The sequence below is a fragment of the Gordonia pseudamarae genome, from assembly GCF_025273675.1.
GTDB lineage: Bacteria > Actinomycetota > Actinomycetes > Mycobacteriales > Mycobacteriaceae > Gordonia > Gordonia pseudamarae.
In genome coordinates this window covers 749730-980415 of sequence record NZ_CP045809.1, presented here as the reverse complement: position 1 = coordinate 980415, position 230686 = coordinate 749730, and the positions used below count along the sequence as shown (strand labels likewise).

Genomic DNA, 230686 nt, shown 5'->3' with positions numbered 1-230686 from the left:
CTCCGTCACAAGATAACTCAACCTATCGCCGCTGCTGTTCTTCTGCGGCGCCCTCGGAGAACACACCTATCGCCGGTTGAGGCGCGAAGAGCCGCCAGGCGATGAGCCTCGAAACCCGGTGAGACAGCAATGTCGTCTCACCGGGTTTCGAGGCTCTTCGCCAGCGCTCCTCACACCAACCAGCAGATGCTCAGCGAGCCTTCCACACCGGGGAGCGGCGTTCGGCGAACGCCGCCGGACCCTCAGCGGCATCCTCGGACGCGAAAACCTCGTCGGTATAGGGCTTCTGCAATTCGAACGCGTCGTCGTCGGACCACACCCGGGACAGTCCGGCGACCGCCTTGCTGTTACGGACCGACAACGGCGCGTTGCAGGCGATCGCCGAGGCCAGTTCCTTGGCCGCCGCCAAGGCGGTGCCGTCGGGCACGACCCGGTTGATCAGGCCGTACCGTTCGGCGCGGGCCGCGGTGATCGGGTCGCCGGTCATCAACAGTTCCAGCGCGATCGGCCGGGGCAGCAATTGCGGCACCCGGAAGATGCCGCCGGCACGGGCGATGAGACCCCGCTTCACCTCGGGCAGACCGAACTTGGCGCCCTCTGCGGCCACCACCAGATCGGCCGCCAGAACCAGTTCGAAACCGCCGCCCAGCGCCCACCCCTCAACGGCCGCGATCAGCGGTTTCGCCGGCGGCGTCTGCACCAGGCCACCGAACCCGCGGCCCTCCACAACCGGACGTTCCCCGGTCGCGGCGAACCGCTTCAAATCCATTCCCGCACAGAACGTCGGTCCCACACCGGTGAGGATGCCGACGGAGATCTCCGGGTCGGCGTCGAGCCGGTCCAGGGCCGCAGCCAGTTCCACCGCGGCTTCCTTGGTCATCGCGTTGCGCTGCTCGGGGCGATTGATCGCCATGACCAGCACCCCGTCGGCGGTGACCTCGGTGAAGATCTCCGATACTCCGGTAGTCATCGCGGAGCCATCCGAATCGAACCGTCCAGCCGCACCGTCTCACCGTTGACGTACGGGTTGCGCAGCAACGACAGCGCCATATCCGCGTAGTCGGCTGGTCGGCCGAGACGTTTCGGGAACGGCACCGATGCCGCCAGGCCGTCCCGGATGTCATCACGCAACCGCGCCAACATCGGGGTGTCGAACGTTCCGGGGGCGATCGTGTTGACCCGGATCCCGACACTCGCCAGGTCGCGGGCCGCGACCAGCGTGATGCCGTGGATCGCGGCCTTGGACGCGGTGTAGGAGGTCTGACCGATCTGACCGTCGAATGCCGCCACCGATGCGGTCAGAACGATCGCGCCGCGTTCGGTGTCCACCGGTTCGGAGGCGGCGATGCGGGCGGCGGCCAGCCGCAGCACATTGTAGGTGCCGATCAGGTTGATCTCCAACACATCCCGGAAGCTCTGCAACGGGGCGGGATTGCCCTGCTTGTCGAGGATGCGCAACCGGTCGCCGCCGCGCCCCGCGCAGTGCACCGCACCGCGCAGCGGTCCGTGATCAACGGTGGCATCGAGCGCGTCGGCCAGGCTTTGCTCGTCGGTGATGTCGACGGGTGCGAAAACCGCTGCCGCACCTAGTTGTTCGGCCACCACTTTGCCATCGGACGACGGCAAGTCGGCGATGACCACCTTGCCGCCGGCGGCGACGATCGCGCTCGCTGTGGCCTCACCGAGGCCCGACGCGCCACCGGTGACCAGAAAAGTATTGTTCTCCAACTGCATTGAGTGTTCCCATCCTCAGTTCTGTGGGTCTTATGCCTGGGCGCGCCTGCGGGCGGCCCGCAGTTCACCGTGTCGCTTGAGCATTTTCGCGGCGATGGTTTCCAGCTCGCGCGGCGGTGTCCGCAGTCCTGCAAGACCGGATTCCCGGCTCGGCAACGAGACGGTGGCCGTCGCCGGGCAGGTGACCTCCCCGCGCTGGCTGGTGCCGCGGAACTCGACGTCCACCAGGTACCGGTCGCCGTCCACCCGTTTGCCCACGACCTCGCCGGTGAAGGTGTGCGTGTCGCCCAGGTAGTTGAACTTGCGCATCTGGCTGGACATCGACTCGACCCAGCCGTCGTCCCCGATCCAGTTGGTGAGGAAGTGGGTCAGCCAGCAATCGCGCATCATTCCGTAGTCGTAGGACGCCGGCAGACCGATCGACCGGGCGTATTCGGCATCCCAGTGAATGCGTTGCGCCACATCGGGAATCCCCTGCTCGTTGGGGATGTAGAAGGCACCGATACGCTGGCGGTTCTCGTGCCACAGTTTGCCGGTACACGGGGTGTACGGCGCGAATCCGTAACCGCCGGAATGGAACACCACCATGTCGGTGACGGTCAGCGGACCCTTGACCATGGTCGGGATCTGATCTCCGACGCTGACGTCCTCCCAGTACCGGGTTTCGGCGCCGCGGCGGCGCTCGGCCGCATAGATCTCATCGATCGCCGCGATTTCCTCGGGCGTGTACGAGGCGGCCTCGATGGTGTCGTACTTCTTGCGCTTCTTCGATTCGTGCCGCTCGGTGTGGATGGTGATCACCCGCTGGATCTGCACGATCTCGGCGCGCTGATTGAACTGCACGAAGATCCTGGTGACCACCAGCGACCGGCCGGCGAACTCCGATTCCTTGAGTTCGACGTTGTCGAAACCCTCGAACGAGTAGATGATGTCGCCGTCGTAGACCGGCCGGTACCACTCGGTGGTGGAGCCGGACACGAACACGTGGATCCCCCGGAACGGCGGACGGCGCTGCTCCTTCGGAATCGAGTCGGCCAGCAGGTCCTTGGTGAGCGCGATGTTGATCATCGGAGGTGCGATCTGCCCGGCCCACCTGGTGTCCAGACCGTAGTCCTCGTCGGTGAACAGCGGATTGTCGTCGCCGTAGCTGCGTGCGAAGGCCCGCATGATGTCAGGACTCGCCTTCGAGAACTGTTCACGCTTGCGGACCGCGTGGTAAATGCCCACGAGATCCTTCGCCCGCTGGATGTCCTCGTCGAGGAAGGTGTAGATCTTCTCGTCCTGTGCCTGCGCGGTGTCAGTGCTCACCGTTGTCGCCCTTTCCATCTGGTCTGTGGTCATGCTGTCGTGTCTGCTCGTAGTCGTCCCGGATCGCCTCCATCGCGGTCACGCGACGCACCATGTCGGCGCGGCTCATCACGATGTCCTCACCTCCGGCGCCGCTGTCGTGCCGTGCGATCCGGTCATGTTCGGCGGCGATCTCATCGTCGAGCAGGCTTCCGGCCAGCTCCCGGGTCAGCAGGTCCTGGTCGACCCAGTCCGCCTGTGGCAGTTGTTCGATCGGTTCTTCCATCGCGGGTGTGCTCCTGACCTCAGGCGCCCGTGCGAGGGAAGTTCAGCAGCCGACGGGCGTTGAGTTCCACCATCTTGTGCACATCCTCGTCGGGCACATTCAGCATGGTGTCGTGGACGATCTTGCGGCTGTTGGGCCAGTTCGAATCCGAATGCGGGTAGTCACCCTCCCAGGTGATGTTGTCGATACCGACCAGGTGCCGGTTGGCGACGCCGAACTCGTCGTCGATGAAGCAGCCGAAGATGTGCTTGGCGAACAGTTCCGATGGCTTCGCGGTGGGGTTGATGTTCTGGTAGTAGCGGTGCTTGGCCCATACCCCGTCCATCCGTTCGAGCATGTACGGCACCCAGCCGATACCGCCCTCGGACAGCATGAACTTGAGTTCGGGATGCTTGTGGAAGGTCGGGGAGAACAGCAGGTCTGCGGTGGCATACATCGAGTTGCAGCCGAACAGTGCGGTCATCACCGCCATCGGCGCCTCGGGTGCGGTGATCGGCGGCTTGCCGGACGTGCCGAAATGCACGCACAGGGGCATCTGGGTCTCGACGACCGCGCGGAACACCGGATCCCAGTGGTCGGTGTGGAACGAGGGCAGCCCCAAGGGATGCGGGTTCTCCACGAAGGAGACTGTGCGCGCCCCCTTGGCGGCGGTGCGGTACACCTCGGCGACCGATGCCTCGACGTCCCACAGCGGCAGGATGATCAGCGGGATCAGCCGTTCGGGGTCGGTCGGGCACCATTCGTCGAGGACATAGTCGTTCCATGCCTGCACGCACAGCAGCGCCAGTTCTTTGTCCTGGCCCTCGAGGAAGACCGTGCCGGCGAACCGCGGGAACGACGGGAACGACAGGGTGGCGTGCACGCCGTCGATGTCCATGTCACGCAGGCGCGCGTTCGGCTCGTAGCAGCCGGGAATCATCTCCTCGTAGCGGGTCGGCTCGGCGCCGTATTCCTCGGGCTTCTTGCCCGCGACGGCGTTGAGGCCGATGTAGGGGTAGATCCGCTCCTCGTACTGCCACACCTCGGCGATCTTGGTACCACCGCCGCCGCGGCCGCCGTCACCGGCGTGGATCGCGCGCGGCATCTCCTTCTCGATGATCCGGGGGCCGAGATCCCGGTACCTGGCGGGCAGCCGGTCCTGCCAGAGCATCGGATGCTCGATCAGGTGGTCGTCGGTCGAGATCAGCTGCATGTAGTCCTGCAGTGGCATGGGTGACTCCTTACTGGTCGGTAACACCGCCACATCGCCGGCACCACCGCGCAATGATGAGGGCAGTCGCGGCCGAGCGCCTGGAAGAACGTTATCGAACCAGTCCACTAGTTGCACTATGTCGGACCGTGCGCCGAAACCGTCAGCCTCGCACATGAGTTTCTGAAGATGTTCCCGCAGTGCCTATTTCGTTGAATTTCGGCCGTCGACGCGGTCGCCGACCGCATCGAGTTCGGGTCTCAATCACCGGGACACCCCACTCCACACGTCACCGTCGACTGCGACTCTTCCCATATCGGTCAGGTCATATCCCGACGCACAAACAACCTTCAGGAGTGGTGGACGATGGGAAAGCTGGACGGCAAAGTTGCGGTGATCACCGGCGCGGCACGCGGGCAGGGCCGCAGTCATGCGGTCACCCTGGCCGCGGAGGGCGCCGACATCATCGCGCTCGATCTGTGTGCCGACATCGCCACCAACGAGTACCCGCTGGCCACCGAGGCAGACCTGGAGGAAACCCGGCTGCTGGTCGAGAAGGAGGGCCGCCGGTGCGTGGCCGAGGTCGCCGACGTCCGTAGCGCCGACGCGCTGCGGGCCGCCATCGACCGGGGTGTCCAGCAGCTCGGCGGACTGCACATCGTGGTCGCCAACGCCGGTATCTGCCCGCTCGGCGAGGTGGGTGCACAGGGATTCATCGACGCCGTCGATGTCGACCTCGCGGGTGTCCTCAATACCGTCAGCGCCTCCTACCGGCATCTGACCGAGGGCGCGTCCATCATCGCAACCGGATCGGTGGCCGGGCTGATGAAGGGCAGCGGCACCGACATCCTCGGGCCCGGCGGATTCGGTTACAGCCATTCCAAGCGCGCACTGGCCAACTACATCCACGACCTCGCCATCGTGGCCGGTCGAGAATCCATCCGCGCCAACTGTATTCACCCCACCAACTGCAACACGGACATGCTGCACAGCGCCCCGATGTACCGGGTGTTCCGGCCCGACCTCGAAACGCCGGGCCGCGAGGACACCTACGAGGCGTTCAAGACCGGCCAGGAGATGCCGGTGCCGTGGGTGGAGCCGTCCGACATCAGCGCGATGGTGCTCTTCCTCGCCTCCGAGGATTCCCGTTACGTCACCGGCATGCAGATGAAGGTCGACGCGGGCGCCGCCCTCAAGAACACCAACGCCTACTCGCTCCGATAGGACACTCCCGATGACCGCGACAGCAACTCCGTCGACGTCCCCCGCCGCGTCGCCCGCCCCGGCAACCCGGTCGATCGAGTACCGGCAGATCTTCGTCGACGGCCGGTGGGTGGACACCGCGACCGGCGCGAGCGCTCCCGTGATCAACCCGGCCACCGAAGAAGCCATCGGCATCGCCCCGATCGCCACGGCCGCCGACGCCCGCAAGGCCATCGAAGCAGCCCGGCGGGCATTCGACGACGGGCCCTGGCCGTCGATGACACCGGCCGAGCGATCGGCGGTACTGGTGCGGATGGCCGACATCATGGACCGGCGTAAGTCCGAGCTGGTCGCGCTCAACATGGCCGAGACCGGCAGCACCCGGGTGGGCGCCGAATCGTTCCACACCACGATTCCTATCGCACACTTCCGCGACATGGCACAGCGGGTCCTGCCGTCGTACCGGTGGGAGGAACCGCTGGCGCCGCACGTGGGCATGGGCATCGGGCAGGGCGTGATCCGCCGCGAACCGTTCGGTGTGGCCGCGGTGGTGTCGGCGTACAACTTTCCGCTCTACCTCAACCTGATGAAGCTGGCCCCGGCGCTGGCCGCCGGGTGCACCGTGGTACTCAAACCGGCACCCACCACGCCGCTGGAGGCGCTGATCCTCGGCGAGATCGCCGAGGAGGCCGGTCTGCCCGACGGAGTGCTCAACATCGTCACCGGCGACATCGACGTGGGCACCGAACTGTCCACCAGCCCGCTGGTCGACATCGTCAGCTTCACCGGCTCGGACGCGGTGGGCCGCAAGGTGGCCGAGCAGGCCTCCCCGACACTCAAGAAGGTGGTGCTCGAACTCGGCGGCAAGTCCGCCAACATCATCTGCGAGGACGCCGACCTCACCAAGGTGCTGCCCGGCATCGTCCGCGACACCGTTTTGCACGCCGGTCAGGGCTGCGGGTACCTGACCCGCACACTCGTGCACCGATCCCGCTACGACGAGCTCGTCGACATGGTCAAGGGCGCGCTGGCCCAGATCGTCGTCGGTGACCCGGCCGACCCGGCGACCGTGCTGGGGCCGCTGCAGACCGCCGAGCAACGCGCCCGCGTCGAAGCCCTCATCGCCTCCGGCGTCGCCGAAGGCGCGACGCTGGCCCTCGGCGGTGGCCGACCCGCCCATCTGGACAAGGGGTTCTTCATCGAACCGACCCTGTTCGTCGACGTGGACAATTCGATGACCATCGCCCGCAAGGAGTTCTTCGGCCCGGTGATGATCATCATGGCGTTCGACACCGACGACGAGGCGGTGGCCGTCGCCAACGACAACGAGTACGGCCTCGCCGGAGGGGTGTGGGCCAAAGATCCGGTCCGCGCCTACCAGATCGCCCAGCGCATCCGCACCGGCTACATCACCGTCAACGGCGGCGGTGGTGGCCTGAGCCCACACGGACCGTTCGGCGGCTACAAGCAGAGCGGCCTGGGCCGCGAACGCGGTGCCATCGGCATGGAGGAATACCTGGAAACCAAATCCATCATCTGGGGTGTGGCCGCCGGCTGACCGGCGCGACAGCCCGGCAGCGCCCCAGACCAGCAGTGCCCCAGCCCAGCAGTGCCCCAGACCACAAAGGAAGGCGACACAAGAAGTGGTTATCAGCCAGCGCATCGGATTTGTCGGTGCGGGCAAGATCGGCGAGCCGATGATCGAACGGCTGCTCGCCGCCGGACACCCGGTGTCGGTCTACGCGCGCAGACCGGAGGTCCGCGAGAGACTCGGTCTGCTCGGTGCCACCACCCCGCCGCAGATCGCCGACATCGCAGCGGCTCCCCTGGTGCTCGTCTGCCTCTTCGACGACACCCAGTTGCTCGACGTGGCACCCACAATCATCGAGAACATGTCTCCGGGGGCGGTTTTCGCCTCACACACCACCGGCAGCCCACACACCATCGCCCAACTCGAACAACTCGGCACCGCGCGCGGTGTCAGCATCGTCGAAGCCCCGTTCAGCGGCACTCCGGCCGCGATCCGGGCCGGCAGGCTCACGGTCCTCCTCGGCGGCGACGAGACACCCACCGACGTGGTGGCGCGCACCGTCACCGCGTACGCGTCCACCATCCATCGCACCGGCGGACTCGGGACGGCGCTGTCGGCCAAACTGCTCAACAACGCGTTGTTCGCGGCGTGCACCCAGATCACCCTGTCCGCGCTCGATTCCGCACGCCGGCTCGGCATCGACGATCGGGTGCTGCTCGACGTACTCGCCGATTCGAGCGGCGGCAGCGCGGCGGCCGGCTACATCGCCGCCTCCGGCGAGGAACCGTCCGTGTACAGCAACCGCATCGCGCGGTATCTGACCAAGGATCTCGACGCCGCCCGCAGCGCCGCACAGGATCTCGGCGTCGACGTGAGCGCGCTGCTCGCCGCCGCCCGGCTCGGGCCGATGAACCTCGACATCGACGCTCAGCTGGTATCCGACCGGGCACCGACCGGCTGACCCACCGCCTCACACCCAGCCCAGACCAGACCACCCACCATCCCAGGAGGTAGGCAGATGAGCACCACCGAGCCGATCACCGATTCCGAGGCCGCACCGGCAGGCACGTGCCCCGTCCACGAATTCAACCACTATCTGGAAAAGCCGTACGGCGAGAAGATGGCGTTCTACGACGCCATCCGTGACGAGGCCCCGATCGTCAAGAACTCGTTCGCCGACCACTTCATCGTCACCCGCTACGAGGAAATCCTGGCGTCGTACCAGAACGCCAAGGTGTTCTCCAATTCCGCGGTCACGGTGTTCAACCCGAACCCCACGTTCCGGTGGATCCCGCAGATGCTCGACGGCGACGAGCACAAGCAGTGGCGCAAGAACCTCAACCCGCTGTTCTCCCCCAAGAACGTCGAACGACTCGAGGAGAAGGTGCGCCACCGCGCCGTCGAACTGGTCCAGTCGATCGCCGCCAAGGGCAAATGCGACTTCCTGCAGGACTTCGCACTGCAGTTTCCCTCGTTCATCTTCCTCGAGCTGATGGGGATGCCCTTCGAGGACCTCGACAAGTTCCTGTACTGGGAGGACGAGATCCTCCACATCTCGGCCAGCCCCGAGGAAGCGGCCCGGCGCCGGGCCGCGGCCACCGCCGAACTCACCGAGTACTTCCGGGGACTCATCGAGGAACGCCGCGCCGATCCGCGGGATGATCTGATCAGCAAGGCCATTTCGTTCGAGATCAACGGCGAACCGACCACCCAGGGCGACCTCGAATCGTTCTGCATCCTGATGTTCATGGCCGGACTAGACACCGTCACCGCAACCCTGGCCAACACATTCCTGTATCTGGCGACCAACCAGGACGACCGGCAGGCCATCGTCGACGATCCCGACCTGATCCCCTCGGCCATCGAGGAGATCCTGCGGGTGTTCGCGATCGTGATCCCCTCCCGAAAGACTCTGGAAGACACGGAGATCGCCGGCTGCCCCATCCCCAAGGGGTCAATGGTGTGTCTGCCCCTCAACGCGGCCACCCGCGACGAACGGCAGTACGACCACGCCAAGGAGGTCCATCTGGACCGCAGCCCCAACAACCACATCGCGTTCGGTGCCGGACCGCACCGTTGCCTCGGCTCGCACCTGGCCCGCCGTGAACTGCGGATCGCTCTGGAGGAATGGCACAAGTACATCCCCAACTACCGGCTCTCCCCCGAATCCCACCCCACCGAAAAGGGTGGACAGCTCGGGCCGGTCGGTTCGATCTACCTCGAATGGGACGTCTGATCCCCGTCACCCGGCGACAATCCTCGTGAGATGACGATGTCCGCAACGACTTCCCGGTCCGGGAGTGGTTGCGGACATTGTTGTCGTACGGGTTTTCGGGGCTCGTCGCTCACGCTCCTCGAACCTCAACCGGCAACAAATGCTGCTTGACGTGCGAGGCCGACCACAACCCACACCTAACCGGAGCTGACGCTCAGCGCGAGAGATCGCACCCTCCAGCCCGGATCCGGGTACCGCCGTCATCGCGGGTCACGATAGCTGACGCTCAACGCGAGAGATCGCACCCTCCAGCCGGTTGAGGTGTGACGAGCCGCAAGGCGAGGAGCCCCGAAACCCCGTGAGACGAACGCTCAGCGCGACAACTCGAAGATGCGGGCGGCGGCGGTGTCGCGCAGGTGTTCGGTTCGGGCGCAGGCGGCTTCGTCGGCGATGGCACGACGCAGCAGCAGATGCGCGGGGTGTTCCCAGGTGAAACCGATACCACCGTGCACCTGGATGCAGGCCTCGGCGTTGCGTACGGCGGCCGAGACCGCTTGTGCGGCTGCCAGATCCACCGCAAGATCGGGAGACTCGTCGTCGTCGCAGGCGTCGGCGGCCGACAAGACCTGATTGCGGGCGCTTTCGGCGTCCACCAGCATGTCGGCGCAGCGGTGCGAGACCGCTTGGAACGAACCGATCGCGCGACCGAACTGTTCGCGCTGCCCGGCCCAGTCGACGGCCATGGCCAGTGCCCTGCTCGCCACACCGACGGCGTCGGCCGCGATCAGAAGTCGCCACAGTCGTTGTGCCGACGCGATGTCCGCGTCCGACACGGGAGTACCTGTCGCGGGGACACCGTCGAAGGTGACGGCGCCCACCGTGGCGGTCAGGTCGACGGCATCCTGCGCGGCGATTCCCGCGCGGTCCGCGTCGACGACGACTACGGTGTTGTCCTGGGCTATCACCACGAGGAGTTCGGCATCGCCCGTACCTCGCACTCGTTCGACGGTCCCGCTGAGCACGCCACCGGACAACATCGGTGTCCGCTCGTCGACGATCCACCCGGAGTCGTCGAGGCCGACAACCACCGCCACCTTCGCGCCGTCGACGACGCGTCGCGCCTGCTCGGTCGCGCCTGCCGCGGTGAGCAGCGCCAGTGCGGTGACCGCGTCGATCGCCGTGCCCGGGGCAAGCCCGAACGCGGCCTGTTCGATCGCGGCGCACAGGAGCCGCAGCCGCGCGCCCGCCCCGCCGACCGATTCGCCGGCACACAGCCCGGGAAGCCCGAAGTCCACCAGCGCCTCCCACAGTCCCGGTGGTACCGCTTCGCCCGCCAGCACCCGGTTGTGATCAACATGCGCGGTGACGATGTCCGCGATCGCCGCACGTACCACCGCCTCGTCGGGCGAGGGAGCGGTCAGCGGGGTGCCCGGCGGTACCAGGGGCCCGCGACGGCCTTCACCACGATGCGAGGGCAATCCCAATACCGATTCGGCGATGGTGTTGCGTTGAATCTCCGCGGTGCCCGCCCCGATGGTGGCCGCCCGCGACATCAGGTACCCGTAGGTCCAGCGACCGCCGTCGACGGCACCGTCCGATCGGCTGCCCAACATCGCGCCGGAGCCGCCGAGCCGCAGCGCCAGGCGCTGCAGGCGCTGCTCGAACTCCGACTTGACCAGTCGGTTGATCGAGGAGACCCCCATCGGGTCTTCTTGTCGCAGTGCCGCGTCCAGCGCCCGTGCGCTGTTGGACACGATGGTGCGCACGTCTGCTTCCAGCCGTGCCAGTTCCTGCCGGACGTGCGGGTCCTCGCGGTAGCCCAGGTCGTCGGCCAGGCGAAACACCTGGTCGACGGTCTTGCGGTACTTGAACTCGTCGGCAAGCGCTGCGGTGGCCCGCTCGTGGCCGAGCGAGGTGCGCATGATGGCCCAGCCCTCGCCTTCGGCGCCGACCCGGTTGGCCACCGGCACCTCGACGTCATCGAAGAAGACCTCGGCGAAGTGATGGCCGCCGGCGATGTCGCGCAGCGGCCGCACCTCGATGCCCGGGGTGCGCATGTCGATCAGCAGGTAGGTGATGCCCGACGTGGACCGGCCTGCCGGTCCGGTGCGCACGAGCGCGAAGATCCAGTCCGCACGGTGCGCCAGCGTGGTCCAGATCTTCTGGCCGGTGACCCGGTACACGTCGCCGTCCCGGACGGCGCGAGTGTTCAGCGAGGCGATGTCGCTGCCCGCCCCCGGCTCCGAGAAGCCCTGGCACCAGCCCTCTTTGCCACGAAGCAACGGCTCGAGGAAGCGTTGCCGCTGGGCGTCGGTGCCGTGCACGATCAGGGTGGGCGCCACGATGAACGACATCGTGAAAGGGTGCCGCGGCGCACCTGCCGCGGTCATCATCCGGTAGTAGTCGAGTTGCTCGGCCAGCGGTAGTTCCATTCCGCCGACCGACCGCGGCCACGCCGGTGCCGCCAGAGCGGCGTCGACGAGCTCGGATTGCCAATCCAGGGCCGCCTGCCGGCGCTCTTTCGAGGTGCCTGGCCGCGGCCGGGCCCGGTAGTCGGCCAGCAGGGCGGTGAGCCGCTCACGCCAGTCACTGCCGCCCTGGGTGGGCAATGCGGTGGCGGCGGGACTTTCGATGGTCACAGCAGTTTCTCCCCTGTTTGTGCGGCGCTAGAACGTTTGTGCGGCACTAGAACGTTTGTGCGGCGCTAGGACATTCGTGCGGCGCTAGGACCCGGCGGGCGCGGCGCGCCGTTTGCCGTAGCGTGCGCCGACGTCTGCGTCGCTGGTGCGGAACGTCACGCGCGCTTCCTCCTCGAGGGCGAGCGCGTGGGTGACCGAGGTGCCGGCACCGTCCTTGAGCAGGCGCAGCATCCGCTGCACCGCGCCCGGGTGTCCGCCGGCGATCGTATGCGCGACGGCCATCGTCCGCTCCATATGCCCCTCGTGCGGCACCACCTCGTTGGCCAGTCCGATGCGTTCGGCGGTCGCCGCGTCGATCGGTTCACCGCTGAGGATGATCTGGATGGCGGCCGCCGAACCGACCGTCCGGGGCAGCAGCGCGCTGCCGCCCCATCCGTTGAGCAACCCGATCTGGGCGTGGGTATCGGCGAACACCGCCTGGTCGGAGGCGATGATGAACGAGCAGTTGACCGCCAGCTCGAACCCGCCGGTGTAGCAGGGTCCGTTCACGGCCGCGATCACCGGTTTGGAGATCGCACGCAGCACCTGTGTCGGCGTCGGCCCCTCGGTGCGCGGTGACGGTCCGGACAGCGCCTCGGGCAGGTCCACCCCGGACGAGAACGACGAGCCGGCCCCGGTGATGACGACGGCGTGGATGCCGTCGTCGGAGTCCGCGCGCCACAGTTGCCGTTTGAGCTCCTTGCGCATCGCCCGGTTGATCGCGTTGCGCCGGTCGGGCCGGTTGAGGGTGAGCACCAGAACGTGATCGTAGAGCTCGGCGAGCAGCACGGGCGCGTCGTCCGTGGCGGTGGGCGCGGTCATCACCGGGCCGCCCCGTTCGTCGCGGCGACCGATGCCATGGCCGGTTCGGAGATTATCCGGCGACCGAGTCCGGCGATCACGGCCTCGGCGTCGGCGACGACCCGGCGCACCACCTCACCGGCCGACGGGACGTCGTGGATGAGGCCCTGCGAAAGTCCGACGGTCCACACCCCGAGCTCCGGATCGCCCTCGGCGAACACCCGCCGCCCGCGCACCCCGGCGACGAGATCTTTGATGTCCTTGAATCGTCCACCGGCCGCGAGGATCTCGATGACCTCGTCGCTGACGGTGTTCTTGGCCACGCGCATGCTGTTGCGCAACTGGCGCATGATGAGCCGGGTGTCCTTCTCCGACGCGCCGACGATGATCTGTTTGATGTCGTCGTGGATCGGGCTCTCCTGCGTGCACATGAAGCGGGTGCCCATGTTGATGCCGTCCGCACCCAGCGACAGCGCCGCCGCCAGCCCACGGCCGTCGGCGAAACCACCGGAGGCCACGAACGGGATGGTCAGCTGGTCGGCGGTGGCCGGGATGAGGATCAGGCCCGGGATGTCGTCCTCACCGGGATGTCCGGCGCACTCGAACCCGTCGATGCTCACCGCGTCGGCGCCGATCCGTTCGGCTTTGAGGGCGTGCGCGACGCTGGTGCACTTGTGGATCACCGTGATGCCGTGTTCCTTGAAGTGCTCGATGTGCGCCGTCGGATCCGAGCCTGCCGTCTCGACGATCGGCACCCCGGAGTCGATGATGACCTGCCGGTACTCGGCGAACGGGGGCGGATTGATCGAGAGCGTCAGGGTCAGGTTGACACCGAAGGGCCGGTCGGTGAGAGCCTGGCAACGTGCGATCTCGGCGGCCAGATCGTCGGGGGTGGGCTGGGTGAGGGCCGTGATGATGCCCAGGCCTCCCGCGTTCGACACTGCGGCAGCGACCTCCGCCCGGCCGACGAACATCATCCCGCCCTGCACGACGGGATGCTCCACTCCGAACAGCTCTGTGAACCGTGTGGTGAGCATCGACATCTCCTTGTTCGGCGAACACAAACACCCGGTTCTACGCCCGCGGCTAACTATCTAACATAGTGCGCGTTCTCGGACGACCGCCCCGTTGTCCGAATCAGTGGGACAGACCACAATTGTGGCGTCGGTCACCGGGTACAACTTGCACAATTCGCCTAGGGGCGGGCGTATCCCATGCCAAGGTGCCGCATCACGAAACTCCGTGATCATCACGCACCTAGTATGCGATCTCACCGCTCACAGCGATCCCACTCCGCACACCGATCCCACGCCGAAACACAAGGAGCCACTATGAAGACCCTCCGGCGTCCCCGCCGTACCACCCTCCGGGCCGCGACCCTGCTGGCGGCGTCGGCACTGCTCGCCGTTCCCGCGCTCGCCGCGTGCGGCGACGACGACAACGGCAGCGATGACGCCGGCACGTCGGTCTCCGCACCCGACGGCGCCTTCCCCGGCAACGCCGCCGCGGGCAGCACCATCAAGATCGGGCTGATCAACAACGAGGGCGGCCAGGCCATCTCGGCGCCGGAGAACCGCCAGGCCGCGGAGGCCGCGGCGCAGTACGCCAACGAGCACCTGAACGGCATGGGCGGACACAAGATCGAGCTGGTGATCTGCAAGCAGGCCGAGGAGCCGACCTCGGCCCGCGACTGCGCCAACCGCATGGTGGAGCAGAAGGTCTCGGCCGTGGTCATCACCACCACCGGCCTGGGCGATGTGATGGTGCCGATCATCGCCGGCGCCAAGATCCCCTACGTGGCGACCGCAGGACAGAGCACGCAGGAACTGACCAACCCCTACTCGTTCATGTGGAGCGGCGGCTTCCCGTCGGCTCTCGAGTCGATGGCCGCCTACGCCAAGACCAACGGCTTCAAGAACGTCACCGCCTTCACCATCGACGTCCCGGCCGCGGTCAACGGCCTGAAGATGATGGGCACCCCCTACTTCCAGGCCGCGGGCGTCACACTGAACATCGTGGCCATCCCGCCGGGCACCCCGGACGCCACCCCGCAGGTGAGCGCCGGGATCTCCGGCGATCCCGAGGCGGTCGTGATCGTCGGCGAAACCACCTCGTGCACATCCACACTCAAGGCGCTGGGCACCGTTGGATACCAGGGCCAGAAGCTCGGCATCCAGGCCTGCGCCACCCCGAACGTCGTCTCGGCGGTGGGTGACAGCATCAACGGCACCAAGATCTTCACCGCCGCACAGACCACCGGCGACGACGACGAGGCGCGGCTGTACCACGCCGTCGTCGACAAGTACCGTCCCGGCACCGACACCAGCGGCTACGCCTACGTCGGTTACCAGGGTGTGCTCGGGCTTGTCCGCGCCACCACCGACCTGGGCGAGGACACCTCTCCGGAAGCCGTGGCCACGGCCATCAGGTCCGCCAAGGACGTCGTCCTGCCGGCCGGTGGCGGACTCACCTTCACCTGCGACGGCACCGCCAACCCGATGCTGAAGTCGGTGTGCAGCAGTGGTTCCATCCTCGCGGTCATCGAGGACGGCAAGCTCACCGGTGGCCAGGTGGCACCCAAGTAGTCGACCGGGGTGTCACCGCCACGACCCGTGGCCGCGGCAGTGGCCCCCACGTAACAGCGACGGGCGGCGGCCCGGCTCCCGGGCCGCCGCCTCCCGCATCCTGACCAGGATCAACGAACGAGATCAAAGGCTTTCACGATGACACAAGACGTTCAGTTCTTGTTGCTGGGCTTGGGCAACGGCGCCGTGTATGCGGCACTGGCCCTTGCGCTGGTCATGACCTACCGCAGTTCCGGGGTGGTGAATTTCGCGACCGGAGCGATTGCCCTGTACATCGCCTACACGTTCGCGTTCCTGCGCCAGGGTGAACTACTCATTCCGATTCCCGGACTTCCCAAGACAATCGACCTCGGCGGCGAGATCGCGCTGGTTCCGGCCATGCTGCTTGCGCTGGTGATCGCCGCCGCACTCGGCGCGTTCCTCTACTTCGCGCTGTTCCGGCTCCTGCGCAATGCCCCGGCCACGGCCAAAGCCGTGGCGTCGATCGCGCTGATGCTGGCCGTCCAATCGCTGCTCGCCGCCCGCGTCGGCACCAACCCCGTGTCGGTGGAAGCGATTCTGCCGACCGGCGTGGTGGAGTTCGGCGACCTCAGGATTCCGCAGGACCGCCTGTGGTTCGCCGGCATCATCATCGTTCTCACGCTCGCGCTGATCGCCGCCTTCCGACTCACCCGGTTCGGTCTGGCCACCCGGGCCGCCGCCGAAACCGAGACCGGTGCACTGGTCACCGGTCTGTCACCCGAACGCATCGCCTATGCCAACTGGGCGTTGTCGACGATGATCGCCGGCCTGTCGGGCATTCTGATCGCCCCGATCGTTCCACTCATCCCCGTGTCGTACACCCTGTTCATCGTGCCCGCGCTGGCCGCCGCGCTGGTGGGCAACTTCAGCGCGATCGGTCCGGCAGTGTCCGCGGGCCTGGCGATCGGCATGCTGCAGTCGGAGATGACCCACCTGCAGTCGACGATCGACTGGCTGCCGCAATCGGGAATGGCCGAACTGATTCCGCTGCTGATGATCCTGGGCTTCCTCGTGCTGCGCGGCAAGCCGCTGCCCACCCGCGGAACGCTCGTCCAAAGCACTCTCGGCGCGGCACCGCGGCCCAAGAATCTGCTGATCACCGGCACCGTGTGGACGCTGATCGCCCTGATCGCGATGCTCGTGACCGAGGGCAGCTACCGCGGCGCCATCATCATGACCTTCACCCTTGCGATCATCGCTCTGTCCCAGGTGGTGGTCACCGGTTTCGCCGGTCAGATCTCGCTGGCGCAGTTGACGCTCGGCGGTGTCGGCGCGTTCATGCTGAGCCGGTTCACCGTCGACATTGGCATCCCGTTCCCGATCGCGCCCATCCTCGCGGCCCTGGTGGCCACCGTGGTCGGCGTGGTGGTCGGCCTGCCCGCCCTGCGGATCCGCGGATTGCCTGTCGCCGTGGTCACTCTCGGCCTGGCGGTGTTCCTGGAGGCCTTCTGGTTCCGCAACAACGAGTACAACGGCGGTATCGACGGCGCCCACATCAAGGACCCGTCACTGTTCGGGATCGACCTGGGTATCGGTGCGGGCGAGAACTATCCGCGCATCGCCTTCGGAATCGCCTGCCTGGCAATCCTGGTCATCGTGGCCGTCGGTGTGGCCAAGCTGCGCACCAGCCGACTCGGCGCGTCGATGCTCGCCGTCCGTGCCAATGAGCGTTCGGCGGCCGCCTCCGGTATCAATGTGTCCCGGATCAAGTTGACCGCGTTCGCGATCGGTGCGTTCATCGCGGGTCTGGGCGGTTCGATGATGGCCTACCAGCAGACGATGGCGGTACCCGAGGCATTCACCGCCGTCGGCGGTATCGGGGTGTTCGCGATCTGCTACCTGGCCGGTGTCACCTGCGTATCCGGCGCGATGCTGGCCGGTGTGATGGGTGCGGGCGGCATCATGTTCGTCGTCCTCGACCGTGTCGCCAACGTCGGCGAGTACTACTCGGTGGCCCTGGGCATCCTGCTGGTGGTCACCATCGTCGCCCAGCCCGAGGGCATCATGGCCGACATCCTGCACCGGATCGATCAGCTGCGAGAACGTCTGGGCTCCAGGAACGCCGACGAGACCGTCGACGACGGCCTGCATGCATCGCTGACACCCGACGACATCACGGGCGCCCCGGAACTGCTCGCCGACACCACGATCGACCGGTCCGCCGGAAAGGTCGTGCTCGCGGCCGAGGGCATCGGCGTCCGCTACGGCGGTGTCACCGCACTGGAGGATGTGAGCTTCGAGGTGGCCGAGGGCGAGATCATCGGCCTCATCGGCCCGAACGGCGCCGGCAAAACCACCTTCATCGACGCCATCAGCGGTTTCGCCAACGCGGAGGGCAGCGTCGCCCTCGCCGGCGAATCGCTCGACGGCAAGCATCCACATCAGCGCAGTCGCGCCGGCCTCGGCCGCACCTTCCAGGGCATCGACCTGTACGAGGATCTGTCGGTGCGCGAGAACGTCATGGTCGGTACCACCGCGTCACTCGGCCGCGGCGCCGACAACCCTCCGCTCGACGACGAGCAGATGGCGCGATTGTTCGAGGTGCTGCACCTGGACACGGTGACCGACCGGCCGGTGCGGGAACTGTCGCAGGGACAACGGCAGCTCGTGTCGGTGGCCCGGGCACTGGCCGGACGCCCCCGGGTGGTCCTGCTCGACGAGCCCGCCGCCGGCCTCGACAGTACCGAGAGCGCGTGGCTCGGTCTGCGGCTCAAGGCGATTCGGGACGCGGGCACCACGATCATCATGGTCGACCACGACATGGACCTGGTCCTCGATGTCTGTGACCGGATCGTCGTGCTCGACCTCGGCAAACGCATCGCGATCGGAACTCCCGCCGAGGTCCGTAACAATCCCGATGTCACCCGCGCCTACCTGGGTTCGGCGCACAGTGGACAGGAAGTGCCCGCATGAGCAACGTATTGTCCTGCCGCGAACTCGCGGCAGGCTACTCCAATGGCCGCCCGGTGGTTCGCGATCTGAGCTTCGATCTGGCGCAGGGCGAGATCCTCGCCCTGCTCGGACCGAACGGCGCGGGAAAGACCACCGCCCTGCTCACCCTCGCCGGGTTGCTGCCGAGGCTCGGCGGTTCGGTGGAGGTTGCCGGGACCGCCGTCAAGTCGGGCCAAGCCCGCACCACCGCGAAAGCGGGGCTGGCACTGGTACCCGACAACCGGGAACTGTTCACCACGCTGACCGTGGAGGAAAATCTGCGCCTGGCCGTTCCGTCACGGCGGGATTGGCCCGCCGAACGCGACCGGGTCCTCGACTACTTCCCACGCCTCGGTGAGCGGCTACGCGTCAACGCCGGCGATCTGTCCGGCGGCGAGCAGCAGATGCTCGCCATCGGCCGGGCACTGGCCCAGCACCCGAAAGTGCTGGTCGTGGATGAGCTGAGTATGGGTTTGGCACCGGTGATCGTTGAACGCCTGCTGCCGGTGATGCGTCAGGTCGCCGACGACTCCGAGGCCGCGGTGATCATCGTCGAGCAGCATGTGGCATTGGTGCTCGAGATCGCCGACACCGCGCTGGTACTGCGGCACGGCGACAACGTCCTGCACGACGCGGCCGAAAAGCTTCGCGGCGCACCCGAACTCATCGAGCAGGCCTACCTCGGCGGCTCGTACGATCACGACCCCGTCCAGATCGCCGAAGCACTCTGATCGTGGTCCGGCCCTGATGGGCGGGCCGTGCCGGCTCGGCGATCCCGCGTCCGGTCGGCTGTCCATCACCTTCCTATCAATCCACCTTCCTAGCAGTAACTTCTCGTCATTTCCGTATCAATGCTGTCCCCCTGGGAAATTGACAGATCCCGCATCATCCGAAAGGACCATCCCCATGAATGCAGTCCGCCGCCGACGTATGTCGCGGATTGTTGCCGCCACCGCGGCCGCGCTCCTGGTCACCACGGTCGCCGCCTGTGGTGACGACAACGACGACGATGCCGCGAGCAGCAGCGTGTCCGTCGACTCCAGCTCGTTCCCGGGCAAGGCCGCCTCCGGTGCGGCCGTCAAGATCGGTCTGATCAGCGCCGAGGACGGGCAGGCGGTGTCACTGCCCGAAACCCGCGAGGCCGCCGAGGCCGCCACCACGTACGCGAACGAGAACCTCGGCGGCATTGCCGGACGGCCGATCGAACTCGTCTCCTGCAAGCAGCAGGAGGAGCCCGCGTCGGCACGTAACTGCGCCAACCAGATGGTGGAGCAGAAGGTCAACGCCGTCGTCGTCACCAATACCGGTATGACCAGTGTGATCGCACCGATCGTCACCCGCGCCGGGATCCCGTATGTCACCTCGGTGGCCGGCGGCATGGAGGACGCGACCGGCGACAAGGCGTTCGTGTGGACCTCCGGTGCCAGCGCCACCCTGGCAATGGCCAACTACGCCACCCAGCAGAAGATGACATCGGTGGTCGCCTACTCGATGGAGAACCCGGCCGCGCTCGGCGCACTGGAGATGATCGCCAAGCCCGCGTTCAAGGCGGCCGGGATCGACTTCAACGTCGTGTCCATCCCGTTCGGCTCACCCGACGCCACCCCGCAGGTCAGCGCCGGTCTCAAGCACAAGCCGCAGGGTGCGATCATCCTAGGCGAGTCCACCGTGTGCACCTCGGTCCTCAAAGCGCTGGGCACGCTCGGCTCCGACGCCCAGATCATGACACCGCAGCCGTGTGTGGCCCCCGACGTCGCCAAGGCCGTCGGCGACTCCGGCATCGAGGGCGTGAAGGTGTTCAGCAATGCCGACACCGAATCCGACGATGCGGAAAGCAAGCTGTACCGCGACATCATGGCCAAGTACTCCCCCGAGACCGACACCAGCGGCTATGCGGTCACCGGATACCAGGGCATGCTGGCGCTCATCCGCGCCACCGCGGGCCTGACCGGTGATGTCACCCCCGACACCATCATCACCGCCGTCCGCGGCGCCACCGATGTTGTGCTGCCGGCCGGTCTGGGTATCACCTTCACCTGCGACGGCACCGCCGTCACCGGCATGAAGGGCGTCTGCAGCAACCAGCTCATCCTGTCCACCGTGAAGGACGGCAAGCTCACCGGCGCCGAGAAGATCGGTCTCCTCGGTTCCTGACCCACTCCCGCGACATTGAATTCGTCCCGCGAACCGGTTGTTACGACATCCAGTTCGCGGGACGAATTTCTGAACGCGGAATGTGGCGGTTCTTGTTGGCCGCGTCTCCACACGTCGGGACGCTCGTATCAGACACACTGATCGAACTCGACTCGCGAAAGCGTGCCGGCCTTGCCACCGTTGCCCGCCATCAGCGATACCTGGCAACGGTGAACGATGATGGAGTGATCACGTTGGCTCCGGCCGTCGTGCGCTCGGAAATCGAAGACCGTATCCGAGTAACACCTGGACTCGCGCACAAGCTCGACGAGATCGCCTCCCGACCCGCATCAGACTTCCAGCCCTATACTCGCCGTCCTCGGAGCTGAACAGGCGTCAGGATGTGGGGTAGCGTGCGGCGAGCTCGCGGCCGATGATCTCCTTCATGATCTCGGTGGTGCCGCCGACGATGGTCTGAACTCGGGCGTCGGCGTAGGCGCGGGAGATGGGGTATTCGTCCATGTAGCCGTAGCCGCCGTGCATCTGCAGGCAGGCGTCGACGACACGGTTCTGCAGTTCGGTGGTCCACCATTTGGCCTTGGCACCGAGAGTCGCATCAAAGCGGCCCTCGTTGAGGGCGTGGATGCTCTGCTCCAGGAAGGTGCGGGTGATATCCACCTCGGTGGTCAGCTCGGCGAGCCGGAAGCGGGTGTTCTGGAAGTCGATGACGCGGGTGCCGAAGGCTTTTCGCTCACTCGTGTACCGGATGGTCCACTCCAGCGCCGCCTCCGCGGCGCACAGGGCCCGCCAGGCGATCGACAGTCGTTCCAGCGGAAGCTGTGCGGTCAGATGATGAAAACCACGCCCGATGTCGCCCACGAGGTTGTCGGCGGGTACCCGCACATCGCTGAACGCGATCTCCGCGGTGTCCTGTGCGTGCAGGCCGAGCTTGCGGAGCTTGCGGCCCCGGGTGAAGCCGGGGGTGGTGGTGGGTACCAGGATCAGCGACAGCCGCGGCCGACCGTCCTGCTCGCCGGTGCGGGCCGCGGTGAGCACGACATCCGACGAGAATCCGCTGGTGATGAAGGTTTTGGCGCCGTTGATGACCCACTCGTCACCGTCGCGGACGGCGGTGGTCTTCATCCCGCGCAGGTCGCTGCCGGCCGCGGGTTCGGACATCGCTATCGACGTCACGATGTCGCCGGACGCCATACCGGGCAGCCACGCCCGCTTCTGGGCATCAGTGCCCAGCTCCATCAGATACGAGCCGACGATGTCCTCGTTGATGGAGAAACCCGACGCCAGCGACGCCGCCCCCACGCACGCCAGTTCCTCCTGGACCACACAGCGGAATCGGTAGTCGGTCGCACCGCCGCCGTCGTACTCGGAAGGGAAGCGCAGCCCGAGTATCCCCAGGGCACCGGCCGACTTCCAGACTGCTCGGCCGGTCTCCCGGTTTTCCTCCCACACATCCAGATTGGGGGTCACATCACGGGCGATGAAGTCCCGCACCACCTCCCGGAACGCCTCGTGGTCGGCTTCGTAAAACCCCTGTGACACAGTGATTCCCCTTCTGATCAGTGACCGCCGGGATCGGCGGTCATTCGATGAGTTCGTAGAGGGTGGCGTTGGCGGTACCGCCGCCCTCACAGATGGCCTGGAGTCCGTAGCGGATTCCCTTGTCGCGCATATGGTTGATCAACTTGATGGCCAGGAAGCCACCGGTGGCACCCAGTGGGTGCCCGAGCGCGATCGCCCCGCCCAGCGGGTTGAGCCGGTCGGGCTTGGCACCGAGCTCGATCTGCCACGCCAGCGGCACCGGCGCGAACGCCTCGTTCACCTCGACGGCACCGATATCATCGATGGACAGTCCGGTGCGGGCCAACAACTTCTGGGTGGCGGGGATGGGTCCGGTGAGCATCATGACCGGGTCGTCGCCGACCACCGAACCCGCCACGATCCGGGCGATCGGGGTCAGGCCCAGCTCTGCGGCCTTCTCCGAGGTCGTGATCAGCACCGCGGAAGCACCGTCGGAGATCTGGGACGCGTTGCCCGCGTGGATCACCCCGTCCTCACGGAACGACGGCTTGAGCTTGGCCAGCTTGTCCGGTGTGGTGCCCCGGCGCACACCCTCGTCGACGGCGAACAGGCCGTCCTCGGTCTCCACCGGCACGATCTGCGACTCGAACGCACCCCATCGATGGCGGCCGCAGCCAACTCGTGCGACCGGGAGGCGTACTCGTCGAGCGCATGGCGGGACAGACCCCACTTCTCGGCGATCAGCTCGGCCCCGATGCCCTGGTCGAGCTTCTCGACACCGTACCGGTCCAGAACCGTCTGCCCGTACGGGAAGCCGGAGGCGCGGGTGGCCCCGAGAGGTACCCGCGACATTGTCTCCACACCACCGGCGACGGCGATGTCGTAGGCGCCGGCGATCACCGCGTGCGCGGCCGACTCGATGGCCTGCTGCCCCGAACCGCAGGCGCGGTTGATGGTCACACCGGGCACCGACTGCGGCCAGCCCGCGGCCAGCACACCGAACCGGGCAATGTTGCTGGACTGGTCGCCGAGCTGGGTGACACACCCCCACACCACATCGTCGACGAGCACCGGATCAATACCGGTACGCCGTACCAGTTCGGTCAGCACCAGCGCGGACAAGTCCACCGGGTGCACCCCGGCGAGTGAACCGTTCCGTTTCCCGATAGGGGTACGGACGGCTTCGACGATCACCGCATCACGAGGCGACATGTTTCACTTCCTTGACAGGGGTTGGGGGCCGGTACGCGCTCAGGCGCTCTTCGATTCTTGTGCCGTGGCTTCGCAGATCTGGATCGCCCGTTCGGGGCACGCCGCCACAGCGTCTATCGCCAGTTGTTCGGCACCCTCGGGCACCTCTACGTGCGCGCTCGCCGCGTAACCGTCGTCGTCGATGTCGAAATACTCCGGCGACACGGCGTAGCAGCGGGCGTGCCCGGCGCACTTGTCCAGATCAATGGTGACATGCATGGTGGAGCTCCGTTCAGGTGATCGCGCCGGCGATCTTCAGTTCGATCAACCGCTCGTCGTCGTATCCGAGGTCGCGCAGCACGTCGTCGGTGTGTTCGGCGAACCCCGGCGCGCGGGTGAGCGACACCGGCGTGTTGTCGAAGTTGACGGGATTGGCCACCAACTTCTGTGCGGCACCCTCGGCATCGATGACGTCGGCGATACGCCCGTTGGCGATGAGGTCGGCGTCGTTGCCGATCTCCCACGAGTCCTGCACCGCGGCCCACTGGCCCCGAATGTCCTTGAACGACGCACGCCAATGGTCCAGCGGCTCGGCCCCGATAATGCCGGCGATGATGTCCATCGCCGCGGCATGATTGGCGGTGAGGGTGGCGTCGGTGGAGAACCGCTCGTCATCGATCAGTTCCGGGTGACCGACCGCAGAACAGAACTCGGGCCAATAGCGGCCCGCCTGCAGCATCGATAACTGGATCCAGCGGCCGTCGGCGGTACGGTAGGCACCGGAGAGCGGGTTGGCCGCGCTCGCCGAACGTTTGTCGGCGGCGGGCGGCGGCATCGCCTCGCCGCGGGTCAGCGCCATGTTGACGGTGAACTGGGTGGCCCACGCCCCCACCGACAGCAGCGAGACGTCGATCTCCGACGGTTCGCCGGTGACCTGCCGCCCGTACAGCGCGGCCGCGATACCCCCGGCGATCGTGAGACCGCCGATGTTGTCGCCGTAGGCACCGGCCGGCATGAAACTGACCTTGTCCGAGCCCGCCGGCATCGTGCCGTAGGCACTGCCGCCGCGCGCCCAGAACGCGGTCGAATCGTATCCACCCTTCTCCGCGTCCGGTCCCTGCGCACCGAACCCGCTGCCCACCACGTAGATGATGTCCGGATTGATGGCCCGCACATCCTCAAGGGTGACACCGAGGCTCCGGCGGGCGGCCGGCAGAAAGTTGGTGAGGAACACGTCGCTGCGTGCGACGAGTTCGGTGAACACCTCCCGCGATTCGGGCTTCTCCAGGGCCAGCCCGACGCTGCGTTTGCCGCGGTTGGGCCCCTCCATGATCGGGGAGAACGTCGAGCCCGCCGTGTCGTAGCCGAGCACCCGCACCAGACCTCGCTGCGCGTCGCCTTTCTCGGCGTGTTCGATCTTGATCACGTCGGCACCCCAGTCGGCGAGTACCGCACCCGCGGACGGAACGAAAGTGAACTGCGCAACCTCAAGGACGCGAACACCTTTCATCGGCTGATGCATGAATCTCGGCTCCTCACAGTCATCTGTTCATCACTGACGATTACTCGTCCGCGTGCTCGGTGTGTCGAAACTTCCCGCCGAGCGGGATGCCTCGGTTCAGGTGTCGAGCAGTTCGATGATGGTGGCGTTGGCCTGGCCGCCGCCCTCACACATCGTCTGCAGGCCGTAGCGGATCTTGTTGCGCCGCATGTGCGTGATCATGTCGGTCATGATGCGGGCGCCCGATCCGCCGAGCGGATGGCCGAACGCGATGGCGCCGCCGTTCGGGTTGAGCAAAGCGTCGTCGGCGCCGATCTCGCGTTGCCACGCCAACGGCACCGTGGCAAAGGCCTCGTTGACCTCGAAGACACCGATGTCCGACAGCGACAGGCCCGAGCGTTGCAGAGCCTTCTCGGTGGCGGGGATGGGTCCGGTCAGCATGATCACCGGGTCGTCCCCGGTGACGACCGCGGTGTGCACCCGGGCGATCGGGGTGAGACCGTGCCTGCCCGCCGCCTCCTCGCTCATGATCAGGAGTGCCGCCGAGCCGTCGGAGATCTGGGAGGCGTTGCCGGCGTGGATCACCCCGTCCTCGCGGAACACCGGCTTGAGTTCGGCGAGGGTGTCGACGGTGGTGCCGCGCCGGATGCCCTGGTCGGTGTCGACGGTCATATCCCCCGTCGCCACGCTCGCCCCGACGCCGCCGGGGGTGGTGACCGGCACGATCTGCTCGGCCAGCAGACCCGCGTCCTGTGCGGCCGCGGCACGCTCGTGCGATCGCGCGGCGTAGGCGTCGACGTCGGTGCGGGTCAGACCCCATTTGGCGGCGATCATCTCGGCGCCGACCCCCTGGTTGGGGACCACGTTGTCGTAGCGATCGCGGTAGGTCTGCGAGAACGGGCTCTGCCCGACAGTCGTCGACGAACCCATCGGCACCCGCGACATCGACTCGACACCACCGGCGACCACCACGTCGTAGTGGCCGGCGATCACGCCCGCGACGGCGAAATTGACCGCCTGCTGCGATGAGCCGCACTGCCTGTCCACGGTGACACCGGGAATGGTCTCCGGCCAGCCCGCGGTGAGCACCGCGGTGCGGGCGATGTCGATGGCCTGCTCCGACACCTGCTGCACACATCCCCAGATCACGTCGTCGACGGCTCCGGGGTCGATCCCGGTGCGTTCGACAAGACCGCGCAGCACGGTCGCGGACAGGTCGGCCGGGTGTACTCCCGAGAGCACGCCCTTTTTGCGGCCGACCGGGGTGCGGACGGCCTCGACGATAACGGCATTCATGTCGCTACTCCTGATTTCCTTGTGCTGCTTCGATATCGGCGACCATCTCAAGAAGCCTGCGCCGGTCCACCTTCAGCGAGGCACTGCGCGGCAGCGCGTCGACACCGTGAATGGTCACCGGAATCTCGTACGCGGTGAGGTGGCCGCGCAGAAACTCCTTCAGCTCGGCCTCCGCGACGGAGGTCGCCCCCGGTACCCATTCGACGACGGCCACCGGCACCTGGCCGAGTCGCTCGTCGGCACGACCGTAGACGGTGGCGTCCAGGATCGCCTCGTGGGCGCGCAGCGCGTCGGCCACCACCTCGGGCTGCACCTTGAATCCGCCGCGCACGATGGCATCGTCGGCGCGGCCGTCGATGAACAGGAAGCCGTCGTCGTCGAGATGGGCGAGGTCGCTGGTGCGGACCCAGCCGTCGGCACCGGAAACCGTCTGGCCCGAACGGACTTCGAGTCGCCCGGCCTCACCGGCGGGCAGCACTGCGCCGGAGTCGTCGACGGTCCGCATCGACACACCGGGGAAAGGCCGGCCCACGCTGCCGCGTTTACGCGCCCACCACTCGTTGTGCATCGGCTTGGTCCAGCCGGCCACCGCACCGGAGAACTCGGTGGCGCCGTACACGATGAGCACGGGAATGCCGTAGCGGCCGATGAACTCGTCGGCCAGATCGGGGCTGACGAAGGTGGTGCCCGCGGTGACCGCGCGCAGGCTGCTCAGCCGGGTCGCCGGAACCCGCGCGCTCAGCACCGAGCGCATGGCCGCCGGAGGCAGACTCGCGATGCGCGGCTGATGTTCCTCGATCGCCGCCGTCCAGCCCTCGACGGTGAAGCGTTCGAGCAGCACGAAGGGCCGCGCCTCCGACAGCGCCTGCAGCACACCCCACATGCCGCCGATATGCACCATCGACAGGGTCACCAGCGCGACCCGGCCGGTCAGCGGCGCCGGGCGCTGTTCGGGCTGCGCCACACGGGCGTGGACGGCCGCGAGGGTGGAATCGAGTTGCCGCCAGCTCAGCGGGATACGTTTGGGCGCACCGGTGGTCCCGGAGGTGAACATCTCGATCGCGACTGTGCCGCGGGCGGCGGTGGCGGCTTCGGGTTTCGCGGCCCCCTGCTTCACGGGAGCCTCGGTCTCGGAGATCAACGCGGCGTCGGCGAAAGAATAGCCGGAGATCGCGAGGCGGGTCACCGCATCCCGGAACTCGGCGGCCGACCAGGATTCGCGGGGGGCCAGGACCACGTCGGGTGCACTGTTGGCCAGGTCGCGGGCCACGCGGGCGGCGGGCTGCATCGGGTTGAGGGTGACGATGGTGCGGCCGGTGCTCAGGATTGCGGCCAGCGCGGCAACCGAGGGCATACTGTTGCTCAGCACCACGCCGACCCGGGCACCCTGCCCGGCCCCGATCCGGTCGAGTTCACCGGTGATGGCTTCGGCCAGGGCGCGCACCTCGCCCCAGGTGTGCCAGCTGCCGGACTGCTGGATCATGCGGGCATCGTCGGGTGCGGACCAGAGTTCACGCAGCGCCGACCTGATTCCGGCCGGCGCGTCCTGCTCTGTCACGTCGGGTGTTACTGTCACGGGCTCTCCGTTCTCGGTGAATCCTCGGCTAGCGGGGCAGGCCGAGTCCACGTTCGGCAATGATGTTGCGCATGATCTCTGAGCTGCCGCCGGCGATGGTGTAGGCACGGGCGTACAGGAATTCGTCCTGCCAGCGACCGTTGTCGACGGCACACGTACCGCCGGTGACCACCCCCGCCTCACCGCACAGCTCCAGCCCGAAAGCGGCGATCTCGACGCCGAGCTCACTGAACATCAGTTTGGTCATCGGTGCGTCGTGGGGTCGTTGATCGCCCCGCGATGCCCTGGTCAGCGACGCATAAACCAACGCCGAGAGCGCATCCACCGATGCGGCGAGCTCCCCGAGCCGATCGCGCACCGCGGCGTCGTCGATGGCACATCCGTCGCCGCGCCGCACGGAACCGGCGAGTTCGTGGAGTGCGTCGATGTTGCGTTGCAGGCGAACGGCATTGGACGCCACACCGGCCCGCTCGTGGCCGAGGCTGGAGTTGGCGATGCGCCATCCGTCGCCCGTGGTGCCGATCAACGCATCGGCCGGCACCACGACGTCGTCGAGAAACACCTCGTTGAAATCGGCGGTGCCGGTCATCTCCCGCAGCGGCCGCACATCCACCCCGGGCGTCTTCATGTCGATGATGAACGCGCTGATGCCCTTGTGCTTCGGCGCATCCGGATCGGTACGGGCCAGCAGGTAGCCGTAGTCGGACCAATGCCCGTTGGTGGTCCACACCTTCTGCCCGGAGATCCGGAAACCGCCGCCGTCCTGCGCGATCGCCTTGGTGCGCAACGACGCCAGGTCGCTGCCCGCGCCGGGCTCGCTGAACAGCTGGCAGAAGATGAGATCGCCGGAACGGATCCCCGGCAGGTATGCCGCCTTCTGCGCGTCGGTGCCGAAGTCGATGAGGGCGTGCGCCACCAGATTGGCCGCACCCTGCACCGGAGCGGGTGCCCGTCGGCGAGCGATCTCCTCGCCGAGGATCACGTCGCGTTCGAACTGGTGTCCGGGCCCGTTCCCGCCGTACTCGGTCGGCCACGAACCGCCGTAGTAGCCCGCGGCGAACAGGTCCCGCGTCCAAGCCTTCAGGAGGCCGAGTTCTTCGGCGTTCTCGGCGCTGCGGACCCCCGCCTTCGGAGCGATGGGCGGCGCCTGACGCTCCACGAAGTCGCGGACCTGCGCCCGGAATTCCTCGAGCTCACCGGTCATTCCATACTTCACACCGAATCACATTGCCGGGACGGGCCCGGCCGCGCACCGCGGTGTCCCGGTCACTGGGCCCGGAAGATCAGCGGACCTCGAAGTCGCGGGTGGGCACCTGCGAACGCACCACCTGCGCCTTCCCGATCGGGTTGCCGAGCGAGGTGTACGACATTCCCGTGGCCAGTGCCTGCGTGCGGCCGGTGTCCTTGGATTCCCAGATGGCCCGGACACTGCCCTGGATGGCGGCGGCGGGTTTGGCGGCGATGCGGCGGGCGAGCACGTCGGCCCGTTTCCACAGCTCTTCGCGGGCGACGATCTCGCTGACGAACCCGATCTCGTAGGCGCGCTGCGCCGACATCCGCTCATCCAGACCCAGCAGGACCATGCGCAGGACCTCACCGATCGGGATCCGGTGGGCCAGCCCGATCGGTTCGAGGGCGGCGACCAGGCCGTAGGAAACATGCGGGTCGAAGAACTGTGCGTCGTCGCCGGCGACGATGATGTCGGCCTCGTTGAGCCAGTACAGCGCGCCGCCGGCGGCCATCCCGTGTACGGCGCAGATCAGCGGCTTCCAGCAACCGTTGTGCTTGGGTTGCAGGTCGATTCCGGGATCCCTGCGGCTGAAGACATTCTCGGAGATGAAGGTGCCCTCACGGGTGTCCATGCCGGTGGAGAACGCCCGGTCGCCGGCGCCGCGCAGGACGATCACGTGCACGTCGTCGGTCTCACGCGCGTACTCCCAGATCTGCCGGAACTCGGCCCGCATCGTGTTGGTGAAGGAGTTCATCCGCTCGGGGCGGTTGAGGGTGATGGTGAGCACGTGCTCGTCGAGTTCGGCCAACACCGTGGTCAGGGCGGTGAGATCCGGTGAGGTGAGATCCATTGGGGCTCCTTACGATTGCGTGACACACGTCAATCGACCACGAGTACACCGCAATCGGATACCGGGAAAGCCCCGGTCCCACTCAGTCGAGCAGGTCCTGCACGAGCAGGTCTTCGCGTCCGCGCATCACGAACTGGCGCGCCACCCCCATGTGCTTGTGCCAGTGGTGGAACGCCCCGGCGCCGTCACGGGCGCGCAGCAGCTTGATGAACCGGCGCTGCGATCGGACGAACAGCCGATAGTTCTTGTCGGCGCCCGCGCTGCCGTATTCCTGTTCGAGCGCGGCGTAGTTGCGCTCCAGGATCTCGTTGACCATCCCGGCGATCAAGGCGAGCGTGGCACTGCCGGACAACTGCACCATCCGCAGGTGGAACTGCGCCGCCGCGGACCCGAGCCTACCCGACGCATACGCCTCGGGCAGGATCTCGTCGAGGAACTGTTCGAGCTGGTCGAAGGCGGCGTCCGTGCCTTCTTCTGCGAGCAGCCGCGCGGCCGGCGGTTCGATGGCCTCCAGCGCCCGGTACACGTCGGCGACCGTCGCCTCGGACAACTGCAGCACGAGCGCCGCCGGACGGGCGACCACCTCGGGGCCGGGCACACACACCTTGGCACCCGACCGTGAGCCGCGCCGGACCTCGACGAGCCGTTCGGCTTCGAGCACCCGGATCGCCTCACGCAGCGTCTGCCTGCTCACGGAGAACAACTCCATCAGCTCGGCCTCGTTGGGGAGGCGGTCGCCGTCCTTGAGCTCGCCGGAGACGATCATCGAACGCAGCTTGAGCGCCACCAGCTCGGCGGTCTTGGGCGTGCGGATCCTACGTTCGGGATCGCTCCGGATCGCGAACGCCGGGGCCACTGCCTGTTCCATCGCGGGCGCCTCTTTCTGCAATAGGGTCACTTATTACCCTACCTGTGCGCCCGGGTCGAGACGGTGTCTCAATCCAGGAGATTGACCACCGTGTCGGGATCCTGGGCACGGAAGACGATCTCCGTCGAGCGCCGCAGATGCTCGCGCCACAGCGACTCGGCGGCGCCACCGTCGCCGGACCGCACGTTCTCGGCCAGGCGGGCGTAGTCGGCCACGATCTCCGCGATGGTTTCGGGAGACCCCGGCCGGTAGTCCACCGACCGCAGACTGACCCGGCGATGCGCCCCCAGCATCTCGCTCAACGACCGCGCCTGCGCGGCGAGGGTGTTGTTGCCGCAGCCTTCGGCGATCAGTTCGTGGAGCGCACGCGTCGAATGCACCCAGGCGGCATACTCGGCCCCGGTGGCGAAACCCTTCTCCGCGTCGGCGATCAGAGACGCGACGAGTTCGTCCAACTCGCGGAGGGTGTCATCCGATCGACGTTCGGCCAACAGCCGCGCGCAGATCGGCTCGAACTCGGCCCGGGCCTCAAGCAGGTCGCGCAACGTGGTCTGCTGCGCCTGCAGGTAGTAGCCGATCTGCCGGGACACCACACCCAGATCGGGCAATTGCACCCGGGCACCGCCGCGCGCCCCGGTGAGCACGACGATCAGCCCCTCGTTCTCCAGGATGCGGAATGCTTCGCGCAAGGTCGGTCGGGAAACACCGAACTCGTCGAGCAACGCTTTCTCGGAGCTGAGCATCGTGCCGGGTGCGGTCTCGCCCCGGACGATCAGACCGCGTAGGTGCCGGGCGATCTGTTCGGCGGCCTTGGGGGTGCGCACGGACACCCCCGCCGACAGGCTCTTACGTACGCGGTCCGCATCAGATGACACACGGGCGATGATAGCGGCCGCGCTACCCGGTGGCCGCCCGCACGACGCGCCGGCGATGCTCACCGACCGAACCGTCGAGCAGTTCATCGACCTTGATACGCCGGATCAGCAGGTGCACGTCGTGTTCCCAGGTGAATCCGATCCCACCGTGCACCTGCAGTGCGAGCTGCCCCACGTCGGCCGCGCTGCGGCAGGCGAACGCCACCGCCGAGGACACCGCCCGCGTCCGCGCCGGCCCGGCCGGCTCATCCAGGGCCAGCGCCGCGGCCCACAGTGTCGCCCGCGAGGCCTCCACCGCCACGGCCATATTCGCCAGGTGATGTTTTACCGCCTGGAAAGAACCGATGGCAGAACCGAATTGGGTGCGCTGCCCAGCGTATTCGACGGTCATACGCAACAATCGGTCGGCGCAGCCGAGTGCGTCGACCGCCCGGAAGGTCGCGATCTGGTCGTTCACCGCACGGGTGGTGCCGGCCGGGACGAACGACCACTGCCATATCCCGAGCGTCAGGTCGACATCGACCTTGGCCCAGGACCGCAGCAGATCGAGTGTGTCGGCCACCGAGACCGACACGTCCCCGGCACCGATGACGGCCGCGACCTCGCGGCCGTCATCGGTCTCGGCCAGCAGCAGGACATGGTCGGCGTCGACCAGACCTGTTGCCGGCGTTGTTGTTCCGGAGATCTGCAAGGTATCTCCGGCCACCCGCACGTCGAGGGAGCCCGCGGACGCGACGGGGATGACGATCACTTCGCCGGCGCCCGCCTCGGCGGCCGCCGGATGCCCGATCCGTTCCAGAACCGCTGCGGCGATGGCTATCTCCGCGAGCGGAACCGCGCTGCCCGCCCGCCCGTGCTCTTCGGCGAGCACGAGCAGGTCGACATTGGTTCCGCCGGCGGCCTCGGTGAGCAGACCCGCCAGTCCCGACTCCACGACATGTTTACGGGCGTCGGCGGGAATCCGGGCCGGGCCGTCGTCGATACTCGCCCGCCGGTGCAGGATCGGATCGTGTTTGGCCAGCCACGCCCGCTCGGCGTCGGCGAGATCGAGTTGCTCTGTGCTGAGTGCGAAGTCCATCGCTACATCTGCGCCCAGATGGTCTTCTGCTTGAGGTAGATCTCGATGCCTTCCTGGCCGGCCTCATGGCCCCAACCGGACTGCTTGTAACCGCCGAACGGCATCGAATGATCGAACTGCAGCTGGCAGTTGATGCCGACGGTGCCGGCCTGCAGCCGCTTGGCCATCCGGTGCGCACGGCCGACATCCTTGGTCCAGATGGTGCCGGCGAGACCGTAGTCGCTGTCGTTGGCCAGCGCCGCGGCCTCGTCCTCGTCGTCGAACGGGAGGATGGTGACCACCGGGCCGAAGATCTCCTCGCGGTAGAGGCGGTTGGTGGAGTCCAGGTTGGTGGCGACGGTGGGATGCACGAAGTACCCGGTGCGGTCCACCCGATGTCCGCCGGTGACGTATTCAACGCCGTCGGCACGGCCCTGATCGATGTAACCCATCACCCGGTCGAGCTGGCGCTGGCTGATGATCGGCGCGATCATCGCGCCCTCCTCGTCGGGTCCGCCGAGCTTGACGGTGTTGGCGATGTTGGCGACGCCCTCCACGACCTGCTCGTACACGCCACGCTGGGCGAAGATGCGGGAACCGAGCATGCACACCTGACCCGAATGCAGGAAGCAGCTGATTCCGGCCATCATGATGGCCTTCTCCAGATCGGCGTCATCGAAGATGAGCACCGGCGACTTGCCGCCGAGTTCGAGGGTGACCTTGTTGAGATTGCTCGCCGCGGAGGCTTTGACGATCTCCCGGCCCACCTCGGTGGAACCGGTGAACGCGACCTTCTCCACATCGGGGTGTGCGGTGATCTGGGCACCTACGGTATGGCCGTAGCCGTTGACCATGTTGACCACGCCGTCGGGGATACCGGCCTCGCGCAGGATGCGGTCGAACACGAGCGCGGACAGCGGCGTCTCCTCGGCCGGCTTGACCACGGTGCTGGAGCCGGCGGCCAGCGCGGGCGCGAGCTTGGCGCAGTAGTTGAAGACCGGTCCGTTCCACGGGAAGATCAGGCCCACAACACCGTACGGCTCCTTCATCGTGTAGGCGTGCATGTGGGACTCGATGCCCATCAGACCGCCGGTGTTCACGTCGCGGGCGATACCCGACACCTTGGTGCACCAGCCGGCGTAGTAGCGGAACCACTCGGCGCCGACCTTGGTGATGGTCTCGGCCTGGAACGACGGGATACCGGTGTTGAGCGACTCCAACTCGGCCAGCAGCGGTGCGTTCTCCTCGATCAGGTCGGCGACCTTCCAGAGCACCCGGGCCCGCTCGTAATCTGCCTTGCCCGCCCACACCCGCGAATCCGCGGTCTCCTTGGCTCTGGCCACCGCGGCGTTCACCGCATCCGGTCCGGCATCGGTGAACTCGGTGATGAGTTCCTCGGTCACCGGGCTCACCACGGGAATGGTCGCCCCCGTCCCCGGTACGTCGCGAAGCTCGTCGAGCACATCCTGCACGGTCATGAATCTTCCTTTCGCCCTTCACACCTGGTTGCGCCGCACGCTATGTAGCGGCCGAACGGAACGTCGAGGCGATGTCTCGCTGGCCGGGAACCCGCCATCTCGTCTTTTCCGATCACGTAGCGCGCTTACCTGTTTCTTCCCGGTGGTCCGGACGATTCTCAAACGCATGTCCGAACCACCTGTCCCCGGTCCACCGATCGTGCTGATCGCACTCACCCGGCCACTGTTGGCGCAGGTCCTCGGCCCGGACCGGCCTCGGGACCGCGTCGCCCTGCTGGGCCGCCGCCTGGATGCGGCGGCGCACGCGGTGATCCTGGGCTCCGACCTGCTCGAGCAGTCGTCGGCCGGCTCCCGGGTCGAGGCCGGCCTCGACCCGAGCGTCGCCGCCATCACCCTCGCGGCCCACACCCACCGGGTCGGACTGGTGATCGCGGCCGCCGCCGGGCGCGATCATCCGTACAACCTGGCCCGACGGGTGGCCGGGGTCGATCACGCCACCGGGGGACGCGCCGGGCTCGCGATCGCCGCCGCCGACCATGCGGCCACCGCCGGCAACCCGTGGACGCGGGCCGATCAGGGCGTCGCGGCCGCCGACGCGGTGACCGCGATCCGCGATCTGTGGCGCAGCTACCCCGCCGACGCCATCATCGCCGACCCGAACACCGGGGTGTTCGCCGAATCCGACCGGATCGTGGCGATCGATCACCGTGGCGCGTACGACATCGCGGGCCCGTTCCAGGTGCCGTCCAGCCCGCAGGTGTGGCCGCCGGTGTTCGTCTCCGCCGCTGCGGCAACCGAATCGACTACACGAGAACTGGCCGCAATCGCCGACGTCGTGGTACCGGTGAACACCGGCGGCGACGGCATCGTGGTGCATCCGCCCGGTCGGCCGAGCGAACTCGACGAACTGCTCGCCGGCCTGCCCGCGATCGCCGAACACACAACCGAACCGGTATCCCTGCGGGCGGCCCTGGGTCTGGCACTCCCCGATCCGCGCCCGGTCGGCCGGTCCGTCTTCCCCACCGCAACCAGCCCGGAGGTGTCCCGTGCCTGACCGTTCCCCGTCCACCGGTTCCGACAGCAGCCGCTCCGCGGACCGCCGTCCCGGACATGTGATCCTCAACGTCAACGTCCTCGACGTGGGCATCACCCACGACGCCTGGCGCTCGGCGGACCTGCACCCGCTGGCATTCGTCGACACCGAGTACTTCGCCGAGGTCGGACGGATCGCCGAACGCGGCACGCTCGACGCGTTCTTCCTCGCCGACGGCCCCGGCCTGCGTGAGGATCCGCGCCACAAACCCGGGCGGGCGCTGGAACCGACCACCATCCTGGGTGCGGTGGCCGCCGCCACCGACAACATCGGACTGATCGGCACCCTGTCGACCACGTTCAACGACCCGTGGGAACTCGCGTACCGCATCGCCTCACTCGACTACGTGTCGGGCGGGCGGGCGGCCTGGAATGTGGTGACCACCTACGCCGAGGACATCGCCGGAAACTTCGGTCTCACCGAACTCCCCGACCGCAACACCCGCTACCGCCGGGCCGCCGAGTTCGTCGACGCGGTGAACGACCTGTGGGCCTCGGCCCGCACCGGGACCGCCACCCGGTTCGACGGCGAGTTCTTCACCATCGCAGGGCAACTCCCCGTTCCGCCGTCGGCGCAGGGACAGCCGCTGCTGGTCCAGGCGGGTGGATCGCCGGCGGGCCGCGAGCTCGCCGGGCGGCAGGCACACACGGTGTTCTCCGCCGAACTGAGCTTGCAGGCCGGCATCGCGCACTACCAGCACGTGAAGTCGGTGGCGACCAGATCCGGGCGCAACCCCGAACACGTCCGGATCCTGCCGGGACTGATCACGGTCATCGGCAGCACCGAGGCACAGGCCCGCGCACGCGATGAGGAGTCCGCCTCACAGACGCCGTCCGGCCATGCGGCGGCACGCTTCTCCGCCACCCTCGGCATCGACCTGAACTCCATCGACCTCGATGCGCCACTGCCGAAGTCCGTGATCGACGGCCCCGTCGACCCGAGCCTGTTCACCGGCTCCCTCGGGTTCCGCGAATCGGTCATCCGGCTCGCCGCCGACGAGCAGCTGACGGTCCGGCGATTGCTGGGCCGGCTCGGCGGCGGGTTCGGGCACCGCAAGATCGTCGGCTCGCCCGAGCAGGTCGCCGACACCATCGGACACTGGTGGAACTCGGGCGCCGCGGATGGATTCAACCTCATGCCCGACCGCTTTCCCGACGGCCTGGAGATCTTCGTCGACGAGGTGGTGCCCATCTTGCGGCGTCGTGGCCTGTTCCGCCACGAATACGAGGCCCCCACGCTCCGTGGACGTTTCGGCATACCGCTGCCCGAGGCGGACACGGCGGCGTCCCTGGCCGGGTGACCGGAACTCCCACAATCGATGTGACCGCACGGGATTCAACCGAACAACAAGAGATAAGGACACAGCCCATGACCGCAGTACACGAAGCACCCGCCCGCACCGGAACACTGGAGATCGCACCGTCGGCGGGGTACATCGGCGCCGAGATCGGCGGCGTCGACCTGCGCGACGACCTGGACCAGAACACGGTCAAGGAGATCCGCGACGCCCTGCACCGCTACAAGGTGATCTTCTTCCGCGATCAGCAGATCGGACACGCCGAACAGGTCACGTTCGCACGCCGGTTCGGCAAGGTCACACCCGCCCACCCGCATGAGGAGAACCCGCCGGAGGGCTTCCCGGAGATCCTGCCGATCGACAGCCGCCGCTACACCCAGAACCTGGGCCGCACGCGGACCTCCTACGACCACAGCTGGCACACCGATGTGACCGCGCTGGTCAACCCGCCCGCCGCGTCGATCCTGCGGTCCGACATCCTGCCGCCCTACGGCGGTGACACCGCGTGGACCAACCTCGTCGCCGCATACGAGGGTCTGCCCAAGGAACTGCGCGAGCTCGCCGACCGGATCGACATCCGGCACCAGTTCGCGGCCCGCGCGGCCGAGGGCAGCCAACGGGCCCGCAAGATCGCCGAAGCCAACCTCGTCGCCTACCACCCGGCGGTCCGGGTGCACCCGGAAACCGGCGAGCGGGCCCTGTTCGTCAGTCCCGGATTCACCCGCGGCCCGCGCGAGATCCGCGGCTTCTCCCCGGAGCAGAGTGAGGAGATCCTGAAGCTGTTGTGGCGCGAGGCCACCCGTACCGAGTACACCGTCCGGTTCCGTTGGGCCCCCGGCAGTGTCGCGTTCTGGGATAACCGCGCCACCGCCCACCTGGCCATCGCCGACGCCGGCCACCTCGGACACGACCGGGTGCTCTACCGTGTCACGCTCGAAGGCGACGTGCCGCGCGGCGTCGACGGCCGCGAATCCGAACTCGTCTCCGGCGAACAGTTTCTGGGCGCCTGACACCGACCCCACTCCAGAGGAGCCGGATGACGATCACACAACGCCGCAGACTCGGCACCGACGGACCGGAGGTCTCGGCCATCGGCCTGTCGGAGCCGGGACCGGAACCCCGCGCCGGGCGCATGCGGTGCATCCGATCGCCGCTGGAGCGCCGGCGGACGGCCCTGCGGAACCCTGCAAGGCCGTCCGCCGGCGGCTTCTGCCACCTCGACCGACGATCACCACAATGATTCCAGGAGCGTGATCATGACCATCGCCGCCCGGTACGCCGACGCCGCATTGACTCTCACCACGAGCAGCGACATCATCGCCGCTCAGCTTGCGCACCGCTCGGTGCGCAAGTTCCTCGACGCCCCCGTCGACGACGCCCGACTGCGGGCGATCGTCGCGGCCGCACAGTCCGCGTCGACATCGTCGAATCTGCAGCCGTGGAGCGTCATCGCTGTGCGCGACCCGCAGCGGAAGGCCCGGCTGGCGGCGCTGGCCAACAACCAGCAGTTCATCAACGAGGCCGGACTGTTCCTGGTGTGGGTGGCCGACCTCGGCCGGGCCCGGCGCATCGCCGAACGCGAGAACGCCCCCCTCGACGGTGCGGACTACCTGGAAACCACCATCATAGGTTTCGTCGACACCGCCCTGGCCGCCCAGAACGCCGTGGTCGCCGCCGAATCCCTGGGCCTGGGTGTGGTTTTCGTGGGAGCACTCCGCAACAAGCCGCTGGAAGTGGCCGACGAACTGGGCCTGCCACCCCATACCATCGCCACCTTCGGCCTGGCCGTCGGAGTTCCGGATCCGACGGAGAACGCCGGTATCAAGCCGCGGCTGCCGCAGGAGGCGGTGCTGCACCACGAACGGTACGACGCCGACGCCGCCGACGCCCGCATCGCCGGTTACGACGAGTTGCTGGCCGACTACAACAGGCGATACGGCCTCGACGGCACCTGGAGCGGCCGCGTACTGACCCGTCTGGGCACGGTCGAATCACTACACGGCCGGGACAAGCTGCGCGATCAGCTCACCGAACGCGGTCTGCCATCACGGTGAACCCGACGCGGTGAACACGTCGCGGTGAACACCGGGCCGTGCGCACTCCGGACCCGAGCGCGCACGGCTACGCTGGCACAGGTGAACGCGCCGATCACCACTGCTCCGACAGCCGTGGTCCGGGACGGCCACACTACCCGGATCAAGTGGCACCGCGCTCGTCGCCGGGCCGCCGACCCGGTCTTCACCAGCACCCGGATCCGGGAGGGTATGGCGGTCGGGGCAAGTGTGGAGATCGACCTCGTCGTACACGCCGACCGTGGTTTCGCGGTGTTGCACGACCTGGACGTGACCCGTGCCACCACCGGGTCCGGGCACGTCCGGTCGCTGGGCGCCGACCAGTTGCGCGCCATGTCGCTGGTGGACAACCGGCGTCGGCGCATCGACGAACCCGTGCTGCTGCTGGAGGATCTCGCCGACACCCTGCGCGGGGGCACCGTTCACGCCGACGCGCTGCTGCAACTGGACTTCAAGGAATCCGCCGACGCCCTCGACGACAGAGCGCTACGGACCTTCGCCGATGCTGTCGCCCCCATCGCCGGGCACCTGATCCTCTCGTGCGGGGACGCAGTGGCGGTGCGCGAACTCACCGCCGCCGCACCGGGAATCCGCATCGGCTACGACCCCTGCCACGGCGGTGCCGTCTCGCGGGTACTCGACTCAGGCGACTTCGGCCGATTCGTCGACGACGCCGCCGCCGCGTCCCCCAATGCGGAGATGATCTATCTCGACAAGAAACTGGTGCTGCGCGCCGATGACCGGGGCTACGACATCATCGGCGCCTTCCACGGCGCCGGTCGCACCGTCGACGCCTACACCGTGCGCCGGGTCAACCTGTTCTCCCGGCGCACCATCAACCGGCTGCTCGCGCTCCGGGCCGATCAGATCACCACTGACGACCCCGAACGCCTCGTCGCCCGATTCTCCCGCCCGGACTGACCGCCGCGCATCGGTATCCGCAACGCCGGAGGTGCTCGGGAGCCCAGGGGTGCTCAAGCACCACAGACCCGATCAGTTCAGGTTCCTGCGCAGGTATTCGCGCGCGGACTCCCGTTCGTCGGCGATCGTCCGGTTGACCGCGGCCCAGTCGATGTGCCCGACGATGAGGCCATCGGTCACATCGTCGATGGTCGCGACCAGCCGGTCACCGAGTCCGACTGTGCGCAGCAGCGACCCGAACCTGGCCACGCCGCGCTCCCGGTTGCCCACGGCGATGAACGGCCTGTTGAAGATGATGGCGAAGACAGTGCCGTGGAAGGAGTCGGTCACCACGAACCGGGCGTCGATGAAACCCTTGATCCACCGCGTCACCGAGGGCATCGGACGGCCGTTGTTCCCGTCCGCGTCGATGACGGTGAACGGTGTGAGACCGGTGCGCGCCGCGACGGCCTCGATGATCCGGCGTGTGTCCGGGTTGGCATCGAGAATATAGGAGAACAGTTCGCCGGCAGAGCCTTCGGGGACCGAGTCGTCGGCGGCCACCAGTGCCGCGTAGTGCCGCGCGTCGAGAAGCATCGTCGGGTCGACATGATGTTCGGCGGGCAGACCCCAGTACGAGCGCACCACCTGCACCCCGCTGTCCTCGCGAACCGAGATCGCGGAGAAGCGGCGGGCCAGCGTCCTCGATCTCACGACGAGACCGCTCCGGTACTCGTCGAGGCCTTCTCGCCCGAACGACGCCGCATACGAGATCCGTGGCACCTCGGGCGGAACGAAACTCAGCAGATAGTGCGGCACATGAGCATAGGCGCTGCGCCACACCTGATCACTGCCGACCACGCACGCGTCGTAATGGCCTGCGCGGACCCGCCTCTTGGCCTCGGCGAACGTCACCGTGGTCATCTTCTCCGAAACAAATTTCCCGGTATATGTTGCGGCGGCCCGATTGTTGATTCGGACATTGCCGGTCATCTTGGCGTACAACCATTTCGAAGCCGGTATCGCCTTGATCAACCGGCGATGTAATACGCCTGCGCTACAGCTGGTCTCGGGCTCATGGCCCAGATCGACGAGCACCTTCTGCAATGCGTATGCCTGGAGAATCCCTCCGTAGTTGGTTCCTTGTTCCAGCGTCATGACCAGAATCTTTTTCATACTCACCTGATTCACGATGAGCGCGCAGTTGCCCCGTCGCCGCGTCGCCGATACTGCGATGATGCTATCGCCGCAATTGCCCACATCGAGCCCACGGCAACGCATTCACAGAAGACCGGCAGCATTCTGACAGAAAGAGCCGACCGGCAACACCGATCGGTCACCCAAAAACGCACGAGCCCGGTGAGACGACGGTGTCGTCTCACCGGGCTCGTGAAAGCTCCTGGGGTCAGCCGAAGAGTCTGGGCAGGGTGCCCTCGTGAACCTCACGGAGTTCGGCGAGGGTGACCGAGAACTGGTCCTGAACCTCGACCGAGTCGCTGCCCTGATCGACGACGCCGATGCGCGTCCACGGCATCTGCCGGGCGTCGAGCATGCCGCAGAAGCGCGACTCCTCGGTACGCGGAACGGCGACCAGGACACGGCCGGCGGATTCGGAGAACAACCAGACGAACGGATCGGCACCCTCCGGCAGCAGGATCCGGGCCCCGGTCTCTCCGGCGAGCGCCGACTCCACCACAGCCTGGATGAGACCGCCCTCGGACAGGTCGTGAGCGGCCGAGATCAGACCGTCTCGCGAACCGGCGACCAGGATCTGCGACAGCAGCCGCTCCCGTTCGAAGTCGACCTGCGGCGGCACGCCACCGAGATGATCGTGGTCGACCTGCGCCCAGATCGAGCCGTCGAACTCGTCGCGGGTGTCACCGAGCAGGATCAGCGTCTCGCCCGGTTCGGTGCCGAATCCGGTGGGGACGCGCCGACGCACGTCGTCGATCACGCCGAGCACGCCCACCACCGGCGTCGGCAGGATCGCGGTGGACCCGGTCTGGTTGTAGAAGCTGACATTGCCGCCGGTCACCGGGATACCGAGTTGGGCACAGCCGTCGGCCAGACCGCGCACGGCCTGCTGGAACTGCCACATCACGGCCGGGTCCTCGGGTGAGCCGAAGTTGAGGCAGTTGGTGACGGCCTTCGGCGTGGCGCCGGTGACCGATACGTTCCGGTAGGCCTCGGCGAGCGCGAGCTGCGCACCCCTATACGGGTCGAGGTAGGTGTAACGGCCCGACGCGTCGGTGGCCAGCGCGATACCGAGCCCGGTCTCCTCGTCGATGCGGATCACACCCGAATCGGCGTGCTCGGCCAACACGGTGTTGCCGCGCACGTACCGGTCGTACTGCTCGGTGATGAACTTGCGGCTGCACAGCGCGGGCGAGGCCAGCATCGTCAGCAGCGTTCGGCGCAGGTCGTCGGCGGTCGACGGCCGGGCCAGCCCGGCCGATGTCGCCGCGATCACCTCATCCTGCCAATCGGGCCTGGCGACGGGACGCTCGTAGACGGGGCCGTCGTGGGCGACGGTGCGCGGCGGGACGTCGACGACGGTCTCGCCGTGCCAGGTGATCACCAGATGGTCGCCGTCGGTGACCTCACCGATCACGGTGGCCAGCACATCCCACTTCTTGCACACGGCCAGGAAAGCGTCGACGTTGTCGGGGGTGACAACCGCACACATGCGCTCCTGCGACTCGCTGGAGAGCACCTCGGCCGGGGTCATCCCGATGGCGCGCATCGGCACCTTCTCCAGGTCGATATGCATGCCGCCGTCACCGGCGGCCGCCAGCTCCGATGTGGCGCAAGACAATCCGGCTCCACCGAGATCCTGGATGCCCACCACGAGGCCGTCGTGGTAGAGCTCGAGGCAACATTCGATGAGCACTTTCTCGGTGAACGGGTCACCCACCTGGACGCTCGGCAGCTTCTTGCGGTTGGGGCCGCCCTCCTCGGTGTCGTCGAAGGTCTCCGAGGCCAGCACCGACACACCGCCGATGCCGTCGAGGCCGGTACGCGCACCGAACAGGATGATCTTGTTGCCCGCACCCGAGGCGAACGCCAGGTGCAGATCCTCGGTCCGCAGCACCCCCGCACACAATGCGTTGACCAGTGGATTACCGGCGTAGGAGGCGTCGAACACCGTCTCACCGCCCACGTTGGGCAGACCCAGGGAGTTGCCGTAACCACCCACGCCGCGCACCACACCGTCGACGACGCGCCGGGTGTCGGGGGCATCGGCGGCACCGAAGCGCAACTGATCCATCACCGCGATCGGCCGAGCGCCCATCGCCATGATGTCGCGGACGATGCCACCCACACCGGTGGCCGCACCCTGGTAGGGCTCGACGTAGCTCGGGTGATTGTGCGACTCGACCTTGAAGGTGACAGCCCAGCCGTCACCGACATCGACGACGCCGGCGTTCTCGCCGATTCCGGCGAGCATCGACGCCCGCATCTCGTCGGTGGTGGTCTCCCCGAAGTAGCGCAGGTGCACCTTCGACGATTTGTAGCTGCAATGTTCGGACCACATCACCGAGTACATCGCGAGTTCGGCGTCGGTGGGGCGGCGACCGAGGATCTCTTTGATCCGGTCGTACTCGTCGTCCTTGAGTCCGAGCTCGCGGAACGGCTGCGGATGATCGGGGGACTGGGCAGCGGCTGAGACGGTATCCACCTGTGCACTCACCCGCGCCAGTCTAGTGGTTGCGGGCCCGGAACCCGATTCGACGGTGCGCTCACCCCCTGTGGACAGACCTCTGGTGAGGACCGGCGGTTCGCCCGTAGGGTGTGACGGGGCCGCGAAGGGGTGCGCGGCGCATCCGGGGAGCAGACTGGGGGACATATGACGCAGGCCGCGCACAGGGCTCGGCAACTCTTCGACCTGGGCATTCTCTCGCTCGGTATTCCCGTCGACGGCCAGGAGCCGGCACAGGACCGCGCACAGGCGGCCCGCGCGTTCACCCGCGCCAGCCAATGGGATCCCACGATGGCCGACGCGTGGCTCGGCCGAATGGCCTGCGGCGAGAACACCGACGAAGTGATCGCCGCCCTCTACCGGCACCGGGACGCCCTCGGCCGCGAGCAGCGCAGGCTGCGGCTGCCGCAGCGGATCCTGACCGGACGCTGGGACACCACCGTCGGCATCGACTATCCGCTCGCCGATGCCGTCGAGGCGGGCGCCGCGTACGCGGCGACGCTCATCCGGGGCGCCGACCCCGCGGGCGCCGCCGACGTGCTGGCCCGGATCGCCGACGATTCTCCGGTCGTCGACCTGATCCGGGGGGTGCTGCAGTTCGCCACCGGCCGGTGGAATCACGTACTGACCGCGCTGACTCCGGTCACCGGCGGACCCGACCCGGTGCTGGGCTGCGCGGCCCGGTTCATGACGGGCACGGCCTGCGTCCAGCTCGGCATGTTCGACGAGGGGATGCGGCAGCTGGCCGATGTGATCGGCGGCCCGGTCCCTGCGCTGGCCACCCAGGCACTGTTCGCCACCGGCATGGCGCTACGGGAGCAGGGCAATGAAGCCGAAGCACTGAGCCACCTTCAGCAGGCCTATGCCCGCGACCCCGGTTTCGGCCCGGCCGCCGACGCCATGACCTCGGCCGCCTACCGGCTGGTGATCACCACCGCCGCCGCCATCGACGCCCGGGCGGACCCGTGGACGCCCGATCCGCCCGCCGACGCCACCGGCACCCCCGAGGCCGGCACCGACGACGGTCTGGTCGAGCACGCCCAGCGGCAACTTGATGCGCAGATCGGCCTGGACGAAGTGAAACTGCAGGTGGCCAAGCTACGTTCGGCGGCCACGATGGCACGGCTACGGTCCGACAAGGGCCTGTCCACAGCCGCGCGCAGCCTGCATCTGGCGTTCACCGGCCCACCCGGAACCGGCAAGACCACCGTTGCCCGCATCGTCGCCGCCATGTACCGCGGGCTCGGATTCATCAAGTCCGACAAGGTCGTCGAAGTATCGCGTGGCGATCTCGTCGGCCAGCATCTGGGCAGTACCGCGATCAAGACCTCGGAGGTCATCGACTCCGCCCTCGACGGTGTCCTGTTCATCGACGAGGCGTACACGCTGATCCAGGAAGGACTCTCCGGGGGTGACGCCTTCGGCAAGGAGGCCGTGGACACATTGCTGGCACGGATGGAGAACGACCGCGACCGGCTGGTGGTGATCATCGCCGGTTACGACGACGAGATCGACCGCTTCCTCGCCGCCAACGACGGTCTCGCATCCCGGTTCTCCCGGCGCATCCGATTCTCCTCGTACTCCCCGACCGAACTGACCGATATCGGCTCGCATATCGCCGCCGGGCGCGATTCCACCCTCACCCCCGACGCCCTGGTCGAACTCGAACGAAGCTGCGCCGCACTGTGTTCTGCTTTCCGGCCGACCTCATCGGGGATGCGCCGGGGCATCGATATCGCCGGCAACGGCCGGTTCATCCGCAACGTGATCGAATCCGCCGAGGAGGAGCGCGAATTCCGGCTGTCCGGTCGGGACGACCTGGGTACCCTCACCCACGACGACCTCATGCGCATCGACGCCGCCGACATCCGCGCCGCGCTGACGCAGCTCACCGGAAGGGCCTGACCGTCCGGCGTGGTGGGTCAGGCCATCGTCCGGATCGGGCCGGGGCTTGTGTTCGACCAGCGGCCGTGACCGCCCTGTTCGGTGGCCTGCCGTCACCGCCGCCCCGGATCAGGCGTGCGCGCGGGTGACCCCGACTATCGTGTCGACGAGTTCGGGGCGGCAGATGATCAGGTCCGGCAGATAGGTGTCGTCGTTGTTGTAGACCAGCGGCGAACCGTCGATGCGGCCGCACCACAACCCGTGCGCCCGCGCGACCGCCACCGGCGCCGCCGAATCCCACTCGTACTGGCCACCGGCGTGCACATAGGCGGCGGCCTCACCGCGCACCACCGCCATCGCCTTGGCCCCGGCCGAACCGAGCGGGGTGAGCACACCGCCGACGGCCTCGGCCACGGCGTCGGAGAACACCGGCGGACGGGAGCCGCTGACCACCACACGAGGACGGTCGTCGTCCGGTGATGGCAGCAGACCTGCTGTCACCGGTATCGGGATGCCGTCGTCGACGTAGGTGACCTCCAGCGCCGGCAACGCCACCGCGCCGGCGATCAGTTCACCCGCCGACCACAACGCCACATGCACCGCCCAGTCCGAGTGCCCGGGCGCGCGATACTCGCGGGTTCCGTCGAGCGGGTCGACGATCCACACCCGCGACGCCGCCAACCTGCGCTTGTCGTCCGCGGATTCCTCCGACAGGACGAGATCGCCGGGGCGGTCGGCGGCCAGTCGGGCGAGCAGGAAGTCGTTGGACCGCAGGTCGCCCGCGTCACCGAGTTCCTTTCCCGCCAGCCCGCTGCCCGAACGCACCTCCAGCAGCAACCGGCCCGCGGCGGCGGCGAGTTCGCCCGCCAGCGCCCTGTCGTCGACAACCTCCGGTGACACAGATTCTCCTCTACTACCGCTCCGGTCCGGGTCGGGGATGTGGTCCCAGCCCCAATCGGCGCAGTATCGCCTCGGCGACCTCCGTGGGTGTTCCGTCCGCGGGGGTGACGACGATGTCGGCGTGCTGCGGCCGTTCGTACGGCGAGTCTATGCCGGTGAAATGCGGAATCTCGCCTCGCCGCGCCCGCGCGTACAGGCCCTTGGGATCGCGGCGCTCGCATTCGGTCAGCGGGGTGTCGAGAAAGATCTCATGAAAGGACAGGCCCCGTTCGGCGTGAATCTCACGCGCACGCTGCCGTTCGGATGAGAACGGGCTGATCAGACCCACGATGGCGATGGCTCCCGAGTCGGCGAACAACGCCGCGACCTCACTGGTGCGGCGAATGTTCTCCCGGCGGTCGTCGTCGGAGAATCCCAGATCCGAGTTCAGCCCATGCCGGAGGTTATCTCCGTCCATCAGGTACGCCGGATGCCCGCCGGCGACCAGAGAGCGTTCCAGTTCGATCGCCAGCGACGATTTCCCCGAACCCGACAGTCCGGTCAGCCACAACGTCGCGCCCTGATGCGGGCGCTGCGAACGCAGGACCTTACTCGACTGCCAGACGATGTTGCCGACCCCACCCGTCATCCAAGCGTCCTTCCGGTCTGCCGTCGGTCCATCCCACATGACTGTGACACAGCGGCTGCGCGGGAGCGACAGCACCGCCCGCCACCTCTGGCCACAACGTCGGGCCGAGCACCGGCAACGCCGATAAAGTCGGACATAACACCCGGCGCACGGGAGCGGCACGTCGACACGAACACCACCGAACGACACGGACGGAGCGACCCGATGACCTCACCACCCATGATCCCGGAACCCACGCCGCCACACACCCGCGACGGCCGGGATGTGCTCGGCGGCTTCAGGGTCGACGCCGGTACCGGACTGTCCGGCGACGACGTCGCCCGGTTGCGCCGGGAGTACGGGGAGAACAGACTCGACGAGGCGGGTTCCGAACCGGGCTGGCGCAAGGTTCTGCGGCTGCTCACCGACAAGATGACGATCGTGCTGATCCTGGCGGCGGTCGTCAGTGCCGTGGTGTCCCGCGAGTGGGAGACGCCGGTGGTGATCCTGCTGGTGATCAGCCTCAACACCGCCCTCAACTACGTACAGGAAGCGCGCGCCGAGGAAAGCCTGCGAGCGTTGCAGACTATGTCGGTGGCCCGGTCCAGGGTGCTACGTGACGGCAAGCAACAAGACATTTCGCGTACGGAGCTGGTGCCCGGTGACATCGTCCTACTCGAGGCCGGTGACGCGGTGCCCGCCGATGCTCGCATCATCGAGGCGGTCAGGCTACAGATCGCCGAGTCGGCGCTGACCGGCGAATCGCAGCCGGTGGACAAGTCCGCGACCACCCTCGATGACCCGGACCTGCCGGTCGGTGACCGCTCGAACATGGCGTTCATGAACACCGAGGTCACCCGCGGCCGGGCGAGCGCCGTCGTCACCGGCACCGGTATGAACACCCAGATCGGCACCATCGCCACGTTGCTGCACGGCGCCGGCACGGCGAAGACCCCGTTGCAGCGGCGCATCGATCAACTCGCCACCATGCTCACGGCGATCGCGTTCGTGGTAGTGGTGATCGTGTTCGTGCTCGGGCTGATCCGCGGCGACTCATGGTCGGACCTGTTGCTGACGTCGGTATCGCTGGCGGTGGCCACCATTCCCGAGGGACTCACCGCCGTCGTCGCGTTCACGCTCGCGCTCGGCGCGTCCCGGCTCGCGCAGCAGGGGGCGATCATCAAGCAACTCGCCGCGGTCGAAACCCTGGGCAGTACCACGCAGATCGCCACAGACAAGACCGGCACGCTCACTCTCAACGAGATGACCGTACGCCGCATCATCGTGGGCGATCGGACCATCCGGGTGACCGGGGAAGGCTATTCGACTACCGGAAAACTGTTGTCCGACAACGAGGAAGACCTGCCGGATCTGCGCCGGGCATTTCTGGCGATGGTGTTGTGCAACGATTCGACCGTCGATGAGTCATCGATCGTGGTGGGCGATCCCACCGAGGGCGCACTCGTGGTGGTCGCCGAGAAGGGCGGCATCGACGCGACCGGTGCCCGCGGCAAGTATCCGCGGCTGGCGGAGGTGCCGTTCGACTCGGACTACAAGTTCATGGCCACCTTTCACGCCAGTTCGACCTCCGAGCCGGGCAGTGAGTTCCGCTGCTACGCGAAGGGCGCGCCGGGTGTGCTGCTCGACCGCGCAGGATCGATCAGGGACGTCGGCGGCGACCGGCCGCTGACCGGCGCGGACAAGGACGCACTGCGCGCCTCGATCGACGACCTCGCCCGCCAGGGTTTGCGCACACTGCTGATCGCGGGCACAACCCTCGGCGCGATACCGGGCGACCCGGCCGCGTTGCACGCCGCCGTCAAAGAGCTGACCGTGTACGCGGTCGTCGGGATTCTCGACCCACCCCGGCCCGAGGCCCGGGAAGCGATCAAGGTCGCCCATCAGGCGGGCATCGAGGTGCACATGATCACCGGCGATCACCTGGCCACCGCGTCGGCGATCGCGGACGACCTCGGCATCGTCGGCGAGGCTGTGTCCGGTTCCGATCTCGACGGCATCCCCGAGGAACAGCTGCCGTCCCGCGCGGCACACTTCGGCGTCCTGGCCCGGGTGGCCCCCGAACACAAGATCAGGTATGTGAAGGCATTGCAGGCCGACGGCCAGGTGGTCGCGATGACCGGCGACGGGGTCAACGACGCTCCCGCGCTCAAGCAGGCCGACATCGGCATCGCGATGGGCATCACCGGCACCGACGTGTCCAAGGGCGCGGCCAAGATGATCCTCACCGACGATAATTTCGCCACCATCGTCGCCGCGATTCGTGAGGGTCGCGGCATCTACGACAACATCATCAAGTTTGTGAAGTTCCAGCTCACCACGGCGTGGGGCTTTGTGATCATCTTCCTCGCCGCGGGCGTGTTCTCGATCGCCGGCGGTGCCCCATTCACCGCCCTGCAGATCCTGCTGGTCAACATCATCATGGACGGGCCGCCCGCGCTGGCACTGGGTGTCGATCCCACCGAACCCGACGCGATGCGCCGAGCCCCCCGTGCGCCGGGTGAACGCCTACTGTCCCGTAACCGGATTCTGCGAATCCTGCTGTTCAGCGCGGTCATGGCTGTCGGTACGCTGCTGATCCTCGAGTTCGCCGACGACATCTGGCCCGACGACGGCGGTGATCCGCTGTTCGCCACCACCCTCGCGTTCACCACGTTCGTTCTGTATCAGGTGTTCAATCTGCTGAACGTGCGATCCGATCGCGGGTCGGTGTTCGCGGTGCGGTCGCTGCGCAACACCGCGATCTGGGTCTCGATCGTGGGTGTGCTGCTTCTGCAGATCGCCGTCGTCAACGTCGCATTTCTGCAGGACATCTTCGATACCACCGCACTGTCGGGCAACCAGTGGCTGTTCGCCGCCGCGGTCGCCTCGTCGGTGCTATGGATCGAGGAAGTCCGCAAGGCCATCGTGCGCAGGTGGTTCCCGGTGTCCCCGACACCCGAGGCGGTGCATGCCGTCTGACGTATGCACCGGCCCAGCCTACCAACCAAGCACTTGCTAGGTTACGCTCGGGGGCATGAGTGCAAGCGTCATTCCCCCAGCGCTGGGTCCGGCCGATCTCGGCCCCGACACCACACCTGTCGCCTATGAAACGGGCGGCCCCGACGATGCGGTCGCCTACGTGACGCTCAACCGCCCCGAATACCGCAACGCCCAGAACTCGGTGATGACCTACTCACTGGACTCGGCATTGCGCAAGGCCGTCGACGACGCGGCGGTGAAGGTGATCGTGCTGCGCGCAAACGGCAAGCACTTCTCGGCCGGCCACGACATCGGCACACCGGAACGCGATTTCGACACCTTCTACCCCAACACGGCGACCCTGCACTGGGACCACACCGACAAGACGGGCGCCGATCAGCGGCTCGCGCGCGAGATCGAGGTGTACATGGGGATGTGCCGACGCTGGCGCGACATCCCCAAACCGATGATCGCGCAGGTCCACGGTGCGTGCATCGCCGGCGGCCTGATGCTGGCGTGGATCTGCGACTTCATCGTCGCCTCCGACGACGCGTTCTTCTCCGATCCCGTGGCCCGCATGGGTATCCCCGGCGTCGAATACTTCGCGCACGCCTTCGTGCTCGGCCCGCGCCGTGCCAAGGAGATCCTGATGACCGGCGACCGGTTCACCGCCACCCAGGCCGCCGACTGGGGCATGGTCAATCACGTAGTGCCCCGCGACGATCTGGCAGACAAGGTGGACGAGATCGCGGCGAAGATGACGGCGATGCCGATGCAGGGGCTGTTCCTGTCCAAGAAGGCCGTCAACATCTGCGAGGACAACATGGGCCTGCGCAACTCGATGGACTCGGTGTTCGGCTGGCATCACTACGCACACGCCGCCAATTCGGAGGCCTCCGGCGGGGACTCGCTCGGCGGTATGGATGCCAAGTCGATGAAGACGGCTGCCGGTTCGGGTTCCGGGGCCGGCGCCGTCGATACGACTTCGGGGAGCTGAGATGGATCTGTTGTTCGATGCCGCCGCGGATGAGTTCCGCGCCGAGGTCCGCGCCTGGCTGACCCGACATGTGCCACGCACCCCACTGCCGTCGATGGACACCGCCGAAGGCTTTGAGGCGCACCGCGAGTGGGAGGCGACGATGGCCGCCGACCGGATGTCGGTGGTGAGCTGGCCCGAGGAGTACTGCGGCCGAGACGCCCCGCTGCTGCACTGGGTGATCTTCGAGGAGGAGTACTACCGGTCGGGCGCTCCGGGCCGGGTCAGTCAGAACGGTATCTTCCTGCTCGCCCCCACACTGTTCGAGCACGCCTCGAAAGCCCAGCTGGACCGGATCATGCCGCGGATGGCGCGCGCCGATGACATCTGGGGCCAGGCGTGGAGCGAACCCGAAGCAGGCAGCGACCTGGCGTCGCTGCGTTCGACGGCCACCCGCACCGAGGGCGGCTGGCTGCTCAACGGGCAGAAGACGTGGAGTTCGCGGTCGAGTTACGCCGACTGGGCGTTCGGGTTGTTCCGTTCCGACAAGGATGCGCAACGCCACCGGGGCATCACCTACTTCATGTTCGATCTGCGCAGCCCCGGCGTCACGGTGCGCCCGATAGCCCAGCTCGACGGCGAACCCGGTTTCGCGGAATTGTTCCTGGAAGACGTGTTCGTCCCCGACGATCCGGCGAATCCTGCCGAATCGGGGGTCATCGGCCAGGTCGACAACGGCTGGCGGGTCGCGATGAGCACCGCCGCCAACGAGCGCGGGCTGTCGCTGCGCGCCCCCGGCCGATTCCTCGCCACCACCGATCGGCTGGTGGATCTGTGGAAACGCAACCGCACCGAGGTGCCGGCGGCCGCCGATATCGACCGCCGCGTCGCCGACGCGTGGATCGGTTCCCGCGCCTACGAGCTGTCGACGTATCAGACGGTCAGCAGGCTCGCCGCCGGCGGACAGCTCGGCATGGAGTCCTCGATCAACAAGGTGTTCTGGTCGCAGTGGGACATCGCCGCCCACGAGACGGCATTGGACCTGCAGGGCCCCGACGCCGAACTCACCGATGCGTGGACCGGCGGCTACCTGTTCTCACTGTCGGGTCCGATCTATGCCGGTACCAACGAGATCCAGCGCAATGTGATCGCCGAACGACTGCTCGGCCTGCCTCGCGGCGACCGGTAAAGGAACCCTCATGGACTTCTTGCTCTCCGACATTCATTCGGATCTGGCCTCCACCGTCGACGCCATCCTCTCCAAAGCCGATATGCCCACGATCATCCGCGCCTACGCAACCGATCCGACCACGCTCTCGCCAGTACTGCGGCAGCTCGCCGAGGCCGGGATCTGCGGTCTGATCATCGACGACGAGCACGGTGGATCAGGTGCGGGCGTCACCGAACTGGTGGTGGCCGCCGAACAACTCGGCCGCCACGGCATGCCCGGCCCCGTCGTCGAAAGTCTGGCGGTGGCACCGAAACTCCTTGCCGACGCAGGACTGCATCAGCGCCTGGCACCGATCGCCGAGGGAACACCGGCTTCGTGTGCGATCGAGTACTGGCAGCCGAACGCCGCCGACGCCCGGTCGGCAGCGCAGGTGTATCTACTTGCCTCCGGCACTCTTTCGGTGGCCCGGATCGCCTCGACCACGTCGTCGGTTGATCCGGCGCGTACAGTCTCGACCGTGGCCGTGGACACCGTTCTCGTCGAAGACGTCGATTCGTCACCGGCTGCGGTATCGGCCGCCGACCTCGGGGCGCTCACCACCGCCGCCTACCTTCTCGGGCTCGGACAGACGATGCTGACGCTGGCCGCCGAGTACGCGAAGTCACGCAACCAGTTCGGCCGCGCCATCGGGTCGTTCCAGGCGGTCAAACATCATCTGGCCGACGTGGCGATCGCACTGGAGATGGCACGTCCACTTGTCCACGCCGCCGCACTCGGTGCCGATGGCCTGGTGCCCGCGAACACCAATGTTCTCGCTGACATCTCAGCGGCGAAGGTTACCGCGTCCGACGCGGCGTACCTCGCGGCGCGGCAGGCGCTGCAGGTGCTCGGAGCCATCGGTTACACCGCCGAACACGATCTATCGCTGTATCTCACCAAGACACGGGCCCTGGTTGGAGCATGGGGAACCCCGGCCCAGCATCGTCAGCGCATCCTCGACTCACTCTGACAGTCCGCACTCCCCACAGACGCTTCAGACAGGGAAACGCCATGAACACCACGACCGACGACCGGCCGACCTCGGCTAGCGGTGCAGCCGTGTCCGCGCAGGAACGCGAAGCGCTCCGCGATTCCGTCGCCGACCTGCTTCGACGACGCGGCTCGATGGCTGAGGTCCGTGCCGCTGCCACCCGTCCCGGACGTACCGATGAGCCGTTGTGGACGACGCTGTGCACGGAGATCGGTGTCGCCGCGCTCCCCATCCCGGAACAATACGACGGTGCCGGGGCAAGTTTCGCCGAAAGCGCCGTCGTCCTGGAAGAACTGGGTCGGTCGCTATCCCCGGTACCCGCCTTTTCGACGGCCCTGGCGACCGCCGCCATCCTGCTTTCCGGCGACGAGACGGTGGCCGCGGACGTCTTGCCGAAGATCGCTGCCGGCGAAAAGACCGCGACGGTGTGCTGGGCAGGTAGCTCCGGATGGGACACGCCGGGTGTCACGGCAGACGGTGGTCTGCTGTCGGGCACCGCTCACTATGTGATCGACGGAGAATCCGTCGACCTGTTGGTAGTGCTTGCCGGCGGCTCCGGACACCAAGCGACGCTGCATGTGCTGCCCGCCGATGCCGACGGCGTGCGCGTCGAGGCGCTGCCGACGGTCGATCCGACCCGTCCACTGGCGCGGATCGATTTCGTCGACGCACCGGCCCGGGCACTCGCATCGGCCGATCACCTGCCCACACAACTACGTACGTACGCGTGGGCACTGTTGGCCTGCGAGCAGGTCGGCGGCGCTGCGGCCGCGCTGGATCTGAGCGTCGACTACGCGAAGGTGCGCAAGCAGTTCGGCCGGGCGATCGGGTCGTTCCAGGCCCTCAAACATCGGATGGCCGATATGTACGTCCTGGTGGAATCGGCCCGCTCGCTCGCCCAGGCCGCGATCCAGGCCGTCGCCACCGGCGCCGCGGACGCCGACACACTCGCCGCTTCCGCCCACGTCTACTGTTCGGAGGCATTCAGCTCGGTCACCGGCGACGCGATCCAGATCCACGGCGGCATCGGCATCACCTGGGAACACGACATCCACCTGTATTTCAAGCGTGCGCAGGGCAGCTCGCAACTATTCGGGCAGCCGCACGAAGCGCTGCGCTCTCTCACGCCATAGTCAGAGCCCGCGACCGGGCGCCCTGTCCTGAACGCATCCGGACAGGGCACTCGGCCCATTGACCGCGGGTGAGGCCGGTGTCCGAGGATGTGCGCCGGTGAGGATGTGCGTCGGCTGGAGTCAGTTTTTTGTAGGACACATGCATTGAGGCCCCAACACGAGTGTGTTGGGGCCTCAATGGGGTGTGATTGCGGCGGTGTCCTACTCTCCCACACTGGTTAGGGTGCAGTACCATCGGCGCTGGTGGGCTTAGCTTCCGGGTTCGGAATGGGTCCGGGCGTTTCCCCACCGCTATAGCCGCCGCAAAATTTGTGAAATTGTCACACACACACTTGTGTGTGTTGTGTGTTGTTTCAGAGGTGCATAGTGGATGCGTTACATGGTCATTATGGCCCACACTGTGTGTGGGTGTTGTTGTAAGTCCTCGGCCGATTAGTACCAGTCACCTGAACACATTACTGTGCTTACAGTTCTGGCCTATCAACCCCATGGTCTGTGGGGGGCCTTAACCCCTCTAAGGGGGTGAGAAACCTCATCTTGGAACAGGCTTCCCGCTTAGATGCTTTCAGCGGTTATCCCTTCCGAACGTAGCTAACCAGCAGTGCTCCTGGCGGAACAACTGGCACACCAGAGGTTCGTCCGTCCCGGTCCTCTCGTACTAGGGACAGGTTTCCTCAAGTTTCTAACGCGCGCGGCGGATAGAGACCGAACTGTCTCACGACGTTCTAAACCCAGCTCGCGTGCCGCTTTAATGGGCGAACAGCCCAACCCTTGGGACCTACTCCAGCCCCAGGATGCGACGAGCCGACATCGAGGTGCCAAACCATCCCGTCGATATGGACTCTTGGGGAAGATCAGCCTGTTATCCCCGGGGTACCTTTTATCCGTTGAGCGACACCACTTCCACTCGTAGGTGCCGGATCACTAGTCCCGACTTTCGTCCCTGCTCGACATGTACGTCTCACAGTCAAGCTCCCTTGTGCACTTACACTCAACACCTGATTGCCAACCAGGCTGAGGGAACCTTTGGGCGCCTCCGTTACATTTTGGGAGGCAACCGCCCCAGTTAAACTACCCACCAGGCACTGTCCCTGAACCCGATCAGGGTCCGAGGTTAGAAGTCCAATACGATCAGAGTGGTATTTCAACAACGACTCCACGACCACTGGCGTGACCGCTTCACAGTCTCCCACCTATCCTACACAAACCGAACCGAACACCAATACCAAGCTATAGTGAAGGTCCCGGGGTCTTTTCGTCCTGCCGCGCGTAACGAGCATCTTTACTCGTACTGCAATTTCGCCGAGTCTGTGGTTGAGACAGCAGAGAAGTCGTTACGCCATTCGTGCAGGTCGGAACTTACCCGACAAGGAATTTCGCTACCTTAGGATGGTTATAGTTACCACCGCCGTTTACTGGGGCTTAAATTCTCAGCTTCGCACCCACAAGGGGCACTAACCGGTCCTCTTAACCTTCCAGCACCGGGCAGGCGTCAGTCCGTATACATCGTCTTACGACTTCGCACGGACCTGTGTTTTTAATAAACAGTCGCTTCTCTCTGGTCTCTGCGACCACCACCAGCTCCCACCGAACAGTGTTCACCAGCAGTGGTCCCCCTTCTCCCGAAGTTACGGGGGTATTTTGCCGAGTTCCTTAACCACAGTTCACTCGATCGCCTTAGTATTCTCTACCTGACCACCTGTGTTGGTTTGGGGTACGGGCCATGTACCAACTCACTAGAGGCTTTTCTCGGCAGCATAGGATCATGGAATTCGCCTCACCGGCTACGCATCACCTCTCAGGCACACAAGACACGGATTTGCCTATGTCTCGCCCTACAGGCTTACACCAGTACAACCACTCACTGGCCCCACTACCTTCCTGCGTCACCCCATCGCTTAACTACTACAACCAAGGTCGTGCGCAGCACCCGCCAGCCACCCGAAGGCGGTCTCTTGGGATTTGGGCACTTAGTACAATTGCCTCGCTATTGGGCGCGGATACACGGGTACGGGAATATCAACCCGTTGTCCATCGACTACGCCTGTCGGCCTCGCCTTAGGTCCCGACTCACCCTGGGCGGATTAACCTGCCCCAGGAACCCTTGGTCATCCGGCGGACAAGTTTCTCACTTGTCTTTCGCTACTCATGCCTGCATTCTCACTCCCACACCCTCCACACCTGGATCACTCCGGCGCTTCCACGGATGCAGGACGCTCCCCTACCCACCCACACCACTACACACACCCCCGCAAGGATGTGCCGATGACTTGTGTGAGTGCCGCGGCTTCGGCGGTGTACTTGAGCCCCGCTACATTGTCGGCGCAGGATCACTTGACCAGTGAGCTATTACGCACTCTTTCAAGGGTGGCTGCTTCTAAGCCAACCTCCTGGTTGTCTTCGCGACCCCACATCCTTTTCCACTTAGTACACGCTTAGGGGCCTTAGCCGGCGATCTGGGCTGTTTCCCTCTCGACTACGAACCTTATCGCCCGCAGTCTCACTGCCACACTCTCACTTACCGGCATTCGGAGTTTGGCTGACGTCAGTAACCTGATAGGGCCCATCGGCCATCCAGTAGCTCTACCTCCAGCAAGAAACATGTGACGCTGCACCTAAATGCATTTCGGGGAGAACCAGCTATCACGGAGTTTGATTGGCCTTTCACCCCTACCCACAGCTCATCCCCTCCATTTTCAACTGAAGTGGGTTCGGGCCTCCACAACATCTTACTGCTGCTTCACCCTGGCCATGGGTAGATCACTCCGCTTCGGGTCTAGACCCGGCGACTACAGTCACAAGACATAATGTCTCCGACATTGCGCCCTATTCAGACTCGCTTTCGCTACGGCTACCCCACACGGGTTAACCTTGCCACCGAGCACTAACTCGCAGGCTCATTCTTCAAAAGGCACGCCATCACCCACAGTCCACTCAAGAACTCACAGGCTTTGACGGATTGTAAGCGTCCGGTTTCAGGTACTATTTCACTCCCCTCCCGGGGTACTTTTCACCTTTCCCTCACGGTACTAGTCCGCTATCGGTCACCAGGAAGTATTCAGGCTTACCGGGTGGTCCCGGCAGATTCACAGCAGATTCCACGAGCCCGCTGCTACTTGGGCATCCATCACGCAAGACCACAGGCTTTCGACTACCGGACTCTCACCGTCTACGGCGGACCATTCCAGGCCACTTCACCTAACCCATGATTTTATCACTCACGCCCGGACAGGTAGATCCGGGAAGATGAACCCCACAACCCCACACACACAACCCCTACCCGGTTACACATGCGCATGGTTTAGCCTCATCCGCTTTCGCTCGCCACTACTCACGGAATCACACTTGTTTTCTCTTCCTATGGGTACTGAGATGTTTCACTTCCCCACGTTCCCTCCACACCCGCTATACATTCACGGGCGGGTAACACCACATAACTGGTGCTGAGTTTCCTCATTCGGACACCCTCGGATCACAGCTCGTTTGACAACTCCCCGAGGACTATCGCGGCCTACCACGTCCTTCATCGGCCCCTGGTGCCAAGGCATCCACCGAACGCCCTAAAACACTTACAACAACACCTACAAACACACCCCCACCACACAACCCGAAGACTGCCGGCAAAGACACGAATGTAGACGCCAAAAAAGCACTATCTCAAAAAATGAAATTGCAATATTCATACCATCAACAACAACCAACAACCCCTCACAGGGCACATCGATCATCACTGATGAGATGCTCGCATCCACTATGCACTTCTCAAACAACACACACCCACCACCAGCCACCAACTCCGGCCCCCATCACAGGAACCCTCACCACCAGCAACCCAACAGCAGGCCAAGACAACCCGCATCACTGCGTGTTCCCTCAGAACCCCGATAGTGTGCAACAACCAGCATCCCAGTCACCCAGAACACTCACCCCACCCACCACACACGTCTAGTGCACAGCCGGCATAACAGGATGTGTTTGATGTTTCACCCATGAACATGACCGCGGCACACCACATTCGGGCATGATCCACGACAGTGCCAATGCTCCTTAGAAAGGAGGTGATCCAGCCGCACCTTCCGGTACGGCTACCTTGTTACGACTTCGTCCCAATCGCCGATCCCACCTTCGACAGCTCCCTCCCACACAGGGGTTAGGCCACCGGCTTCGGGTGTTACCGACTTTCATGACGTGACGGGCGGTGTGTACAAGGCCCGGGAACGTATTCACCGCAGCGTTGCTGATCTGCGATTACTAGCGACTCCGACTTCATGGGGTCGAGTTGCAGACCCCAATCCGAACTGAGACGCGCTTTAAGGGATTCGCTCCACCTCACGGTCTCGCAGCCCTCTGTACGCGCCATTGTAGCATGTGTGAAGCCCTGGACATAAGGGGCATGATGACTTGACGTCATCCCCACCTTCCTCCGAGTTGACCCCGGCAGTCTCCTGCAAGTCCCCGGCATAACCCGCTGGCAATACAGGACAAGGGTTGCGCTCGTTGCGGGACTTAACCCAACATCTCACGACACGAGCTGACGACAGCCATGCACCACCTGTACACCAACCACAAGGGAACCGACATCTCTGCCAGCGTCTGGTGTATGTCAAACCCAGGTAAGGTTCTTCGCGTTGCATCGAATTAATCCACATGCTCCGCCGCTTGTGCGGGCCCCCGTCAATTCCTTTGAGTTTTAGCCTTGCGGCCGTACTCCCCAGGCGGGGTACTTAATGCGTTAGCTACGGCACGGATCCCGTGAAAAGGAACCCACACCTAGTACCCACCGTTTACGGCGTGGACTACCAGGGTATCTAATCCTGTTCGCTACCCACGCTTTCGCTCCTCAGCGTCAGTTACTACCCAGAGACCCGCCTTCGCCACCGGTGTTCCTCCTGATATCTGCGCATTTCACCGCTACACCAGGAATTCCAGTCTCCCCTGTAGTACTCAAGTCTGCCCGTATCGCCTGCACGCCTACAATTGAGTTGCAGAATTTCACAGACGACGCGACAAACCGCCTACGAGCTCTTTACGCCCAGTAATTCCGGACAACGCTCGCACCCTACGTATTACCGCGGCTGCTGGCACGTAGTTGGCCGGTGCTTCTTCTCCAGGTACCGTCACTCGCGCTTCGTCCCTGGTGAAAGAGGTTTACAACCCGAAGGCCGTCATCCCTCACGCGGCGTCGCTGCATCAGGCTTGCGCCCATTGTGCAATATTCCCCACTGCTGCCTCCCGTAGGAGTCTGGGCCGTGTCTCAGTCCCAGTGTGGCCGATCACCCTCTCAGGTCGGCTACCCGTCGTCGCCTTGGTAGGCCATTACCCCACCAACAAGCTGATAGGCCGCGGGCCCATCCCTGACCGCAAAAGCTTTCCACCAACCCCCATGCAAGGGCAGGTCATATCCGGTATTAGACCCAGTTTCCCAGGCTTATCCCAAAGTCAGGGGCAGATCACCCACGTGTTACTCACCCGTTCGCCACTCGAGTACCCCCGAAGGAGCCTTTCCGTTCGACTTGCATGTGTTAAGCACGCCGCCAGCGTTCGTCCTGAGCCAGGATCAAACTCTCCATGAAAAAACACTGAAACCAAACAGTTTCAACACAATTCTTCAGACCAGAGAGAAAAACCTGACCAAAAAATCCTCAAAAAAACAAACTGGCATTCAAAAATATTTTGACTACCAAAAAAATTTGGCATCAAACAAAGTTTGTCACACACTATCGAGTTCTCAAAGAACACACACCCACCAACACCACCCCACAAAGAGGCAACCATCAGCAAGCACTGCTCACAAACACTTGGAAACCGCCACCCACTCCGGGGCAACCACTCCAGCCTAACAGACCCGAACCCCGACCGCAAAACCCGGCAACCCCGAACCCTTGCAGCCGACCGAACCTACCCGGCCCACCCCGAACCCCGGCGCACAACACAGCACACCAGAAAACAAACCAAGGTGATCATCACAAACCCGAAACCAACACCCACAAGCCCCTGACCAGGACTTTCATCCTCGCCCGACTCCCCGGCGCCAGCCCGTCTCGCTCTGACTCGAAGAAAGTTACGCGACCACCTCGCACAACTCCAAATCTCCTGGTCAGACGTGATTCACCCACCATTCGCCCAGGTCGTTGTGTACGTACGTGCCACTCTTGTGATGCAGCACACATCGATCGGTTTGCCGGCCGAGTCAGTGCCGACCGGCCAACACACCGGCCTCGATCCGACGGGTCAGTTCACGCCGGTCCGGTTTCCCGGACGTCAGCAGCGGCAGGTCGTCCGCGTCCGCGACCACCCATCGCCGCGGAACCTTGTAGGTCGACAGATCCCGGCGAATGTCGGCGGCCACCAGATCTGCGTCGAATGTCGCCGGGTCCGACGGCACCACCACGGCCACCACTTCCTGGCCGCGCTCGTCGTCCCCGACGCCCACAACCAGGCTCGATTGCACCGCCGGGTGCTGGTCGAGAACCGACTCGACCTCCTTGGGCGAGACATTGGCGCCGGAGGTCTTGATCAGCTCGGTGGAACGGCCCACGTAGAAGACCCCGGGTTCGCCGTCGAGGACGAATACCCGGTCACCGGTATGGAACCAACCGTCGGCGTCGAAAACCTCCCACGCCTCGCGCTTGTTGTAGCCCAGCATGATGCCGGGTCCGCGGATCCAGAGCTCACCCTCGTCACCTGCGGGAACGGGGGTGCCGTCGGCGTCGACCACCAGTACCTCGGTTGTCAGGAAGCCGCCGCCGCTCTCGGTGAGACTGCGGTGGCGCGGTACGGTGCCGGGCACCGCGACCAGCGACAGATCTGCCGGTTGGTCGACGATGCTGGGGCAGGTCGTCAGATCCCGGGTGGTGAAATCGGGGTGGGCGCGCATCCGCTGGGTGAGCGTCGGCCAGCCGGCGATACCGGTCCCACGTTCGCGTTCGATGAGTTCGAGTGCGGCACCGGGTTCGGTGCGGGCGAGGGTGAGAATGGTGAGCGGGCTGTGCAGCGAGCCCGTGACGTGCAGGATCCCGCCGATCCAGAAGAACGGCATCGCCGACAGATACCGGGTGGGCAGGCCCGCCGGGGTGAATCCATTCATGGTGTCCTGCAAGAACACCGATTGCCGCATGAGTACCCCGTGGGAGTGGACGACTCCCTTGGGATCGGCGGTGGAGCCCGAGGTATGGATCATCACGGCCGGATCGGCCGGGCACACCTGCGCCTCGACCGCTGCCAGAATCTCCTGCTGCACAACATCGTTTGCCGGTTCGTCGATGTCGACCGGGCGGGCCCACGAGCGGTCGGTGCCACCGGTGATCCAGATCCGCCGCAAGTAGGGAGCCGCCGGTACGGCGACCTCGGTACCGGTGTGCGCCGCGAGACCGGGTAGCGCTTCCTCCAGGAATGCCGCGACGTCGACCGTGACCGCGCGCTCGGGCGCGATCAACAGGTGGATGTCGCCCAGTCGCAGACCTTTGGCCAGCTCCCCGGGGGCGTACAGAGTGCTGAACGGGACGACCAGCGCACCGATCCGGCTCGCCGCCAGCCACCAGAGCACCCACTCGACGCCGTTGGGGTAGAACAATCCGACGCGAGTTCCCTTGCCCACGCCGTGGGCGAGCAGTTGTCGGGCGAGCAGCGCCGAACGGTGTTCTGCCTGCGCATACGTGATCCGGTCGCGATCGGTCACGACATAGTCGACGTCGCCGAACCCGGTGGCCGCACGGGCCAGCGCCGCGCCGATGGTCGGACGGAACCCCAACTCAGGCAGCTGCATACGATCAGTCTTACCGTATGCGGCGACAGAACGGCCACGATGGTGGAGGTCAGGCACCGAATACGCGGCTGACCTCGGCCTCGTCCAGGCCGTAGTCGGCGAGCGAGTAGGTGTGGCGCGGTGCGCGGGCACCTGTCGCGCTCTCCGTGTCGAGGGCGATCACCCCGGCCCGCGCCGCGTCGGACATCGGGGTGCCGAGCGCGGCGTAGACGCGTTCGACGGTGCCCATCGGGTCGCGCCGCAGGTCGGCGAAGTCGATGTCGAGGAACCGGGCCGGGTCGTGCCGGGCACGGGATTCGGTGAATTCCCGCAGGCCACGCGACCACAGCTCGAGTTGTGCGCGCCCCAGGGTCGCGCCGGTGAAGGTGTCCGACCAGCCACGGGTGGCGTGTTCGGCGAGGCTGCACGCGGAGGCGATGATGGTTTCCGGGGCGCGGTGCGTCTGGATCACCAACGCGTCGGGGTACACCTCGAGCATGGCGTCGAGAGCGAACAGGTGGCTCGGGTTCTTGAGCACCCATCTGCGGTCCGGGTCGTTGGAGCCGATGAGCTGCAGATTCTTGCGATGGCGGATATAGGCGGGCGTCCAGTCCGCGCCGGCCAGCCACCGCGAGTACGACGGCAGGTACGACAGGCATTCATACGAGACCGACATGACACTCTGCCGCAGCAGCTGCCAGCATTCCTCCACCTCGTCGGCGGCCATGTAGTGCAACCCCATGAACTCGGGATCGTCGATGTGGTGCTTGGCGAACGATGCCTGGAGCTGGGCGAACACCGGATTTGCCGCCCAGCTCTCGCGCGGCGGTCGCGGTTGTGGCCATTGCGTCAGCCACATCTCCAGGCCCTGATGAGCGGGGTCGGCGGTGAGCAACCGGTGCAGGGCGGTGGTGCCCGTGCGCGGCAGGCCGGTCACGAATACCGGGCGTTCGATACGCACATCGGCGTACCCCGGGTCGGTCTGCCACGCGGCCTCGCTCAGCAGCCGGGCGATGAGTGCGCCCTTGAGAAACACGCGCGCCGTCTTGCTGCCCGTCGGCGTCAGGTGTGCCTCTCGCGCATACGAATCGAGCAGAATCCGGAGCGGCTCGAGATAGCTGTCCTCGCCGAAGTCGGTCAGCCCGGTGGCCCTGGTTGCCGCGGCGTGCAGATCGTCGAGCGTGCCGACTGTCGTCGTATGCGCCGACGGATGATCAGCCATGGTATTCACCGCAGTTCACATCGAGGGTGTGACCGGTTACCGCACGGGCCATCGGGGAGGCCAGGAATACGACGGCGTCGGCGATCTCGTCAGGTTCGGGAAGCCGTTTGAGATCGGAGCGGGCCGCGGTCTGCTCATACACCTGCTCGGGGGTGATCCCGTACTTGTCGGCGACCTGGCCGAAGTACCACTTGAGCTGGTCGTCCCAGATGTAGCCGGGGGCGACCGAGTTGATCCGGATACCGCGGTCCCCGAGTTCGGTGGCCAGCGTCTGCGACATCGCCAGCAGCGCAGACTTGGCGAGTTTATAACTGCCATAACGAGGTTCAGAATGCCGGATGACCATCGAGTTGATGTTGACGATCGCGCCGGAGGCCTCGGCGAGCGGCTCGGTGAATGCCTTGATGACGCGAAGGGTGCCGAGCACCGTCAGGTTCAGGCTCTCGGTGATCTGGTCGAAGTCGGTGCGGGCCAGCGGTTTCATCGACGGGAGGGCGAAAGCGTTGTTGATCAGAACGTCGGCCCTGCCGAACCGTTCGATGACACGCTCACGGAGGTTGTCGACGGCGGCGGCGTCGGTGATGTCGGTGGGCACCACCAGGGCGTCAGCCCCGATGTCGGCGGCGATCTCGGTCAGGCGCGATTCGGTGCGGGCGGCCAGCACGACCGCGGCCCCCGCCCGGGCCATCCGCGTGCAGATCGCCCGGCCCAGGCCGGGGCCGACACCCGAGACCACCACCACCTTGCCCGCCAGCAACCCGGTCATCCCAGCATCCTGTCCGCGAAGGCCTGCTGTCTGGCTGCGATACGCCTGTGCCACCCGGCCTCGTCGATACGGTTGGCGGCGTACTCGGGCAGGTGCGCCGCGATGTCTTCGAAGGCGACGACCTGCGCCGACGGCCCCAGTTCAGGCCCGATCGGCTCGTCGACACGCTGCCAGCGGAATTGCAGGATGCCCCGGGATCTGCCGGTGGTCTCGACCCAATTGCAGACACCCGGATCACGCGCGGAAACCACCAGCCTGATCATTCCGTCGGAATCCACCTGCGCCTGTTGCGTAGTGAGGCTCGTCTGATGATTCACATAGTCCAAGGACACGTACCACATGCTGCCGAGCTGAAATCCCTGGTAGGGAGCGTCCGAACGTGGCACCGTGATGATCATCGCCTCGTCGTCGGCAAGCCGGTAGTGACCGACCGAGGAGAACTGTGTGCGCAGGCCGCCGGGGGTCAACCGCGGCGAGGTGAACGTGTTGACCGGTTCGTCGAGATAGAACCAGCGCGGGAAGTTGAACCAGGTGGTGATGCGGGACAGCAACATCTTGCCCGCCACTGAATACCTACGGGACACCCGGGCCAGGTCGGTGTCCGGCGGAGCGGTACCTCGGGTGTCGACGCGCTGGATCGAGATCGAACCCTTGCGTTCGGTCCAGTCGCCATACACCTCGCGCACCGCCAACATCGATGCGCCCTCGCCGAGCACGAAGTAGTTGTCCGGGCGCGCACCCGTGGGTTCGGGGCCGAAGGTGAGGCGGAACGAGCCGTCCGCGGCGATGGTGATGCGTCGGTCGTCGAAGGCATCGTCGCCGCCGGGCACGTTGGTGGCGGTGTAGTCGCCACGCAGAATCTGGAAACTGAGATCGACGGTGCTGCCACGTGTTCCGCGGACCTCGTAGGTTCCGTCCGGTTCGACATCCGCGTGGTAGTAGAGGGTGTCGGGATTGTCGAGCCCCATCTTGGTGCTCGGCCCCGTCGAGGTGACGAAATTGGGATGCGAACGCTGCCGTGCCCGGGCCAGCTGGATGACCGCGGCGATGCTACCGGCGAGGTAGTCCAGGCCATCGGCCAGGTCGAGTTCGGTGTCGATGAATTCGGCTGAGGTGATGAGCTTTTCGGCCTCGCCGATCGCCGCTGTGAGTGGAGCGGTCACCGTCGCATCGCTGGTCATGGTTTCTGTCTACGCCTTTACAGCCAGGTGTCGGTGCCGTTCCAGGTGAGAAAATCCTCGAGTTCGGCCTCGACCGGATGGACGCGGGGGTGTTCGGTGGACAGGTAGCCGCCGCGGTAGAACAGAAGCGGCTTGTCCTGCAACAGGTCGCCGAGCACGATGGCACGGCCGATGACGATGTGATGGTCGCCGCCGTCCTCCACCCGCTCCACGTCACATTCCACCCAGGTCAGGCTGTGCCGGATCACCGGCAGCCCGGCCGGTGACCGGTCCCAGGTGATCGAGGCGAACTTGTCGCCGCCCGGGGCACCGAACGTGGCACTGACCTCCTGTTGCCGGTTGGCCAGGACATTGACCACGAATCTGCCGGTCTGCTCGATCACCTTCCAACTGCGGGAGGTCTTCATCGGACAGAACAGCACCAGCGGCGGGTCCAGAGACAACGCGGCGAACGACTGGCAGGCGAAACCGACCGGGTTGCTATCGCCGTCGGTCGTGGAGATGACGGTCACGCCCGTGCAGAACTGTCCCATCGCGGTGCGGAACTGCCGGGACGTGAACTCCGTGGTGCCGTAGGGTGATTGACTCACGGTGGTCAGCCCTTGTATCCGATGGTGAAGTCATGACCCCACAGGCTGGCCGCCGTCGACTCCCGCGCCACCCAGTCGCCGTCCTCCACGGTCATTCCCTCGCAACCGAATTCGACATCGAATCCACCAGGGGTCTTCATGTAGAACGAGAGCATCTTGTCGTTGACGTGCCGGCCGAGCGAGGCCGACATCGGCACCTTCTTGCGTAGCGCGCGGTCGAGCGCCAGACCGACGTCATCGGAGTTCTCGACCTCCACCATCAGGTGCACGATGCCGGTGGGGTTCGGCAGCGGAAGGAACGCCAGCGAATGATGTCGCGGATTGCAGCCGAGGAACCGCAGCCACACTGAACTGCCGGGTTCGCGGCCGGCGAGTTCACCCGGCAGCCGCATCGAGTCACGAAGCCGGAAGCCAAGGACGTCGCGGAAGAACTCGAGCGTCGCCTTGTCGTCGGGGCAGGTGAGCACCACATGGCCGAGGCCCTGTTCGCCGGTCACGAACCGGTGCCCGTACGGACTGACGATCCGCCGGTGTTGCAGCGCCACACCGTGGAACACCTCCTGGGTGTTACCCGCGGGATCGTCGAAGACGATCATCTCGACGACACAGCGTTCGGCGAGTTCCTCGTCCTTGCCCTCCCGGAAGATGACCCCGGCCGCCGACAACCTGTCCCGGACGTCCTGCAGCGCGGCGGCGTTGGCGCATTCCCAGCCGGCACTGCCCAGGTGGTCGCGGTCGGACGGGACGATCACCAGCCGGGCCGGAAAGTCGTCCATCCGCAGATAGAGGTTGTCGGGGTTGGTGCCTTTGCCCTCGACCATGCCGAGGATCTTGAGGCCGTAGTCGCGCCAGGCGGCGATATCGGTCGCCTCGATACGCATGTACCCCAGTGAGCGGATCGGGCCATCTACGGTCATTGCTATTCTCCTGCTTGCGGTTTCGATATCTCTAGACGTTCGCCACCCCTACACCATCGAGTCGCCGATGGGGATGCCGAACTCACCGTTGCCGAATGCGGTGTAGGCGCGTTCGGGATCGTTGGCGGCGTGCACGCGACCGCCGTGAGCGTCGCGCCAGAACCGCTGGATGGGCGAATCCAGGTTGAGGGCGCCGCCACCGGAGTTCTCGAACAGCAGATCGATGGACGCGACGGCCCGGGCGGTGGCACGCACCTGGTCGCGACGGGCCGCGAGCCGCAACTCCATCGGGATCTCCTCCCCGGCGAGGATCAGGTCGTATTCGGACTGCAGGTTGCCGGACAACTGACGCCAGGCGGCATCGATGTCGCTGGCGGCCGCCGCGATCCGGACTTTGGCGAACGGATCGTCCTTGCTCTTCTCACCGGCGTACGCGGCGCGCACCCGCTTGCCCTGATGCTCGACGTGCGCGTTGTAGGCGCCGTAGGCCATGCCGACGACGGGCGTCGAGATGGTGCTGGGATGGATGGTGCCCCAAGGCATCTTGTAGACCGGCGCGGTATTGCGCTCAAGACCGGGGCTCTGATAATTGGCCATCGTGCGCATACTCAGCACGCGGTGGCGGGGTACGAACACATCCTTGACCTCGAGCGTGTTGGAGCCGGTGCCCTTGAGACCCACCACATGCCAGACATCCTTGATGGTGTAGTCCGACCGCGGGATCAGGTAGCTCACGAAGTCGACCGGACGACCGTCCTTGATCACCGGGCCGCCGACGAACGCCCAGTCGGCGATGTCGCAGCCGGAGGAGAACGCCCAGTTGCCGTTGACCTTGTACCCGCCCTCGACGACCTCACCCATGCCCATCGGGGCGTACGAGGAGGAGATGCGCACCGACGGGTCGGCCCCCCACACGTCCTCCTGCGCCCGCTGGTCGAACAGACCCAGATGCCAGTTGTGGATGCCGATGATGCCGGCGACCCAGCCGGTGGAACCGCAGGCGCTCGCCAGCCGCCGCACGGCCTCGTAGAAGCTGACCGGATCGACCTGGTAGCCGCCCCATTGCTCGGGCTGCATCAGCTTGAAGAAGCCCGCCTCATCGAGGTCGCGCACCGTCTCCTCGGGCATCCGGCGCAGTTCCTCGGTACGCGCGGCGCGCTGTTCGATCTCCGGGAGCAACGCGCTGATGTTGTCGAGAACGCGCTGCGCATCGGCGCCACGGACCCCCGCGTCCCCGTATCCGCTGCCTACCTGTGAACGGCCTGCTGGCATGTGCCTGCTCCTTCGTTGCGTTCGACCGTCCGGGACACTTCGTCTCCGACGACCCGGTCGTGAACCGATGGTTGATCGATACCCAGATTAGAACACGTTCTATTTCTTGTCGAGTACACCCCTACACTGGCTCCTGCCAGGACCAATTGCCCCAACAGTGAACACTGACCACCACAGTTCTGTAACGTGTTCTAATATGGGCCACGTAACGTAGACCCGTCACCGAACCAGGATGGAGCCTCCGACGATGACCGTAACGCCAGCCCCCGCCGCCACCGGCCCCCAGCGCGAGTATCGGGAAATCGACACCGGAACACCACCGACCCGCTTTGCCCGCGGCTGGCATTGCCTCGGACTTGTCGACGAATTCACCGACGGTAAACCGCACTCGATAGAGATCTTCGGCACCAAACTTGTGGTGTGGGCCGACGACGAAGGACAGGTCAATGTCCTGGACGCGTATTGCAGACATATGGGCGGCGACCTGTCGCAGGGCGAGATCCGCGACGGCAACGTGGCCTGCCCGTTCCACGGCTGGAAGTGGAAAGGCAATGGCCGCTGCGCCGGCGTGCCGTACGCCAAGCGCAGCCCCAAGCTCGCCAAGACCCGCACCTGGCAGACGATGATCCGCAACGGTCAGGTATTCGTCTACAACGATCCCGAGGGCAACCCCGCTCCGGACGATGTCAGCATCCCCGAACTTACCGAGGTCGGGTCGGACACGTGGACCGGATGGACGTGGAACCGCATGGTGATCGAGGGCTCCAACTGCCGCGAGATCATCGACAACGTGGTCGACATGGCGCACTTCTTCTACGTGCACTTCGCCCTGCCGGACTACTTCAAGAACGTCTTCGAGGGCGAGACCGCCGCGCAGTACATGCGCTCGCATGGCCGGCCCGACGTCGACCTGGGCGGCAGCAACTACGTTGACAGCAAACTCGAATCGATCGCCGCGTATTACGGACCGTCGTACATGCTCAACCCGATGGTGCAGTACTACGGCGGCTTCGCGATCGAGACCATCCTCACCAACTGCCATTACCCCCGCGACGCCAATTCCTTCGTGCTGATGTTCGGCGTCATGGCCAAGATCCCCGACGGCCTGACCACCGCCCAGGCCGAGAAGATGGTCGGAAAAATCACCAAGGGCATCGAGGTGGGCTTCCTGCAGGACGTGGAGATCTGGAAGAACAAGACCCGCATCGAAAACCCGCTCCTGGTGGAGGAGGACGGCCCCGTCTACCAGCTGCGCCGCTGGTACGAGCAGTTCTATGTGGACAAGGCCGACGTCACCGACGACATGACACAACGCTTCGAATACGAGATCGACACCTCCAAGGCCGTCGAGAACTGGAACATCGAGGTACAGGAGAACCTGCGGCGCAAGCAGGAGGAAGAGGCACGGAGCGAGGCCGAAGAGGTCGGCGCCGGAACCACATCCGGGTAGACCGACATCCCTCCGGATACGACGAAAGGCACAACGATGACCCGCACCGTGGGCCCCGCCGACCGGACTGATGCACCCCCACCCGGTACATCCCCACCCGGTACATCGCCACCCCCCGCACCCCTACCCGCCGGCCACCTGCCCACGGCCGCCGTTCGGCGCGGTTCGTGGGCCAAGGCACCCGATTTCGCCGACGATCCCGCCCACGCCGCGGCGGTCGCACGCGCCACCGAGTGCGACCGCGAGCACTATCTGCGCGGCGGCATGACCGAGATCGAATGCCGGACGTGCCATGCGTGCGTCCTGGTGAAAAAGACCAGCTCGTACCACACGAGCGTGCAGTGGAACGCACAAGCACGCGCCAAATGCAACGAGCTCGAACACATTCGCCGAACCGGGGGCAATCCCGCGTTGATGCCGACCTGCTCCCGGATGTCGGCGAGCATCGACCACGGGGTGGCCGAAGGTATCGTCCCGGCCGAGTCCCCCGCCGTCGATCCCGACGGCTACTGGTGAGCACCAACGCCTTTCGTGACCCTTGTGCCAGAAAGTAGAACATGTTCTACTCGATGGGTGAGCATCAGCACCCCGGCGGGAGCCGTGACGGACGACCCGGTGACCCCCGACCCGGTCGCACCGGTCCCGGACCCCAAGACCGAGATCCTTTCCGCACCACTGCGTAACTCGTTCGACTACACCCGATCACTCGGTCCGGTGCTGAGCCGGTTCGCGCTGGCGCTGCGCGACGGCCACATCCTCGGCAGCCGGTCCGCCGACGGCCGGGTGTTCGTTCCGCCCACCGAGTTCGATCCGGCCACCGGCGCGGCGAGCACCGATCTGGTGGAGGTGGCCCCCACCGGCACCGTCACCACTTGGACCTGGCAGGCAGAGCCCACAGCGGGACAACCGCTTTCCGAACCGTTCGCGTGGGCACTGATCACCCTCGACGGCGCCGATACTGCCCTGCTCCACGCCGTGGCCTGCGAGCCGGGACAGATCAGTACCGGCGCAAGGGTTCACGCGGTGTTCCGGGCCGCCCGAACCGGACGAATCGACGACATCAGCCACTTCCAGCTCGGCAGTCCTGCTGGTCGGGCCCCGGCCGGCCCCCTCGGGCCGGCCGAACCCGACCATCCGCAGGTGATCATCACCACCCGGATCGAATCGAATATCGACCACTGCGCCACAGCATGGGAATCGGACTACCTGCGCGCGCTCAAGGCGGGCAAGCTCATCGGCTCGCGGATCGGGTCGGGAATCGACGCCGGGCGTGTCTACTTCCCGCCACGCGGAGAAAGTCCCGCCGACGGCGCACCCGCCGTCGAGAGAGTGGAGCTGCCCGACACCGGCATCGTCACCACCTTCTGCATCGTCAACGTGCCGTTCACCGGCCAACGCATCAAGCCGCCCTACGTGGCCGCGTACGTACTCATCGACGGCACCGACATTCCCGTGCTGCACCTGATCCTCGACTGCCCCGCCGACGAGGTCCGCATGGGCATGCGTGTGCGTGCGGTCTGGGTGCCCGAAGACCGGCGCGAGCTGTCGATGGGCAGCATCAGCCACTTCACACCCACCGGCGAACCCGACGCCGACTACCAGTCCTACCGCGACCACGTCTAGCCAACAGGAGAACCAGTGACCTTCCCCCGCATCGCGGTCGTCGGGTTCGCCCACAGCCCGAACGTCGCCGCCACCCACGGCACCACCAACGGTGTCGAGATGCTGCGCCCCTGCTTCGACAAGCTGTACGCGCAACTCGGCATCACCCGCACCGACATCGAATTCTGGTGCAGCGGATCATCGGATTACCTGGCCGGCCGGGCATTCTCGTTCATCTCCGCAGTCGACTCGATCGGTGCGATGCCGCCGATCAACGAATCACACGTCGAGATGGACGCCGCCTGGGCGCTGTACGAGGCATGGATCAAGATCGCCACCGGCGAGGTGGAACTGGCCCTGGCGTACGGGTTCGGAAAATCCTCGGCCGGCGACGCCGACCGCATCCTCACCCTGCAAACCGACCCGTACACGGTGGCACCGCTATGGCCCGACGCCCGCGCGCTGGGAGCACTACAGGCCCGCGCCGGCATCGACTCCGGCGCCTGGACCGAGGCCGACATGGCTGCCGTCGCCGCCCGCACCTTCGGCGGCGACACCGACGACCTGCTCGCCGCCGACTACGTGGCCGATCCGCTTCGCGCACACGACATCGCCCCCTACGCCGACGCGGCCGGCGCGGTGATCCTCGCCTCCGAGCGCCGGGCCCGCGAACTGGTGGCCAACCCGGCGTTCATCACCGGCTGGGATCATCGCATCGACTCCCCCAACTTCGGTGCGCGCGACCTGACCATCTCGCCGTCGACCTCGCTGGCCGGCGACACCGCGTTCGGCGACACATCACGCGCCGTCGACGTGGCCGAGATCCACGCATCGTTCACCCATCAGGAACTGATCGTCAACAACGCTCTGCGTCTGCCCGACTCGGTGCGGATCAACCCGTCCGGCGGATCATTGGCCGGGAACGCGCTGTTCTCGGCCGGCCTGCAACGAATCGGATACGCCGCACACGAAATCCTGACCGGCAACGCCGGCACCGCAGTCGCGCACGCATCGAGCGGGCCACTGCTGCAACAGAACATGGTGGTCACACTGGCCGGGGAGAGCAACCGATGAGCAAGAACAGGGCCGCGATCCTCGGCACCGGACAAACCACATACGTCGCCAAACGGCACGACGTCACCATGTCGGGCATGGTCCGCGAAGCCATCGACGCCGCCCTCACCGACGCGCGCACATCCATCGACGACATCGACGCCATCGTCATCGGCAAGGCACCCGACCTCTTCGAAGGCGTGATGATGCCGGAACTGTTCATGGCCGAATCGATCGGCGCCGTGGGCAAACGGCTGATCCGTGTACACACCGCCGGCTCGGTCGGCGGATCCACCGCGAACGTCGCCGCGTCCCTGATCTCCTCGGGCATACACCGCCGAGTGGTCGCGGTGTCGTGGGAAAAGCAATCCGAATCGAACGCGATGTGGGCGCTGTCGCTGCCGGTGCCGTTCACCAAGCCGGTCGGCGCAGGCGCCGGCGGATTCTTCGCACCGCATGTCCGCGCGTACATCCGGCGTTCCGGTGCGCCGATGGACACCGGCGCTATCGTCGCCACCAAGGACCGTCGCAACGGGGCGCTCAATCCGCTCGCCCACCTGCATCAGCCCGACATCACCGTCGACAAGGTGATGAGTTCGCAGATGCTGTGGGACCCGATCCGCTACGACGAGACCTGCCCGTCGTCCGACGGCGCGTGCGCGGTCGTGATCGGCGACGAACAGGCCGCCGATGATGCTGTGGCGGAAGGTAATCCGGTGGCCTGGGTCCATGCCACGGCGATGCGCACCGAACCGCTGTTCTTCGCACACCGCAACGTGGTGAATCCACAGGCCAGCCGGGACGCGGCGGCCGCACTGTGGAAGGCGGGCGGGATCAGCAACCCGATCGAGGAGATCGACGCCGCCGAGATCTACGTACCGTTCTCGTGGTTCGAGCCGATGTGGCTCGAAAGCCTCGGCTTCGCCGCCGAGGGCGAGGGATGGAAACTCACCCAGGCCGGCGACACGGCGATCGGCGGCACACTGCCCGTCAACGCCTCCGGTGGGGTGTTGTCGTCGAATCCGATCGGCGCGTCGGGAATGATCAGGTTCGCCGAGGCCGCGATCCAGGTGACGGGCAAAGGCGGTGCCCACCAGGTCGACGGTGCCCGCAAAGCGCTGGGCCACGCGTACGGCGGCGGTTCACAATACTTCTCGATGTGGCTCGTGGGGGCGGACAAGCCTTCGCACTGATACCTCGGCTTGTCCGCAGTTCGTCCGCCCCCACGATGTCGACTGTGGGGGCGGACATCGTTTTCTCACCGGGTTTCGAGGCTCATCGCCTGGCGGCTCTTCGCACCTCAACCGGCGAAGAAGCGGCTTTCACACCTCACAGCGGCGCGGCGGAGCCGACCAACCGTCGCGGCTCGACCGGTGACGTCACCAGGCGCTGGTTGAGCTGCGAGCCGGCGAGCCTCGAAACCCGGTGAGGTCACGGTGTCGGCGAGAACCGGTCCCGGAGAGCGGACTTGTTGACCTTACCCATGGGCAGGCGGGGCAGGCTGTCGGCGAACTCCAGTTGTTCGGGGCATTTGAAGCGGGCCAGGCCACCGGTGTGGCAGTAGGCGCTCAGCTCGGCGAGGGTGAGTGTGGCATCAACGGCCAGAACGACCACAGCACAAGCACGTTCACCGGTACGCGGGTCGGGAAGGCCGATGACGGTAGCGTCGGCGACGGCCGGATGGGTGAGGATGACCTCCTCCACCTCACCTGCGGAGATATTCTCGGCGTTGCGGATGATGATGTCCTTGCGGCGGCCGTCGATGTGGATGTGGCCGAGTTCGTCGATGAAGCCGAGATCCCCCGTACACAACCAGCCGTCGTCATCGAACACCCTGGCGTCGAGTGATCGGTCGATGTAACCGGAGAACAGTTGCGGACCTTTGAGTCTGAGTTCACCGTCGACGATCCGGACCCGCACACCGGGCATCGGCGGACCCACCGACCGGCCGATGTCGGGGTCGTCGAAGCTCTGACTGGTGGCGACGGGGAACTCGGTCATTCCCCATGCGTCGAGGACGGCGCCGTGACATCCCCCGTCGCTTCGCTCGCCGTCACATCCCCCGTCGCTTCGCTCGCCGCGCCCGAACACCTCGCGCAGCTCGCGCTGCACCTCCTGCGGGGTGGGTGCGCCGCCCGCGATGAAACCACGCAGGTCGGGAAACAGCGGCGAATCCCCATGGGCGCGTTGGGCGGAGATGTAGGCGTGAAAGAACGGCATCGCCGAGCCGAGGTTGGTGCTGCCGTGGTCGGCCATCCGGTACGGCGTGCGCTCCGGATCCCAGGTGTCGAAAAGCACCAGCCGGCAACCTGTTCGCAGGGCGGCACCGAGCATGGCGATACCACCGATGTGGGCCAGCGGCCATGGGATGGGCAGCACCGAGGTGGTGTCGGTACGCTGACCGTCGGTTATGCCGTTCGACGAGGCGATGACGGAGCGGTCGGTATGCCGTACCCCCTTCGGGGCGGCTGTGGTACCGGACGTGTAGTAGATCCAGCGGACCGGCCCGGCATCCGAAACCTGCGGCGGCGGAGGAAGTTCGCTACGATCCCCGACCGGAAGTCGCAGCCCGGTGCCGACCGTGTCGAGGTCGATCACGAGTGCCCGTCGCTCGGGGTGTCGCGCGAGGAATGCCTCGGCGATGTCGGCGTGCCGATAGCCCTTCCACCGCTCCGGCACGATGAGCACCGCCGCGTCGACCTGCTCGACCATGAACTCCACCTCACGCTCGCGCAGGAGCGCGATGATCGGGTTCTGGACCACGCCGAGCCGGGCACACGCGGCCATGAGGACGGCGGCCTCGAGGATCGTCGGTAGCTGCCAGCTGACCACGTCGCCGAAGGCCACCCCGCGTTCGGCCAGACCCGCCGCCGCATCCTCGGCGGCATCGCGCAGCTGGGCGGCGGTGAGGGCGCGGCCGTGGTCGTCGGCGAGGATCACCGCGTCGGGACGCAGACGGGCCGATTGTTCGACGAGGTCCCAGAGGCCGGTGATCTCGTCGATGCCGATGACGCCGGGACGGGGCCGTGCGGCGGGGCCGGTCACGATCTGGTCGGCTGCGGAGTGTGGGGCCATGGCGTCCAGTGTCGCAGAGAGAGGCGGCTTACCGGAAGGGCGACGGTAAAGGCGGGAGATCCGGTGGAAGGTCCCCCTCCACCGACGGAAGGTCCCCCTCCACCGGTGGAGGGGGACTCGACCGGTGGAGGGGGACTCGACCGGACACGGGGTGGGTCAGTCGACCTTGCGGAAGGAGTTCATGGTCTTCTCGACCTCCCAGAAGGCGCGGATGGCGGCAAGTTTGCCGTCGGGGTCGGCGCGGTAGGTGAAGACACCACGCGATTCGGTGATGTGGCCGGCGATGCGGGTGACGATGGTGCCGATGTAGGCCACCTCGTTGCCGCAGATGATCTCCTCGTCGAACCGGAAATCGATGCTTTCGGTGGTGGCGATCGATGTGTCCCAGAATCCCGCGATGGCCTCGTGCCCACGGAAACCGACACCGTCGGGATCGAACATCGACGGTCCGACAGGGTCCTCCACCGAACCGTCGGCGGCGAAGTTCTCTACCCAGGCATCCTTGTCACGGGCAGCGACCAGTTCGCGCGAACGCCGCCCGGCGACGACCGCGGGATGGTTCTCGCGGTCGATGCCGAGGTAGGCCGGGGTGTCGTGGACCGGGGTGTCGTGGGCCGGGGTCACGACTGCGTGCCGTAGTCGACGCGCATCTCCTTGACACCGTTGATCCAGCCGTGGCGCAGGCGTTTCGGGTCTTCGAGACGGGTGATGTCGGGCACGATGTCGGCAATCGCGTTGAACATCAGGTTGATCTCCATGCGGGCCAGGTTGGAGCCGACGCAGAAGTGCGAGCCGTTGCCGCCGAAACCGACGTGTGGGTTGGGGTCGCGCAGGATGTTGAACGAGAACGGATCCTCGAACACCTCCTCGTCGAAGTTGGCCGAGCCGTAGAACATGCCGACGCGCTCACCCTCCTTGATGTCAACGCCGCCGACCTGGGTGTCGCGCTTGGCGGTGCGCTGGAAACTGTTCACCGGGGTGCCCCAGCGGACGATCTCGTCGGCGGTGGTGTCGGGGCGCTCCCGCTTGTACAGCTCCCACTGATCGGGGTTGTTGAAGAAGGCGTTCATGCCGTGCGAGATCGCGTTGCGGGTGGTCTCGTTGCCGGCGACGGTCAGCAGGATGAAGAAGAACCCGAACTCGGCCTCGTCGAGGTGCTGGCCCTCGATGTCCGCGTTGACCAGGATGCTGACGATGTCGTCAGTGGGGGTATTGCGGCGGGTCTCGGCCATGTTGTAGCCGTAGCCGAGGATCTCGGCCGACGCCATCTGCGGGTCGACGTCGGCGAATTCCGGATCGTCGGTGTTGAGCATGCCGTTGGACCAGTGGAACAGCTTCATCCGGTCTTCTTCGGGCACGCCGAGCAAGTCGGCGATCGCCAGCAGCGGCAGATCGACGGCGATATCGGTGACGAAGTCGCCGGTGCCCTTCGCCGCGGCGTCGGACACGATACGTCGGGCCGCGGCATCGAGCTTGGCCTCGAGTGCCTTCACCGCGCGCGGGGTGAAGGCCTTGGAGACCAGGCGGCGCAGCCGGGTGTGCTCCGGCGGATCGTGATTGATCAGCAGCGCCTTGGTGACCTCCACCTGTTCGGGTTCGATCGCGTCATCGAAACGCATGATGACGCCATTGGTGTTGACGGCCCAGTCGTCGTTGTTCTTGGAGATCTCGCGGATGTGCTGATGCTTGGAGATGACCCAGTAGCCGCCGTCGTGGAATCCGCCGCCCTTGCCGGGCTGCTGGGCATTCCACCAGACGGGCGCGGTTGCGCGCAGTTGGGCGAACTCGGCGACGGGCATGCCCTGCTCCAACAGTTCAGGGCTGGTGAAATCCCAGTCCTCCTGCTGCATGAAATCCGGCTTCGTCGCCGCGTCGTCGGCATCGTCCGCGGGGGCGGGAATACTCTCCGCTTGGATCACCTGGCACCACCTCTCCATAAAAACAAGAACGTGTTCATAGTTCGTTCAGGCACGCCTCACCGCGTATGATGGGCTGAAATGAGAACGTGTTCTACTTTGAGTAGCGTACCGCAAAATGTGAGGGAGGCAATACCATGGGCGTACCGGTGATCATAGAGGCCGCACGAACCCCCATCGGCAAACGCGCAGGATGGCTCTCGGGGCTGCATGCCGAGGAACTGCTGGGCATCACCCAGCGTGGGCTGATCGAGAAGGCCGGTATCGACGCCGAGCTTGTCGAACAGGCCATCGGCGGTTGCGTCACCCAGGCCGGTGCCCAGTCGGGCAACATCACCCGCAAGGCGTGGCTGTCGGCCGGACTGCCCGAGGCCACCGGCGCGACCACCATCGACTGCCAATGTGGATCCGCCCAGCAGGCCAATCATCTGATCGCCGGACTCATCGCCACCGACACCATCGACGTCGGCCTGGCCTGCGGCGTCGAGACGATGACACAGGTACCCCTCGGCGCCAATATCGGCGTCGACGCCGGCCCGTACCACGCCGACTCGTGGAACGTGGACCTGCCCAACCAGTTCGAGGCCGCCGAGCGCATCGCGAAACGGCGCGGAATCACCCGCGCCGACATCGAGGAACTCGGCGTGCGCAGCCAGGTCAACGCGCGACGCGCCTGGGACGAGGGACGGTACGACCGCGAGGTACTGGCGGTCAAGGCACCCGAACGACTCAAGGACGGCACTGTCACCGGAACCGTCCTGGACGTGACCCGCGACCAGGGTCTGCGCGAGACCACCCCCGAATCACTGGCCGCGCTCACACCGGTCATCGAGGGCGGAATCCACACCGCCGGCACATCCTCGCAGATCTCCGACGGCGCCGCCGCGGTCCTACTCATGGACGAGGCCAGGGCGCGGGCGCTCGGATTCACCCCGCGCGCTCGCATCGTCGCCCAGGCACTCGTCGGCGCCGAAACGCACTACCACCTCGACGGACCCGTACAGGCCACCCGGCGGGTACTCGAGCGCACCGGGATGTCGCTGGCCGACATCGACCTCGTGGAGATCAACGAGGCCTTCGCATCGGTGGTGCTCAGCTGGGCACGGGTACACAATGCCGACATGGACAAGGTCAACGTGAACGGCGGCGCCATCGCCCTGGGACACCCGGTGGGCAGCACCGGGTCCCGACTCATCACCACCGCGCTGCACGAACTCGAACGCACCGACAAGCAGACCGCGCTGATCACCATGTGCGCCGGTGGCGCGATGGCCACGGCCACCGTCATCGAGCGGATCTGAGGTGCCCAAGGAGCGACCGGCTCAGCTCGATTCGCCGATCGTACGGACCGTGGTCAAACTCGCCTCGCGGATCAACACCCGCGTGTATCGGCTCACCGGCGGACGGCTGGGCAATAGGTGGCGGGTCGGCTCGGCCCTGCGCAGACCCGCCGCGGTGTGTCTGCTCACCACCACCGGACGGCGCAGCGGCCAAGCCCGCACCGTCCCATTGCTGTATCTGCGCGACGGCGAACAATTCGTGTTCGTCGCCTCGCAGGGCGGGATGGCGAAGAATCCCGCGTGGTACCTGAATCTGAGCGCCGACCCGCACGTGGTGGCCGAAGTGGGCCGCGAACGCTTCGACCTGGTGGCGCGCACCGCGTCCGACCAGGAGCGGGCGCGGCTGTGGCCCCGGCTGGTCGAGATGTACGCCGACTTCGACACCTACGCCTCGTGGACCGACCGGACCATTCCGGTGGTGATCTGCGAACCGACGTAGTCGTGGTCTGCCCCACCGGTTGAGGAGCACAAGCGACGAGAGCCTCGAAACCACTGTGCCCCGCCACATTGCCGGGTCACCGGGTTTCGAGGCTCTCGTCGCCTGCGGCCCTCACACCTCAACCATCAGAGAGGGGGCGGGCCGCCGGAATGGCGCGGATACCGCTGCCGAGCCAGCGATCGAGGAAGCGGCGCAGGTCGGCGGCCGAACGCGAGTCGCCAACATCGTCGAGGATGAGTGATTGCAGCGTGCGCAGCGCCATTTCGGCGACATCGTCGAAATCGGATTCGGTGTAACCGTACGCCGCCCAGTCGACATCCAGGCGGCCCAGCATCGAACGGATGAAGGTGCGGCCGAGTTCGCCGGTGATACCACCGAGCACACCCAGGCTCAGGTGATCACTGCGCAACATCAGACCCACATAGCGGTCGCGGGACAACTCGTCGATGACCACGGCCACGCCCTCGACGAGAACGGCGTCGGGAACGGCGATGCCCTCGATCCTGGCCGCCACCCGGTCCAGGAGTTCGTCGACCGCGCTCACCGCGGTGGCCTGCAACAATTCCTCGGTACCGGAGAAGTATCGGTAGACGGTCTGCCTGGTGACGCCGAGGACGCGGGCCACGTCGGACAGTTTGACCGATCCTTCGTTGTCATCGATCTGTTTGCGGGTCGCGTCGAGAATGCGGGCGATCGCCTCGTCGTCGTCGCGGGGCGGATTTCCGCCCCAGCCGTGGGTTCGCACCTCGCTCCTCGCCCTCACCCGCGTCGTCGGTCCGCGGAACCGCTGTCGGGTGCCGAGCCTACTTCAGCCGCCGTGGCCTACACACACAAGACACCGGCCGGGGCGAATGCTCCCCGATCTGCCCGGTTCCCATGTTCATCACGCCCATCCGCACATCGTCCGACCCCGCAGATCACCAACACACAGTGACCATACGTTCCACAGTGACCATACGTTCCACAGTGACCATACGTTTAGAATTTTCATGTATGGTGTGGTGACAGAAGACACATATCCGGTGATCCGTCACCGGGTCCGTCCTATCGCCACACAACCTCTGCAGCGGCGGCCACCGCACAACCCGGCCCCGGGGGACAGGAGAAACGAATGAGTGTGACCACATCCGCGGGCACATGTCCGTACAGCGGGATCGACTTCACGGATCCGGATCTGATCGAACAGGGCATGCCGGTGAAGGAATTCGCCGAACTGCGCCGAACCGCACCGGTTCATTGGAACGCCCAGCCCACATACAAGGCGATATTCGGCGACGAGGGCTTCTGGGCCATCACCCGGCACCGCGACATCCGCGAGATCTCGAAGGACGCCGGCCTGTGGTCCACCAACGACAAGGGCGCGATCATCCGGCTGCCCGAGTACATGACACCCGATCAGCTCGAGTTCACCAAAGCGCTGCTGATCAATCACGATCCGCCTGAGCACACGCGGCTGCGCAAGATCGTCTCACGGCTGTTCACACCGAAATCGGTTGCCGCCCTTCATGGCACGCTCACCGAATCGGCACGGTCGATCGTCGAGAACGCCGCTGCCAAGGAATCGGGCAACTTCGTCGACGATGTCTCGATCCACCTGCCGCTGCGGGCGATCATGGACCTGATCGGCGTCCCCGAACCCGACCGCGCCCGCATCCACGAACTGGTGGACGCGATCATCAACAGCGACGACCCCGACCAGACCATCGATCCGACCACCGCCAACGCCGAACTGCTCGGCTACGCCTACAACATGGCCGAGGACAGGCGGAAGAATCCGCGCGAGGACATCCTCACCACCCTGGTGCGCGCCGGCGAGGACACCGACGCGATGAGTGAGATCGAGTTCGGGTTCTTCGTGATCCTGCTGATCACCGCGGGCAACGAGACCACCCGCAATGCCACCAGCCACGGCATGAACGCCTACTTCGACAACCCTGACCAGTGGGAACTGTTCAAACGCGATCGCCCGACCACCGCGGTCGACGAGATCCTGCGCTGGGCCACCCCGGTACATGCCTTCCAGCGCACCGCGACCCGCGATACCCAGGTCAGCGGCGTCGACATCGCCCAGGGCGATCGCGTCGGACTATTCTACAGCTCCGCCAACTTCGACGAGGACGTATTCGTCGACCCGTTCGACTTCAACATCCTGCGCGACCCGAACCCGCATCTGGCGTTCGGTGGCAACGGCGCCCACTTCTGCATCGGCGCCAACCTCGCCCGACTGGAACTGAACATCGTGTTCAACGCGATCGCCGACGTGCTGCCCGACATCAGCCGTGTCAGCGAGATGCAGCGCGTCCGATCGGGCTGGCTGAACGGGGTCAAGGGACTCGGGGTGCGCTACTCCGGCTGCCCGGTGAGCTGACCAGGAACAACAACCGCCACCACGACGTCAGCGGACCACAGGCACATATCGCTCGCGGCCCGCTGACGTCGTGTGTACTGTCATGGCACTGAACCCTGTTCCGACGTCGGGCGAATGGTCGACACGTCTGGCGCGCACCGGCTTACGGGGGTAAGAATGTTCCGATGTTCGGACTGCTCTCGCCCTGCCGGCACACCCTCGGTGACGACCTGATCGACCAATGGCGCTCGCATATGTGCGGGCTGTGCGTGTCGCTGCGCGATGGGCACGGGCAGGCCGGCAGGCTGACCACCAACACCGACGCGATCATGGTGTCCGTTTTGACCGCGGCGCAGACCACCGCCCCGTCCGCCACCCGGCGGGCGGGGCGCTGTCCGTTACGCGGCATGAGGTCGGCCACCGTCATCGCCGCCGGCGACCCTGGAATCCGGTTGGCCACCACCGCATCCCTGACACTCGCAGCCGCCAGGGCCGCCGACATGGTGGGTGAGCAGCAGCTGGCGCTGGCACCGCGATCACGGACCCGGGCAATGGCCGCGTCCGTCGCCGGCCGGCGCCTGCGCGGGTACGCCGGAGCCGACCGCGCCATCGCCGGTGAACTCGGCGTCGACGACATTCTGCACGAATTGTCCGGACAGGCACCCCTGGAAGCCCGGCCCGGCACCGACCTTCGGTCACTCACCCATGCATCCGGGGTCGCGGCATCACGGGTATTCGCCGCCACCGCCGCCGTCGCCGGAGCCGACGACAACCGGGAAGCGTTGGCCGACATCGGCTACGACTTCGGTCGGCTCGCCCATCTGCTCGACGCCGTAGACGACTACGACTCCGATCTGCGGGACGGATCGTTCAACCCGTTGCGGGCCACCGGTACCGACATCACCACCGCCCTCGACGACTGCCGGCGGCTCGCCCGTGCCATCCGGCGACGCTACCGCGACCTTGTGCTCGCCGATGACCGGCTGCTGCGTGCGGTGCTCATCGACGGCCTGCGGCACACGGTGTCCGCACGTACGCACCGGTTCGGCGGATGTACGAATGGATCGTGTGCGACAGCCCCCACTGCGGACGATTGGCCCGACCATCTGCCCACCGAGAATCCGCCCACCGAGACCCCTGTGCCCCCGTTCCCGCCGAATCGCGCCTTCCACCAACGCATCCTGCCGTTCATCGGTGTCTCCTGCACCGGCTACGCGTGCTGCTCCGGCCACTGGAATCACTGCACCGACAAGTGGAAGGAACCGTGTTGCGAACCCGACGACTGTTGTGATTGTTGCGATTGTTGCGATTGCTGCGGATGCGACTGCTGATTGCGACCTGCGAAGGTACCCCATTCGTCGGGTGAGGTGTGAGCTCGCGAGCCTCGAAACCCGGTGGGACGACATCGTTCTCTCACCGGGTTTAGAGGCTCGTCGCTCGCGCTCCTCGCACCTCAACCGACGGGACGGGTCAGCCGACGCTGCGGTCGCCGGTCCAGAACCGGGCACGCAGGGCCTTCTTGTCGGGTTTGCCGAGGGCGGTGAGCGGGAGCGATTCGACGAAGAGCACCTGTTTGGGCGACTGCACCGACCCCTTGCGATCCTTGACCGCCTGCTGGATCTCGGCGGTGATCCGGTCCGTGTCGCGGGCCGGCGCGTCGGCACGCAATACCACCACCGCGGTGACCGCTTCACCCCACTTGTCGTCGGGAGTGCCGACGACACCCACCTGGGCAACCGAAGGATGCTCGGCGACAACGTCTTCGACCTCACGGGGAAAAACGTTGAAGCCTCCGGTGACGATCATGTCCTTGGTCCGGTCCACGATGTACCAGAATCCGTCGCCGTCCTCGCGGGCGACATCGCCGGTGCGCAGCCAGCCGTCCCGGAAAGTGTCGGCAGTCTGCTCCGGCAGACCCCAGTAGCCGTCGGCGACAAGCGGTCCCGCGACGCAGATCTCGCCGGGTTCGCCCTGCGGGACAGGTTTGTCATCAGGCCCGAGCAGCGCGGTGCGCAGGAAAGCCGACGGGCGGCCACAACTGGAGAGCCTGCGGTTGTCCCCGTCCGGGACCACGTGCTCGTCCTTGGCGAGATAACTGATCACCATCGGCGCCTCGGACTGACCGTAGTACTGGGCGAAGATCGGCCCGAAACGTTCGACGGCCTCGGCGAGCCGCACCGGATTGATCGGCGAGGCCCCGTAGTACACGGTTTCCAGCGATGACAGATCGCGGGTATGGGAGTCGGGGTGATCCATCAGCGCGTACAGCATCGACGGCACCAGCATCGTCGCCGAGATCTTCTCCTCCTCGATGGTGCGCAGCACCTGTGCCGGGTCAAAACCCGGCAGCACGATCAGCTCACCGCCTTTGAGGAGTGTGGGCACGAAAAACGCCGCACCGGCGTGCGAGAGCGGCGTGCACATCAGAAAGCGCGGATGCCGCGGCCATTCCCACTCGGCGAGCTGGATCTGCGTCATGGCGGCCATCGCGCGGGCGGTTCCGATGACGCCCTTGGGTTTTCCGGTGGTGCCGCCGGTGTAGGTGATGGACACGACGTGATCGGGCGCGAGCGGCGCGACGGTCAGTGGCCGTGACGGAAAGCCCGCGGCCGCCGAGATGATGTCCCGCCCGACCCCGGCCAGTTCCTCGGGAACCGGTCCCAGCGTGAGGATCCGGGTGAGGCCGTCGACGCGATCGAGCAGTGCCACGGCCCGTTCGACGAACTTGGGTATCGGATCGATCACCAGCGTCGTCACCTGCGCGTCGGCCAGGACGTACGCGTGATCGTCCACCGAACCCAGCGGGTGCAGGGCGGTGCGCCGCCAGCCCTGCGTCTGGCCGGCCCCGATCACCAGCAGCACCTCGGGCCGATTGAGGGCCAACAGTCCGACCGCCGAACCCGATGCGGCCCCGAAGGATTCGAACGCCTGCACGTAGCGGCTGATCTCCTCGGCCATCTGCCGGCCAGTCAGTTGCGTCGACCCGAGCCTCAGGACCGTGCGGCCCGAGTGCCGGGTGAGCGCCGATGCCATCAGATGACCGAGGTGTACGCCGTCGTGCAGCGGCGCCGTCTCGGGAACCACTGGCTTGGGAGCGATGGGAGATGCCGTGTGCGCGACCGGGAAGTTCATCCCACCAGACTAGAACGTGTTCCAGTTCTTGCCCAGGTCCGGACGAATCCGATCCGGTTCGCGTGGCGGGGCCCACTCCGCATACCGGTCACTCATCAGGACAACTCCCCTACTGCGCGGTAAGACCCTAGGATGGCCCCATGACTGATCTGGACCAGGCGACGACCCGTCGCGACATCACCGACGCACTGCTCACCGCTCTCGAACGGCGCCACGAAGTGCTCGACGCCATCGTCGACGCCGACGACCGCGACGCCGCGGTGTCCACGATCGCCGAATTGCTCGGCACGTCCGGCCTGGGCGCCGAGGCCGTACTCGGAATGCGTCTGGACCAGCTCACCAAAGCTGAGCGCCGCAAGAACCAGGCCGAACTCGACGACCTCAACTCCGCGCTCACCTTCACTCTCGCCGAGCGTCCCGCCAGCAGCGGCGACACACTCGAACTGCGGGCCTTCTCCACCGACGACGCGGACATCTTCGCCGTGCGCACCGAGGAGCTCAAGGTCGCCGGCGACGGATCGGGCGAACCTGCGGGCCCGCTGGACGACGAGATTGCCAAGGGCGCACAGCGAGTCGACGACGAGGATGCGGTCTGGCTGGTCGCCGAGGAAGAAGGCACCAAGGTGGGCCTGATCTTCGGCGAACTCGCCGGCGGCGAGGTGGACGTGCGCATCTGGATCCATCCGGACAAGCGCAAGCAGGGCTACGGCGTTGCCGCGCTGCGCAAGTCGCGGTCAGAGATGGCATCGCTGTTCCCGGGCGTGCCGATGGTGGTGCGCGCCCCCAGCTCCTGAGAGATCAGGTAATCCGCCGGGGACGGCCGAATCTCGCGATGATCGTGCGGATTCGGCCGTCGTCGTCTATCAGGAACGACTCGCGTACCTCGGCCGCGAGCCCGAGCGCCCTGGGCCGCACGTGCACAAAGTAGCGCGTGGTCACCGTGTGGCCGTCGACGGTGGCGGTGAATCCGCTGACCGCGTGGATCAGCCGGAACTGCGGACCCCGGGCCAGGCTGCGGGCGATATGCGGGCCGCTGTGCCCGGTCCGCACCCCGAATTCGACGCGGGTACAGTCCGGGTGCAGCGACACCTCCGACGGATCGTGCCCGACCAGCGCGTCGACATAGGCCCGGGCGATCGCCGTCCGGCGGGATTCGATGGATTCGCCACCGCCGCTCGCCTGCTTGTCGCCCGGGTGCTCACCGCCCGAGTGCTCGTCAGGGGTCATGACTTCCGTTCTACCGTGTTTGCTACCGGGCACCGTAGACGGGCATCGGCACGGGAGCCTTGGCCAGCAGGTCCCCCACCACCGGGCCGAGTTCGGCGATGTCCCAGCGCGCACCCTTGTCCGCCGCCACGCTGCGCTGCCAGCCGTCGGACACCGAGATCTTGCCGCCCTCGACCTCGAAGACCCGGCCCGTGACCGAGCCGGACTGCGCCGAGCCCAACCACACCACCAGCGGCGACACATTCGCCGGATCCATCGCGTCGAACGAACCATCGACGGGCGCGGCCATCTGCTCGGCCATCGCACCGCCGGCACCGACTGTCATCTGAGTGCGTGCCGACGGGGCGATCGCGTTGGCGGTGATGCCGTACCCGCCCAGTTCGGCGGCGGCCTGGATGGTCAGTTCCGCGATACCCGCCTTGGCGGCGGAGTAATTGCCCTGACCGACCGAGCCATACAGACCGGCACCCGAGGAGGTGTTGACGATGCGGGCCTGCGGGGTTCGGCCGGCCTTCGCCTCGGCCCGCCAGTACGCGGCGGCATGGCGCAGCATGACGAAGTGACCCTTGAGGTGCACGCGCACCACCGAATCCCACTCGTCCTCCGACAGCGAGACCAGCATCCGGTCGCGTACGAAACCGGCATTGTTGACCAGCGCGTCGAGGCGGCCGAACTGATCGATCGCCGTGGCCACCAACGACTCGCCGCACGCCCAGTCGGCCACATCGCCGACACCGGTGACGGCCCGCCCACCGGCCGCGCGGATCTCCCGCGTCACGGCCTCCGCGGAGTCGGCGTCGTAGTCGTTCACCACGACGGCGGCGCCGTCGGCGGCGAAAGCGTGTGCATGGGCACGGCCCAGGCCCTGACCCGCTCCGGTGACGATGACGACCCGACCCTCATTCAGCTTGCTGGACAATGGTTCTCCTTAACCTAGCGTCGCGAGACGTTAAACCTGGTTGCCGGCGGTGGCGGCCGACAGGAAGGCGGGGCGCTCGCCGCCGCCGTGGATGGTGAGGGTGCTGCCGGTGATGAACGATGACAGCGGGGACAGCAGGAATGCGACGGCGTAGCCGATGTCCGACGGCAACGCCAGCCGGCCCATCGGGATCGTGGCGGCGACGGCATCGATACCGGCCTGGTCACCGTAGTGCAAGTGTGACAGTTCCGTTTGGATGGCCCCGGCCACAATGGAATTGATCCGGACCGCGGGCGCCCACTCGACGGCCAGTGCGGTGGTGGCGCTGTCGACGCCCGCCTTGGCGGCGCCGTAGGCGGCCGTGCCCGGCGAGGGCCGGTGTCCGCTCACGCTCGAGATGTTGACGATCGCACCGCCTTCGGGCTGGTTGACCATCACCGCATGCGCAGCCCGCGCCACGATCAGTGGGGCCACCAGGTTGAGCGCGATGATCTTGGTGGTGAAGCTCGCCGAGGCGTCGGCGGCGAGCGCGAAGGGTGAGCCACCGGCGTTGTTCACCACGCCGTCGAGCTTTCCGTATTTGTCGACGATGGCACCGATCAGTCCGCTCACCGCGTCTTCGTCGCGGACGTCGCACGGGAAGAAGTCGGGATGACCCGCACCACCGGTGTCGGGCGGGCGGCGGGCACAGATCACCGGGGTGGCGCCGAGTTCTGCGAGCACGGTCGCGATGCCCGCACCGACGCCGCGCGCACCGCCGGTGATCAGGATCGTCCTGCCCGAGAGCCCTAGGTCGATGCGGGGGGCCGGTCGCTCCCCCGCGGCCGTCGTCGTCGGTGGGTCGGCGTCGGCTCCACCCGATTCGGGCGGGCCGGCGACCTGTGGCACTGCGGTCATGGGTGATACCCTACCAAACAACCAAGCACTTGCTTGGTTAGACAAGGAGTCCTGATGCCCATCACCACCGCACGCACCGACAGCGGCATCGCGATCGTGACCGTCGACTATCCTCCGGTCAACGCGCTGCCGTCGGCCGTCTGGTTCGATCTCGCCGACGTCATCACCGCCGCGGGCGAAGACCCGTCGACGCACGTGGTGATCCTGCGGTCGGAAGGGCGCGGCTTCAACGCCGGCGTCGACATCAAGGAAATGCAGACGACATCGGGCTTCGGCGCCCTCATCGGCGCCAACCACGGCTGCGCCGCCGCGTTCTCCGCCGTCTACGACTGCCCCGTCCCCGTCATCGCGGCCGTCAACGGCTTCTGCGTCGGCGGCGGGGTCGGCCTGGTGGGCAACGCCGACATCATCGTCGCCGCCGACGACGCCTACTTCGGCCTGCCCGAGGTCGATCGGGGCGCGCTGGGCGCCGCGACACATCTCGCGAGGCTCGTCCCGCAGCACATGATGCGCACCCTCTACTACACGGCGCAGACCGTCACCGCACAGCAACTGCTGCACTTCGGGTCCGTGTACCGCGTGGTGCCCGCCGACGAACTCATCGCCGCCGCAACCGAAGTCGCCGAACAGATCGCCAAAAAGGACACCCGGGTGATCCGCGCAGCCAAGGCCGCGATCAACCACATCGACCCCGTCGACGTGAAGACCAGCTACCGCCTCGAGCAGGGCTACACCTTCGAGCTGAACCTGGCCGGGGTGGCCGACGAGCACCGCGACGCATTCGTCGCGACCGGCAAAGCCGTCGGCGAGTCCTGAGCCCGCGGCACTGAGAAGAAAGCGACGAAGAACTGATGGCAGCAGTACCAACAGACAAGACCAGCACGCTCGACGAGGTGATCGGCGAACTGCGCGACGGGATGACCATCGGCATCGGCGGCTGGGGTTCGCGACGTAAGCCGATGGCACTGGTACGGGCACTGGCTCGCTCCGACGTCAAGGATCTGACCGTTGTCACCTACGGCGGCGCCGATCTCGGATTGCTCTGCGCGGCGGGTAAAGTGCGCCGAGCCTACTACGGTTTCGTGTCGCTGGACTCGGCCCCCTTCTACGATCCGTGGTTCGCCCACGCCCGCACCACCGGCGCCATCGAGGCCCGCGAGATGGACGAGGGCATGGTCAAGTGCGGACTCGAGGCCGCCGCCGCCCGGCTGCCGTTCCTGCCGATCCGGGCCGGTCTCGGGTCCGATGTCCTCCGATTCTGGGAAGGCGAACTCAAGACCGTCACCTCCCCCTACCCCGATGCCGACGGCCGCACCCAGACTCTGGTCGCGATGCCGGCACTGCGTCTGGACGCCGCGTTCGTGCACCTGGACATCGCCGACAACCGCGGCAACGCCGCCTACACCGGCGTCGACCCGTACATGGACGATCTGTTCTGCGGCGCCGCCGAGCGCCGCTACCTGGAAACCGACCAGCTGGTGTCGACCGAGGTGCTGGTGAAGTCGGTTCCGCATCAGCGTCTGCTGCTGAACCGGATGAACGTCGACCGGGTGGTGCATACCCCCAACGGGGCGCATTTCACCTTCGCCGGTGAGTACGGGCGCGACGAAGCGTTCCAGCGGTTCTACGTCGAATCGGCCAAGGACCCGGATACGTGGGAGGCGTTCTCGCAGCGGTTCCTGCGTGTCGATGAAGAAACCTATCAGCGTGAGGTGGCCGCGTGGCAGGCCGAACAGGAGGACAGCAAGTGACCACCACAGAACCCACCACAGAGGTGACCCGCGCAGAGATCTGTGTCGTGGCATGTGCCGACATCTTCGCCGGGGCCGGCGAGATCCTGGCCTCCCCGATGGCACCGGTACCACTGCTCGGGGCGCGGCTCGCCCGGCTCACGTCCGAGCCGGATCTGCTGATCACCGACGGTGAGGCACTGATCTTCGCCGACACCCCGGCGATCGGGCGTTCGGGTCCGATCGAAGGCTGGCTTCCGTTCCGCAAGGTATTCGACGTCGTCGCGTCGGGGCGCCGTCATGTGGTGATGGGCGCCAACCAGATCGACCGCCACGGCAACCAGAACCTGTCGGCGTTCGGGCCGCTCCAGCAGCCGACGCGACAGATGTTCGGGGTGCGGGGCGCTCCCGGCAACACCATCAATCATCCGACGAGCTACTGGGTGGGGCGACATTCGTCGCGCGTGTTCACCGATACCGTCGACATCGTGTCGGGCGTCGGTTTCGACAAGGTGGATCCGGAGAATCCGGCGTTCGATGACCTGAACATCTATCGCGTCGTCACCAATCTGGGCGTGTTCGATTTCGGCGGGCCCGATCACACCATGCGAGCTCTGTCGTTGCATCCGGGTGTGCAGGCGGCCGAGGTCGCGGAGAACACCTCGTTCGTGGTGGCCGGTCTCGATTCGGCCGCTTCGACCCGCCAACCAACCGATGAGGAACTGACCATCATCCGGGAGGTCCTCGACCCCAAGGGTGTTCGCAATCGGGAGGTCCGATGACCGGGGCGAGCGAGGCGATGGGAAATGAGATCGCCCGCGCCGCCGCGCTTCCCACCAAGTTCACCGAGCTGGTGGGTATCGAGTATCCGATCGTGCAGACCGGGATGGGCTGGGTGTCGGGACCGTCGCTCACCTCGGCGACATCGAACGCCGGCGGTCTGGGGATTCTGGCTTCGGCGACAATGACGTTCGGTGAGCTGGAATCGGCGATCAAGAAGACCAAGTCTCTCACCGACAAGCCGTTCGGTGTGAACATGCGTGCCGACGCCGGCGACGCCGCCGACCGGATCGACCTGGTGATCCGGGAAGGTGTGAAGGTGGCCTCGTTCGCGTTGGCGCCGAAGAAGGAGCTGATCGCCAAGCTCAAAGATCATGGTGTGGTGGTGATCCCGTCGATCGGTGCCGCCAAGCACGCGTTGAAGGTGGCGTCGTGGGGTGCCGATGCGGTGATCGTGCAGGGCGGGGAGGGTGGCGGCCACACCGGACCGGTCGCCACAACTCTGCTGCTGCCGTCGGTGATCGACGCTCTCGCCCAAGCTGGTTCGGACATGCCGGTGGTCGCCTCGGGTGGCTTCTTCGACGGCCGCGGCCTTGTCGCCGCACTCGCGTACGGTGCCGACGGCATCGCCATGGGCACCCGCTTTCTGCTCACCTCCGACAGCGCCGTCCCCGACTCGGTGAAACAGGAGTACCTGAAACGATCCCTCAACGACACCGTCGTCTCGACGAAGGTCGACGGCATGCCGCACCGCGTGCTGCGCACCCCACTGGTCGACGCCCTCGAAAGCGGTAGCCCGGTCAAGGCTTTGACGGCCGCCGCCCGCAACGCCAACGAGTTCAAACAACTCACCGGCATGAAATGGACCGCCCTGCTGCGCGACGGCCTGGCCATGAAGAAATCGGGCGAACGCACCTGGCAACAGATCATCATGGCCGGCAACACCCCGATGCTGCTGCGCGCCGGACTCGTCGAGGGCGACACCCGCGCCGGGGTACTGGCCTCCGGTCAGGTCGTCGGCATGATCGATGATCTGCCGAGTTGTGAGGAGCTGATCCAGTCCGTCATGACCCAGGCATATGAGCGGCGTAAAGCGCTGAGCTGAAACAGTATCGGCGGCCTACCTCGGCCGGTTGAGAGACTCCGCCGACTGCGGTCCTCCGCCGGTCGAGGCGCGAGGGGCGCAGTCGCTCAGTCGACCCAGCTTTCGTAGAGGGTGTCGATGAGGGGGACGATGTTGTCGTAGGTGGCCCAGGTGTCGGGGAGTTCGTAGCCGTGGTGCAGACCGGCGATGTGCGCGGCGGTGTCGATGGTGGTGAGGTAACTCGAATACGCCGATTCGGTGAACCGGCGGCCGACCGGGGACAGCATGCCCGGATCGATCTGGTCGACAAACAGGTCGTGGGCGAGTTGCGCCGGGGTGCCGGCACGGCTGCGTACCTGACTGGCGGCCGACGCGTACGGCTTGCTGAGCAGGCCGCGGGTCGCCGCCCACGCCAGGTAGACGCCGATGTGTACGTCGGCCGCCGAGTCGTCGAGCCCCAGTTCCCCGACCGTGTCCCGATGCCATTCGGCGTCGTCGTAGGTCATGAGGTCACGGTAATGTCACGCCGACCGCGATGGCCAGAAAACGGATGTCAAATGCGTCGAACGCATGACAGCATGCCCACGGTCTCGGCGGACGCGCCAATCGAAGAAATTCAGCCCGAAGAAATTCAGCCCGAAGTGGCCAGACGCCTCCGGCGAAGAAAATAACGGTACCGCTGACCAATAGCTACGTCAGCGGGGGACGATCCCGTCGAGGACGATCGACAGGTATTCGCGTGCGATGTCCTCGACCCCGAGCGCACCACCCGGTCGATACCAGCGCACCGCCACCCATACCGTGTCCCGCATGAAGCGGTACACCAGCTCCAGATCGAGATCGGCGCGGAACTCACCCTCATCGACACCCCGGCGCAGCGTCGACAACCACAGGCCACGGAACTCCGTGTTCAACTCGGCGATGTAGCCGAAGCGCTCTTGACCGGCCAAACGCGGCGCCTCGTCCTGATAGATGGCCACCGCGTGATGGTCGTGATCGATGGCCTCGAACGAGGCGATGACGAAACGCCGAATAGTCTCGCGCGCCGACAGGTCGGCCGCGGCGATCTCGCGGTACTGGCCGAAGAGCCGGTCCAGGAAGCCACGCAGGATCTCGTCGACCATCGACTCCTTGGAGTCGAAATGGTGGTAAAGGCTGCCGGACAAGATGCCGGCGGCATCGGCGATGTCGCGTACCGTGGTGGAACGCAATCCGTTCTCGGCGAACAGACGGCCCGCCGTCGACAGGAGTTCGTCGCGGCGGGCCGAGCTGGTCGAGGTGCGTGCTGCCATGGACACACCCTAGCAAGCGCTTGGTAGGGCAGCAGTGGTTGCGGGGTTGCGAGGCCCGTCGCTGACGCTTCTCACACCTCGACCATCGAGAACCTACTTCTTGCGGAGAACTACTTCTTGCGGAGTTTCTTCGCGGCGCGGGCATTGAGCTTGCGCCACATCGCGATCTGACCGTCGGCCACCTTGCTGTCACGCTTGGCGAACGGCGGCGCCATCAACTCGGCGATGCTCACCGGCATCGACGAGAACGCGACCGCACGACGATGACTGAACGTGTCGAAGCCCGTCTTGCCGTGATAGCCGCCCATACCGCTGCGACCCACACCCCCGAACGGCAGCTCCGGACCGAAAAGATGCAACGCGAAATCGTTGCCGTTGATCGCGCCACTGCGGGTGCTGTCGGCAAGACGCTCGAACCGGTCGTTGCGGTCACCGCACCAGTACATGTTCAGCGGATGCGGGTTGGCCGTGATATGCCCGATCGCCTCGGACAGATTGCGGTACGGGTACACCGTGAGCACGGGGCCGAACACCTCATCCTCCTCGATCTTCATCCCCGCCTTGACCCCCGTCAGCACCGTCGGCGCGATCTTGCGGCGGCCCGCATCCGGCAACTGCTCACCCGCGGGAACCACCTGGCGCTTGGTGGCGCCGAGCGAGACCGCGTCGTCGATGAGACCGACGATCCGGTTGAAGTTCTTCTCGTTGATAGTGGCCGTGAACTGCGGATTGTCGACGATCGTCGGGAAGATCTCGGTCCAGCGCGCGATCACCTTGTCGGCGAACTCGTCGACCTTGTCCTCGGGAACGAACACATAGTCCGGGCACAGGCAGACCTGACCGCCGTTGACCATGCGGGCATTGGCAACGAACCTGGCGGCCGTCGCGATGTCCGCGTCGGTGTCGACGACCACCGGATTCTTACCGCCCAACTCGAGCGTGACCGGCACCAGATTCTTCCCGGCCTCCGACGCCACCGACGCCCCCACCTCGGGCGAACCGGTGAAGAACATGTGGTCGACCTTGAGCTTGGCGAAATCCGATCCCCCACCGTGCCGGGAGGTGATGACGGCGAGCTCCTCGATCGAGAAGTAGTCGGGAGCGTACTCGGCGATCACATCGGCCGTCCTCGCGGTGATCGACGACGGCCGTAGCAGCACCCGGTTACCCGCGGCGAACGCCGACCCCGCGGGCACGAACGTCAGCTGCAGCGGGAAGTTCCACGGCCCCATGATGCCGACGACGCCGAGCGGCTCGTGCCGGACGGACTGCTTGAAACCCGCCACCCCCATCGCCCGCGAGGTCTTGGTCTCCTTCATCCACTTGGCCACAGACCTGCGCTGATGGGCCAGATCGACCATGCAGCCCGCGACATCGGCCATCAGTGACAACTCGCGCGGACGCGACCCGAAGTCGGCGGCCAGTGCCTGCGCGATCTCGTCGGAATGATCGAGCAGCAGCGCCGACAGCCGAACGATCCGGTCGATGCGGGTCTTCGCGTCGGGAATACCGTCCCGCAGGAACGCCGCCCGCTGGATCTCCACCAACTCGGTCATCGTGTGCTGATCCGCCGACACGTGCATGTCGGCGGGGGTGATCTCGGCGGGCTTGGTCATGCGTCCTCCCAGTGGTTGTATGTCGACGGCCCGGCAGACACCACCTGGTACGTCGAGACATATATGTTTCAACTACCAGTATGCGGCAGTTCACACGATTTGGCGAAGATCCGTGCTCCCCGGCCGTCCCACGCCCGGCTACAGACGTTCGATGATGGTGACATTGGCGGTGCCACCGCCCTCGCACATCGTCTGCAGCCCATAGCGGCCGCCGGTGCGCTCCAACTCGTTGAGCAGCGTCGCGAACAGCTTGGTGCCCGTGGCACCCAACGGGTGGCCCAGCGCGATCGCGCCGCCGTTCGGATTGACCCTCGCCGGGTCGGCGCCGGTCTCCTTCAGCCAGGCCAGCACCACCGACGCGAACGCCTCATTGATCTCCACGACATCGATGTCCTCGATGCTCATCCCCGCCTTCCCCAACGCGTACGCGGTGGCCGGAATGGGCGCCGACAACATCATCACCGGATCGTCGCCACGCACCGACAGATGATGGATCCGGGCGCGCGGAGTCAGGCCGTACCGCTTGAGCGCCGCCTCGGACACCACCAGCGCGGCCGACGCGCCATCGGAGATCTGCGAGGCCACCGCCGCCGTGAGCCGCGAACCCTCGGCCAACGGACTCAGACCGGCCATCTTCTCCAACGTCGTCTCGCGCGGGCACTCGTCGACGGCCAGATCGCCGTAGGCGACGATCTCGCGGTCGAAGCGGCCCTCGGCGATCGCGGCGCGGGCACGCTCGTGCGAACCGAGCGCCCACGCCTCCATGTCGGTACGGCTGATGTCCCACTTGACGGCCATCGCGTCGGCACCGGCGAACTGGGAGACCTCGGCATCACCGAAACGCCTGCGCCAACCCTCGGATTCGGCCGTGGGAGTACTGAACCCGAACTCCTGACCGGCGATCATCGCCTGCGAGATCGGGATTGCACTCATGTTCTGCACACCACCGACGAGCACCACGTCCTGCGTACCGCTCATCACCCCCTGCGCGGCGAAATGGATTGCCTGCTGCGATGATCCGCACTGACGGTCCACGGTGGTACCCGGGACACCGAGCGGCATCCCGGCGGCCAGCCAGGCGGTACGGCCGATATTGCCGGCCTGCGGTCCGATCGCGTCGACACAGCCGAACACCACGTCGTCGACCACCTCCGGGTCGATACCGGTGCGTCCGACGATCGCCGAGATGACGTGCGCGCCGAGGTCGGCGGGATGCACCTTGGCGAGGGAACCGTTGCGCTTTCCGACCGGAGTGCGGACGGCGTCGACGATGTATGCCTGGGGAGTGGTCATTTTCGGGGTCCCTTTCCGGGTCCTTGGAGTTGGGGAGGTGTGTCGGGTCACGGGGTTTCGAGGCTCGTCGCCGGCGCTCCTCGCACCTCAACCGGCGGGAGCGCCGCTCGGCGGGCGGGGGAAAGGTACGGGCGTCGTGCGTCTCGTCCGGTGGATCAGGCTCGCTGGGAGGAGATGGAGACGACCTCGCCGGTGAGGTAGGTGGTGTAGTCGCTGGCGAGCATCGCGATGGTGGCCGCCACCTCCCACACCTCCGCGGCCCGGCCGTAGGCCTCCTTGGCGGCGAGTTCGTCGAGCAGGTCGTCGCTGGTGACCTTGGCCAGGAACGGATGTTTGGCGATTGATGGGGCGACGGCGTTGATGCGCACCCCTACGTCAGCGGCTTCGACTGCGGCACAACGGGTCAGTGCCATCACACCGGCCTTGGCCGCGGCGTAGTGCGCCTGGCCCCGCTGAGCCCGCCAGCCGAGCACCGACGCGTTGTTGACGATCACGCCGCCGTGCTCGACGGAACCGAAGTAGCGCAGCGCGGCCCGGGTGGCCCGGAAAGTGCCGGTCAGCGTGATGTCGACGACGCGATCCCACTCCTCGTCGGTCATCTGCGCGACCGGGGTCTGGCCACCGAGGCCGGCGTTGTTGACCAGCACATCGATGCGGCCGAGTTCACCGACCGCACCCGCGATCAGCGCGTCGACCTCGGCGGTCTCCTGCACGTTGCAGGTGAGCTGGGCGACGGTCCGCTCCGGGAACTCCTCGGCGAGCTTCGCACGGGCCTCACCGAGTCGGCGTTCATGCCAGTCGCTGATGAGCACGTCGCCGCCTTCGAGGAGGATGCGGCGGGCGGTGGAGAAGCCGATACCCGTGCCGGCGGCCGCGGTGACGACGGCCTGACGTCCGGCGAGCAGCCCGTGCCCGGGTGTCTCGGCGGGCGGGGTCGCCAGCGGCGAGCGACGCGACGGGGAATTCTCGGAGCTCATGACGGACGTGCCTCCCTCGGTAGGCCGAGCACTCGCTCGGCGATAATGTTGCGCTGCACCTCATTCGAGCCGCCATAGATCGTATCGGCGCGGGTGAACAGCCACAGTCGCTGCAATTCGTCCAGCTCGACATGCTCGGGATCGTGCAGATCGTTGGGGCGGCCTTCGACGGTGTGCGAGGGACCGATCAGCGACGGCGCGCCGGCCACCGCCATCGCCAGCTCCCCCAGATCGCGATGCCAGTTGGCCCACAACAGTTTCGACGTCGATGCCGCACCCGCCTCGGAGGTGATGTCGCCGCCGAGCGTGCGCCGGGCATGCGCGCCCATCACGGTCAGCCCGATCCTCGCCCGGGCCAGCCGCGCGGCGATCACCGGATCGTCGATGGCACCACGGGCGCGCGCGACCTCGGTGAGATCGTCGAGTTCGCGGGCGAAGCCGACCTGCTGGCCGAGCGTGGACACCCCCCGCTCGAACTGCAGCAGCCCCATCGCCACCGACCACCCGTCGCCGGGCGCGCCGACGATAAGGTCGGCGTCGGTGACCGCGTCATCGAAGAACACCTCGTTGAATTCCGAGGTTCCGGTGAGCTGTTGGATCGGCCGGACGGTGATCCCGGGCTGATCGAGCGGTACGAGCAAAAAGCTCAGACCCGCATGGCGTTTCGAATCCTTGTCGGTGCGGCACAGGACGAACACCCACTGCGACATGTGCGCCAGCGACGTCCAGATCTTCTGCCCGTTGATCACCCAGCGACCGTTGTCCTGCCTGGCCGAGGTGGACACGCCGGCCAGATCCGAACCCGCACCGGGCTCGGAATAGCCTTGCGCCCATAGTTCGGTGACGTCGACGATGTGCGGCAAGAAGCGCCGCTTCTGCTCTTCGGTTCCGAACTCGATGAGCGTGGGACCGAGCAGTTCCTCGCCGAGATGGTTGACGCGGGCGGGGGCGTCGGCGCGCGCGTACTCGCGGTGGAAGATGATGCGCTGCTCGATCGTCGCGCCGCGCCCGCCGTAGCGGGTGGGCCAGCCCAGGCAGGTCCACCCGGCGGCGGCCAGATGCCGGTCCCAGGCGAGACGTTCGGCGAAGAACTCGTGCTCGCTGCCCGGTCCGCCGCGGCCGGCCAGTCGGGCGAAATCGCCGACCAGATTCTCGGCGAGCCAGGTACGCACCGCCTCGGCGAAGATCTCGGCGGCACCGGGTGTGCTTTCCGCCCAGGCACCCAGGTCGATCGACCGATCCGCCAGGTCGATCGACCCCTGCGCACGCTCGGCACTTGTCGTCATGGCAGCTAGCATAGCTGACCAAGCAAGTGCTAGGTTGGCTGCATGCCGAGCCTTGCCCACCCACTCCCCGCCGACTCCTCGGGGACCACCCCGCAGGCGCTGCGCCGAGCAGCTCGGACCTGGCCCGAGGCCACCGCCATCATCGACGACCAGCAGGGCGGCGAGTCGGCACTGAGCTGGGCCGGACTCCACGACGCCGTACGTACCTTCGCCGCAGCACTCGTCGCATCCGGTATCGCGGCCGGTGACCGCGTGGCCATCTGGGCACCCAACAGCCATCACTGGCCCGTCGCCGCTCTCGGCATCCACCACGCGGGGGCCGTGCTGATCCCGCTGAACACCCGGTACACGACCGGCGAGGCCGTCGAGATCATCGAACGCTCGGGCTCGGCAGCGGTGGTGGTCTCCGGCGAGTTCCTGGGCGCCGACCACTGTGCCGAACTCCTGGACAACCATCGAGACAGTTTGCCGCAACACATTATTCACGTTCCGGTAACCACGGGGTCGACGGTTCCCGACGGGGCCGTCGGCTGGACTCACTTTCTCGACCGGGCCACCCCCGACTCCATCGAGGAGGCCGAGCGCCGCGCCGACGCGGTGACCCCCGACGACCTGTCGGACATCATGTTCACCTCGGGTACCACCGGAAAATCCAAGGGTGTCATGGCAACCCATCGCCAGACCCTCGCCGGGTCACACGCCTGGGGCACCAACGGCGGTCTGAATCCCGACGACCGCTACCTGATGGTCAACCCGTACTTCCACACGTTCGGATACAAGGCCGGCATCCTGCCCAGCGTGCTGTTCGGTGTCACCATGTTGCCGCTGGCCGTGTACTCGCCCACCGCCGCGATGACGATGGTCTCCCGGCACCGCGCGACCGTGTTCCCCGGTGCACCCACCATCTTCCAGACCATCCTCGACGCGCCCGACCGGCCCGACCACGACCTGAGCTCCCTGCGACTGGTGGTCACCGGCGCCGCTATCGTCCCGGTGGTGCTGATCGAGCGGATCGCCGCCGAACTGGGCGTCGACACCGTGATCACGGCGTACGGGCTCACCGAATGCTCCGGGTTCGTCTCCACCTGCACCGCCGCCGACGACGCCGTCACCGTCGCCACCACCTGCGGCCGGGCGTTCGCCGGCATGGAGATAGCGCTGTCGGAACAGCGTGAGGTGCTGGCCCGCGGCGACATGGTGATGGTCGGCTACCTCGATGACCCCGACGCGACCGCCGCCACCATCGACGCCGACGGCTGGCTGCACACCGGCGACATCGGCACCATCGACCCCCGCGGCAACCTCACGATCACCGACCGGCTCAAGGACATGTACATCTGCGGCGGATTCAACGTGTACCCCGCCGAGGTGGAACAGGTCCTCGCCCGGTACGACGGCGTCACCGAATCGGCGGTGATCGGCGTACCCGACCAGCGGCTCGGCGAGGTGGGCAAGGCCTTCCTCACGGTGCGGGACGGTGCGGCCGTCGACGAGGAGGCGGTGATCGCCCACTGCCGTGCGCATCTGGCCAACTTCAAGGTGCCCAGGTCGGTGGAGATCGTCGACAACTTCCCGCGCAACGCAGCGGGCAAGATCCTCAAACGCGAACTCGGCTGAGAACTTCTGGCGATATAGGGGCTGGCTCGGGCATATGCCCGAGCCAGCCCCTATATCGCCAGAAGTTTGCGGAGGCTACTGCTGGGTGGCTGCCCACTCGGCGACCCGGCGGACCGATTCCGCCTCCGACAGATCCTCGACGCGGGTCATCACCGACCAGCGGACGCCGAACGGATCACGGATGGAGGCGAAGCGGTCCCCGGAGACGAAGGTCGACGGGGCCTCACGGACCGTTGCGCCGGCCGCGACCGCCTTGGCCACCACATCGTCGACATTCGGGCGGTACAGGCCCAGCGAATAGCAGTCACCCTCACCCGCCGGTGCCGGGACCAGTCCGTACTCCTGGCTCGGTTCACCGAGTTGCAGGCGCCCGGTGCCGAAATCGAGGTCGGCGTGCACCACCCGTCCGCCGATCTCAGTCCTGTCGACAAGCCTTGCGCCGAAGACGTTCCGATAGAAATCGATCGCCTCGGCAGCACCCTTGATCGCGAGGAACGGGGTGAGGCTGGTCGCGCCGTGCGGGAGGCCGTCGGTGGTGTGCGCTCCGGTCACGCCGGTCGTCACATTCTGCGCTGGTGTCATGACTCGACCGTAGGCTTGCGACAACGGGCAAGGCTTGAAGATTTGCGACAGAACGCGGGTGGAGACCGATGATTGACGCCGACGACCCACGGGGAATCCTGTATCCGGCGCGGCTGCCCACGTTCCGCCGGGTACCCGCCCCCGCCAACCTGGCCGCGTGCGTCCGATGGTTCTGGATCCCGGTCTGGCGGCTGGCACCCGGACGGACGTCCCGGCAGAACCTGCTGCCGTTCCCGGCGTCGAATCTGGTCGTGCAGCACGACGGGATCACGCTGTCGGGACCGTCGACCAGCGCCTCGTATCGGGATCTGAGCGGATACGGCTGGGCGGTCGGCGCGCTGCTGCGGCCCGCCGGGATCGCGGGTATCCACCAGGCGCCCAAACAGATCCGCGACGCCGAGAGTACCTACGAGGCACCCGGACTGTTCGCCGACGTCACTGCCGCGATGGCCGCCCCGCACAGCATCACCGGCCAGGATCTGGCCGTCGAACACTGTTGCCACTGGCTGCGCGAGACGTTACCGGAGCCGGGCGAGAGCGCGCTGCTGGCGAATGCGATGGAGGACATCGTGGCCGCGGACAGGTCGGTTGTCCGGGTCGGCGATCTCGCCGAACGCCTCTCGGTGTCGGTGCGGACGCTGCAGCGCCTCAGCGACCGGTACGTGGGCCTGCCGCCACTGGCGATCATCCGCCGATACCGGCTGCAGGAGGCCGCGGCCCGGCTACGCGCCGAACCCGACACCACAGTCGTCGAGGTGGCCGCCGATCTCGGATACGCCGATCAGGCGCACTTCGCTTCCGATTTCACCCGGACGCTGGGGATGTCACCCACCGCATATCGGCGGGATCAGCGCGCATAGGAGGCGGCCTCGGGTACCGGTGTCTCCTGGCTGCCGAAGTCGAGTTTGACCAGTTGGTCGGCGAGGTGGAAGTAGCGGTCGTCGTGGGTGATGACGATGACCGTCTTGCCGCGGCGGCGCAGCTCGGCGAGGATCTCGTGGTAGAACGTCTCGCGGAACTGCGGCTCCTGATCGGCGGCCCACTCGTCGAACAGGTACACCGGACGATCCTCCAGGAGCGCGGTGACCAGGGCCAGACGTTTGCGTTGTCCCTGGGACAGGGCGATCGAGGACAGTTTGCCGTCGTGGACGCTCACCTTGTGCGCGATCTGCAGCTGTTGCAGCAGCCGGTTCACCTCGTCGTCGATGCCGGGCCGCAGGTACCCGAAGAAGTCCTCGAACAGGTGGAAGTCGGTGAAGATGGCCGACGTGGCGTGCCGGAACCACTCGATGTTGTGGTGGCCGATCGGTTCACCGTTCAGCGACATGGTGCCCGACTGCGGCAGATACAGCCCCGACAGCAGCTTGGCCAGAGTCGACTTACCGCTGCCGTTGCCGCCGACGACGAACGTCACCTGGCCGGGCTGGAGCACCAGATTCATCGGGCCGAGGTGGAAACCCGCCCGCTCGCCCGCTCCCGATACCTGGGGCGGCATCCCCGGTGGGGGCATATGCGGCAGGCCACGCCCATCCGGTCCGGTATGTCCGGGTCGCGGATGTTCGGGTCGCGGATGTTCGGCCCGCTCCGGATCGCGCTGATCCGGGCCACCGGCCCCACGGGGACCCGGTGGTGGACCCATCGGGGCGGCCGGCAGTTGGTCGCCGAGGTAGGAGTAGTTGACGTCGGCCAACTCGATGCGGGCTGCGGTGACCGGCAGACGATCGCCACCGCCCAGCGCCGTTTCGTCGTGCGGGGTCTCCATCGACAGTTCCATCATGCGGATCTTCTTGAGCGCCACGTCGCCGCGCAGCAGATCCGGGATGCGATGCATGATGTTCTGCATCGGCATCGACAGGAATGTGGTGACCAGCACGTAACCGATCATCTGTTCCAGCGGCAGCTTCATCGCCGCGGCCAGACCGAACAGGATCAGGGCCATCGTCGCCAGCTGGGTCAGCTGGCCCAGCCCCTGCGCGTACGAGAACCGGATACCCGCGGTGACGTTCTTGTCGCGCAGTTCGCGTGCCGAACCCAGCAGATGCCGGTTCATGAAGTCGATGCGCCGGTCGCGGTGCATCTTGAGTTCTTTGATGCCGTGCGTGACCGAACCGAAGGAGCGCAACAGCTCGTCGTCGGTCTCGCGGGCCTGCCGGTACAGCTCACGCACCCGGGTGGCGAGCAGTTCGACACACAGGATCGACAGCAATGTCGCGCCGACCTGCACCGCGAAGATCGTGGGCGAGATGATCGCCAGATAGGTGAGGCAGCCGACGATCGTGGCTGCGTCGATGCACACGCTCGGGATCGCCGCCACCGCCTGCGACAGTGTGCGCACGTCCTCGGTGAGGGTGGCCATCAGCCGGTGCGCACCGAGACGTTCGAGGTGTTCCAGAGGTGCGGCGATGACGCCCGACCCGAGCGAGGCACGCAGCCGGTAGATGGCGTCCTGAGCCAGGCGCGTGAGGATGACCTGGGAGGCGAGCCCGGTGATGAGCACGACCAGCGCGGTGGCGGCGAAGGTGACCCAGTTGCCGTGCACGTCCGGCTTGGGCGAGATCACGGAGTTGATCTGGGTGACGAGAAACGCATTGGCCGCGCCACCGATCAGCCCGGCGACGACCGCGAAGGCGATGCCCCGCCAGGACACCGATACCAGAAAGCGCAGCAGAGCCATCTCCGTTACCGCCCCACGATGTCGAACAGCATGCCCTCGAGCGTGACACCCGGCGCGAAGGAGAACGCCACCCCGGTCGAGATCTCGCGACCGGAGTCGGGGGCGAGCGCCTGCGCGATCATCCGTTCGAGCACGAATATCAGTGAGACGCTGAGCATATTGCCGTACTCGGCGAGCACCTCCCAGCTCGGATCGCAGCTGTCGGCCGGCAGGGCCAGCGACGCGATCGACGATTCGAGGATCTTGGGCCCGCCCGGATGCACCGCCCACAGATCGATGTCGGACTTGCCGAGTCCGTTGCGCGCCAGCATGTCCACGATCACCGGGTCGACGCCGCGCACGATGTAGTCGGGCAACTCCGGCGACAGCTCGCAGGTGATGCCGTCGTCGTTGACGCCGAGCACGATGCCGTCCTCGGCGCCGTCGAACAGGTGGCTGAAGCTTTCGCGGACCACGACGGTGCCGGCGGGCTGCTCGGTTCCGACACCGCACGCGCCGATGACGACGGCGCCGCAGCCGTCGCCGAACAGGCTGTGGGTGATGATCGCGAACGGGTCCTCGCTGAAGACGGCGTTGACCGAACTGAGTTCGAGACAGATCACCAGCGCCTTGCGATCAGGATGTGCGCGAACGTAATCCGATGCCGAACGGATACCGTTCATCGCCGCCGCGCAACCCATGAAGTTGACCACCACACGGTTGGTGGTGACCGGCAGGTCCAGTGCCCGCAGCACCGCCACGTCGACGCCGGGCGCGACGAACCCGGTGCTGGTGACGAACACCAGCATCCCGATGTCGTCGACACTGCTCACCCCGGCGGTGGCGCGGCGGGCGACGTCGATCGCCAGCGGCGCGGCCAGTTCCAGGTACAGGTTCATCCGTTCCCGGATGGTGGCCGGACGCTTGGAGAACTCCGCGAACCCCGGACCGAGCGGATCGACCGCGAGGTGACGACTGGTGATCCTGGTCTTGCGGTAGATGCGGGCGATCCGCTCGCGGTTCTCGTCGTCGTCGAACATCGACGCCACATCGAGAGCCGCGGCATCCTGGTCGAACACCCGCTCCGGCGCACCGGTGGCGATGCCTTCGATGATCGCCACCGCCGTGGACGGGGCCGGTGGCATCGACGCCGGCCGCACTGGATGCCCGGCCGTGCGGCGGGCCTGATCGACGGATAGGGGGTTGTCAATGGTCATGGCGGTGACTCCTGGGATGGTGCTCGGCGGCGGGTGCGCTGCACTCCGTCGATGTGGCGATATAGTTGGATCCGGGTACGTCGTCGATCCGGGTGGGGTCGATCCGGGTGGGGTCGGTCCGGGGGGCGCGGTGGCCGCCGGCGACTAGACGGTCCCGACGCCGGTGAAGCCCTTCACCGTGTACTCGGCGCAGGTTTTGAGCATCGTCGGCGAAAAGTGTTCGCGGAAGAAGCCCCAGTCGTTTTCCTGCGCGGTGCGCGACTTGGCGCCGAGATAGGTGACGACCTGCTTGGGGAAGCGATCGGCGATGAACGATTTGGCGGGCAACCATTCGACACCGAACCTGGCCGCCTCCTCGGCGACTATGTCCTCGCACCAGATATTGGCGAATCCGCTGCGCTGATACGGCAGCGCATGGTGAACCCGATGCGAGCTCAGACCCGCCGACAAGAAGCAATCGACATAGCGGTTGCCGGTGATCTTGAGGTCGTAGGCCTGCTGGAGCTGATTGATCGCCCAGTCGTCGGTGTCGACCTCTACCTCGTCGGTGTCCATCTCGAAATCATGGCTGGCCACAACGAGGAAGGTGCTGAGCCAGAGCGTCACCACGAACTGCAGGAACCACGCCCAGAAATCACCGGCGACGATGAAGGCGATCATCTCGGCGAGCAACAGCAGACGCATGCCGAAGGCTCCGACGAAATGCGGCAGGCCGCCCCGCGTGGAGCCGTACATCTGCGAGATCCCCACCTTCTTGGTGAGCTTGCAGACGTCGATCAGCCGGATCGTCATACCGGTGACGGTGTGTCCGAATTTGTGAATCGTGTGAATCGGAATCCGGTACCAACGAGGCAGGTCCATCATGAAGGTGAAAACGTTCTTCTTGATGTCCACATCGCTTTGCGTATGCGGATGATGCAGCAACGCGTGCCCGTCGGCGGTGACGAACGACAACGCCACGTAATTCATGTCGAAGGCGTTGACCAGGACCTTGGTGGCACCCTTCTGCGCCCGGTGAATGGCGTAATGCCCGAACCCGGCGAGCGAGCTGCGCAGCATCACCATCACGATCACGAATACGGGCAACGGCATCCACGAGGTGTCATACAGTCGCAGGCCCTGCACCGCGAAATAGGCGATGAACAGCATCGCGGCCACGACGTTGAACCAGCGGTCGAGCTTCTTCAGCCGTGTCTGGATATCCTTGCCGCGCAACCTCTTCTTGATGGCGTGCAGCAGATCGTCGCGCCGACCGAAGTCGTACTTCGGGGTGTCGCGCCAGCTGTCGAAACGCTCGGTGAACAGAAAGTCCGGGGCGTTGTTCTTGGGATGCACATCCTCTATCACCGCATCCCGGTCGAGCGCGTACTTCTCCAGCATGCGCTCCACCGCTTCGACATTGGCGTGATAGGAGCCGATGATCGAGGTGATGTCACGGTTCTTGCTGCGGCCGATGAAGAACTCACCGCCGGGATGCTTGGAGATCCAATCGCTCAGATCGTAGGCACGACCCTTGTACACCCACACATCGGCGAGCTGCGGCCCGCCCTCGATACCGGGCAATCGGCCCAGGTCGGGGTGACGGAGTACTTCGGTCGCCTCACCATCGGCCGGCGGCTGCGACCCCGGAGGCCGGCGGTCGCCCTCGACGTCGCCGGAGACCGGCTCCGCGGTCGCCGCGCCCGATCCGCCCCCGGCCACGACCTGGGCCGGATCATCACGGTCGGGCCTTTGATCGGCGGCCGCATCGCGCGGCTCGGACGCGCGATTCACCAACACCGCAGTCTGCACATCCGTGCCACTTTCCGTGTGGGCCATCGCTGACCTCCCCTTCTGTCGTCCCGGTCGGCACCGTTAATTTTGGCACCTATCCTGCGAAAACCCCCACGCTTTTCGCGCTTCGTCGCTACTGTTCGTTGGGAATCAGCATGCCGCGTCGGCGTCGGGAATGCGACATGTGGGTGGCATAAGTACCGTGAATGAACGACGATTGTCGTGAACAGGTGTGTTCGGGGACCACGGCCGTTAATGTATGGCTGCATGAAGACTCAACTCACCCCCACCTCGCGGCCACAGCGCCGTCCCGGCAAACGTTCCCGCTCACTGTTGGCCGCAACGGTCGGCGCGGCGGCGGTCGTGGCACTGGCCGCGGGCTGTGCCTCCGACGACGACGATGACAACACGGGCACCACCACGGCCGCGGCCAGCGTCCCGTCGATGATCGAGACCTCCCGCGCCGAACAGCCCACCGTCTCCGCCGAGGACACCTCGGCCCTCGTCGAGCAGAGCGCACAGACCACCCGCCTCATGCAGTCGGCCCACATCGAACTGAAGGTCGACGACCAGGTCCGCGGCCTACCCGTCCGATCGGTCAAGGGCGACCTCACCAGCAACCCGGCGCCCGCCGCCCAGGGTGAGGGCACCTTCCGCATCAACAACGAGGACGTCGACGTCACGTTCATCGTCGCGGACGGCCAGCTGTTCACCCAGAACGACGGCAGCACCGAATACAAGTCGCTCGGCGAGGCATCCAAGATCTACGACCCGGCGATCATCCTCGACCGCGAACGCGGCCTGGCCAACCTCATCGCCAACGTCAAGGCACCCGAGTCCGAAGGCACCGAGACCATCAACGGCGTCGAGGCACAGAAGGTGAGCGGCACCGTCGATGCCCAGGTCCTGGACCCGATCTTCCCGACGCAGGGCGAGGGCAAATTCTCGGGCAACCTGCCCGTCACCCTCTACATCGACGCCAAGGCGCCGTACAACCTGGTGAAACTGACCATCACCGTCGACAGTGGCGAGATCAACCTCACCACCTCCGAATGGCAGAAGGAAGTCAGCATCTCCGCGCCGTAGCGGCACATACTCCTCGGGCGGGCCTCGAGACCGGGTGGGACCGACGTCATCGTCTCACCGGGTTTCGGGGCTCGTCGCCTGCACTCCCCACACCTGAACCAGCGAAAGGAGGAGGTTTCGAGGACCGACCTGCGGGTGGGCGTGGTCTAGCGGGGCTTGACCAGGGGGAACAGGATGGTCTCGCGGATACCGAGACCGGTCAGCGCCATCAGCAGGCGGTCGATGCCCATACCGGTGCCGGCGGTCGGCGGCATGCCGTACTCCATCGCGGCCAGGAACTCCTCGTCGAGCACCATCGCCTCGTCGTCACCGGCGGCCGCCAGCCGCGCCTGATCGACGAACCGTTCGCGCTGGATCACCGGGTCGACGAGCTCGGAATAGCCGGTGGCCAGCTCGAAACCGCGCACATACAGGTCCCACTTCTCCACCACACCGGGGACGCTGCGATGCGAGCGCACCAGCGGCGAGGTCTCCACCGGAAAATCACGGATGAACACCGGCGCACTCAGCCCGGCACCGACCACGTGCTCCCACAGCTCCTCCACCAGCTTGCCGTGACCGTACCCCTTGTCCTTGGGCACCTCCAGACCCACCCGGTCGGCGATCGCCAGCAGTTGCTCGACCGTCGTCGACTCGTCGGAACCGGCGGGCACGATCTCCTCGCCCAGCGCCCGCGACAACGACGGATACATCTCCAGCGACGTCCACTCCCCCGACAGGTCGTACTCGGAGCCGTCCGGCATCACCGGCGTGAGGGTTCCCATCGCGCCCTGCGACACCTCCTGCACCAGCTCCCGGATCATCACCGCGGCGGTGTCGTAGGTGCCGTACGCCTCGTACGTCTCGAGCATCGCGAACTCCGGTGAGTGCGTCGAATCGGCGCCCTCGTTGCGGAAATTGCGGTTGATCTCGAAGACCTGGTCGATACCGCCGACCACGCATCGCTTGAGGAACAGCTCGGGCGCGATCCGCAGGAACAGGTCCATGTCGAAGGCGTTGGAGTGGGTGACAAACGGGCGCGCCGCCGCACCGCCGTGCAGCGTCTGCAGCATCGGCGTCTCCACCTCGAGGAAACCGCGACGGGTGAGCGCGGCCCGCAACTCGGTCATCACCGCGATGCGGGTGCGAGCGATCTGACGCGCCTCCGGCCGCATGATCAGGTCGACATAACGCTGCCGGACCCGGGTCTCCTCGTTCATGTCCTTGTGCGCCACCGGCAGCGGGCGCAGCGCCTTCGATGCCATCGCCCAGTCGTCGGCCATCACCGACAGCTCACCGGTGCGCGAACTGATCACCTCGCCGTGCACGAACACGATGTCGCCGAGGTCGACGTCCGCCTTCCACCGGGCCAGCGACTCCTCGCCGACACCGTTGAAGCTGATCATCGCCTGCAACTGGGTGCCATCGCCCTCCTGCAGCGTGGCGAAACACAGTTTGCCCTTGTTGCGCAAGAAAATGATGCGCCCTGCCACACCCACCTCGACGCCGGTCTCGGTGCCCGCCTCCAGGTCCGGATGGTCGGCGCGGATCTGCGCGAGGCTGTGCGTACGTTCCAGCTCGACCGGGTAGGCATCGCGGCCCTCGGCAAGAATCCGTTCACGCTTACCGCGCCGGATGCGGATCTGTTCGGGCGCCTCGTCGGCACCCTCCGTCGTCGGCGCCGCTGCTTCGGTGTTCGGGGTCTGGCTCACGAGTCAAAACCCTATCGGGCAGGGGGAATGTGCTCCAACTCGATATCCGGTCGGCCCGATATCGGATCGGCGGTCAGTGCGCCGAGATGGTGGCGAGTTCGGCGCCGGCGAGCGGGGCGGAGATCCGGGCGCGACGCAGGGCCGCGAAACCACCCACCAGGAAGGTGGCGCCCGAGATGCCGCGGGCCTGCAGATGCCAGGCCAGCCATTCGGCGTCGTGGCCGTCGTCGCTGACCAGCACCCAGCGGGCGTCCGCCGAAGCCACGCGCAGCGAATCGCGGGTGCCGGGGGTCAGCCGCGACAGCACGTCGGCGGCGTCGATGGCGAGCGCGCCGGGCAGCACGCCCTGCGTGTCGCGCTGATGCTGGCTGCGCATGTCGACGGCGATCACGCCGCCTTCGCCTGTCAACGAGGAGTACTCGGAGACGAGCACCGACAGACGCACATCGGGAGTGGTGGAAACACGAACGGTGGTGAGAACCGCAGTCATCGGAAGAATTCCTTGAGGTGATCGAGAAAGAGCGGGGGTCGCCGAAAGAGGGCAGCCGCATAAGCGGGCTCAGCCCTGACAACACTCCTGACAGCTCTTGATCACGTCCGACAGTCTGCCAGACCGAACCGGCCGCGTCCACCCTCGGCGGACGGTTGAAACCACGGTGAGCGCAACGTCACCTGCGACCGCGGGGGTCCTTCCTGGACCTCTCGTACACCCGGCGCAGACCGTCGAGGGTCAGGTACGGGTGCTGGTCGGTGAGACTGCGGCACTCGTCGTAGATCAGCGGCGCCAGCGAACCGGTCGCGACCACCGTCACGTCGTCGGAGCCGAAACCGGGCACGGTGTCGCTGATCCGCTCGACGAGCCCGTCGATCTGGCCGGCGAAACCGTAGATGATGCCCGACTGCAATGCCTCCACCGTGTTCTTGCCGAGCACCCCGCGCGGCGGCATCAACTCCACCCGGCGCACCGTCACCGTGTGTTCGCTGAGCGCCTCGACACCCAGGTTGATGCCGGGGGCGATGGCTCCACCGAGAAACTCGCCCTTGGCCGACACGGCGTCGACGACGGTGGCCGTGCCACAGGCCACCACGATGCACGGTCCGCCGTAGTTGGCGTAGGCGGCCAGACAGTTGGCGACCCTGTCGGTGCCGACCTCCTTCGGGTTGTCCACCAGCAGCGGCACCCCGGTGCGCACCCCCGGCTCGAGCAGCAGATGGTGCGCCGACGGAAAGTACGCGGGCAGCAGCGCGCGCATCTCACGCAGCAACGACGGCACCGTCGACAAGGCGGCCACCCCGGTGATCTGGTCGATGTCCGGGCCGAGCAGACCCCGGAACAGCAGGGCCAGTTCGTCGGCGGTGGCCTGCGGGTGGGTATGCAGCCGCCAGTCCCGCACCAGCCCGGCGTGGTCGCCGGAGCCGGTGAACGTACCCAGATGGATGGTGGTGTTACCGATTTCGACGGTGAGCAGCATGCCGCGGATGCCGGTACTAGGCGTCGGCGAGGACGCGGGGGTCGAGCAGACCGGAGCCGTCGGGCGCGTGGGCGGGGTCATGGCCCGCTTCGAGGATACGGTTGTTCTCGTCGACGAACACCACATTCGGCGAATACTCCGTGAGCTCGCGCTCGTTGAGAATGCCGTAGGCGATGATGATCACCAGGTCGCCGGGATGCACGAGATGCGCCGCCGCGCCGTTGATCCCGATGACCCCGGAGCCCGGTTCACCGGCGATCGCATACGTTTCCAGGCGGGCGCCGTTGTTGATGTCGACGATCGTGACCTGCTCACCCTCGAGCAGACCCGCCGCGTCGAGCAGATCGGAGTCGATGGTGACCGAGCCGACGTAGTGCAGGTCGGCCTGGGTCACGGTGGCGCGATGGATTTTTGAGGTCATCATGGTGCGGAGCATGGGAATTTCCCCTCGTTGTCGGCGGTTGCCGGATGAAATGGTATGGGTATCAGTATTTTTCGCGACCGTCGGTTGCATCGCCCGTCGCTGCGCTCGCCTCGGGCACATCCCCCGTCGCTGCGCTCGCCCCGAATCCCGTCCCGATCGCGACGCCGACGTTGTCGATGAGCCGGGCCGGGCCGATCCGGGCCGCGACCAGCAGCCGGCCGTCGCCCTTCTCGGGAGCCTCCTCGAGCATCCGGCCGCGCAACTCGAGATAGTCGACCTCGATGCCGGGATGGGTCCGCAGCACAGCGCGCGCCGTCGCCAGAATGGCATCGGCGCCCTGCGCGGCCACATGTGCGCCGGCGACCAGCGCCGCCGACAGGGTGGTGGCCAGCTCGCGTTGCGCGCCGTCGAGGTAGCGATTGCGTGAGGACATGGCCAGGCCGTCGGATTCGCGGACCGTGGGCACACCGACGACATCGACACCCAGGTTCAGATCATCGACCATCTGCTTGATCAGCACGAGCTGCTGATAGTCCTTCTCACCGAAATATGCCGCATGGGGATTGGCGATCGAGAGCAACTTATTGACCACCGTCAGCATGCCCGCGAAATGTGTCGGCCGCGAAATGCCGTCGAGGATCTCCCCCGCCGGTCCCGGATGGATCATGGTGCGCTGACCGTTCGGGTACATCCCGGCGGCAGTCGGCGCGAACACCAGCTCCACGCCCAGCGGCCGCAGCAACTCGCAGTCGGCGTCGAAGGTGCGCGGATAGGCGTCGAGATCCTCACCCGCGCCGAACTGCAGCGGGTTGACGAAGATCGACACGATCACGACGGTGTTGCCCCTGGCTTTGGCCGCCCGCACCAGCTCCAGATGCCCGGCGTGCAGGGCACCCATCGTCGGCACCAGCGCGACGCGTTTGCCGGCCGCGCGCAGCGCGTTGCTGACGCGGCGCAGATCGGCCGGATCACGGTGCACCGTCAGCTGCCCCGGCGTGAACAGCGCGGGGCCGGATTCGGTGGCGGATGTGGTCACTGTTCCTCCAGTACTTCGATGAGGGTGATCGGTGCGCCGGACTGCTCGGCGGCGCGCCGGGCGAGGGTCCGGTAGGCATCGGCGATGCCATGCGGTCCGTCGCCGCCGCCGATGGTGCGCAGCGCGGCCAGGTGCGCGGTCACCGCGGCCGCATCACCGCGGGCGACCGGCCCGGTCAGCGCCGACGGCCCCAACTCCAGCACATTGCCGAGCGAGGCGGTGACCAGCGGCCCGAGGATCCGTTCGGCCAGGCGCGTCGCATCACCGTCGACGGTGGCCAGGGCCGCGCCCGACTCGTCGTCGATGGCGGCGTTGAGCGCGGTCACGGCATCGCTGATCAGCGCGATCAGGTGATTGGCGCCGTGTGCCAGGGCCGCGTGGTAGAGCGTGCGGTGCGCCTCCGGGATACGCACCGGTTCGCCGCCCATCTCCATCACCAGGGACGCGCCGATCGCATCGCCGATGGCATCGGCGGCCGTGATGCCGAAACATGCGCGGGCCAGCCGCGCGGTATCGTCGGCCGAGCCGACGAAGGTCATCGCCGGGTGCAACGCCAGCGGCAGGGCGCCGCGGACGGCGATCGGGTCGAGGATACCCACACCGTGGGCACCCGCGGTGTGCGCGACCAGCGTGCTCGGTCGCAGTCCCGGACACGTGGCGACCTCGGCGATCACGTCGGGAAGCCGGTCGTCGGGAACGCTGATGATGACCAGTTCGCTGCGCGCGAGTACGTCGGCGACGTCGAGGATCGGTGATTCGGGCAACCTGGCCGCGGCGCGGGCACGCGACGCCGGAGATCGGGCGACAACACCGGCGACGACGTGACCGGCCCGCTCGAGCGCCTCGCCGAGTGCGGTGCCCACACGTCCGGCGGAAACAATGCCGACGCTCAGGCGCGCCGGTGCGGGAAGGTTGGAAACACCGGGCAGGTACTCCCCGGCCGTATATCCACGAGCGCCGGGCGCGCCGGATCCGGGTACGTCGGGCAGCTCAAATTCGCCACCATCGAGTGGTGAGGTCACCGATGTCCTCCACGAGGTCGTTCCAGTCCCGCCGTGCGGGTACCAGACGTTGCACGCCAAGAGTAGGCGCCAACCATCGACAGGACCAGTCAGGTGTGATAGGCCTCACGACATCGTGAGCGGGTGCGGATCCAGGACCTACCCTGTGCCACGTCGGCGATAACCGTCCGCGGACTCCCCGCGGAGCTGACTGAGCAATTCGGACACCGGCATCCCACCCGTGTGCGCGCTCTCACCGCCGTCGTCGAGGCGGCGGCGCCTGCTGCGTCGTCCCGTCGTGAAACCTTCGGTGTCGGGTGCGGCCTCGTGGCTTCCGTGATAGCCGCCCTCATCGCCCGCGGGGTCGGCGGAGGGCCGCATCGCACCGGAGGGGTCCGGTTCGGTCGCGCCCTGTTCGCCGCCGGACCCGTCACTCGTGGGCTTGACCTCTGCCGGCTCGACGTCTGCCGGCTCGGGATAGGCGACCGGACCAACTCTGTGCTGAACCGCCGGGTCCTGATCAGCCGGGCCCTGCACGGCAGTGGCCTGCTCCTCCACCCGCTCCGCCGCATCCTCCCCGGCGCCGGGCTCCCTCATGTCATCGACAAGAGCGGCCGCCTCATCCGCACCGGGATCGGCAGCCACATCCGCGGGACCGGCGACGCGGTACTCGCCGATGTCCTCGTGGTAGTCACGACCGGACTCCACCGGCAGGAACTGCGTTGTCGCCGCCGGATCGACGGGCGCTCCGTCGGCGATATCGCTCCGGTTGAACACCGCGGTGCTCTCGAGGTCGGTGGGCCGGCCGGACTGCGCGACGAACTCGGCCTGGGCGTAGTCCTGGTCGGCCTGGCCCTCGGGGACGTAGTCGTGCCCCGGATAGACCTCCGATTCCGGATAGATGGGCGTCGCCCGCTCCTGATAGGAGTAGGCCTGGTGCGGATACTCCTGCTGCCCGGTGTCCGGATCGGCGTCATGCTGCGCGTAGGCCGGGTGGTCGACGGCTGCGAACTCGGCCGAGACCGGCTCGTCGTCGGTGACGACCGGGATCACCTCGGTCATCTCGTTGGGGTCGGCGTTGGTGGTGCTGCTCGGATGGGAGTCGTATCGCGATGGGGCGGTCGCCGCGAAATCCTGGGCGGCACGCAGACCGTCGTCGGGTACATACCCGCCCGTACCCAACTGACGCACCCGCTCGTTGGGTAGGGCGATTCCCTGGTCGGGCAGCGGCCCGCCCAGCAACACCTCCAGACCGGCCCGCAGCGATGCGATCTGCTGCCTGAGGTCGTACAGTTCGTGATTGGCCTCGTCGGCGACCTCGCGCCGGATGGTGGACTCGACGTCGAGCTCGTACTGGCGCCGTGCCGCGATCTCCCGTTCGAGTTGCAGCTCGTACACCAGACGCAGATCGCGGCTCTTGGCCTCGGCACCCTCGGCCTGCCGGCGGAACTTGGTCACCAGGATCGCGGCGATCACGGCGGCCCACAGTGCGGCGATCACCGCCAGCGAACCCGCCAGCGACATCTCGTCGTTGATCACCATCAGCACGCTGGCGGCCAGGGCCAGCGCGATCAGCAAGCCGATGAGCCACTGCCCTGCCGATCGCTGCGCCCGTCTACCCTCGCCCGAACGGCCGTTGGAGGTCATCATACCGGTAAACTTACCTGCAACCAGCACATTGATCGGTGAACTCCGGCGGAGCGCCACGATCCAACCGGCGCGATCAGGCCGGATCGGCATGCCCGCCGGCGGCCTCGTTCGTCGGGTCATCCGGTGCCCTGCAACAGTATTCGAGCCACAGCGCGGCCGCAACCAGTAGCACACCGCCGATCAGCCCGATGACCGCTGCCGGAGTGTCGTCGTGAGCCGCCGACAGGTCGCTGTGCCGCCACAGGTAGGCCAGCAGACCCGCCCACACACCCGTCCCGATGGCCCCGAGAAGTGCCGAGGCCTTGGCCAGCGCGACGACCCGGGCGGCGAGCAACGGATGCAGCTGGCCGTGCGCGCGGCCCACATCACGATTGGCGACTCGGGCGCGCACGACGAACGCCACGACCACCTCGATCGCCGCGAGCACGTAGAACACCAGTCCCGCCAGCAAGGGCAGCGGAGGCAGGTCGCCGTAGTTGTAGCGGACCAGAATCCACGACGCGACCGTGACGAACGCCGTGATGGCGGCCAGGTCACGAGGCCTGGTGGGACCGAACGTCGGTTCGGGCCCGTCGCCGGTGGGTCCGCCGACCCGGGGCGCGGTCATCGGACCCACTCCGGCAGCGCGCCGGTCCCGGCGTCCGAACACGGGGCGATCTGCCGCACCTGCGCCACCTCGTCGGCGGGCAGCGCCGCGATCAACTCAGCGATCGAACGTGTCCCGGCCGGTGTCCACAACCGCGCGTCGGGTTCGATCTCCCGCCACGGCACCAGCACGAACGCCCGCCGCGCGGCGCGAGGATGCGGCAACGTCAGCTCCGGATCGTCCGACAGCACCGGGCCGTCGTCATCGACCGAGATCACATCAACATCCAGGGTCCTCGGACCCCACCGCACATCGCGGACCCGGTCGGCGGCGCACTCCAGGTCACGGCACAGCCGCAGCCACCCCATGCCGTCACGCAGCCCCTCGGTGATCAGGGTGATGTTGTGGAAGTCCGCCTGTTCGACGCCACCCCACGGCGCTGTCGCGTACATCCCGGATACGGCGATCAGCTCATCGGCCACCGCCCGCACCACCGCCGACAGATGCGCCACCGTGTCGCCCATATTGGATCCCGCCGACAGCACCGCCCGGCTCATGCTGGCCGGCCCGCCGCGGGTACCGGCGAACCGGCCGACTTGCGCGAGCGCCGGGCCACCACCGCCACGTCCCCGAACGTCAGCGGGATGGGCGCCGACGGCTTGTGCAGGGTCACCTCGCACGCGGTGATCCGCCGGTCGGCCATCACGGCCTCGGCCACCTCGGCGCTGACCGTCTCGATCAGATCGCGTGGCTCACCGGCGACGATGTCGTGCGCCAACTGTGCCAACGCACCGTAGTCGACCGTGTCGGCGAGATCGTCCGACGACGCCGCCGCCCGCAGATCCAGCCACAGCACGACGTCGACGACGAAATCCTGGCCGTCACGTTTCTCGTGGTCGAAAACACCGTGATGGCCGCGGACCACCAGGCCCCTCAGTTCGATCCGATCGGTCATGTCTCCGCGTTCTCCTGTCCACCGATGCTCTCGACTCCACCGATGCTCTCGACTTCACCGATGCTCTCGTCGAGGCGTTGGTCCACCAGACCGCGCCGCCCGCCGGCGGTCCATGCCGCCGCCACCGCCACCGCGTCGCGGCTCGCGGCCACATCGTGCACCCGCACGCCCCATGCCCCACCGGCCGCGGCCAGCGCCGAGACCGCGGCCGTGGCCACCTCGCGGCCCGCGGGCTCACGGTCGGTGCCGCCGGAGGCCAGCAGCGACCCGAGGAAACGTTTGCGGGAGGCACCGATGAGCACCGGGAAACCGAGCCCGACCAGTGTCGGCAGCGCGTGCAGCAATGCCCAATTGTGTTCGGGCGCTTTGGCGAACCCCAATCCCGGGTCGAGGATGACCTTCGCGGGGTCGACCCCGCCGGATACCGCCGTGTCGACTTGGGCGAGCAACTCGCCGCTCACCTCGGCCACCACGTCGCGGTAGCCGCCGATGTCGTCAAGGGAATGGGTGAACAGCTCGCGCCGGTCCTCGGCCGTGACCGCCAGTGGGCGCCAATGCATCAGGATCCACGGAATGCCGGCGGCCGCGAGCACCCGCACCATCCGTGGATCGGCGCGGCCACCGGACACGTCGTTGACGATCGTCGCGCCCGCAGTGATCGCCTCCTCGGCAACCCGCGCGCGCATCGTGTCGACGGAGATACGGGCACCCGTCAACCCGGGGGTGCGGTCGATATGGGCGCGCAGACCCGCGATCACCGGCGCCACCCGCGACGCCTCGATCTCCGGGTCGATACGCACCGCACCCGGACGGGTGGATTCGCCGCCGACGTCGATGATGTCGGCGCCCTGGTCGAGCAGTTCACGTCCGTGCGCCACCGCGGCGTCGACGTCGAGATAGCGGCCGCCGTCGGAAAAGGAGTCGGCGGTGACGTTGAGGACACCCATCACCCGGGTCCTCGGTACCGATGCGGAAGGCGCTGGGAACGGCACGTCAGCGGGAGATCAGGTCCAGCGCTTCGCCGCGCGAGACCGCACTGGTCTTGAACAGACCGCGCACCGCCGACGTCGTCGTCGTCGCACCGGGCTTGCGGATACCGCGCATCGCCATGCACAGATGCTCGGCCTCGATCACCACGATCACCCCGCGCGGGTTGAGCCGGGCGACGATCGCGTCGGCGATCTGACTGGTCAGGCGCTCCTGCACCTGCGGGCGCTTCGCGTACAGGTCGACCAGCCGGGCCAACTTGGACAGCCCCGTGACCTGACCGGACTCGCCGGGGATGTAGCCGACATGGGCCACCCCGTGAAAGGCGACCAGATGATGCTCGCAGGTGGAGTACATCGGGATGTCCTTGACCAGCACCAACTCGTCGTGGTCCTCGTCGAACGTGGTCGCCAGGACCTCACTCGGATCGGTGTAGAGGCCGGCGAACACCTCCTCGTACGCCTTGGCGACGCGGGCCGGGGTTCGGCGCAGTCCCTCACGATCGGGATCCTCACCCACCGCCAGCAGTAATTCGCGCACCGCAGCCTCGGCACGGGCGAGGTCGAACGGACGTCTGGCCACGCCGTCACCCACCTGTGCGTCGATCAACGGCTCGCTGTCATCGGTCATCGTCATGAGTCGATCCTAAGTTGTCGGTGCCGCCGGGCTTCTCGTCGGTCGAGGTGCGCGGTGGTGAACCGGGAAGCCGGCGCCGGGACGGTGCCGGCTCAGCTGGGTTCCAGGTCACCGGGTTGCCGGGCTCCTCGCCCCACGGCCCGTCACGCCTCAACCGACGACAGGGCGCTACTGCCGGTCGGGACCATTGGTGCCCGGACCATTGGCCCCGCTGCCATTGGCCCCGCTGCCATTGGCCCCGCTGCCATTGGTCCCGCTGCCATTGACACCCTGGTGCGGGTCGGCCGGTTGCTGCGGATACCCGCCCGGCCAGCCCTGCGCCGGACCGTTCTGGGGTGCGCCATGGTGGGGCGGCCATCCCGGCGCCGACCAGTCGCGCGGTGCGCCGTAGTCGGGATACGTCCCGCCGGACTGTCCGGGACCCGAGCCGTAGCCGGGCTGGGGGTACCCCGGCTGGGGGTAGGGCTGGGTGCCCGCCGGGTGCGGCTGCCCGTATCCGGGTGCCGGTTGATAGGCGACTCCCGCCGGAACCGGCTGCGGTGCGGCCTGCTGCGGCGGCGGCCACGGCTCGCCACGTTCCATCGCCAACTCACCCGGCGTCTTCACCGGCGGCTTGTCGCTGGGGGTGCGCTCGCCCCAGTCGTTGAACGCGGTGATCCGGGGGCGTTTGACCACGTCGGAGAAGATCTTCTCCAGATCCTTGCGGGTCAGCGTCTCTTTTTCCAGCAGGTTGGTCGCGAGCACGTCGAGGGTGTCGCGGTACTCCGACAGGATCGACCACGCCTCGGTGTGCGCGAACTCGATGAGCCTGCGCACCTCGTCGTCGATATCGCGTGCCACGTCGGTGGAGTATTCGGCCTGCGCGCCCATCGACCGGCCCAGGAACGGGTCACCCTGCTCGTGGCCGTACCGCACCGCACCCAGCCGGGCACTCATGCCGTACTCGGTGACCATCGCGCGGGCGATCTTGGTGGCCTGGTCGATATCGCTGGACGCACCGGTGGTGGGCTCGTGGAAGACCAGTTCCTCGGCGGCGCGCCCACCCATGGCCATGACCAGCCGCGCGATCATCTCCGAACGCGTCATCAGGTCCTTGTCCTGCTCGGGCACGGCGAGCGCGTGGCCGCCGGTACGCCCGCGGGCCAGGATGGTGACCTTGTAGATGGGGTCGAGGTCGGGCATCGCCCACGCCGCGAGTGTATGACCACCCTCGTGGTAGGCGACGACCTTCTTCTCGTGCTCGCTGATGATGTGGCTCTTGCGGCGCGGACCGCCCACAACCCGGTCGACGGCCTCTTCGAGGGCCTCGGCGGTGATCACGGTCTTGTTCTCGCGCGCGGTGAGCAGGGCCGCCTCGTTGACGACGTTGGCCAGGTCGGCGCCGGACATGCCGGGGGTCCGCTTGGCCAGACCGTCGAGGTCGGCACCCGAGTCGATCGGCTTGCCCTTGGCATGCACGTTCAGGATCGCCCGGCGCCCTGCCATGTCGGGGTTGCCGACGGGGATCTGCCGGTCGAAGCGGCCCGGGCGCAGCAACGCCGGGTCGAGGATGTCAGGCCGGTTGGTGGCGGCGATCAGGATGATGCCGGACCGGTCGGAGAAGCCGTCCATCTCCACGAGCAGCTGGTTGAGGGTCTGTTCGCGTTCGTCGTGACCGCCGCCCATGCCGGCGCCGCGCTGGCGGCCGACGGCGTCGATCTCGTCGACGAAGATGATGCACGGGCTGTTCTGTTTGGCCTGTTCGAACAGGTCACGCACACGGGAGGCACCGACACCGACGAACATCTCCACGAAGTCCGAACCGGAGATCGTGAAGAAGGGCACCCCGGCCTCACCGGCGACGGCACGGGCCAGCAGCGTCTTGCCGGTACCGGGCGGACCGTAGAGCAGGACGCCCTTGGGGATCTTGGCGCCCAGTGCCTGGTAACGGGCCGGGTTCTGCAGGAAGTCCTTGATCTCGTGCAACTCTTCGACGGCCTCGTCGGCACCGGCGACGTCGGCGAAGGTGGTCTTGGGCATGTCCTTGGACAGTTGCTTGGCCTTGGACTTGCCAAAGCCCATCACCCCACCGCGTCCGCCGCCCTGCATCCGGCTCATCACGAAGAAGAACAGGCCGAACAGGATGATCATCGGCAGCAGGAACACCAGGATGGACCACAGGACCGAGTCCTGGGACACGTTGGTCTGGTAGCCGGCGCCCGAGGCGCGCACCGATTCGAAGACGAAATCGCTGCCGTCGGACGGGTACTTGGCACTGATCTTCTCGGCGGTGGCGCCCTTGTCGTCGACCTTGATCGACTCTTTCAGGGTGATCCGAAGCGTCTGCTCACGGTCGTCGATCTGCACGAACTCGACGTTCTTCTTGTTGAGTTCGGTGAGCGCGACCGACGTGTCGACGCCGCGGAAACCGCGGTCGGTGTCGCGCATCGCGCTCCAGCCCCACAGCACCAACAGGATCAGCGCGAGGATGGCCAGATTGCGGAAAACTGTCTTGCGGTTCATTCGCTGTTGGTGGGGTGCGGCGTGTCGAGCCGCTCCCGCTGTCCTTCCCGTCGACTTCTCCCGGCCGCGTCGCGACCACCCCACATCGCCGGCGGCGTGCATGCTTCAGGTGAGCGCACGCAGACGCGGGCGAGGGCTATTGACCCAGGCTACCGGTGAACGTGCGGCGAAGGAAAACCGTTCCCGGCTCGTCAGTGCTCGTAGACGCTGGGCTTGAGACGGCCGATGTACGGCAGGTCACGGTAGCGTTCGGCGTAGTCGAGGCCGTAGCCGACGACGAACTCGTTGGGGATGTCGAATCCGATGTCCGCGACGTCGATGGGCGACCTGACCGCGTCGGGTTTGCGCAGCAACGTGCACACTTCCAGGGTGCGCGGGTTACGGGTGGACAGGTTGCGCATCAACCACGACAGGGTCAGGCCCGAGTCGATGATGTCCTCGACGATCAGCACGTCTCGGTCGGCGATGTCGCGGTCGAGGTCCTTGAGAATGCGCACCACCCCCGACGACGAGGTGGACGAGCCGTAGCTGCTGACGGCCATGAACTCCATCTGCGACGGAATGGGCAGGACGCGGGCGAAGTCGGTCATGAACATGATCGCGCCCTTGAGAACGCCGATCAGCAGCAGGTCGTCCTCGGTGTCGGCGTAGCGGGCGGCCACCGACTCGGCCAGTTCGCGGGTGCGTTGCCGGATCTGCTCCTCGGTGATGAGGATCGCCTCGATGTCGTCGCCGTAGGGATCGCGACCGTCGGGGCCGGTGAGGTCGGGGCTGCTGGGCTGCAAGTCATCGGGCTGCACCCGTTCAGCTTGTCATGGCCGGCGCGGGTCCGGTAGTCGGACATCCGGGGCGCCGCCGATGTGGACAACCGTCACCGGCATATAGCCGGTTCGCCGGACTTCGACGTCGGAACACCGCCGCCGCCAACCCCGTACAACCCCCACCCGACGGTGCGATACTTAGCCGCTCGCACCATTTCGCACCCGCCGTCACTGCCCCCAACTCTGTGGGCCTTCTGTCAACCATCTGGATGGTTTTTATCACGTAACGGTAACGATTGGGCGTGCTTATCGGTACCTTCTGTAAACATCGGACACCAAGAACGATGTGAATTTGTAAGGTGCGTCGCACTGTCCGATGATGGTGTCACTACCTGATGATGGTGCCACCGCCTGATGATGGTGCCACCGCCTGATGACGGTGTCACGGCCCGATCGGATTGTCTCCGATTGTCGTGTGATCGAGACAGCCCGCATCGTCGAACCACATCGTGCAAGGCGACGAGACAGCAATGTCCACGACAGAAGGCAGTACCCGTATGCAGAACCCGAGCGTGCGCACCCCGGTGCGCATCACCACCGCAATGGTACTGGCGATCTTCGCCATGACCACCGCGTTCATCGGCAGCGGCGGCGCGGCGGCGGCTCCGGCCGATCCGGTCAGCTACAAGATCTGGCGCGCCGGGGACTCCATCAAACTTCACGTCGGCAACGGCACCATCACCAGCGAGGACGGCTGGGTCGCCATCAACGACACCGCGGGCCGCAAGGTGTGGACCGCGCCGCTGTCCTACGCGGTGGACAAGCTGCAGTTCCCCATCGGCATCACACACCGCACCAAGTACGACGCCACCCTGACGCCGTCCACCGACAAGACGCTGGCCACGCCGGTCAGCACGCGGACCTTCAAGGCCTCCAAACTCGTCGCCGAACGGGACTACGCCAAGAAGAAGAGCACGGCCTGCGCCAAGGACAAGACCGACAAGGACGGCTACAAGTCGCGCCAGGAGCGTGACGACGCCGCGCTGAGCCGCGTGACCAGCCAGCTCGGTACCGCCACCGCTATCGGCGGCTTCGTCGGCACCGCAATCGGCGCGATCGTCGGTCTGGCATTCGCCGGTATCGGGATCACAGTCGGTGCGCCCGTCGGCGGCATCATCGGCACCATCGTCGCCGGTGGCCCGACACTCATGTATGCCGCAAGCCGCTACTTCACCACCCTGAACACCCCGTTCAAGGCCGACACCTGCCCGAAGTAGTTCAACGGCCGGAATCCCGGCACGACCGATTGCCACCCAATCCCGTCGACGTTCATCGTCGACGGGATTGTTGTAGTGCGCGCTTCCGCTGCCACACCGGGGATCAGCACTCGATCGCCGAGTCCGAACGGCGTTCCCCGTGCCACTATTTCTACCGCGAGAAATAATGTCCGCCATTCGGGTGATTTCTCGACCACTTCACAGCTATGGGACCTTTTCCCCACATTTTTGTCACACCCAGATGAAACACTGGCTTAACAGGGGGCCGATTTGGCATTGCGAAGACGCTCCTTCAGTACAAATACCGGTCCTGTCTCGCGGCTCCGAGCAGACCGATCCACCTCATACGGCGGCCAGCCCCCGCCCAGAGAAAGCGATTCACACAATGTCCATTCTTTCCAGACAGACCATCACCCGGCTGCTCACCGCGGCGGTCATCGCGGTGCTGGCGGTGACGACGGCTCTCCTCAGCGGCGGGGCGGCCGGCGCCGCACCCGCGAACAACCCGGTGAAGTACGAGATCTCCCGGGACGGCAACAAGGTTCTGCTGTCGGTGACCGGGGGTTCCATCACCCGTGACGGCACCATCGTCAGCATCCGCAACAACGCGGGCAAAGCGGTGTGGGCGATGCCGCTGACCTACTCGCTCGAGGACAAGCAGTTCCCCATCGACCTGGTCACGTACAGCTCGAATCGGGTGGCGCTCGTCCCGATCAAAGATCTGGCCCGCTCAGCGCCCGCCGACGCCAAGCAGGTCGGGACCGCACGCAAGTACGCCCAGAACTACGCGTCCGGCGGATACCAGACGCGCAAGGATCGTGACGACGCGGCGCTCAAACGCTTCAACTCCGAGGTCGCGGCCGGCATGACCATCACCTCCATCGTCTTCGCGGTGATCGGTGTCATCATCGGCGTCGGACTGATCGGCGTCGTCGGTTGTGCCACGATCGTCGCCTGTGTTCCGGCGCTGACCGCCGGTGTCGCGCTCGGCGGCATCGCGGGGACCATCCTCGGCGGCGGCGGCTCGGTGGTCGTGGCGGGTATCCGCTACTTCCAGACAATCAGCGCGCCGTTCACCCCCCCGGGCAAGAAGAAGAACTGACCGCACGGATGTCCTGAACGGACCCTCCGCACCGACCGGAATGTCGGCAACCGTGACTCCTGCCGAGTCGCGGTTGCCGACATTTTTGGCTCAGGAATGGCTTGTCCCAGGTACGGGTCGGGGATGTATCGGCCCCCGGGACAGGGAAGGCCCGTCGGCGACGGCTGCGCACACCTCAACCCCGGCGGGGGGTGCGGCGCACGGTGAGAACTCCGCGGGTGCGGATCGCCTCCAGGCGATAGTCGGGGTCTCCGCCGATCGCGACCCCACCCTGACCGTGCCAGTCGGCGACCAGTGCGTCGACCGCCCCGATCACCGGCCGCGTCGGATCGGTGACACCACACCCGTGCAACCACAGCCGGATGACACGACGGCGGATCGCGGGCGGGTGCGCCGCCAACGCCTCGACAGGGACAGGAACCGGAGACCCCGCGGCGGGCCCGGGGTCCGCCGCGCGCGGGTCGGGCCCGACCAGGGCGGCGTAGGCGGTGGCGGCGAGCGCGTCGAGGGTGTCGTTGTCCTCCCGCAACGACATGGCGGTCCGGGCCAGGGCCGGGGTCACGCCGTGCAGGATGTCGTCGAGCAGCGGCAGGGCCTCGCGGCGCAGACGCACCCGGGTGAACCGGGGGTCGCTGTTGTGTGGATCGTCGAACGGGGTCAGGCCCAATTCGGCGCAGACGCCGATCGTGTCGGCCCGGCGGACGCCGAGCAACGGCCGGCCCCACGGGGCGTTCCACACCCGCATCCCCGCCAACGAACGCGCGCCCGAACCGCGCGCCAGACCCAGCAGGACCGTCTCGGCCTGATCGTCCATCGTGTGACCGAGCAGGACCGGACGGCCGGCGCGGGCCCGATCGAGGGCGGCGTAGCGGGCCGTACGTGCGGCCGACTCCAGGCCGCCCCGGCCGTCGACGGTCACCGTGACCACCTCGGCGCCGGCGCCCAGCTCGATCGCCTGATCGGCGGCACGGCGCGCGATGTCTGCCGACCCCGGCTGCAGCGCGTGGTCGACGACGATCGCGTGCGCCGACAGACCTGCGCGCACCGCACAGGCCAGCAATGCCAGTGAGTCGGGGCCGCCGGAGAGGGCCACGCAGACCGCCGTGGTCGCCGGTGCGGGCGTGCGGGTGTCGGCGCCGGGTGGGCGGACGTTGTTGTCGTGCGGGGTTTCGAGGCTCGTCGCTTGCGCTCCTCGCGCCTCAACCGGCGAGGACGACACCGGTGGACGGGGCGGACCGAGATGGAGTCGGACGAAGGCGGCTACGGCCGCGGTTACAGCACCCGTTCGATCCACAATGTCGGCTCGGTGATCTCGGCGGGCAACGGCATCGTCTCGGGGGAGCTCCAGATGGTGTTGAACCGTTCCATGCCGACGGCCGCCACCACTTCGTCGACGAACGCCTTGCCCCGCACGTATTGGGCCAGCTTGGCGTCCATGCCGATCAGTGCCCGGAAGATGCGTTGCAGTGGACTCTGCCGGGCGGCGCGACGGCCGTCGAACGCCTTGCGGATGGCCGCGACCGTCGGCACGTGTGCCGGGCCCACCGCATCCATCACATGATCGGCATGCCCCTCCAGCAGGGTGCCGAGCATCATCATCCGGTTGAACGCCTCGTACTGCTCCGGCGACTGCATCAACTGCATCGCACCCACGACGCCCTTCTCACGGGGCTTGTCACTGCGGACCGCCTCGGTGATGCGGCTGACCACCTCCGACACCGACTCCCCCGCATCGGAGGTGAGCACCTCGATGTTGTCGGTCATGTACTGCCGAAGCCACGGATTGGCCGAGAACTGCACCCGGTGGGTCACCTCGTGCAGGCACACCCACAGCCGGAAGTCCGACGGCACCACCTTGAGGTTGCGTTCGACGGTGATGATGTTGGGTGCCACCACCATCAGCACCCCCGGTTCCCCGGTGTCCGGGTCGGGGGTGAACGGGTCGTACTGGCCGAGGATCGCCGACGACAGGAACGCCAGCAGCGCGCCCGCCTGGGCACCGCCGACCGTGCCGGGAACCTTCTCCAGCGTGGCGACCGAGGACCGCCAGAATCTGCCGGGGATCGCGGTGAGACCACCGGGCGGCGACGGGGCCGGCCCGACCGGCGTCGAGGGCACCTCCTCCGACGACGTCCCCGGCTCGGTACCGAGCATGGACTGCATGGAGCGGGCGGCGGCGTCGACCCATTCGTTGCGGTCGAGCACCCGGGTTGTGGGAATACGCAGGCCGTCGGCCAGGCCGGTCACCTCCCGGACCGGCGCCTCGGCGCGGGTCGCGGCGTCGAGCAGCTCCGCGTAGGCCGCCTCCCGCGTGTACTCGGTGATCGTGGGTCCCGGACGCGACAGCCGTTTGCCGATACCGGCGGCGACCGACCAGTCGATACGATCGGCGCCCGACTCCTGCCCGCCCGACTCCTGCCTATGGCCGGGTGTCGGGTCTGTGTGTGTGTTCTCGGTCATCGGCATCCGCACTCCCTCAAGTCTCCGACCACCGCGTCGAGCGCCGGTCTCGCATCGGCCGGAGAGGTTCCGCCCGAGATCAGCGCATACGACAGGACGCGGCCGTCGACGGTTTGCACTATCCCCGTCAACGAACTGACCCCCGTCAACGTTCCGGTCTTGGCCCGCGCCCAGCCCGCACCCGGATTGGTCGACGGATCGAACCGGTCGGCGAGGGTGCCGGTACCGGCCGCGATCGGCAGGCCGTCGAGCAGCGGACGCAGAGCGGTGCGGGTCTGAGCGCTCGCCCCGATACCGCTGCCCGAACCCACCGACTCCCCCGAGGAGGTGGTGGCCGGGCCCGACGACACCGGGGCGCTGGCCGCCGACATCACCGTGTCCAGGATCTTGGCCGACACCCGGTTGTCGTAGGACAGGCCCGACGAGTCGTCCATCGTCACGCCGGCCACGTCGAAACCGGCGTCGGCGAGTGTCGCCTTCACCGCTTCGGCGCCCGCCGCCAGGGTGGCCGGGCCGCCGCGGGCCACCGACAATTCCACGGCGAGGGTTTCGGCGAGCACGTTGTCGCTGAACCGGAGCATGTCCTCCACCCGCGTCTGCAGCGGCGCCGAGCGCACCGACGCCACCGTCTGCGCGTCGGTGCCCGCGGTGATGCCCTCGTCATCGTCGAAGTCGACGCCGAGTGCCTCGGCGAGCGCCCGGCCCGCCACTTTCGCCGGGTCGGGGGTACGTGCGGAGAACTCGTCGAGCGGGTCGGCGACCCGGCCGCCGTCGACGATCAGCGCCTCGATCGGGGTGATGTCGCCGCCGGCGATGTCCGCGCGCGCCCAGTTGCCGTTCATGGTGGGCCCGGTGAACGCCGAGGTGTCCACCGCCACCGATGACACGTCGACGCCGGACTTCTTGATCTGCGCAGCCAGCTCGGCGATGCGGCCGGGATCGGTGTAGAAGGTGGCCGCGCCGGTCGGCTGCGCCGACAATGTCGGATCACCGGCGCCCTGGAGGATCAGCTGTCCGCCCGCCCCGGCCAGCACCCGCGTGGTGAGGCGTTTGTCGTGCGGCAGGCCGAGCAGTGCCGCCGCACCGGTCAGCACCTTGGCGTTGGATGCGGGCACCCGCGGCTCGTCGGGGGACTGCGACCACAGCACCTCGCCGGTGCGCGGATCGGAGATCTGGCCGGTGAACTCGCCCAGCGCCGGCGCCGTGACCGACGAGGCGATCGCCCTGCGCACACCCGCCGCCGACGGTGTGGGCGCATCCGCCGACACCGGCCTGATCTGCGGGTCGACGACGATCGCCGCCGGCCGCGGCGGAATCCCGGGCGGCAGTTCGTCCTCGCCGAGCTGGGCGTAGACGGTGACCGCGCCTGCGACCAGGACCGCGACCATCACCAGCGACAGCAACGTCCAGACGACTATTCGCCGAGTCCTCCTGGGACGCGAGCTGACGGTGTCGCGCACAAAACCTCCGGGTCCGACGTCAGGGATACAGGTCTAACAGTATCGTTCTAGGCGGATCATGCGGGCGACAGAAGTCCCGCACGCAAGTCTCAACCGCAGGAGGAAACGTGGAATTCGATGTAACCATCGAGATCCCCAAGGGCAGCCGCAACAAGTACGAGGTCGACCACGAGACGGGCAAGGTCTTCCTCGACCGCTACCTGTACACCTCGTTCGGCTACCCCGCCGACTACGGCTACGCCGACGGCACCCTCGGCGAGGACGGCGATCCGCTCGACGTACTGGTCCTGCTCCCCGAATCCGTCTATCCGGGCGTCGTGGTCAAGGCCCGTGTCGTGGCCATGTACACCATGACCGACGAGGCCGGCGGCGACGACAAGCTCCTCGCCGTGCCCGCCGGTGACGTGCGCTGGGACCACATCCAGGACGTCGGCGACGTCAACGAGTTCGAGTTGAACGCCATCTCGCACTTCTTCGAGCACTACAAGGACCTCGAGCCGGGCAAGAGTGTCACCCCCGGCGGCTGGGTCGGCCGCGAGGCGGCCGAGAAGGTGGCCGTCGAGGCCATCGAGCGCGCCAAGACCGAAGGTCACTGAGAGTTCGTCGCTTCGAAGGGTCCGGTGAGACGGGCACGTCGGATTCCCGTCTCACCGGGCCCTTCGTGCTCCCGCCTCCCCGGCCCCCGAAGACCGGCGCCGGGGACGAGTTCCTCGTCCCCGGCGAGGGTGCGGCATCGGCATTAGGATCGTCCGTTGTGACACCTTCCCCACCCGCCCCCGCAGCCGCCCGCCCGCACTTCACGTCGATGCCGGACCTGGCGCTACGAAATCTCGGAGGCGCGGTGGTGTGGACCAACGACGACCTGTTCGCCGAGGTCCAGAATCTGCTCAACGCCCCGCCGGCCGAATACCGGCCGGCCACCTTCGGGCACAAGGGTCAGGTGTACGACGGCTGGGAGACCCGCCGCCGGCGCGAACCGGGCGTCGACCAGGCGATCGTGCGGCTCGGCACTCCCGGTGTGGTGTACGGCGTGGTGGTCGACACCTCCTGGTTCAAGGGCAACTATCCACCGTTCATCTCCGTCGACGCCATCGCCGTCGAAGGAATCGTGTCGGGGGCCGAACTCGCCGCGAGCGAGGACTGGGTGACCGTCGTCGAGAAGTCGGCCGTCGACGGCGACACCCGCAACCCGTTCCGGGTGGACGCCAAGGAACGGTTCACACATGTGCGGCTCACCATGCATCCCGACGGCGGCGTGGCCCGGTTCCGCGTGCACGGGCGCGGTGTACCCGACCCGAAGTTCTTCCGCTACGGACACTTCGACCTGGCTGCTCTGGAGAACGGCGGCCTGGTCACCGCCTGTTCCAACATGTACTACAGTTCCCCCAACAATCTGCTGATGCCCGGTCGCGCCCGCACCATGGGTGAGGGGTGGGAGACCTCGCGGCGCCGCGACTCCGGCAACGACTGGGTGCAGGTACGCCTGGCCGGCCGCAGTCACGCCGGCCTCGTCGAACTGGACACGAGCTATTTTCTCGGCAACGCGCCCGGGGCCGCGACGGTCCGGGGCCGGGACGGCGAGGACGGCGAGTGGTTTGAGGTGTTGCCCCGCACCACGCTCCAGCCCGACACCCGGCACCGGTTCGTCATAGACCTCGACCGGCCGATGACCGAGGCCCGGCTGGATATCTATCCCGACGGCGGCATGGCCCGGTTCCGGTTGTACGGCACCCTCACCGACGATGCCGAGGCCGCGCTCACCGAACGGTGGGAACGCGGCGAGGCCTGAGCTTCCACTGGCGACAAAATTCATCCGGTATGGCGGTTGGCGCGGGCATATGTCCGCGCCAACCGCCATATCGGACGATCTTTACGCGGCGAAGGCCGGGAGGACCTCGTCCCGGATGCGGGACTCGGTGGCCGAACCGTCGAGCGGGGTGATGAGTACCGCGTCGGCGACCTCGGCGGCGTAGATGTCACGGATGAGACCGATGAGCCCGTGCGGGGTGCCGATGTAACGCACCGTCTCCGAACCCGCCGGGTCGGTGGGAACATTACCCACCGAGGCCCGGGCCGACGCGGGATGGGCGGCGATCGCCACCTCCACCTCCAGCGCCACTATGAATCTCGCAGGGTCACGCTGGCCGGACCGCAGCACGTTCCGCGCCCGCTGCGCATCACGCAGCGTCGGGCGACGCACCACGATGGGCAGGTCGACGCCGGCGTCCCCGCGCAGCGCGACCGACAGTTGCGGCCGCCCCACGCTGATGGTTGTCCCGGTCACGGCTTCGGCGATATCGACAGTCATCTCAGGTTCACTTCCGCTCGATGGTGCCACGACGGGACACCAACTCCGACAATGCATTCAGTAGGCGATCGACGTCATCGACACCGGTGCCGAGACCGAAACTCGCCCGCACCGCCCCGGCCGGATAGCCCAGCCGGGTCAGCAGCGGGTGCGCGCAGAACCGGCCGTCGCGCACCCCGATACCGTGGTGATCGCTCAGATAGCAGGCGACCGTGCGCGCCGAAAAGCCGTCGACGGCGAATCCCGCGATGCCGACGCGGCCGGCCGAGTCGGTGAAGATCCGCAGCGGACGCACCCCGTCGAGGACCGACAGTCCGGCGTCGAGCCGCTCACGCAGTGCGTGCCCGTGATGCCCGATCGCATCGAAACCGATGTCGGACAACGCGGTGCAGGCATCCGCGATGGACACCGCGCCCAGCACGTTGGGCGAGCCCGCCTCGTGCCGGGCCGGTCCGGTGTGCCACTGCGCCCGGCCGCCGGAGGCGACCTCGGCGCTCGCGCCGCCGCCTGCCAGATACGGCGAGGCCTCGTCGAGCCAGTCGCCGCGCCCCACCAGCACGCCGGAACCGAACGGCGCATACAGCTTGTGACCGGAGAACACCAGATAGTCGATACCGTGGCTGACCACCGAAACCGGCTGGTGCGCAACCAGTTGTGCCCCGTCGATGAGAATCCGGGCACCGTGCCGGTGGGCGATCGAGGCCAGCCTCGTGACCGGCAGCACCTCGCCGGTGACGTTCGAGGCGGCGGTGATCGCCAGCAGCGCCGCCGGTGTGGCCGCGAGCTCGTCCTCCAGGGCGGCAAGCGTCTCCTCGATGGTCGCGCAGGCGGTGACCAGCCGGGTACCGGGAAGACGCTGCCACGGAAGCAGGTTGGCGTGATGCTCGATGTCGAGGACCACCACGTCACCGCCGCGCTCTCCGAGGCAGTGGGCCAGCAGGTTGATCGAGTCGGTGGTGTTGCGGGTGAACACGACGTGGTCGTCGGCGCGGGCCCGGACGAACCGGCGGATGGTTTCGCGGGCCTGTTCGTAGCGGTGGGTGGTGATCTGTGACAGCGCGCCGGCGCCACGGTGCACGCTCGCGTACTGCGGCAGGGCGGCCAGCAGTCCGTCGGCGACGGCCCGCAACGCCGGGGCACTGGCCGCGTAGTCGAAGTTGGCGTACAGCACCGACGATCCGTCGAGCAGCGACACCCGTTCGTCGGCACCGACCACATCCGCGAGCGGCGGGAGGAAGGCACCGCCGACGGCGGCCGGGTCGACGGGCCGGAAAACGGAATTGGACAGGACAGCGGTCATGACAAAGACTCCTCGGGAGATCCACGCTTGCCGTGTCCGGTCGGACACGGCCGGGTCGTCACCCGGAGCACCCCACCGTGGCGGAGGGTTGCCGACCAGCCAGCCGGGGCTTGACGCTGGTACTCGTGACCCATCACCGATGGTTGTCCGACGGCGGTTCGGGTGTCAATCGAGATCGTGGGTTTGACTCACCGTGGTCGGAAAGGACCGCGCCCCGGAGGGCCGGCGAGATCCGTGCGGCGGGGGACCTCGACATCCCGTGGGTGTCACCCGCAAGGTCTATCCCGAATACCATCCCCAGCACATGTGCTGGCCGGTATGTTCACAGTATTGTGAGCCGTGTGCCGGGGATCACCGGTACTCGCCGTGATCAAGACGACCCGAGGGGACCCCGTGACCGCCCGACGCGCCGCGCGCACTCTGACCATCGCATTGCTGGCCCCGCTGACCGTCGGGCTCGCAGCCTGCGGATCCGACGACTCAGATTCCCCGTCGTCGAGCGTGCCATCGGTCTCCAGCAGCACGATGTCGAGCGAACCGAGCACCACGACGAGTGCGCCGTCGTCGACCACGACCCCGGCCACCTCCACTCCCGAGGCAACCGTCGACGCGCCGGTGGAGCAGCAAACACAGGCACCCGTCGAACAACCGGCTCCCGAGCAGACGCAGGCCCCGGCCGAGCAGCAGGCACCCGTCGAGCAGGCACCCGTCGAGCAGCCCGCACCCGAGCAGACGCAGGCCCCGGCCGAGCAGCAAGCCCCGCAGACGCCTCCGCAACTGCCGCAGGGTGGCGGCGGCCGACCCGGCTACTGAGCAGCCGGCGGTGACGGACACGGCCGACCGCAACCCGGACCCGGTAGCCGATCGCCCGCACAAGACCGGCGCTCCCCCCGTCGTTGACGTGCGTGGCACGCGGCTGCCCTCGCTGACCGGTATGCGGTGGTGGGCAGCGCTGGCGGTGTTCGTGCTGCACACGGTCGTGTTCCTGCCGGTGTATCCATTCTACGGCAGCGACACCTACTGGAGCATCGCCAAGGCGATACCCATGCAGGTGGGCGCGGCGGGCGTGACGTTCTTCTTCGTCCTCAGCGGGTTCATCATGCTGTGGACCCGCCGGTCCGGCGACACGCCGCGTGCCTTCATCGGGCGCCGGGCGAAGAAGATCTATCCGACGCACCTGGTGGCCGTCGCGGTGCTGCTGGTGGTGCTGCCGGTGCCGTTGAGCAAGCTGGTCACCTGGGTGCCCACCACCCTGCTGGTACAGACCTGGTGGCCCGACTGGACGTCGTTGGGCGGTCTGAACATCCCGGCGTGGTCGCTGGCCTCGGAGATCCTGTTCTACGCGACGTTCCCGTTTCTGGTGCCGTTCATCGAGAAGATCGCCGACCGGTTGGTACCCGCGGCGATCGCGGTGGTGTTCGCGCTGATCGTGGTGCTGCACACCTGCTACTACCTGTTCGCCGACGGCTACAAGGGCACGGGCAACATGTACGGCGCCCGGATGGTCGTGGAGGCCGACGGCACGTTGCCGACGGTCACCCCCGAATACGGGTACAACGCCGATCCGGCGTTCTTCGCCCACGACTACCTCGGCTACAGCGACCACGGGTACTGGCTGAGTTACTACTTTCCGCTGTCGCGGCTGCCCGAGTTCTTCCTGGGGGTCCTCGTGGCGCGGTTGGTGATCAGCGGGCGCTGGCGCAACACCCGGCTGTGGTGGCCGCTGCTGTCGCTGGCGGTGGCGTTCGCGGCAACATGGTGGGTGCCGTCCAACTACGCGATGAGCGTGCTGATCCTGCTGCCGACCGCCGCCGTCATCGCCACCGCCTGCCTGCGCGATGTGACCGGTCGCCGGGGGATCAACGCAACCGGCCCGATGGTCTGGCTGGGCGACGTGTCGTACGCTTTCTACCTGCTGCAGTATCCGGCTATGGTCGTCGTGCTCAAATACCTGCTGGCAGGTCACGCCATCGGTTTCGTGGGCTGGCTCGGCGCGGTCGCGTTGTGCTTCGTGCTCGCCCTCGCCGCGGCCGGACTCGTATACGAATTCGTCGACAAACCCATCACCCGGCGAAAGAACCGGGCGACCCTTCATCCAGAAAGCAACACATGACCAACGCTCTCGCCCGGTTCCTGGCGCCTGCGCTCACCGCGATCACACTGGTGGGTGTGTCGCTGTTTCCGGCCACCGCGTCCGCCGGCGGAAACCCGAATGCGAACACCACCAGTTCCGTGCCGACGCCCAAGCACAAGCTCTCGCAGCCGGGACAGATCGTGGTGCTCGGCGACTCCTTCGCCGCCAACAGTCCCGATATGCGCGGCAGTTGTAAGCAGAACCCGCAGGCCTGGCCGGAGCAGCTCGGGCGGCTCACGGGCCGCAGGCTCGTGGAGGAGGCGTGCAGCGGCGCGTCGTTCGGGTCGGCCGACTACCAGATCGGCGACGAGGCCCGGCGGGCCGACAAGGCCGGCGGCATCACCACCGACACCGCGTTGTTCCTGATGCAATTCGGTATGAACGACCAGTGGAACGGACACGACACCGCGCTGCGGATGCTCCTCAAATGTCTGGCCGGCGGACATTGCGAGGCCGATCACGACTCGGTCACCTCCATCACCCCGCAGGCCATCGTCGACCGTACGGCACAGGTCATCGAGTATGTGCGGTACTACGCCCCCAACGCGCGAATCGCCTTCGTCGGATACCCGGAACTGCTGCATCCGGGCGCGAAGGCGGCCTGCATCGACGTCGCCGGGCGCGAGGTCACGGTACGTAACTCCAAGACCGTCATAGCGTTGATCGACAAGCTCGACAGCGCTACCCGCGAGGCCGCGACCATGCTGAACGTCGAGTTCGTCGACGCCCGTGCGGCCACCGCCGGACGCGGCCTGTGCACTCCCAAGCCCCTGGTCCACGGCGTGCTCGACCCGAAAACCGATGTGTTCGGCATTCCGGTACATCCGACGGTCGAGGGTGATGCGGTGATGGCAGCGACCATCCGCGACCAGTTCGGTCTGTAACCCGCGCCCGGCCGTTCGTGCCCGCACGGGTCGGGGCCATCACGCCGGCTAATCCGGGAATCCCACCTGCCCGGACGCGGTGGGCAGGTGGGATTCTCGGGAGGGCCGACACCGGAACCGACGCGCACTCGTATCCCGGCAGTACCGCGCCGGCCAACCCTCCGACCACGATCGCGTAGGTACTGCCCGGTCCATCCACTCGGTCCCGCGGCTCGCGTGCGGCAGGCGCTTGCTTACTCATCGAGCATCGGGGCTGACCACCGGGAATTCCCACAGATCCCGTCTTCCGTCACGGTGCGGCCGGACATAGCCTCGTCTTCATGGCAATAGTTTCCATTACTACTGAACTTCCTCTACCGGCCCAGACGGCCTGCAGGCTCGCTGCCGAACCCGAGGTGATGATGTTCGTGCTCGCGCCCATACTCGCCTTCTCCCGAGAGAACATCCCGCCGCCCGGCACCGCCGTCGAACCCGGATTCTCCGCCCGTGGCCGGGTGACCTGGTTCGGTGTGATTCCCAGCTGGACCCACGAGATCACCCTGGTCAGCCGAGACGAGCACGAAATCTACACTCGTGAACGCGGCGGTCCGGTCCGTATCTGGAACCACCGGCTGACCTTCGATCCGATCACCGCCACCAGTTGCCGTTACACCGACGACATCGAGATCGAGAACGGTATCTCCGGGTTCGCCACCAGGGTCTTCATCCGACTGATGTTCGCGCACCGTCACCGGCGGTGGCGTTCCGTGGCAGCCATCGCCACCGCGGCTCACGGGTAGCGGCTCGATTCCCGTCGCGGCATCGGCGAGCCGGCCCGTCGCCCGCGACTACCTGGCCGAGCTCGTGCGGCCGGAGATGCCGCGCGCCGTCCGCGCACGCGGCACCGACGCGGGCATCAGCGCCGAGGACATCGAGCGCGCCGAGGCACTACTCGACCGTGATCGGGGCTGGAGACCTTCGTGGTCGCACCGAACCTGCGGTGCACCGCGACCGGCTGACCGGCTGACCGCACCAGGGTCAGCCACGCCGACGTCCGCGATCAGCCCAGTGCTTTGTCGACGTCCTCGAGCAGATCGTCGGCCCCTTCCAGGCCCACCGACAGGCGGACCACCGAATCGGTGAGGCCGATGGCCGCGCGGCCCTCCGGACCCATCGCCCGGTGGGTGGTGGTGGCCGGGTGGGTGATCAGGGACTTGGCGTCGCCGAGGTTATTGGAGATGTCGATGATCGACAGACCGTTGAGGACCTCGAAGGCACGTTCCTTGCCCGACACCCCGGCGCGGTCGTTGAGCTCGAAGGTGATGACGGTACCGCCGCCCGACATCTGCCGGCGGGCCAGCTCGTACTGCGGATGCGATGATAGGAACGGGTATTTCACCCAGCGCACCCGGTCGTCGGCCTCCAGGAACTCGGCGATGCGCAGCGCCGTGGACACCGAGCGGTCGAGCCGGAGCTGCATCGTCTCCAGCCCCTTGAGCAGGATCCACGCGTTGAAGGCGCTCATCGCGGGACCGGTGTGCCGCATCAGCTGCTGCACCGGCCCGTCGATGAACTCCTTGTCGCCGACCACCGCGCCGCCGAGCACACGACCCTGGCCGTCGATGTGCTTGGTGGCCGAGTAGACGATGACGTCGGCACCGAGCTCGGATCCGCGCTGCAGCAAAGGAGTGGCGAAAACGTTGTCCAGCACCACCTTTGCCCCGGCAGCGTGAGCGAGTTCGCACACCGCGGCAACGTCGACGAGGGTTTGCATCGGATTGGACGGGGTCTCGAAGAACACCGCGGTGGTGGGCACCGACAGCGCCTGCTCCCACTGCTCGAGATCCTCACCGTCGACGAACACGGTCTCGACGCCCCAGCGCGGCAGGATCTCGTTGCACACCACGAAGCACGAGCCGAACAAGCTGCGGGCGGCGACGAGTCGGTCACCGGCCTTGAGCAGCGCGCCGAGCGCCACGAACACCGCCGCCATGCCGCTGGCGGTGGCGAAGGCGGCGGGCATGTCATCGAGCAGCCGCAGCCGCTCCTGGAACATGTTGACCGTCGGATTGCCGTACCGCGAGTACACGTAACGTTCATCCTCGCCGGTGAACGCGCGTTCGGCCGCCTCCGCCGAGTCGTAGACGTAGCCGCTGGTCAGGAACAGCGCCTCGGACGTCTCGAAGAAGCCGGACCGGTCCAGACCCCCCCGAACACCGATGGTTCCGAGCGAAACACCTTCGGGGAGAATGTGACTCATGACTGCCTCCAGGGCAGGTTCGAGGCGCGCCAGCCCGTGGAGCCACGATGATCGTTCTCATCGAGAGCGCCCTCGAAACCGTCGAGCACGTTGTAGGCCTTGGCGATGCCGGCGGCGGTCGCCATCTGGGCGGCACCGATGGAACGGTGCCCGGAACGACAGAGGAAGATCACCTCGTCGCTGTCGCGGATCCCCGCCTCACGCAGCTGTGCCACGAATCCCTGATTGGGTGCGCCGTCGGGAAACCCCACCCATTCGACGAACACGGTCCGCTTGCCGAGGATCTCCAGGTCGGGCACGCCGACGAAGTTCCATTCCGCACGAGTGCGACAGTCCACCAGGACGGCATCGGGGTTGGCTTCGAGCGCATCCCATGCTTCCTGGGGTGTCAGATCTCCCGCGTATGTCACGACGTGCACACCTTCCATTCACCGTCCTCGCGCACCACCGTGGTGGCGACGACGTTCTTGTTGCCTTCGGAATTCTCGAAATGCCAATGTACCCGCGCACTCGCCCGGTCGCCGTCGACGGCGAGGTCGGTGATCTCCGGGATCTTGATCTGGCCGTTCTCGTCCATCGACTTCGTGTTGTCGGTGACGAACGCCTCGCGGGTCGGGAAGCCCTGCCCGGTGCGGACCGCGGCGCAGTTGGTGGCGACGAACTTGTCGAAATCGGCCTCGTTGCGGGCGGTGTAGTAGTTGTTGATCGCGTGCTGAACCTTCGCGTCGTCACTCATCCGTTCCTCGGCCGGACGGATCGCGTTGGAGATCAGCACCCCGATCACCACCACCGCCACCACGGCGGCCGCGATGATGAACGGCATGGCCGCCTTCCAGGACGGCGTGCCGTCCTCCGGGACCTGCGGAGACGGGGTGGGGGGTTTCGCCATGAACCGGATTCTATCGACCGGCGGCAACGGCCCCGCGCGGCAGGATCGGGTTGCCGACGGAGCTTCCGCGAGTGAGGTAACCCTCACAACTATTTGGGTGACGGAGCCCGAGCGCCTACCGTAGAAGGGATAGGCAAATGACGGGCGTCACAACCGCCGACCCTATTGCCGGATGTGATGGGGGCATTCCCCTATCGCACGCCCGCCGACGGCCACCACCTTCTCGGCCGCCCCCGGGTGCCGGTGATACCGCAGGTATCACTGCGACCGACCGAGACAGATACCACCGACACAGAGGAACACCCCTCACGATGACCGAAGACACCCGTCCGTTGCGGGTTGCCATCGTCGGCGCAGGCCCCGCCGGGATCTACGCCGCCGATGCCCTGATGAAGCACGACGACCTCCAAGAGCGTGGGGTCAGCATCGACCTGTACGAGCGGATGCCCGCACCGTTCGGGCTGATCCGCTACGGCGTGGCACCCGATCACCCGCGGATCAAGGGCATCATCAACGCCCTGCACAAGGTACTCGACAAGCCGCAGATCCGCCTGCTGGGCAACGTCGACTACGGCACCGACATCAACCGGGACGACCTCGTCCGGCACTACGACGCCACCATCTTCTCCACCGGCGCCGTCGACGACCGCGACCTGGAGATCCCGGGCGTCGAGCTCGACGGCAGCTACGGCGCCGGCGAGTTCGTGGCCTGGTACGACGGCCACCCGGACTTCTCCCGCACCTGGCCGCTGGAGGCCGAGAAGGTCGCCGTGATCGGCGTCGGCAACGTGGCCCTCGACGTGGCGCGCGTGCTGGCCAAGACCGGCGACGAACTACTGCCCACCGAGATCCCCGCCAACGTGTACGAGGGTCTCAAGGCCAACAAGGCCATCGAGGTGCACGTGTTCGGACGTCGCGGCCCGGCGCAGGCCAAGTTCACCCCGCTCGAACTCAAGGAACTCGACCACTCCCCCAACATCGAGGTCGTGGTCAGCCCTGAGGACATCGAGTACGACGAGGGTTCGGCCGTCGCACGACGCAGCTCGAAGATCACCGATCAGGTGGCCACGATCATCGAGAACTACGCGATCCGCGAACCCAAGCAGGGTGCCATCCACAAGCTGTTCCTGCACTTCTTCGAGAATCCGGTGGAGGTCCTCGGCGAGGACGGCAAGGTCGTCGGTCTGCGCACCGAACGCACCGAACTCGACGGCACCGGCAACGTCAAGCCCACCGGCAAGACCACCGACTGGGAGATCGGCGCCATCTACCGTGCGGTCGGCTACCTGTCCGACAGCCTGCCGGAGATCCCGTTCGACTCGCAGGCCGGTGTGATCCCCAACGAGGCGGGCCGCATCTTCGACGAGGGCGCCCACCTGACCGGCCTGTACACCACCGGCTGGATCAAGCGCGGCCCGGTCGGCCTCATCGGACACACCAAGGGCGACGCCAACGAGACCGTCCAGTGCATCGTCGACGACCTGGCCGCCGACAGCATGAACACTCCCGCCGATCCGTCGGAGGAGTCGGTGATCGCGCTGCTGGAGAGCCGCAAGATCCCGTTCACCACGTGGGCCGGCTGGTACCGCCTCGATGAGCACGAGCGCGCGCTCGGCGCCGCCGAGGGCCGCGAACGTATCAAGGTCGTCGAGCGCGAGGACATGCTCGCCGCATCCGAACCCGACAAGGTCTAGGCCCGACAAGGTCTAGGCCCGACAAGGTCTAGCCCGGACAAGCACCGGATCTGACAAGGTCCGGGTGCCGATACAGGACAGACGAACACCGAGGGCGACCGGAAAGCATTCCGGTCGCCCTCGGTGTTTGTATGTTCCGGGGTCAGGATCCGAAGTCCGACGAACCGAGCGACGACGAACCGGTCGACGGGGTCGACGGGGTCCACCCTCCGCCGCCGCTCTTCTCGGCCTGCTGCTCAAGGTTGCCGGCCCGGATGCCCTGCGGCGTCGACGGCGCGTTCTTGGGCACGGTCACCTCGTTGCGCCAGGCACCGAGGTTGTTGGAGAGGTTCTCGATGACCGGGCTGATCGTGTATCCGGAGATGGAGCTGGGCACGCACCCGGTCCAGCGGGTCTCGATCGGGTACTGCCAGCGTTTGGCGGCCTTGTTGTAGACCATCGCGGTCTTGCCCGGCTTGATCTCGTTGATGTGTACGCTGCGGCCGTTGAACTCGGTGAGCGTCACGTTGTGGATGGTGGTGCCGCCGATGTTCTTCACCGTGAGTGAGCGCTTCATGTACCACAGCTGATTCCATGGCTGGCCCCACTGGCCGAAGACGCATTTCACGGCTCCCCGGATCTGCAGGTCGCCGGGACCCGCGGCCTGTGCGGGTGCTGTCCCCGCGATCGTCCCGCCTGCCAGACCCGCCGCGGCCAGTACGGCCACCGTGGCCTTCTTCAGCGCATTCATCCGTGTGTTCCTCCATTTCACGGCCCGGCACCATGCCGGACCGCTTCGACGAGACATCGTGTTCCCGACCCCCGTGCAAAGGTTGTCGCCGAACAGGCCGCAACCGTTACCTCAATCACATCATGGAAAGGAAGAAAGGCCCTGGCAGTTTCGGGTGATGTCGGGTCACAGGGCGATGGCGCCGCTGAGCCAGACCCCGGCGGCGAGGAGAGCGGCGAACAGTTCGATACCCATGGTGATCAGCGCCGCCTTGCCCGCCGCCATCGCGCCCCGCCAGGCGGCCGACGCTTGTCGCGTGCGGATGAACTCGGCGACGTACGCGCCGAGAATGAAACCGAGGAACAGGCCGATGACCGGGATCACGAAGAATCCGACGATCCCGACCACACCGCCGACGACGATAGTGCCGTTGGGCACGCCGCTCGACGTGAGATGTTTGCCGGCGACCACATACTTGACGACCTCGCCGACCACGATGAGTGTGGCGGCCACGGCGAACACCAGCCACGCCCAACCGCCGACGATCGCGGCCCACACCAGGATCGAGAGTCCGACGATGATTCCGCCGGGCAGTACGGGAAACACGATCCCCAGCAGTCCGGCACCGATCGCCGCCGCGACGATCAGCTCACCCCAGAGCGGCACCGGGGGTCAGTCGGCCGACGGTGTACGCACCACCTGTGTGCGTTCGTCGGATCCTTCCGGCTGCTTCGCAAGCCCCTGATTCGGTGCCGACTGCAGCTTGTCGGTACTGACGGCGGCCACGGGACGGGACGGGACGGGACGGCCCGCCGGCGCACCTGCGCCCTGTATGCGCGGCTGCGCGCCGGGCGGGGGGCCCGGACGACGTGGACCGGCCACCGGACCGCGGGTCCGTGGGGCGGGGGGACGACCCTGAGGTGCCGGACGCGGACCGCCGGCCTGCGGGCCACCTGACTGCGGGCCACCTGACTGCGGGCCACCTGACTGCGGGCCACCCGGTTGCGGTGGACGGGCACCCGCGGGTGCAGGACCGGGTTGCAGCGCCGCGGGGCGCGGACCGGCCTTCAGCGGCGGTACGGGGCCACCCGGCGGCTGCGGTCCGGGGCCGCCCTGCGGCGGGCGAGGCCCGGCGGGTACGGGCGGGCGCGTCCCGGGCGGTACCGCGCCACGCGGCGCCGGACCGGGCGGCCGGGCACCGGGCGACGCGGGTACCGCACGTCGCGGTGCCGGCTCCGCGGCAGGCGCGAACGGGGTGGGTTCGGTGATCCGCTCGGCCACGCGACCGGCCACCGGGGTGACCATCGCCGCCGCCGCCTTGGCGCGGCGCCGGGCGGCCTGCACGTCGTCGGCAGTCGCGGTCACCACCCCCATCCGTCTGCGCAGCGCGCTGTCGGGTTTGCCGAACAACCGGATGTCGGTCTCGGGCACCGACAGCGCCCGCGCCACGTTCTCGAAACCGATCGCGGCCTCATCCCGGCCGCCGTAGATGACCGCCGAGGCGCCCGGCGAGGCCAGGGTCACGTCGATCGGCAACCCGAGGATCGCGCGGGCGTGCATCTCGAACTCCGACAGGCGCTGGGTGGCCATCGTCACCAGGCCGGTGTCGTGCGGGCGTGGACTGACCTCGGAGAAGTAGACGTCGTCTCCCTTGACGAACAGCTCGACACCGAAGACACCTCTGCCGCCGAGCTTGTCGTCACCGAACGCGGCCGCGACACGCGCCGCGATCGAGGTGGCCGCACCGAGCGGGAACTCCGGCATCTCGTGCGGCTGCCAGCTCTCGACGTAGTCGCCGTCGACCTGACGGTGACCGATCGGGGCACAGAAGTGGGTGGTGAGCCCGCCGGTGGCCGGATCGAGGGCCCGTACCGTGAGCAGGGTGATCTCGTAGTCGAAGTCGATAAAGCCCTCGACGATCACCCGCCGTCCCGACACCCGCGCACCGGTGCTCGCGATCTCCCACGCCTTCGCGACGTCATCGACGCCGTGCAGCACGCTCTGCCCCTTGCCGGACGACGACATCACCGGTTTGACCACACACGGGAAGCCGACCTGCTCGGCGGCCACCGTCAGTTCCTCGAGCGTGTCGGCGAACAGATATGGCGAGGTGGGCAGGCCGAGTTGCTCGTCGGCCAGGCGCCGGATGCCCTCCCGGTCCATCGTGGCCACGACCGCCTTGGCGGACGGGATGACCTCGGCGACGCCGTCGGCCTCCACCTGCGCGAGCGCGCCGGTGGCGATTGCCTCGATCTCGGGGACCACATAGTGCGGCCGATGCTTGTCGATGACGGCCCGTACCGCGGCCGGGTCCATCATGTCGATGACCTCGGCATGATGGGCGACCTGCTGGCCGGGCGCGTTGGCGTAGCGGTCGACGGCGATCACCTCCACCCCGAGCCGCTGGAAGGCGATGATCACCTCCTTGCCCAGCTCACCGGCACCGAGCAGCATCACCCGGGTGGCCCCCGGCGAGAGCGGGGTGCCCAGCAGCGCGGGCGGACCGACCTGCGCACCGCCGGCGGCCCGCGGCGGGATTGAACCATAGGTCACGGTCGTGGCGGCCGCGACGGCGTCGGGAGTGCCCTGCGCGGAGTCCCGGGCCCGCGGGGCGGCGTCGGCGTTCGGCACAACGGGCACGGAACCGAGCCGCACCACCTCGGTCGCGTCCACCGCGTTCGAATCCACGGCGGGCGCCCGATCATGGCTGTAGCCGTTGCGGCCACGCTCATCGTCGTTCGGCGTCATGTCTCGATGGTACCGGTGCAGAGCCCGGCGATCGCCCCTCGATCGGCCGCTCAATCCATCGGACTACATCCCGAGCGGTACGAAAGGCATCACCGGCGGGTGCGGCCACCGATCCGCGCGCCCGCGATATCGGGCGTGTCGGCCGTTGTCCGGGGCACCGGACCAGGCACACCGCCGAACACGACGGTCGGCTCAGGCCGACCGCGCAAGGTCACCGAGTCGAGTTCCTCCCAGTTGCGCACCTCGTCGGCCCCCGATTCGGTACGCGCGGCCGCCGTGATCGCGGGCCGGGATGCCAGTGGGCGACGCGGATCACGTTTGGCCAGCTCCGACAGGCGCGCGCTCTCGTTCACCGGGTCGCCGATCACCGTGTACTCGAAACGCTCGACGGCCCCGACGTTGCCCGCGACGACCGGTCCGTACCCGACGCCGATACCCGCGGATATCTCCGGCACCGCACCGGGCAGCCGATCGGCGATCGCCCGGGCCGCGGCGAGCGCCGAACCGGCCGGGTCGCTCAGCGCGATCGGTGCGCCGAAGATCGCCAGCACCGCATCACCCTCAAACTTGTTGACCAGCCCGTCATGTCCGATGACCTCGTCGACGATCACCGCGAAGAAGTCGTTGAGCAGGCCGACCACCTCCGTGGGCGCGCGGTTGGCGGCGAGCGTCGTCGAACCGATGACGTCGACGAACAGCGCGGCGACGATGCGTTCGGTGCCGCCGAGCCGCGGGTCTCCGGCGAGCGCCGCGTCGGCCACCTCCCGGCCGACGTGCTTGCCGAACAGGTCGCGCATCCGTTCGCGTTCGCGCAGGCCGGCCACCATGTCGTTGAAGCCTGCCTGCAGGTCGCCCACCTCGGTGCCGTCGTAGACGGCCACATCGCTGTCGAGGTCGCCTGAGCGGATCCGGCCGAACGCCTTCTGCATGGAGCGGATCGGTCCGGTGATACTCATGCTGCCCAGGATCGTCAGTATCGGCCCGGTGACCAGACCCACCAGCGCGAGCACGGTCACACCGATGAAGAGTTCGATCTTGGTGGTGTCGTCGCGGAACACCCCGAACAGCACCACCAGCAGAATTCCGACCAGGGGGATCGCCGAACCGGCGATCCACGCCAGCACCCAGCGGGCCCGCAGACCCGTCCGCTTGCGGCGGCGGAAACCGTGGCTGATCAGGCCGGCCGCGACCGGCCGCAACGTGAACTCGATCAGGATGTAGCCGATACTCACCACTACCAGACCGGCCATGCCGGTGACGAAGATGATCTTCGGGATCAGCTCCGGTTCAACGATGCCGTACATGATGGTGAAACCCACCATGCCGATGAACCACAGCGTGGCCTGGATCATCGTCAGTGTCCACGGCAGCCGCTGCGTGCGCCGGGCGTCGGCGGGGGTCGGTTCCCGCTCGCGGATCGACCATTGCAGCCTGCGGACCGCGGTGACCGTGCACACCGTGATACCCACCACAAAGGCCACCCCGACGTAGATCGGCAGGGCGATGTAGTTGACCCACCACAGCTCTGTGGCCAGAACCGAGGGCGTGGGGATACCGACCAGGACCAGGGCGAGCACGATGGCGGCGCCGATCGCGTTGGCGATGACCAGAGCGCTGGTCAGCAGAGTCTGGATACGGATCCGCTGACGCAGACCGCTCTCGCTCATCGATCCGAGCAGGATCGAACCGTAATCACCGCCCGGCACTGTCGCCGCCCCCCGGTACCTACACGCTCACAGGATGTCGCGCCGCACGATCGTCTGGTCGCGCCCCGGACCGACGCCGATGCACGAGATGTGCGCGCCCGACAGCTCTTCGAGCCGCAGGATGTAGTTCTGCGCGTTCTGCGGCAGATCCTCGAACCTGCGGCACTCGGAGATGTCCTCCCACCAGCCGGGCATCGTCTCGTAGATGGGTTTGGCGTGGTGGAAGCCGGTCTGGGTCATCGGCATCTCGTCGACCCGCTCACCGTCGACCTCGTATGCCACACAGATCGGTACCCGCTCCAGACTGGAGAGCACGTCGAGTTTGGTGAGGAAGTAGTCGGTGATGCCGTTGACGCGGGTCGCGTAGCGGGCGATCACCGCGTCGAACCAGCCGCAACGGCGGGCACGGCCGGTGGTCACGCCCACCTCGCCGCCGGTCTTGGCCAGGTACTCGCCCCATTCGTCGAACAGTTCGGTGGGGAACGGTCCGGACCCGACCCGGGTGGTGTATGCCTTCAGGATGCCGAGCACCGTGGTGATCTTGTTGGGGCCGATACCCGAACCGACGGCCGCACCGCCGGCGGTGGGGTTGGACGAGGTCACATACGGGTAGGTGCCGTGGTCGACGTCGAGCAGCGTGCCCTGCGAACCCTCCAGGAGCACCGTCTCACCACGTTCGAGGGCCTGGTTGAGCAACAGCCGGGTGTCGGCGATGCGGTGCGAGAACCCTTCCGCCTGCGCGAGCACCTCATCGACGACGCGGGCCGGCTCGAGCGCCTTGCGGTTGTAGATCTTCACCAGGATCTGGTTCTTGAGCTCGAGCGCCGCCTCGACCTTCTGGCTGAGGATCTTCTCGTCGAGCACATCGGCGACCCGTACACCCCCGCGGGCGATCTTGTCCTGGTAGCACGGCCCGATGCCACGGCCGGTGGTGCCGATCTTCTTGTTGCCCAGAAAGCGTTCGGTGACCTTGTCGATGGCCACGTGGTACGGCATCAGCAGGTGGGCGTCCGCGGAGATCATCAGGCCGGTGGTGTCGACGTCACGCTCCTCGAGACCGGACAGCTCTGTGAGCAGCACACCCGGGTCGACCACCACGCCGTTGCCGATCACGTTGTTGACACCCCGGGTGAGGATGCCCGACGGGATGAGATGCAGTGCGAAGGTCTCGCCCGACGGCAGCACCACCGTGTGCCCGGCGTTGTTCCCGCCTTGGTAGCGCACCACCCACTGCAGCCTTCCGCCGAGCAGATCGGTTGCCTTGCCTTTGCCCTCGTCGCCCCACTGGGCGCCGATCAGGACGATCGCGGCCATGTTGTCCAAGCTCCTTTGTGTTCTGGTGAACAGGGAAACCCTACTACCCGGAGGCCGGGCCGCGCCGGTGGTGCTCGCACTCGGAGTACCCCGATACGCTGAGGCCGTGTCGATCGTCGTGCTAGGACAGAACAGCACCCCCCACGGGAACGCGGCCGGTAAGGCCGCTGTCCGCGCCCTGGTCTCGGGCGCGCTCGACGATCCCGCGACCACCCGGATCGTCATCCGCGGCGGACCGGACAATCCCGACGCGTTCGCGGCGGCGGTGCTCGCCCGCCTGATGATCGCCGAACGCCTCGATGTGGAGGTCGCCTACGTGGCACCCGTCGCGACCCCCGCCACCAGGCGATACGGCCTCCCGCACGGCCCGGCCGCCGACACTCTGGCGCAGTCCGGCAATGCCCGCGCGGTCCCGCTGATCCGCGACGACGCCGCGACGGTACTCCTCGGCCGGGCCCGGCAACTCGGCGAGGGCGGCGCGAAACTGCACGGCGAGAGCTACGTCGACAACGAGCGACTGTTCACCGGCGACGTCCGTGGTGTCGTCATCGAGCCGCTCCCGGAGGCGCCCGGTGTGCGGGCGCGGCTCGATCACCCCCTGCGCCGACGCTGGGAGACCGGACGTGCCGCACAGACCGGCGGCACCAACCTGGTGGTCGAACGCGAGGGCGTGCTCACCGACCGCGTGGTCAAACGCTCGACGTTTTATCGTCACCACGTCGATCTGCTGCTCGTCCTGCCCTGACGTCGGTCCCGGCCGTCGCGGCGGGCTACCAGGTCAGCTCCTCGTGGCAACGGCTGCGCTGATCGGCCGGGTCGACCTGGATCGTGGCGTGGCCCAGACCGTGCCGGGTCAGCACCGCCCGCGCGGCCTCGAGAACGGTGCCGTTGGCCGCAGAACTGGCCAGATGCACCGTTGCGACGTCCATTCCGGTGGTCAGGGTCCATACGTGCAGGTCGTGCACGTCGTCGACGCCGGGTAGTTCGGCGAGTTCGTGGCGTACGGCGTCGACGTCGATGTGCCGGGGCGCCTGCTGGCTGAGGATGCGGGCGGCGTCGACGAGCAGGCTCAGGGCGCGCGGCACCACCCACAGCGCGATGCAGACGGCCACCACGATGTCGGCGTAGCCCCAGCCGGTGGTGAGCATGACCAGACCGGCCACCAGCACTCCGACGCTGCCCACGGCGTCGGCGAGCACCTCCATGTACGCGCCGCGCACGGCGATCGACTCCTTGGAGTCGGCGCGCAACAGGAACATCACCGCGATGTTCACCGCCAGGCCGATCGCGGCGACGATGATCAGCGTGGCGCCGGGGACCTCCGGGTCGGTGCCGAGTCGTTCGATCGCCTCGTAGAGGACGTAGCCGGCCACGCCGAACAGCAGCAGCGCGTTGATCGCGGCGGTGAACACCTCGGCGCGGTGCCAGCCGAAGCTACGGGTGTCGGTGATCTTGCCGTGCCGGGCGAGCAACAGCGCGACCAGGCCCATACAGATCGCCACCACATCGGTGAGCATGTGGCCGGCGTCGGCGATCAGGGCGAGCGATCCGACGACGATGCCGGTGATCAGTTCAACGACGAAGTAGCCACCGATGAGGGCCGCCCCCAGCGCCATCGGCCAGATCCGCCGGTTGGCCGCCCCGGCGACAGACGGTCCGTGGGAATGGCCGTGCGAGTGGGAATGCCCGTGTGAGTGGGAGTGCCCGTGTGAGTGACCCATAATTCGGAATATATGCGGGTTTGCGCATACATGGCAAGGGTCCGAGGCAACGAATGTAGGGCAACCTTGGTCGATGACCCGGCCCGACCCTCCGACCTGGACAAACAGCTGAAAACGGGGGTATTCAGTCGCGTAGCGTGGCCCGCGCCGACGACCGCTGCAGCCCCGCCACCATCAACAGATCGACGATCAGCGACCGCAGTTGCGCCAGGATCGTGGTCTCGGACATGGAGCTGTCGGCGACGAGGTCGACGCGGGCCTTGCGCGCGATCGTGCGCAGGACGCGGGCGGCGTCCGCCTCATCCGGTTCGCCGCCGGGCGGGGCCAGGACCATCGCCCGCAGGATCTCGTAGGCGCCGCTCAGATCGTCGATGATCTCGATGATCTCCGGCCGCAGCACCTCCCCGCCCTGCGTCATCGCCAGCGCCCGCCGGGCCACCACCCGGAAGTTGCGGACCGAATTGTCGATCGGGTCGGCGGTCGCGGCGATCCGTTGCAACCGCTGCCGCGAACTCCAGTACAGCGGCGAGATGGCACTGATCTCACGACCACCGGCCATGTCCGCGCGCATGGTGTTGATCTCGCCCTGTGTGCCGCGCGCCCGGGCCAGCACGTCGGAGACCACCTCGGCATCCCCGGCCCGCAGCCCCGACGCCAGATCGGCGGCCGCGTCCCGGATCGTGGCCAGCACCCCGGCGGCGTCGCGTCGACTGCGAGCGGCCGGATTCATCGGCAGCAACGCCACCACCAGAATCCCGACCACACCGCCGATCAGCGCGTCGATCGCCCGTTCGATGCCCGCCGCACCGCCCGGCGGCAGCAGGGTGGCCACCAGCGCCGCCGACGAGGCGGCCTGCATCGGCAGCAGCGGGCCGTCGTCGAGGAACACGGCGATCGACATCGCGATCGCCACCACGACCATGATCTGCCAGGTCCCGGACCCGATCCAGGAGATCACCAGGTCACCGGCGAGGATGCCGATGGTGACGCCCGCGACCAACTCCACCGCCCGTCGCCAGCGTTTGGCCAGGGACAACCCCAGCGAGACCACCGCGGCGATCGGCGCGAAGAACGGCTGTGCGTGGTCGAGCGCCACCGAGGCGATCCACCAGGCCAGGCCCGCGGCGACCGCGCACTGGGTGATAGGTACCGACGACAACCACAGGCGCCGCAGTCGCCGCGACACCGGGGTGGGGAGCGCGTCCACGCGCCTGCGGATCCGGCCGTGCAACGCGGCACGCCTGCCCGTCACCGTGCCCGCCCCGAACTCCCCGATCGCGGCGCTACAGGCCGAGTTCGGTGACGGCGCTGGGATCGCTGTCGGTCAGCAGGTCGAGACACCGCTGGTACTCATTCTCTTCGCCGATCGCGGATGCTGCCCGGGCCAGGGCGCCGACGCACCGCAGGAATCCCTGGTTCTGTTCGTGCGACCACGGCACCGGTCCGAAACCTTTCCAGCCGTGCCTGCGCAGCTGATCGAGGCCCCGGTGGTAGCCGGTGCGGGCGTAGCCGTAGGCCTCGATGACCTTGGCGACGTCGGCGGCGGCAACGGCCCGCGGCGTTCCGGAGGCGATGCCCGCCTGCTCCAGCGCCCTCTCGGCGAGATAGGCCCAGGCGATCGACGCGGTGGGGTACGTCGAGGCCACCGCTGCCGGGTCGGCACCGTTGAGTAGGTCGGACTCGGCGTCGTCGTCTCCGGTCAGCAGCGTCGGCGGCGGGCCCAGCAAATCTCCAAACGAGGTCATTCACCCATTCAAGCAGGTCTCACGCGGCGGTTGGGGGCGAGCGAAGCGACGGGGGTGCGTCGTCGTCCCGGCGCTGCTACGCCATCCACCGCAACCATCCCGGCAGTGTTCGATAGTCTGGGGACGATCGTGCGGCGGTGCGTGGCAGCACCCGCGCCGTGACCACCCGACTGTTCATACGGTCCTGAACCCTACGGGGGTGAATTCCAGATATGCCCGGCCCCGACCGAGACAGGCGCACAGCGGCTGACACGCGCAAAGAAGTCATCGACAAGGCGATCTCGGCATGGCAGAAGCGCCGCAACCGGGGAGCGACCGGCCCCGCATGGGCGCCGCGCAGGCCCCAGGCCGGGCGGCTGCGGAGCCCGGTGAGCCCGGACACCGCGCCGACGCCGGACGCGGCCCAGGCGCCGGGGACAGCGACGGGCGCCGGCATATCCGGGGCCCCGCCGAGCGGTGACAGCTCGGCGGTGCCACACTCCTTGTCATCCCGGACCACACTTGATGGTCCGGACACCCGGCCGCCGGCCGTCCCCGCCGAGCGAGACCCGACAGACCAAGACCCGACAGCAGACCAGGCCCCAGCCGGGACCTCGGACCCCGCAGACACCACCCTTCCCGACATACAGCCGGGTTCCGGAGAGAACGTGACACGAACCGACGAGCCGACCGACTCAGACTCGGACAACGCTCCATCCACGCCCGCCCGCAAGCCGTCCGGCGGTATCGGCATCAACTCGGCGACCGTGGTTATCAGTAAGGACAACCTGCCCGATTTCAGTGACCTGCCGCCGCTGGAGGACACCGAACTCGATGACGGCGGTGCGGACGCCCCCGAGCCGGCGGGCGCCACCGATTCCGGTACCGCGAAACCGGCCGGGGCGATCAAGCGGGCCAAGCCCCGCGGTGGCGGGTCCATCGACGGTCCGACTGTCGCGATCTCCTCGGACGCGCTCGCCGAGATCGCCGCCGCGACGGCCGCCGAGGCCGAGGCCGCCGGTGACGTTCCACTGGACACCCCGTCGGACACCGGACCGGAGACCCCGGGCGATGAGACGGCCGACGAGACCGAGGTCGCCACGTCCGCGGCAGATGCGGACAGCGAGGCCGGGCCGGACGACAGCGCCGGGCCGGACAACGACGCGGAGCCGGACACGGGATCGAAGACGGCGGCGGTGGCCGCGGGCGCGGTGATCGCCGGGGCGGTGGGCACGGCGGCGGTCGCCGCCCGTGGCTCGGACGAGACCGACACCGCCACGGACTCCACGGACGACACCGACTCTCCAGACGCATCCGAACGGGCCGCGAAGCAGGGCAGCTCCGAAACTGTCGATGACGCCGAGGTTTCGGCCGCACCAGATTCCGGGGACGGCCCGACGGAATCGGGCACCGGCGAGTCGGCCGAATCGGATGCGGACGCCCAGGTCGTCGGCGACCCCGAAACCCCCGATCCCGAGACCCCCGATCCCGAGACCCCCGATCCCGAGACCCCCGACGGCGAATCCGCCGCCGAGGAAACGCCGGAGGTCGCCGACTCCGCCGATGACGCCGAACTCGCTCCCGTCGAGACCGCCGGCACCGAGGCGGATGCCGCGGAAGACGTTCCGGAAGAACCTGATACGGCCGAGGAGGTCGTCGCCGCCGCACCGGACACCGCGGTGGATGGCCCCGTCGTGGATACTCCCGCCGGGGATGCCCCGGCAGCGGACGCCACCCCGGCCTGGCAAGCCGACACCGGGGAGGCCGGTACCGCCGAGGAAGTCGCGGCGTCGGAGGAGCCGACGAAGAAATTCGCCACCCTCACCGCGCCGGGCAGGGACACGGGCCGGGACCAGACACCCCGCACGGACACGAAACCCTTCGGCGAATCGACGACCGCCGAGCTGAATGAGCTCGACAAGCCGGCCGCTCCCGGGATGGTCGCGTCGGAGGCACCTACGGACAGGACGCCCAGGCTGCCCACCGATTCCCCGGCCGCCAAGGCGCCGGTGGAGAAGCTACCCCGCCCGTCGGGGGCCCGCCCGATCGCGGGCGCCCCTGCCGCACCCCCGACGGCCAAGGAAAAGACCGACGGCTGGTCGACGACTCGGCACCGGCCGCAACCGGTCGGTGCCACCGACACCGCCAAGTCCGGTGGCCGCAAGAAGTGGTGGCTGGTGGCTGCCGTGGTGGCGGTGCTGGCCATCGTCGGTGTGGTCGCGGCGCTGCTGAACACGAACAAGTCGACACCCGAGGTCGATCGGGCCGCCGAGGCCGCGCGGACATACGGCAACGCCGTCTACACCGGCGACCTGGACACGCTGCGATCGATCACCTGCGGCGTCAAGCGCGAGGAATTCACGCAGTGGGACGGCAAGGAGCAGCAATACCAGGAGCTCTATGAGCAGCAGAAGGCCGCCAACCAGCTGGTCAGGGTCAACCGGGTCACCGCGGCGATGATCAACGACGACGGCACCGCCAACGTGCAGGTCGAGGCCGTCAACACCAGCAGGCCGACCGAAACCGAGGAAGCGATCATCGTGTTGCGCAAGGTCGAGGGCGACTGGAAGGTCTGCAACGCCCCGTAGCCGGGTATCGCACGGACAACAGCGGGGCCGGACGGAGATTCTCCGTCCGGCCCCGCTGCGTTCACGGGCGGTTCGGGTTCGGGACGAACCCGGCGGCGATCAGGCGCTGATCGACTTGCCGACCGACTTGAGGTCGGCGCAGGCCTCGACGACCCGCTCGCTCATTGCGGCCTCGGCCAGCTTGGACCAGCTGCGCGGGTCGTAGACCTTCTTGTTGCCCACGTCGCCGTCGACCTTCAGCACGCCGTCGTAGTTGCTGAACATGTGGCCCGCGACCGGACGCGAGTAGGCGTACTGGGTGTCGGTGTCGACGTTCATCTTGACGACGCCGTAACTGAGGGATTCCTCGATCTCGCTCTTGAGCGAACCCGATCCACCGTGGAAGACGAAGTCGAACGGCTTGGAGCCTTCGGTGAGGCCGAGCTTCTTGGTGGCCACCTCCTGGCCGGTGTTGAGCACGTCGGGGCGCAGCTTGACGTTGCCGGGCTTGTACACGCCGTGCACATTGCCGAAGGTGGCGGCCAGCAGGTAGCGGCCCTTCTCACCGACGCCGAGCGCGTCGACGGTCTTCTCGAAGTCCTCGGGGGTGGTGAACAGCTTGTCGTCGATCGCGGCCTCGACGCCGTCCTCTTCGCCGCCGACGACGCCGATCTCGATTTCCAGGATGATCTTGGCGGCCGCCGACAGGCTCAGCAGATCCTGCGCGATCTCCAGGTTCTCGTCGATCGGCACGGCGCTGCCGTCCCACATGTGCGACTGGAACAGCGGGTTCCGGCCGGCGTCGACACGTTCCTGCGAGATGGCGAGCAGCGGCCGGACGTAGGTGTCGAGCTTGTCCTTGGGGCAGTGGTCGGTGTGCAGGCCGATGGTGATGTCGTATTTGGCGGCGACCACGTGCGCGAACTCGGCGAGCGCGACCGCACCGGTGACCATGTCCTTGACGCCGAGGCCGGAACCGAACTCGGCGCCGCCGGTGGAGAACTGGATGATGCCGTCGCTGCCGGCGTCGGCGAATCCCTTGATGGCGGCGTTGATGGTGGACGAGGAGGTGCAGTTGATCGCCGGGAACGCGTAGCCACCCTCCTTCGCCTTGGTGATCATTTCGGCATATTGCTCGGGAGTGGCAATGGGCATGTGACGTCCTCCAACCGGTAGGTGACCCACGTCGATATCGAGTGGCTTGCTCAGCGTCAAGTATGGCAAGTAACGCGCTGGCACGCGCGGGCGCGTCCCGGGTCACGGCGCGGATGAGCCACGTTACCGACGCGGCCGAGGTCACATTCGTCGCCGCGTTTGCCGAACTCTCAGGCTGCGCAGGTAGCGTTGAATCCCGTGATCGAGACCGCTCTGGCAACAACGACGACCGACCTGGCCCTGCTGCCCGGTTTCCTCGACCCCGTCAACCTGCTGAATTCGTTCGGCGGGTGGATGTTGGCCGGCTTGCTGCTGGTGGTGTTCATCGAATCGGGTCTGCTGTTTCCGCTTCTCCCGGGCGATTCCCTGCTGTTCACCGCCGGTCTGGTGGTGGCGGCCAAGTCTGACGACATCGCGCCGTTCGCGCCGCTGTGGGTGCTGCTGGTGACCATCCCCATCGCCGCGGTCCTCGGCGATCAGGTGGGTTACTGGATCGGCGCCAAACTGGGCTATTCGCTGTTCACACCCGATGCGAAGGTGCTCAAGGAACGCTATATCAACGAGGCGCACGAGTTCTTCGAGAAGCATGGCCCGATCACCATCTTCCTCGCGCGTTTCGTTCCCATCGTGCGTACCTATGCCCCGCTGGTCGCGGGCGCCGCCAAGATGCGCTATTCGACGTTCCTGGTCTACAACGTGATCGGCGGCATCGTGTGGGGCGCGGGTGTCACGCTGCTCGGGTACTTCCTCGGTCAGATCGACTTCATCCGCGAACATGTCGACCTGATCTTCCTGCTGATCGTGTTCGTGTCCGTGGTGCCGATCATCACCGAGATCGGCAAACGCGTGTTGCGTTCACGCAAGGGCATCATCGAGGAGCCCGTGCTGCCCCCGGAGACCGCGGAACGCGCCGAGTAGTCACCACGCGGTGTCGAGGTCTGCGTGCTGCCGGATCCACGCGTGCATCGCGATCCCGGCGGCCACCCCGGCGTTGATGCTGCGGGTCGACCCGAACTGGGCGATCGAGACGGTCAGATCGGCCCGACGCCGGGCGGTGTCACTGACCCCCGGGCCTTCCTGACCGAACAGCAGGACACATTCGCGCGGCAGCCGTGCGGTCTCGATCGGGACCGATCCGGGGGTGTTGTCGACGGCGACCACGGTCAGGTGTTCGGTGTCGGCCCACGCCATGAGGTCCTCGACGCTGTCGTGGTGGTGCAGATGCTGGTAGCGGTCGGTGACCATCGCACCGCGCCGGTTCCAGCGGCGTCGGCCGATGATGTGTACGGCTGCGGCGGCGAAGGCGTTGGCGGTACGTACGACGGTCCCTATGTTGGCGTCGTGTGCGAAGTTCTCGATGGCCACGTGGAACGGATGCCGGCGGGCGTCGATGTCGGCGACTATCGCCTCCCGGGTCCAGTACCGGTACGCGTCGACGACGTTGCGGGTGTCACCGGCGGCGAGCAGTTCCGGATCGTAGTGCGGTCCGTCCGGCCGGGGCCCCTGCCACGGCCCCACCCCGACAGGCTCCCCCACCTGCCACTCGGTCGGTCCGGCCTCCGGGGCGGGGCCGTCCCGGTGTTCGGGCCGGGCGTCCGGTCCGGCCGATCCGGGAAGCCCGTCAGCCAAGACCGAGGTCGCCGAGCCCGAGCAGCGAGCGGTACGGGACTCCGAGTTCGCCGATGACGGCGTCGGCACCGGTGGCCCGGTCGACGACCGTAGCCACGCCCACGACGACGGCACCCACCTCGCGGGCGGCGCGCACTGCCTCGGACGGCGACGCGCCGGTGGTGGAGGTGTCCTCGACGATGAGGACGCGCCGACCCCCGATGTCGGGACCTTCGATTCGGCGCTGCATTCCGTGCGCCTTGGCGGCCTTGCGCACCACGAAGGCGTCGATGGGCCGCCCGGCGGCGTGCATGATCGAGGTGGCGACGGGGTCGGCGCCGAGGGTGAGCCCGCCGACGCTGTCGTAGTCCCAGTCCGCGGTGAGCTCGCGCATCAGAGTACCGATCAGCGGTGACGCCTCGTGGTGAAGGGTGGCCCGCCGCAGGTCGACGTAGTAGTCGGCCTCTTTGCCGGACGACAGGGTCACCTTTCCGTGGACGACGGCCAGTTCGGTGACGAGCCGGGCCAGGCGCTCACGGTTGGCGGCATCAAGGGTCACTGGTGAGCTACTCACTTTCGTGTCGGCGGCGACCGGGTCGCGGCATGGGTGCGGGTGCCGGGATCTGGTCACCGACGGATTCGTTGCCCGCGATGGGCTGTGGCCGGGGGCCGGTGCGCGCACCGGTCTGCGGCCGCACCGGGGGCGCGCCGTGCGCGGGTGGGGTGCTGCCCACCGACGTACCCGGCCGGGCGGGGGGCTGGCGACGGCGGCCCGGTTGCTGGGCGGTGTTTCCGGCGGCTCCGAGCAGCGGTGCCGCGCTGGTGCCGGGGCCGGTGGTGGACCGGCCGGCGGCCCGATCGGCCTCTCTGCCCGGCTCGCTCCTGGCTGCCTCGGTCCTGGCACGGCGGTCGCCGTCGCGCAGCAGGTCCGTCTTCTTGTCGGCCAATTCGGCCCGGGCGGGACCGTGTGGGTCGCGGGGATCGGGTGCGTCCTGCGGGCCCTGCAGTGGCGGCAGCACGCGCAACAGGTCGGCGAACCGCCGCACCACTTCGAGCGCGGTGTCGAGTTCCTCGACGTCGTCGGTGAGCGGCAGTGAGCCGAGCGCCCAGTTTCCCTCGTTCCACAGCACCTCGACATAGGTGGGGGCGGTATTGGCAAGGGCGACCATGCGCCGGTCACACACTCGGCGCGCCACATCGAGGTTGTTGGAGAACATCACGCGCTGCCCCATCGCACCGAGCAACTCGACATCGTCCTCGGCGGGTGCCAGCACGTCCTCGTGCCGCAGGTCGACGACGACCCGTGACGGGAAAGATCGGCGGATCGCGATGACGGTGGCGGTGTCGACGAGATCGAAGACCACCGCCTCGGCATCGTCGTACTCGCCGTAGGCCACGTCGGACACCTCGACGTGGCCGGGGACGTTCATCCCGGCGCGGGTGAACACCTTGCGGAGTTTGCTGTCGGACTCGCGGAACTTGAATCCGTGCTGCTCACCCCAGGAGGCACGCTGGTGGTGGGACATGTCGGATCGCCGGCGGTCGAGGTACAGCAGTACGGCCGCACCTGCCAGCGCCAGTACGCCGAGCACTAGATAGATGATGGTCATCAGGGCCCACATTACTATCGGCCACCTGCCGAGGTAGCGATTGCCGCCGCACAACGCACACGGCGGGGCGCGCGGGCAGCCGACCGCCTCCGCGGGCGGCCGATCGGTGAGAGGATGACGGCGTGATTCCCGAGGTGTCCGGCGCAGCCCTGACCGATGCGCAGCGACGGATCTGCGACGACATCGACGCCGCTCTGATCGAACGGCTCACGTGTCTTCTGGTGGAGACACCGAGCGAGAATCCGGGCGGTTCGGAGGCCGCGGCCGCCGAGGTGCTCGCCGGGGCCGCCGCCGGCCTCGGGCTATCGGTCGACACCGACGAAGCCGCTCCGGGCAGACCCAACGTCCGGGCCACGTGGTCACCGGCCACCGCGACCGGACCGGGCCTGATGTTTCTCGGCCACTCGGATGTGGTGCCCGCGGGTCCCCACTGGACGGGCGACCCGTACCGGGTTCGTCGCGTGCTCGACGACGGCGGGCGCACGCTGCTGGTGGGCCGCGGCACCACCGACATGAAGGGTGGCCTGGCGGCCGTACTGGCGGCGATGGACGTGTTGCGCCGCCACGACGCGCCGTTGTCGGGTCCGGTGCGACTGGTGTGCACCGTCGACGAGGAGGAGCACGGCCTCGGGGTGCGCCGTTTCGTCACTCGCCCCGCCGACCACGAGTTCGTGGGTTGCGTGGTGGCCGAACCCACCGATCTGACGATCGTGCGCGGCTGTCGCGGGGCGTCGTACATCGACATCGAGGTCACCGGCCGGGCCGCGCACAGCGGACGGCCCGCCGACGGCCGCAGCGCCATCGACGCCGCCGCCCGCATCGTCGGGCTGTTGTCCGACGATCAGGCCCGCCTGTCCCGCGACCGGGACGATCTGCTCGGCTTCGGCACCTGGAACGTGGGCACCATTCAGGGTGGGCAGGGCATCTCGGTGGTGGCGCCGATGTGTTCGCTCGGTGTCGACCGCAGGCTGATGCCGCACGAGTCCGCCGAGCAGATCGCCGAGGCGGTCCGGCGTGGCATCTCGGCGGCCGGCATCGACTCCGACGGCATCGGCGTCGAGGTTCGCGTCACCATGGAGATGCCCGGATTCGTCACGGACGCGGGCCATCCCCTCATCGACGCGGCGTGCTCGGCGATCGCCACCCAGGGCAGGAAACCGTCGGTCGGGGGCTGGACCGCCGCGTGCGACGGCGGTTTCGTCTCCCGCGATCTGGGCATCCCGGCGGTGGTGCTCGGGCCCGGAAACATCAACACCCAGGCGCACCAGCCCGACGAGTCGGTGGCCGTGGACGATCTGCTCACCGCCGCCCGGGTGTACACCCTGATGGCGTTGCGGCTGCTCGGCGCACATTAGCGCGGCGGGCACACGCGGATTTCGCGCGGGGTGGATATCAGGCGGGTTCGTCGACGCTGATCGTCAGAGCGATGGTGCCGCTCTTGCCGCGCCGCAGGGTGCTGCCGAACATCGCGATCCGGCCGACGATCCCGTACTTGGCGGCAATCAGCCCGCGCACTCGTTCGGTGCCCACGGCGTCGAGAATCTCGGCCCGCGCCGGCACCGGCTCACCGGTGAGTTCTTTGCCCCGGGCGTCACAGGCCTGCACGATCACCTCCGGATTGCGCCGGATCCGCTTGACCTTCCACGAATCGGTGACCGTCCACATCACCAGCCGGTCACCGTCGAGTGCCGCCCACAGCGGCGTCACCACCGGTGTCCCGTCCTTGCGAAACGTGGTCAGCGCAACATATTTGGCGGTGGCAACCGCACCGAATCCGGCCATTCCCCCACCTTACGCGACCTCCGGACACGATGACGGTGCCCGCAACGACCGTCGTCGTCACGGGCACCGTCATCGATCGGCGGGTCAGCCCAGAACCAGCCCGTCTCCGTCCGCGGAGACGTTCACCGGCACCACATCCCCGTCCCGCACATCTCCGGCCAGCAACAGTTTGGCGAGTTGGTCGCCGATGGCCTGCTGCACCAGCCGGCGCAGTGGCCGGGCGCCGTAGAGCGGGTCGAAGCCGCGTTCGGCCAGCCACTGCCTGGCCTTGGCCGACACCTCCAGCCGCAGCCTGCGCTGGGCCAGCCGCTTGCCGAGCTGCCCGAGCTGGATGTCGACGATGGACACCAGCTCGTCGGGGCTCAGCGCGTCGAAGACGACCACGTCGTCGAGCCGGTTGATGAACTCCGGCTTGAACGCCGCCCGCACCGCCGCCATCACGTGATCGTGGTCGCCGCCCGAACCGAGGTTGGAGGTGAGGATCAGGATGGTGTTGCGGAAGTCGACGGTACGGCCCTGCCCGTCGGTGAGCCGGCCTTCGTCGAGCACCTGCAGCAACACGTCGAATACGTCCGGGTGCGCCTTCTCCACCTCGTCGAACAGGACGACGGTGTAGGGGCGACGGCGGACCGCCTCGGTGAGCTGACCGCCCGACTCGTACCCGACGTACCCGGGAGGTGCACCGACAAGCCTTGCGACGCTGTGCTTCTCACCGTATTCACTCATGTCGATACGCACCATGGCGCGTTCGTCGTCGAACAGGAACTCCGCGAGCGCCTTGGCGAGTTCGGTCTTGCCGACGCCCGTGGGGCCGAGGAACAGGAACGAGCCGAGCGGCCGGTTGGGGTCGGCCACCCCGGCGCGGGCGCGGCGAACCGCGTCGGACACCGCCGTGACGGCCGCCTTCTGGCCGATGACCCGCGCACCGAGTTCGTCCTCCATGCGCAGCAGTTTCGCGCTCTCACCCTCCAGCATGCGCCCGGCGGGCACACCGGTCCACGACGACACCACCTCGGCGACGTCGTCGGGGCCCACCTCCTCCTGCAGCATCACATCCTGACCCGGTGCGGCACCGGTCTTTTCGACCGCGGCCTCGAGTTGCTTCTCCAGGCCGGGGATCTTGCCGTACCGGAGTTCGGCGGCCTTGCCCAGGTCTCCGTCACGTTCGGCCCGATCAGCCTGTCCGCGAAGACGATCGAGCTCCTCGCGCAGATCGCGCACCGAGTCGATGGCAGTCTTCTCGCCCTGCCAGCGCGCCGACAACTCGTTCAGTTTCTCCTTCTGGTCGGCCAGTTCCTGGCGCAGCTTGTCCAGCCGTTCCTTCGACGCCGCGTCGGTTTCCTTCTGCAGCGCAAGCTCTTCCACCTCCAGGCGGCGGACGATCCGCTCCACCTCGTCGATTTCGACGGGGCGCGAGTCGATTTCCATCCGCAGCCGCGAGGCGGCCTCGTCGACGAGGTCGATGGCCTTGTCGGGCAGGAAGCGCGAGGTGATGTACCTGTCGGACAGTGTCGCGGCGGCGACCAGCGCGGAGTCGGTGATGCGCACGCCGTGGTGCACCTCGTACTTCTCCTTGAGGCCGCGCAGGATGCCGATGGCATCCTCGACCGACGGTTCGCCCACGTACACCTGCTGAAAGCGCCGTTCGAGGGCGGCGTCCTTCTCGATGTACTTGCGGTACTCCTCCAGGGTCGTCGCACCGACCAGGCGCAGTTCACCACGGGCGAGCATCGGTTTGATCATGTTGCCCGCGTCCATCGCCGAGTCGCCGGTGGCCCCGGCGCCGACGATGGTGTGCAGTTCGTCGATGAACGTGATGACCTGTCCGGCAGAGCCTTTGATCTCATCGAGCACCGCCTTGAGGCGTTCCTCGAACTCGCCGCGATACTTGGCACCGGCGACCATCGAACCGAGGTCGAGGGAGATGACGGTCTTACCCCGCAACGATTCGGGTACGTCACCGGCGACGACGCGCTGGGCGAGCCCTTCGACGATGGCGGTCTTGCCGACGCCGGGTTCACCGATGAGCACCGGGTTGTTCTTGGTGCGCCGGCTCAGCACCTGCACGACGCGGCGGATCTCCGAGTCGCGGCCGATGACCGGGTCGAGTTTGCCCTCGCGAGCGGCGGCGGTGAGGTCGGTGGAGTACTTCTCCAGCGCCTGATAGGTCGACTCGGGGTCCTCGGAGGTCACTCGTGCCGTACCGCGTACCGAAACGAACGCGTCCCGCAGCGCCTGCGGTGTCGCACCCTGGTTGTGCAGGAGTTTGGCGACATCGGAGTCACCGGTCGCCAAACCGACCACGAGGTGTTCGGTGGATACATAGTCGTCGTCGAGCTCGCCCGCGAGCTGCTGGGCGGCGCCGATCGCCGCGATCGACTCGCGGGACAATTGCGGGGACGCACTGGCGCTGGCAACGGTGGGCGCACGGTCGATGATCGCCTGGGCCAATGTCCGAACGGTCGACGGATCCACCCCGACAGCCTTGAGCAGCGGCGCGGCGATACCGTCGGACTGATCGAGCAGGGCCACCAGGATATGAGCGGGACGCACGTCCGAGTTGCCGGCAGCGGTCGCGGCGTGCACGGCAGCACTCAGTGCCTGCTGTGTCTTGGTCGTGGGAGTGAAGCTGTCCACTTCGCATACCTTTCTCTTTAGTCCAACAGACTCAAGTATGAGCCTACGGAGTCGACAACGCCAACAGAGTTGAGTGTATTCCGCTCAAGTCAGGACCAAGTCCCCAACCCTCGACAAACCTCGTCATTGAAGAATGACTATCTAAACTTAGATAAGATGCGGATCTGTTCATAGAAAGGTCGAAACCTACAACCATGGCCCACCTTCGCGACCTCCATTGGCAGCCCGCCGACCAGTCCGGTCTCGTCGCGTCAGACCGTCGCGGTGGACGCTTCTCGGCATATGTCCCCGACCCATTGTGCAACCGCCCACTGGCCCTCGACGGCGAACTGGGCGCGGCGGCAGCCTCGGCGGAACGTGCGATCCGACATTTGGCCGCCGTTCCCGGCTCACGCGGCCTGTCTGCCATTTCCCGGCTGCTCACGCGTTCGGAAGCGATCTCCAGTTCGATGATCGAAGGTATCGCGCCGTCGCCACAGCAAGTCGCACTCGCCGAGCTGGGTTTGACTGAGAGTGTCCGAGGCCTGAGCGACAAGGCAAGGCTCGTCGCCAGGAATATTGCCGTGCTGCGGGCCGCATCGGGTGAACTGGTGACCTCGCCCGAGGTGACGGTGGCTGACATCGAAGCGCTACACGATGGCCTGTTGCAAGGTGACCACCATCGCGGAATCCGCGTGGTCCAGAACTGGATTGGTGGTTCGAATTGGAACCCGCTGCGCGCGGAGTTCGTTCCACCACCACCCGAGCTGGTCCCGGCGCTGATGGCCGACCTGGTCAGGTACGTCAACGGCGCATCACACGGACCACTCATCCAAGCGGGACTTGTACACGCTCAGTTCGAGACGATCCACCCGTTCACCGACGGAAACGGACGAGTCGGCAGGGCTTTGATCCACACCGTGCTGGCACGGGGCGGGCTGTCCCCAGACGCCGTATTGCCCATCAGCCTGGTACTGGCGACGCTGAGTGAGCGGTATGTCGCGGGCCTGAACAGCTACCGTTACGCCGGTGGCGCCGATCGCGTCGAAGCAGGCCGCGGTCAGGCCACGTGGCTTGCCTTCTTCATCGAGGCCACCACCATTGCGATACACCAGGCAGCGCAACTCGCCGACGATGTCTCAGCGCTGGAAACCTCCTGGCAGCGCAAGGTGAATCAGGACAGGGCAGCTCGCGGGCTTCGAATAGCGCCGCGCGCTGACTCCGCGGCGCAGCGCATCCTGTCGATCCTGCCGGAGGCGCCGGTGCTGACCGGACGCTCGGTTGAGCGGCTGATCGATGTCTCGTTCAACGCAGCCCGTGGCGCGCTCGACGAGCTGGCCGACGCAGGTGTCCTCACCCGTAAAGTCATCGACCGCAGAACCACCGGCTATCTCGCCCACGACATCCTCGATCTCGTCGGAATCACCGAGCGACGCCTTGCGAGCACTCAATTCGATACCCGCGTCGCGCCACCTTCCAGACCTGTGCCCGCGTCGCCGCCCAGGCGCGATTAGCCGACAGTGTGCCATGGCGACCAGCACTGACGTCACCGACCACCTAACACGACTGACTGGCGAACACCACCGGACAGAACCATGTCCGCCAATGGTCAGTTCCCGATGGCCCTTGACAATCGCGATCCGCAGCTATTCACGAGTATCCCAGCGCTGGCGGTCGAGGACATTGCGTTGCAGTAGCGCGAAGAAGCTCTCCATGCTTCTTGATGTCGACATGCACGAGTCGTCCGGGCCGGTCGACCTCGTACCGTTTCGGTTTCGGTCTGCGCACCGGTAGTCCGGTGGCCTGGTCGATGTTCGCCAGCAGCGGCATCCGGTAGCGCTCCAGGACCCGACCGACCGTCGAACGCGCGATACCCAGGTGATAGGAGATCCGGTGCGGTCCCCACCGGCGGGAGTAACGCAGGCAGATGATTCGTCGTTCGGTGCGTCGGGGCAGCCGGGCCGGTGAGCGGGCGGGGCGGGAACTGCGGTCGGTCAGGCACTGGCCGGCGCGGTAACGGTCGGCCCACCGCTTGGCCGTGGCCGGCGAACACTGGAACCGTTCGGCAGCGCGCCGCAAAGACCAGCCCTCATCGATGATCAGGGAAGCAAGACGGCGACGCCCCTCGGGCGTCAACGGTGCGTTAGCGTGAGTCACGAAGACCTCCGTGGCTAGATGGTGAGTGTGGTAACCCACATCCTGCCCGGAGGCCTTCGCCTTACCTCAGATGTTCACAACGTGTCGGGGAAGTACATCTAGACCAACCGCAGGCATCCAGCGCAGCAGCGGACACCACCTCTGTAAGGACGTATGCACAGGTCAGTGGCGCTTCTGCACGCGAGTCCAGACTTTCAGGCGAAACCCAGTCCAGACTTTTCACCGCTTCTGCAGGTCACCAGTCCAGGAATCCAGCGCCTGCGGCATCGGTCGGCCACATCGACTCCGACACACCGACCGCACGGCGACAGGTCAGCTCATCGAGTCGACCGACCGCACCGCGAACATCGGATTCAACGACATGGTCACGTTCGGCATCCTCAAGGAGCTACGCCATCGCGGCATCGAATGCCCCGGCGAGATGAGCATCGTCGGCTACAGCGACATCCCGACGGCCGACCTGGTCACCCCACCACTGACCACCGTCGCCGTCGATCACTATCACATGGGCGCGGAGGCGGCCAAGATCCTGCTGAGCGTGGTCGACGCCGACTCGCCCACCGTTCCCCGATCGGTGAGGTTCCCCGTCTCGCTCGTCGGGCGCGGTTCGGTTGCGCCCATGCGCGTCCGCCGCGCCCGACGAGCGCCCGTCACTTCGCCGGAGCAGGCCGGGCAGGGGTCCCCAGTGCCTTCCGGTCCGGCCGGTACCAGCGGGTGAGCGGAATGTCCTCGACCCGCACGATCGTGGTCAGGCCCGCGGCGGCCGACATGTCCGCGAGGACGCCGCGAGCCCGGTCCTGGTCGTAGGTACCGTCCGAGGTGGTCGCCACGGCGACGGTCAGCGCGTCCTCACGCGGGATCGCCACGGCCATCACCACACCCGGAACACCGGCCAGCGCGTCCTCGATCTCGCGCGGGCGGACGGTCCCCTCGGCGGTCACGATGATGTCGGTGCCGCGCCCCAGCGGCCACAGATCGCCGTCCTCGTCGCGCCGGAAGTCCTCACCGGTATCGATCCACGCGTCGTGCGGACCGAACACACCGCGCAGCGGCACGTCCTCCCACTGCGGGCTTCCCCGTTCGGCTTCCACCAGGAGCCGGCCGGGCACACCCTCCTTTGCGCGGACCACGTAGCCGTCCTGGTCGTATCGCAGGTCACCGGTCACCGGATGAATCGCCGCCAGCGCCGTGCGGGCGGTCCCCGGCAACGACTGTCCGGCCGCACCGATCTTCCGGCCGGAGACGTTGGCCACGATCGCGTCGGTCCGGATCGGGACGAACATCTCCAGCACCCGGGCCGGGGCGAACCTGGTGGTCACATCGCGCCACAGGGTGCGCGGCATGCCCGACCCCACGAACAGCCGTACCGGATGGTGTTCCTCGTCGGAACTGTGCGGCTGCGCCACGAGCAACGACAACATGCTCCAGGTGTAGGGCACCACGGTCGCGCCGTAGTGACGCACCTCCGACCAGAACGACGACGGATCGAACGAGTCGGTCAGCGCCAGCCGGGCACCCGAGGCCACCGGGGCGGCCGTGGCCAGCAGCAACCCGGACGCGTGATAGAGCGGGTTGGCCGAGAAGACGGTGTCCGATTCGGTCAGGGAGGCCGCCGAGGCCGCACCGTAGGCCGACAGCGCCCACCGGCGGTTCGTCACCGGCACGGCCCGGACGCCGTCGCTGCCGTCTCCGAACAGGATGAAGGCCAGGTCGCGGCCCCGGCCCGGGTTCGGCCGATACCAGTTGGGCGGGCGCACCGACGTGGTGTCGATCATGCTGAGGTTCTCGACACCGGCGGGCAGGTCGATTCCGTGGGCGTCGCCGATCAGGTTCACCGTCACGTCCTCGATGCCGGCCAGCCCGGGAAGCCCGGCCGCGTCGACCAGGATCCGCCGGGTCCGGCTGAGCTGCAGTTCGGCGCGCGTGTCCGATCCCGGCCGGAGCAGCACGGCCACCGCGCCGATGCGGCTCAACGCGGCGGTCGTCGACAGCAGCGCCGCGCCCGATTCGGTGAGCACCCCCACATGTTCGCCGCGCCGGACCGATACCCGCAGCAGCCGCAGCACCAGATCGTCGACCTCGGCTTCGATGTCGGCCCGGGTGTACGCGTGGCCGCGATACAGCAGGGAGACCGCCGACGGGTCCTGTTCGGCGGCTTCGGCGAGCAGGCTCCCGTAGGAGACCGTGGTGGCCGGGCCGACCCGCTCCAGTTTCAGCAATCGCGGCACCTGGTCGAGCGCTTCGGTGGTCAGGTCCGTCACCGACCCCGACACCCGGTCGATCACCTCGCGCACCAGTCCCGGGGCGGCGCGCACACCGGCCGTGCCGAGATTGAGCACCTGCCGGACGGTGCCGCCGGTGGTGGCCTCCTCGCGCTCGATCAGCCCGGCCTCGCGGGCGTCGATGAGGTTGTCGGGGCGTTCGTTGTCCCCGGCGATCCACCCGACCCACCGGTGCACCGTCGGCCAGGTCTCCCTGTTGGCCCGCGATCCGACGCCGAGACCGAAATGCCCTGTCGGCATCGAGCATTCCCACACCTGGGCGCGCGGCAATCCCTTGATGACGTCGCGGACCGCGCGCGGCGGGGCGAACGCGTCGTACTGCCCGGTGAAGATCAGTACCGGGCAGGTGATGTCGGACATGCTCACGGCGCGACCGTCGAAGACCAGGCCGCCACGGACGAATCGCTCGTTGGTCATCGACTCCATGACCTCGGCGATCGCCGGTCCGGGGAAGGCGATCCAGCCGTCGTTGGCCAGGAACCGGCGCTGACGTTCCCTGGGCAGCAGTGCGTCACGGTCGCCGAGAGCGGCGAGATACTGCAGGCGTTGCTTGGCCGTGGCGATGGGGCTGGTCCAGCTGAACAGGTTCGCCGAGGCCCAGCCCGGCAGTCCCGTCTTGCTCAGGACACCGATACCGAATTTGCTGATCGCGTCGAAAACCTCTTCCGGCAGGTCTATTCCGGGCAGGGACAGCGGTTCCATCGGGCTGCCGAGCGCGAAGATGCTCGCGATTCCGTCGGTCTTGCGCAGGGCCGCGGCCTGGTAGCAGAACAGGCCGCCCTGGGAGTAGCCGCCGATGTGCACCGGCAGGCCGGTGGTCGCCGTGACGTGGGCGATGGCGTCGGAGACGGCCAGCACGTGGTCGGTGACCGTGCGCATGTTGCCGCCCGGTTCGACCGCCGGATCGCCGAAGTCGACGACCCAGGGGTCCAGGCCCGAGCGGCGCAGGTGCCCGACGGCGCTCGTCGACGGCGACACGTCCCAGACGTCGGCGCTGAGCATCAGCGGCGGCACCAGCAGGATCGGCGCGGCGCCGGCCGGCGTGTCGTCGGTGAAGTAGCGTCGCAGGCTCAGCACGGGCGTGCGGAGGGTGACGTCATACGGGGAGGGTTCCTCACCTGTTTCCAGGCCGCCGAAGCGCACGTACTCGACCACGTTCGCCGCGGTCCGCACGACCTGACCGATGGTGGCGCCGATCCCGTTCCCCCCGTCGTCCGCCTGATCCCCGGCTTTGCTGTCCGTGCCTTTGATACCCGTGCCTTTGATACCCGTGCCTTTGATGTCGGTGGCTTTGATACCCGTGGCTTTGATATCGGTGGCTTTGATGTCCCGGTCACTCATCGCTCTGTTGTCCTTGTCCCTCGTGGCGGCGAATATCGATATCGGCTTCGGATGCGTCGGTCCGGTGGGCGGTTTCGTCGGCGATCGACGCGATGATCCCGGCGACCGTGTGCGGCTGGTCGATCTGCGGCAGATGACCGCCGCCGTCGATGAGGACCAGATGTGATCCGGGAACGGCGTCGAGCAGCGTCCGCGCACCGCCGGGGTCGCAGACCGGGTCGCGATCACCCCAGATGAGGGTGACCGGGCGCGCGATGGTGTCGAGTTCGAGGCAGCCGGATTCGACCTCCGTCATCAGCCGGCGCCCCAGCACACCGACGCGCCGGAACTCCGACATCCCGCGGAAGTGCGAACCGAACCGCCAGGCGTTCGAGATTCCCGATGCGAGCCGCACCCGGTAGTAGGTGGCGACGGCCAGTTGCACCGCCAACGTCGGATACGGCACCTGGTAGGCGATCCGCAGCACCGGCAGTATGGCCTTGAGTGCCCCGTTCGCCAGGTGCAGCTCGCGCTGAAACCCCAGACCGGCCGGTGCCAGACCGACGACGGCGGCCACGTCCTCGCGCTCGCCCGCCGCGCGCAGTGCCACGGTCGCGCCCATCGAGTTGCCCACCACAACGACCGGGCCGTCGCCGGGCTCGCGCAACACCTCGATCACCGCGGTGACGAAGGAATCGTAGGTGCCGAGCAGGGTGCCGGTCCGCGCGATGCCGTCGGCCCGCCCGAATCCGGGCAGATCCACGGCGGCACCCCGGTGGCCGCGGGCGCCCAGCTCGGCCAGCAGGTCACGCCAGGTGTCGGAGCTGTCGGCGAATCCGTGCAGCAGCAGGATCAGGGGCCCGTTTCCGTCGACCTCGAGGACGCGGGTGTGATGACCGTCGGCTTCGATCCGGCGTTCGTGGACGGCCACATTCCGGTTCTTCCCGGCCCCATGGCGAATTTCAGGCATGCTCTCAACTCTCTGCGGCCCTGGTGGGCCCCGCGACGAACCGTCATTGAATACTACGTATGAACACAGTGTATGGTCTACCGCGCCGGCCGGGGCGCCTTCGGTCAATCAGACGGTTATCGGCCGGGACACAATTTCAGCCGTGTGTAATGTGCATACGAGGAGGTGGCATGTCGTTACGTGCGCGGGACGCCGGAACGACATCGGTACCGGAAAATCCTGAGGACAACGCGGCGATCCCACGCGCCGACATCGGTGCCGGGCGCACCCTCGCGGTGGTCGCGGTGCTGTGCTTCGGCGGCCTGGTCGCCTCGGTGATGCAGACGCTGATCATCCCGATCCAGCCCGAGCTGCCCGCCACGCTCGGCACGTCCATCGAGAACGCATCGTGGGTCATCACCGCCACCCTGCTCGGCGGCGCGGTCGCGATGCCGATCGCGGGACGGCTGGCCGACATGTTCGGCAAACAACGTGTGCTGGCGGTCAGCGCCGCGTTTCTGGTGCTGGGGTCGGCGATCGCCGCGGCCGGATCGTCGTTGCCCACACTGGTCGCCGGCCGTGCCGTGCAGGGTATGGCGATGGGTTTCATCCCGGTCGGGATCAGCCTGATGCGTGAGGTCACCCCCGACCATCTGACGTCGATGGCGGTGTCGGCGATGAGCGCGATGATGGGGGTCGGCGCCGGAATCGGCCTGCCGCTGGCGGCGTGGATCAGTGAGACCGCGGACTGGCATGTGCTGTTCTGGATGTCGGGCGGGCTCGGCCTGATCGTCCTGACTCTGACCTTGCTGGTGGTTCCGCACATCGACGACGCGGTCGGCGGTCGACTCGACCTGATCGGCGCACTCGGGTTGGCGGTCGGCCTCATCGGGGTGCTGACCGCCGTCACCAAGGGCAATGACTGGGGCTGGTCGGAACCGATCACGCAGGGGCTACTCGTCGGCGGACTCGTGGTCCTGCTGCTGTGGTCCTGGTTCGAACTCCGGCACCACGAACCACTCGTCGACCTGCGCACCACCGCCCGGCCCGCGGTGCTGTGCACCAATATCGCCTCGATCGCCGTCGGGTTCGGGATGATGGCGCAGGCCGTCACGATCCCGTTGCTGCTGGAGACACCCACATCCACCGGTGCCGGACTGGGCCAGACCGTACTGCAGGCCGGTCTGTGGATGGCGCCGTTCGGCGGCATGATGCTGTTGATGTCGCCGGTGTCGGGCGCTCTCATCCAGCGGATCGGCGGCCGGTACGCCTTCCTGATCGGCTCCGCGCTGCTGGGCACCGGTTACCTGGTCGCGCTGTTCCTGATGGAAAGCCCCTGGCAGGTCATGATCGCCTCCATCGTCTGCGCGGCCGGTGTCGGCGTCGCGTATTCGGCGATGCCGACGCTCATCATGGCCAATGTGCCCGCGGACGAGTCCGGGGCGGCCGTCGGCCTCAACGGCCTGATGCGCTCGATCGGAACCACCTCGGCGTCGGCGGTGATCGCGATGGTGCTCGCCGGCTCCACCGTCACCGTCGCCGGTCACGACTACCCCGATCAGACGGCGTTCCGCTGGTGCTTCCTGATCGGTGCGGCCGCCTCCTATCTCGGTTTCCTCATCGCGCTGCTCATCCCCCGGCGGTAGCCGCCGCGCGGACCGATTGCCGCGGCGGCCGGTGCGCGCTGTTCAGCGCACCTGGTCGCATTCGCCGCCGTCAGGATCGATCGCCCGCACCACCTTGCGGCCGATGCGGCCGAGCACGTCGATCTCCTCGGGGTCGAGGACGTCGATGAGCAGTCGCCGTACCTCCCGCACATGTGCCGGGGCCGCGGCCAGCACCTTGGCGTGGCCGGCGTCGGTCAGCGTGGCGTTGGTGCGCCGGCCGCCGCCGGGGATCTGCCGCCGGATCAGGTAGCCGGCGTTCTCCAGGCGTTTGGCCGTGTGCGAGAGCCGCGACAACGACGACGAGGCGAAGGTGGCTATCTCGCTCATCCGCATCGTCCGGTCCGGCTCCTCCGAGAGCACCGACAACACCATGTATTCGAACATGCTCAGCCCGGAATCGCGTTCGAGCTGGATGTCGAGGGCCGCGGGCAGCCGGACCATCAGTGCCGCGACGGCCAGCCACGCGCCCCGCTCGTCGGAGGTGAGCCAGGGCGTGTCATCGGGTGCGGGCATTGTCACATCCTATCCCTACTTGACAGTTCAACTAACAGTGCTAACGTAGCTTATTGAACGTTCAAGTAGGAAGTGATGGCCGCGCACCCCATCCGCCACGCCACCACATCTGCTGTCCCACCGCCTCACCGCCCAACCGCCTCACCGCAAGGAGACCGCCATGACCATCGCCGTTTTCGGAGCCACCGGAGCCCTCGGCAACCTCACCGTCGACGCACTGCTCAAGCGTGGTGTGGCCGCCGGCGACATCCGCGCGCTCGGCCGCAGTCCCGAACGCCTGGCCGCCCTCGCCGACAAGGGCGTGGCCACCTTCGCCATCGACCTCAACGATCCGTCGACGCCGGCCGAACCGTTGCGAGGTGCCGACGAGGTGCTGCTGATCTCGGGCAGTGAGGTGGGCCGGCGGCTCCCGCAGCACAAGGCCGCCATCGACGCGGCCGTCGCCGCCGGGGTACGCCGCGTCACCTACACCTCGGCCCCGCAGGCCGACACCAGCACCCTGATCCTGGCGCCCGAGCACAAAGCCACCGAGGAGTACCTGGCCGCCGCCCCCATCACCGCCACGATCCTGCGCAACGGCTGGTACACCGAGAACTTTCAGTCCGAGTTCGGGGCCGCCCAGGCCACCGGCGTCATCGCCAACAGTGTCGGTGAGACCGCCCGCATCGCCAGCGCGCCGCGCGCCGACCTCGCCGAGGCGGCCGCGATCGTCCTCACCACCGACGGCCACGACGGCAAGGTGTACGAGCTGACCGGCGATACCGCCTGGACGTTCCCCGAGTTCGCCGAGGCCCTCTCACGGGTTCTGGACAAGCCGGTGGAGTACCGCACGATCACCGCCGACGAGGAGCGGGCCGGCCTGGCCGCGGCCGGACTGCCCGCCGAGGTCGTCGACCTGGTGGTGAGCCTGAATCAGTCCACCCGCGAAGGCCAGCTGTCGGTGGTCACCGACGACCTGTCCCGGATTCTCGGCCGCCCCACCACCCCGATCGCGGAGACCCTCCGCACCTGGAAGTAGGACGCGCACCCGAGTGCACGCCACGCCCACCGGCGGCATCGATCGCCGCCGGTGTGAGGCCCGCCATGCCGACGGTGACTACACTGCTCGCGTGCCCGCGCCGCAGCTCTCCCGTCGGCAGGTGACAATCGCGGACCTCACCGACGCGCTCGCCACCGCCCTCAACGCCGCCCCCGGCGCGTCCCGCACCCTGGTCATCGCGTCCGGACCGGGTACCGGAAAGTCTCATATCCTGCGGGAATTGCTCGACACCCTACCGACACTGACCGGCCCACGCCTGGACGGGACCGTCTGCACGCTGCGCCGCGCCGAGGCCGACGACCTGTCCTGGCGCAGGCCCTACGCCGTCGCCGCAGCCCTTCTCGACCACGACATCCCCACCACCGTCCCCGACGACTTCGCCGATGATCTGTACGCCCGGGTCGACGACCTGTGCGCGCGCGGGCCGCTCGTGCTGGCCCTGGACGACGCGCACCACGCCGATGCCGCCAGCCTGGACCTGTTCACCCGGCTCACCGGCGCCGCCCGCGATCTGCCGCTCGTACTGATCCTGACGCGCCGGCACCTGCCGAACCGCCAATCACTGACCCGGCTGCTGTCCCTGCCGGGAGTCCGCGAATGGGACGTGCCGCCCATGTCGCCGGCGGAACTGATCGCCCTCGCAGCGGGCGCGCTGCACGCCACCCCCGGCGCCGGTGTCGAGGAGGTGCTCGAACGTTCGGGCGGAAACCCGATGCACGCGCTCTCACTGTTGCGGTCGTTGCGGCAGACCGGCGACCTACACGTTCAGGACGGCGTCGCGACCGTCGACCCCGACGGCGTGGCCACCGTCCACGACGGCATCAAGGAGGTCATCGGCTCACACCTGGCGCTGCTGGATCCGACGGCCCGTGAGTTGACCCAGAAGCTCGCCGTGTGGGGTGGCCCGGCCACCCTCACCGAGATCGCGGCACTCGACGGTTCGCCACCTGCCGCCCTCGTCGGCGCCGCCCAGACCACCATCGACGCGGGTGTCGTGGGCACCGGTCCCGGCGACACCCTGCACTTCACCCACGACCTGTACGCCGACGTCACCTACGAACGACTCGCACCCGCACTGCGCACCGTCCTGCACCAGGCGGTGGCCGACCACCCCGCCGCCCGGCGCACGGCACAGATCGTGGCCCATCACACGATCGCCGCCGGGACCGATGCCGACCGCAGTGCGGCAGCCGTCACCGCCGCCCGGCTCGAACTCGACTACGCACCGGCGGTGGCCGTTGAACTGCTCGACACCCTGCCCGCCGATGTGACGGCGTCCAAGAACCTGCGGTTGATGCACCTGAACCTCGCCACCGCGCTCACCCACACAGGACAATTCACCCGCGCGGCGCAGGTGGCCGAGGACGGCCTGGCCCATGCCACGACCGTCGAGGAGATCGCCGACCTGCATCAGGTGCTGCTGTTCGCAGTCATCACCAAGGGTGACACGAAGCGGGCCCGCGACCTGATCGACCAGACCCTGGCACTGCCCATCGACGACGACACGATCACCGAACTCGAGGATCTGCGCCGGTACGTGGGCATCATGGAAGGCGCCGAACCTGTTCCGCGCGAGCCGTTCTTCGACCTGTCGGAGGTCGAGACCAGGCCGTTGTCCGGGGTGATCGCGGAGTCGCTGCGCCGCATGCTCCTCGGCGACCTGAACGAATCGCTGCGGCTGATCCTGATCGCGTCCCGCCGCGATGCCGACGACGGCGCCAGGGGCGACAACAGCTCGTCCGGCGCCAATATCTGGGTGCCGCTGGTCGAGCAGTACGCCCACGGCGCGGGACCGGCCGCCGACCTGCTGCGGTCGGTGACCGGGCTGCGCGCCAACCGGGGCGCGGACTGGATGATCGCCTACCACGAATTCATCCAGGGCGGAATCGAATTGGATCTGGGCCGGGTGTCCGATGCCGCCGCGTCGTTCGATGCCGGACTCGAACGGGTCGCCACCGCCGACATGGGCTGGACGTCGCTGGCCGTCGGCGGCCGCATCCACGCCGCCATCCTCTCCGGCGACCTCGCCGACGCCGCATCCCGGATCGACGAGTGGAACACCGGCGGCCTGCCCGACCAGCTCGGCATCCCGGTGATCGATGCCACCGCCGTTCAACTCCTGGAGGCGACCCGCAAGCTGCGCCCGGCGGCCGCTGCCGCGATGTCGGTATGGATCCGTGCGCACGAGCACGGTGCGTTCATGTGGATGCCCGAGTTCGGCATCGAATGTGTCCGGATCGGACTGCGGGCCGGCGACACGGCACTGCTGCGCCGCATCGTTACCGATCTCGACGACCAGCCGTATCCGCAGGCGGACTGGGCCGCACGCGATGTCGACCTCATCCGCGCCATCGTGGCCACGATGCTGTCGGGCGCCGACCCGATGACGGTGGTGACCGTCGGCCGCGCCACTGCCGCCGCCCACGACACCGCCGGCTTTCAGATCGGCCGGGCCCGGGCGCTGGAGGAGTCGGCCTGCGCCGCGGCGATGGCCGGTGACAAGGCACTGGCCCGCGGGATCGCCCACGAGACGCTGGCACTGACCCAGAGTATGGGGACCGTGACGATCTCCGAACGGCTGTGTTCCCGGCTGCGTCCCCACGGCCTGCGGTTGACGCCCGGCGCGACGCGCACACGGCCACAGACGGGCTGGGAAAGCCTCACGCGGACCGAACGGACCATTGCCGAATTGGTCGGCGAGGGATGTAATGGACCGGAAATAGCCGAACTCCTGCATATTTCGACGCGCACGGTACAGACCCACGTCTCGCACGCACTCACCAAGCTCGGTATGCGGACCCGCGTCGAACTGGCCGCATTCGTCGCCGGTCGCTGACCGGTTCGCCGGTCCGGGCGTATTTGGCGCCCGAATCTCCGTCATGCGACGGATTTGTGGCCGGCTGTCCCGGGGCACGGTTGTGTGCGAAGCCGCGCCGGGTGAGGACGACTCACCCGGCGCCGCTCCCTCCCCGTCCGGGGACCCCGAACCGTCGGCGTCGACGGGACCGGGAGGAGACTCGGCCACGACACCCCCCGCCGTCGGTGGTTCGAGTCCCTCGCATTCCGGGCCCGTCGGCGCCGGCGCCCCCGGAGTCCGGCGGAGTCCGGCTTTCAGGAAGCCCAACCGAGCGGTTCGGCCCCGAGTGCCCCGGGCCCCCAGGCGACACAGGTCACGATGGCGCCGACACTTCCGCGCCGGCCGGCTACCAGACCGGCACCGCCGGTTCGCCGGATACCCCCACCGATCACCCCGCCGTTCGACGTTCTTGTCGATCGGGTCGGCAGATGTGGCGCTGCGATCTCTGTCATCGCACAGATGACAGCGCCGCCGCGGCGCCTGACAGTTGAAACCACGCGTCACCGATCCGACAGCCCGACCGACCGACCGACCGGAATCCACCGGCCCGCAGCGACAGCAGGGATTCCGAACACACGTCTCGATATGAAGGCCGCAGCAATGAGAACCTCCTACAGCCACCGCACCCGGATGATCGCCGCCGCAGCCGGGGTGAGCATATTTCTGTTCGGCGGGAACGGCACCGCCCGAGCCGAATCCGACGACGCGGCGTCGGGAACCACCTCGACCAGCGCGGCGGCCACAGAGCCCGGAACCGCAGAGCCCGGAACCACGGAGCCTTCCTCCGGCGGGCCCGCAGCCGATACAGGGGATTCGGGCCCCGGGGATTCGGGCCCCGGGGATTCGGGCACCGGGGACCAGGACTCAGACACTTCAGGGCCGGACGGCTCAGGGGCCGGGGATTCGGATGACGCGGCGGATCCGGAAGGCTCAACGGATTCAGGTGACGCATCCGACGACGCGGCAGCCACCGAGCCCGCCGCGGACGACATCGCCCCGGGCCCCGACAGCAACACGACCGACAGCAACACGACCGACAGCAACACCGACACCGACACGACCGACACCGAACCAACCGACAGCAGCCCGGCCGACAGCGTCGAGGGCACCGGGAGCCCCGGCACCGAGGACGCGTCGGTATATCCGCAGCCCGAACCGATGGTCGAGCCGGACACCGCACCGACCGCCGCCGTCGATGACGGAGTCGGTGACGCGCCCGCCGCCTCCTCCACCGGCGACCCGACGGCACCCGATGACCACGACAGCGACACCGGCGGCATTTCCGATCCGTCCACCGCTGACCCCGCCCCGTCCGATAGCGACCGGGCACCGACCCCCGCCACTCCCGCACAACCGGTGTCGACGGAGGCACTGTCGACGGGGGCGCTGTCGACGGCCGCGTTCTCCGTGCCCGCCCAGCAGTCCGTGCCGGATCCGACGAGTGCACCGGCCGCATCCCTCAGTGATTCTCCGCTCAGCTCCGCGTTGGGTCTGTTGACCCTGTTCGGCCTTCCGCTGCTCAGCGGCGGCAACTCGCCCGCGTCCGGCAACCCGATCGCCTGGGCGCTGGCGTGGATCGTGCGGCGGCACCAGGAGCACTGGCACAATCAGGCCCCGGTCGCCACACCCACCGTCACCACCTCCGATCCCGACACCGGGGTAGTGACAGGCGATCTCAACGCCACCGACCATGAGAACGATCCGATCACCTATCAGGTCACCACCGGACCCACCAAGGGCGGGGTCACCGTCAATTCCGACGGCACCTTCACCTACACCCCCGACCAGGACCTGCTCGACAACGGCGGGACGGACACCTTCACCGTCACCGTCTCCGACGAAACCGGCCGGCACCACCATCATTTCGCGATCCCGTTCTGGCTCGGGCAGACCGGCCACACCACAACCACCACAGTCACCGTTGTCGTGGACGCCGTCATCACCAACGAGGCACCGACGCTCACCGTCCACCCGCCCACCTCCCTCGACCCGATCACGGGGATCGCCACCGGCACCATCACCGCCACCGATCCCGACGACGACCCCCTCACCTACACCGTGAACGGAAACTCCGGTACGGCCGGAACTTTCACCACCGACAAGGGCAGCTTCACGCTCAACGGCGACGGCACGTACACCTTCACACCCACCGCGACGGCCCGCTGGAACGCCTCGTTCGCCGGGGACGATCCGGCGACCCGGACCGAAACCCTCAGCATCACCGTCGATGACGGCAACGGTGGCACCGCCACGCAGACCGTCACCATCGGTATCGCCGCGATCTCCGCACCCGGTGCACCCGTCGGGCAGGCAGCCACCTCCAGCGACGGTCGCACCTACTTCACCACCCACGATTCGACAACAGGCACAACGTATGTCACCTATATCGATCCGGTGACCCGGGCGGCGACCACCCGGTCGGTCACCGGCACACCGCTGGGCGGTGTTCAGGTCGGCCCGAACGGAACCGCCTATCAGACCACCACCAACGGCTCCAACAGGACCTACATCACCAGCTTCGGCGGCCCGGCCGGCGACGGTATGGAGTACTTCTTCGAGGCGACTCACACCCCGGTGGGGAACCTGCGATTCGACGCGGCGGGCAACGCCTATCAGGTGATGTCGTTGGGCAACAACACCTCCGTGTACGTGATCGGCGCCGACGGTTTGGGCAAAACCCATTCCATCCTCAACGAGAAGGCGACCGGTCCCGTCGTGATCGGACCGGGCGGACAGGTCTACCTCACCACCGAACGGGTGGTATCCGGCACCATGAAGACCCGCATATCGCTGCTCAACCCGGCGGCCGGGGTGACCACATCCGTCAACGCCGCGGGGGTTCCGGTGGGGACGGTGTACATCGGTCCCGACGGTGCTGTGTACCAAGTCAGCCACAACGCGAGCACCGACGAGACAACGCTGTACCGATACTCAGCCACCCTCACCTCGCCGGCCGACCTCGACATTGACGGAACCCCTTACAGTGGAGCATATTTCGACGATGATGGCACCGCCTACCTGCTGACCCGGCTGGCCGACGGGAATACCCAGATCGCCAGATTCAACTACGACTGGGGCTATGTCGGCTATTTCGATGTCGACGGCACGCCCGTGGGCGATGTGGCCTTCCTTCCCGGAACCAACCGGGGCTACTTCGTGACCCGGACCGACGGCGCCACCCCCGGCACCACCGTGACCCACATTCACGTGTTCAACTTCGATGCCTTCCCCCCGAGCGGCACCGTGGACATCCCGGGAGAACCGGTCGGCGGTCCCGTCGTGACGGCCGACGGAAACGTATATCAGGTGATCACCGGGACGAACACCATCGTCCGCCAACTCAACGGTTCCACCGTCTATCAAGTCGACGGAACCGCGACCAGCCAGGTCATCGGTGATGGCACCTACCTGTGGGTGACGACGACCGAGGGTGACCAGTCCACCGGGAAAACCCATATCCGCCGGATCAACATCGCGCTCGGCCCGCAGGGTTCCTACACCGTTGACGGAATCCCGGTGGGTGCGCCGGTCACCGGAGCCGACGGCACCCACTACCAGACGGTGGTTCGATACGACGCCGACACAGACACCTACCGGACCACGGTCATCGTCTACAACGGCGACCTGTACATATACCAGAGCACCATCGACGGCCGGCCCACCGGAGAGGTCCACATCGCACCCGACGGCACCGTCCTGCAGATAGTCGAGGTCGGCGGCGTCACCCGCCAGATCGTCATCAGCGGTGTCCGGCTGTGAGCGGTGGGTCGTTCTCCGGTACCGCGCTCCCGTACCGTGCGACGGCGGACATACCTGGCAAGATGTGACCGGTGACGATCCTCGGTAAAGGCGCCAACATCGGTCTCGATATCCTGCAGGTCCGCGCGGCGCTGGGCTGGCGCTCGGGGCCGGGCTGTCCTGATGTCGACGCGTCGGCGTTGCTGCTCACCACCGCCGGATCGGTCCGTGACGACGCCGACTTCGTCTTCTACAACCAGCCGTATCACACCTCGGACGCGGTGCAACACGTCGGAAAGTCCGGGACGTTCGACTCGATCGACATCGATCTCGCCCGCGTCGAACCGGCGATCGAGCGGATCGTACTCGCGGCGTCCGCCGACGGCGGCACGTTCGGACAGGTCCCCGACCTGTGCCTGACACTCATCGACGCGGGCGGCCGGGAGGTGGCACGGTTCCCGATGACCGCCACCACCGAAACGGCGTTCGTCGGCGGTGAGCTCTATCGCCGCGACGGCCGGTGGCGGTTCCGCGCTGTCGGACAGGGATACGATTCCGGGCTTGCCGGTCTGGCAACCGATTTCGGTATCAGCGTCGATGAAGATCCGACCCCGGAGACGCCGCCTGTACCACCGGCCGCACCCCGGCCCGCGGCACCGGACCCGGTACCCGGGACCGCGCCGATCAACCTCTCCAAGGGCGAGGAGCTGCTGCCGGTGGACATGCGCAAACGCCTCAGCCTGCGCAAACAGCAGATCGCGGTCTCGTTGCGGAAGGCAGGCGCCACCGAACCGATCGTGGCGCGGGTGATCCTGGTTCTCGACGCCTCCGGGTCGATGGCCAGGCTCTACTCCAACGGCACCGTCGCGACCTGCGTCGAGCGTGTCGCGGCCGTGTCCGCGGTCCTCGACGACGATGCCACCATGCAGGCGTGGGTCTTTGCCACCAACCCCGCCCGGCTCCCCGACGCACAGCTCGGCGAGCTGCCGCGGTGGATTCCGCAGCACGTGCGCATCGCCACCATGTTCGGCGGCCTCCGCAAGAAGAAGCGTCAGCAGCAGGCGGCGGCAGGCCAGATCGACATGACCAGGGTCGGTTTCGGCAATGAGGAGCAGAAGGTGATCGCCGAGGTGCGCAACTATGTGTCCGGCAATCCGATTTCGCACCCCACCCTCGTCCTGTTCTTCTCCGACGGCGGCGTGTACCGCAACGACGAGATCGAGCGGGAGCTACGCACATCCGTCGAGCATCCGATTTTCTGGCAGTTCATCGGCCTCGGAAACGCCGACTACGGTGTGTTGCGGCGGTTCGACACGCTGCCCGACCGCCGCGTCGACAATGTCGGATTCTTCGCCGTCGACGACATCGACCGCGTCTCCGACCAGGACCTCTACGATCGCGTGCTCGGTGAGTTCCCGTCCTGGATCAGGGCCGCCCGCGCGGCACGTATCCTGCGCTGATCCGCACAGGGCAGATCTGCCCGTGCGGGTTCGCCTCGTACGGAGTTGATTTCTCGTACGGAGTTGATTTCGTGCGGGACTGGCCCCGACCGACTTAGGTGTGCACCACCACCTCGGCCTCGACGACGGCGGCGGCAGCGGCGACCGCCGTGTCGGGGGCGGCCAGGCGGTCGGCCAACTGCTGTGTGGTACAGACGATTTCGGGATCGAGGATCGTCCGCAGACCGATCCGGGCGATCTCATCGGTGACCTTGCCCAACCGGGTGCCGTAGCCGACGCCGAGCGCGCGGATCCGGGCCGCCCAGAACGGCTGGTCGGCGGTGACCGCACAGATCATCGTGGGCAGACCCGCACGCAGACCGGCCGCGGTGGTGCCGGCCCCGCCGTGGTGGACGACCGCGCAACATCTCGGCAGAATCGCCGAATGATCCACGGCGCCGGTGTAATAGATGCCCGGGTCGGTCGCATCGCGGCCACGTCGCGGCCCCAGGGAGAACAGCACACGGTATCCGAGCTCGGCGGCCGCACCGGCGAAGATGCCGATCAGTCGGTCGGGATCGTCGATCGGCATGCTGCCGAACGACACGAACACCGGCTGCTCGCCCGCGTCCAGCCACGACATGAGTTCGCTGCTGTCACCGCCTGATTCGTCGAGGGCGAGGCGATCGCGGGACGACAGGTCGAAGAATCCCACCACCGGCCTGAGCGGCCCCCACTCATCGGCGATACCGGGCACGATCTCCTGGTCGTAGGCCTGAATCTGCCGGATACCCTGCGCAGCCAACCGTTTCGGCAGCGGACCGAATACCGGCGGCAGACCCAGACGGCGACGGAACAACATCTCGTTCCAGCCCGTGGCCAACCAGGTAACCCGGTCGGCGAATCGCCACGACCGTCGCTTCCAGTCCGGTGACCACGAATCGCTCCACCCCGGAACGGCACCGAGCACACCGTTCTCCGACATCGGACCGAATCGCAGCACCACCAACGCGATCCCCAGCCGTTCGGTGATCGCGAGCGCGCGATCCTGGCACAGTGGCGCCGCCACCACCACATCGGCATCGGCGAGCGGCGCCCGATCGTCGAGAAACAGCCCGGTCAGCGACCGGTCGAACGCGGCGAACCCGTCCCGGACGGTCGTGACGGCGTACCGGAGCCGGGCGATCGGTGACCGGCGACGGCTGTCGGCGGCCTCGTCCGAGGACCACGCGGTGTGGGTGTCCACGCCGATCGAGTACACCTCACCGGCGCCGAGTGCGCGGGCGAAGGCCACCAGGTTGGGTGGCACGGCCACCGATACCCGGTGACCTCGTTCGAGCAGTTCGAGCGCGAGGCACACGCCCGGCTGGATGTCGCCGCGGCTGCCGTACAGAATGACGGCGATATGGGTTGCGGAGGTGCTCATGTCTGTCACCAGGCGGTACCGGGGACACCCCACGCGGCGAGTTCGGTGCCGATGAGTTTGTGCAACAGCTCCGGGTCGCCGAAGTGGTCGGGGTTGATGCCGAAGAACGTCAACGTGATCCGGTCGCCGTATTCGACGGCCCACGCGGCGATCGCCGGCCCCTGTGTGCGGCGCGCGGACGGCGGAACACCGACCATGATCGCCCGGATCGCAAAGCGCGCCGCGGTGCGGCCACCGATGGTGAGCGCGGACTCCGGTGCCACCCCCAGGTTGGACACGGTGGTGTCCGGTCCGGGGATGGCGCGCATCATCTTTCCGATGATCGCACCCGGCAGCAGTCGCACGATCGACTGGAGATGGTCGGCGGTCCGGTCGGCCCCGGACGCGGCGTAGTCGACGAAAGCCTGTTTGCTCAGTGCTCGTATGTCGGACAGGTCCATTCGTGGCTCTGTTGTGCCGGGAACCCGGATCCACACTCCACCTGAGGCGTTGGCCCGATCGTCGGTGTCGTCCCCGCGCCTGTTGACCGCGATGCACACATTCGTGCGCGCATCCCGCCCCTCCTCCACCGGCACACCGGCCCGGGCGACGATCCCGGCGAGGACCGCGACGAACAGACTGTTGGCGGTACCGCCGTGCGCCCGCGCGCAGCTGTGCCATGTCTCACGGTCGACATCGACGATCGCCAGCGTGGTGTCGGGTGCGTCGGCGGACTCCGGCGGCAGCGGCGGCGCCGGCCGGGTGGTGTCGCCGCGACGCGACGCCCCGCGCACCGCCTCGCCGACAACCACCCGCACCGCCCGCACCGCGGCCACCAACTGTCGTGCCGCATCGGCGATGTCGACGCCGATCGCACGCACTCCGCGCGCCGACGATCCGCTCGGCAGATCCGTGCCGAGTCCCGATGTCGCGGCGTCCAGCGCCCGGTACACACCCTGACCGTCGGTCACCATGTGCGATACCAACAGCGACACCACTCGACGCCCGTCGGCGGTGACGGCGTCGTCGAGCCGCCAGGCCGATCCCTCGGCCGGATCCAGCCGGGCGGCTCGGAGTCGGCGGTCGAGCCAGTTCGCTACCTCGCCGGCGTCGATATGCTCTGTGCCGGTGGTGCTCACATCGACCTCCGACCGTACCCAGCGATCCCGGGCCGCCGGCACACGGGTGCGCGCCACAGCCCTATTCAGCGCGCCACGGGCCAGTGCCGCACGCAGTTCGGTGACGGCGGCGGCACCGGGGTCGGAATCGGCATCGAACACCCAGGAGAACTGGATGGGCGCGCCGACCCCGAAGAGGTCCGCGCTGAGCAGATATGCTTCGTCGGCACCGGCCAGCCGGGGAATCGTCATCGCAATCATCCTTTCACCAGATATCATGTGTCAGTTGCCAGTCGGCGAGTTCTTGGGCCAGCAGCCGACGCAACCGGCCATCGCCGAACACGGACTCGTCGAATCCGGCCACGCAGAAGGTCACCTCGTCGTGCCCGCGCAGCAGCCAGGCCTGTACGCCGTCGCCGAATCGGTACGGCAGCGCCGGGTCAACGCCCTGGGCGATACCACGAAAAGCGGTGCGCCGAGCGGTTGCCGAACCCAATCGGACCGCACGCTCGTCGATGTCACCGAGATTGGACACCATGGCATCGGGCATCCCGTTTCCCGCGCTCACCGCACCGATCAGCCAGGTCGACGGCAACAACCACACCAGTGCCGTCAGGTCGCCCGGCTCCGCACGGCGACCGGCCAGCGACAGGAAGGCATCCTTGCAGACTCCGCGGATCGCTGTGAGTGAACCGCCCGGCGTCGGATCGTCGGTGAGCATCATCGACACCCCGGCCGTGGCGTTCGAGCTGTCGTCACCGGCTGCCCGGACATCGACGGGCACGCCCACCTTGATCGGATCACCCAGCGGGGCATAACCTCCCGATCGCAGCAGACCTGTGACGACGGCGATGTACAGCGAGTTGGGAGTTCCGCCGTGTCGCCGTGCCACCGAATCCCACTCCGCGGCGGGCACACTGGCCGTCGCCCACAGCGGCCGCGCCCGTGGGGCACGGTCGGCGCTCGGCGACCGCGCAGGCCTGGTGGCGACGGTGTCCGCGGTACGTGTGCCCGCCAGGCCCACCAGCGCACCCACCCCGGCTGCCGCGACACCGGCGAATCCGGCACATACCTGCGCCGCCGCGTCCTTCACCTCGGACACCAGGTCACCGCCGAGATCCGCGGGTGCGGGCGGCGCGGTGTGCGACATCGCCTCGCCCGCCGCCCGCACCAACGTGCGGCCGTCGGCCACCAGATGCAGCGCGCACAGTGACAGCACCGTGCCACCGGAGTCGGTGGGTGCGCTCCGCAATCGCCAGCACCGCCCGGCGGCCGCGTCCAGATCGACCGCCGCCATCTCGCTGCCCGCCCACGATTCGATCTGGGACGGGCCCACCGGCACGTGATCGAACACCGGTTCCGGCGGTCCGTCGGCGGGCACCCAGCGCGGGCGGGCGCCGGGGATGCCGGCGGCGACGAGCCGCCGGTGCAGCCTTCCCCGACTCAGCCACGTGTTCATCGACACGATCGCTTCGGCGGGTATCGCCTCGTCGAACACCCACACCACCTGCAGCACCACCGACCAGCCCAGTGCCCGGCGCAGAAACTCGTAGGTGGCGTCCGCCGGGCCCAGTCTGCTCAACGGGCCACCTCCCTGACCCGATCCGCGCTCCGTCCGGTCACGGTCTCGACAGCGGCGACGGCCTCGGCGAGTGCTTCGTCGGGGCCGACGAGAGCACGGGCCGCGTTCGACGCGCGCCGCCGGGACACGTCGGTGTCGATCGCGCGCAGCGCCGACTCCAACGCATCCACGGTCAGCTTCCTCACCGGCATACTCATCCCGGCGCCGACGCGGCGCAGTTGCGCACCCCAGAACGGCTGGTCGGCGCCGAACCAGCACACCACCGACGGAACCCCGTGACGCAGCGCGGCCGCCGTGGTCCCGGCGCCGCCGTGGTGGACGGCGGCCGCGCACCGGGACAGGACCGAATGGTGGTCGACGGTCTCGGCGAAGTACACGTCGGCGCCCGACGGCACGTTCTCGGGCGGCCCGCTCCAGCCCGCGCAGATCAAGGCCCGACGGCCGATCCGGCGGGCCGCGCGGACCATCGCGCTGACCGTGGACTGACTGTCGCGGATGGGCATGCTGCCGAACCCGAAGTACACCGGTGGCCCGCCCGCCTCGAGCCAGGCATCGAGCGCCGGATCGGGGCCGGAGTGGCGGACGGCGAGGTCGATGAAGCCGACCACCGGGCGTGGCCGCGGCGAGGCATCCCATCGACTGTCGCCGGTGATCGCGAACATCGGGTCGTAGGCCTGGATCTCGATGCCGGCATTTCCGGCGATCAGCCCGGCCAGCGGCGCACCGGCCGGCCGGACCCCCAGCCGGGCGCGCAATGCGGCCTCCTGCCCGCGGGTGGCCAGCCGCATGAGTTGTTCGGCCGCCGCCCACTGCGCGGGCACCAGCGGGCCGCCGAGCGCGCCGGGCAGTTGCGGCAGGGGCCCCACCCGGGCGTTGGCGCGTACCGGCGCGTGGTGCAGGCTGATCAGCGGTATCCGGAGTGCTTCGGCGAACGGCAACGCGATCGCCTCGGTGGTGAATCCGGTGATGATCGCGTCGGCACCGGCGGTCAGGTCGGCCAGGTCGTCGACGCTGTCGGACCAGCCGGTGCGATTGACCGCCGCAACAGCCTGTACCCGGCGAAGCGGGTTGCGGCCGGCCTCGTTTCGTACCCGGCGCACCTCTTCCAGGTGGGCGCGGGTGTCGTAGCCGAATGCCCGGGCGGGCACCCCGAGATGGGCCGCGAGTCCGATCAGGTTGGGCGGCACTCCGACCCGCACGTCATGTCCGCGGGCGGCGAGCGCACCCGCCAGGATCACGGCGGGCTGTATGTCGCCACGTGTTCCGTTGACCGCCATGGTGATTCTCATCGCACACCGCCTCGCACCGAGCCAAATCCGGTTATCGTCTCTACACTTGCGCCCCAGAAGGATCTGACCCAGAAGGATCCGAACCAGAAGGATCGGGCCCGATCCTGTCGTGCCCCATACGGTCGCGGCCCGGAGGACGAAAGGTCTGTATGAGAATCGTGATGGCGATGGGCGGCAGCCGCGGTGATGTTCAGCCCGCGGTCGCCCTCGGCACCGAACTGCGTTCGCGCGGACACGATGTCGTGATGGCGGTGCCGCCGGATCTGGTGGGGTTCAGCACCGGCGCCGGCCTGCCCGCCCATCCGTACGGCGACAGCACCCGCGAGTTGCTCGATTCCGATCTGATCCGTTCCGAACTCAAATCGCGCAATCCCCTGCGCCGGGTACGGGCCATCTCCGAGATCACGCTGCGTGGTGGGCGCGCAATGGCACAGCAGTTGCTCGACCTCACCGAGGGCGCCGACGCTGTCGTCGCGGGCAGCGCCGGGCAGGAACGCGCCCACAATGTGTCGCAGGTTCGTGGCATCGTGCACTTCCCGCTGCACTACTGCCCGATCCGACGCAACCGGCAGGTGTCGCCGCTGGCCCACCTGGGCATCGACGTGCCGGGGGTGGTCGCCGAGGCCAGTTGGGTTGTCGGCGAGCAGATCCTCTGGCAGGCCGGTCGCCGCGCCGAGCAGCGACTGACCGATGAACTCGGTCTGCCGCGGGCGTCGGTACCCTATGCCACGCAGATCGCCCGTACCGGTGTCCCGGAGATCCAGGCCTACGATCCCGCGCTGTTTCCGGGTCTGGCGCAGCAGTGGGGCGCCCGGCGACCGTTCACCGGGTTTCTGAATCTTGCTGCTGCGCAACGCTCCGGAGTCGGTGATGAGGCGCCGACCGATCTGCTGAGGTGGATCGCCGACGGCCCGGCACCGGTGTACGCCGGATTCGGCAGTATGCTGCCCAATGATCCGCAGGCGCTGGCCGCCGCTCTCACCGAAACGGCACGGACACTGGATATCCGGCTGCTCGTGGCCGGCGGCTGGAGCGGATTCATGGATGGTGCGGACGTACCACCGGACCGGGTTCGGCTCGTCGGCCATGTCGATCACGACACGATTCTTCCCTTGTGCCGGGCGGCGATTCATCACGGCGGTGCCGGGTCGGTGGCCGCCGGGCTGCGGGCGGGTCTGCCGACGGTGGTGACCTGGGTGGGCGCCGACCAACCGATCTGGGGCCGGGCGCTGACCGGTGTGCATGTCGGTGCGTCCCTTCCGATGTCGCGGGTCACCGCACCCGCGCTGACCGAGGCGGTCCGGACAGTACTGTCCGATGAGGCACGCCGAGCCGCCCGGAAGCTGTCTCACGATCTCATCTCCCCCGCCGAGGCGGTGACCACGGCGGCAAACATCATCGAGCACGGTACTGACGGGTGAGCCGGGTGAGGAACGAGCCCGCGCGAACGAGGAGGGAAGAACACGACTCCCGGCCCGCCGGACCCGCGATCCCCGAGCCTGCGAGGGGGCGCCATGTCACGGCGGGCCGTCGTGTTCTGGACTGACGAGTGAGCCGGGTGAGGAACGAGCCCGCGCGAACGAGGAGGGAAGAACACGACTCCCGGCCCGCCGGACCCGCGATCCCCGAGCCTGCGAGGGGGCGCCATGTCACGGCATGATTCGGTCTGTTCGCTCGCGCAGGACGTTGGTCAACGAGAACGTGCCCGATTCGGCGTCGTAGCTGCGGAGCAGGAGCAGTCGGCCGGTGTGCAGCACGGTGATTGCCGGTAGGTACACCGCGGCCGCACCGAGTGCGAGTCCGAATTGTCTGTGCAGCAGGAAGGTCCGCGGCAGGCAGGACATGTATCGGACGAATGAGCCGATCCCGGTCTCCATCCGCCGGGGTGAGACCCCGACGGTGATGGAGGCGAGGAAGGCGTTGCGGCCGCCGGTTTCGCGGACGCACAGGCCCATGTCGACGTCTTCGAATACGTCGCGGCGCATGCTGACCCGGGTGCGGATCGTTTGCCAGGTGTCGCGGCGCAGGATCATGTTGGATCCGTACAGGACCGGGACGTCGCCGGGTTCGGATGGGTGTGCCGGGGTGGTGGCTTTGCCACGGGAGAGCGGGTGCAGTGCGATCTTCCATCGGTCGAACCTTCCGGAGTACGGAATCCCGTATGCCTCACCGCGTCCGCATAGTGCCGCCCATTCGTCGCCGGTGTCGGCTGCGAAGAAGTCGACAATGGTGCGGGCCCAGTGTTCGGGTACTCGGGTGTCGGCGTCGATGCGGGCGATGATATCGCCGGTGGCGGCGTCGAGGCCGGTGTTGCGGGCGTATACGAGGCCCTGTTCGCGCTCGTGGACGATCCGGACCGTCGGGTGCCGGATGCTGATGTCGCCGACGATGCGCATGCCATCGTCGGTGGAGTTGTTGTCCACCACGATGATTTCGGCGATGTGGTCTGCTTGCGCGGTGAGCCTGGTCAGGCATTCGCCGATGACGCCGGCTTCGTTGTAGGTGGGCACCACCACCGACAGGCGCGGGCGCGCCGGTTGCGGTGCGGCGGGTTCGGACGCGGGCGCGTGGCCGGCCGGGTTTTCGGTGGCCGGTGCTTCGATGGCCGGGTCTTCGGGTACGGTGGCAACCATCAGGTCCTCCGCATGTAGGTTCGCAGGGTGACGGGTACGCAGATCGCGAGCACCGCGAGCGCACCGGCGAGCGTGTAGATGATTTCGATGCCGGCCGATCCGTTGTCGGCGAGTTGCCGGGCGGCGGTGACCAGGTGGGAGACGGGGTTGGCCGACGCACATGCCTGCATCCATCCGGGCATCGATTCGACGGGGACCAGGGCGTTGGAGACGAAGGTGATGGGCATCATCACGAGCATCGAGATGCCTTGCACGGTAGAGGCTTTGTCGAGCAGCACGCCCAATAGCGCGAAGATCCAGCTGAGGGTGAAGGCGACGAGCACCACAAGACCGCAGGCGGCGATGAGGCCGGGTGCGCTGCCGGGCCGGTAACCCATCGCCAGCCCGACGCAGACGGTGATGACGGTGGCCACGACGTAGCGGACGGCGTTGGCCAGCAGCGCCCCGGCGAGTGGGGCGATCCGGGCGATGGGCAGTGATTTGAATCTGTCGAACACACCTTTGCCGAGGTCTTCGCGCAGCTGGACGCCGGTGATCACCGACGCGGCGACGGTGACCTGGACGAGTAGTCCCGGAATCAGCAGGGGCAGATAGTTTGTCACGTTCCCGGCGATCGCCCCACCGAAGATGGTGGAGAACATGACGGTGAAGACGATCGGCAGGATGATGACGTCGAACAGTTGCTGCGGGTTGTGTTTGATCTTCAGCAGGCCGCGACCGGTCATCGTCAGTGATTGTGAGATGGCGGCGCCCACTCTGATCCGGTTGGGCGGCAACACATACTCGTCGTTCTGCGGTTCGCTGTGCGGCACGGGGACCATCGGGTTGTCGTCGGCGGCGGGTGTGCGCGTGTCGTTCCTGTCGGCGGCGGCCCGGACGGCCGCGGCGTCGATGTCGCCGGTGACGGGCCCCGGTACCGGGGCGTTCACGCCGCCTCCCCCGTTCCGGATCCGCCGTCGGTCAGTTCGAAGAAGACCTCGTCCAGACTCGGCTTCTCCACGTTGACGGCGGTGAAGGCGATGGAACGCTCACGCAGCGCGAGAAGGAGTTCCGGAAGTCTGTCGACATCGGGCATGGGCACCACCACCCGCAGATCGGGGTCGGCGACGATCACTTCGGCCGAGGCGAACGCCGAGCAGACCGCACCGGCGTCGGCGAGCCTGTCGGCGTCGGCGATACCGATCACCGCGCGGGTGTCGCCGACCTTGGCCTTGAGTTCGTCGGTGGTGCCGTCGGCGACTACCTTGCCGCGATCCATGACCGCGACGTGGTCGGCGAGTTCGTCCGCCTCGTCGAGGTATTGGGTGGTCAGCAGGACGGTGGAACCGTCGGAGACCAATCTTCTTACGGTGTTCCACATCTGGGCGCGGGTGCGCGGGTCCAGACCGGTGGTCGGTTCGTCGAGGAACAGCAGCCGCGGACGGGTGATCATCGACGCGGCCAAGTCGAGCCGGCGGCGCATTCCGCCGGAGAACTGCCGGATCGGGCGGTCCGCCGCGCCGGTGAGGCCGAACTCTTCGAGCAGTTCGTGCGCGCGGGCGCGGGCGGCGCTCCTGGATGCGCCCACCAGCCGCCCGAAAACCACGAGATTCTCTGTGGCGGTGAGATCTTCGTCCACCGACGCGTACTGTCCGGTGACTCCGATCATCGCCCGCACCGACGTGGCCCGGCGCACGACGTCGGCACCGAAGATACGGGCGCTGCCGGCGTCCGGACGCAGCAACGTGGCGAGCATTCGGACCGTGGTGGTCTTGCCCGCACCGTTGGTTCCCAGTACCGCGTAGACACCTCCGGCGGGCACCACCAGATCGACATGATCGACTGCTGTGGTGCGCTTTTCGGCCCTACCGAACATCTTGGTGAGACCGGAGGCCTCGATCGCCGGCGGCGATCCCGCCGCCCTGGTATGAGACATGATTATCCTTTCATCAGGACACGGTGCATCATTTCGATGACACCGCACCACAGTTGCAGGACCACCACGTCCCCCGACACGGTGACCAAGGTAGGCGCGTTCTTCGATATCCGCAATCTAGCAAGGGTCTTTTGGTCCTTTCGGGTCTTGCCGAAGTCACCGGCGGACAGCCCGGGCAGGTATTCGGACCCGGATGGCTCACACCTCACCACCTGGGTGATTAGGCGAAATCTCGACCCCTTCTAACCTCGACGTAACACGAATGTCACTGGCGGATACGGGATTTTCGGCGTAAATCGCACTCGACGAACTCGTAAGGGTGACGAACAACACTGTCGGATAGCGCTGGTGTCACTCGGGTGTCTCTGCTTACTATTCGTCGCGGATCTTCCCGGCACCCCGACACAGGGTCTCGCAGGTGCGCCGACGGCGACGCCCGAGCCATCTCCTCGCGGCGTCACTGCCGACGTCACCCGCACCGAATCACTACCGACCGGAAAGTCTCATCACTGCAATGAAATTCACCGAATTGTCGGACTATCCGCTGCCCGCCGGAACCGTCACCGAATGGTCCCCGTACACTGTGACGCCCGAATCGGAATGGGCGATCGACCTTCGTCCGGCCACCTTTGACCACGATCTGCACCTGCGGCGCAGCGTGGGCGACGAGGCCGGAAACTCATGGCTGGGATCGGTCTTCGAGATCGACCGCCGCTACGATCCCGTCGCGTTCGAAACCACCCTGCGGCTGTGGACCGCACGACACGAGGTACTGCGCAGCACCGTCGTGGTGGACAGTTCCCCCGTCGGCCCCGGCGGCTGTCTCCCCGGTCCGGACACGCATACCGGGCGCCTGTCCCGCCGCCACACCCACCCGGCCGAAGCGGTCGCGATCGGTTCGCACGCCGTCGGCAGACTGACCGAGGAGGCGATCGGACCGCATCTGGCACGCCTGTTCGACCGCGATCTGTCACCGCTGGTGTGGCCCCACTACCGCACGGTCACCATCACCGACCTGGAAGCGGGGGCCGGCGGCCCGGGCCGCTTCGCGGTGGTGCTCGCCGCCGACCACTGTGTCGTCGACGCGTATTCGCTGCTGGTCGCGATGCACGAGATCCGCAGCCTCTACCTCGCCGAGGCCGACGGCACCGACGCCGCCCTGCCAGGCACCGGAAGTCACCTCGACTACGGGGTCCACGACCACACAATGGGTGCCGAACTGACCCCGATGCACCCGGCCGTCACCCACTGGCGCGGCTTTCTGGCCGCATCGGGGTGGCAGTTCCCCGCCTTCGGTCTGGCGTCGGCACAACCACACCTGGGCATGCCGGACGAACACGACACCGCCGCACAGCCCGGACGGTCGGAATTCGTGATGACTGCGGACTCGGCCGCCGAGGTGAACCAGCTCTGCCGCGCGGCCGGCCATTCCATGCAGACCACGGTCATCACGGCACTGGCGCTGGCCCACCGGGCGGTGACCGGTGAGCGGCGGATGCGGGCGGCGATGCCGATGCACACCCGGCACCGACCCGAGTACGTCGATGCAATCGGCTGGTTCGTCGGCCTCGGTCCCCTCGACATCGACCTGGATTCGGCCGAGACATTCGCCGAGGCAATGGATGTGACAGTACTCGCGATCGAGGCGGCCAAGGCCGTCTCGCGCTACCCCTACCCGCGGATCGCCGAACTGATCGGCTGCTCGGCGGTGCCCGAGTTCGTCATCTCCTATCTTGATGTCCGGTACGTTCCCGGGGCTGCCGACTGGCCCCTGATGAAGGCCCGGACAGTGCGCGGCCGGACCGAATCGGACCGGGAGGTGTACCTGTGGGTGGCCCGATCCCCCGACGGGATCACCGTATCCACCCGGCACCCGGGCAACCGCGCGGCCGCGACCGCGATCAGCGACTTCGTCGACACCGCGGTGTCGATCATCTCGCGGGTGACCACCGACGGCATGGGGCTGCGCCTGGACAGCCTCACCGCGCACCGACTTCCCGCCTGACCGGCACCTTTCCTCCCGTCCCGCACCGCGCATTCCCTCACCCAAGGAGTCCTCGTTGAGAATCACCGCTATGGAATCATTCGCCCCTCGGCCCGGCCAGGCACTGAGCTGGCTGCCCACCGCAACCTCCTCTGCCGCCGCCGGACAGGCCCCCGTCTACACGGGCCCGCTGACATTTCTCGTGGAGAACCACGTTCGCGGCTGCGCCGCCGCCCGCACCGCGGGCACCCCGCACCACGCCTACCTGGGGTCGGGCACCGAGGTTGACGGCGACCTCGATGAGCAGCGGATGACGCGGGCACTCGACATCTTCGTCCGCAGGCACAGCGCGTTGCGCACCTGGTTCGAGACCGACGACCGGCACGTAGCCGCGCACCTCGTCGACGCCGACGACGTCTCCTTCGCCGTGCACGCGGTCGAAGAGATCGACACCGACGAACAGTTCCAACAGCACATCGCCGGCAGATTCAGCGCCGAAGCCATCAGTACCTCCTACCCGGGCTTCGCGTTCGGCGCCCTCCGCAGACCCGGCAGCTTCACCCTGTTCTTCGGCTGTGATCACGCCTTGTCCGACGGTGCCTCACAGGCATTCGCGCTCACCGAGATCATCGATGTCTACACCGAGCTCGGTGGGTCCCGCCAGGGCGCGGACACCGGGCCCGCAACCGACGGGGCCGGCACCCGGGACGCAGGCGGATACCTCGACTACGCCGGGGCCGAGGCCGCGCTGGCGGCCCATCACCTGTCCGGCTCCGACGAGTTGGACAGGCTGACAAAGGTTTTCGCCGACAACGACCGCTCATTGCCGACATTCCCACTCGATCTGGGGCTGGCCCCGGGTGAAACGGCACCCGTCGTACCGATCGAGGTCACCATCCTCACCGGCGAGGACATCGGCCGTTTCGAATCGGCTTGCCGCAGCGCGGGATCACGCCTTCTCACCGGAATCTACGCGGCGCTTGCCGCGACCGACGCCGAGCTGGCCGGGCGCACCGACTATTACGGCATGACCGTGTTCAACACGAGGTCGGCCGCACCGCGATTCGCCTCCGCGCAGGGGTGGTTCGCGGCGTTCGCACCAGTCACGTTCCCGATCTCGGGCGCCGCCACGTTCACCGAACTTCTCGCCGCCGCCGACACCGGCTACCAGGCGGCCAAACCGCTTGCCGGAGTTCCGGTACAGGCCGCGTTCGGCGCACTGATCGCGGCCGGGGCCACACCGGCCTCATTGGCGTCGACACCGAATCTTCTTTCGTACATCGACTTCCGGAGGTTCCCCGCCGCCGGGAACACCGGCTACGAACAGGGCGTCATCTTCACCGGTGAGGGGCGCACCGCGAATGCCTCCCTCTGGATCAATCGTGACCACCGCCGCCTCTACCTCGGCAGCCAGACTCCGGGAACGCCGTACGCGCAGCACCAGGTGCAGCGGTACTTCGCACACCTGTGCTCGGTGATCCAGGAGGTGGCCCGCTCGGGCGACTACACGCTCACTTCACCCGTGGCCGCCGACGTGGCGTGAGAAGCCGTGCCGGGAGAAACGGGGGCACGAGAACAGAGTGCATCCCTCGGCGGCACCCGCAGATCGACCTGGGTGCCGACCGCCGCGTCGAGCACGCCCATACACATCTCGTGACAGGCCGACAGCGAGATCCGCCCGTCGACCAGCGCGGCCAACGCCACCTCCCGCACGTACACGATCCAGCCGGCGAAGCCGACCTCGGCGGCCGCCCGGCCCTCGTCGCACACACCGGCCGCGTCGAGAAATCCCGCGCACAACGCATCAAAGTTCTGGTTGACCGGATTGCGCACGGCGGGATCGGACGCGATCGAACTGCGGTTGGAGATCAACACCAACGGCAGATGCTCCTGGAAGAAATCGATGTAGGCCACCAGCGCCGCCTCCACCCGGTCACGCACCGTCGGCGCCTCCGCGGCGCTCACCACCTGACGCAGGTGCACATGCACGCGCTGCCAGATCGCCCCGAAGTATTCGGCCTTGGTGGGAAAGTAGTGGTACAGGAGGCGTCGCGACACCCCCGCCTCGGTGGCGATGTCCTCCATCGAGGTCTCCTCGAACGGCCGCTCGCTGAACACCCGCACGCCCACATCGAGCAGGAACGATCGACGTTCCTCGGGAGTCAATCGTTGACGGGGCGGCACCCGGACCATCGTAGTAGTGGCCTCTGCGGTGGTCGAACGCGGCCGGTCACCCAACGGGGGACGGGACTTCCCCGGATGTACTGGGCTGGGCCGACGTACTGGGTGGGGCCGACGTACTGGGTTGAGCCGGGGTGGACCCGCCCGGTGTCGCCTCTGTTGTCGGGGCGGCGCTCAGTCCGGGGATGGGGGTGGCGCCGGATGGTACCGACGATGTCACCTGCACCTTGCCGCGGAAGGAGTCGTCGGTGATGACGTCGATCGAATTGATCAGCCACCTCCCGTCGTCCTTTCGCATCGAGTAGGTGAGCCGACTCGGATTGATCTGCACCAGTTCGTTGCCGCCGCGGGTGACCGACTGGTTGATGAACAGCAGCACCGTCGCGGTGTCGCGGGTGTTGGTGACCACTCCCGCATCCTGGATGATCACCTCCGAGATGATCCTCTGTTTGCCCACCTGGGCAACCAGATCGGTGTCGGCGATGATCTTCTCGTACTGCGCCCGGGCATCCCCGGTCACCATCTTCTTCGACCGTTCGACATGTTCGGCAACATTGTCCGGCGTGTACCCGAACATCGTGGTCACATAGTCTCTGGCCGCCGACAGTGCCGAGTCGCGTGCCTGCTCCTCGGCACGAACCCCCAGAAAACGCACGCCCAGCACCACGGCCGCGGCCGCCGATACCACCAGCAACAACGCCAGTACCGCGGCGATCACCCGGCCGGACCGACCGTCGAGGCCCAGCCGCTCGGTCAGAGTCGACTCATCGGCCATCTAGGTCACCCATTCGAAGTTGGTCATCTTGAGTTCGCCGTTGATCCGCGTCACGTCGACGCGCCAGCGGAAGGTCTGATACTCCGGTTCGGTCTTGCCGTCGAGGGATCGTTGTTCCCAGCCGTACACCATGATCACCGACCCCTCGTCGTCGGTGGCCTTGGTGACAGCCGACGACAGCACGGTGGTCCGGGTTTCCACGTTGGTGGACTTGACCAGGCTCGTCACCTGCTCGATGGATTCGGAGATCTGTGTCTTGGCGCGCCCGCTGGTCTGCCGCTCGAGCGTTCTGAGCGCGTTGTCGGTGGTCTTCGGGCTGAAGCTGGTGAGATTGACGATGACCTGCGAGGCGAAGTCCGAATATTCCGCACGCAGCCGGTCCTTGGTGTTCTGGCGCTCGATGCCCAGACCCGCGACCACCGCCACGACCGTGCAGGCCACGATGACGGCCACGGCCGATGCCACGACGATCGCGCGCACAGGCGCGATCCGCCGGCCGCGGAAGGCGACCGGCGCGCTCGCCCCGGCCGGTGGCGACGGCCGGGTCCGGCCCCGGCGGCGTTCCCGGTAGCCGAGAGAACGCTCCACCTCGGAGGGTTCGGGCTCCACGGCGCCGGGCTGTGCCGCCGTCGGCTCCGCGCCGGCACCGTCCGCTTCTTCGGCCGTGTCTTCTTCGGCCTTGTCCGGCTCGGCCTTGTCCGGCTCGGCCTTACCCGGCTCGGCCTTGTCTTCTTCGGCATTGTCGGATTCGGGCGCGTCGGTCGTTTCCAAGACGCCGGCAACATCGGTGGCGTCCGTCGCATCGGTGGCATCTGCCGCGTCGGGTGCCTCGGCCGTATCCGGGGAATCGGTCGAATCCCGCTCCCCGGGGCGGGCCGTCGGCACCGGCGGCCGCTTCTTCGCACCCCGACGCAGCGGAGCACTGCGGACAGGACGCACCGGCGATGCCTGCGGCGTCACGGATTCCGATGCCGGCGGCGTCACGGATTCCGATGCCGGCGGCGTCACGGATTCACTGTCCGGCTGATCAGGCTCTGCCATGTGGCGGCGCTTCCTCCTGGCTTCTGCTGTCCCGTTCCCGCGTTGTACGTCTTACCGTCCGGGCCGATGAAATCCCCTGACACCGGATCGTAGGCGGTGGTGTAAACGGCCGGCTCATCGGACGTGTTCGACGGCGTGCCCGGCACCACCTCACCCTGCACCGACGCCGGACCGATCTTGATGTCGCTGCTACGGAAGGCGTCGTTGCTGCCGGGGGCCGGTGTGTAGCCGGTCCGGCATTCGGCCGGCGTCGGCGCACGCCGACCCGGGAACTCGACGCACGGATAGTTACGCGCTCCGCGCACCGCCAGGTTGGAGTTCTGCGGTACCCGGCACAGCATGCCCGAGGGCAGTTCGCGCGCCACCTGCTCCGACGAGAACCGCCACTGGTCCTTCGGCAGGTAGCCGATGGTGCACGGCGGACGATCCTGAAAACCCAGCGCGAAGTTCACGTTGGCGCCGTATCGGGTGGATCCGGTGTTCAGCGCGGTGATCAGCGACCCCATGAGGCGCGGGTAGATCGTCACAATCTGGCGCATATTGGGCAGATACACGGCCTGGGTACGCGCGATCACGCCGAGGTTGGACACCAGCAGCGGGTACGACTGGTCCAGTGAGGCGAACAGTTGTCGGCTCTGATCGGCCACACCCGGGCCGTGGCGCAGGATCTCGGTGATCTCCGGTCGGCTCGCCCGCACACGGTCGGTGACCACGGTGACGTCGCGGGTCCAGGCCCGGATCTGGTCGGTGGTGCGTGACTGGGTCCGCAGCAGCGGACCGGTCTGGTCGATGAGATCGACGATCGGCTGCGAGTTCTTGTCGGCCTCGTCGACGAACAGCGTCATCGAATCGAGCAGCCGCTGGAGTTGTTCGCCGGTGCCGTTGAAGGCGGTGAACGACTCGTCGATCAGCGTCCGCAACTCGCTGCTGCCGATGTTGTCGAGCAGCGCGTCCGCCTGATCGAGCATCGCCGAGATCTCCACCGGCACGTCGTCGCTGGTCACCACCGATCCGTCACGCAGATTGCCCGTTCCCGGCTCCTGCCCGGACGTATCGCGGGCGCCGTTCTCGGTCTTCGCGGGGGCGAACGCGACGTACTGTTCGCCGATCGCCGACATGCTGCGCACCGCGGCGGGCATCGTCTCCGGGATCTTGGCGTCGCTGTCGATGACGAGGGTCGCGGCCACGCCCTCGCTGGTCAGCCGCACCGACGTGACCTTGCCGACATTGACACCGCGATATGCGACATTGGCGTTCTGATAGAGACCGCCGGTGGTGGGCAGATTGAGCGTCACCCGGTAGCTGCCGACACCGAACATCGACGGTATCCGGATGTAGTAGATCGCCATCGACACGACGGCGATCACGGTCACGACGGCGAAGATGATCAACTGGGTACGAACGAAACGGGTGATCCGCATCAGCCCTCACCCCGATCCAGCGGAGCGGTGAACGGGTTCAGGCCTCGTTTGGCGCCGGAGGCCGGTGTGCCCACCATGCCTTCGGGCCCGATGAATCTGGCCGTGGCGAACATCGACTTGTTCAGGCGCGAGGGTGTCAGGTCCAGCACGAGATCGGAATTGACATAGTCGCCCTTGATGATCGTGGGGATCGTCGGCTCATAGAACGGGAAGGTCAGCAGAATGTTCAGGGACTGCGTCAGGGCCGGACCGGTCCGCTGCAGTTGGTCGATCGCCGGTTCGAGATTGCCGACGATGGTCGTGATGTCGTCACTGTTGGCCTTGAGGATCCGGTTGGCGGTGTTCGACAGCGTCGCCATCGCGCCGAGGGTGTCGGTGAAATGCTGCCGCTGATCGGTGAGCAGTCGCAGGATCTTCGGGCTGTCGCGCAGCGCCTGGCGCAGGGTGGGTGACTGGTCGTTGACCGCCGACGCCAGCCGGTCCAGCCCCTGCGTGGCGGCGATGATGTTCTCACGCTGCCCGTCCAGCTCGCCCACCAACCGGTCCAGGCGCGGGATCAGCTTGCTCAGCGCCGCCCCCCGGTCACCGAGCATGGCGCTCATCTCGTGCACGATGTCGCCGAGCTGGCTGAGCCCACCGCCGTTGAGCACCACCGACAGCGAGCTGAGCACCTGCTCGGTGGACGGGTACGAACACATCGCCACCTGCTGAGCGACGTTGATGTCGGGAACCTGCGGCACCGACGGGTCGGTGATGATGTTGGCCTGTTCGGGGCATTTGGTGAGCGGAATCCGCTCCCCCGCCGTCAAGTATCCGCCCGCGGGTCTGTCGGGCTGCACGATCTCCAGGTGAGAGGACCCCAGGACGCTGGTCATCGCCACCATCACATGCGATCCCCGGGGCACCTTCACCCCGCGATTGAGCCGGATCGTGAGTTCGGCGTTCCAGTCGTCGGCGACCCTCATCGTGCCGATGCTGCCGACGGTGGAGTCGTCCAGGTGCACCGGGGCGTTGTTGACCAGCCCCGACGCCGACGGCACGACCGCGCTGATGGTGTACGAGCCCGCGTCGGTGCCCTCGGCGCCGGGCACCGGCAACGAACCGACCCCGTCGAACGAACATCCCGCCGCCGTGGCCGCGACCGTCAGTGCGAGCGCGGTGGCGGCGATCGCGCGCGCGCTCATCCCGCCGCCCCGAACGGTACGAGCAGATCGGCCAGCGGACTGCCCCGATTGTGTTTGCGCGTCTGCTGGTCCAGCCGGTTCACCCCGGCCTTGGCGCGCGCCTTCACATCGTTGTTCTGATACACGATCTGATTCGGTGTGGCGGTGGCCGCCGACACCGGATTCATCAGGAACGGTGGATAGTTCATCGAGATCGACGACAGCACCGGCGCCAGCACGTCGACACAATGTTCGACATCGGCCTCCCCGGTGCCCGGCCGTGCGGCGGAATCCATGGTGCCGCACAGCAGGGTGATCAGGTTGGCACCCATCCCCAGACCGAACACCCCCGACAACGATCCGGTCAGCGGGTTGTAGATGTTCTGGAAGTTGGCCAGTTGGTTGGGTGCCGAATGCAGCAGTCCGCGCAATTGTTCGTCCTTGTCGGCGACGATCTTGGTGACGTCGGCCAGTTTGCTCACCGACTCGGTGAGTTCGGTGCCGTTGCGGTCGATGAACGCCTGCACGTCGGTGACAGCCGAGTTGAGCCCGTGCAGCGCCTCGCCGAGTTCGGTGGCGTTGGCCGACAGCACCTGGCTCACCGACGCGATCCGGCCGTTGAACTGCACGAGTTCCTCATGGCTCTGCGACAGTGCCTCGGTCAGTTTCTGCAGGTTGCGCACCGTGCTGAACAGGTCGCCGCGGCTCGCCGACAGGGTGCCCATCAGGTCGGACATCTCGGTGATCGACCGCCGGACGGCCTGGCCGTTGCCGGACAGGTTCTCGTTCAGCACCTCCACCGCCTCCGCGGCCGCTCCCCGATCGACCGGTCCGTCGGCCGCACCGTCGGTCTGCGGTCCGAGCGACTCGCTCAGTCTGGTCAGCTGCGCCTTGATGTCGTCCCATTCCATCGGGACCGCGGTGCGTTCCATCGGGATCACCTCGTTGTCGGCCAACCTGTCCCCGGACTCGTACACCGGGGTGAGCTGGACGAACCTGCCGGTCACCAGGCTCTGGGCGACGATGACCGCAGTCACGTCCTTCGGGATGTCGATGTCCTTGTCGACCCGCAGCACCACCTTCACATCGCCCCGGCGTGGTGTGATGGCGTCGACGGTGCCCGCATTGACACCGAGCACGCGCACCGGATCACCCTTGTAGAGACCGGACGCCACCGGGAAATAGGCGGTGTAGGTGTTGGTGGTGGCCGCCTTGAACCATCGGTATCCGCCGAGCGCGATCACCGCGACCGCGGCCACCGCCACCGCGATCGCCACGATCCTGACGACGACCCGCGTATTGATGCTCATCATCGTCAGCCTCCCTGCCGTGGGCTCATCGTGGCGGCCGGTGGCTCGCTCGTGGCGGTGTCGGTCGGCGGGGCGGGCGTCGGGTAGGTCGGTGACGGAGCCGCCGGGCGCGGCGGGTCACTGCCCTTCGGCGGCGCCAGAGTCCAGTTCGACGGCAGCGGCGGGAACTGCGTGTACTTCAGGAAACTGTCGAAGGCCTGCGGGTATTTGCGTTGCAGCACCTTCATGAACACCGAGGTGTAGTCACCGAAGGTGGGGATGCCCACGAGCGAGTCGAAGTTCGGTCCCGACGCGACGGCCTCACCGAGCGAGTTGGCGTACGGGCCGAGCCTGTCGATCGTCTGCTTCAGGTCCTTCTCCTTGTCGGTGAGGATCGTCAGCACCCGCCGCAGCTTTTCCTGCACGGGCTTGAGCTGTTCGTTGTTGTCGGCGATGAATCCGCTCAACTGCCGGGTCAGATCTCGGGTCCCGGTGATCAGCCGGCCCAGGGCCGCCCGCCGGATCTGCACCTCGCCGAGGAGGCTGTTCGCGTCGATCAGCAGGGTGTCGATCTGCTTGTTGCGGGTCGCCACCACCGACGAGACGCTGTCGGCCTTGGTGAGCAGTTGCCGCAGCGCGGTGTCGCGGTCGTTGACCGCCTTGGACAGCCGCGCGACACCGTCGACCGCGCCGCGCACCTGCGCCGGGGTCTCGGCAAATGTCTCGGTGAGGGTGCGCAGCGCCTCGTTGAGCTGGTCGGTATCGGTGTCTTGCAGCTTGGCCGACGTCGTGTCGAGCGCGTCCTGCAGCGAGTACGGCGCGGATGTCTGCCCGATCGGGATCGTGTCGCCGGGCCGTAGGAGGTCGCCGCCGTGCGGGATGATCGTCAGATTGCGGCGCCCGAGTACGGTTTCGGTCTTGATCGCGGCCTGCGACTGGTTGCCGACCACCACGTCGTCCTTCATCCGGAACGACACCTTGACCTTGGTGCCGTTGCCGGTCTTGGCCAGTGCGATGCCTTCGACGGCACCGACCTCCACGCCCGACACCATCACCACATCGCCGTTGCTCAGGCCGCCGGCGTCGTCGAAGTAGGCACTGTAGGTACTCACCGGCGACAGGTAGGGCAGTTTGTCCATCTGCATCGCGGACACCACCACGAGCGTCACGACGATGATGCCGATCGCGCCTACTGCGGCCCGGCCGCGGCCGCCGCGCTTGTGCACGCGGGCCACATCGGCGTCGTCGGATTCGGATCGGTGCGCGGTGAACAGACCCTCGCGCTTGTTGTTTTCCGTCATCGCAGCGCGCACCTCCCGTGCGCCTGGGTCCGGTCGCCGAGCATATCGATGGCCGTGAAGTAGATTTGCGTGTCGCCGGGGCCGCCGATCAGCAACCGGATCCGGCAGAAGTAGATCTGCAGCCACGCACCATAACTGCCCAGGTTGGACAGCTTCTTGTAGTCCTCGGGCAGCCTGGTGAGCACATCGCGCAGATACGGTTCGGCCTTCAGCACCTCCTCCGAGACCCGGCCGGTGTTGTGCACCACCTTCTGCAGGTCGGGCCGGGTGGTGCTGAGCAGGTCCGCCATCCCGTTGGTGAGCCGGGAGGTCTGGGTGAGCGCGTCGCCGATCACCTCGCGCTGGGACGACAGCCCGGTGACCAGTTGTTGCAACAGGTCGACGCTGGTGTCGAAGCCCTTTTTGTCGTCCTCGACGGTGCCGATCATCGTGTTCAGGTTGTCGATCACATCCCCGATCAGCTGGTCGCGGTCGGCCAGGGAATCGGTGAACTGCGCGGTGTTCTCCAGCAGATGGTTCAGTGCGGGGCCCTGCCCCTGGAACACCTGGATCAACGACGCGGTCAGCTTGTCCGCTTCCTTCGGGTCAAGGGTGCGCAGCAGCGGTTTGAAGCCGCCGACCAGATTGTCCAGATCGAGTGCGGGCTGCGTCTGTTGCACCGGGATCCGCGCACCGTCGGCGAGCGCCCTCCCGGTCTCCCCGGGTTCGCGGCGCAGCTCCAGGTACCTGTCGCCGGTAAGGTTCTTGTACCGGATCAGCGCCTGCACCGACGCCGGCACTCGGTAAGTGTCGCCGACGGTGAACCTGATGACGGCCTGGTTGTCGCGATCGAGCGACACCTCGGACACCGAGCCCACCTCGACCCCCGCGATCTCGACCGACGAACCGGACTTGAGGGCCGAGGCGCTGGTGAAGACCGCCGTGTACTCGTTGGTCGACCCGGAGCGGTATTTGCTGAACACCACCACGAGCGCCGTGAACACCAACAGCATCACCACCACGAACGATCCGAGCTTGATCATGGTGGCGCGGAAGGCCCGGGCCCGGCGTTCCCCGGGAGTTCGAGTGCGGGTCGACTCAGCCACGAGGCGGCTCCCCGAACATGATCTGGAACAACTTGGTCGAATCGGCTTTCGGCTTGGTGCGCGGTTGATACGGGTACTTCGCGTTGTCGGTGACGTAGAACTTCATGTGCTCCGACGACGACGGGTTGCTCAATCCGGTCGCGCAGGTCGGCGGACCGTCGCCGCGCACCTCCGGCAGGTCGTACGGGTACTGGTACGGGTCCTTGCCCGGCATGATGGTCGCGTCCAATTTAAGGAAGGGGGATTTCGGATCGGCACCCATGTACGGCCTGGCCAGTTCGCCGGCCGACGCCGCGGCGGTGATGAAGCATGTGATGCCCGGCGACTGGTAGCCCAGCAGCTTGGCCACCGGGTTCAGGTCGGTCAGCGCCCGGATCAGCGTGTTCGCGGTCGGCGCGATGACCCCGTTGACGGTGTTGGCCATTCCGGTGGCGTTGATGAGCAGCGCGTCGAGGTTGGCCGAGTTGTCGACGAGAGTGTTGCCGATGACGGTGAAGTTGTCGACGGTGCGCATCAGGTCACCGGTGACGTCGGCGTACACGTCGGTGACGGTGGCCGCCTCGGTGAACATGCGGTTCAGTTCGGGCAGGTGCCTGTTGGTCTTGCCCAGCAGCGAGGTGAGCGTGACCATCGATGCGCCGACCTTGTCGCCCCGGTCCGACAGCGCGGTGTCGACGGCCCCGAGGGTGGCGTTGAGCTTGTCCGGTTGCAGTTCGGCGAGCACGTTCACCAACTGCTGGTAGACGGTGTTGAGTTCGACCACCACGTGGTCGGCGCTGATCTCCTGTCCGCGGTGCAGTCGTCCGCTCGGGCCCTCCGCCGGCACCGACAGGTTCACCGCCTTGGCCCCGAAGATGGTGTTGGATTTGATCTCGGCCGTCACGTTGCCCGGAATAGCCGACATCTGGTCCTTGTCGACGTCGAGTTTGAGTACCGCTCGGCCGTCACGTTCGCTGACCGACCTGACGTGCCCGACGGTCACGCCGCGCAATTTCACCTTCGCATCGGGGCTCATCACCAGACCGGCCCTCGGCGAGTGCAGGGTGACCTCTTCGGTGGCGTCGAACGCGCCGATGAACTGCCCGGCAGCGCCGATGATAATGGCCGTCAGACCGCCGACCATGATCAGGGCGGCCATCTTGCGCACGCCGGTGCCACGCGTCTGTTTTCTGCTCATCGCCCCATCACCCGGCCAGGTTGAAGTTGCCGTCGGAACCGTAGATCGCCAGCGACGTCAGCAGCGTGATCACCACGACCACCACGAGCGAGGCACGGACGGCATTGCCGACCGCCACACCCACACCGACCGGGCCGCCCGAGGCGTTGTAGCCGTAGTAGGTGTGGATCAGCATCACCGCGACGGCCATCGCGATGGCCTGCACAAATGACCACAGGATGTCCGACGGGATGAGGAAGGTGTCGAAATAGTGGTCGTACACGCCCGGTGACTGGCCGTAGATGAACACGGTGGCGAACCGGCTGGCCAGGAACGAGGCGAGGGAGGCCAGCGAGTACAACGGAATGATCGCGACCAGCCCGGCGACGATCCGCGTGGACACCAGGAACGGGATCGACGAGATGGCCATCACTTCGAGCGCGTCGATCTCCTCGCTGACCCGCATCGCGCCGAGTTGAGCGGTCGCACCGGCCCCGATGGTTGCCGCGAGCGCGATACCGGAGATCACCGGCACCGCGATCCGCACGTTGATGAACGCGGAGAAGAACCCGGTGAGCGCCTCGACGCCGATATTGGAGAGCGAACTGTAACCCTGGACGGCGATCGTACCGCCGGTGAACAGGGTCAGGAAGCCGACCACCACGACGGTACCGCCGATCATGGCGAGTGCGCCGGTGCCCATCGAGATCTCGGCGATCAGCCGGAGTGTCTCTTTTTTGTACAACCGCAGCGCACGCGGTACGGCGATGATGCTGTCCCAGTAGAACAGCGCCTGGTCGCCGATCTGGTTCCAGTCCTCACCGGCGCGTTTCGCCGCGACGCGCGCCTCCCGAAGACGGACAGCGTACGGAAAGTGTGCATCTGCCATGGGTTCAGCCTGCGGTCGCCTTCAAACCGACCGCGGTGACCACGACGTTGACAACGAACAATGCCATGAACGAGTAGACGACGGTCTCGTTGACCGCGTCACCGACACCCTTGGCGCCGCCTTTCACATGCAGACCGCGGTAGCAGCCGACGAGCCCGGCGAACAGGCCGAACAGCGCCGCCTTGACCATCGAGATCATCAGCTCGCCGAAACCGGTGAGCAAGGTGAGATTGGCGAGGAAGGCGCCCGGGTTCACGTCTTGCAGGAACACCGAGAACACGAAGCCGCCACCGATGCCGATGGTGCACACCAGGCTGTTGAGCAGCAGCGCCACCCCGGTGGAGGCGATGACGCGCGGCACCACGAGCCGGTGGACCGGGTTGATGCCGAGGACCTTCATGGCGTCGATCTCTTCGCGGATCGTGCGGGCACCGAGGTCCGCACAGATGGCGGTCGCGCCGGCACCGGCCACGATCAGCACGGTGACGATCGGGCCGATCTGGGTGATGGTGCCCAGCGCCGCGCCGGCACCGGAGAGGTCCTGCGCGCCGATCTCCCGCAACAGGATGTTGAGCGTGAAGCTGACCAGCACCGTGAACGGGATCGCCACCAACAGCGTGGGTACCATCGAGACCCGGGCGATCGCCCATGACTGTTCGATGGTCTCGCGCCACTGGAACGGCCGCCGAAAGAGCTCGCGGAACGCGTCCACCGCCAACGCGACGAAATCGCCGACACCCCCCAACGGTGTGGTCAGTTTCGCTACCGACAAAGTGGCCACCTGCACTCCTTCATCCCCGCACGCACGTCACGGAAAACCTATCACTCACGAGGTATTCTGGGTCACTTGATCAAATCGAGGGCGGAGAAGATCCGGCCGGGGTCTCGTCCGGCGAAATGCTCGCCCAGAGTCTTGGCCAGGTCGTCGGCCTCCCAGGCATCACCGTCCGCCGCGAAGACCTGGTCGACGGTCGGCGGCGCCATCAGCATCACCTGTGGACCGTAGACCACGAAGACCTGCCCCGAGACATTTTCGGCGTCGTCCGAGGAAAGGAAATTGACCAGCCGCACCACATGCTCGGGCGCCAGCGGATCCACCGAACCCTCGGGTGCCTCACCGAACACCCCGGCGGTCATCGGGGTCCGCGCGCGTGGGCAGATCGCGTTGGCGCGCACCCCGATCCGGCCCAGTCCGCGGGCCGCCGACACGGTCAACGCGGTGATTCCCGCCTTCGCCGCACCGTAGTTGGCCTGTGCGGGCGGGCCGAGCAGGGCCGCCTCGGATGCGGTGTTGACGATAGAGCCGTTGACCTTGGCCCCGGTCTGCTTGGACACCGCACGCCAGTGCGCGGCGGCGTTGCGGGTGAGCAGGAAATGGCCCCGGAGGTGGACCGCGATGACCAGATCCCAGTCCTCGTCGGTCAGGTTGAACAGCATCTTGTCGCGGGTGATGCCCGCGTTGTTGACGACGATGTCGAGCGACCCGAGGTCCTCGACCGCCGTCCGCATGATCTCGGTGGCCGTGGCCGAATCAGTGATGTCGCCGGCGACGGGCACCGCGCGGCCACCCGCTCCGGTGATGACGTCGACGACGTCGCTACGCTCGAGCGAGGAGCGCAGATCGTTGACGATGACCGTCGCGCCGCGTTCGGCCAGGCCGATGGCCTCGGCCCGGCCCAGGCCGCCACCGGCTCCGGTGACGACCGCGACGCGCCCGTCCAATGACGCACTTCCCAGTGACGCACTCACCCGCAACACCCTCTCGATCAGAAACTAGAACCTGTTCTAGCACAGTATCGCAGTCGAGTGTCAACGGTTTACTCAGATCCGCGCGGTCATTCCTCGATGAACAGCGCGGCCTTGGGACATCCGGCGACCGCCCTGCGCACCGCCGACTCATGTTCCGGCGGAACCTCCTCGTGGAGTATCTGCAGGTAATCGTCGTCATCGAGGGTGAAGATGTCGGGTGCCACACCCACACACACCGCATTGGACTCACACAGATCGAAGTCTGCTCTGACTCGCATATCGAACTCCTTCCGCCGGCGCGGACTGTTGACGGGCTGTACCCATACACGTTAGAACGTGTTTCAGAACTGGACGAGTGGGAGCCCTGTCGTGCGCATCGCCTACACCGATGAACAACAAGCACTGCGGCGTGAGCTGCGGGCATATTTCGCCGATCTGATGACCCCCGAACGCAAGGCAGCCCTCGTCGGCGGCGGCGAGGCCGGGGAGTACGGGGACGCCTACCTCGACGTGGTGTCGCGGATGGGCGACGACGGCTGGCTCGCGCTGGGCTGGCCGACCGAGTACGGCGGACAGAACCGGTCGATGATGGATCAGCTGATCTTCACCGACGAGGCCGCGACGGCGGGGGCACCGGTCCCCTTCCTGACCATCAACTCGGTGGCCCCGACGATCATGCACTACGGCACCGACGAGCAGAAGGCGTTCTTCCTGCCCAGGATCGCGGCCGGTGACCTGCACTTCTCCATCGGCTACTCCGAACCCGGCGCCGGAACCGATCTGGCCGATCTGCGCACCACGGCCGTCACCGACGGTGACGAGTACGTGATCAACGGCCAGAAGATGTGGACGAGCCTGGTCCCGTACGCCGACTACATCTGGCTCGCCTGCCGCACCGATCAGTCCGGTCTCGCCGACGGCGCGAAGAAGCACCGCGGCATCTCGGTGCTCACCGTGCCGACGACCGCGTCCGGCTTCGACTACACCGTGGTGCACACGATGTCGGGGGTGGACACCTCCGCCACCTACTACTCCGACGTGCGGGTGCCGCGCAGTTCGCTGGTCGGCGAGGAGGGCCGCGGCTGGGCGCTGATCACCAACCAGCTCAACAACGAGCGTGTCGCGCTGTGCAGCGCCGCACCGATTCAGCTCGCACTGGCCGAAACCGTGGCGTGGGCCCGCGACACCACCGTCGCCGACGGCGCCCGACTGATCGACCAGCAGTGGGTGCGTACAAATCTGGCCCGCGTCCACGCCAAGGTGGAGTTCCTCAAACTCATCAACTGGAAGATCGCGTCGGCGGTGGGTTCGGGCAGTGCTCCGTCACCCGCCGACGCATCCGCCACCAAGGTATTCGGCACCGAATTCGCCACGGAGGCCTACCGCCTGCTGATGGAGGTGGTCGGTCCGGCGGCCACCCTCCGGCAGGGCAGCCCGGGCGCGCACCTGGTCGGCCGCCTCGAACGCTTCCAACGTACCTCGCTGATCCTGACCTTCGGCGGCGGTACCAACGAGGTCCAGCGCGACATCATCGCGATGTCCGCACTGAAACTGCCCCACTCCCGCCGCTGAGCGCGCCGACCACAGGACACATCATGGACTTCACCCCCGACGAATCGACCGCGGACCTCACCGCCCTCACCGCCGACATCGCGTCGGCGATCAGCACCCCCGGGCGCGTCGCCGAACTGGAGGCGGCCGCCGCCCCGCTCGACGCCGAGTTGTGGCAGCAGTTGGCCAAGGCCGGCCTGCTCGGTCTCGAACAGTCCGGCGACGGCCTCTCGGTGGTCGACACCGTTGCTGTGGCAACCGAATTGGGCCATCACCTGGCGCGCGTCCCGTTCGGCCCGCATGCCGTCGTCGCCGGACCGGTCATCGAGGAGTTCGGCTCCGACGACCTGCGCTCGACGTTCGCGGGAATCGCCGACGGTTCGGTGATCGTGACCGTCGCAGCCGAGGAGGATCCGCGGTCCCGGCCACTCACCGCCACCACGGGACCGGCCCTGACGCTGTCCGGGACCAAGGTCAACGTACCGTACGCCTCGGCCGCGAATCTGTTGCTGGTCACCGCCACCGGACCCGACGGCGAGTTCGCGGCCGTCATCGACACCACCGCTGACGGTGTCACGATCACCGACACCCCGGCCACCGGCCTGACCCCCACCGCGCAGGTCGATGTCGATGGTGTCGTCGTCGATCCCACCCGGGTCCTGCGGGCGGGTGCCGTCGATGCGATCACCGCGCGGTTGCGGCTGGCCGTGGCCGCCGATCAGTCCGGCACGGTCACCGAGGCCCTCCGATTGACCGCCGAATATGCTTGTCAACGTGAGCAATTCGGACGACCTATCGGAACGTTCCAGGCGGTCTCGCAGCGTCTGGCCGACTGCTACATCGACGCTCAGGCGTTGAACGTGACCACCGCCCAGGCGGCCTGGCTGCTCGCCCACCACGATCCGGCAGCACCTGCCGCGGTGGCCACGGCCAAGTTCTGGGCCGCCGAGGCCGGGCATCGCATCGCGCACGCATGCGTGCACATCCACGGCGGCGTCGGCCTGGACACCTCCCATCCGGTACACCGATATTTCCTGCGCGCCAAGCAGAATGAGTTCACCGCCGGGTCCGCTCCGGCGATCCTGCTCGATATCGGCGAGGCCCTGGCCTCGGAACCGGCATGACGGGATCGACCGTCGCGGAATTGCTCGTCGCACTCTCCGACGTCGACGACCGCGGCCTCCGGTTCGAGGACGACTTCTTCTCCTGGCGCGAGCATGTCATCCTGTCGCGCCGGCGAGCCGATGCGCTGGGCCCGCTGCTCGATCCGGGCCGGCCCCCGCACGTGGGTGTCCTGCTGGAGAACGTTCCCGAGTTCAGCTTCCTGTTCGGTGCCGCCGCGCTGGGCGGATTCGTCCTGGTCGGCCTGAACACCACCCGCCGGGGCGAGGCGCTGGCCGCCGACGTCACCCGCTCCGATTGCCAACTCGTGCTGGTCTCCGACGCCACCGAACACCTCTACCCGCCGCACATCAGGCCGGTGTCGGTCCGCGTGCTCAACATCGACCGCCCCGAATGGCCGACGCTGATGAGCACCGCGCCCGGTGCCGACCGGCATGCCGGCGTCCCCGGCCCCGTCCCCGGCCCCGAGGATCTGCTGATGCTGATCTTCACCTCCGGCACCACGGGCGACCCGAAGGCGGTGCGCTGCGATCAGCGCAAGTTCGCCGATCCCGGAAAGCTGCTCGCCGAACGGTTTTCGATCGGCCCCGGTGATGTCGCCTACATCGCGATGCCGATGTTCCACTCGAACGCACTGATCGCCGGCTGGTCGATCGCGGTGGCCGGCGGTGCGTCGGTGGCGTTGCGCCGCAGGTTCTCCGCCCGCGGTTTCGCCGCCGACGTGCGCCGCTACCGGGTCACATTCGCCAACTACGTCGGTACGCCGATGCGCTACATCCTGGCCACCGAACCACATCCCGACGACGCGTCGTCGCCGTTGCGGATCATGTACGGCAACGAGGCGCCGGCGGCCGACCGCGCGGCCTTCGCGGCCCGGTTCGGCTGCCGGGTGGTCGACGGTTTCGGCTCCACCGAGAGCGGTGTGGCGATCACCCGCACCCCCGACACCCCCGACGACGCCCTCGGCCCCCTCCGCGAGCCGAACGCCATCGTCGACCCCGACACCGGCGAACCGGTGCCACCGGGCACCGTCGGCGAGATCGTGAACGCATCCGGCCCCGGACTTTTCAGCGGCTACTACAACGATCCGGAAGCAACCGGGGAACGCCTGCGCGGCGGCGTGTACCACACCGGCGACCTGGGCTGGGTCGACGAGGCCGGTTACGTCCACTTCGCCGGCCGGGTCGGCGACTGGATGCGGGTGGACGGGGAGAACCTCGGCGCCCAGCCCATCGAACGGATACTGTTGCGCCATCCCCGAATCCGGCATGCGGCGGTGTTCGGGATACCGGTGGGGATCGGCGACGAGATCGTCGCCGCCCTCGTCTCGGACGGCCTCACCGCCGATGGCCTGACCGACTTTCTGAGCACGCAGACCGATCTCGGTCCCAAGCAGTGGCCGCACCGGATCCTCATCCTCGAAACCCTCCCCCGGACCGCCACCTTCAAGACGGTCAAACGCCGGCTCCGCGACCAGGCCGCCGACCCCACCTGGACCCTCACCGACCACCGCTACGGCTGAACCCGGCACGCTTCCCAACTGATGAGGATCCGCACCGGCGGCTGTCTCCCCCGGCTGGACACTGGTCGACGTGGAAACCTCGGATCCGCGTGCCCGCGAGCATCGGGTGCTGAGCCCGGAAGCCGACATTGCTCACCGTGGCCGACGTCGACGCCACGCTGGAACAGGACACCCCTAAGATCGTCGCCGGGTCCGGTCCCGAACCAGCCGGCTCGACGCCGACCGCCCCGGACGCGGAAACGGAGGGCACACCCATGCCCGAACCGGTGACGATGACGCCCGGCATGGCCATCGACCTGCCGACGGATCTGCGCGGCGTCGCGGTCAACGTCGCGTGGAGCGCCGTCGGGGTCGTCGCACCCGAGGTCGACGTGGTCGCGTTCGAACTCGATGACACCGACCGCGTCCCGTCGGACAATGAGTTCGTCTTCTTCAACCAGCCCGTATCGCCCGACGGCGCCGTGGCCCTGAGCATCGACGGTGATCGGGAGCAGGCGATCACGGTGGAACTGGGGGCCGTCCCCGCAGGGATTGCCCGCGTCACCGTCGGCGCGGCCATCGAAGGGGCCACGTTCGGCGATCTGGGCGCGCTGTCGGTGACCGTCGACAGCAGTGCCACCACCGTCGCCACCGCGGTGCTCGACGCCGCGACGTCGGAACGTTCCATGATCATCGCCGAGATCTACCGCAGGCGCGGCGCGTGGCGTTTGCGGATCCTCGGTCAGGGTTACGACGATGATCTCGCCGCATTCGCCGTCCGCCACGGTGTGCAGGTGGACGGCTGACCCCGCGACGGGCACGATGAGCCGATGACCACTCCTGAGGGCCCACTGCTGCATCTGTGCACCACCGCCGACTGGTCGCGGGCACGGGCCGCCGGGCACGTCGACGCGCCGTCCCTGACCGAGGTGGGCTTCATCCACCTGTCAGCGCCGCACCAGGTGCATCTGCCCGCCAACCGGCTGTTCGCGGGTCGCACCGACCTGGTGGCGCTGCGGATCGACCCGGCGCTGTTGCGGGCGGAGATCCGCTGGGAGCCGGGTGTGCCCACCGACCCCGACAGCATGCTGTTTCCGCACCTGTACGGGCGGCTGCCGGTCTCGGCGATCACCTCCGCGGAGCCATTCGTGCCCGCCGACGACGGGACGTTCGCGCCGTTGCCCGAGGCCGGCCGAGTGGGCTCCGTCGCAAACCGGACCCCGCTGTGCGGAGCGAGCATCCACACTGGTATTACGTACTGAATACGTTTATCCCGGCGACCGGCGAGGACCATGGACACGATCGATCTGTTGTGGCGCAAGGAGGTCCCCCAGGTTCGCCGTGGACGGCCCCCCAGGTACACGACCGATCAGATCGTGACCACCGCGATCGGTGTCGCCGACGAGAAGGGCGCCGACTTCACGGTGCGCGATGTGGCTGCCGCGGTGGGCATCCCGGTCATGTCGCTGTACTCCTACGTCGACGGGCGCGAACAACTGATCGTGCTCATGGCGGACCAGGCGTATGCCGACATGGCCTACACAGACTTCACCTCGATCGGTCCCGCCGGCGATTGGCGGACGATGTTGTCGGCGGTCGTCGCCGACAATCTGGCACTGTTCGCCGAACATCCGTGGCTTGCCGAGATCCCGGTCACGTACGCCGTCGCCGGTCCGGGGGCGCTCGCCAAGTACGACCGCGAACTCACCGCCGTCGAACCGCTGCCGTTCTCGGACACCGCCAAGAACGCGGTGCTGACCCTGGTGCTCGATGTCGCCCGGACCCGTTCCCGGACCGCCGCCGCTCCCGTAGCGGCATACGAACATGCCGCACACCTTCCCGAGAAGCTGGCCGAACTCAATGTGACCGAACGTTTTCCGCTCGCCTCCCGGATGGCGGCGGGCGGCGCCGCGCCGCTGCCCGGCGCCGATTTCGGCTACGAGTTCGGCCTCGACCTGATCCTCACCGGGATCGCGACGATGAACGCCGCGATCACCGACCGGTACGGTCCGGCCGGCGGCCGCGGCAATCGGGGTCGGTTGACCTTGCGGACGCCGAAATCGTCCTGCCCCGGGCCCGGTCACACCGGACAGTTCACCGCAGACGCCGCTCCCGACGGTTGAGGCGCGAGCCTGCGAGCCCCGAAACCCGGTGAGACGGCCACGGGAACCCGCAGACATTGTCTCTCAGCGGGTTCCGAGGCTCGTCGCTTACGCCCACACCTCAACCCGCTGCGGTGGGCCGGGCCACCACGGTTCTCGACATACGTTCCACCGCGTCGTCGTATCCGGCGACGAGTCCGTCGATGAGTTCGGCGACGGGCACGATCGCATTGCAGCGGCCCACGATCTGCCCGGCGGGTATCGCCACCACCTCCGGGTCGTCGGCGGCGGAGATCCGCGCGTGCGCCTCGCCGACGAGCAGGTTCTGCAGCGGCATCGGCAGCGGGTCGGGAGCGCCGGGCGCATCCCAGGCGTCGGTCCAGCGGGTCTTGAGCAGCCGGGCGGGTTTGCCCGAGTAGATGCGGCGGCGCACCGTGTCCCGTGACGACGCCTTGAGCAGCGCCTGCTGCACCGTCGACGGCCCGTCGCCCGTCGCGCCGATCCCCCCCGTCGCCCCGAGGTTGTACTCGGCGGCGGTCAGCCAGTAGGTGCCCATCCACACCCCTTGCGCGCCGAGGGCGACGGCGGCGGCGATCTGCCGGCCGTCACCCACCCCGCCGGCCGCGAGCACCGGGACATCACCTACGGCGTCGACGATCTCGGGCCACAACACCATCGATGCCACGTCACCGGTGTGGCCGCCGCCCTCGTATCCCTGGGCGATCACGATGTCGACCCCGGCACCGACGTGGGACCTCGCGTGCTCCGAGGTGCCGGCGAGCGCCGCCACCTTGACGCCGTTCTCGTGCGCGACGGCGATCACGTCGTCGGGCGGGGAGCCCAGCGCGTTGGCGATCAGCTTGATCTGCCCGTATTTCCGGGTGTGTTCCATGGCGACGTCGACGTGTGAGCGGGCCACCGAATGCAGCCAACCGAGTACACCGGTGTTGACGCCGGCGTCATCGGCGAGCGGCGGCACACCGAGTTCGGACAGAGTGCGTTCGACGAACGCCCGATGCTCCGGCGGGATCATCGAGTCGAGGTCGACCTTGCTGCCCTCGGTGGGGATCTTGGCGGGCATCACCACGTCGACGCCGAACGGCTTGCCGTCGGTGTTCTCGTGCATCCATTCCAGGACCTCGTCGAGTTCTCCGGCGTCGTTGAACCGGACGCAGCCGAGCACACCGAGCCCGCCCGCCCGGCTGATCGCGGCCGCGACCTCCTGTGACGGGGTGAAGCCGAAGATCGGGTAGTCGATGCCGAATTGTTCGGCGAGTTGCGTGCGCATCATTCCTCGATATCTGACGGTTTCGGGATCCGGTGGCTACAGGACCTGGTCGGCTTCTCTGGACGCGGTCAGCTCTGCGCCCCAACGGTAATCGGGCTTTCCCGCCGGTGAACGCCTGATCTCGTCGACGAACCACACACTACGCGGGCACTTGTATCCGGCAAGTTCCTTGCGCACCACCTCGTTCAGGTCGGCCAGCGCGGGACGCGCTCCCCCACGGGTGGCGACGACGGCGACCACCCGCTGCCCGAACCGGTCGTCGGGTACGCCGACGACCACGGTGTCGAACACCTCGGGGTGCGCCTTGAGCGCGGCCTCGACCTCCTCCGGGAACACCTTTTCGCCACCGGTGTTGATGGACACCGAGCCTCGCCCGAGCATGGTGATGGCGCCGTCGTCCTCAACGCGGGCGAAGTCACCCGGTATCGAGTAACGAACGCCGCCATATTCTTTGAAGGTCTGCGCCGACTTCTCGGGGTCGTTGTGGTAGCGCAACGGGATGTGGCCCGTGCGGGCCAGGGTGCCCACCTCGCCGGAGCCGGGTTCCACCCGGGTGCCGTCCTCGCGCAGCACGTGCAACTGCTTGTCGGCGGTGACGCGCGGCCCGCCGGAGGCCGGTGCTCCCTTCGACACGATGCCCAGTCCGCCGTAGCCGGTTTCCGACGAGCCGATGGCGTCGATGAGCAGTGCGTTCGGAATCCGGTCCAGGAACTCCTCTTTCACGTTCTGGGAGAACAATGCGGCCGACGAGGCGACCGTCACCAGGCTCGACAGATCGTAGTCACGTTCGGCCAGGGCCTCCACCATCGGCCGGCCCATCGCGTCACCGGTGATGAACACGACGTTCACCTTGTGCTTCTCGACGATCTCCCAGCTGCGCGCGGCGTCGAATTCCGGGTAGACGACGGCCTTCTGGCCGCCCATCAGCGATTGGAAGATGGCCCACTGCGATCCACCATGGATGAACGGCGGGATCGGGAACCGTACGAGCTGGCCACCTTCGGCGCCCACGCGCGCGAGATGCCATTCGTCGGTGACCGGTTCGCTGGTATGCCAGTCGATACCGCCGCCGAGCACCCGCCAGATGTCCTCCTGCCGCCACACCACGCCCTTGGGTTTGCCGGTGGTGCCGCCGGTGTAGAGCATGTACAGATCGTCCTCGCTGCGCGGCTCGAAGTCGCGCGCGGTGGACGATGCGGCGATCACGTCCTCGAATCGGCTTTCGCCGGCCTCCGCTTCATCGGTGTTCCCGGCACCATCCTCGATGATGATCCGGTGCCCGATCAGCGGCGTATTCTGCAACACGTTCTGCACCCGGTCGCGGTACCGGCGCTCGTGGATGAGCACCTTCATCCCGGAGTCGGTGAAGATGTGCTCCAGCTCGGCCTCGACGTACCGGTAGTTGACGTTGACCATGACGGCCCGCGCCTTGAAGATCGCCACCATCGCCTCGACCGCCTCGATGGTGTTTCTGCTGTACAGGCCCACCGCATCACCGGGTTTGACCCCGAGATCGCGCAGGGCGTGGGCGAGCGCGTTCGACCGCGCCTCCAGCTCGGCGTAGGTGTGGCTCCTGCCGTCGGTCTCGAGGGCGATCCGCTCGGGATTGAGATCGACCGAGTGCTCGATGAGGTCAGCGATGGTGAAGGGCATGGCTATAAAATTAGAACGTGTTACTGTTCGGGGCAAGCGTGTACCACCCCAACCCCGGAGGACGCCCCGCGATGACCACGACTGCGAGCACCGATACCGTGAATACCGGCTCTGCGAATACCGGCTCTGGGAATACCGGCTCTGGGGACACCGAGGCCCCGCACTGCCTGGTCGACAAGCGCGGTCACGTGCTGGTGGTGACACTCAATCGTCCACAGGCCCGCAATGCCCTGTCGATGGAGATGATGGCGACGATGCGCGAGGCCTGGGATCAGGTCGATGCCGATCCCGATATCCGGGTCGCCGTCCTCACCGGCGCGGGCGGTTCGTTCTGCGCGGGCATGGACCTGAAGGCCATGCGCGAGAACGCCCCCGGTGACACCGTCGAGCAGGGCACCTGGAATCCCGCCGAACTGCCGGCGCTGCTCAAGGGCCGCAGGCTCACCAAGCCGCTGATCGCCGCCGTCGAGGGTGCCGCGATCGCCGGCGGCACCGAGATCCTGCAGGGCACCGACATCCGGGTCGCCGGCGAGAGCGCCAGATTCGGTGTCGCCGAGGCACGTTGGGGCCTTTTCCCGCTGGGCGGCAGCGCGGTGCGCCTGCCCCGGCAGATCCCGTACACGATTGCCGCCGATCTACTGCTCACCGGGCGGCACATCACCGCCGCCGAGGCCAAGGAATACGGCCTGATCGGCTACGTCGTCCCCGACGGCACCGCACTGGAGCGCGCCCTGCAGATCGCCGACACCATCGCCGCCAACGGCCCGCTCGCCGTGCAGGCCATCCTCAAGACGATGCGCGACACCGAAGGCCTCCACGAGGAGGACGCCTTCGCGATCGAGGCAAAGCTCGGTATCGCCGTATTCAAGTCCAAGGACGCCAAAGTCGGCCCGAAAGCATTCGCGGAGAAGCAGAAACCCGTCTTCACCGGCGAGTAGTCACGGCCCTCACATGCCGGCGGGCGGCGAACCCAACGCGAACACCGCACCGAAGGGGTCGGTCGCCGATGCGAGCGTGCCGAACGGGGTGTCCTCGCCGCCCATCAGCACCTTCCCGCCGAGTTCGGCCACCCGGTCGACCGTCGCCGCGACATCGTCGACGCAGATGTACACCTGCCAGAACGACGGAACCTCGGATGGAAAAAGCTTGACCGAGTCCATGATTCCCGAATACGAGTCCCCATCGGCGGTCATCAGCTGCGCGTAGGCGTCGGGTCCGACGGCGTCGGGATCGCCTCCGGTTCCCACCTCCTGCGGCCGCACGCCGGTCACCGCGCGATAGAAGTCCAGCGACGCCGCGTACGACTTGCTGTGGCATTCGAACCAGTACGGCGTGCCGTGGGTGCCCCATTCGGTGAATCCGAGATGGGCACCGGGCTGCCAGAAACCGATCGCCGCGCCGGCCGAATCGAGGGCGAACAGCATCGTTCCCTCGTCGCCGATCGCCATGGGCGGCACGATGACACTGCCACCGGCCGCATCCACCGCGGCGGCGGTGGCGGCGGCATCGGCGGTGTGCAGGTAGACCGACCACACGTTGGGAGGACCCGCGTCCTCCATCACCGGGCTGATCCCGGCAACCCGTTTCCCGTTCTTGGTGAAGTTCTGGTAGCCGCCGAACTCCTCTTCGGGTGGAGCCTCGACGGCCCAGCCGAACAACCCGCAGTAGAACCCGGCGGCGGCGGCCGGATCTTCGCTCATCAGATCGAACCAGGTAGGTGCTCCGATCGGCGCCGAATAGTCGGCCATCGTCACTCCCTCGTGCCGCCGGCCCCGACAGGGCCGGTCTCATGTCGTGCGGACTGCGCCCCAGTATGCGCCCGTGGCCCGCGCCTGTCAGGCGCCCGCGCGATTCGCCGCACGCGTTCACCTCCCAGTCATGTATCGAACCGGTCATGTATCGAACCGGTCATGTATGGAACCGGACCGTATCGAACGTGCGCCCGCCCCCGATACTGGTGTCATGGACTCGTTCGACATTCACGGCCCGGTGAACCGCTGGGCCGCTCCTCTTCTACTCGTCTGCGGTCTGGCGCTGATCTCGCTGACCTTCGCGACCTGGGGTGTGGGCGATGAGGGTGTGCGCCGCCCGGGTCATCACCGACCCCGCCCCGCTGATGTTCGACAGCCTCGTGACCCGCGAGCTCGCCTCGGAGTTGCCCGCGATGTCGCCCGGGTGGGGCGCCTACGCCGGCCTTGCCGTCTGCATCGTCGCGCTCGTCCTGCTCGCCGGCCAGATGGTCCTGCGGACCATCGATCAACGATCCCGTTCCGACGAGCAGGCTGCCCACCTCACCGGCTGAGGCGCAAGGCCACCCACCTCGCCGGTTGAGGTGCGAGGTCGCCCCGCGACCGAGCCTCGAAACCTGCTGAGACGACGAAGCCTGGTGAGATGACAGTGTCGTCTCACCAGGCTTCGAGGCTCGTCGTTTCCGCCCCTCGCACCGCAACCGCCGGAAGGGGAACGGGGGAATCGCCCGTCACACGCCGGCGTTGGCGTCCTGCTTCTTACGCAGTTCCAGCGCGATGTCGATCAGCTGGTCCTCCTGACCGCCGACCAGCTTGCGGTTGCCCGCCTCCAGCAGGATCTCGGCGGCCGGCACACCATAGCGTTCGGCGTGGTTCTCGGCGTGTTTGAGGAAGCTGGAGTAGCAACCCGCGTAGCCCATCATCATCGCCGAACGATCCACCAGGCACTCCGACGGCATCGCCGGCCGCACCACGTCCTGCGCGGCGTCGGCGATCTTCATGAAGTCGATGCCGGTACTGATGCCCAGCTTGTCGCACACACCCACGAACGCCTCGGTGGGCGTGTTACCCGCGCCCGCGCCGAAACGACGGATCGACCCGTCGATCTGCTGGGCACCGGCACGCACCGCGTTCACCGAGTTGGCAACAGCGATGTCGAGGTTCTCGTGGCCGTGGAAACCGATCTGGGCGTCGTCGCCGAGTTCGGCGCGCAGCGCCTGCACCCGGTAGGTGACGTCCTCGAGCACCAGCGCACCGGCCGAGTCCACGACGTACACGCACTGGCAACCGGCATCGGCCATGATGCGGCCCTGCGCGGCGATCACCTCGGGCGGCTGCGAGTGGCTCATCATCAGGAAGCCCACGGTCTCCAGGCCGAGTTCGCGGGCCAGCCCGAAGTGCTGGATCGAGACGTCGGCCTCGGTGCAGTGGGTGGCGATGCGGCAGATCTGTCCGCCGTTGTCCTGGGCGGCGCGAATGTCGTCCTTGGTGCCGAGCCCGGGCAGCATCAGGAACGCGATCTTGGCACGCTTGGCGGTTTCGGCCGCGGCCTTGATCAATTGCTGTTCAGGTGTCTTGGAGAAGCCGTAGTTGAACGAGGAACCGCCGAGCCCGTCGCCGTGGGTCACCTCGATCACAGGCACACCGGAATCGTCGAGGGCGGCGACGATGTCGCGTACCTCCTGCTCGGTGAACTGGTGCCGCTTGTGGTGACTGCCGTCGCGCAACGACGAGTCGGTGATGCGGATATCGAGAGTGTCGGAATACTTGCGCGCGTTCGCCATCAGATCGGTGCTCATGCTCAGACTCCCAGCTTTGCTTTCGCGATTTCGTCGCCGACCTTGGTGGCGGCGGCGGTCATGATGTCGAGGTTGCCCGCATACGGCGGCAGGAAGTCACCGGCGCCTTCGACCTCGACGAAGATGCTGACCCGGGCGTAGCCGCCGTTGATCACCGACGGCGGATCGAACTGCGGATCCTGCAGTAGCCGGTAACCCGGAACGTACGACTGGATCTCCTTCTCCCGCTTGTGGATCGCCTCGGCGATCGCGTCGGTGTCGGCGTCTGCGGGGATGGCGCAGAAGATGGTGTCGCGCATGATCATCGGCGGGTCGGCCGGGTTGAGGATGATGATGGCCTTGCCGCGGGTGGCGCCGCCGATCGTCTCGATCCCCTTGGCGGTGGTGCGGGTGAACTCGTCGATGTTGGCGCGGGTTCCGGGCCCGGCCGATTCCGACGACACCGACGCGACGATCTCGGCGTACTCCACCGGCACGACGCCGGACACGGCGTGCACCATCGGGATGGTGGCCTGCCCACCGCAGGTGATCATGTTGGTGTTGGGTGCGTCCAGGTGCTCACGCAGGTTGGCCGGCGGCACCACCGCCGGGCCGACCGCGGCCGGGGTCAGGTCGATCGCGACGATCCCGGCGGCCTCGTACTTGGGCGCGTATTCGCGGTGCACATACGCCGAGGTCGCCTCAAAGATCAGATCCGGCAGTTCACCGGAGGCCAGCAGTTCGTCGGCGCCGCCGGACATCGTGATGAGCCCACGGTCGGCGGCCCGTTTCATGCCCTCGGAGTCGGCGTCGATGCCGACCATCCAGCGCGGATCGATCACCTCGGACCGTTCGAGTTTGTACATCAGGTCCGTACCGATGTTGCCCGATCCGATGATCGCGGCTGTCAGTGTCTTGGCCATGTGTTCCTCACCTCCATCGAAGTCTTCTGTCCAAAATCCTTGTGTTGCCGCCACGCCCACCGGCCAAGGCACCCTTCCCCTTGTTGGTTGAGGCGCCCTTCCCCCGCCGGTTGAGGTGCGAGGCTCGCCCGCTGGGCGGCCTCGCACCTCAACCGACGCGAGGGACATCGACGAGCGGAAGCCGGGCGAGGAGGTCACGTGAAATCCAGGGTGACGCTGCCGAGTCCGGCGAACTCGGCGACGAAGTTGTCGCCGGAGGCGATGTCGAAGGCACGGGTGGCCGTGCCGGGCAGGATCACATCACCCTTGCGCAGCCGCACCCCGAAACTCGACACCTTGTTGGCCAGCCACGACACCGAGTTGAGCGGATTGCCCAGCACCGCCGACGAATTGCCCTTGGCCACCACCTCGCCGTTGCGGGTCAGGGTGGCGTCGATATCGCCGACGTCGATGTCGCTCATCGCCACCCGCTGCTCTCCGAGGATCCAGCCGCACGATGAGGCATTGTCGGCGATGGTATCGACGAGGGTGATCTTCCAGTCCTTGATCCGGGAGTCGATGAGTTCGATGGACGGGACCACCCATTCGATCGCGGCGATCACGTCCTCACGGGTACAGCCCTCACCGGGCAGGTCCTCGCCGAGGATGAATCCGACCTCCACCTCGACACGCGGGATACACAGCGCATGGAAATCGATGGGCGTGGATTCGAAGTACCGCATGGTGTCGAGCAGATGCCCGTAGTCGGGTTCGTCGACGCCCATCATCGTCTGCATCGCCTCCGACGCCAGACCCACCTTGTGGCCGGCGACGGCGGCACCGGCGTCGAGCCGCTTGCCGATGTTGATGAGCTGGATCTCGTAGGCATCCACCACGTCGAGGCCCGCGTGATCGTCGGATGGCCGATCGATCGCGGTCGCGGTCCGCTCAGCTGTCCATAGAGCATCGGCGATCTGGTGCCGTGTGGCCTGGTCCACCGCCATGTGGGTCTCGCTTCCTGGTGTCACGGGTGTGCTCGTGCCCTGCACGATCACACCCCATACTAGAACACGTTCCAGTTTTGGGAACACCGCGCACGCACCTGATGCTCGAGGCTGCCACAACGGGCGACCCGAGAAAGCGGTCGCACCCACTGGGCGGAATGGACACCTGTCTACCCGAGTCTGGCACTTTTCTGCAACGTGTTCTAATTTGGGAAAGAACTCGTTGCACCCCGTGGCGAACGAAGGGACCCCCATGGCCGACGCGAACACGCCGAGCACCCCCACGACCGGAACGTCCAGCACCACCGGCGCGGCTGACATCACCGGAAAGCCCGCCACCGCCGGCGAGGCGGGCACAACCGAAACCTACGACGTCATCGTGGTCGGCGCGGGCGCCGCCGGAATGAGTGCGGCCATCACCGCCGCGGGTAAGGGCCTGGCGACGATCCTCATCGAGAAGTCACCGTACTGGGGCGGTTCCACCTCCCGTTCGGGCGGCGGCGTGTGGATCCCCAACAACTCGGTCCTCAAGAACGACGGCGTCGACGACACCGTGGCCAAGGCCCGCGAGTACGTGCACGCGATCATCGGCGAACACGCCCCGGCCGCGAAGATCGACGCCTACATCGACCGCGGCCCCGAGGCCCTCGACTTCCTGATGGCGCACGCCCCGCTGGAGTTCGAGTGGGTCAAGAACTACTCCGACTACTACCCGGAGGCCCCCGGCGGCCGGTTGGCCGGCCGGTCCATCGAACCCACCCCGTTCGACGCCCGCCGCCTCGGCGAGGACTTCAAAACCCTGCACCCGCCGTATTCCAAGGCGCCACTGAATATGGTTGTGCTGCAGAGTGATTACCGCTGGCTCAACGTGGGTCTGCGGCACTGGCGCGGTATCGCCCGGACCGCCCGGGTCGGTGGGCGGTTCTTCGTCGCCAAGTCCCGCAAGAAGAAGCTGATCGCGATGGGTGCGGCACTGGCCGCCGAACTGTTCCTCGGCGTGCGCCAGGCCGGCGTGCCGGTGAAACTCAACACCGGCCTGACCGACCTGATCACCGAGGACGGCCGTGTCGTCGGCGTGGTCGCCGAATCGAACGGCACACCGATCGAGCTGCGTGCGCGCTACGGCGTCATCCTCGGCTCCGGCGGCTTCGAGAACAACCCGGAGATGCGCAAGAAGTATCAGCGCGACCCGATCGGCTCGGACTGGACCACCGGCGCACCGTCGAACACCGGCGACGGCATCACCGCCGGCCTCAAGATCGGCGCGGCGGTGTCGATGATGGACGACGCCTGGTGGGGCCCGACCATCCCGCTGCCGAAGGGCCCGTGGTTCGCCCTGTCCGAGCGCGCGGTGCCCGGCACGTTCATGGTCAACGAGCGCGGCGAGCGCTTCATGAACGAGTCACTGCCGTATGTCGAGGCGGTGCACCGGATGTACGGCGGTGAGTTCGGCCAGGGCGAAGGCCCGGGCGTCAACGTCCCGGCCTGGCTGATCATGGATCAGCGCTGCCGTAACCGGTATCTGTTCGCCGGCGTCAACGCCCGCCAATCGCTGCCGCGCAAGTGGCTCGAATCAGGTGTGGTGGTCAAGGCCGCCACGCTCACCGAGCTGGCCGGCAAGATCGGTGTGCCCGTCGAGGCGCTCACCGCCACGACCGAACGATTCAACGGATTCGCCCGCGCGGGTGTCGACGAGGACTTCGGCCGGGGCAAGAGCGGTTACGACCACTACTACGGCGACCCGACCAACAAACCCAACCCCAGCCTGGGCCCCGTCGACAGAGCCCCGTTCTACGCGGTCAAGATGGTGCCCGGCGACCTCGGCACCAAGGGCGGCATCGATACCGATGCCGCGGGCCGCGCCCTGCGTCCCGACGGTTCGGTCATCGACGGCCTGTACGCGGCGGGCAACACCAGCGCCCCGGTGATGGGCCACACCTATGCCGGTCCCGGCGCCACCATCGGCCCCGCACTGGTGTTCGGCTATCTCGCCGCGCTCGATGCCGCCGAGAAGGCCGGGAATCCGGCCACGTCACCGGCCGCGAAGGGAGCATGAACCGTGCCCATCAATCCTGATATCGCCATCGGCGCCGACATCGGCGAAGACTCCTACAGCTGGTCGGCCTCCGATGTCGCGCTGTACAACCTCGCGGTGGGCGCCGCCGCCGACCCGATGGACGAGGCCGGTCTCGGCTATGTCCACGATTCGGCGCCCAAGGTGCTGCCGTCGTTCGCGACAGTGGCCCCCACCTTCCACGCCACCGAGGCCCCGACGGTGGTGTTTCCCGGTATCGACATCGACCTGGCCAAGGTGGTGCACGCGGGCCAGCAGGTGAGTGTCCATCGCCCGATCCCCGCTTCCGGCAAGGCCACCACACGCGGGCGCATCGCCGAGGTGTGGGACAAAGGGTCCGCCGCGGTCATCGTGCAGGAATTCACCACCGTCGACGACGCGGGTGAACTGCTGTGGACCACCCGGTCGTCGATCTTCGCCTCCGGCGAGGGCGGGTTCGGCGGGGAACGCGGCGCGTCGGACAAGGTCGTCCTGCCCGATCGCGACCCCGACCACCGGATCGAGATTCCGACGCTGCCCCAGCAGGCGCTGTACTACCGGCTGTGCGGCGACCGCAATCCTCTGCACAGCGATCCCGCGTTCGCGAAGAACGCCGGTTTCCCACGGCCCATCCTGCACGGCAGGTGCACCTACGGCGCGGTCCTGCGGGCACTCGTCGACGAACTGCACGGTTCTGATGTCACCGCGGTCACCGACTTCTCGGCGACGTTCGCGGGCGTGGTGTTTCCGGGCGAGACGCTCGTCGTCGACGTCTGGGAGCAGGACCGGCTGCTGGCGGTGGCGCGGGTGGCCGAGCGTCCGGACGCGGTGGTCCTGAAGAACATCGTGTGCTCCTCGGACAAGGTGTCCACGGTGTAGAAAATTGGCTGCTCCGAACCAGTTTCGCCGGCTGCGCGATTCGGGCGGACCACACGAAACACTCACTGTGGCATACAAGTACTCTCTACGACGGTAACCAGAACCATCCTCGTTCCCGACCGTTTCGGCGGTGGGACCGGGGGTGCCCGACAGAGGCCGGCGGCGACCACCGGCGGCCCATCGCGCTAGGGAGATACATCATGAGTGATTCGTTGCAGCACCTGCTCGAGCCGGGCCGACGCGAGGCGGTCGTCGCCGATCTCGCGGCCGTCATCGACTCCGAGGTGGCCGACAAGAAGGGCCTGAGCGGAACCGCGATCAAGGGCGGCTACAACACGGCCAACAAGTTCAAGCCGGGCTTGGTTCCGCACGCCACCGACAAGCTGCTCCCGGAGTTCGTGAGCGCGCTCACGCCGTTCTGGGATTCGCGTCCGGCCGGGGCCGCGTTCGGTGACCACCTGGCCGCCAACTCCGATGCCGCCGCCGAGGCGCTGCTGGCCATCACCGACCACCACGCCGCATCCGCGAAGGCACCGCTGGCCAAGGCGTACAACCTGCTGCGCGGCAAGGCGAAGGAGAACGTCGCCGACGCACTCCCCCGTGTCGGCGACGCCATCGAGAAGAACGCCTGATCTTCCCGCGGCCGCTGATCGAGGTGCGCGTAGTTGAGGTACGCGGAACCGCCGGGCGGTGATCCACCGGAGCCCGGTGAGAGGACGATGTCGTCTCACCGGGTTTCGAGGCTCGCAAGCTCGCACCTCAACCGGCATCGATCAAGCCCGTGCCTCAATCGGCGGCGGTCTGGTTCGCATCTCAATCAGCGACCATCAAGCCACACCTCGACCGGCGACGGTCCGGCCGACCGAATCAGACTGTTGCTGAATATCTTTCAGAATAGAGAATCAGGTCGCCGACGACAGGATCAGCAGCAGGCACACCACCACGCCGACAAGTGCGCCGAGCATCACCAGCAGCCGCCATACCCGCGCGCGGACCGCCTGGAACTGCTCCCCCGACGCTGACGTGATCTCCGGTGATGCCATGTCTCCACACTTCCTGAGCACCGACAGTTTCTTGGCACACTCGGCTCACCGCACACGCTTGCAGGATTCCGGCCCGCCGGGCTGGGCTTGGGCGAGGCCAAGAGCATCTGTGTTATGGGACTAATGTAGCCTTCTGTGGCCGACATGTCGCGATACACGCCGCACGCGCACTAAGAACCTGTGTTTCCGGTCACGGTAGCAGGGGTATGGTCGTCCGCACCATCCAGGTCCGCATCGCCGCCGGTGTCCCCGTCGGTATCCAAGTCCAAGTCGTCGGTATCCAAGTCCAAGTCGTCGGTATCCAAGTCCAAGTCGTCGGTATCCAAGTCCAAGTCCAAGTCCGGCTCCGCGGCGGGCGGGGTTTCGAGGCGGCTCGGTGTCAGCCAGGCCAATGCCGCCGCTCCCACCAGGGTCACCACGCCCACGACGATGTAGCCGTGGCTCATCGGCACCATCCAGGCATCCTTGGCCCCGTCGATGATGGTCGCGGCCACCCCGGGCGCCTGGTCGCGCAGGGCATCGGCCACCGCGAGCGCCTCGGCGAGGGACTGCCGGACATGCTCGGCGACGGTATCGGCCTGTTGTGCGGCGTCCTGCGCGGCGGCCGGGTTTCCGCCCGCCGCCAGTTGCCTGCCGAGTTCGTCGATCTGATCTCGGGCCTGGTCGGCGGTGGAACCGATACGCGCGTCGAATCCGGCCGCCATGATGCTGCCCGAGATCGCGATGCCGATCGCGGCGCCGAGCTCACGGGCGGTGTCGTTGACAGCCGACCCCACGCCCTGATTGTCCTGCGGTGTGTTGGTCATGATCGCCGCGGTCGACGGTGCTCCGGCCAGCCCCAGCCCGACGGCGAAGGTCATCATCGGGAAGAGCAGCATCCAGTATTCGGAGTAGTCGAACAGACCGAGGGCCACCACACCCACCCCACCGGCGCCGATGCCCGCGGCGATGAAGAGTTTGAGCGCGTGCCAGCGCGCCACGGCCATCGTGGCGAACGGCGCGATGCCCGCCACGCCGACGACGATGGGCATCAGCGCGAGGGCGGACTTGAGCGGCGAGTAGCCGAAGATCAGCTGAACCTGCTGCAGGAACACGAAGAACAACCCGAAGGCCAGGAAGAACTGCACGAGCACCGACAGTGAGCCTGCCGCGAAAGCCCTGTTGCGGAACAGATTCACGTCAAGCAGCGGCGCCGGGCTGCGCGCCTCGCCCACGTAGAACGCGATACCCAGCCCGATTCCGCCGACCAGACACAGCAGCACCACCGGCGACGTCCAGCCCAGGTGCGGGGCCTCGATGAGGCCGAACACCAGGATGGTCACCGCCGCCACCGAGGTCGCCGCACCCATGACGTCAAACTGTCCCGGGTCGGGATCCTTGGACGTGCCGATCGTCAGCGAGAGCACCAAAATCGTCGCCGACACCACGGCGAACATGATGAAAATCGACTTCCAGGAGAAGAACTCCAGCAGTACGCCGGTGATCAGGATGCCGAAGATCGCACCGGCACCGACCACCGCCGCCCAGATGCTGATGCCCAGCGCCCGCTTGTCGGCCGGTACGCCGGTGGTGATCAACGACAAAGTGGTGGGCATGATCAACGCGGCACCTAGGCCGCACGCCGCACGCGAGGCGATCATCGCCACCGGATCGGTGCACCAGATCGCCACCAGCGAGGCCAGGCCGAAGATCACCAGCCCGGCAATCAGGACCTCTCTGCGTCCCAGCCGATCCCCGAGCGCGCCCGCGGGGAGCAGCAACGCTGCCAGGGCGAGGGTGTAGCCGTCCATGATCCAGGTCATCTGCCCGGAGTCGGCGCCGGTGACCAGAGCGATCTCCGGCAGCGCCGTGGTCAGACCGGCCATCGCCGCGATCACCATCGACACCGCGACGGAGGCGACCGTGATCACCCACGCCGACCGTAGATCCATGCTGCGAAGTCTGTTCATCGGTGGCCTCCTCCGCCGTCGGCACCGGAGACGGCCAACTTTCCAGACACGCTACTTCGTTGACTGCGGTCAGCGAAAGGGGGGCGGCGAAAGGCCGTGGTCACAAGGTCGGACGGAAAACCGAGGTAGCGCAACCCGCTATGAATGCGGCGGTCGGCGACGGGCAACGCCGGAGGCCACGGCGGATTCAGCCGCGCAGGCCCACGATCATGTCGGTCAGCAGGTCCACCATCTCGTCCTCGCTGACCGTCACCGATTGAGCGCGCACGGTGTGCCAGGACCGGTCGAGCAGACCGAAGACAGCGCTGCCGACGACCTCGGGCGAATGATCGCCCGCCGCCGACAGGCCCTGGCCGAGCATCCATGACACGCGGGTCTGCATGCGCCGATAGCCCTCCCGGAAGACGTCGTCGTCGGGGCCGGAGTGCGCACCCGCCATGGCGAACGCGCCGTGCCGGTCCATATACGCGAAGTACTCGCCGACGAACCCCCGGATATCCTCGGCCGAGCACCTCGCGGGCAGTGCGCTCCACCGTCCGAGCACGTCCCGCAGATCCCGATAGGCACGCTCGGACAGGATGTCGAAGATCTCGCGCTTGTCCTTGAAGTAGGTGTAGAAGCCCGCTCGCGAGATCCCGCAGGCCTCGGTGATCGCGTTGACGGCGACCCCTGCGTACCCGCGCTCGTAGAACAGTCGCCGCGCGGCGTCGAGGATGGCCTCCCGGGTCCGCTCGGCGCGGCTGCCGCCGGCCACCTCCATCCTGCGCGGACCGGAGACGAGGTCCTGGGCGGGGTCATGTCCGGCGGCATCGGCGATTGTCACGTCCACCAGACTACACACCCGGCGGACTGCCGGACACATCTGTCAAGTCGAATAGTCAAAGGTCAACAGCACAAGTCCGCCATATCCGACGATTTCTTGACACAACCGTCAAGAAGTGCCAAGCTCGATATCAGCCCAGCTGGACAATCAGACCGCCCCAGAAGACCGGCATCTCTCCCATAACCCATATCGTAAGCGCTACAGTATGGGTAGAACGAAAGGAGCTCTGCCATGGAAATGAACGACATGATCCTGATGAGCGTCGACGATCACATCATCGAGCCGCCGGATATGTTCGACAATCACCTGCCCCCCAAGTACAAAGACGACGCCCCGCGGCTGATCCATATGGAGAACGGCGCGGACATGTGGAAGTTCCGCGACCGCATCATCCCCAACGTCGCCCTCAACGCCGTCGCCGGCCGCCCCAAGGAGGAGTACGGCCTCGAGCCCGAGGGCCTCGACGAGATCCGGCCCGGCTGCTACAACGCCGCCGAACGCGTGAAGGACATGAATGCCGGCGGTGTCCTGGCAGGCATGAACTTCCCGTCGTTCCCCGGTTTCGCCGCCCGCCTGTTCGCCACCGAGGATTCCGACTTCTCCCTCGCTCTGGTGCAGGCCTACAACGACTGGCACATCGACGAGTGGTGCGGCGAGCACCCGGGCCGCTTCATCCCGATGGGCCTGCCGGTGATCTGGGATGCCGAGCTGTGCGCACAGGAGATCCGGCGCAATGCCAAGAAGGGCGTGCATTCGCTGACCTTCACCGAGAACCCCGCCGCGCTGGGCTACCCGAGCTTCCACTCGGACTACTGGGATCCGGTGTGGAAGGCACTCGTCGACACCGACACCGTGATGTGCGTGCATATCGGCTCGTCGGGCAAGCTGTCGATCCCGGCCGTCGACTCGCCGCCGGACGTGATGATCACGCTGCAGCCGATGAACATCGTCAACGCCGCCGCCGACCTGCTGTGGTCGGCGCCGATCAAGAAGTACAAGGACCTCAAGATCGCGCTGTCCGAGGGCGGCACCGGCTGGATCCCCTACTTCCTCGAGCGCGTCGACCGCACGTTCGACATGCACTCCACCTGGACGATGCAGAACTTCGACGGCAAGCTGCCCAGCGAGGTGTTCAAGGAGCACTTCCTCACCTGCTTCATCAGCGACCCGCTCGGCGTCAAGCTGCGGCACGACATCGGCATCGACAACATCTCGTGGGAGATGGACTATCCGCATTCGGATTCCATGTGGCCCCATGCCCCCGAGGAGCTCTGGAGCGTCTTCCAGGAGGCTCAGGTTCCCGACGACGAGATCAACAAGATCACGTTCGAGAACACGATGAAGTGGTACCACTTCGACCCGTTCAAGCACATTCCTAAGGAACAGTGCACCGTCGGAGCGCTGCGTGCCCAGGCCCAGGGCCACGACGTCTCCATCCAGGCACTCAGCCACCATCAGTCGAGTGCCGAAGAAAAGCTTGCCGCGTGGGAGCAGCAGATTCAGGCCGCTGCCGCGCAGCAGACCTAACAGCCCACTAGTAGGAGAAAGCCATGGAAGTTCCGTTCACGTGGTTCGCGACCGGTTGGTACGTCATCGGCTGGTCACAGGAGTTCGAGCAGGGCCAGTCCAAGCCGCTGCATTACTTCGGCGAGGATCTGGTCGGTTACCGCGACGACAACGGTGAGATTCACGTGCTCACCGGCAACTGCAAGCATCTCGGTGCGCATCTCGGCTACGGCGGCAAGGTCGTCGGCGATTGCATCGAATGCCCGTTCCATGGCTGGCGCTGGGGCCCCGACGGCAGGCATGCGTACATGCCGTCGGAGCCCGGCCGCACGATGAAGTCGATGAAGCTGCGCTCGTACCCGATTCACGAATCGCACGGCGTCGTGTTCATGTGGTATCACCCGCACGGTGAGGCCCCCCGGTGGTCGCCGCCGGACATCTTCACCAAGTTCCCCGAGGTCACCGACACCCCCGACAAGTACTACCGGTCGTATCCGGAGTTCTCGGTCAAGTGCGAGGGCGAGAACGTCCATCCGCAGGTCGTTGCCGAAAATGCCCCGGACAGTGCGCATTTCCGCTACGTTCATCACGCCACCGTCACCCCGGTCTGCCTCAAGTGGGAGATCCAGGACAACGAGTGGCAGTTCCTCACCGGCTGGCCCGATGTCAACAGCCCCGACCCGGATGCGATGTCCCTGCGCGTGCACAGTCACATCGCCGGCCTGGGGTATGCGATCACCGCGTTCGAAGGGGTGCAGCAGCACCGGCTGATCTTCGCCTGCACACCCACCGATCAGGGCAAGTCCGACCTATTCTACACCATCTGGTGGCCCAAGCCCGAGGGTGAAACCTCCGACGTACCACCACCGGAAGTCCAGAAGCTGGTGGAAAAGCGCTTCCTGCAAACGGTCTGGGACGATCTGAGTATCTGGCGCTACCAGAAGTACGTCGAGCGCCCGCCGCTTGACCGGATCGACGCCAAGCCTTATATGGCCATGCGCCGCTGGGCAACCCAGTTCTACGAGGTCGACGCCGACTGGCGTCCCGGCGACCCGCCGGCGACGGCCGGAGAAAAAGCCGAAGTGGCCGCGGTGACATAGCCGGTCTGGGCTTCGGGCAGAATCACGGGGCGGTCAGCACACACGAGTGCACTCACGGCCACGACCCCCGCCGGGCGGGGCTCCGCTCCCCCGGCGCCGACATATCCTGCTGAGCGGCACACATCGAGCCCGGCCGGGGACCGGAATGTGCTACTAGTTTCGGAGGAAGCATGATCGACTGACCGGATCTGCGGGCTGTCGGTCTTGGGTGCCGGGAGAATCACGTCGCCCGAGACCGGCGCGCGCATTCCCGCCGGACCTGGAACTCAAGGAGCGAGATGTTCGGATCGGGCCGCGCACGGGCCATCATCGTCGCCATCGCGATCGCAGCAGCACTGTTGCTGTGCGCCACCCCCATCGGCTCGGCGGCCCCACAACGCGGCGGGCCGACGGACACGGCTCCGGTGCCCTCTATGGGCTGCAAGGCCGCGCCCGTACCACCCGGGACGTCGCTCCAGCTGTTCTCCGCGGCGGGCCGCTCCGGCGACTACCTGAGGGAAGTTCCGGCGCTTGCCAAGCGAACACCGATGCCAGTGGTCTTCGATATCCACGGGTACCTGCAGCCCGGTGCTATCCAGGCAGCCTGGAGCGGAATGGGCCCCTACGGGGCACGTCACGGGTTCGCCGTCATCACCCCGGAAACCCACGTGCTGCCACCCCAGTGGGATTTCGGCGAGAACGGACGGGACATCGCGTTCCTGTCGGCGCTGCTGACGCACGTCGAGAAGACCTTGTGCCTGGACAAACGTCGCATCTACGTCACCGGGCTGTCGATGGGAGCCTTCACCACATCGTCGATCGCCTGCCAGCTCGCCGACCGGTTCGCCGCCGCGGCACCGGTATCGGGTATCCAGAACTTTCAGTGGTGCAATCCGTCCCGCCCCGTTCCGGTGGTGGCTTTCCACGGCACAGGCGACAAGATACTTTCCTATTCGGGCGGACTCGGTCCTCACGGATTGCTGCTTCCCGCGCTCGACGGGTCACCCCGCACCATCGGTCAACAGCTCCGTGACGGCCCCGTGCCAACAACAATGCCCCGTTCGGAAACCGTTCGATCGCAAACGGCCGCATGGGCCAAGCGTAACGGCTGCTCCTCGAAGACGACGGCACGCCGGATCACCCATGATGTGACCCGAACCCAATGGTCTTGCCGCGCAGACGGCGCTGCCGAGCTGTACACCATTCACGGTGGCGGGCACAATTGGCCGGGCGGAGATCCGCTGCTGGCGTTCACCCCGATCACCGGACCGATCACCTCATCGATCAGCGCGACCCGGATCATCTGGGACTTCTTCCGCGCCCACCCGATCACCGGACCGATCCACACGTAGGGGCGACTCACCCGCGCCGGATTCCCGAAATCGGGACCGCCACGAACCGGCCATCGGGAATCCGGCCGAGTTTCTTGATATCGACATGGATCAGGTCACCGGCGGCATCGTGCTCGTCGCGGTGTGGTTGGGGGTGCGCACGGGTAGTCCGGTGCCCTGGTCCAGGTGGTGCAGCAGCGGCATCCGGTAGCGACGCAGGACCGCCTCGACGGTCGATCGCGCGATCTTCAAGTGCGGTGATCGATGTGGTCTGACGGCGTGATGCAGGTAGGCATACCCCGGGCGCTGCTGCTTCTTGCGTTGGCGGCTTTGGGCCCACCCAAGGACGCGGTGTCCGCCACGCAGCAATGCGTGCTGCTCCCCAACGACGCAGGAAGCGCACCTTGATGATTCGTCGTTCCCGGCGCCGCGCCGGCCGGCGGGGCGAACGGTGTGGGCGACTGGACACATCGGACATGCACGCCGGCGCCGCGCTCGCGGTAGCGGTCAGCCCACTTCTTCGCTGTGGCCGGTGAACAGTTGAACCGTTCAGCTGCTCGGCGCAGTGGCCAGTGATCCTCGACGACACACCGAGCCAGACTCAGGCGTCCACGTTCGGTCAGGAAAGCATTACGGTGGGTCATGAGGGCCTCTCGGTGTTCGGCGTGTGTGTGGTAACCACACCGACACCGGAGGCCCTCACCCGTTCACAGCCGCCACGCCGTTCACAACCTCCCTGGGAGTTACACCTAGGCCGGCGGTGCCGCCGCGGCCGGGTCGGGGTTGGCGATGGGCAGACCCATGAACCGGCGGGCGTTGTCGCCCACGAAGTCCCAGGTGCGCCGGTTGTCCATGCCTTCGGCGTACTTCCAGTAGCCCTTCGGCTCCGGCAAACCTTCGGGGTGCGGATAGTCCGATCCGAACATCACCCGGTCCCAGCCGACGGTTTCGACGACGTCGGCCACCGACCCCTCCCAGAACGGGCTGACCCAGATGTTGCGGCGGAACACCTCCAGGGGGTCTTCGGGAAAGTTCTGCGGCATCTTCTTGGTGAGATCGTGCAGGTCGTGGAACAGCGGGTGAATCCACGAGCTTCCGTTCTCCACACTCGCGATCCGCAGCTTTGGGAACCGGGTCAGCGTGCCGTGGCAGATGAGGCTACCGATCATGTCGGAGATCTCCCGGTGTCCGAGCACCAGCCACCGGAACGAGCTCATCGCCATGAAGTTCTTGGTACTCGGCGGCTCCCACTTGTTGACGTACTCATCGAGCGGAGGCTGGCTGGCATGCAACACGATCGGCAGCCCGGCCGCTTCGATGTCTGCCCACAGCGGGTCGAATTCGGGCAGCGCGGGCGAGCGCCAGCCGTGCAGACCCTTCACCGGTGCCGGTTTGATGAGCGCGACCTTGGCACCGTTGTCGAGGATGTATTCGAGTTCGCGGCGGGCATCGTCGACCTCGGAACAATTGATGACCGGTGTCGAGAACACTCGATCCTGATAGTTGAACTGCCAGTGCTCCAACATCCACTGATTGAGCGCGTGGATGATGGCCAGAGTCAGCTCCGGATCCTCAGCTGACGAATGCTCTACCAAGCTCGCAAGTGTCGGATAGTTGAGGCATTCCCGCACACCTTGCCGATCCAGTTCCGCAACCCGGTCGTCAGGGCTGCGGGTGGCCTCCGGCGCATCGATGGCCTTGCCCTGCATCTCGCGCAGGGTCAGTCCCTCTGAGTTTTCGCCGGCGAAGAATTTCTCGTGCGCGCCGGGGGCAGCGACCCGATCGAAGGTCGGGTTGGGGATGAAGTCGGTGATCACGCCGTTGATCGCGATCCTGCTGTGCCGCCCGACCTGCACGTACTGCACTGCGGTGCGGTATTTTTCGGGAAGAAACTTGGTGAGTGCCTCCGCCGTCTCATACATGTGGGTGTCGGCGTCGAAGACCGGCGCGTTGGCGCGGGCATCGGAGTTGTCGGGCACATCGATGGCACCCATTATTGCTTGAGTCATGGACTGCTCCTGCTGGTGATCGCATGGGTGGTGCCGGTCAGGCGACCACACCGCGCACTTTGAGGTCGACGACGGTGTCCCAGTCGTAGCCCAGGTCGGCGAGTATGGCGTCGCCGTGTTCGGACAGACCCGGTCCGCGGCGGGTGACGGCGGGCTTACCGTCATATTGCACGGGGGCGGTCACCAGGTCGAACGGGACTCCCGCGTCGGTAGTACAGGTTTGCACGAGTCCATTGGCCACCACCTGCGGATCATCGAGCACCTGCACCGGATCCTGGATGACCGTCCACTGCCCCTTGAAGTCCGCGAGCACACTGCGCCAGTGATCGAGTTTTTCCTTGGCGAAGATTTCGGCCAGGAGGTCCATCACCCGACCGGCATTGGCCATCAGCGACTGGTAATCCGCGAAGCGGGGGTCGGCGACCAGGTCGGGCCGGCCGAGCACCTCACACAGCGGCGCCCAGTACGCCGCCGGTTGCAGACAGCACAGCCCGATCCACCGATGATCGGCCGTTTCATACGTGTGTGACAAAGGGTTTCGGGCCGGTGGCGGCCAGGACCATTCGCGCGTGAGGGCTGCCGAGGAGATCGACCCGCTCATCGCCCACATGCCGGTGGCCAGCAGCGACACGTCGACCACGGGCGCCTCACCGGTGGTGGCCCGGTGGTAGAGCGCGCCCATCAGACCGGCGGCGATGGTGGTGGCGCCGATCAGGTCACCGAAGCCGGGGCTCGGCAGGTAGGGCGGTGAACTGCCGGCCGGGGCGGCGCCGAGCGCCGCGCCGGTCCGGTACCAGAAGCCGAGCAAGTCGTAGGACCCGTTGTCGGCTTCCGGGCCGCGTTCACC

Annotated in this window: 192 protein-coding genes, 3 rRNA genes, 4 pseudogenes and 1 riboswitch (2 of these 200 only partly in view); of the genes and pseudogenes, 74 read left to right on the top strand and 125 right to left on the bottom strand. The window is 67.1% G+C overall.

Annotated features, from left to right (window positions below; translation table 11 throughout):
* Positions 1-16 carry the 3' portion of a flavin reductase family protein gene (locus GII31_RS04215; RefSeq protein WP_213247076.1) on the top strand. Its footprint begins 494 nt before the window's first position, so only the last 16 of its 510 coding nucleotides appear in the window; the start codon falls outside the window, past its left edge; it ends in the stop codon at positions 14-16.
* Positions 17-190: 174 nt separating this feature from the next.
* On the opposite strand, the gene GII31_RS04210 is transcribed toward GII31_RS04215, so the two are convergent.
* From GII31_RS04210 to GII31_RS04190, 5 genes are read right to left on the bottom strand one after another with little or no spacing between them, the layout of a single operon-like run.
* Positions 191-970: a crotonase/enoyl-CoA hydratase family protein gene (locus GII31_RS04210; RefSeq protein ID WP_213247074.1), complete on the bottom strand. Its 780-nt coding sequence runs from the start codon at positions 968-970 to the stop codon at positions 191-193.
* Complete coding sequence (locus tag GII31_RS04205) at positions 967-1734, bottom strand: SDR family NAD(P)-dependent oxidoreductase (RefSeq protein ID WP_213247072.1); 768 nt, start codon at positions 1732-1734, stop codon at positions 967-969. The genes GII31_RS04210 and GII31_RS04205 overlap by 4 nt, the downstream gene beginning before the upstream one ends.
* A 30-nt stretch (positions 1735-1764) precedes the next feature.
* A complete protein-coding gene (locus GII31_RS04200) occupies positions 1765-3060 on the bottom strand; it encodes an FAS1-like dehydratase domain-containing protein (RefSeq protein WP_213249821.1) in 1296 nt (431 codons plus the stop codon).
* Positions 3032-3307 carry a hypothetical protein gene (locus tag GII31_RS04195; RefSeq protein WP_213247070.1) on the bottom strand — a complete coding sequence of 92 codons (276 nt, stop codon included), beginning with the start codon at positions 3305-3307 and terminating at the stop codon, positions 3032-3034. The genes GII31_RS04200 and GII31_RS04195 overlap by 29 nt, the downstream gene beginning before the upstream one ends.
* 19 nt (positions 3308-3326) lie before the next feature.
* Complete coding sequence (locus GII31_RS04190; RefSeq protein WP_260840298.1) at positions 3327-4517, bottom strand: amidohydrolase family protein; 1191 nt, start codon at positions 4515-4517, stop codon at positions 3327-3329.
* A 345-nt stretch (positions 4518-4862) separates the two neighbouring features.
* Here GII31_RS04190 and GII31_RS04185 point away from each other — a divergent pair, with 345 nt between their 5' ends.
* From GII31_RS04185 to GII31_RS04170, 4 genes are all read left to right on the top strand, one after another.
* A complete protein-coding gene (locus tag GII31_RS04185; protein ID WP_213247066.1) occupies positions 4863-5720 on the top strand; it encodes a mycofactocin-coupled SDR family oxidoreductase in 858 nt (285 codons plus the stop codon).
* Positions 5721-5730: 10 nt separating this feature from the next.
* On the top strand, positions 5731-7257 hold the full coding sequence (locus GII31_RS04180; protein ID WP_213247064.1) for an aldehyde dehydrogenase family protein: 1527 nt from the start codon (positions 5731-5733) through the stop codon (positions 7255-7257).
* 85 nt (positions 7258-7342) lie between these two features.
* Positions 7343-8191, top strand: coding sequence for an NAD(P)-dependent oxidoreductase (locus GII31_RS04175; protein WP_213247062.1), 849 nt, complete (start codon positions 7343-7345; stop codon positions 8189-8191).
* Positions 8192-8248: 57 nt separating this feature from the next.
* A complete protein-coding gene (locus tag GII31_RS04170; protein WP_213247060.1) occupies positions 8249-9466 on the top strand; it encodes a cytochrome P450 in 1218 nt (405 codons plus the stop codon).
* 350 nt (positions 9467-9816) lie between these two features.
* Here the strand turns inward: GII31_RS04170 and GII31_RS04165 are convergent, their stop codons facing one another.
* From GII31_RS04165 to GII31_RS04155, 3 genes are all read right to left on the bottom strand, one after another.
* Entirely contained in the window at positions 9817-12084 is a 2268-nt protein-coding gene (locus GII31_RS04165; protein ID WP_213247057.1) for an acyl-CoA dehydrogenase family protein, read from the bottom strand.
* Between the two features lie 84 nt (positions 12085-12168).
* Entirely contained in the window at positions 12169-12945 is a 777-nt protein-coding gene (locus GII31_RS04160) for an enoyl-CoA hydratase-related protein (RefSeq protein ID WP_213247055.1), read from the bottom strand.
* Positions 12945-13961, bottom strand: a complete 1017-nt coding sequence (locus GII31_RS04155; protein ID WP_213247053.1) for an NAD(P)H-dependent flavin oxidoreductase — start codon at positions 13959-13961, stop codon at positions 12945-12947. The genes GII31_RS04160 and GII31_RS04155 overlap by 1 nt, the downstream gene beginning before the upstream one ends.
* Before the next feature lie 294 nt (positions 13962-14255).
* Here GII31_RS04155 and GII31_RS04150 point away from each other — a divergent pair, with 294 nt between their 5' ends.
* The 4 genes from GII31_RS04150 to GII31_RS04135 all read left to right on the top strand — a co-directional run bounded on the left by GII31_RS04150 (position 14256) and on the right by GII31_RS04135 (position 20615).
* A complete protein-coding gene (locus GII31_RS04150; protein ID WP_213247051.1) occupies positions 14256-15509 on the top strand; it encodes an ABC transporter substrate-binding protein in 1254 nt (417 codons plus the stop codon).
* A 138-nt stretch (positions 15510-15647) separates the two neighbouring features.
* Positions 15648-18443 carry a branched-chain amino acid ABC transporter permease/ATP-binding protein gene (locus GII31_RS04145; protein ID WP_213247049.1) on the top strand — a complete coding sequence of 932 codons (2796 nt, stop codon included), beginning with the start codon at positions 15648-15650 and terminating at the stop codon, positions 18441-18443.
* Positions 18440-19192: an ABC transporter ATP-binding protein gene (locus GII31_RS04140; RefSeq protein ID WP_213247047.1), complete on the top strand. Its 753-nt coding sequence runs from the start codon at positions 18440-18442 to the stop codon at positions 19190-19192. Before GII31_RS04145 ends, GII31_RS04140 begins: the two co-directional genes overlap by 4 nt.
* A 175-nt stretch (positions 19193-19367) precedes the next feature.
* Complete coding sequence (locus GII31_RS04135) at positions 19368-20615, top strand: ABC transporter substrate-binding protein (RefSeq protein ID WP_213247045.1); 1248 nt, start codon at positions 19368-19370, stop codon at positions 20613-20615.
* A gap of 375 nt (positions 20616-20990) precedes the next feature.
* Here GII31_RS04135 and GII31_RS04130 read toward each other — a convergent pair whose 3' ends face one another.
* The 12 genes and pseudogenes from GII31_RS04130 to GII31_RS04075 all read right to left on the bottom strand — a co-directional run bounded on the left by GII31_RS04130 (position 20991) and on the right by GII31_RS04075 (position 34056).
* Positions 20991-22154, bottom strand: a complete 1164-nt coding sequence (locus GII31_RS04130; protein WP_213247043.1) for an acyl-CoA dehydrogenase family protein — start codon at positions 22152-22154, stop codon at positions 20991-20993.
* Between the two features lie 40 nt (positions 22155-22194).
* Positions 22195-23345 (bottom strand): annotated as a pseudogene (locus tag GII31_RS04125) (thiolase family protein).
* Positions 23346-23384: 39 nt separating this feature from the next.
* The gene (locus GII31_RS04120; RefSeq protein WP_213247039.1) at positions 23385-23603 is read right to left on the bottom strand and encodes a ferredoxin; all 219 of its coding nucleotides are present in this window, start codon (positions 23601-23603) and stop codon (positions 23385-23387) included.
* A gap of 13 nt (positions 23604-23616) precedes the next feature.
* A complete protein-coding gene (locus GII31_RS04115; RefSeq protein WP_213247037.1) occupies positions 23617-24846 on the bottom strand; it encodes a CaiB/BaiF CoA transferase family protein in 1230 nt (409 codons plus the stop codon).
* A gap of 96 nt (positions 24847-24942) precedes the next feature.
* Positions 24943-26121, bottom strand: a complete 1179-nt coding sequence (locus tag GII31_RS04110; RefSeq protein WP_213247035.1) for a thiolase family protein — start codon at positions 26119-26121, stop codon at positions 24943-24945.
* 4 nt (positions 26122-26125) lie between these two features.
* Positions 26126-27604 carry a class I adenylate-forming enzyme family protein gene (locus GII31_RS04105; protein WP_213249819.1) on the bottom strand — a complete coding sequence of 493 codons (1479 nt, stop codon included), beginning with the start codon at positions 27602-27604 and terminating at the stop codon, positions 26126-26128.
* A gap of 121 nt (positions 27605-27725) precedes the next feature.
* On the bottom strand, positions 27726-28913 hold the full coding sequence (locus GII31_RS04100; protein WP_213247033.1) for an acyl-CoA dehydrogenase family protein: 1188 nt from the start codon (positions 28911-28913) through the stop codon (positions 27726-27728).
* A 67-nt stretch (positions 28914-28980) separates the two neighbouring features.
* The gene (locus tag GII31_RS04095; RefSeq protein WP_213247025.1) at positions 28981-29778 is read right to left on the bottom strand and encodes an enoyl-CoA hydratase/isomerase family protein; all 798 of its coding nucleotides are present in this window, start codon (positions 29776-29778) and stop codon (positions 28981-28983) included.
* Between the two features lie 82 nt (positions 29779-29860).
* On the bottom strand, positions 29861-30646 hold the full coding sequence (locus GII31_RS04090; protein WP_213247023.1) for a FadR/GntR family transcriptional regulator: 786 nt from the start codon (positions 30644-30646) through the stop codon (positions 29861-29863).
* Positions 30647-30714: 68 nt separating this feature from the next.
* Positions 30715-31521, bottom strand: a complete 807-nt coding sequence (locus GII31_RS04085; protein ID WP_213247021.1) for a FadR/GntR family transcriptional regulator — start codon at positions 31519-31521, stop codon at positions 30715-30717.
* 22 nt (positions 31522-31543) lie between these two features.
* Positions 31544-32599: an acyl-CoA dehydrogenase family protein gene (locus GII31_RS04080; RefSeq protein WP_213247019.1), complete on the bottom strand. Its 1056-nt coding sequence runs from the start codon at positions 32597-32599 to the stop codon at positions 31544-31546.
* Between the two features lie 2 nt (positions 32600-32601).
* Positions 32602-34056, bottom strand: coding sequence for an aldehyde dehydrogenase family protein (locus GII31_RS04075; RefSeq protein ID WP_213247016.1), 1455 nt, complete (start codon positions 34054-34056; stop codon positions 32602-32604).
* A gap of 166 nt (positions 34057-34222) precedes the next feature.
* Here GII31_RS04075 and GII31_RS04070 point away from each other — a divergent pair, with 166 nt between their 5' ends.
* The 5 genes from GII31_RS04070 to GII31_RS04050 all read left to right on the top strand — a co-directional run bounded on the left by GII31_RS04070 (position 34223) and on the right by GII31_RS04050 (position 39439).
* The gene (locus GII31_RS04070) at positions 34223-35110 is read left to right on the top strand and encodes an LLM class flavin-dependent oxidoreductase (protein ID WP_213247014.1); all 888 of its coding nucleotides are present in this window, start codon (positions 34223-34225) and stop codon (positions 35108-35110) included.
* 61 nt (positions 35111-35171) lie between these two features.
* Positions 35172-36449 carry an LLM class flavin-dependent oxidoreductase gene (locus tag GII31_RS04065; protein ID WP_407649968.1) on the top strand — a complete coding sequence of 426 codons (1278 nt, stop codon included), beginning with the start codon at positions 35172-35174 and terminating at the stop codon, positions 36447-36449.
* Between the two features lie 68 nt (positions 36450-36517).
* Complete coding sequence (locus GII31_RS04060; RefSeq protein WP_213247012.1) at positions 36518-37456, top strand: TauD/TfdA dioxygenase family protein; 939 nt, start codon at positions 36518-36520, stop codon at positions 37454-37456.
* 246 nt (positions 37457-37702) lie between these two features.
* On the top strand, positions 37703-38500 hold the full coding sequence (locus GII31_RS04055) for an NADPH-dependent oxidoreductase (RefSeq protein ID WP_213247010.1): 798 nt from the start codon (positions 37703-37705) through the stop codon (positions 38498-38500).
* Positions 38501-38581: 81 nt separating this feature from the next.
* Complete coding sequence (locus GII31_RS04050; RefSeq protein WP_246222099.1) at positions 38582-39439, top strand: glycerophosphodiester phosphodiesterase; 858 nt, start codon at positions 38582-38584, stop codon at positions 39437-39439.
* Positions 39440-39511: 72 nt separating this feature from the next.
* Here GII31_RS04050 and GII31_RS04045 read toward each other — a convergent pair whose 3' ends face one another.
* Both GII31_RS04045 and purL read right to left on the bottom strand, forming a co-directional pair.
* Positions 39512-40594: a polysaccharide pyruvyl transferase family protein gene (locus GII31_RS04045; protein ID WP_213247009.1), complete on the bottom strand. Its 1083-nt coding sequence runs from the start codon at positions 40592-40594 to the stop codon at positions 39512-39514.
* Between the two features lie 229 nt (positions 40595-40823).
* Positions 40824-43109, bottom strand: coding sequence for a phosphoribosylformylglycinamidine synthase subunit PurL (gene purL, locus GII31_RS04040; RefSeq protein WP_213247008.1), 2286 nt, complete (start codon positions 43107-43109; stop codon positions 40824-40826).
* Between the two features lie 156 nt (positions 43110-43265).
* On the opposite strand from purL, the gene eccA reads away from it, so the two are divergent.
* Positions 43266-45023, top strand: coding sequence for a type VII secretion AAA-ATPase EccA (eccA, locus tag GII31_RS04035; protein ID WP_213247007.1), 1758 nt, complete (start codon positions 43266-43268; stop codon positions 45021-45023).
* A gap of 108 nt (positions 45024-45131) precedes the next feature.
* On the opposite strand, the gene GII31_RS04030 is transcribed toward eccA, so the two are convergent.
* Positions 45132-45902, bottom strand: coding sequence for a 3'(2'),5'-bisphosphate nucleotidase CysQ (locus GII31_RS04030; RefSeq protein WP_213247006.1), 771 nt, complete (start codon positions 45900-45902; stop codon positions 45132-45134).
* A 13-nt stretch (positions 45903-45915) separates the two neighbouring features.
* Positions 45916-46512 (bottom strand): annotated as a pseudogene (gene cysC / locus GII31_RS04025) (adenylyl-sulfate kinase); the annotation flags it as partial.
* 222 nt (positions 46513-46734) lie between these two features.
* Here cysC and GII31_RS04020 point away from each other — a divergent pair.
* The 5 genes from GII31_RS04020 to GII31_RS04000 are packed head-to-tail and all read left to right on the top strand — an operon-like array spanning position 46735 to position 53798.
* Positions 46735-49488, top strand: coding sequence for a cation-translocating P-type ATPase (locus GII31_RS04020; RefSeq protein WP_213247004.1), 2754 nt, complete (start codon positions 46735-46737; stop codon positions 49486-49488).
* 55 nt (positions 49489-49543) lie between these two features.
* A complete protein-coding gene (locus GII31_RS04015; RefSeq protein ID WP_213247003.1) occupies positions 49544-50485 on the top strand; it encodes an enoyl-CoA hydratase in 942 nt (313 codons plus the stop codon).
* A 1-nt stretch (position 50486) separates the two neighbouring features.
* Positions 50487-51653, top strand: coding sequence for an acyl-CoA dehydrogenase family protein (locus GII31_RS04010; protein ID WP_213247002.1), 1167 nt, complete (start codon positions 50487-50489; stop codon positions 51651-51653).
* A 10-nt stretch (positions 51654-51663) separates the two neighbouring features.
* On the top strand, positions 51664-52644 hold the full coding sequence (locus GII31_RS04005) for an acyl-CoA dehydrogenase family protein (RefSeq protein WP_213247001.1): 981 nt from the start codon (positions 51664-51666) through the stop codon (positions 52642-52644).
* A gap of 41 nt (positions 52645-52685) precedes the next feature.
* Complete coding sequence (locus tag GII31_RS04000; protein ID WP_213247000.1) at positions 52686-53798, top strand: acyl-CoA dehydrogenase family protein; 1113 nt, start codon at positions 52686-52688, stop codon at positions 53796-53798.
* Positions 53799-53986: 188 nt separating this feature from the next.
* Here GII31_RS04000 and rrf read toward each other — a convergent pair.
* The 10 genes from rrf to hsaA all read right to left on the bottom strand — a co-directional run bounded on the left by rrf (position 53987) and on the right by hsaA (position 67490).
* A 5S ribosomal RNA gene (gene rrf / locus GII31_RS03995) occupies positions 53987-54103 on the bottom strand.
* 107 nt (positions 54104-54210) lie between these two features.
* Positions 54211-57373, bottom strand: a 23S ribosomal RNA gene (locus GII31_RS03990).
* Positions 57374-57849: 476 nt separating this feature from the next.
* Positions 57850-59371: ribosomal RNA gene (locus GII31_RS03985) — 16S ribosomal RNA — on the bottom strand.
* The 16S, 23S and 5S rRNA genes sit together here, the layout of an rRNA operon.
* A 617-nt stretch (positions 59372-59988) precedes the next feature.
* Positions 59989-61563, bottom strand: coding sequence for a class I adenylate-forming enzyme family protein (locus tag GII31_RS03980; RefSeq protein ID WP_213246999.1), 1575 nt, complete (start codon positions 61561-61563; stop codon positions 59989-59991).
* Positions 61564-61612: 49 nt separating this feature from the next.
* The gene (locus GII31_RS03975) at positions 61613-62764 is read right to left on the bottom strand and encodes a sulfotransferase family protein (RefSeq protein WP_213246998.1); all 1152 of its coding nucleotides are present in this window, start codon (positions 62762-62764) and stop codon (positions 61613-61615) included.
* A complete protein-coding gene (locus GII31_RS03970) occupies positions 62757-63530 on the bottom strand; it encodes an SDR family oxidoreductase (protein WP_213246997.1) in 774 nt (257 codons plus the stop codon). Before GII31_RS03970 ends, GII31_RS03975 begins: the two co-directional genes overlap by 8 nt.
* Positions 63527-64711, bottom strand: a complete 1185-nt coding sequence (locus GII31_RS03965; RefSeq protein WP_213246996.1) for a hypothetical protein — start codon at positions 64709-64711, stop codon at positions 63527-63529. Before GII31_RS03965 ends, GII31_RS03970 begins: the two co-directional genes overlap by 4 nt.
* Before the next feature lie 17 nt (positions 64712-64728).
* A complete protein-coding gene (gene hsaB / locus GII31_RS03960; protein WP_213246995.1) occupies positions 64729-65301 on the bottom strand; it encodes a 3-hydroxy-9,10-secoandrosta-1,3,5(10)-triene-9,17-dione monooxygenase reductase subunit in 573 nt (190 codons plus the stop codon).
* Positions 65302-65306: 5 nt separating this feature from the next.
* Positions 65307-66218: an iron-dependent extradiol dioxygenase HsaC gene (gene hsaC, locus GII31_RS03955; protein ID WP_213246994.1), complete on the bottom strand. Its 912-nt coding sequence runs from the start codon at positions 66216-66218 to the stop codon at positions 65307-65309.
* 48 nt (positions 66219-66266) lie between these two features.
* On the bottom strand, positions 66267-67490 hold the full coding sequence (hsaA, locus tag GII31_RS03950; RefSeq protein ID WP_213246993.1) for a 3-hydroxy-9,10-secoandrosta-1,3,5(10)-triene-9,17-dione monooxygenase oxygenase subunit: 1224 nt from the start codon (positions 67488-67490) through the stop codon (positions 66267-66269).
* A gap of 247 nt (positions 67491-67737) precedes the next feature.
* Here hsaA and GII31_RS03945 point away from each other — a divergent pair, with 247 nt between their 5' ends.
* The 5 genes from GII31_RS03945 to GII31_RS03925 all read left to right on the top strand — a co-directional run bounded on the left by GII31_RS03945 (position 67738) and on the right by GII31_RS03925 (position 72788).
* Positions 67738-68940: a Rieske 2Fe-2S domain-containing protein gene (locus GII31_RS03945; protein ID WP_213246992.1), complete on the top strand. Its 1203-nt coding sequence runs from the start codon at positions 67738-67740 to the stop codon at positions 68938-68940.
* Between the two features lie 138 nt (positions 68941-69078).
* A complete protein-coding gene (locus GII31_RS03940; RefSeq protein WP_213249813.1) occupies positions 69079-69456 on the top strand; it encodes a hypothetical protein in 378 nt (125 codons plus the stop codon).
* A gap of 57 nt (positions 69457-69513) precedes the next feature.
* The gene (locus tag GII31_RS03935) at positions 69514-70563 is read left to right on the top strand and encodes a Zn-ribbon domain-containing OB-fold protein (RefSeq protein WP_213246991.1); all 1050 of its coding nucleotides are present in this window, start codon (positions 69514-69516) and stop codon (positions 70561-70563) included.
* 15 nt (positions 70564-70578) lie between these two features.
* Positions 70579-71616, top strand: a complete 1038-nt coding sequence (locus GII31_RS03930; protein ID WP_213246990.1) for a thiolase domain-containing protein — start codon at positions 70579-70581, stop codon at positions 71614-71616.
* Complete coding sequence (locus GII31_RS03925) at positions 71613-72788, top strand: thiolase domain-containing protein (RefSeq protein ID WP_213246989.1); 1176 nt, start codon at positions 71613-71615, stop codon at positions 72786-72788. Before GII31_RS03930 ends, GII31_RS03925 begins: the two co-directional genes overlap by 4 nt.
* A gap of 238 nt (positions 72789-73026) precedes the next feature.
* On the opposite strand, the gene GII31_RS03920 is transcribed toward GII31_RS03925, so the two are convergent.
* From GII31_RS03920 to GII31_RS03910, 3 genes are all read right to left on the bottom strand, one after another.
* The gene (locus tag GII31_RS03920) at positions 73027-74670 is read right to left on the bottom strand and encodes a class I adenylate-forming enzyme family protein (RefSeq protein WP_213246988.1); all 1644 of its coding nucleotides are present in this window, start codon (positions 74668-74670) and stop codon (positions 73027-73029) included.
* 156 nt (positions 74671-74826) lie between these two features.
* The gene (locus tag GII31_RS03915) at positions 74827-75294 is read right to left on the bottom strand and encodes a nuclear transport factor 2 family protein (RefSeq protein WP_213246987.1); all 468 of its coding nucleotides are present in this window, start codon (positions 75292-75294) and stop codon (positions 74827-74829) included.
* The gene (locus GII31_RS03910; RefSeq protein WP_287383589.1) at positions 75291-76589 is read right to left on the bottom strand and encodes a cytochrome P450; all 1299 of its coding nucleotides are present in this window, start codon (positions 76587-76589) and stop codon (positions 75291-75293) included. Before GII31_RS03910 ends, GII31_RS03915 begins: the two co-directional genes overlap by 4 nt.
* A gap of 134 nt (positions 76590-76723) precedes the next feature.
* Here GII31_RS03910 and GII31_RS03905 point away from each other — a divergent pair, with 134 nt between their 5' ends.
* On the top strand, positions 76724-77887 hold the full coding sequence (locus tag GII31_RS03905) for a steroid 3-ketoacyl-CoA thiolase (protein WP_213246984.1): 1164 nt from the start codon (positions 76724-76726) through the stop codon (positions 77885-77887).
* 1 nt (position 77888) lies between these two features.
* Complete coding sequence (locus GII31_RS03900) at positions 77889-78365, top strand: nitroreductase family deazaflavin-dependent oxidoreductase (RefSeq protein ID WP_213246982.1); 477 nt, start codon at positions 77889-77891, stop codon at positions 78363-78365.
* Positions 78366-78483: 118 nt separating this feature from the next.
* Here GII31_RS03900 and GII31_RS03895 read toward each other — a convergent pair whose 3' ends face one another.
* Positions 78484-79110 carry a TetR/AcrR family transcriptional regulator gene (locus tag GII31_RS03895; RefSeq protein WP_213246980.1) on the bottom strand — a complete coding sequence of 209 codons (627 nt, stop codon included), beginning with the start codon at positions 79108-79110 and terminating at the stop codon, positions 78484-78486.
* A 366-nt stretch (positions 79111-79476) separates the two neighbouring features.
* Here GII31_RS03895 and GII31_RS03890 point away from each other — a divergent pair, with 366 nt between their 5' ends.
* Together GII31_RS03890 and GII31_RS03885 are read left to right on the top strand one after the other, a co-directional pair.
* The gene (locus GII31_RS03890; protein WP_213246978.1) at positions 79477-80733 is read left to right on the top strand and encodes a cytochrome P450; all 1257 of its coding nucleotides are present in this window, start codon (positions 79477-79479) and stop codon (positions 80731-80733) included.
* A gap of 164 nt (positions 80734-80897) precedes the next feature.
* Entirely contained in the window at positions 80898-82043 is a 1146-nt protein-coding gene (locus GII31_RS03885) for a DUF5685 family protein (RefSeq protein WP_213246976.1), read from the top strand.
* A 139-nt stretch (positions 82044-82182) separates the two neighbouring features.
* Here GII31_RS03885 and fadD8 read toward each other — a convergent pair whose 3' ends face one another.
* A complete protein-coding gene (gene fadD8, locus GII31_RS03880) occupies positions 82183-83844 on the bottom strand; it encodes a fatty-acid--CoA ligase FadD8 (RefSeq protein ID WP_213246974.1) in 1662 nt (553 codons plus the stop codon).
* A 140-nt stretch (positions 83845-83984) separates the two neighbouring features.
* Here fadD8 and GII31_RS03875 point away from each other — a divergent pair, with 140 nt between their 5' ends.
* A complete protein-coding gene (locus tag GII31_RS03875; protein WP_213246972.1) occupies positions 83985-84638 on the top strand; it encodes a GNAT family N-acetyltransferase in 654 nt (217 codons plus the stop codon).
* Positions 84639-84642: 4 nt separating this feature from the next.
* Here GII31_RS03875 and GII31_RS03870 read toward each other — a convergent pair whose 3' ends face one another.
* From GII31_RS03870 to GII31_RS03860, 3 genes are read right to left on the bottom strand one after another with little or no spacing between them, the layout of a single operon-like run.
* Complete coding sequence (locus tag GII31_RS03870) at positions 84643-85071, bottom strand: hypothetical protein (protein ID WP_246222097.1); 429 nt, start codon at positions 85069-85071, stop codon at positions 84643-84645.
* A gap of 22 nt (positions 85072-85093) precedes the next feature.
* The gene (locus tag GII31_RS03865; RefSeq protein WP_213246970.1) at positions 85094-85990 is read right to left on the bottom strand and encodes an SDR family oxidoreductase; all 897 of its coding nucleotides are present in this window, start codon (positions 85988-85990) and stop codon (positions 85094-85096) included.
* A 30-nt stretch (positions 85991-86020) separates the two neighbouring features.
* Complete coding sequence (locus tag GII31_RS03860; RefSeq protein ID WP_213246968.1) at positions 86021-86887, bottom strand: SDR family oxidoreductase; 867 nt, start codon at positions 86885-86887, stop codon at positions 86021-86023.
* Between the two features lie 54 nt (positions 86888-86941).
* On the opposite strand from GII31_RS03860, the gene GII31_RS03855 reads away from it, so the two are divergent.
* Genes GII31_RS03855 through GII31_RS03840 form a run of 4 tightly spaced genes read left to right on the top strand, consistent with a single transcriptional unit; the run spans position 86942 to position 90502 of the window.
* A complete protein-coding gene (locus tag GII31_RS03855) occupies positions 86942-87703 on the top strand; it encodes an enoyl-CoA hydratase family protein (protein ID WP_213246966.1) in 762 nt (253 codons plus the stop codon).
* Between the two features lie 35 nt (positions 87704-87738).
* Positions 87739-88638, top strand: a complete 900-nt coding sequence (locus GII31_RS03850; RefSeq protein WP_213246964.1) for a CoA transferase subunit A — start codon at positions 87739-87741, stop codon at positions 88636-88638.
* Positions 88635-89399: a CoA-transferase gene (locus GII31_RS03845; protein ID WP_213246962.1), complete on the top strand. Its 765-nt coding sequence runs from the start codon at positions 88635-88637 to the stop codon at positions 89397-89399. The genes GII31_RS03850 and GII31_RS03845 overlap by 4 nt, the downstream gene beginning before the upstream one ends.
* Positions 89396-90502: an NAD(P)H-dependent flavin oxidoreductase gene (locus GII31_RS03840; RefSeq protein ID WP_213246960.1), complete on the top strand. Its 1107-nt coding sequence runs from the start codon at positions 89396-89398 to the stop codon at positions 90500-90502. The genes GII31_RS03845 and GII31_RS03840 overlap by 4 nt, the downstream gene beginning before the upstream one ends.
* A gap of 86 nt (positions 90503-90588) precedes the next feature.
* On the opposite strand, the gene GII31_RS03835 is transcribed toward GII31_RS03840, so the two are convergent.
* From GII31_RS03835 to GII31_RS03810, 6 genes are all read right to left on the bottom strand, one after another.
* A complete protein-coding gene (locus GII31_RS03835) occupies positions 90589-90987 on the bottom strand; it encodes a DUF7832 domain-containing protein (RefSeq protein WP_213246958.1) in 399 nt (132 codons plus the stop codon).
* Between the two features lie 189 nt (positions 90988-91176).
* Complete coding sequence (locus GII31_RS03830) at positions 91177-91773, bottom strand: TetR/AcrR family transcriptional regulator (RefSeq protein WP_213246956.1); 597 nt, start codon at positions 91771-91773, stop codon at positions 91177-91179.
* Positions 91774-91883: 110 nt separating this feature from the next.
* Positions 91884-93389: an aldehyde dehydrogenase family protein gene (locus tag GII31_RS03825; RefSeq protein ID WP_260840295.1), complete on the bottom strand. Its 1506-nt coding sequence runs from the start codon at positions 93387-93389 to the stop codon at positions 91884-91886.
* Between the two features lie 138 nt (positions 93390-93527).
* On the bottom strand, positions 93528-94682 hold the full coding sequence (locus GII31_RS03820; protein WP_213246952.1) for an acetyl-CoA C-acetyltransferase: 1155 nt from the start codon (positions 94680-94682) through the stop codon (positions 93528-93530).
* Positions 94683-94837: 155 nt separating this feature from the next.
* Positions 94838-95659, bottom strand: coding sequence for an SDR family oxidoreductase (locus GII31_RS03815; RefSeq protein ID WP_213246950.1), 822 nt, complete (start codon positions 95657-95659; stop codon positions 94838-94840).
* The gene (locus tag GII31_RS03810) at positions 95656-96945 is read right to left on the bottom strand and encodes an acyl-CoA dehydrogenase family protein (protein ID WP_213246948.1); all 1290 of its coding nucleotides are present in this window, start codon (positions 96943-96945) and stop codon (positions 95656-95658) included. Before GII31_RS03810 ends, GII31_RS03815 begins: the two co-directional genes overlap by 4 nt.
* Positions 96946-96987: 42 nt before the next feature.
* Here GII31_RS03810 and GII31_RS03805 point away from each other — a divergent pair, with 42 nt between their 5' ends.
* Positions 96988-98562, top strand: coding sequence for a FadD3 family acyl-CoA ligase (locus GII31_RS03805; protein WP_213246946.1), 1575 nt, complete (start codon positions 96988-96990; stop codon positions 98560-98562).
* A gap of 75 nt (positions 98563-98637) precedes the next feature.
* Here the strand turns inward: GII31_RS03805 and GII31_RS03800 are convergent, their stop codons facing one another.
* Positions 98638-99144 carry a VOC family protein gene (locus GII31_RS03800; RefSeq protein WP_213246944.1) on the bottom strand — a complete coding sequence of 169 codons (507 nt, stop codon included), beginning with the start codon at positions 99142-99144 and terminating at the stop codon, positions 98638-98640.
* A 68-nt stretch (positions 99145-99212) separates the two neighbouring features.
* On the opposite strand from GII31_RS03800, the gene GII31_RS03795 reads away from it, so the two are divergent.
* Positions 99213-100004: a helix-turn-helix domain-containing protein gene (locus tag GII31_RS03795; RefSeq protein ID WP_213246942.1), complete on the top strand. Its 792-nt coding sequence runs from the start codon at positions 99213-99215 to the stop codon at positions 100002-100004.
* Here the strand turns inward: GII31_RS03795 and GII31_RS03790 are convergent.
* The 3 genes from GII31_RS03790 to GII31_RS03780 form a co-directional block, all read right to left on the bottom strand.
* A complete protein-coding gene (locus tag GII31_RS03790; protein WP_213246940.1) occupies positions 99992-101818 on the bottom strand; it encodes an ATP-binding cassette domain-containing protein in 1827 nt (608 codons plus the stop codon). The two genes, GII31_RS03795 and GII31_RS03790, sit on opposite strands and share 13 nt — an antisense overlap.
* 5 nt (positions 101819-101823) lie before the next feature.
* Complete coding sequence (locus tag GII31_RS03785) at positions 101824-103014, bottom strand: type III polyketide synthase (protein ID WP_213246938.1); 1191 nt, start codon at positions 103012-103014, stop codon at positions 101824-101826.
* Positions 103015-103158: 144 nt separating this feature from the next.
* Entirely contained in the window at positions 103159-104832 is a 1674-nt protein-coding gene (locus GII31_RS03780) for a fatty acid desaturase (RefSeq protein WP_246222096.1), read from the bottom strand.
* Positions 104833-105054: 222 nt separating this feature from the next.
* Between GII31_RS03780 and GII31_RS03775 the strand changes: the two genes are divergently transcribed.
* A complete protein-coding gene (locus GII31_RS03775; RefSeq protein ID WP_213246936.1) occupies positions 105055-105873 on the top strand; it encodes an LppX_LprAFG lipoprotein in 819 nt (272 codons plus the stop codon).
* A gap of 146 nt (positions 105874-106019) precedes the next feature.
* Here GII31_RS03775 and lysS read toward each other — a convergent pair whose 3' ends face one another.
* The 14 genes from lysS to hpt all read right to left on the bottom strand — a co-directional run bounded on the left by lysS (position 106020) and on the right by hpt (position 119598).
* Positions 106020-107564: a lysine--tRNA ligase gene (lysS, locus tag GII31_RS03770; RefSeq protein WP_213246934.1), complete on the bottom strand. Its 1545-nt coding sequence runs from the start codon at positions 107562-107564 to the stop codon at positions 106020-106022.
* Between the two features lie 73 nt (positions 107565-107637).
* Complete coding sequence (locus GII31_RS03765) at positions 107638-108054, bottom strand: rhodanese-like domain-containing protein (RefSeq protein WP_213246932.1); 417 nt, start codon at positions 108052-108054, stop codon at positions 107638-107640.
* Between the two features lie 178 nt (positions 108055-108232).
* Positions 108233-109036 carry a type III pantothenate kinase gene (locus tag GII31_RS03760; RefSeq protein ID WP_213246931.1) on the bottom strand — a complete coding sequence of 268 codons (804 nt, stop codon included), beginning with the start codon at positions 109034-109036 and terminating at the stop codon, positions 108233-108235.
* A 16-nt stretch (positions 109037-109052) separates the two neighbouring features.
* Positions 109053-109472, bottom strand: a complete 420-nt coding sequence (gene panD / locus GII31_RS03755) for an aspartate 1-decarboxylase (protein WP_213246929.1) — start codon at positions 109470-109472, stop codon at positions 109053-109055.
* 49 nt (positions 109473-109521) lie between these two features.
* The gene (gene panC / locus GII31_RS03750; RefSeq protein WP_213246927.1) at positions 109522-110496 is read right to left on the bottom strand and encodes a pantoate--beta-alanine ligase; all 975 of its coding nucleotides are present in this window, start codon (positions 110494-110496) and stop codon (positions 109522-109524) included.
* Positions 110493-111518, bottom strand: a complete 1026-nt coding sequence (locus tag GII31_RS03745; RefSeq protein ID WP_213246925.1) for a Rossmann-like and DUF2520 domain-containing protein — start codon at positions 111516-111518, stop codon at positions 110493-110495. The genes panC and GII31_RS03745 overlap by 4 nt, the downstream gene beginning before the upstream one ends.
* A gap of 138 nt (positions 111519-111656) precedes the next feature.
* The gene (locus tag GII31_RS03740; protein ID WP_246222095.1) at positions 111657-113147 is read right to left on the bottom strand and encodes a DUF6779 domain-containing protein; all 1491 of its coding nucleotides are present in this window, start codon (positions 113145-113147) and stop codon (positions 111657-111659) included.
* A 73-nt stretch (positions 113148-113220) separates the two neighbouring features.
* A complete protein-coding gene (locus GII31_RS03735) occupies positions 113221-113754 on the bottom strand; it encodes a DUF3180 domain-containing protein (RefSeq protein WP_213246923.1) in 534 nt (177 codons plus the stop codon).
* Positions 113751-114290: a 2-amino-4-hydroxy-6-hydroxymethyldihydropteridine diphosphokinase gene (folK, locus tag GII31_RS03730; protein WP_213246921.1), complete on the bottom strand. Its 540-nt coding sequence runs from the start codon at positions 114288-114290 to the stop codon at positions 113751-113753. The genes GII31_RS03735 and folK overlap by 4 nt, the downstream gene beginning before the upstream one ends.
* Complete coding sequence (gene folB / locus GII31_RS03725) at positions 114287-114688, bottom strand: dihydroneopterin aldolase (protein WP_213246919.1); 402 nt, start codon at positions 114686-114688, stop codon at positions 114287-114289. The genes folK and folB overlap by 4 nt, the downstream gene beginning before the upstream one ends.
* The gene (gene folP, locus GII31_RS03720) at positions 114685-115635 is read right to left on the bottom strand and encodes a dihydropteroate synthase (protein WP_246222094.1); all 951 of its coding nucleotides are present in this window, start codon (positions 115633-115635) and stop codon (positions 114685-114687) included. The genes folB and folP overlap by 4 nt, the downstream gene beginning before the upstream one ends.
* A gap of 46 nt (positions 115636-115681) precedes the next feature.
* Entirely contained in the window at positions 115682-116305 is a 624-nt protein-coding gene (folE, locus tag GII31_RS03715; protein ID WP_407649967.1) for a GTP cyclohydrolase I FolE, read from the bottom strand.
* Between the two features lie 174 nt (positions 116306-116479).
* The gene (ftsH, locus tag GII31_RS03710; RefSeq protein ID WP_260840294.1) at positions 116480-118813 is read right to left on the bottom strand and encodes an ATP-dependent zinc metalloprotease FtsH; all 2334 of its coding nucleotides are present in this window, start codon (positions 118811-118813) and stop codon (positions 116480-116482) included.
* A gap of 191 nt (positions 118814-119004) precedes the next feature.
* A complete protein-coding gene (gene hpt, locus GII31_RS03705; RefSeq protein ID WP_213249805.1) occupies positions 119005-119598 on the bottom strand; it encodes a hypoxanthine phosphoribosyltransferase in 594 nt (197 codons plus the stop codon).
* Positions 119599-120104: 506 nt separating this feature from the next.
* On the opposite strand from hpt, the gene GII31_RS03700 reads away from it, so the two are divergent.
* Both GII31_RS03700 and GII31_RS03695 read left to right on the top strand, forming a co-directional pair.
* Positions 120105-120851, top strand: coding sequence for a hypothetical protein (locus GII31_RS03700; RefSeq protein ID WP_213246912.1), 747 nt, complete (start codon positions 120105-120107; stop codon positions 120849-120851).
* Between the two features lie 385 nt (positions 120852-121236).
* Positions 121237-121953, top strand: a complete 717-nt coding sequence (locus tag GII31_RS03695; RefSeq protein WP_213246910.1) for a glycine zipper family protein — start codon at positions 121237-121239, stop codon at positions 121951-121953.
* 175 nt (positions 121954-122128) lie between these two features.
* Here the strand turns inward: GII31_RS03695 and tilS are convergent, their stop codons facing one another.
* The 3 genes from tilS to GII31_RS03680 all read right to left on the bottom strand — a co-directional run bounded on the left by tilS (position 122129) and on the right by GII31_RS03680 (position 125801).
* Complete coding sequence (gene tilS / locus GII31_RS03690; protein ID WP_246222248.1) at positions 122129-123046, bottom strand: tRNA lysidine(34) synthetase TilS; 918 nt, start codon at positions 123044-123046, stop codon at positions 122129-122131.
* 179 nt (positions 123047-123225) lie between these two features.
* Complete coding sequence (locus GII31_RS03685; protein ID WP_213246906.1) at positions 123226-124413, bottom strand: zinc-dependent metalloprotease; 1188 nt, start codon at positions 124411-124413, stop codon at positions 123226-123228.
* Positions 124410-125801 (bottom strand): D-alanyl-D-alanine carboxypeptidase/D-alanyl-D-alanine-endopeptidase, encoded by a 1392-nt coding sequence (locus GII31_RS03680; RefSeq protein WP_213249797.1) that lies wholly within the window; start codon positions 125799-125801, stop codon positions 124410-124412. Before GII31_RS03680 ends, GII31_RS03685 begins: the two co-directional genes overlap by 4 nt.
* A 179-nt stretch (positions 125802-125980) precedes the next feature.
* Between GII31_RS03680 and GII31_RS03675 the strand changes: the two genes are divergently transcribed.
* Together GII31_RS03675 and alc are read left to right on the top strand one after the other, a co-directional pair.
* Complete coding sequence (locus GII31_RS03675; protein WP_213246904.1) at positions 125981-126469, top strand: inorganic diphosphatase; 489 nt, start codon at positions 125981-125983, stop codon at positions 126467-126469.
* Between the two features lie 209 nt (positions 126470-126678).
* Positions 126679-127662 carry an allantoicase gene (alc, locus tag GII31_RS03670; protein ID WP_246222247.1) on the top strand — a complete coding sequence of 328 codons (984 nt, stop codon included), beginning with the start codon at positions 126679-126681 and terminating at the stop codon, positions 127660-127662.
* 81 nt (positions 127663-127743) lie between these two features.
* Here the strand turns inward: alc and GII31_RS03665 are convergent, their stop codons facing one another.
* Positions 127744-128181: a hypothetical protein gene (locus GII31_RS03665; protein ID WP_213246900.1), complete on the bottom strand. Its 438-nt coding sequence runs from the start codon at positions 128179-128181 to the stop codon at positions 127744-127746.
* Positions 128182-128188: 7 nt separating this feature from the next.
* A complete protein-coding gene (locus tag GII31_RS03660) occupies positions 128189-129481 on the bottom strand; it encodes an aminotransferase class V-fold PLP-dependent enzyme (protein ID WP_213246898.1) in 1293 nt (430 codons plus the stop codon).
* 18 nt (positions 129482-129499) lie between these two features.
* Positions 129500-129612, bottom strand: a riboswitch (SAM riboswitch).
* Between the two features lie 262 nt (positions 129613-129874).
* On the opposite strand from GII31_RS03660, the gene GII31_RS03655 reads away from it, so the two are divergent.
* The 4 genes from GII31_RS03655 (at position 129875) to GII31_RS03640 (ending at position 133278) form a co-directional block, all read left to right on the top strand.
* Positions 129875-130294: a hypothetical protein gene (locus tag GII31_RS03655; protein ID WP_213246896.1), complete on the top strand. Its 420-nt coding sequence runs from the start codon at positions 129875-129877 to the stop codon at positions 130292-130294.
* 10 nt (positions 130295-130304) lie between these two features.
* Positions 130305-131594 carry an acyltransferase family protein gene (locus tag GII31_RS03650; RefSeq protein ID WP_246222093.1) on the top strand — a complete coding sequence of 430 codons (1290 nt, stop codon included), beginning with the start codon at positions 130305-130307 and terminating at the stop codon, positions 131592-131594.
* Positions 131591-132499, top strand: coding sequence for an SGNH/GDSL hydrolase family protein (locus GII31_RS03645; protein ID WP_213246894.1), 909 nt, complete (start codon positions 131591-131593; stop codon positions 132497-132499). Before GII31_RS03650 ends, GII31_RS03645 begins: the two co-directional genes overlap by 4 nt.
* Before the next feature lie 320 nt (positions 132500-132819).
* Positions 132820-133278 (top strand): SRPBCC family protein, encoded by a 459-nt coding sequence (locus tag GII31_RS03640; protein ID WP_213246892.1) that lies wholly within the window; start codon positions 132820-132822, stop codon positions 133276-133278.
* A gap of 260 nt (positions 133279-133538) precedes the next feature.
* Here GII31_RS03640 and GII31_RS03635 read toward each other — a convergent pair whose 3' ends face one another.
* From GII31_RS03635 to GII31_RS03625, 3 genes are read right to left on the bottom strand one after another with little or no spacing between them, the layout of a single operon-like run.
* Complete coding sequence (locus GII31_RS03635) at positions 133539-134738, bottom strand: O-succinylhomoserine sulfhydrylase (protein WP_213246890.1); 1200 nt, start codon at positions 134736-134738, stop codon at positions 133539-133541.
* Positions 134735-135148, bottom strand: coding sequence for a rhodanese-like domain-containing protein (locus tag GII31_RS03630; protein ID WP_213246888.1), 414 nt, complete (start codon positions 135146-135148; stop codon positions 134735-134737). The genes GII31_RS03635 and GII31_RS03630 overlap by 4 nt, the downstream gene beginning before the upstream one ends.
* Positions 135145-135627 (bottom strand): Rv0361 family membrane protein, encoded by a 483-nt coding sequence (locus GII31_RS03625; RefSeq protein ID WP_213246886.1) that lies wholly within the window; start codon positions 135625-135627, stop codon positions 135145-135147. Before GII31_RS03625 ends, GII31_RS03630 begins: the two co-directional genes overlap by 4 nt.
* A 311-nt stretch (positions 135628-135938) precedes the next feature.
* On the opposite strand from GII31_RS03625, the gene GII31_RS03620 reads away from it, so the two are divergent.
* Positions 135939-137321 (top strand): FAD-dependent oxidoreductase, encoded by a 1383-nt coding sequence (locus GII31_RS03620; protein ID WP_213246884.1) that lies wholly within the window; start codon positions 135939-135941, stop codon positions 137319-137321.
* A gap of 142 nt (positions 137322-137463) precedes the next feature.
* Here the strand turns inward: GII31_RS03620 and GII31_RS03615 are convergent, their stop codons facing one another.
* From GII31_RS03615 to GII31_RS03595, 5 genes are all read right to left on the bottom strand, one after another.
* A complete protein-coding gene (locus GII31_RS03615; protein WP_246222092.1) occupies positions 137464-138051 on the bottom strand; it encodes a hypothetical protein in 588 nt (195 codons plus the stop codon).
* 165 nt (positions 138052-138216) lie between these two features.
* Entirely contained in the window at positions 138217-138696 is a 480-nt protein-coding gene (locus GII31_RS03610) for a DUF456 domain-containing protein (protein WP_213246882.1), read from the bottom strand.
* 6 nt (positions 138697-138702) lie between these two features.
* Positions 138703-140778 (bottom strand): formate-dependent phosphoribosylglycinamide formyltransferase, encoded by a 2076-nt coding sequence (gene purT, locus GII31_RS03605; RefSeq protein ID WP_260840293.1) that lies wholly within the window; start codon positions 140776-140778, stop codon positions 138703-138705.
* Positions 140779-140867: 89 nt separating this feature from the next.
* Positions 140868-142445, bottom strand: coding sequence for an adenylate/guanylate cyclase domain-containing protein (locus tag GII31_RS03600; RefSeq protein ID WP_260840292.1), 1578 nt, complete (start codon positions 142443-142445; stop codon positions 140868-140870).
* 66 nt (positions 142446-142511) lie between these two features.
* Positions 142512-143798, bottom strand: coding sequence for an adenylosuccinate synthase (locus GII31_RS03595; RefSeq protein ID WP_213246878.1), 1287 nt, complete (start codon positions 143796-143798; stop codon positions 142512-142514).
* Positions 143799-143904: 106 nt separating this feature from the next.
* On the opposite strand from GII31_RS03595, the gene GII31_RS03590 reads away from it, so the two are divergent.
* Complete coding sequence (locus GII31_RS03590; protein WP_407649882.1) at positions 143905-144543, top strand: hypothetical protein; 639 nt, start codon at positions 143905-143907, stop codon at positions 144541-144543.
* Between the two features lie 25 nt (positions 144544-144568).
* On the opposite strand, the gene GII31_RS03585 is transcribed toward GII31_RS03590, so the two are convergent.
* From GII31_RS03585 to GII31_RS03575, 3 genes are all read right to left on the bottom strand, one after another.
* Positions 144569-145519 (bottom strand): cation diffusion facilitator family transporter, encoded by a 951-nt coding sequence (locus GII31_RS03585; protein WP_213246876.1) that lies wholly within the window; start codon positions 145517-145519, stop codon positions 144569-144571.
* 124 nt (positions 145520-145643) lie between these two features.
* Positions 145644-146771: an FUSC family protein gene (locus tag GII31_RS03580; protein WP_407649881.1), complete on the bottom strand. Its 1128-nt coding sequence runs from the start codon at positions 146769-146771 to the stop codon at positions 145644-145646.
* 31 nt (positions 146772-146802) lie between these two features.
* A complete protein-coding gene (locus GII31_RS03575) occupies positions 146803-147264 on the bottom strand; it encodes a DUF3151 domain-containing protein (protein WP_213246874.1) in 462 nt (153 codons plus the stop codon).
* Between the two features lie 647 nt (positions 147265-147911).
* On the opposite strand from GII31_RS03575, the gene GII31_RS03570 reads away from it, so the two are divergent.
* Complete coding sequence (locus tag GII31_RS03570) at positions 147912-149831, top strand: Rv0361 family membrane protein (RefSeq protein WP_260840291.1); 1920 nt, start codon at positions 147912-147914, stop codon at positions 149829-149831.
* Between the two features lie 99 nt (positions 149832-149930).
* Here GII31_RS03570 and fbaA read toward each other — a convergent pair whose 3' ends face one another.
* Entirely contained in the window at positions 149931-150965 is a 1035-nt protein-coding gene (gene fbaA / locus GII31_RS03565; protein WP_213246870.1) for a class II fructose-bisphosphate aldolase, read from the bottom strand.
* Positions 150966-151163: 198 nt separating this feature from the next.
* Between fbaA and GII31_RS03560 the strand changes: the two genes are divergently transcribed.
* The gene (locus tag GII31_RS03560) at positions 151164-151883 is read left to right on the top strand and encodes a VTT domain-containing protein (RefSeq protein WP_213246868.1); all 720 of its coding nucleotides are present in this window, start codon (positions 151164-151166) and stop codon (positions 151881-151883) included.
* On the opposite strand, the gene GII31_RS03555 is transcribed toward GII31_RS03560, so the two are convergent.
* The 3 genes from GII31_RS03555 to GII31_RS03545 all read right to left on the bottom strand — a co-directional run bounded on the left by GII31_RS03555 (position 151884) and on the right by GII31_RS03545 (position 154183).
* Positions 151884-152501: a TrmH family RNA methyltransferase gene (locus GII31_RS03555; protein WP_246222245.1), complete on the bottom strand. Its 618-nt coding sequence runs from the start codon at positions 152499-152501 to the stop codon at positions 151884-151886.
* Positions 152502-152586: 85 nt separating this feature from the next.
* Positions 152587-153132 (bottom strand): orotate phosphoribosyltransferase, encoded by a 546-nt coding sequence (pyrE, locus tag GII31_RS03550; protein WP_407649880.1) that lies wholly within the window; start codon positions 153130-153132, stop codon positions 152587-152589.
* 7 nt (positions 153133-153139) lie between these two features.
* Positions 153140-154183, bottom strand: a complete 1044-nt coding sequence (locus GII31_RS03545) for a type III secretion system chaperone family protein (RefSeq protein ID WP_246222089.1) — start codon at positions 154181-154183, stop codon at positions 153140-153142.
* Positions 154184-154317: 134 nt separating this feature from the next.
* On the opposite strand from GII31_RS03545, the gene GII31_RS03540 reads away from it, so the two are divergent.
* A complete protein-coding gene (locus GII31_RS03540; RefSeq protein WP_213249787.1) occupies positions 154318-155538 on the top strand; it encodes a M20 family metallopeptidase in 1221 nt (406 codons plus the stop codon).
* 37 nt (positions 155539-155575) lie between these two features.
* On the opposite strand, the gene GII31_RS03535 is transcribed toward GII31_RS03540, so the two are convergent.
* Together GII31_RS03535 and clpB are read right to left on the bottom strand one after the other, a co-directional pair.
* Positions 155576-155965 carry a PPOX class F420-dependent oxidoreductase gene (locus GII31_RS03535; protein ID WP_213246862.1) on the bottom strand — a complete coding sequence of 130 codons (390 nt, stop codon included), beginning with the start codon at positions 155963-155965 and terminating at the stop codon, positions 155576-155578.
* An 84-nt stretch (positions 155966-156049) separates the two neighbouring features.
* The gene (clpB, locus tag GII31_RS03530) at positions 156050-158602 is read right to left on the bottom strand and encodes an ATP-dependent chaperone ClpB (RefSeq protein WP_213246860.1); all 2553 of its coding nucleotides are present in this window, start codon (positions 158600-158602) and stop codon (positions 156050-156052) included.
* Between the two features lie 194 nt (positions 158603-158796).
* Between clpB and GII31_RS03525 the strand changes: the two genes are divergently transcribed.
* Positions 158797-160095, top strand: coding sequence for a Fic family protein (locus GII31_RS03525; RefSeq protein ID WP_213246858.1), 1299 nt, complete (start codon positions 158797-158799; stop codon positions 160093-160095).
* A 190-nt stretch (positions 160096-160285) separates the two neighbouring features.
* On the opposite strand, the pseudogene GII31_RS03520 reads toward GII31_RS03525, so the two are convergent.
* Positions 160286-160738 (bottom strand): annotated as a pseudogene (locus GII31_RS03520) (helix-turn-helix domain-containing protein); the annotation flags it as partial.
* 70 nt (positions 160739-160808) lie between these two features.
* Here GII31_RS03520 and GII31_RS03515 point away from each other — a divergent pair.
* Complete coding sequence (locus tag GII31_RS03515) at positions 160809-161456, top strand: substrate-binding domain-containing protein (protein ID WP_213246856.1); 648 nt, start codon at positions 160809-160811, stop codon at positions 161454-161456.
* Here GII31_RS03515 and GII31_RS03510 read toward each other — a convergent pair.
* Both GII31_RS03510 and GII31_RS03505 read right to left on the bottom strand, forming a co-directional pair.
* Positions 161389-164361 (bottom strand): AMP-binding protein, encoded by a 2973-nt coding sequence (locus GII31_RS03510; RefSeq protein WP_260840290.1) that lies wholly within the window; start codon positions 164359-164361, stop codon positions 161389-161391. The two genes, GII31_RS03515 and GII31_RS03510, sit on opposite strands and share 68 nt — an antisense overlap.
* Positions 164354-165310 carry an alpha/beta fold hydrolase gene (locus tag GII31_RS03505; protein WP_213246852.1) on the bottom strand — a complete coding sequence of 319 codons (957 nt, stop codon included), beginning with the start codon at positions 165308-165310 and terminating at the stop codon, positions 164354-164356. Before GII31_RS03505 ends, GII31_RS03510 begins: the two co-directional genes overlap by 8 nt.
* Positions 165311-165480: 170 nt before the next feature.
* On the opposite strand from GII31_RS03505, the gene GII31_RS03500 reads away from it, so the two are divergent.
* A complete protein-coding gene (locus tag GII31_RS03500) occupies positions 165481-166935 on the top strand; it encodes an MFS transporter (protein ID WP_213246850.1) in 1455 nt (484 codons plus the stop codon).
* A 42-nt stretch (positions 166936-166977) separates the two neighbouring features.
* On the opposite strand, the gene GII31_RS03495 is transcribed toward GII31_RS03500, so the two are convergent.
* Positions 166978-167469: a MarR family winged helix-turn-helix transcriptional regulator gene (locus tag GII31_RS03495; RefSeq protein ID WP_213246849.1), complete on the bottom strand. Its 492-nt coding sequence runs from the start codon at positions 167467-167469 to the stop codon at positions 166978-166980.
* A gap of 160 nt (positions 167470-167629) precedes the next feature.
* Between GII31_RS03495 and GII31_RS03490 the strand changes: the two genes are divergently transcribed.
* The 4 genes from GII31_RS03490 to GII31_RS03475 all read left to right on the top strand — a co-directional run bounded on the left by GII31_RS03490 (position 167630) and on the right by GII31_RS03475 (position 176563).
* Positions 167630-168487: an SDR family oxidoreductase gene (locus GII31_RS03490; protein ID WP_213246848.1), complete on the top strand. Its 858-nt coding sequence runs from the start codon at positions 167630-167632 to the stop codon at positions 168485-168487.
* Positions 168488-168578: 91 nt separating this feature from the next.
* The gene (locus tag GII31_RS03485; RefSeq protein ID WP_213246847.1) at positions 168579-171344 is read left to right on the top strand and encodes a helix-turn-helix transcriptional regulator; all 2766 of its coding nucleotides are present in this window, start codon (positions 168579-168581) and stop codon (positions 171342-171344) included.
* A 621-nt stretch (positions 171345-171965) separates the two neighbouring features.
* Positions 171966-175124: an Ig-like domain-containing protein gene (locus tag GII31_RS03480; RefSeq protein WP_260840289.1), complete on the top strand. Its 3159-nt coding sequence runs from the start codon at positions 171966-171968 to the stop codon at positions 175122-175124.
* A 71-nt stretch (positions 175125-175195) separates the two neighbouring features.
* Positions 175196-176563, top strand: coding sequence for a VWA domain-containing protein (locus GII31_RS03475; protein ID WP_213246843.1), 1368 nt, complete (start codon positions 175196-175198; stop codon positions 176561-176563).
* Positions 176564-176657: 94 nt separating this feature from the next.
* Here the strand turns inward: GII31_RS03475 and GII31_RS03470 are convergent, their stop codons facing one another.
* Genes GII31_RS03470 through GII31_RS03455 form a run of 4 tightly spaced genes read right to left on the bottom strand, consistent with a single transcriptional unit; the run spans position 176658 to position 181936 of the window.
* Complete coding sequence (locus GII31_RS03470) at positions 176658-177968, bottom strand: glycosyltransferase (RefSeq protein ID WP_213246841.1); 1311 nt, start codon at positions 177966-177968, stop codon at positions 176658-176660.
* 5 nt (positions 177969-177973) lie between these two features.
* Positions 177974-179317 carry a hypothetical protein gene (locus GII31_RS03465; protein ID WP_213246839.1) on the bottom strand — a complete coding sequence of 448 codons (1344 nt, stop codon included), beginning with the start codon at positions 179315-179317 and terminating at the stop codon, positions 177974-177976.
* Positions 179318-179330: 13 nt separating this feature from the next.
* On the bottom strand, positions 179331-180647 hold the full coding sequence (locus GII31_RS03460) for a hypothetical protein (RefSeq protein WP_213246837.1): 1317 nt from the start codon (positions 180645-180647) through the stop codon (positions 179331-179333).
* The gene (locus GII31_RS03455; protein ID WP_260840288.1) at positions 180644-181936 is read right to left on the bottom strand and encodes a glycosyltransferase; all 1293 of its coding nucleotides are present in this window, start codon (positions 181934-181936) and stop codon (positions 180644-180646) included. Before GII31_RS03455 ends, GII31_RS03460 begins: the two co-directional genes overlap by 4 nt.
* A gap of 149 nt (positions 181937-182085) precedes the next feature.
* Between GII31_RS03455 and GII31_RS03450 the strand changes: the two genes are divergently transcribed.
* Entirely contained in the window at positions 182086-183357 is a 1272-nt protein-coding gene (locus tag GII31_RS03450; RefSeq protein WP_213246833.1) for a glycosyltransferase, read from the top strand.
* Between the two features lie 228 nt (positions 183358-183585).
* On the opposite strand, the gene GII31_RS03445 is transcribed toward GII31_RS03450, so the two are convergent.
* The 3 genes from GII31_RS03445 to GII31_RS03435 all read right to left on the bottom strand — a co-directional run bounded on the left by GII31_RS03445 (position 183586) and on the right by GII31_RS03435 (position 186484).
* Positions 183586-184569 (bottom strand): glycosyltransferase family 2 protein, encoded by a 984-nt coding sequence (locus tag GII31_RS03445; RefSeq protein ID WP_213246831.1) that lies wholly within the window; start codon positions 184567-184569, stop codon positions 183586-183588.
* Positions 184569-185390 carry an ABC transporter permease gene (locus tag GII31_RS03440; RefSeq protein WP_260840478.1) on the bottom strand — a complete coding sequence of 274 codons (822 nt, stop codon included), beginning with the start codon at positions 185388-185390 and terminating at the stop codon, positions 184569-184571. Before GII31_RS03440 ends, GII31_RS03445 begins: the two co-directional genes overlap by 1 nt.
* Before the next feature lie 104 nt (positions 185391-185494).
* Positions 185495-186484, bottom strand: coding sequence for an ATP-binding cassette domain-containing protein (locus GII31_RS03435; RefSeq protein WP_213246829.1), 990 nt, complete (start codon positions 186482-186484; stop codon positions 185495-185497).
* Positions 186485-186998: 514 nt separating this feature from the next.
* On the opposite strand from GII31_RS03435, the gene GII31_RS03430 reads away from it, so the two are divergent.
* Together GII31_RS03430 and GII31_RS03425 are read left to right on the top strand one after the other, a co-directional pair.
* A complete protein-coding gene (locus tag GII31_RS03430; protein WP_213246827.1) occupies positions 186999-188489 on the top strand; it encodes a condensation domain-containing protein in 1491 nt (496 codons plus the stop codon).
* Positions 188490-188544: 55 nt separating this feature from the next.
* Positions 188545-190011 (top strand): condensation domain-containing protein, encoded by a 1467-nt coding sequence (locus GII31_RS03425; RefSeq protein WP_213246825.1) that lies wholly within the window; start codon positions 188545-188547, stop codon positions 190009-190011.
* On the opposite strand, the gene GII31_RS03420 is transcribed toward GII31_RS03425, so the two are convergent.
* The 13 genes from GII31_RS03420 to GII31_RS03360 form a co-directional block, all read right to left on the bottom strand.
* Positions 189972-190661: a TetR/AcrR family transcriptional regulator gene (locus GII31_RS03420; RefSeq protein ID WP_213246823.1), complete on the bottom strand. Its 690-nt coding sequence runs from the start codon at positions 190659-190661 to the stop codon at positions 189972-189974. The genes GII31_RS03425 and GII31_RS03420 overlap by 40 nt on opposite strands.
* A gap of 37 nt (positions 190662-190698) precedes the next feature.
* A complete protein-coding gene (locus GII31_RS03415) occupies positions 190699-191424 on the bottom strand; it encodes a hypothetical protein (protein ID WP_213246821.1) in 726 nt (241 codons plus the stop codon).
* Positions 191425-192465, bottom strand: coding sequence for a hypothetical protein (locus GII31_RS03410; RefSeq protein WP_213246819.1), 1041 nt, complete (start codon positions 192463-192465; stop codon positions 191425-191427).
* Positions 192429-193886: an MCE family protein gene (locus GII31_RS03405; protein WP_260840286.1), complete on the bottom strand. Its 1458-nt coding sequence runs from the start codon at positions 193884-193886 to the stop codon at positions 192429-192431. The genes GII31_RS03410 and GII31_RS03405 overlap by 37 nt, the downstream gene beginning before the upstream one ends.
* Positions 193886-195070 (bottom strand): MCE family protein, encoded by a 1185-nt coding sequence (locus GII31_RS03400; protein ID WP_213246815.1) that lies wholly within the window; start codon positions 195068-195070, stop codon positions 193886-193888. Before GII31_RS03400 ends, GII31_RS03405 begins: the two co-directional genes overlap by 1 nt.
* Positions 195067-196359, bottom strand: a complete 1293-nt coding sequence (locus GII31_RS03395; protein WP_213249783.1) for an MCE family protein — start codon at positions 196357-196359, stop codon at positions 195067-195069. The genes GII31_RS03400 and GII31_RS03395 overlap by 4 nt, the downstream gene beginning before the upstream one ends.
* Positions 196360-196364: 5 nt before the next feature.
* Positions 196365-197639 (bottom strand): MCE family protein, encoded by a 1275-nt coding sequence (locus GII31_RS03390; protein ID WP_213246813.1) that lies wholly within the window; start codon positions 197637-197639, stop codon positions 196365-196367.
* Positions 197636-198661, bottom strand: a complete 1026-nt coding sequence (locus GII31_RS03385) for an MCE family protein (protein WP_213249781.1) — start codon at positions 198659-198661, stop codon at positions 197636-197638. The genes GII31_RS03390 and GII31_RS03385 overlap by 4 nt, the downstream gene beginning before the upstream one ends.
* A gap of 55 nt (positions 198662-198716) precedes the next feature.
* Positions 198717-199901 (bottom strand): MCE family protein, encoded by a 1185-nt coding sequence (locus GII31_RS03380; protein WP_213246811.1) that lies wholly within the window; start codon positions 199899-199901, stop codon positions 198717-198719.
* A gap of 7 nt (positions 199902-199908) precedes the next feature.
* Positions 199909-200769, bottom strand: a complete 861-nt coding sequence (locus GII31_RS03375; RefSeq protein WP_213246809.1) for an MlaE family ABC transporter permease — start codon at positions 200767-200769, stop codon at positions 199909-199911.
* 4 nt (positions 200770-200773) lie between these two features.
* Complete coding sequence (locus tag GII31_RS03370) at positions 200774-201550, bottom strand: MlaE family ABC transporter permease (protein ID WP_213246807.1); 777 nt, start codon at positions 201548-201550, stop codon at positions 200774-200776.
* Positions 201551-201612: 62 nt separating this feature from the next.
* A complete protein-coding gene (locus GII31_RS03365; RefSeq protein WP_407649879.1) occupies positions 201613-202518 on the bottom strand; it encodes a 3-oxoacyl-ACP reductase in 906 nt (301 codons plus the stop codon).
* Between the two features lie 86 nt (positions 202519-202604).
* Positions 202605-202796, bottom strand: coding sequence for a ferredoxin (locus tag GII31_RS03360; RefSeq protein WP_213246805.1), 192 nt, complete (start codon positions 202794-202796; stop codon positions 202605-202607).
* Positions 202797-202887: 91 nt separating this feature from the next.
* Here GII31_RS03360 and GII31_RS03355 point away from each other — a divergent pair, with 91 nt between their 5' ends.
* From GII31_RS03355 to GII31_RS03330, 6 genes are all read left to right on the top strand, one after another.
* Entirely contained in the window at positions 202888-204090 is a 1203-nt protein-coding gene (locus GII31_RS03355) for an acyl-CoA dehydrogenase family protein (RefSeq protein WP_213246803.1), read from the top strand.
* A 23-nt stretch (positions 204091-204113) separates the two neighbouring features.
* A complete protein-coding gene (locus GII31_RS03350; RefSeq protein WP_213246801.1) occupies positions 204114-205193 on the top strand; it encodes an acyl-CoA dehydrogenase family protein in 1080 nt (359 codons plus the stop codon).
* The gene (locus tag GII31_RS03345; RefSeq protein ID WP_213246799.1) at positions 205190-206713 is read left to right on the top strand and encodes an AMP-binding protein; all 1524 of its coding nucleotides are present in this window, start codon (positions 205190-205192) and stop codon (positions 206711-206713) included. The genes GII31_RS03350 and GII31_RS03345 overlap by 4 nt, the downstream gene beginning before the upstream one ends.
* Positions 206714-206850: 137 nt before the next feature.
* Positions 206851-207498 (top strand): TerD family protein, encoded by a 648-nt coding sequence (locus GII31_RS03340; RefSeq protein WP_246222088.1) that lies wholly within the window; start codon positions 206851-206853, stop codon positions 207496-207498.
* Positions 207499-207522: 24 nt separating this feature from the next.
* Complete coding sequence (locus tag GII31_RS03335) at positions 207523-207954, top strand: DUF952 domain-containing protein (protein WP_213246797.1); 432 nt, start codon at positions 207523-207525, stop codon at positions 207952-207954.
* A gap of 114 nt (positions 207955-208068) precedes the next feature.
* Entirely contained in the window at positions 208069-208815 is a 747-nt protein-coding gene (locus GII31_RS03330) for a TetR/AcrR family transcriptional regulator (RefSeq protein WP_246222087.1), read from the top strand.
* Positions 208816-208915: 100 nt separating this feature from the next.
* On the opposite strand, the gene GII31_RS03325 is transcribed toward GII31_RS03330, so the two are convergent.
* Positions 208916-210082: an NAD(P)H-dependent flavin oxidoreductase gene (locus GII31_RS03325; RefSeq protein WP_213249775.1), complete on the bottom strand. Its 1167-nt coding sequence runs from the start codon at positions 210080-210082 to the stop codon at positions 208916-208918.
* A gap of 36 nt (positions 210083-210118) precedes the next feature.
* On the bottom strand, positions 210119-211735 hold the full coding sequence (locus GII31_RS03320) for an acyl-CoA synthetase (RefSeq protein WP_213246793.1): 1617 nt from the start codon (positions 211733-211735) through the stop codon (positions 210119-210121).
* Positions 211736-211806: 71 nt separating this feature from the next.
* Between GII31_RS03320 and GII31_RS03315 the strand changes: the two genes are divergently transcribed.
* A complete protein-coding gene (locus tag GII31_RS03315; protein ID WP_246222086.1) occupies positions 211807-212673 on the top strand; it encodes a crotonase/enoyl-CoA hydratase family protein in 867 nt (288 codons plus the stop codon).
* 9 nt (positions 212674-212682) lie between these two features.
* Here GII31_RS03315 and GII31_RS03310 read toward each other — a convergent pair whose 3' ends face one another.
* Complete coding sequence (locus GII31_RS03310) at positions 212683-213483, bottom strand: VOC family protein (RefSeq protein ID WP_213246791.1); 801 nt, start codon at positions 213481-213483, stop codon at positions 212683-212685.
* A gap of 323 nt (positions 213484-213806) precedes the next feature.
* Here GII31_RS03310 and GII31_RS03305 point away from each other — a divergent pair, with 323 nt between their 5' ends.
* The gene (locus GII31_RS03305) at positions 213807-214037 is read left to right on the top strand and encodes a hypothetical protein (RefSeq protein WP_213246789.1); all 231 of its coding nucleotides are present in this window, start codon (positions 213807-213809) and stop codon (positions 214035-214037) included.
* A 177-nt stretch (positions 214038-214214) separates the two neighbouring features.
* Here GII31_RS03305 and dmpG read toward each other — a convergent pair whose 3' ends face one another.
* From dmpG to GII31_RS03290, 3 genes are all read right to left on the bottom strand, one after another.
* Positions 214215-215282: a 4-hydroxy-2-oxovalerate aldolase gene (gene dmpG, locus GII31_RS03300; protein ID WP_213246787.1), complete on the bottom strand. Its 1068-nt coding sequence runs from the start codon at positions 215280-215282 to the stop codon at positions 214215-214217.
* Positions 215283-215284: 2 nt separating this feature from the next.
* A complete protein-coding gene (locus GII31_RS03295; RefSeq protein WP_213246785.1) occupies positions 215285-216184 on the bottom strand; it encodes an acetaldehyde dehydrogenase (acetylating) in 900 nt (299 codons plus the stop codon).
* Positions 216185-216378: 194 nt separating this feature from the next.
* Complete coding sequence (locus GII31_RS03290; RefSeq protein WP_213246783.1) at positions 216379-217167, bottom strand: 2-keto-4-pentenoate hydratase; 789 nt, start codon at positions 217165-217167, stop codon at positions 216379-216381.
* A gap of 253 nt (positions 217168-217420) precedes the next feature.
* On the opposite strand from GII31_RS03290, the gene kstD reads away from it, so the two are divergent.
* The 3 genes from kstD (at position 217421) to GII31_RS03275 (ending at position 220731) form a co-directional block, all read left to right on the top strand.
* Entirely contained in the window at positions 217421-219223 is a 1803-nt protein-coding gene (gene kstD, locus GII31_RS03285) for a 3-oxosteroid 1-dehydrogenase (RefSeq protein ID WP_246222085.1), read from the top strand.
* A 3-nt stretch (positions 219224-219226) separates the two neighbouring features.
* On the top strand, positions 219227-220099 hold the full coding sequence (locus tag GII31_RS03280) for a MaoC/PaaZ C-terminal domain-containing protein (protein ID WP_213246781.1): 873 nt from the start codon (positions 219227-219229) through the stop codon (positions 220097-220099).
* A 200-nt stretch (positions 220100-220299) separates the two neighbouring features.
* Positions 220300-220731 (top strand): DUF6918 family protein, encoded by a 432-nt coding sequence (locus GII31_RS03275; protein WP_213246779.1) that lies wholly within the window; start codon positions 220300-220302, stop codon positions 220729-220731.
* 270 nt (positions 220732-221001) lie between these two features.
* On the opposite strand, the gene GII31_RS03270 is transcribed toward GII31_RS03275, so the two are convergent.
* The 3 genes from GII31_RS03270 to GII31_RS03260 all read right to left on the bottom strand — a co-directional run bounded on the left by GII31_RS03270 (position 221002) and on the right by GII31_RS03260 (position 223914).
* Positions 221002-221142 carry a hypothetical protein gene (locus GII31_RS03270; protein WP_213246777.1) on the bottom strand — a complete coding sequence of 47 codons (141 nt, stop codon included), beginning with the start codon at positions 221140-221142 and terminating at the stop codon, positions 221002-221004.
* Between the two features lie 170 nt (positions 221143-221312).
* On the bottom strand, positions 221313-223091 hold the full coding sequence (locus GII31_RS03265; RefSeq protein ID WP_213246775.1) for an MFS transporter: 1779 nt from the start codon (positions 223089-223091) through the stop codon (positions 221313-221315).
* A gap of 187 nt (positions 223092-223278) precedes the next feature.
* Positions 223279-223914: a TetR/AcrR family transcriptional regulator gene (locus tag GII31_RS03260; protein WP_246222084.1), complete on the bottom strand. Its 636-nt coding sequence runs from the start codon at positions 223912-223914 to the stop codon at positions 223279-223281.
* A 231-nt stretch (positions 223915-224145) separates the two neighbouring features.
* Between GII31_RS03260 and GII31_RS03255 the strand changes: the two genes are divergently transcribed.
* From GII31_RS03255 to GII31_RS03245, 3 genes are all read left to right on the top strand, one after another.
* A complete protein-coding gene (locus GII31_RS03255; RefSeq protein WP_213246771.1) occupies positions 224146-225441 on the top strand; it encodes an amidohydrolase family protein in 1296 nt (431 codons plus the stop codon).
* A 23-nt stretch (positions 225442-225464) separates the two neighbouring features.
* Complete coding sequence (locus tag GII31_RS03250) at positions 225465-226520, top strand: Rieske 2Fe-2S domain-containing protein (RefSeq protein WP_213246768.1); 1056 nt, start codon at positions 225465-225467, stop codon at positions 226518-226520.
* Between the two features lie 278 nt (positions 226521-226798).
* Positions 226799-227851, top strand: coding sequence for an alpha/beta hydrolase family esterase (locus GII31_RS03245; RefSeq protein ID WP_213246766.1), 1053 nt, complete (start codon positions 226799-226801; stop codon positions 227849-227851).
* Positions 227852-227900: 49 nt separating this feature from the next.
* Here GII31_RS03245 and GII31_RS03240 read toward each other — a convergent pair.
* The 4 genes and pseudogenes from GII31_RS03240 to GII31_RS03225 all read right to left on the bottom strand — a co-directional run.
* Positions 227901-228085 (bottom strand): annotated as a pseudogene (locus GII31_RS03240) (IS481 family transposase); the annotation flags it as partial.
* Positions 228079-228474, bottom strand: a complete 396-nt coding sequence (locus tag GII31_RS03235) for a helix-turn-helix domain-containing protein (RefSeq protein WP_407649878.1) — start codon at positions 228472-228474, stop codon at positions 228079-228081. The pseudogene GII31_RS03240 and the gene GII31_RS03235, both read right to left, overlap by 7 nt.
* Positions 228475-228579: 105 nt before the next feature.
* Positions 228580-229839, bottom strand: coding sequence for an amidohydrolase family protein (locus GII31_RS03230; RefSeq protein ID WP_213246764.1), 1260 nt, complete (start codon positions 229837-229839; stop codon positions 228580-228582).
* A gap of 37 nt (positions 229840-229876) precedes the next feature.
* Positions 229877-230686: the 3' portion of a CaiB/BaiF CoA transferase family protein gene (locus GII31_RS03225; protein WP_213246762.1), read on the bottom strand. The gene runs 381 nt beyond the window's last position; only the last 810 of its 1191 coding nucleotides appear in the window; its start codon lies beyond the right edge, outside the window; it ends in the stop codon at positions 229877-229879.

What these genes read in the sequence shown, in the direction of transcription:
- GII31_RS03810 (WP_213246948.1), bottom strand. Translation starts at nt 96,945, where the DNA reads ATGACGACAAGTGCCGAGCGTGCGCAGGGGTCGATCGACCTGGCGGAT.
- GII31_RS03410 (WP_213246819.1), bottom strand. Translation starts at nt 192,465, where the DNA reads ATGGCAGAGCCTGATCAGCCGGACAGTGAATCCGTGACGCCGCCGGCA.
- GII31_RS03780 (WP_246222096.1), bottom strand. Translation starts at nt 104,832, where the DNA reads ATGGCCCACACGGAAAGTGGCACGGATGTGCAGACTGCGGTGTTGGTG.
- GII31_RS03510 (WP_260840290.1), bottom strand. Translation starts at nt 164,361, where the DNA reads ATGAGTGACCGGGACATCAAAGCCACCGATATCAAAGCCACGGGTATC.
- GII31_RS03335 (WP_213246797.1), top strand. Translation starts at nt 207,523, where the DNA reads ATGACCACTCCTGAGGGCCCACTGCTGCATCTGTGCACCACCGCCGAC.
- GII31_RS04185 (WP_213247066.1), top strand. Translation starts at nt 4,863, where the DNA reads ATGGGAAAGCTGGACGGCAAAGTTGCGGTGATCACCGGCGCGGCACGC.
- GII31_RS03305 (WP_213246789.1), top strand. Translation starts at nt 213,807, where the DNA reads ATGAGGGTGTGCGCCGCCCGGGTCATCACCGACCCCGCCCCGCTGATG.
- GII31_RS03760 (WP_213246931.1), bottom strand. Translation starts at nt 109,036, where the DNA reads ATGCTGCTCACCGTCGAAATCGGTAACACCACCATCCATCTGGGTACG.
- GII31_RS03975 (WP_213246998.1), bottom strand. Translation starts at nt 62,764, where the DNA reads ATGGCTGATCATCCGTCGGCGCATACGACGACAGTCGGCACGCTCGAC.
- GII31_RS03420 (WP_213246823.1), bottom strand. Translation starts at nt 190,661, where the DNA reads ATGGTCCGGGTGCCGCCCCGTCAACGATTGACTCCCGAGGAACGTCGA.
- GII31_RS03970 (WP_213246997.1), bottom strand. Translation starts at nt 63,530, where the DNA reads ATGACCGGGTTGCTGGCGGGCAAGGTGGTGGTGGTCTCGGGTGTCGGC.
- GII31_RS04210 (WP_213247074.1), bottom strand. Translation starts at nt 970, where the DNA reads ATGACTACCGGAGTATCGGAGATCTTCACCGAGGTCACCGCCGACGGG.
- GII31_RS03275 (WP_213246779.1), top strand. Translation starts at nt 220,300, where the DNA reads ATGAGTGATTCGTTGCAGCACCTGCTCGAGCCGGGCCGACGCGAGGCG.
- GII31_RS03440 (WP_260840478.1), bottom strand. Translation starts at nt 185,390, where the DNA reads ATGGTCCCCGTGCCGCACAGCGAACCGCAGAACGACGAGTATGTGTTG.
- GII31_RS03860 (WP_213246968.1), bottom strand. Translation starts at nt 86,887, where the DNA reads ATGACCGCAGTGCCACAGGTCGCCGGCCCGCCCGAATCGGGTGGAGCC.
- GII31_RS03685 (WP_213246906.1), bottom strand. Translation starts at nt 124,413, where the DNA reads ATGACCGAGAACACACACACAGACCCGACACCCGGCCATAGGCAGGAG.
- GII31_RS04110 (WP_213247035.1), bottom strand. Translation starts at nt 26,121, where the DNA reads ATGAATGCCGTTATCGTCGAGGCCGTCCGCACCCCGGTCGGCCGCAAA.
- GII31_RS03265 (WP_213246775.1), bottom strand. Translation starts at nt 223,091, where the DNA reads ATGAACAGACTTCGCAGCATGGATCTACGGTCGGCGTGGGTGATCACG.
- GII31_RS03945 (WP_213246992.1), top strand. Translation starts at nt 67,738, where the DNA reads ATGACCGTAACGCCAGCCCCCGCCGCCACCGGCCCCCAGCGCGAGTAT.
- GII31_RS03595 (WP_213246878.1), bottom strand. Translation starts at nt 143,798, where the DNA reads ATGGCCGCGATCGTCCTGATCGGCGCCCAGTGGGGCGACGAGGGCAAA.
- GII31_RS03850 (WP_213246964.1), top strand. Translation starts at nt 87,739, where the DNA reads ATGGCAGCAGTACCAACAGACAAGACCAGCACGCTCGACGAGGTGATC.
- GII31_RS03875 (WP_213246972.1), top strand. Translation starts at nt 83,985, where the DNA reads ATGACTGATCTGGACCAGGCGACGACCCGTCGCGACATCACCGACGCA.
- hsaC (WP_213246994.1), bottom strand. Translation starts at nt 66,218, where the DNA reads ATGACCGTAGATGGCCCGATCCGCTCACTGGGGTACATGCGTATCGAG.
- GII31_RS03905 (WP_213246984.1), top strand. Translation starts at nt 76,724, where the DNA reads ATGGGCGTACCGGTGATCATAGAGGCCGCACGAACCCCCATCGGCAAA.
- GII31_RS03505 (WP_213246852.1), bottom strand. Translation starts at nt 165,310, where the DNA reads ATGCCTGAAATTCGCCATGGGGCCGGGAAGAACCGGAATGTGGCCGTC.
- GII31_RS03480 (WP_260840289.1), top strand. Translation starts at nt 171,966, where the DNA reads ATGAGAACCTCCTACAGCCACCGCACCCGGATGATCGCCGCCGCAGCC.
- GII31_RS04120 (WP_213247039.1), bottom strand. Translation starts at nt 23,603, where the DNA reads ATGCATGTCACCATTGATCTGGACAAGTGCGCCGGGCACGCCCGCTGC.
- GII31_RS03870 (WP_246222097.1), bottom strand. Translation starts at nt 85,071, where the DNA reads ATGACCCCTGACGAGCACTCGGGCGGTGAGCACCCGGGCGACAAGCAG.
- GII31_RS03405 (WP_260840286.1), bottom strand. Translation starts at nt 193,886, where the DNA reads ATGCGGATCACCCGTTTCGTTCGTACCCAGTTGATCATCTTCGCCGTC.
- GII31_RS04060 (WP_213247012.1), top strand. Translation starts at nt 36,518, where the DNA reads ATGACCGCAGTACACGAAGCACCCGCCCGCACCGGAACACTGGAGATC.
- GII31_RS03455 (WP_260840288.1), bottom strand. Translation starts at nt 181,936, where the DNA reads ATGAGAATCACCATGGCGGTCAACGGAACACGTGGCGACATACAGCCC.
- GII31_RS04115 (WP_213247037.1), bottom strand. Translation starts at nt 24,846, where the DNA reads ATGCATCAGCCGATGAAAGGTGTTCGCGTCCTTGAGGTTGCGCAGTTC.
- GII31_RS03235 (WP_407649878.1), bottom strand. Translation starts at nt 228,474, where the DNA reads ATGACCCACCGTAATGCTTTCCTGACCGAACGTGGACGCCTGAGTCTG.
- GII31_RS04140 (WP_213247047.1), top strand. Translation starts at nt 18,440, where the DNA reads ATGAGCAACGTATTGTCCTGCCGCGAACTCGCGGCAGGCTACTCCAAT.
- GII31_RS03575 (WP_213246874.1), bottom strand. Translation starts at nt 147,264, where the DNA reads ATGACCTCGTTTGGAGATTTGCTGGGCCCGCCGCCGACGCTGCTGACC.
- eccA (WP_213247007.1), top strand. Translation starts at nt 43,266, where the DNA reads ATGACGCAGGCCGCGCACAGGGCTCGGCAACTCTTCGACCTGGGCATT.
- GII31_RS03380 (WP_213246811.1), bottom strand. Translation starts at nt 199,901, where the DNA reads ATGAGCAGAAAACAGACGCGTGGCACCGGCGTGCGCAAGATGGCCGCC.
- folK (WP_213246921.1), bottom strand. Translation starts at nt 114,290, where the DNA reads ATGAGCCGGGCGGTGCTGTCGGCGGGATCCAATATGGGCGACACGGTG.
- GII31_RS03515 (WP_213246856.1), top strand. Translation starts at nt 160,809, where the DNA reads ATGTTCACAACGTGTCGGGGAAGTACATCTAGACCAACCGCAGGCATC.
- kstD (WP_246222085.1), top strand. Translation starts at nt 217,421, where the DNA reads ATGGCCGACGCGAACACGCCGAGCACCCCCACGACCGGAACGTCCAGC.
- GII31_RS03255 (WP_213246771.1), top strand. Translation starts at nt 224,146, where the DNA reads ATGGAAATGAACGACATGATCCTGATGAGCGTCGACGATCACATCATC.
- GII31_RS04000 (WP_213247000.1), top strand. Translation starts at nt 52,686, where the DNA reads ATGAACACCACGACCGACGACCGGCCGACCTCGGCTAGCGGTGCAGCC.
- GII31_RS03890 (WP_213246978.1), top strand. Translation starts at nt 79,477, where the DNA reads ATGAGTGTGACCACATCCGCGGGCACATGTCCGTACAGCGGGATCGAC.
- GII31_RS03785 (WP_213246938.1), bottom strand. Translation starts at nt 103,014, where the DNA reads ATGACCATTGACAACCCCCTATCCGTCGATCAGGCCCGCCGCACGGCC.
- GII31_RS03835 (WP_213246958.1), bottom strand. Translation starts at nt 90,987, where the DNA reads ATGACCTACGACGACGCCGAATGGCATCGGGACACGGTCGGGGAACTG.
- GII31_RS03385 (WP_213249781.1), bottom strand. Translation starts at nt 198,661, where the DNA reads ATGATCAAGCTCGGATCGTTCGTGGTGGTGATGCTGTTGGTGTTCACG.
- hsaA (WP_213246993.1), bottom strand. Translation starts at nt 67,490, where the DNA reads ATGCCAGCAGGCCGTTCACAGGTAGGCAGCGGATACGGGGACGCGGGG.
- GII31_RS03625 (WP_213246886.1), bottom strand. Translation starts at nt 135,627, where the DNA reads ATGGCGAAACCCCCCACCCCGTCTCCGCAGGTCCCGGAGGACGGCACG.
- GII31_RS03545 (WP_246222089.1), bottom strand. Translation starts at nt 154,183, where the DNA reads ATGACCATCATCTATCTAGTGCTCGGCGTACTGGCGCTGGCAGGTGCG.
- GII31_RS04095 (WP_213247025.1), bottom strand. Translation starts at nt 29,778, where the DNA reads ATGGATCTCACCTCACCGGATCTCACCGCCCTGACCACGGTGTTGGCC.
- GII31_RS03640 (WP_213246892.1), top strand. Translation starts at nt 132,820, where the DNA reads ATGGCAATAGTTTCCATTACTACTGAACTTCCTCTACCGGCCCAGACG.
- GII31_RS04135 (WP_213247045.1), top strand. Translation starts at nt 19,368, where the DNA reads ATGAATGCAGTCCGCCGCCGACGTATGTCGCGGATTGTTGCCGCCACC.
- GII31_RS03585 (WP_213246876.1), bottom strand. Translation starts at nt 145,519, where the DNA reads ATGGGTCACTCACACGGGCACTCCCACTCACACGGGCATTCCCACTCG.
- GII31_RS03805 (WP_213246946.1), top strand. Translation starts at nt 96,988, where the DNA reads ATGCCGAGCCTTGCCCACCCACTCCCCGCCGACTCCTCGGGGACCACC.
- GII31_RS03635 (WP_213246890.1), bottom strand. Translation starts at nt 134,738, where the DNA reads ATGAGTCACATTCTCCCCGAAGGTGTTTCGCTCGGAACCATCGGTGTT.
- GII31_RS03400 (WP_213246815.1), bottom strand. Translation starts at nt 195,070, where the DNA reads ATGAGCGCGCGCGCGATCGCCGCCACCGCGCTCGCACTGACGGTCGCG.
- GII31_RS04070 (WP_213247014.1), top strand. Translation starts at nt 34,223, where the DNA reads ATGTCCGAACCACCTGTCCCCGGTCCACCGATCGTGCTGATCGCACTC.
- dmpG (WP_213246787.1), bottom strand. Translation starts at nt 215,282, where the DNA reads ATGAGCACCGATCTGATGGCGAACGCGCGCAAGTATTCCGACACTCTC.
- GII31_RS03395 (WP_213249783.1), bottom strand. Translation starts at nt 196,359, where the DNA reads ATGAGCATCAATACGCGGGTCGTCGTCAGGATCGTGGCGATCGCGGTG.
- folE (WP_407649967.1), bottom strand. Translation starts at nt 116,305, where the DNA reads ATGACCGATGACAGCGAGCCGTTGATCGACGCACAGGTGGGTGACGGC.
- GII31_RS03295 (WP_213246785.1), bottom strand. Translation starts at nt 216,184, where the DNA reads ATGGCCAAGACACTGACAGCCGCGATCATCGGATCGGGCAACATCGGT.
- folP (WP_246222094.1), bottom strand. Translation starts at nt 115,635, where the DNA reads ATGGGTGTCCTCAACGTCACCGCCGACTCCTTTTCCGACGGCGGCCGC.
- GII31_RS03965 (WP_213246996.1), bottom strand. Translation starts at nt 64,711, where the DNA reads ATGACCAGCGATGCGACGGTGACCGCTCCACTCACAGCGGCGATCGGC.
- GII31_RS04155 (WP_213247053.1), bottom strand. Translation starts at nt 13,961, where the DNA reads ATGCTCACCACACGGTTCACAGAGCTGTTCGGAGTGGAGCATCCCGTC.
- GII31_RS04045 (WP_213247009.1), bottom strand. Translation starts at nt 40,594, where the DNA reads ATGAAAAAGATTCTGGTCATGACGCTGGAACAAGGAACCAACTACGGA.
- GII31_RS03775 (WP_213246936.1), top strand. Translation starts at nt 105,055, where the DNA reads ATGAAGACTCAACTCACCCCCACCTCGCGGCCACAGCGCCGTCCCGGC.
- GII31_RS03645 (WP_213246894.1), top strand. Translation starts at nt 131,591, where the DNA reads ATGACCAACGCTCTCGCCCGGTTCCTGGCGCCTGCGCTCACCGCGATC.
- GII31_RS03800 (WP_213246944.1), bottom strand. Translation starts at nt 99,144, where the DNA reads ATGACACCAGCGCAGAATGTGACGACCGGCGTGACCGGAGCGCACACC.
- GII31_RS03695 (WP_213246910.1), top strand. Translation starts at nt 121,237, where the DNA reads ATGTCCATTCTTTCCAGACAGACCATCACCCGGCTGCTCACCGCGGCG.
- GII31_RS04195 (WP_213247070.1), bottom strand. Translation starts at nt 3,307, where the DNA reads ATGGAAGAACCGATCGAACAACTGCCACAGGCGGACTGGGTCGACCAG.
- GII31_RS04150 (WP_213247051.1), top strand. Translation starts at nt 14,256, where the DNA reads ATGAAGACCCTCCGGCGTCCCCGCCGTACCACCCTCCGGGCCGCGACC.
- GII31_RS03490 (WP_213246848.1), top strand. Translation starts at nt 167,630, where the DNA reads ATGACCATCGCCGTTTTCGGAGCCACCGGAGCCCTCGGCAACCTCACC.
- GII31_RS03825 (WP_260840295.1), bottom strand. Translation starts at nt 93,389, where the DNA reads ATGACCAAGCCCGCCGAGATCACCCCCGCCGACATGCACGTGTCGGCG.
- GII31_RS03680 (WP_213249797.1), bottom strand. Translation starts at nt 125,801, where the DNA reads ATGGTCGCGGTCCTGGTCGCAGGCGCGGTCACCGTCTACGCCCAGCTC.
- GII31_RS03230 (WP_213246764.1), bottom strand. Translation starts at nt 229,839, where the DNA reads ATGACTCAAGCAATAATGGGTGCCATCGATGTGCCCGACAACTCCGAT.
- GII31_RS03660 (WP_213246898.1), bottom strand. Translation starts at nt 129,481, where the DNA reads ATGACCGCTGTCCTGTCCAATTCCGTTTTCCGGCCCGTCGACCCGGCC.
- GII31_RS04080 (WP_213247019.1), bottom strand. Translation starts at nt 32,599, where the DNA reads ATGGACTTCGCACTCAGCACAGAGCAACTCGATCTCGCCGACGCCGAG.
- GII31_RS03360 (WP_213246805.1), bottom strand. Translation starts at nt 202,796, where the DNA reads ATGCGAGTCAGAGCAGACTTCGATCTGTGTGAGTCCAATGCGGTGTGT.
- GII31_RS03765 (WP_213246932.1), bottom strand. Translation starts at nt 108,054, where the DNA reads ATGACTGCGGTTCTCACCACCGTTCGTGTTTCCACCACTCCCGATGTG.
- GII31_RS03325 (WP_213249775.1), bottom strand. Translation starts at nt 210,082, where the DNA reads ATGCGCACGCAACTCGCCGAACAATTCGGCATCGACTACCCGATCTTC.
- GII31_RS03315 (WP_246222086.1), top strand. Translation starts at nt 211,807, where the DNA reads ATGACCACGACTGCGAGCACCGATACCGTGAATACCGGCTCTGCGAAT.
- GII31_RS04170 (WP_213247060.1), top strand. Translation starts at nt 8,249, where the DNA reads ATGAGCACCACCGAGCCGATCACCGATTCCGAGGCCGCACCGGCAGGC.
- folB (WP_213246919.1), bottom strand. Translation starts at nt 114,688, where the DNA reads ATGACCGATCGGATCGAACTGAGGGGCCTGGTGGTCCGCGGCCATCAC.
- fbaA (WP_213246870.1), bottom strand. Translation starts at nt 150,965, where the DNA reads ATGCCCATTGCCACTCCCGAGCAATATGCCGAAATGATCACCAAGGCG.
- GII31_RS03310 (WP_213246791.1), bottom strand. Translation starts at nt 213,483, where the DNA reads ATGGCCGACTATTCGGCGCCGATCGGAGCACCTACCTGGTTCGATCTG.
- GII31_RS04205 (WP_213247072.1), bottom strand. Translation starts at nt 1,734, where the DNA reads ATGCAGTTGGAGAACAATACTTTTCTGGTCACCGGTGGCGCGTCGGGC.
- GII31_RS03535 (WP_213246862.1), bottom strand. Translation starts at nt 155,965, where the DNA reads ATGGCCGGATTCGGTGCGGTTGCCACCGCCAAATATGTTGCGCTGACC.
- GII31_RS03885 (WP_213246976.1), top strand. Translation starts at nt 80,898, where the DNA reads ATGTTCGGACTGCTCTCGCCCTGCCGGCACACCCTCGGTGACGACCTG.
- GII31_RS03320 (WP_213246793.1), bottom strand. Translation starts at nt 211,735, where the DNA reads ATGCCCTTCACCATCGCTGACCTCATCGAGCACTCGGTCGATCTCAAT.
- GII31_RS03375 (WP_213246809.1), bottom strand. Translation starts at nt 200,769, where the DNA reads ATGGCAGATGCACACTTTCCGTACGCTGTCCGTCTTCGGGAGGCGCGC.
- panD (WP_213246929.1), bottom strand. Translation starts at nt 109,472, where the DNA reads ATGCTCCGCACCATGATGACCTCAAAAATCCATCGCGCCACCGTGACC.
- GII31_RS03250 (WP_213246768.1), top strand. Translation starts at nt 225,465, where the DNA reads ATGGAAGTTCCGTTCACGTGGTTCGCGACCGGTTGGTACGTCATCGGC.
- GII31_RS03435 (WP_213246829.1), bottom strand. Translation starts at nt 186,484, where the DNA reads ATGTCTCATACCAGGGCGGCGGGATCGCCGCCGGCGATCGAGGCCTCC.
- GII31_RS04145 (WP_213247049.1), top strand. Translation starts at nt 15,648, where the DNA reads ATGACACAAGACGTTCAGTTCTTGTTGCTGGGCTTGGGCAACGGCGCC.
- GII31_RS03700 (WP_213246912.1), top strand. Translation starts at nt 120,105, where the DNA reads ATGTCCACGACAGAAGGCAGTACCCGTATGCAGAACCCGAGCGTGCGC.
- GII31_RS03525 (WP_213246858.1), top strand. Translation starts at nt 158,797, where the DNA reads ATGGCCCACCTTCGCGACCTCCATTGGCAGCCCGCCGACCAGTCCGGT.
- GII31_RS03415 (WP_213246821.1), bottom strand. Translation starts at nt 191,424, where the DNA reads ATGGCCGATGAGTCGACTCTGACCGAGCGGCTGGGCCTCGACGGTCGG.
- GII31_RS03430 (WP_213246827.1), top strand. Translation starts at nt 186,999, where the DNA reads ATGAAATTCACCGAATTGTCGGACTATCCGCTGCCCGCCGGAACCGTC.
- GII31_RS04160 (WP_213247055.1), bottom strand. Translation starts at nt 12,945, where the DNA reads ATGACCGCGCCCACCGCCACGGACGACGCGCCCGTGCTGCTCGCCGAG.
- fadD8 (WP_213246974.1), bottom strand. Translation starts at nt 83,844, where the DNA reads ATGAACTTCCCGGTCGCGCACACGGCATCTCCCATCGCTCCCAAGCCA.
- GII31_RS03820 (WP_213246952.1), bottom strand. Translation starts at nt 94,682, where the DNA reads ATGACCACTCCCCAGGCATACATCGTCGACGCCGTCCGCACTCCGGTC.
- GII31_RS03290 (WP_213246783.1), bottom strand. Translation starts at nt 217,167, where the DNA reads ATGGCGGTGGACCAGGCCACACGGCACCAGATCGCCGATGCTCTATGG.
- GII31_RS03795 (WP_213246942.1), top strand. Translation starts at nt 99,213, where the DNA reads ATGATTGACGCCGACGACCCACGGGGAATCCTGTATCCGGCGCGGCTG.
- purT (WP_260840293.1), bottom strand. Translation starts at nt 140,778, where the DNA reads ATGACGCCGAACGACGATGAGCGTGGCCGCAACGGCTACAGCCATGAT.
- GII31_RS03855 (WP_213246966.1), top strand. Translation starts at nt 86,942, where the DNA reads ATGCCCATCACCACCGCACGCACCGACAGCGGCATCGCGATCGTGACC.
- GII31_RS03665 (WP_213246900.1), bottom strand. Translation starts at nt 128,181, where the DNA reads ATGACTGTCGATATCGCCGAAGCCGTGACCGGGACAACCATCAGCGTG.
- GII31_RS04015 (WP_213247003.1), top strand. Translation starts at nt 49,544, where the DNA reads ATGAGTGCAAGCGTCATTCCCCCAGCGCTGGGTCCGGCCGATCTCGGC.
- GII31_RS03980 (WP_213246999.1), bottom strand. Translation starts at nt 61,563, where the DNA reads ATGCAGCTGCCTGAGTTGGGGTTCCGTCCGACCATCGGCGCGGCGCTG.
- GII31_RS03830 (WP_213246956.1), bottom strand. Translation starts at nt 91,773, where the DNA reads ATGGCAGCACGCACCTCGACCAGCTCGGCCCGCCGCGACGAACTCCTG.
- GII31_RS03390 (WP_213246813.1), bottom strand. Translation starts at nt 197,639, where the DNA reads ATGACGGAAAACAACAAGCGCGAGGGTCTGTTCACCGCGCACCGATCC.
- GII31_RS03615 (WP_246222092.1), bottom strand. Translation starts at nt 138,051, where the DNA reads ATGAATGCGCTGAAGAAGGCCACGGTGGCCGTACTGGCCGCGGCGGGT.
- GII31_RS03450 (WP_213246833.1), top strand. Translation starts at nt 182,086, where the DNA reads ATGAGAATCGTGATGGCGATGGGCGGCAGCCGCGGTGATGTTCAGCCC.
- GII31_RS03470 (WP_213246841.1), bottom strand. Translation starts at nt 177,968, where the DNA reads ATGAGCACCTCCGCAACCCATATCGCCGTCATTCTGTACGGCAGCCGC.
- GII31_RS03735 (WP_213246923.1), bottom strand. Translation starts at nt 113,754, where the DNA reads ATGACCGCGCCCCGGGTCGGCGGACCCACCGGCGACGGGCCCGAACCG.
- GII31_RS03620 (WP_213246884.1), top strand. Translation starts at nt 135,939, where the DNA reads ATGACCGAAGACACCCGTCCGTTGCGGGTTGCCATCGTCGGCGCAGGC.
- GII31_RS03790 (WP_213246940.1), bottom strand. Translation starts at nt 101,818, where the DNA reads ATGGCTCTGCTGCGCTTTCTGGTATCGGTGTCCTGGCGGGGCATCGCC.
- GII31_RS03445 (WP_213246831.1), bottom strand. Translation starts at nt 184,569, where the DNA reads ATGGTTGCCACCGTACCCGAAGACCCGGCCATCGAAGCACCGGCCACC.
- GII31_RS03840 (WP_213246960.1), top strand. Translation starts at nt 89,396, where the DNA reads ATGACCGGGGCGAGCGAGGCGATGGGAAATGAGATCGCCCGCGCCGCC.
- GII31_RS04200 (WP_213249821.1), bottom strand. Translation starts at nt 3,060, where the DNA reads ATGGAAAGGGCGACAACGGTGAGCACTGACACCGCGCAGGCACAGGAC.
- GII31_RS03925 (WP_213246989.1), top strand. Translation starts at nt 71,613, where the DNA reads ATGAGCAAGAACAGGGCCGCGATCCTCGGCACCGGACAAACCACATAC.
- GII31_RS04020 (WP_213247004.1), top strand. Translation starts at nt 46,735, where the DNA reads ATGACCTCACCACCCATGATCCCGGAACCCACGCCGCCACACACCCGC.
- GII31_RS04010 (WP_213247002.1), top strand. Translation starts at nt 50,487, where the DNA reads ATGGATCTGTTGTTCGATGCCGCCGCGGATGAGTTCCGCGCCGAGGTC.
- GII31_RS04055 (WP_213247010.1), top strand. Translation starts at nt 37,703, where the DNA reads ATGACCATCGCCGCCCGGTACGCCGACGCCGCATTGACTCTCACCACG.
- GII31_RS03345 (WP_213246799.1), top strand. Translation starts at nt 205,190, where the DNA reads ATGACGGGATCGACCGTCGCGGAATTGCTCGTCGCACTCTCCGACGTC.
- GII31_RS04180 (WP_213247064.1), top strand. Translation starts at nt 5,731, where the DNA reads ATGACCGCGACAGCAACTCCGTCGACGTCCCCCGCCGCGTCGCCCGCC.
- GII31_RS04105 (WP_213249819.1), bottom strand. Translation starts at nt 27,604, where the DNA reads ATGATCCAGCAGTCCGGCAGCTGGCACACCTGGGGCGAGGTGCGCGCC.
- GII31_RS04075 (WP_213247016.1), bottom strand. Translation starts at nt 34,056, where the DNA reads ATGACCGTGCAGGATGTGCTCGACGAGCTTCGCGACGTACCGGGGACG.
- alc (WP_246222247.1), top strand. Translation starts at nt 126,679, where the DNA reads ATGCCGGACCTGGCGCTACGAAATCTCGGAGGCGCGGTGGTGTGGACC.
- GII31_RS03350 (WP_213246801.1), top strand. Translation starts at nt 204,114, where the DNA reads ATGGACTTCACCCCCGACGAATCGACCGCGGACCTCACCGCCCTCACC.
- GII31_RS04005 (WP_213247001.1), top strand. Translation starts at nt 51,664, where the DNA reads ATGGACTTCTTGCTCTCCGACATTCATTCGGATCTGGCCTCCACCGTC.
- GII31_RS03815 (WP_213246950.1), bottom strand. Translation starts at nt 95,659, where the DNA reads ATGAGCTCCGAGAATTCCCCGTCGCGTCGCTCGCCGCTGGCGACCCCG.
- GII31_RS03500 (WP_213246850.1), top strand. Translation starts at nt 165,481, where the DNA reads ATGTCGTTACGTGCGCGGGACGCCGGAACGACATCGGTACCGGAAAAT.
- ftsH (WP_260840294.1), bottom strand. Translation starts at nt 118,813, where the DNA reads ATGAACCGCAAGACAGTTTTCCGCAATCTGGCCATCCTCGCGCTGATC.
- GII31_RS03740 (WP_246222095.1), bottom strand. Translation starts at nt 113,147, where the DNA reads ATGATGACCTCCAACGGCCGTTCGGGCGAGGGTAGACGGGCGCAGCGA.
- GII31_RS03245 (WP_213246766.1), top strand. Translation starts at nt 226,799, where the DNA reads ATGTTCGGATCGGGCCGCGCACGGGCCATCATCGTCGCCATCGCGATC.
- GII31_RS03920 (WP_213246988.1), bottom strand. Translation starts at nt 74,670, where the DNA reads ATGGCCCCACACTCCGCAGCCGACCAGATCGTGACCGGCCCCGCCGCA.
- GII31_RS03465 (WP_213246839.1), bottom strand. Translation starts at nt 179,317, where the DNA reads ATGACGATTCCCCGGCTGGCCGGTGCCGACGAAGCATATCTGCTCAGC.
- GII31_RS04090 (WP_213247023.1), bottom strand. Translation starts at nt 30,646, where the DNA reads ATGGAACAGGCAGTGGCCCCGGCGTTCGCGATCCGGAGCGATCCCGAA.
- GII31_RS03495 (WP_213246849.1), bottom strand. Translation starts at nt 167,469, where the DNA reads ATGCCCGCACCCGATGACACGCCCTGGCTCACCTCCGACGAGCGGGGC.
- GII31_RS04190 (WP_260840298.1), bottom strand. Translation starts at nt 4,517, where the DNA reads ATGCCACTGCAGGACTACATGCAGCTGATCTCGACCGACGACCACCTG.
- GII31_RS03270 (WP_213246777.1), bottom strand. Translation starts at nt 221,142, where the DNA reads ATGGCATCACCGGAGATCACGTCAGCGTCGGGGGAGCAGTTCCAGGCG.
- GII31_RS03600 (WP_260840292.1), bottom strand. Translation starts at nt 142,445, where the DNA reads ATGAGCGAGAGCGGTCTGCGTCAGCGGATCCGTATCCAGACTCTGCTG.